At 69.6% G+C, this 228,166-nt stretch carries 206 protein-coding genes and 2 pseudogenes (2 of these 208 cut by a window edge); 113 read left to right on the top strand and 95 right to left on the bottom strand.

Annotated elements, in window-relative coordinates; translation table 11 throughout:
- From OHS16_RS11380 to OHS16_RS11340, 9 genes are all read left to right on the top strand, one after another.
- A protein-coding gene (locus OHS16_RS11380; protein ID WP_328537072.1) for a hypothetical protein crosses the window boundary here: on the top strand, positions 1 to 790 show its 3' portion. The gene continues 266 nt to the left of window position 1, outside the view; 790 of the gene's 1,056 nt are visible here — the last part of the coding sequence; the start codon falls outside the window, past its left edge; the stop codon is at positions 788 to 790.
- Positions 791 to 1,157: 367 nt separating this feature from the next.
- A complete protein-coding gene (locus tag OHS16_RS11375) occupies positions 1,158 to 2,417 on the top strand; it encodes an amidohydrolase (RefSeq protein WP_443042758.1) in 1,260 nt (419 codons plus the stop codon).
- A 140-nt stretch (positions 2,418 to 2,557) separates the two neighbouring features.
- Positions 2,558 to 3,613 carry a BMP family lipoprotein gene (locus OHS16_RS11370; RefSeq protein WP_328537071.1) on the top strand — a complete coding sequence of 352 codons (1,056 nt, stop codon included), beginning with the start codon at positions 2,558 to 2,560 and terminating at the stop codon, positions 3,611 to 3,613.
- 200 nt (positions 3,614 to 3,813) lie between these two features.
- Entirely contained in the window at positions 3,814 to 5,361 is a 1,548-nt protein-coding gene (locus OHS16_RS11365; protein ID WP_443042757.1) for an ABC transporter ATP-binding protein, read from the top strand.
- On the top strand, positions 5,358 to 6,482 hold the full coding sequence (locus OHS16_RS11360; protein ID WP_328537070.1) for an ABC transporter permease: 1,125 nt from the start codon (positions 5,358 to 5,360) through the stop codon (positions 6,480 to 6,482). Before OHS16_RS11365 ends, OHS16_RS11360 begins: the two co-directional genes overlap by 4 nt.
- On the top strand, positions 6,479 to 7,765 hold the full coding sequence (locus tag OHS16_RS11355; protein ID WP_328537069.1) for an ABC transporter permease: 1,287 nt from the start codon (positions 6,479 to 6,481) through the stop codon (positions 7,763 to 7,765). Before OHS16_RS11360 ends, OHS16_RS11355 begins: the two co-directional genes overlap by 4 nt.
- Positions 7,762 to 8,151: a cytidine deaminase gene (locus OHS16_RS11350; RefSeq protein WP_328537068.1), complete on the top strand. Its 390-nt coding sequence runs from the start codon at positions 7,762 to 7,764 to the stop codon at positions 8,149 to 8,151. Before OHS16_RS11355 ends, OHS16_RS11350 begins: the two co-directional genes overlap by 4 nt.
- Before the next feature lie 98 nt (positions 8,152 to 8,249).
- Positions 8,250 to 9,527 carry a thymidine phosphorylase gene (locus OHS16_RS11345; RefSeq protein ID WP_328537067.1) on the top strand — a complete coding sequence of 426 codons (1,278 nt, stop codon included), beginning with the start codon at positions 8,250 to 8,252 and terminating at the stop codon, positions 9,525 to 9,527.
- 66 nt (positions 9,528 to 9,593) lie between these two features.
- Complete coding sequence (locus tag OHS16_RS11340) at positions 9,594 to 9,875, top strand: STAS domain-containing protein (protein ID WP_328537066.1); 282 nt, start codon at positions 9,594 to 9,596, stop codon at positions 9,873 to 9,875.
- A 46-nt stretch (positions 9,876 to 9,921) separates the two neighbouring features.
- Here OHS16_RS11340 and OHS16_RS11335 read toward each other — a convergent pair whose 3' ends face one another.
- From OHS16_RS11335 to OHS16_RS11325, 3 genes are all read right to left on the bottom strand, one after another.
- Entirely contained in the window at positions 9,922 to 10,899 is a 978-nt protein-coding gene (locus tag OHS16_RS11335) for a sigma-70 family RNA polymerase sigma factor (RefSeq protein ID WP_328537065.1), read from the bottom strand.
- A gap of 91 nt (positions 10,900 to 10,990) precedes the next feature.
- Entirely contained in the window at positions 10,991 to 11,689 is a 699-nt protein-coding gene (locus OHS16_RS11330) for a L,D-transpeptidase family protein (protein ID WP_328537064.1), read from the bottom strand.
- 112 nt (positions 11,690 to 11,801) lie between these two features.
- Positions 11,802 to 13,082, bottom strand: coding sequence for an MFS transporter (locus tag OHS16_RS11325; RefSeq protein ID WP_328537063.1), 1,281 nt, complete (start codon positions 13,080 to 13,082; stop codon positions 11,802 to 11,804).
- A 62-nt stretch (positions 13,083 to 13,144) separates the two neighbouring features.
- Here OHS16_RS11325 and OHS16_RS11320 point away from each other — a divergent pair, with 62 nt between their 5' ends.
- Entirely contained in the window at positions 13,145 to 14,098 is a 954-nt protein-coding gene (locus OHS16_RS11320) for a LysR family transcriptional regulator (protein WP_328537062.1), read from the top strand.
- A 33-nt stretch (positions 14,099 to 14,131) separates the two neighbouring features.
- Here the strand turns inward: OHS16_RS11320 and OHS16_RS11315 are convergent, their stop codons facing one another.
- Positions 14,132 to 14,896 carry an alpha/beta hydrolase gene (locus tag OHS16_RS11315; RefSeq protein WP_328537061.1) on the bottom strand — a complete coding sequence of 255 codons (765 nt, stop codon included), beginning with the start codon at positions 14,894 to 14,896 and terminating at the stop codon, positions 14,132 to 14,134.
- Positions 14,897 to 14,999: 103 nt separating this feature from the next.
- On the opposite strand from OHS16_RS11315, the gene OHS16_RS11310 reads away from it, so the two are divergent.
- On the top strand, positions 15,000 to 16,154 hold the full coding sequence (locus OHS16_RS11310) for an adenosine deaminase (protein WP_328537060.1): 1,155 nt from the start codon (positions 15,000 to 15,002) through the stop codon (positions 16,152 to 16,154).
- Between the two features lie 123 nt (positions 16,155 to 16,277).
- Positions 16,278 to 16,613 (top strand): ATP-binding protein, encoded by a 336-nt coding sequence (locus OHS16_RS11305; protein ID WP_328537059.1) that lies wholly within the window; start codon positions 16,278 to 16,280, stop codon positions 16,611 to 16,613.
- Between the two features lie 133 nt (positions 16,614 to 16,746).
- Here the strand turns inward: OHS16_RS11305 and OHS16_RS11300 are convergent, their stop codons facing one another.
- The 5 genes from OHS16_RS11300 to afsQ1 form a co-directional block, all read right to left on the bottom strand.
- Positions 16,747 to 16,947, bottom strand: a complete 201-nt coding sequence (locus OHS16_RS11300; RefSeq protein WP_328537058.1) for a PspC domain-containing protein — start codon at positions 16,945 to 16,947, stop codon at positions 16,747 to 16,749.
- 90 nt (positions 16,948 to 17,037) lie between these two features.
- A complete protein-coding gene (locus OHS16_RS11295; protein ID WP_328537057.1) occupies positions 17,038 to 17,592 on the bottom strand; it encodes a VanZ family protein in 555 nt (184 codons plus the stop codon).
- Positions 17,593 to 17,697: 105 nt separating this feature from the next.
- Positions 17,698 to 18,309, bottom strand: coding sequence for a hypothetical protein (locus OHS16_RS11290; protein ID WP_328537056.1), 612 nt, complete (start codon positions 18,307 to 18,309; stop codon positions 17,698 to 17,700).
- Entirely contained in the window at positions 18,306 to 19,805 is a 1,500-nt protein-coding gene (locus tag OHS16_RS11285) for a HAMP domain-containing sensor histidine kinase (protein ID WP_328537055.1), read from the bottom strand. The genes OHS16_RS11290 and OHS16_RS11285 overlap by 4 nt, the downstream gene beginning before the upstream one ends.
- Positions 19,802 to 20,479, bottom strand: a complete 678-nt coding sequence (gene afsQ1 / locus OHS16_RS11280; protein WP_328540803.1) for a two-component system response regulator AfsQ1 — start codon at positions 20,477 to 20,479, stop codon at positions 19,802 to 19,804. The genes OHS16_RS11285 and afsQ1 overlap by 4 nt, the downstream gene beginning before the upstream one ends.
- Before the next feature lie 235 nt (positions 20,480 to 20,714).
- Between afsQ1 and OHS16_RS11275 the strand changes: the two genes are divergently transcribed.
- Complete coding sequence (locus tag OHS16_RS11275) at positions 20,715 to 21,461, top strand: SigE family RNA polymerase sigma factor (RefSeq protein ID WP_328537054.1); 747 nt, start codon at positions 20,715 to 20,717, stop codon at positions 21,459 to 21,461.
- Positions 21,462 to 21,858: 397 nt separating this feature from the next.
- Here OHS16_RS11275 and OHS16_RS11270 read toward each other — a convergent pair whose 3' ends face one another.
- Positions 21,859 to 22,512, bottom strand: a complete 654-nt coding sequence (locus OHS16_RS11270; protein WP_328537053.1) for a uridine kinase family protein — start codon at positions 22,510 to 22,512, stop codon at positions 21,859 to 21,861.
- A gap of 146 nt (positions 22,513 to 22,658) precedes the next feature.
- Between OHS16_RS11270 and OHS16_RS11265 the strand changes: the two genes are divergently transcribed.
- Positions 22,659 to 23,039 (top strand): hypothetical protein, encoded by a 381-nt coding sequence (locus OHS16_RS11265; protein WP_328537052.1) that lies wholly within the window; start codon positions 22,659 to 22,661, stop codon positions 23,037 to 23,039.
- 61 nt (positions 23,040 to 23,100) lie between these two features.
- Here the strand turns inward: OHS16_RS11265 and OHS16_RS11260 are convergent, their stop codons facing one another.
- From OHS16_RS11260 to deoC, 3 genes are read right to left on the bottom strand one after another with little or no spacing between them, the layout of a single operon-like run.
- A complete protein-coding gene (locus tag OHS16_RS11260; RefSeq protein ID WP_328537051.1) occupies positions 23,101 to 23,988 on the bottom strand; it encodes an aldehyde dehydrogenase family protein in 888 nt (295 codons plus the stop codon).
- On the bottom strand, positions 23,981 to 25,417 hold the full coding sequence (locus OHS16_RS11255; protein WP_328537050.1) for an aldehyde dehydrogenase family protein: 1,437 nt from the start codon (positions 25,415 to 25,417) through the stop codon (positions 23,981 to 23,983). The genes OHS16_RS11260 and OHS16_RS11255 overlap by 8 nt, the downstream gene beginning before the upstream one ends.
- 5 nt (positions 25,418 to 25,422) lie before the next feature.
- Entirely contained in the window at positions 25,423 to 26,388 is a 966-nt protein-coding gene (deoC, locus tag OHS16_RS11250; RefSeq protein ID WP_328540802.1) for a deoxyribose-phosphate aldolase, read from the bottom strand.
- Between the two features lie 260 nt (positions 26,389 to 26,648).
- Here deoC and OHS16_RS11245 point away from each other — a divergent pair, with 260 nt between their 5' ends.
- Entirely contained in the window at positions 26,649 to 29,261 is a 2,613-nt protein-coding gene (locus tag OHS16_RS11245) for a glutaminase domain-containing protein (protein ID WP_328537049.1), read from the top strand.
- A 59-nt stretch (positions 29,262 to 29,320) separates the two neighbouring features.
- Here OHS16_RS11245 and OHS16_RS11240 read toward each other — a convergent pair whose 3' ends face one another.
- From OHS16_RS11240 to OHS16_RS11225, 4 genes are all read right to left on the bottom strand, one after another.
- The gene (locus tag OHS16_RS11240; protein WP_328537048.1) at positions 29,321 to 29,971 is read right to left on the bottom strand and encodes a PH domain-containing protein; all 651 of its coding nucleotides are present in this window, start codon (positions 29,969 to 29,971) and stop codon (positions 29,321 to 29,323) included.
- 71 nt (positions 29,972 to 30,042) lie between these two features.
- The gene (locus OHS16_RS11235) at positions 30,043 to 31,674 is read right to left on the bottom strand and encodes a phospho-sugar mutase (RefSeq protein ID WP_328537047.1); all 1,632 of its coding nucleotides are present in this window, start codon (positions 31,672 to 31,674) and stop codon (positions 30,043 to 30,045) included.
- A gap of 43 nt (positions 31,675 to 31,717) precedes the next feature.
- A complete protein-coding gene (locus tag OHS16_RS11230; protein WP_328537046.1) occupies positions 31,718 to 32,539 on the bottom strand; it encodes a purine-nucleoside phosphorylase in 822 nt (273 codons plus the stop codon).
- A gap of 243 nt (positions 32,540 to 32,782) precedes the next feature.
- A complete protein-coding gene (locus tag OHS16_RS11225) occupies positions 32,783 to 33,220 on the bottom strand; it encodes a gamma-glutamylcyclotransferase (protein ID WP_328537045.1) in 438 nt (145 codons plus the stop codon).
- Positions 33,221 to 33,421: 201 nt separating this feature from the next.
- Here OHS16_RS11225 and OHS16_RS11220 point away from each other — a divergent pair, with 201 nt between their 5' ends.
- Together OHS16_RS11220 and OHS16_RS11215 are read left to right on the top strand one after the other, a co-directional pair.
- Complete coding sequence (locus OHS16_RS11220) at positions 33,422 to 34,861, top strand: NAD(P)H-quinone dehydrogenase (RefSeq protein ID WP_328537044.1); 1,440 nt, start codon at positions 33,422 to 33,424, stop codon at positions 34,859 to 34,861.
- Positions 34,862 to 34,982: 121 nt separating this feature from the next.
- On the top strand, positions 34,983 to 35,960 hold the full coding sequence (locus OHS16_RS11215; RefSeq protein ID WP_328537043.1) for a DeoR/GlpR family DNA-binding transcription regulator: 978 nt from the start codon (positions 34,983 to 34,985) through the stop codon (positions 35,958 to 35,960).
- Positions 35,961 to 36,033: 73 nt separating this feature from the next.
- On the opposite strand, the gene OHS16_RS11210 is transcribed toward OHS16_RS11215, so the two are convergent.
- Complete coding sequence (locus tag OHS16_RS11210) at positions 36,034 to 37,797, bottom strand: acetyl/propionyl/methylcrotonyl-CoA carboxylase subunit alpha (RefSeq protein WP_328540801.1); 1,764 nt, start codon at positions 37,795 to 37,797, stop codon at positions 36,034 to 36,036.
- A gap of 423 nt (positions 37,798 to 38,220) precedes the next feature.
- Between OHS16_RS11210 and OHS16_RS11205 the strand changes: the two genes are divergently transcribed.
- Positions 38,221 to 38,688 (top strand): hypothetical protein, encoded by a 468-nt coding sequence (locus OHS16_RS11205; protein ID WP_328537042.1) that lies wholly within the window; start codon positions 38,221 to 38,223, stop codon positions 38,686 to 38,688.
- 140 nt (positions 38,689 to 38,828) lie between these two features.
- On the opposite strand, the gene OHS16_RS11200 is transcribed toward OHS16_RS11205, so the two are convergent.
- The 3 genes from OHS16_RS11200 to OHS16_RS11190 all read right to left on the bottom strand — a co-directional run bounded on the left by OHS16_RS11200 (position 38,829) and on the right by OHS16_RS11190 (position 40,307).
- Complete coding sequence (locus OHS16_RS11200; protein ID WP_328537041.1) at positions 38,829 to 39,431, bottom strand: Maf family protein; 603 nt, start codon at positions 39,429 to 39,431, stop codon at positions 38,829 to 38,831.
- Between the two features lie 37 nt (positions 39,432 to 39,468).
- The gene (gene mmpB / locus OHS16_RS11195; RefSeq protein ID WP_328537040.1) at positions 39,469 to 39,597 is read right to left on the bottom strand and encodes a morphogenic membrane protein MmpB; all 129 of its coding nucleotides are present in this window, start codon (positions 39,595 to 39,597) and stop codon (positions 39,469 to 39,471) included.
- A gap of 71 nt (positions 39,598 to 39,668) precedes the next feature.
- Positions 39,669 to 40,307, bottom strand: a complete 639-nt coding sequence (locus tag OHS16_RS11190; RefSeq protein WP_443042595.1) for a TetR/AcrR family transcriptional regulator — start codon at positions 40,305 to 40,307, stop codon at positions 39,669 to 39,671.
- An 84-nt stretch (positions 40,308 to 40,391) separates the two neighbouring features.
- Here OHS16_RS11190 and OHS16_RS11185 point away from each other — a divergent pair, with 84 nt between their 5' ends.
- Positions 40,392 to 41,651: an SGNH/GDSL hydrolase family protein gene (locus tag OHS16_RS11185; RefSeq protein ID WP_443042594.1), complete on the top strand. Its 1,260-nt coding sequence runs from the start codon at positions 40,392 to 40,394 to the stop codon at positions 41,649 to 41,651.
- Positions 41,652 to 41,787: 136 nt separating this feature from the next.
- Here the strand turns inward: OHS16_RS11185 and OHS16_RS11180 are convergent, their stop codons facing one another.
- Both OHS16_RS11180 and OHS16_RS11175 read right to left on the bottom strand, forming a co-directional pair.
- Positions 41,788 to 41,994, bottom strand: a complete 207-nt coding sequence (locus tag OHS16_RS11180) for an acyl-CoA carboxylase epsilon subunit (RefSeq protein ID WP_328537039.1) — start codon at positions 41,992 to 41,994, stop codon at positions 41,788 to 41,790.
- A 32-nt stretch (positions 41,995 to 42,026) separates the two neighbouring features.
- Entirely contained in the window at positions 42,027 to 43,610 is a 1,584-nt protein-coding gene (locus OHS16_RS11175; protein WP_328537038.1) for an acyl-CoA carboxylase subunit beta, read from the bottom strand.
- A 138-nt stretch (positions 43,611 to 43,748) separates the two neighbouring features.
- Between OHS16_RS11175 and OHS16_RS11170 the strand changes: the two genes are divergently transcribed.
- From OHS16_RS11170 to hutH, 5 genes are all read left to right on the top strand, one after another.
- Complete coding sequence (locus OHS16_RS11170; RefSeq protein WP_328537037.1) at positions 43,749 to 44,600, top strand: biotin--[acetyl-CoA-carboxylase] ligase; 852 nt, start codon at positions 43,749 to 43,751, stop codon at positions 44,598 to 44,600.
- A gap of 155 nt (positions 44,601 to 44,755) precedes the next feature.
- Positions 44,756 to 45,904, top strand: coding sequence for an adenylate/guanylate cyclase domain-containing protein (locus OHS16_RS11165; RefSeq protein WP_328537036.1), 1,149 nt, complete (start codon positions 44,756 to 44,758; stop codon positions 45,902 to 45,904).
- Positions 45,905 to 46,018: 114 nt separating this feature from the next.
- Entirely contained in the window at positions 46,019 to 46,834 is an 816-nt protein-coding gene (locus OHS16_RS11160) for an enoyl-CoA hydratase/isomerase family protein (RefSeq protein ID WP_328537035.1), read from the top strand.
- Positions 46,835 to 46,917: 83 nt separating this feature from the next.
- Positions 46,918 to 48,048, top strand: a complete 1,131-nt coding sequence (locus OHS16_RS11155; protein ID WP_328537034.1) for a GGDEF domain-containing protein — start codon at positions 46,918 to 46,920, stop codon at positions 48,046 to 48,048.
- A gap of 121 nt (positions 48,049 to 48,169) precedes the next feature.
- Positions 48,170 to 49,708 carry a histidine ammonia-lyase gene (gene hutH / locus OHS16_RS11150; RefSeq protein WP_328540798.1) on the top strand — a complete coding sequence of 513 codons (1,539 nt, stop codon included), beginning with the start codon at positions 48,170 to 48,172 and terminating at the stop codon, positions 49,706 to 49,708.
- 61 nt (positions 49,709 to 49,769) lie between these two features.
- Here hutH and OHS16_RS11145 read toward each other — a convergent pair whose 3' ends face one another.
- The gene (locus tag OHS16_RS11145) at positions 49,770 to 50,030 is read right to left on the bottom strand and encodes a hypothetical protein (protein WP_328537033.1); all 261 of its coding nucleotides are present in this window, start codon (positions 50,028 to 50,030) and stop codon (positions 49,770 to 49,772) included.
- 111 nt (positions 50,031 to 50,141) lie between these two features.
- Between OHS16_RS11145 and OHS16_RS11140 the strand changes: the two genes are divergently transcribed.
- The 5 genes from OHS16_RS11140 (at position 50,142) to OHS16_RS11120 (ending at position 55,271) form a co-directional block, all read left to right on the top strand.
- Complete coding sequence (locus tag OHS16_RS11140) at positions 50,142 to 50,495, top strand: hypothetical protein (RefSeq protein ID WP_328537032.1); 354 nt, start codon at positions 50,142 to 50,144, stop codon at positions 50,493 to 50,495.
- Between the two features lie 203 nt (positions 50,496 to 50,698).
- Entirely contained in the window at positions 50,699 to 51,973 is a 1,275-nt protein-coding gene (locus tag OHS16_RS11135; RefSeq protein ID WP_328537031.1) for a L,D-transpeptidase, read from the top strand.
- A gap of 158 nt (positions 51,974 to 52,131) precedes the next feature.
- Positions 52,132 to 53,604 (top strand): ABC transporter permease, encoded by a 1,473-nt coding sequence (locus tag OHS16_RS11130; protein ID WP_328537030.1) that lies wholly within the window; start codon positions 52,132 to 52,134, stop codon positions 53,602 to 53,604.
- Positions 53,605 to 53,655: 51 nt separating this feature from the next.
- A complete protein-coding gene (locus OHS16_RS11125; protein WP_328537029.1) occupies positions 53,656 to 54,339 on the top strand; it encodes an ABC transporter ATP-binding protein in 684 nt (227 codons plus the stop codon).
- A gap of 155 nt (positions 54,340 to 54,494) precedes the next feature.
- Positions 54,495 to 55,271 carry a globin domain-containing protein gene (locus OHS16_RS11120; RefSeq protein ID WP_328537028.1) on the top strand — a complete coding sequence of 259 codons (777 nt, stop codon included), beginning with the start codon at positions 54,495 to 54,497 and terminating at the stop codon, positions 55,269 to 55,271.
- 21 nt (positions 55,272 to 55,292) lie between these two features.
- Here OHS16_RS11120 and OHS16_RS11115 read toward each other — a convergent pair whose 3' ends face one another.
- Entirely contained in the window at positions 55,293 to 56,153 is an 861-nt protein-coding gene (locus OHS16_RS11115; protein ID WP_328537027.1) for a helix-turn-helix domain-containing protein, read from the bottom strand.
- Positions 56,154 to 56,316: 163 nt separating this feature from the next.
- On the opposite strand from OHS16_RS11115, the gene OHS16_RS11110 reads away from it, so the two are divergent.
- Positions 56,317 to 57,363: an NAD(P)-dependent alcohol dehydrogenase gene (locus OHS16_RS11110; protein WP_328537026.1), complete on the top strand. Its 1,047-nt coding sequence runs from the start codon at positions 56,317 to 56,319 to the stop codon at positions 57,361 to 57,363.
- Between the two features lie 151 nt (positions 57,364 to 57,514).
- Complete coding sequence (locus OHS16_RS11105; RefSeq protein ID WP_328537025.1) at positions 57,515 to 57,865, top strand: DUF1330 domain-containing protein; 351 nt, start codon at positions 57,515 to 57,517, stop codon at positions 57,863 to 57,865.
- Between the two features lie 13 nt (positions 57,866 to 57,878).
- On the opposite strand, the gene OHS16_RS11100 is transcribed toward OHS16_RS11105, so the two are convergent.
- Positions 57,879 to 59,111 (bottom strand): L,D-transpeptidase, encoded by a 1,233-nt coding sequence (locus OHS16_RS11100; protein WP_328537024.1) that lies wholly within the window; start codon positions 59,109 to 59,111, stop codon positions 57,879 to 57,881.
- Positions 59,112 to 59,331: 220 nt separating this feature from the next.
- On the opposite strand from OHS16_RS11100, the gene OHS16_RS11095 reads away from it, so the two are divergent.
- Complete coding sequence (locus OHS16_RS11095; RefSeq protein ID WP_328537023.1) at positions 59,332 to 59,790, top strand: helix-turn-helix domain-containing protein; 459 nt, start codon at positions 59,332 to 59,334, stop codon at positions 59,788 to 59,790.
- 56 nt (positions 59,791 to 59,846) lie between these two features.
- Here the strand turns inward: OHS16_RS11095 and OHS16_RS11090 are convergent, their stop codons facing one another.
- From OHS16_RS11090 to OHS16_RS11060, 7 genes are all read right to left on the bottom strand, one after another.
- A complete protein-coding gene (locus OHS16_RS11090; protein WP_328537022.1) occupies positions 59,847 to 60,449 on the bottom strand; it encodes a ClpP family protease in 603 nt (200 codons plus the stop codon).
- A gap of 1 nt (position 60,450) precedes the next feature.
- Positions 60,451 to 61,104: an ATP-dependent Clp protease proteolytic subunit gene (locus OHS16_RS11085; protein WP_328537021.1), complete on the bottom strand. Its 654-nt coding sequence runs from the start codon at positions 61,102 to 61,104 to the stop codon at positions 60,451 to 60,453.
- A gap of 189 nt (positions 61,105 to 61,293) precedes the next feature.
- Positions 61,294 to 62,964 carry an APC family permease gene (locus tag OHS16_RS11080; RefSeq protein WP_328537020.1) on the bottom strand — a complete coding sequence of 557 codons (1,671 nt, stop codon included), beginning with the start codon at positions 62,962 to 62,964 and terminating at the stop codon, positions 61,294 to 61,296.
- A gap of 408 nt (positions 62,965 to 63,372) precedes the next feature.
- Positions 63,373 to 63,726 carry a VOC family protein gene (locus OHS16_RS11075; RefSeq protein WP_328537019.1) on the bottom strand — a complete coding sequence of 118 codons (354 nt, stop codon included), beginning with the start codon at positions 63,724 to 63,726 and terminating at the stop codon, positions 63,373 to 63,375.
- Positions 63,723 to 64,379, bottom strand: a complete 657-nt coding sequence (locus tag OHS16_RS11070) for a DUF3291 domain-containing protein (RefSeq protein WP_328537018.1) — start codon at positions 64,377 to 64,379, stop codon at positions 63,723 to 63,725. Before OHS16_RS11070 ends, OHS16_RS11075 begins: the two co-directional genes overlap by 4 nt.
- Before the next feature lie 693 nt (positions 64,380 to 65,072).
- Positions 65,073 to 65,252, bottom strand: coding sequence for a hypothetical protein (locus OHS16_RS11065; RefSeq protein ID WP_328537017.1), 180 nt, complete (start codon positions 65,250 to 65,252; stop codon positions 65,073 to 65,075).
- 42 nt (positions 65,253 to 65,294) lie between these two features.
- Complete coding sequence (locus OHS16_RS11060; RefSeq protein WP_328537016.1) at positions 65,295 to 66,398, bottom strand: hypothetical protein; 1,104 nt, start codon at positions 66,396 to 66,398, stop codon at positions 65,295 to 65,297.
- A gap of 51 nt (positions 66,399 to 66,449) precedes the next feature.
- Between OHS16_RS11060 and OHS16_RS11055 the strand changes: the two genes are divergently transcribed.
- A complete protein-coding gene (locus OHS16_RS11055; RefSeq protein WP_328537015.1) occupies positions 66,450 to 67,607 on the top strand; it encodes a cystathionine gamma-synthase in 1,158 nt (385 codons plus the stop codon).
- Between the two features lie 118 nt (positions 67,608 to 67,725).
- Here OHS16_RS11055 and OHS16_RS11050 read toward each other — a convergent pair whose 3' ends face one another.
- From OHS16_RS11050 to OHS16_RS11040, 3 genes are read right to left on the bottom strand one after another with little or no spacing between them, the layout of a single operon-like run.
- The gene (locus tag OHS16_RS11050) at positions 67,726 to 67,977 is read right to left on the bottom strand and encodes a hypothetical protein (protein ID WP_328537014.1); all 252 of its coding nucleotides are present in this window, start codon (positions 67,975 to 67,977) and stop codon (positions 67,726 to 67,728) included.
- A complete protein-coding gene (locus OHS16_RS11045) occupies positions 67,974 to 68,498 on the bottom strand; it encodes a sigma factor-like helix-turn-helix DNA-binding protein (protein ID WP_328537013.1) in 525 nt (174 codons plus the stop codon). The genes OHS16_RS11050 and OHS16_RS11045 overlap by 4 nt, the downstream gene beginning before the upstream one ends.
- A 60-nt stretch (positions 68,499 to 68,558) precedes the next feature.
- The gene (locus tag OHS16_RS11040) at positions 68,559 to 69,062 is read right to left on the bottom strand and encodes a MarR family winged helix-turn-helix transcriptional regulator (protein WP_328537012.1); all 504 of its coding nucleotides are present in this window, start codon (positions 69,060 to 69,062) and stop codon (positions 68,559 to 68,561) included.
- Between the two features lie 156 nt (positions 69,063 to 69,218).
- Here OHS16_RS11040 and ilvA point away from each other — a divergent pair, with 156 nt between their 5' ends.
- From ilvA to OHS16_RS11025, 3 genes are all read left to right on the top strand, one after another.
- The gene (gene ilvA / locus OHS16_RS11035; RefSeq protein WP_328537011.1) at positions 69,219 to 70,448 is read left to right on the top strand and encodes a threonine ammonia-lyase; all 1,230 of its coding nucleotides are present in this window, start codon (positions 69,219 to 69,221) and stop codon (positions 70,446 to 70,448) included.
- A gap of 145 nt (positions 70,449 to 70,593) precedes the next feature.
- A complete protein-coding gene (locus OHS16_RS11030) occupies positions 70,594 to 71,586 on the top strand; it encodes an ATP-binding cassette domain-containing protein (RefSeq protein ID WP_328537010.1) in 993 nt (330 codons plus the stop codon).
- Positions 71,587 to 71,591: 5 nt separating this feature from the next.
- A complete protein-coding gene (locus OHS16_RS11025) occupies positions 71,592 to 72,437 on the top strand; it encodes an ABC transporter permease (RefSeq protein WP_328540797.1) in 846 nt (281 codons plus the stop codon).
- Positions 72,438 to 72,557: 120 nt separating this feature from the next.
- Here the strand turns inward: OHS16_RS11025 and greA are convergent, their stop codons facing one another.
- Both greA and OHS16_RS11015 read right to left on the bottom strand, forming a co-directional pair.
- Positions 72,558 to 73,055 (bottom strand): transcription elongation factor GreA, encoded by a 498-nt coding sequence (gene greA, locus OHS16_RS11020; RefSeq protein ID WP_328537009.1) that lies wholly within the window; start codon positions 73,053 to 73,055, stop codon positions 72,558 to 72,560.
- Between the two features lie 172 nt (positions 73,056 to 73,227).
- Positions 73,228 to 73,632: a DUF4307 domain-containing protein gene (locus tag OHS16_RS11015; RefSeq protein WP_328537008.1), complete on the bottom strand. Its 405-nt coding sequence runs from the start codon at positions 73,630 to 73,632 to the stop codon at positions 73,228 to 73,230.
- A 97-nt stretch (positions 73,633 to 73,729) separates the two neighbouring features.
- Here OHS16_RS11015 and mca point away from each other — a divergent pair, with 97 nt between their 5' ends.
- Together mca and OHS16_RS11005 are read left to right on the top strand one after the other, a co-directional pair.
- On the top strand, positions 73,730 to 74,611 hold the full coding sequence (mca, locus tag OHS16_RS11010) for a mycothiol conjugate amidase Mca (RefSeq protein WP_328537007.1): 882 nt from the start codon (positions 73,730 to 73,732) through the stop codon (positions 74,609 to 74,611).
- A gap of 2 nt (positions 74,612 to 74,613) precedes the next feature.
- Positions 74,614 to 74,844 carry a hypothetical protein gene (locus OHS16_RS11005; protein WP_328537006.1) on the top strand — a complete coding sequence of 77 codons (231 nt, stop codon included), beginning with the start codon at positions 74,614 to 74,616 and terminating at the stop codon, positions 74,842 to 74,844.
- Positions 74,845 to 74,985: 141 nt separating this feature from the next.
- Here OHS16_RS11005 and OHS16_RS11000 read toward each other — a convergent pair whose 3' ends face one another.
- Positions 74,986 to 78,195, bottom strand: coding sequence for a tetratricopeptide repeat protein (locus tag OHS16_RS11000; RefSeq protein ID WP_328537005.1), 3,210 nt, complete (start codon positions 78,193 to 78,195; stop codon positions 74,986 to 74,988).
- A gap of 387 nt (positions 78,196 to 78,582) precedes the next feature.
- The gene (locus tag OHS16_RS10995) at positions 78,583 to 79,149 is read right to left on the bottom strand and encodes a Uma2 family endonuclease (protein ID WP_328537004.1); all 567 of its coding nucleotides are present in this window, start codon (positions 79,147 to 79,149) and stop codon (positions 78,583 to 78,585) included.
- 244 nt (positions 79,150 to 79,393) lie between these two features.
- On the opposite strand from OHS16_RS10995, the gene OHS16_RS10990 reads away from it, so the two are divergent.
- Complete coding sequence (locus tag OHS16_RS10990) at positions 79,394 to 81,403, top strand: thioredoxin domain-containing protein (RefSeq protein ID WP_328537003.1); 2,010 nt, start codon at positions 79,394 to 79,396, stop codon at positions 81,401 to 81,403.
- Positions 81,404 to 81,481: 78 nt separating this feature from the next.
- On the opposite strand, the gene trhA is transcribed toward OHS16_RS10990, so the two are convergent.
- Positions 81,482 to 82,150, bottom strand: coding sequence for a PAQR family membrane homeostasis protein TrhA (trhA, locus tag OHS16_RS10985; RefSeq protein ID WP_328537002.1), 669 nt, complete (start codon positions 82,148 to 82,150; stop codon positions 81,482 to 81,484).
- Positions 82,151 to 82,406: 256 nt separating this feature from the next.
- Here trhA and OHS16_RS10980 point away from each other — a divergent pair, with 256 nt between their 5' ends.
- Positions 82,407 to 84,239 (top strand): phosphoenolpyruvate carboxykinase (GTP), encoded by a 1,833-nt coding sequence (locus tag OHS16_RS10980; protein ID WP_328537001.1) that lies wholly within the window; start codon positions 82,407 to 82,409, stop codon positions 84,237 to 84,239.
- Between the two features lie 249 nt (positions 84,240 to 84,488).
- Here the strand turns inward: OHS16_RS10980 and OHS16_RS10975 are convergent, their stop codons facing one another.
- The 4 genes from OHS16_RS10975 to OHS16_RS10960 form a co-directional block, all read right to left on the bottom strand.
- Entirely contained in the window at positions 84,489 to 84,869 is a 381-nt protein-coding gene (locus tag OHS16_RS10975) for an SCO4983 family protein (RefSeq protein WP_328537000.1), read from the bottom strand.
- Positions 84,870 to 84,956: 87 nt separating this feature from the next.
- Positions 84,957 to 86,168: a pyridoxal phosphate-dependent aminotransferase gene (locus OHS16_RS10970; RefSeq protein WP_328536999.1), complete on the bottom strand. Its 1,212-nt coding sequence runs from the start codon at positions 86,166 to 86,168 to the stop codon at positions 84,957 to 84,959.
- A 99-nt stretch (positions 86,169 to 86,267) separates the two neighbouring features.
- On the bottom strand, positions 86,268 to 87,872 hold the full coding sequence (locus OHS16_RS10965; RefSeq protein ID WP_328536998.1) for an N-acyl-D-amino-acid deacylase family protein: 1,605 nt from the start codon (positions 87,870 to 87,872) through the stop codon (positions 86,268 to 86,270).
- Between the two features lie 17 nt (positions 87,873 to 87,889).
- Positions 87,890 to 89,140: an amino acid deaminase gene (locus tag OHS16_RS10960; protein ID WP_328536997.1), complete on the bottom strand. Its 1,251-nt coding sequence runs from the start codon at positions 89,138 to 89,140 to the stop codon at positions 87,890 to 87,892.
- Between the two features lie 134 nt (positions 89,141 to 89,274).
- Here OHS16_RS10960 and OHS16_RS10955 point away from each other — a divergent pair, with 134 nt between their 5' ends.
- The 4 genes from OHS16_RS10955 to OHS16_RS10940 all read left to right on the top strand — a co-directional run bounded on the left by OHS16_RS10955 (position 89,275) and on the right by OHS16_RS10940 (position 93,140).
- Positions 89,275 to 90,318, top strand: coding sequence for a sugar kinase (locus OHS16_RS10955; RefSeq protein WP_443042592.1), 1,044 nt, complete (start codon positions 89,275 to 89,277; stop codon positions 90,316 to 90,318).
- Positions 90,315 to 91,121, top strand: coding sequence for an IclR family transcriptional regulator (locus tag OHS16_RS10950; RefSeq protein ID WP_328536996.1), 807 nt, complete (start codon positions 90,315 to 90,317; stop codon positions 91,119 to 91,121). Before OHS16_RS10955 ends, OHS16_RS10950 begins: the two co-directional genes overlap by 4 nt.
- Entirely contained in the window at positions 91,118 to 91,528 is a 411-nt protein-coding gene (locus OHS16_RS10945) for a RidA family protein (RefSeq protein WP_328536995.1), read from the top strand. The genes OHS16_RS10950 and OHS16_RS10945 overlap by 4 nt, the downstream gene beginning before the upstream one ends.
- A 142-nt stretch (positions 91,529 to 91,670) precedes the next feature.
- Positions 91,671 to 93,140 (top strand): GntP family permease, encoded by a 1,470-nt coding sequence (locus tag OHS16_RS10940; RefSeq protein WP_328536994.1) that lies wholly within the window; start codon positions 91,671 to 91,673, stop codon positions 93,138 to 93,140.
- Positions 93,141 to 93,227: 87 nt separating this feature from the next.
- Here the strand turns inward: OHS16_RS10940 and OHS16_RS10935 are convergent, their stop codons facing one another.
- Positions 93,228 to 96,071, bottom strand: coding sequence for an FUSC family protein (locus tag OHS16_RS10935; RefSeq protein WP_328536993.1), 2,844 nt, complete (start codon positions 96,069 to 96,071; stop codon positions 93,228 to 93,230).
- Positions 96,068 to 96,526, bottom strand: a complete 459-nt coding sequence (locus tag OHS16_RS10930; protein ID WP_328536992.1) for a MarR family winged helix-turn-helix transcriptional regulator — start codon at positions 96,524 to 96,526, stop codon at positions 96,068 to 96,070. The genes OHS16_RS10935 and OHS16_RS10930 overlap by 4 nt, the downstream gene beginning before the upstream one ends.
- Before the next feature lie 177 nt (positions 96,527 to 96,703).
- On the opposite strand from OHS16_RS10930, the gene OHS16_RS10925 reads away from it, so the two are divergent.
- Together OHS16_RS10925 and OHS16_RS10920 are read left to right on the top strand one after the other, a co-directional pair.
- Entirely contained in the window at positions 96,704 to 97,543 is an 840-nt protein-coding gene (locus tag OHS16_RS10925; protein WP_328536991.1) for a trypsin-like serine peptidase, read from the top strand.
- 255 nt (positions 97,544 to 97,798) lie between these two features.
- Positions 97,799 to 98,122 carry a hypothetical protein gene (locus tag OHS16_RS10920; protein WP_328536990.1) on the top strand — a complete coding sequence of 108 codons (324 nt, stop codon included), beginning with the start codon at positions 97,799 to 97,801 and terminating at the stop codon, positions 98,120 to 98,122.
- 130 nt (positions 98,123 to 98,252) lie between these two features.
- Here the strand turns inward: OHS16_RS10920 and OHS16_RS10915 are convergent, their stop codons facing one another.
- Positions 98,253 to 99,245: a chitinase gene (locus tag OHS16_RS10915; protein ID WP_328536989.1), complete on the bottom strand. Its 993-nt coding sequence runs from the start codon at positions 99,243 to 99,245 to the stop codon at positions 98,253 to 98,255.
- A gap of 250 nt (positions 99,246 to 99,495) precedes the next feature.
- Between OHS16_RS10915 and OHS16_RS10910 the strand changes: the two genes are divergently transcribed.
- The 12 genes and pseudogenes from OHS16_RS10910 (at position 99,496) to OHS16_RS10855 (ending at position 109,647) form a co-directional block, all read left to right on the top strand.
- Positions 99,496 to 100,353 carry a hypothetical protein gene (locus tag OHS16_RS10910; protein ID WP_328536988.1) on the top strand — a complete coding sequence of 286 codons (858 nt, stop codon included), beginning with the start codon at positions 99,496 to 99,498 and terminating at the stop codon, positions 100,351 to 100,353.
- Positions 100,350 to 101,063, top strand: a complete 714-nt coding sequence (gene cpaB / locus OHS16_RS10905; protein WP_328536987.1) for a Flp pilus assembly protein CpaB — start codon at positions 100,350 to 100,352, stop codon at positions 101,061 to 101,063. Before OHS16_RS10910 ends, cpaB begins: the two co-directional genes overlap by 4 nt.
- 7 nt (positions 101,064 to 101,070) lie before the next feature.
- Entirely contained in the window at positions 101,071 to 102,666 is a 1,596-nt protein-coding gene (locus tag OHS16_RS10900; protein ID WP_328536986.1) for an AAA family ATPase, read from the top strand.
- Positions 102,663 to 103,067, top strand: a complete 405-nt coding sequence (locus tag OHS16_RS10895) for a TadE/TadG family type IV pilus assembly protein (RefSeq protein WP_328536985.1) — start codon at positions 102,663 to 102,665, stop codon at positions 103,065 to 103,067. Before OHS16_RS10900 ends, OHS16_RS10895 begins: the two co-directional genes overlap by 4 nt.
- Complete coding sequence (locus tag OHS16_RS10890) at positions 103,064 to 104,401, top strand: CpaF family protein (protein WP_328536984.1); 1,338 nt, start codon at positions 103,064 to 103,066, stop codon at positions 104,399 to 104,401. Before OHS16_RS10895 ends, OHS16_RS10890 begins: the two co-directional genes overlap by 4 nt.
- Positions 104,402 to 104,411: 10 nt before the next feature.
- On the top strand, positions 104,412 to 105,350 hold the full coding sequence (locus OHS16_RS10885; protein WP_328536983.1) for a type II secretion system F family protein: 939 nt from the start codon (positions 104,412 to 104,414) through the stop codon (positions 105,348 to 105,350).
- Positions 105,351 to 105,368: 18 nt separating this feature from the next.
- The gene (locus tag OHS16_RS10880; RefSeq protein WP_328536982.1) at positions 105,369 to 106,259 is read left to right on the top strand and encodes a DUF5936 domain-containing protein; all 891 of its coding nucleotides are present in this window, start codon (positions 105,369 to 105,371) and stop codon (positions 106,257 to 106,259) included.
- Between the two features lie 269 nt (positions 106,260 to 106,528).
- Positions 106,529 to 106,759 (top strand): hypothetical protein, encoded by a 231-nt coding sequence (locus tag OHS16_RS10875; protein ID WP_328536981.1) that lies wholly within the window; start codon positions 106,529 to 106,531, stop codon positions 106,757 to 106,759.
- Complete coding sequence (locus tag OHS16_RS10870) at positions 106,756 to 107,364, top strand: pilus assembly protein TadG-related protein (RefSeq protein WP_328540795.1); 609 nt, start codon at positions 106,756 to 106,758, stop codon at positions 107,362 to 107,364. Before OHS16_RS10875 ends, OHS16_RS10870 begins: the two co-directional genes overlap by 4 nt.
- Before the next feature lie 13 nt (positions 107,365 to 107,377).
- On the top strand, positions 107,378 to 107,968 hold the full coding sequence (locus tag OHS16_RS10865) for a hypothetical protein (protein ID WP_328536980.1): 591 nt from the start codon (positions 107,378 to 107,380) through the stop codon (positions 107,966 to 107,968).
- A 7-nt stretch (positions 107,969 to 107,975) separates the two neighbouring features.
- On the top strand, positions 107,976 to 108,614 hold the full coding sequence (locus tag OHS16_RS10860) for an OmpA family protein (RefSeq protein ID WP_328536979.1): 639 nt from the start codon (positions 107,976 to 107,978) through the stop codon (positions 108,612 to 108,614).
- Positions 108,615 to 108,958: 344 nt separating this feature from the next.
- Positions 108,959 to 109,647, top strand: a pseudogene (locus tag OHS16_RS10855) (hypothetical protein).
- A 143-nt stretch (positions 109,648 to 109,790) separates the two neighbouring features.
- On the opposite strand, the gene OHS16_RS10850 reads toward OHS16_RS10855, so the two are convergent.
- Positions 109,791 to 110,987: a serine hydrolase domain-containing protein gene (locus OHS16_RS10850; protein ID WP_328536978.1), complete on the bottom strand. Its 1,197-nt coding sequence runs from the start codon at positions 110,985 to 110,987 to the stop codon at positions 109,791 to 109,793.
- Positions 110,988 to 111,167: 180 nt separating this feature from the next.
- Between OHS16_RS10850 and OHS16_RS10845 the strand changes: the two are divergent.
- A pseudogene (locus OHS16_RS10845) lies at positions 111,168 to 112,394 on the top strand (cytochrome P450).
- A 46-nt stretch (positions 112,395 to 112,440) separates the two neighbouring features.
- Here OHS16_RS10845 and OHS16_RS10840 read toward each other — a convergent pair.
- On the bottom strand, positions 112,441 to 113,427 hold the full coding sequence (locus OHS16_RS10840; protein WP_328536977.1) for an aldo/keto reductase: 987 nt from the start codon (positions 113,425 to 113,427) through the stop codon (positions 112,441 to 112,443).
- Between the two features lie 325 nt (positions 113,428 to 113,752).
- Between OHS16_RS10840 and OHS16_RS10835 the strand changes: the two genes are divergently transcribed.
- The gene (locus tag OHS16_RS10835; RefSeq protein ID WP_328536976.1) at positions 113,753 to 114,130 is read left to right on the top strand and encodes an anti-sigma factor antagonist; all 378 of its coding nucleotides are present in this window, start codon (positions 113,753 to 113,755) and stop codon (positions 114,128 to 114,130) included.
- 166 nt (positions 114,131 to 114,296) lie between these two features.
- On the top strand, positions 114,297 to 115,067 hold the full coding sequence (locus OHS16_RS10830; protein WP_328536975.1) for a class I SAM-dependent methyltransferase: 771 nt from the start codon (positions 114,297 to 114,299) through the stop codon (positions 115,065 to 115,067).
- A gap of 106 nt (positions 115,068 to 115,173) precedes the next feature.
- Here the strand turns inward: OHS16_RS10830 and OHS16_RS10825 are convergent, their stop codons facing one another.
- A complete protein-coding gene (locus OHS16_RS10825; RefSeq protein ID WP_328536974.1) occupies positions 115,174 to 116,313 on the bottom strand; it encodes a winged helix DNA-binding domain-containing protein in 1,140 nt (379 codons plus the stop codon).
- A 279-nt stretch (positions 116,314 to 116,592) separates the two neighbouring features.
- On the opposite strand from OHS16_RS10825, the gene OHS16_RS10820 reads away from it, so the two are divergent.
- On the top strand, positions 116,593 to 117,312 hold the full coding sequence (locus OHS16_RS10820) for an A24 family peptidase (RefSeq protein WP_328536973.1): 720 nt from the start codon (positions 116,593 to 116,595) through the stop codon (positions 117,310 to 117,312).
- Positions 117,313 to 117,506: 194 nt separating this feature from the next.
- On the opposite strand, the gene mgrA is transcribed toward OHS16_RS10820, so the two are convergent.
- Positions 117,507 to 118,544 carry an L-glyceraldehyde 3-phosphate reductase gene (gene mgrA, locus OHS16_RS10815; protein ID WP_328536972.1) on the bottom strand — a complete coding sequence of 346 codons (1,038 nt, stop codon included), beginning with the start codon at positions 118,542 to 118,544 and terminating at the stop codon, positions 117,507 to 117,509.
- A 108-nt stretch (positions 118,545 to 118,652) separates the two neighbouring features.
- Between mgrA and OHS16_RS10810 the strand changes: the two genes are divergently transcribed.
- The 5 genes from OHS16_RS10810 (at position 118,653) to OHS16_RS10790 (ending at position 124,681) form a co-directional block, all read left to right on the top strand.
- Positions 118,653 to 119,414 carry an isoprenyl transferase gene (locus OHS16_RS10810; RefSeq protein WP_328536971.1) on the top strand — a complete coding sequence of 254 codons (762 nt, stop codon included), beginning with the start codon at positions 118,653 to 118,655 and terminating at the stop codon, positions 119,412 to 119,414.
- A gap of 567 nt (positions 119,415 to 119,981) precedes the next feature.
- Complete coding sequence (locus tag OHS16_RS10805) at positions 119,982 to 121,304, top strand: PhoH family protein (protein WP_328536970.1); 1,323 nt, start codon at positions 119,982 to 119,984, stop codon at positions 121,302 to 121,304.
- Between the two features lie 381 nt (positions 121,305 to 121,685).
- Complete coding sequence (locus tag OHS16_RS10800; RefSeq protein ID WP_328536969.1) at positions 121,686 to 122,384, top strand: transglycosylase SLT domain-containing protein; 699 nt, start codon at positions 121,686 to 121,688, stop codon at positions 122,382 to 122,384.
- Positions 122,385 to 122,501: 117 nt separating this feature from the next.
- A complete protein-coding gene (locus OHS16_RS10795; RefSeq protein WP_328536968.1) occupies positions 122,502 to 123,914 on the top strand; it encodes an AI-2E family transporter in 1,413 nt (470 codons plus the stop codon).
- Positions 123,911 to 124,681, top strand: a complete 771-nt coding sequence (locus OHS16_RS10790; RefSeq protein WP_328536967.1) for a hypothetical protein — start codon at positions 123,911 to 123,913, stop codon at positions 124,679 to 124,681. The genes OHS16_RS10795 and OHS16_RS10790 overlap by 4 nt, the downstream gene beginning before the upstream one ends.
- Before the next feature lie 65 nt (positions 124,682 to 124,746).
- Here the strand turns inward: OHS16_RS10790 and OHS16_RS10785 are convergent, their stop codons facing one another.
- On the bottom strand, positions 124,747 to 125,283 hold the full coding sequence (locus tag OHS16_RS10785) for an alkyl hydroperoxide reductase (protein WP_328536966.1): 537 nt from the start codon (positions 125,281 to 125,283) through the stop codon (positions 124,747 to 124,749).
- A gap of 6 nt (positions 125,284 to 125,289) precedes the next feature.
- Positions 125,290 to 125,844, bottom strand: coding sequence for a peroxiredoxin (locus OHS16_RS10780; RefSeq protein ID WP_328536965.1), 555 nt, complete (start codon positions 125,842 to 125,844; stop codon positions 125,290 to 125,292).
- Positions 125,845 to 125,973: 129 nt separating this feature from the next.
- Between OHS16_RS10780 and OHS16_RS10775 the strand changes: the two genes are divergently transcribed.
- Positions 125,974 to 126,924, top strand: coding sequence for a hydrogen peroxide-inducible genes activator (locus tag OHS16_RS10775; protein ID WP_328536964.1), 951 nt, complete (start codon positions 125,974 to 125,976; stop codon positions 126,922 to 126,924).
- A gap of 42 nt (positions 126,925 to 126,966) precedes the next feature.
- Here OHS16_RS10775 and OHS16_RS10770 read toward each other — a convergent pair whose 3' ends face one another.
- The 5 genes from OHS16_RS10770 to OHS16_RS10750 are packed head-to-tail and all read right to left on the bottom strand — an operon-like array spanning position 126,967 to position 133,013.
- Positions 126,967 to 129,267, bottom strand: coding sequence for an ABC transporter permease (locus OHS16_RS10770; protein ID WP_328536963.1), 2,301 nt, complete (start codon positions 129,265 to 129,267; stop codon positions 126,967 to 126,969).
- Positions 129,264 to 129,950: an ABC transporter ATP-binding protein gene (locus OHS16_RS10765; protein WP_328536962.1), complete on the bottom strand. Its 687-nt coding sequence runs from the start codon at positions 129,948 to 129,950 to the stop codon at positions 129,264 to 129,266. Before OHS16_RS10765 ends, OHS16_RS10770 begins: the two co-directional genes overlap by 4 nt.
- A complete protein-coding gene (locus OHS16_RS10760; RefSeq protein ID WP_328536961.1) occupies positions 129,947 to 130,471 on the bottom strand; it encodes a PadR family transcriptional regulator in 525 nt (174 codons plus the stop codon). Before OHS16_RS10760 ends, OHS16_RS10765 begins: the two co-directional genes overlap by 4 nt.
- A gap of 53 nt (positions 130,472 to 130,524) precedes the next feature.
- Positions 130,525 to 132,849: an ABC transporter permease gene (locus tag OHS16_RS10755; protein WP_328536960.1), complete on the bottom strand. Its 2,325-nt coding sequence runs from the start codon at positions 132,847 to 132,849 to the stop codon at positions 130,525 to 130,527.
- Positions 132,846 to 133,013, bottom strand: a complete 168-nt coding sequence (locus tag OHS16_RS10750; RefSeq protein ID WP_328536959.1) for a hypothetical protein — start codon at positions 133,011 to 133,013, stop codon at positions 132,846 to 132,848. Before OHS16_RS10750 ends, OHS16_RS10755 begins: the two co-directional genes overlap by 4 nt.
- Positions 133,014 to 133,292: 279 nt before the next feature.
- Here OHS16_RS10750 and OHS16_RS10745 point away from each other — a divergent pair, with 279 nt between their 5' ends.
- Positions 133,293 to 135,719 (top strand): transglycosylase domain-containing protein, encoded by a 2,427-nt coding sequence (locus tag OHS16_RS10745; protein ID WP_328536958.1) that lies wholly within the window; start codon positions 133,293 to 133,295, stop codon positions 135,717 to 135,719.
- A 56-nt stretch (positions 135,720 to 135,775) separates the two neighbouring features.
- On the opposite strand, the gene OHS16_RS10740 is transcribed toward OHS16_RS10745, so the two are convergent.
- The 5 genes from OHS16_RS10740 to OHS16_RS10720 form a co-directional block, all read right to left on the bottom strand.
- Positions 135,776 to 137,242, bottom strand: a complete 1,467-nt coding sequence (locus OHS16_RS10740; protein WP_328536957.1) for a catalase — start codon at positions 137,240 to 137,242, stop codon at positions 135,776 to 135,778.
- 177 nt (positions 137,243 to 137,419) lie between these two features.
- Positions 137,420 to 139,243 carry an ATP-binding SpoIIE family protein phosphatase gene (locus tag OHS16_RS10735; RefSeq protein WP_328536956.1) on the bottom strand — a complete coding sequence of 608 codons (1,824 nt, stop codon included), beginning with the start codon at positions 139,241 to 139,243 and terminating at the stop codon, positions 137,420 to 137,422.
- A 187-nt stretch (positions 139,244 to 139,430) separates the two neighbouring features.
- Positions 139,431 to 140,096: a cytidylyl-2-hydroxypropylphosphonate hydrolase gene (gene fomD, locus OHS16_RS10730; protein ID WP_328536955.1), complete on the bottom strand. Its 666-nt coding sequence runs from the start codon at positions 140,094 to 140,096 to the stop codon at positions 139,431 to 139,433.
- Between the two features lie 87 nt (positions 140,097 to 140,183).
- The gene (locus OHS16_RS10725; protein WP_328536954.1) at positions 140,184 to 141,572 is read right to left on the bottom strand and encodes a class II fumarate hydratase; all 1,389 of its coding nucleotides are present in this window, start codon (positions 141,570 to 141,572) and stop codon (positions 140,184 to 140,186) included.
- Positions 141,573 to 141,725: 153 nt separating this feature from the next.
- Positions 141,726 to 143,393, bottom strand: coding sequence for a fumarate hydratase (locus tag OHS16_RS10720; RefSeq protein WP_328536953.1), 1,668 nt, complete (start codon positions 143,391 to 143,393; stop codon positions 141,726 to 141,728).
- A gap of 294 nt (positions 143,394 to 143,687) precedes the next feature.
- Here OHS16_RS10720 and OHS16_RS10715 point away from each other — a divergent pair, with 294 nt between their 5' ends.
- Entirely contained in the window at positions 143,688 to 144,359 is a 672-nt protein-coding gene (locus OHS16_RS10715) for a DUF1707 SHOCT-like domain-containing protein (RefSeq protein ID WP_328536952.1), read from the top strand.
- Between the two features lie 144 nt (positions 144,360 to 144,503).
- Complete coding sequence (locus OHS16_RS10710; protein WP_328536951.1) at positions 144,504 to 144,869, top strand: WhiB family transcriptional regulator; 366 nt, start codon at positions 144,504 to 144,506, stop codon at positions 144,867 to 144,869.
- A 99-nt stretch (positions 144,870 to 144,968) separates the two neighbouring features.
- On the opposite strand, the gene glpX is transcribed toward OHS16_RS10710, so the two are convergent.
- Positions 144,969 to 146,000: a class II fructose-bisphosphatase gene (glpX, locus tag OHS16_RS10705; protein WP_328536950.1), complete on the bottom strand. Its 1,032-nt coding sequence runs from the start codon at positions 145,998 to 146,000 to the stop codon at positions 144,969 to 144,971.
- A gap of 126 nt (positions 146,001 to 146,126) precedes the next feature.
- Here glpX and OHS16_RS10700 point away from each other — a divergent pair, with 126 nt between their 5' ends.
- Positions 146,127 to 146,663, top strand: a complete 537-nt coding sequence (locus OHS16_RS10700; RefSeq protein ID WP_328536949.1) for a DUF4245 domain-containing protein — start codon at positions 146,127 to 146,129, stop codon at positions 146,661 to 146,663.
- 82 nt (positions 146,664 to 146,745) lie between these two features.
- Here the strand turns inward: OHS16_RS10700 and OHS16_RS10695 are convergent, their stop codons facing one another.
- The 4 genes from OHS16_RS10695 to OHS16_RS10680 form a co-directional block, all read right to left on the bottom strand.
- Complete coding sequence (locus OHS16_RS10695; protein WP_328536948.1) at positions 146,746 to 147,336, bottom strand: malonic semialdehyde reductase; 591 nt, start codon at positions 147,334 to 147,336, stop codon at positions 146,746 to 146,748.
- 209 nt (positions 147,337 to 147,545) lie between these two features.
- On the bottom strand, positions 147,546 to 147,770 hold the full coding sequence (locus tag OHS16_RS10690; protein WP_328536947.1) for an exodeoxyribonuclease VII small subunit: 225 nt from the start codon (positions 147,768 to 147,770) through the stop codon (positions 147,546 to 147,548).
- A 29-nt stretch (positions 147,771 to 147,799) separates the two neighbouring features.
- Positions 147,800 to 149,020 carry an exodeoxyribonuclease VII large subunit gene (xseA, locus tag OHS16_RS10685; RefSeq protein WP_328536946.1) on the bottom strand — a complete coding sequence of 407 codons (1,221 nt, stop codon included), beginning with the start codon at positions 149,018 to 149,020 and terminating at the stop codon, positions 147,800 to 147,802.
- A gap of 9 nt (positions 149,021 to 149,029) precedes the next feature.
- Positions 149,030 to 150,412, bottom strand: coding sequence for an APC family permease (locus OHS16_RS10680; protein WP_328536945.1), 1,383 nt, complete (start codon positions 150,410 to 150,412; stop codon positions 149,030 to 149,032).
- 61 nt (positions 150,413 to 150,473) lie between these two features.
- Between OHS16_RS10680 and OHS16_RS10675 the strand changes: the two genes are divergently transcribed.
- Complete coding sequence (locus tag OHS16_RS10675) at positions 150,474 to 151,505, top strand: 4-hydroxy-3-methylbut-2-enyl diphosphate reductase (protein WP_328536944.1); 1,032 nt, start codon at positions 150,474 to 150,476, stop codon at positions 151,503 to 151,505.
- A 171-nt stretch (positions 151,506 to 151,676) separates the two neighbouring features.
- Complete coding sequence (gene ppgK, locus OHS16_RS10670) at positions 151,677 to 152,414, top strand: polyphosphate--glucose phosphotransferase (RefSeq protein ID WP_328536943.1); 738 nt, start codon at positions 151,677 to 151,679, stop codon at positions 152,412 to 152,414.
- 63 nt (positions 152,415 to 152,477) lie between these two features.
- On the opposite strand, the gene OHS16_RS10665 is transcribed toward ppgK, so the two are convergent.
- On the bottom strand, positions 152,478 to 152,993 hold the full coding sequence (locus OHS16_RS10665; protein WP_443042591.1) for a DUF6542 domain-containing protein: 516 nt from the start codon (positions 152,991 to 152,993) through the stop codon (positions 152,478 to 152,480).
- 177 nt (positions 152,994 to 153,170) lie between these two features.
- On the opposite strand from OHS16_RS10665, the gene ychF reads away from it, so the two are divergent.
- From ychF to OHS16_RS10650, 3 genes are all read left to right on the top strand, one after another.
- Entirely contained in the window at positions 153,171 to 154,259 is a 1,089-nt protein-coding gene (ychF, locus tag OHS16_RS10660) for a redox-regulated ATPase YchF (RefSeq protein ID WP_328536942.1), read from the top strand.
- Positions 154,260 to 154,517: 258 nt separating this feature from the next.
- Complete coding sequence (locus OHS16_RS10655) at positions 154,518 to 154,769, top strand: type II toxin-antitoxin system VapB family antitoxin (RefSeq protein ID WP_328536941.1); 252 nt, start codon at positions 154,518 to 154,520, stop codon at positions 154,767 to 154,769.
- Positions 154,766 to 155,182: a PIN domain nuclease gene (locus OHS16_RS10650; protein WP_328536940.1), complete on the top strand. Its 417-nt coding sequence runs from the start codon at positions 154,766 to 154,768 to the stop codon at positions 155,180 to 155,182. The genes OHS16_RS10655 and OHS16_RS10650 overlap by 4 nt, the downstream gene beginning before the upstream one ends.
- Positions 155,183 to 155,553: 371 nt before the next feature.
- Here the strand turns inward: OHS16_RS10650 and OHS16_RS10645 are convergent, their stop codons facing one another.
- Entirely contained in the window at positions 155,554 to 156,780 is a 1,227-nt protein-coding gene (locus OHS16_RS10645) for an MFS transporter (RefSeq protein ID WP_328536939.1), read from the bottom strand.
- Between the two features lie 81 nt (positions 156,781 to 156,861).
- Between OHS16_RS10645 and OHS16_RS10640 the strand changes: the two genes are divergently transcribed.
- Positions 156,862 to 157,839 (top strand): ArsR/SmtB family transcription factor, encoded by a 978-nt coding sequence (locus OHS16_RS10640; protein WP_328540794.1) that lies wholly within the window; start codon positions 156,862 to 156,864, stop codon positions 157,837 to 157,839.
- Between the two features lie 115 nt (positions 157,840 to 157,954).
- Here the strand turns inward: OHS16_RS10640 and OHS16_RS10635 are convergent, their stop codons facing one another.
- The 8 genes from OHS16_RS10635 to aroF form a co-directional block, all read right to left on the bottom strand.
- On the bottom strand, positions 157,955 to 159,007 hold the full coding sequence (locus OHS16_RS10635; RefSeq protein WP_328536938.1) for a zinc-dependent alcohol dehydrogenase: 1,053 nt from the start codon (positions 159,005 to 159,007) through the stop codon (positions 157,955 to 157,957).
- A gap of 73 nt (positions 159,008 to 159,080) precedes the next feature.
- Positions 159,081 to 160,454, bottom strand: a complete 1,374-nt coding sequence (locus OHS16_RS10630; protein WP_328536937.1) for a hypothetical protein — start codon at positions 160,452 to 160,454, stop codon at positions 159,081 to 159,083.
- 76 nt (positions 160,455 to 160,530) lie between these two features.
- The gene (locus OHS16_RS10625; protein WP_328536936.1) at positions 160,531 to 161,808 is read right to left on the bottom strand and encodes an MFS transporter; all 1,278 of its coding nucleotides are present in this window, start codon (positions 161,806 to 161,808) and stop codon (positions 160,531 to 160,533) included.
- A 47-nt stretch (positions 161,809 to 161,855) separates the two neighbouring features.
- Positions 161,856 to 162,935, bottom strand: coding sequence for a histidinol-phosphate transaminase (gene hisC / locus OHS16_RS10620; protein ID WP_328536935.1), 1,080 nt, complete (start codon positions 162,933 to 162,935; stop codon positions 161,856 to 161,858).
- 25 nt (positions 162,936 to 162,960) lie between these two features.
- Positions 162,961 to 164,160: an NAD(P)/FAD-dependent oxidoreductase gene (locus OHS16_RS10615; protein ID WP_328536934.1), complete on the bottom strand. Its 1,200-nt coding sequence runs from the start codon at positions 164,158 to 164,160 to the stop codon at positions 162,961 to 162,963.
- A gap of 109 nt (positions 164,161 to 164,269) precedes the next feature.
- Positions 164,270 to 165,736 carry an isochorismate synthase gene (locus OHS16_RS10610; protein WP_328536933.1) on the bottom strand — a complete coding sequence of 489 codons (1,467 nt, stop codon included), beginning with the start codon at positions 165,734 to 165,736 and terminating at the stop codon, positions 164,270 to 164,272.
- A gap of 2 nt (positions 165,737 to 165,738) precedes the next feature.
- A complete protein-coding gene (locus OHS16_RS10605; RefSeq protein WP_328536932.1) occupies positions 165,739 to 166,833 on the bottom strand; it encodes a phenazine biosynthesis protein in 1,095 nt (364 codons plus the stop codon).
- Positions 166,834 to 166,853: 20 nt separating this feature from the next.
- A complete protein-coding gene (aroF, locus tag OHS16_RS10600) occupies positions 166,854 to 167,909 on the bottom strand; it encodes a 3-deoxy-7-phosphoheptulonate synthase (RefSeq protein WP_328540793.1) in 1,056 nt (351 codons plus the stop codon).
- Positions 167,910 to 168,392: 483 nt separating this feature from the next.
- Between aroF and OHS16_RS10595 the strand changes: the two genes are divergently transcribed.
- From OHS16_RS10595 to OHS16_RS10575, 5 genes are all read left to right on the top strand, one after another.
- The gene (locus OHS16_RS10595; RefSeq protein WP_328536931.1) at positions 168,393 to 169,064 is read left to right on the top strand and encodes a cyclase family protein; all 672 of its coding nucleotides are present in this window, start codon (positions 168,393 to 168,395) and stop codon (positions 169,062 to 169,064) included.
- Between the two features lie 132 nt (positions 169,065 to 169,196).
- Positions 169,197 to 170,534, top strand: a complete 1,338-nt coding sequence (locus OHS16_RS10590) for an aldehyde dehydrogenase family protein (protein WP_328536930.1) — start codon at positions 169,197 to 169,199, stop codon at positions 170,532 to 170,534.
- A gap of 101 nt (positions 170,535 to 170,635) precedes the next feature.
- Positions 170,636 to 171,733, top strand: coding sequence for a hypothetical protein (locus OHS16_RS10585; protein WP_328536929.1), 1,098 nt, complete (start codon positions 170,636 to 170,638; stop codon positions 171,731 to 171,733).
- 53 nt (positions 171,734 to 171,786) lie between these two features.
- On the top strand, positions 171,787 to 173,016 hold the full coding sequence (locus OHS16_RS10580) for an ATP-grasp domain-containing protein (protein ID WP_328536928.1): 1,230 nt from the start codon (positions 171,787 to 171,789) through the stop codon (positions 173,014 to 173,016).
- Positions 173,013 to 174,269 (top strand): ATP-grasp domain-containing protein, encoded by a 1,257-nt coding sequence (locus tag OHS16_RS10575; RefSeq protein ID WP_328536927.1) that lies wholly within the window; start codon positions 173,013 to 173,015, stop codon positions 174,267 to 174,269. The genes OHS16_RS10580 and OHS16_RS10575 overlap by 4 nt, the downstream gene beginning before the upstream one ends.
- A 96-nt stretch (positions 174,270 to 174,365) precedes the next feature.
- On the opposite strand, the gene map is transcribed toward OHS16_RS10575, so the two are convergent.
- Entirely contained in the window at positions 174,366 to 175,133 is a 768-nt protein-coding gene (gene map, locus OHS16_RS10570; RefSeq protein WP_328536926.1) for a type I methionyl aminopeptidase, read from the bottom strand.
- A gap of 62 nt (positions 175,134 to 175,195) precedes the next feature.
- Between map and OHS16_RS10565 the strand changes: the two genes are divergently transcribed.
- On the top strand, positions 175,196 to 175,471 hold the full coding sequence (locus OHS16_RS10565; protein WP_328536925.1) for a helix-turn-helix domain-containing protein: 276 nt from the start codon (positions 175,196 to 175,198) through the stop codon (positions 175,469 to 175,471).
- Between the two features lie 176 nt (positions 175,472 to 175,647).
- Here OHS16_RS10565 and OHS16_RS10560 read toward each other — a convergent pair whose 3' ends face one another.
- Positions 175,648 to 176,016, bottom strand: coding sequence for a YkvA family protein (locus tag OHS16_RS10560; protein ID WP_328536924.1), 369 nt, complete (start codon positions 176,014 to 176,016; stop codon positions 175,648 to 175,650).
- Between the two features lie 120 nt (positions 176,017 to 176,136).
- Here OHS16_RS10560 and OHS16_RS10555 point away from each other — a divergent pair, with 120 nt between their 5' ends.
- Genes OHS16_RS10555 through OHS16_RS10545 form a run of 3 tightly spaced genes read left to right on the top strand, consistent with a single transcriptional unit; the run spans position 176,137 to position 178,541 of the window.
- Positions 176,137 to 176,580: a MarR family winged helix-turn-helix transcriptional regulator gene (locus OHS16_RS10555; RefSeq protein WP_328536923.1), complete on the top strand. Its 444-nt coding sequence runs from the start codon at positions 176,137 to 176,139 to the stop codon at positions 176,578 to 176,580.
- Positions 176,577 to 177,980, top strand: coding sequence for an MFS transporter (locus OHS16_RS10550; protein ID WP_328536922.1), 1,404 nt, complete (start codon positions 176,577 to 176,579; stop codon positions 177,978 to 177,980). Before OHS16_RS10555 ends, OHS16_RS10550 begins: the two co-directional genes overlap by 4 nt.
- 9 nt (positions 177,981 to 177,989) lie before the next feature.
- Positions 177,990 to 178,541 (top strand): isochorismatase family protein, encoded by a 552-nt coding sequence (locus tag OHS16_RS10545; protein WP_328536921.1) that lies wholly within the window; start codon positions 177,990 to 177,992, stop codon positions 178,539 to 178,541.
- Positions 178,542 to 178,688: 147 nt separating this feature from the next.
- Here OHS16_RS10545 and OHS16_RS10540 read toward each other — a convergent pair whose 3' ends face one another.
- Positions 178,689 to 179,786: a threonine synthase gene (locus tag OHS16_RS10540; RefSeq protein ID WP_328536920.1), complete on the bottom strand. Its 1,098-nt coding sequence runs from the start codon at positions 179,784 to 179,786 to the stop codon at positions 178,689 to 178,691.
- Positions 179,787 to 179,921: 135 nt separating this feature from the next.
- Entirely contained in the window at positions 179,922 to 181,268 is a 1,347-nt protein-coding gene (locus OHS16_RS10535) for a glycoside hydrolase family 18 protein (protein WP_328540792.1), read from the bottom strand.
- 224 nt (positions 181,269 to 181,492) lie between these two features.
- On the opposite strand from OHS16_RS10535, the gene OHS16_RS10530 reads away from it, so the two are divergent.
- The 5 genes from OHS16_RS10530 (at position 181,493) to OHS16_RS10510 (ending at position 186,718) form a co-directional block, all read left to right on the top strand.
- The gene (locus OHS16_RS10530; protein WP_328536919.1) at positions 181,493 to 182,245 is read left to right on the top strand and encodes a GntR family transcriptional regulator; all 753 of its coding nucleotides are present in this window, start codon (positions 181,493 to 181,495) and stop codon (positions 182,243 to 182,245) included.
- A 620-nt stretch (positions 182,246 to 182,865) separates the two neighbouring features.
- Positions 182,866 to 183,045: an SPOR domain-containing protein gene (locus OHS16_RS10525; protein WP_328536918.1), complete on the top strand. Its 180-nt coding sequence runs from the start codon at positions 182,866 to 182,868 to the stop codon at positions 183,043 to 183,045.
- A gap of 30 nt (positions 183,046 to 183,075) precedes the next feature.
- The gene (locus OHS16_RS10520; protein WP_328536917.1) at positions 183,076 to 183,513 is read left to right on the top strand and encodes a (deoxy)nucleoside triphosphate pyrophosphohydrolase; all 438 of its coding nucleotides are present in this window, start codon (positions 183,076 to 183,078) and stop codon (positions 183,511 to 183,513) included.
- A 131-nt stretch (positions 183,514 to 183,644) separates the two neighbouring features.
- Positions 183,645 to 184,049 carry an ATP-binding protein gene (locus tag OHS16_RS10515; RefSeq protein ID WP_328536916.1) on the top strand — a complete coding sequence of 135 codons (405 nt, stop codon included), beginning with the start codon at positions 183,645 to 183,647 and terminating at the stop codon, positions 184,047 to 184,049.
- A 155-nt stretch (positions 184,050 to 184,204) separates the two neighbouring features.
- Positions 184,205 to 186,718, top strand: coding sequence for a SpoIIE family protein phosphatase (locus OHS16_RS10510; RefSeq protein ID WP_328536915.1), 2,514 nt, complete (start codon positions 184,205 to 184,207; stop codon positions 186,716 to 186,718).
- A gap of 230 nt (positions 186,719 to 186,948) precedes the next feature.
- On the opposite strand, the gene OHS16_RS10505 is transcribed toward OHS16_RS10510, so the two are convergent.
- Positions 186,949 to 188,718, bottom strand: coding sequence for a TPM domain-containing protein (locus OHS16_RS10505; protein ID WP_328536914.1), 1,770 nt, complete (start codon positions 188,716 to 188,718; stop codon positions 186,949 to 186,951).
- A gap of 95 nt (positions 188,719 to 188,813) precedes the next feature.
- On the opposite strand from OHS16_RS10505, the gene OHS16_RS10500 reads away from it, so the two are divergent.
- Positions 188,814 to 189,863, top strand: coding sequence for a hypothetical protein (locus tag OHS16_RS10500; protein WP_328536913.1), 1,050 nt, complete (start codon positions 188,814 to 188,816; stop codon positions 189,861 to 189,863).
- Between the two features lie 135 nt (positions 189,864 to 189,998).
- Here OHS16_RS10500 and OHS16_RS10495 read toward each other — a convergent pair whose 3' ends face one another.
- Genes OHS16_RS10495 through OHS16_RS10480 form a run of 4 tightly spaced genes read right to left on the bottom strand, consistent with a single transcriptional unit; the run spans position 189,999 to position 193,902 of the window.
- Positions 189,999 to 190,772 carry a succinate dehydrogenase/fumarate reductase iron-sulfur subunit gene (locus OHS16_RS10495; protein WP_328536912.1) on the bottom strand — a complete coding sequence of 258 codons (774 nt, stop codon included), beginning with the start codon at positions 190,770 to 190,772 and terminating at the stop codon, positions 189,999 to 190,001.
- Complete coding sequence (locus OHS16_RS10490; RefSeq protein WP_328536911.1) at positions 190,769 to 192,727, bottom strand: fumarate reductase/succinate dehydrogenase flavoprotein subunit; 1,959 nt, start codon at positions 192,725 to 192,727, stop codon at positions 190,769 to 190,771. The genes OHS16_RS10495 and OHS16_RS10490 overlap by 4 nt, the downstream gene beginning before the upstream one ends.
- Before the next feature lie 25 nt (positions 192,728 to 192,752).
- Entirely contained in the window at positions 192,753 to 193,577 is an 825-nt protein-coding gene (locus OHS16_RS10485) for a hypothetical protein (protein ID WP_328536910.1), read from the bottom strand.
- Between the two features lie 34 nt (positions 193,578 to 193,611).
- The gene (locus OHS16_RS10480) at positions 193,612 to 193,902 is read right to left on the bottom strand and encodes a hypothetical protein (protein ID WP_328536909.1); all 291 of its coding nucleotides are present in this window, start codon (positions 193,900 to 193,902) and stop codon (positions 193,612 to 193,614) included.
- 304 nt (positions 193,903 to 194,206) lie between these two features.
- On the opposite strand from OHS16_RS10480, the gene OHS16_RS10475 reads away from it, so the two are divergent.
- The 7 genes from OHS16_RS10475 to OHS16_RS10445 all read left to right on the top strand — a co-directional run bounded on the left by OHS16_RS10475 (position 194,207) and on the right by OHS16_RS10445 (position 205,080).
- Positions 194,207 to 196,411, top strand: coding sequence for an ABC transporter family substrate-binding protein (locus OHS16_RS10475; protein WP_328536908.1), 2,205 nt, complete (start codon positions 194,207 to 194,209; stop codon positions 196,409 to 196,411).
- A gap of 361 nt (positions 196,412 to 196,772) precedes the next feature.
- Positions 196,773 to 198,644: a translational GTPase TypA gene (gene typA / locus OHS16_RS10470; RefSeq protein ID WP_328536907.1), complete on the top strand. Its 1,872-nt coding sequence runs from the start codon at positions 196,773 to 196,775 to the stop codon at positions 198,642 to 198,644.
- Between the two features lie 561 nt (positions 198,645 to 199,205).
- Positions 199,206 to 200,843 (top strand): peptide ABC transporter substrate-binding protein, encoded by a 1,638-nt coding sequence (locus OHS16_RS10465; protein WP_328536906.1) that lies wholly within the window; start codon positions 199,206 to 199,208, stop codon positions 200,841 to 200,843.
- Between the two features lie 138 nt (positions 200,844 to 200,981).
- On the top strand, positions 200,982 to 201,911 hold the full coding sequence (locus OHS16_RS10460; RefSeq protein ID WP_328536905.1) for an ABC transporter permease: 930 nt from the start codon (positions 200,982 to 200,984) through the stop codon (positions 201,909 to 201,911).
- A complete protein-coding gene (locus tag OHS16_RS10455; RefSeq protein ID WP_443042590.1) occupies positions 201,904 to 202,848 on the top strand; it encodes an ABC transporter permease in 945 nt (314 codons plus the stop codon). The genes OHS16_RS10460 and OHS16_RS10455 overlap by 8 nt, the downstream gene beginning before the upstream one ends.
- 14 nt (positions 202,849 to 202,862) lie before the next feature.
- Positions 202,863 to 203,921 carry an ABC transporter ATP-binding protein gene (locus tag OHS16_RS10450; protein WP_328536904.1) on the top strand — a complete coding sequence of 353 codons (1,059 nt, stop codon included), beginning with the start codon at positions 202,863 to 202,865 and terminating at the stop codon, positions 203,919 to 203,921.
- Positions 203,914 to 205,080 carry an ABC transporter ATP-binding protein gene (locus tag OHS16_RS10445; RefSeq protein ID WP_328536903.1) on the top strand — a complete coding sequence of 389 codons (1,167 nt, stop codon included), beginning with the start codon at positions 203,914 to 203,916 and terminating at the stop codon, positions 205,078 to 205,080. The genes OHS16_RS10450 and OHS16_RS10445 overlap by 8 nt, the downstream gene beginning before the upstream one ends.
- Positions 205,081 to 205,127: 47 nt before the next feature.
- On the opposite strand, the gene OHS16_RS10440 is transcribed toward OHS16_RS10445, so the two are convergent.
- A complete protein-coding gene (locus tag OHS16_RS10440; RefSeq protein ID WP_328536902.1) occupies positions 205,128 to 205,601 on the bottom strand; it encodes a GNAT family N-acetyltransferase in 474 nt (157 codons plus the stop codon).
- Between the two features lie 59 nt (positions 205,602 to 205,660).
- Between OHS16_RS10440 and OHS16_RS10435 the strand changes: the two genes are divergently transcribed.
- Positions 205,661 to 207,301 carry a GNAT family N-acetyltransferase gene (locus OHS16_RS10435; RefSeq protein WP_328536901.1) on the top strand — a complete coding sequence of 547 codons (1,641 nt, stop codon included), beginning with the start codon at positions 205,661 to 205,663 and terminating at the stop codon, positions 207,299 to 207,301.
- Between the two features lie 161 nt (positions 207,302 to 207,462).
- Here the strand turns inward: OHS16_RS10435 and OHS16_RS10430 are convergent, their stop codons facing one another.
- The 5 genes from OHS16_RS10430 to OHS16_RS10410 form a co-directional block, all read right to left on the bottom strand.
- Positions 207,463 to 208,479 (bottom strand): ABC transporter ATP-binding protein, encoded by a 1,017-nt coding sequence (locus tag OHS16_RS10430; protein ID WP_328536900.1) that lies wholly within the window; start codon positions 208,477 to 208,479, stop codon positions 207,463 to 207,465.
- A 23-nt stretch (positions 208,480 to 208,502) separates the two neighbouring features.
- Positions 208,503 to 209,531 carry an ABC transporter ATP-binding protein gene (locus OHS16_RS10425; RefSeq protein ID WP_328536899.1) on the bottom strand — a complete coding sequence of 343 codons (1,029 nt, stop codon included), beginning with the start codon at positions 209,529 to 209,531 and terminating at the stop codon, positions 208,503 to 208,505.
- Positions 209,532 to 209,542: 11 nt separating this feature from the next.
- On the bottom strand, positions 209,543 to 210,523 hold the full coding sequence (locus OHS16_RS10420) for an ABC transporter permease (protein ID WP_328536898.1): 981 nt from the start codon (positions 210,521 to 210,523) through the stop codon (positions 209,543 to 209,545).
- A gap of 85 nt (positions 210,524 to 210,608) precedes the next feature.
- On the bottom strand, positions 210,609 to 212,387 hold the full coding sequence (locus OHS16_RS10415; protein ID WP_328536897.1) for an ABC transporter substrate-binding protein: 1,779 nt from the start codon (positions 212,385 to 212,387) through the stop codon (positions 210,609 to 210,611).
- 73 nt (positions 212,388 to 212,460) lie between these two features.
- Complete coding sequence (locus OHS16_RS10410; RefSeq protein ID WP_328536896.1) at positions 212,461 to 213,492, bottom strand: ABC transporter permease; 1,032 nt, start codon at positions 213,490 to 213,492, stop codon at positions 212,461 to 212,463.
- Between the two features lie 392 nt (positions 213,493 to 213,884).
- Here OHS16_RS10410 and OHS16_RS10405 point away from each other — a divergent pair, with 392 nt between their 5' ends.
- From OHS16_RS10405 to OHS16_RS10380, 6 genes are all read left to right on the top strand, one after another.
- Positions 213,885 to 215,522 (top strand): peptide ABC transporter substrate-binding protein, encoded by a 1,638-nt coding sequence (locus tag OHS16_RS10405; RefSeq protein WP_328536895.1) that lies wholly within the window; start codon positions 213,885 to 213,887, stop codon positions 215,520 to 215,522.
- 76 nt (positions 215,523 to 215,598) lie between these two features.
- The gene (locus OHS16_RS10400) at positions 215,599 to 216,522 is read left to right on the top strand and encodes an ABC transporter permease (protein WP_328536894.1); all 924 of its coding nucleotides are present in this window, start codon (positions 215,599 to 215,601) and stop codon (positions 216,520 to 216,522) included.
- Positions 216,515 to 217,492: an ABC transporter permease gene (locus tag OHS16_RS10395; protein ID WP_328536893.1), complete on the top strand. Its 978-nt coding sequence runs from the start codon at positions 216,515 to 216,517 to the stop codon at positions 217,490 to 217,492. The genes OHS16_RS10400 and OHS16_RS10395 overlap by 8 nt, the downstream gene beginning before the upstream one ends.
- A gap of 12 nt (positions 217,493 to 217,504) precedes the next feature.
- A complete protein-coding gene (locus OHS16_RS10390) occupies positions 217,505 to 218,491 on the top strand; it encodes an ABC transporter ATP-binding protein (RefSeq protein ID WP_328536892.1) in 987 nt (328 codons plus the stop codon).
- Between the two features lie 46 nt (positions 218,492 to 218,537).
- A complete protein-coding gene (locus tag OHS16_RS10385; protein WP_328540790.1) occupies positions 218,538 to 219,620 on the top strand; it encodes an ABC transporter ATP-binding protein in 1,083 nt (360 codons plus the stop codon).
- A gap of 87 nt (positions 219,621 to 219,707) precedes the next feature.
- Entirely contained in the window at positions 219,708 to 220,733 is a 1,026-nt protein-coding gene (locus tag OHS16_RS10380; RefSeq protein WP_328536891.1) for a hypothetical protein, read from the top strand.
- Positions 220,734 to 220,784: 51 nt separating this feature from the next.
- Here OHS16_RS10380 and OHS16_RS10375 read toward each other — a convergent pair whose 3' ends face one another.
- Positions 220,785 to 222,929 carry a S9 family peptidase gene (locus tag OHS16_RS10375; protein WP_328536890.1) on the bottom strand — a complete coding sequence of 715 codons (2,145 nt, stop codon included), beginning with the start codon at positions 222,927 to 222,929 and terminating at the stop codon, positions 220,785 to 220,787.
- A gap of 215 nt (positions 222,930 to 223,144) precedes the next feature.
- On the opposite strand from OHS16_RS10375, the gene OHS16_RS10370 reads away from it, so the two are divergent.
- The 6 genes from OHS16_RS10370 to OHS16_RS10345 all read left to right on the top strand — a co-directional run.
- Positions 223,145 to 223,339 carry a hypothetical protein gene (locus tag OHS16_RS10370; RefSeq protein WP_328536889.1) on the top strand — a complete coding sequence of 65 codons (195 nt, stop codon included), beginning with the start codon at positions 223,145 to 223,147 and terminating at the stop codon, positions 223,337 to 223,339.
- Between the two features lie 38 nt (positions 223,340 to 223,377).
- Positions 223,378 to 224,274: an N-acetyl-1-D-myo-inositol-2-amino-2-deoxy-alpha-D-glucopyranoside deacetylase gene (mshB, locus tag OHS16_RS10365; protein WP_328536888.1), complete on the top strand. Its 897-nt coding sequence runs from the start codon at positions 223,378 to 223,380 to the stop codon at positions 224,272 to 224,274.
- A 66-nt stretch (positions 224,275 to 224,340) separates the two neighbouring features.
- The gene (locus OHS16_RS10360; RefSeq protein ID WP_328536887.1) at positions 224,341 to 224,748 is read left to right on the top strand and encodes a DUF6113 family protein; all 408 of its coding nucleotides are present in this window, start codon (positions 224,341 to 224,343) and stop codon (positions 224,746 to 224,748) included.
- 164 nt (positions 224,749 to 224,912) lie between these two features.
- Entirely contained in the window at positions 224,913 to 226,802 is a 1,890-nt protein-coding gene (locus OHS16_RS10355) for a hypothetical protein (RefSeq protein ID WP_328536886.1), read from the top strand.
- A 206-nt stretch (positions 226,803 to 227,008) separates the two neighbouring features.
- Complete coding sequence (locus OHS16_RS10350) at positions 227,009 to 227,953, top strand: ABC transporter ATP-binding protein (RefSeq protein ID WP_328536885.1); 945 nt, start codon at positions 227,009 to 227,011, stop codon at positions 227,951 to 227,953.
- Positions 227,950 to 228,166: the start of an ABC transporter permease gene (locus OHS16_RS10345; protein WP_328536884.1), read on the top strand. Its footprint extends 524 nt past the window's final position; only the first 217 of its 741 coding nucleotides appear in the window; its start codon is at positions 227,950 to 227,952; its stop codon lies off the right edge, out of view. The genes OHS16_RS10350 and OHS16_RS10345 overlap by 4 nt, the downstream gene beginning before the upstream one ends.

Genomic DNA, 228,166 nt, shown 5'->3' with positions numbered 1-228,166 from the left:
GATCGTCATCGGAGATCCCTTCTCCCGCTACGTACAACTCCTCCTCACCCTCACCGGCGCGCGCGACCTGACGGTGGTCGACGACGGCACGGCCACGATGGAGTTCATCGCCCAACTGGCCGCGAAGGAGCCGCTGGTCCGCTGGCACAGGCGTGGCCGCCGGGGCCCCCGTGACCTGCTGTTCGCCCCGATGTCCTCAGGCGCGCGGCGCCGCCTGACCCCGTCGGGCCGCCGCGCCGTGGAGATCTTCAGTTCCATGCCGGTCGACGGCGGACCCCCCGGTCTCACCGTCACGCGCAACGAGTTCGCCTGGACCCGGGCCCGCTTCGGCCCGCCCCGTATCACCCGGACATCCGACCTGGTGGGCACCTCACTCGTCGAGACGGGCGTGGTGGATCAGGACCGGTACATCACCGCGGTGGGCGCCCTGGCCCGCGCCCACAACGCGACCCGCTACTTCGCACACCGCCGGGAGTCCACCGAGAAACTGCACCGGCTGCATGCGGAGACCGGTGTGGAGATCGTCCGCCCGGACCTTCCGCTGGAACTGATCGCCCGCCGCGGCCCCATCGGCCGCACCGTGGTGAGCTTCCCGTCCACGGTGGTGCACACCCTCCCGCTGGCCCTGGCCGGTACGGACGTCCGGGTCGCGGTCTGCGACATCGACCCCCTCTGGCTCACGGAGACGGCGTCGCCCCGGGCGCAGGGATTCCTCGCGGGGGTGACGGGGACGGCCCGGGACGTGCAGCGGCTGACGCCGATGGGCCCTACGGCCGCGGGAGGTGTGTGAAGCCGGCACGCGGGAGCCGGAGCCCTGCGCAGGATCGCGGCCTCCTGATGTTCACCATGCCCGCACATGACCCGGGTCGCGGCCCTTGCCGCACCGTGTGAGCTGGTCGCGGAGGGAGAGAAGACCCCCATGGCCGCCTCGAATCCACGGGAGCGTCCGGCGGGGGACCGCCGCGGTCGCGACGGACAGTGGTCGGACGGGACCGGCACCTGCTGTACCAGACCGTCTCGGCAAATGGACGATTTTACCCAGCACAAGCACAGGTCATGCCGCCCAGTCCGCGATTCTTTCGCCTGAGCGGCTGAAGTTTTGTTGATCGATGGCCAGTTGAGCCGGGAAGGGGCCTAACCTTGAACAGGTGAGCCAGTTGATCTCCCGTAACTCCGATGTCCATCAGCCCACCGATGGCGGCGCGGCCGTCGACGCAGGCGAGGCAGTGCTGCCCGGCGTGCTCCCGGTCACACTGCGTGACGAGCTGATCGCCATCCGCCGGGACCTGCACCGGCACCCTGAGCTCGGGAATCAGGAGTTCCGCACCACCGCGGCCCTCAAGGCGCGGCTGGAGCAGGCCGGACTCGCACCGCAGGTGCTCAACACCGGCACCGGGCTGATGTGCGACATCGGAGCCCGTGACCTGGACGGGGCCCGGCCCATGCTGGCGCTGCGGGCCGACATCGACGCGCTGCCCATCCCGGACACCAAGGTGGGTTGCGACTACCGGTCCACCGTGCCGGACATGGCGCACGCCTGCGGCCACGACATCCACACGGTCGCGGTGCTCGGAGCCGGGCTCGTGCTGGCGGAGCTGGACCGGGCCGGAATGCTGCCGTACCCGGTGCGGCTGATCTTCCAGCCGGCGGAGGAAGTACTGCCCGGGGGAGCGCCGGACGCCATCGCGTCGGGGGTGCTCGAAGGGGTCGGACGGATCATCGGGGTGCACTGCGATCCCAAGGTCGACGCCGGGAGGATCGGGCTGCGGGCCGGGCCCATCACCTCCGCCTGCGACCGGCTGGAGGTCAGCCTGGACGGCCCCGGCGGCCACACCGCGCGGCCGCATCTGACCACCGACCTGGTCACCGCGGCGGCGAAGGTCGTCAGCGAGGTACCGGCCCTGCTGGCCAGGCGGGTCGACGCGCGCTCGGGACTCGCCGTGACCTGGGGGCGTATCGAGGCCGGGCACGCCTGCAACGTGATCCCGCAGCACGCCGAGCTCTCCGGGACCGTGCGGTGCCTGGATCTCGACGCCTGGCGGTCCGCACCGGATCTGGTCCACGCGGCCATCGACGAGGTGGCCGGAATGCACCGGGCCAAGTCGGTGATCAACTACGTGCGCGGGGTTCCGCCGGTCGTCAATGACGGGGCGGTGAGCGAACTGCTGCGCGAGGCGATGACCGCACGCCGCGGCTTGCATGCGATCGAGGACACCGAGCAGAGTCTCGGCGGCGAGGACTTCTCCTGGTACCTGGAGCAGGTGCCGGGAGCCATGGCCAGGCTCGGGGTGCGTACCCCCGGTGACAGCGCCAGGGGTGACTTGCACCGGGGTGATTTCGATGCCGACGAGGCCTCGATCGAGGTGGCCGTGGAGCTCTTCACAGCCGCCGCGTTGCTTGATGGACACCGTTTGTAACCGGACACGCGAAGCCCCGTTCGCGTCGATCCGATAACAGGTTCCGAACAGGCCTTTACCTGACATCTACGCGCGTTACGATCCTGGCGAAAACCAGCGCCGGAAGAGGCGCTCCAGGTTTGGTTTGAAGGGACCTCCTCTTGCGCCGGGTAACCAAGATCGCCGCGTCGGGCATAGCCACCGCGGCCCTCGCTCTCTCCGTTTCTGCCTGCGGCAGCACGTCGACCCAGAAGGAGTCGGACTCGTCGTCCGGTTCCTCGGGCAAGGGCGTCAAGGTCGGCGTCGCCTACGACGTCGGCGGCCGCGGCGACCACTCCTTCAACGACTCCGCCTCGCGCGGCATCGACAAGGCCAAGTCTGAGTTCGGCGGTGATGTCAAGGAGCTGACTGCCAAGACATCGGACACCGAGGCGGACCGCGAACAGCGGCTCACCGACCTGGCCGACGCGGGCTACAACCCGATTGTCGGCATCGGCTTCTCTTACCAGGCATCGATGCAGAAGGTTGCCGCGAAGTACCCGAAGATCACCTTCGGCCTCGTGGACTCGGTTGTCGACGCGAAGAACGTCGACAACATCGTCTTCACGGAGGAGCAGAGCTCCTACCTCGCGGGTGTTGCCGCCGCGCTGAAGACCAAGACGAAGCACGTCGGCTTCATCGGCGGTGTGGACATTCCGCTGATCAAGAAGTTCGAGGCGGGCTACATCCAGGGTGTCCAGGACACCAACAAGAGCATCAAGATCGACCGGCAGTACCTGAGCCACGGCTCGGACCTCTCCGGCTTCGCAAGCCCCGACAAGGGCAAGGAAGCCGCACAGGGCATGCTCGACAAGGGTGCGGACGTCGTCTACTCGGCGGCCGGCTCCTCCGGTAACGGCGCGATCGAGGCCGTGAACGGCAAGAAGGGCACCTGGGCGATCGGTGTCGACTCGGACCAGTACAACATCCCGTCGCTGTCCAAGTACAAGACCTCGATCCTGACCTCGGTGGTCAAGAACGTCGACATCGGCGTCTACGACCTGGTCAAGTCGGTCCACGGCGGCAAGCCGATGACCGGTACCAACGCCTACTCGCTGGCCAAGGGCGGCGTCTCGCTGTCCACCAGCGGTGGCTACATCGACGACATCAAGGCGCAGCTCGACGCGGCCAAGAAGAAGATCGCCGACGGCACCGTCAAGGTCAAGACCACTCCCTGACCTGTCACGTCACATGGGCCCGGTGAGAGGGTTGTGATCCCCTTGCCGGGCCCATAACAATGTGTCAACTCTACGCGTGTAGCGTTCAGTTGACGCGTTAGCGTCACCGCACCCCCCGCCTCCGCCGGGGCCCGCCGCCCCATCGCTCCTTCTCCCGAGGAGAGTGCGCCATCAACGCGTTCAGCCCGCCCGCCGTCGAACTGCGCGGCATCACCAAACGATTCCCCGGTGTCGTCGCCAACCGCGATATCGACATCACCGTCCGCAAGGGCACCGTGCACGCCCTGTGCGGTGAGAACGGTGCCGGCAAGTCCACCCTGATGAAGATCCTCTACGGCATGCAGAAGCCGGACGAGGGCACCATCGCTGTCGACGGCAAGCAGGCGTCCTTCTCCACCCCGGCCGACGCCATCGCCCTCGGCATCGGCATGGTGCACCAGCACTTCATGCTCGCCGACAACCTCACCGTCCTCGAGAACGTCGTACTCGGCGGCGAGAAGCTGTACGGCATCGGCAACAAGGCCCGTGCCAGGATCAGGGAGCTCTCGGAGGCGTACGGGCTGAACGTCCGCCCGGACGTGCTGGTCGAGGACCTCGGGGTCGCCGACCGCCAGCGGGTGGAGATCCTCAAGGTCCTCTACCGCGGCGCCCGCACCCTGATCCTCGACGAACCGACCGCGGTGCTGGTCCCGCAGGAGGTCGACGCGCTCTTCGACAACCTGCGCGAGCTCAAGTCCGAGGGCCTGACCGTCATCTTCATCTCGCACAAGCTGGGCGAGGTGCTGTCGGTCGCCGACGAGATCACGGTCATCCGCCGCGGCACCACCGTGGGTACCGTCGATCCGGCGTCCACCACGTCCAGGCAGCTGGCCGAGCTGATGGTCGGCAGCGAGCTGCCCTCGCCCGAGACCCGTGAGTCGACGGTCACCGAAACGCCGATGCTCGACATCGACGACCTCAGGCTGACGGCGGCCGACGCCGACGGGTTCGTGCGCGATGTGCTCTCCGGGGTCTCGTTCACCATCCGCAAGGGCGAAGTCCTGGGCATCGCAGGTGTGGAGGGCAACGGCCAGGCGGAGCTCGTCGAAGCGATCATGGGTATGCGCGACCCTGACGGCGGGGTCATCACTCTCGGCACCGACGACATCTCGCACGCACCCACCCGCAAGCGGCGCGAGGCCGGTATCGGCTACATCCCCGAGGACCGGCACCGCCACGGCCTGCTCCTCGAGGCGCCGCTCTGGGAGAACCGCATTCTCGGCCACGTCACCGAACGCCCCAACTCGCGGCGGGGACTGATCGACGCCAAGGCCGCACGCGCCGACACCGATCGGATCGTCGCCCAGTACGACGTCCGTACGCCCGGTATCGATGTCACTGCGGCCTCGCTCTCCGGCGGCAACCAGCAGAAGCTGATCGTCGGCCGGGAGATGAGCCACCGCCCCAAGCTGCTGATCGCCGCGCACCCCACCCGGGGTGTGGACGTCGGCGCCCAGGCGCAGATCTGGGACCAGATCAAGGAGGCCCGCCGTGAGGGCCTCGCGGTCCTGCTGATCTCCGCCGACCTGGACGAGCTGATCGGCCTGTCCGACACCCTGCGGGTGATGTACCGCGGCCGGCTTGTCGCCGACGCGGACCCCGCCACGATCACCCCCGAGGAACTCGGCTCCGCGATGACCGGCGCCGCCACCGGACACCTGGACCACCAGGACGCTGCCGGTGCAGAAGCTGGGGGAGAGGACCGATGAAGAAGTACACCTCACGCATCGACCGGGAACGGCTGATCCTCGGGATCGCCGCACCCCTGCTCGCGCTCGTGGCGGCCCTGGTCGTCACCGCACTGGTCATCCTGGCCACGGGCAAGAACCCGCTCGCCGCGTTCAGCGACATGCTCACCTTCGGCTCCGCCAGCGACAGCCAGATCTACATCCTCAACAAGGCGACGACGTACTACCTCGCCGGTATCGCGGTGGCCATCGGCTTCCGCATGAACCTCTTCAACATCGGCGTCGACGGCCAGTACCGGATGGCCGCCTTCTTCGCCGCGGTGGTCGGCGGCGCCCTCACACTGCCGGGCGCCGTCCAGATCCCACTGATGATCGTCACCGCCATGCTGGTCGGCGCGATGTGGGCGGGGATCGCGGGTGTTCTGAAGGTGACGCGCGGCGTCAGCGAGGTCATCTCGACGATCATGCTCAACTCGATCGCCACCGCGGTCATCGCCTATCTGATGCAGCCGGGCAGGCTCGGTCAGCTCGACGACTCAGGCACTCTGGTCTCCACCAGGCCGCTGCCGGAGTCGTCCTGGTTCTTCTCCATCGACACCGGCCCGGCCGGTGTGCTGTGGGGCTTCATCGTGATCGCGGCGCTGGCCGGTGTCGCGTACTGGTTCGTGCTGGGACGCACCCGCTTCGGCTTCGATCTGCGGGCGGTCGGCCAGTCCGAGTCCGCGGCCTCCGCGAGTGGTGTCAGTGTCAAGAAGATGGTCGCCACCAGCATGATCATCTCCGGCGCGATGGCCGGTCTGATCGGTATGCCGACGCTGCTCAACGACAGCCACATGTACAGCAACGACTTCCCGGTGGGTGTCGGCTTCACCGGCATCGCGATCGCCCTGCTCGGCCGCAACCACCCGATCGGCATCGCGCTCGCCGCGCTGCTCTGGGGCTTCCTGGAGCGCACCACCAACCACCTTGAGTTCAAGGGGTACGACAAGGAGATCCTCGGCGTGATCCAGGGCGTCATCGTCCTGTGCGTCGTGATCGCCTACGAGGTCGTCCGCCGGTACGGACTCAAGCGCCAGCAGCAGAAGGTCGGCGCCGAACTCGCCGCGCAGGCCGCCTCGATCCCGCAGCAGGTGACGGCATGACCGCGACGATGACGAAGACCCCGCCTCCGGCGGCTCCGAAGGCGGCGAAGGCCAGGTCCGGCCGCAAACTCAGCCTTCCCAAGGTCCTGCTGATCGTCGCGGGCGCCCTGATCCTGATCTCGCTGGTCCGGATCGTCACCGGCGCCGACCAGCTCACCTCCGAGGGGCAGATCAGCGCATCGCTCGGGCTCGCCGTCCCGATCGGCCTCGCGGGTCTGGGCGGACTGTGGTCCGAGCGGGCCGGTGTGGTCAACATCGGCCTCGAGGGAATGATGATCCTCGGCACCTTCGGGGCCGGCTGGATCGGCTGGCAGAGCAGCCCCTGGCTCGGGCTGCTCGCCGGAATCACCTTCGGCATGCTCGGCGGTCTGATCCACGGCATCGTCACCATCACCTTCGGCGTCGACCACATCGTGTCCGGTGTCGCGATCAACCTGCTGGCGCTCGGCATCACGCAGTACCTCGCCAAGATCTTCTTCACCAACGGCGAAGCGGCCGTCAAGGGCGGCAACCCCAAGCAGTCGCCGCCGGTCGACTCGCTGCCCACCGTCACCGTTCCCGGCCTCTCGGACGGTCTGAACTCGATCGCGAACCACCACTGGTTCCTGGTCTCCGACCTGGCCGGCATCCTCGGCGGCCTGGTCACCGACGTCTCGGTGCTGACGATCCTGGCCGTGCTGCTCTTCGCCGGCACCTGGTGGGTGCTGTGGAAGACCACGTTCGGCCTGCGGCTGCGCTCCAGCGGTGAGAACCCGATCGCCGCCGAGTCGCTGGGTGTCAACGTCTACCGGTACAAGTACGCGGCCGTCGCCATCTCCGGCGGTATGGCCGGTCTGGGCGGTGCGTTCCTGGCGATGGTCCCCACGCACACCTATCTGGAGAACCAGACCGGCGGCCGTGGCTACATCGGTCTCGCCGCGATGATCTTCGGTAACTGGCGGCCGGGCGGACTCGCCATGGGCGCCGGGCTGTTCGGCTTCTCCGACGCGCTCCAGCTGCGCAACGGCGGCGAGACCGTCCATGCGCTGCTGCTGCTCATCGTGGTGCTGCTGGTGCTGCTCGCCGGGTGGAAGCTGTACCGCAGGGCGCTCGTGCAGGGCACGATCAGCGCGGTGATGGCCGCGGTCATCCTCGTCTGGTACCTGTTGACCGACGATGTCCCGTCCGACTTCGTGGGTGCCACGCCGTATGTGGTGACGCTGCTGGTGCTCTCGCTCTCCGCGCAGCGGCTGCGGATGCCCAAGGCGGACGGTATGCGCTACCGGAAGGGCCAGGGCAAGTGACCGAGATCGACTGGGATGTTCTGCGGGAGGCTGCGCGGGGTGCGATGTCCCGTGCGTACGCGCCGTACTCGAAGTACCCGGTCGGTGTGGCCGCCCTGGTGGACGACGGCCGCACGGTCGTCGGCTGCAATGTCGAGAACGCCTCGTACGGTCTCGGGCTGTGCGCCGAGTGCGGACTGGTCTCCCAGCTCCAGGCCACCGGCGGGGGACGGCTGACGCACTTCACCTGTGTGGACGGTGAGGGCGCCGTGCTGGTGCCGTGCGGTCGCTGCCGTCAGCTGCTGTACGAATTCGGCGGGCCCGAGCTGCTGCTCGAAACCCCGGGCGGGGTCCTCCCGCTGTCCGAGATGCTGCCCCAGGCGTTCGGCCCGCAGCACCTCAACTGAGTGAACGGCCCTTCCGCGACTGCGGGAGGGCCGTACTCACCGCCTGTTTTCTATGCGCGTAGAGTCGCGCGATACGTATGTCTGCCGGAAGGAATGCCATGGACGTCATCTCCGTCATCCGCACCAAGCGGGACCGCGGCGAGCTGAGCCCGGAGCAGATCGACTGGGTGATCGACGCCTACACCCGCGGCGAGGTCGCCGACGAGCAGATGTCGGCGCTGGCCATGGCGATCCTGCTCAATGGAATGAACCGCACCGAGATCGCCCGCTGGACCGCGGCGATGATCGCCTCCGGTGAGCGGATGGACTTCTCGGCGCTCTCCCGGCCGACCGCCGACAAGCACTCCACCGGTGGCGTCGGCGACAAGATCACGCTGCCGCTGGCTCCGCTGGTCGCCGCCTGCGGTGCCGCGGTGCCGCAGCTCTCCGGCCGGGGCCTCGGCCACACCGGTGGCACCCTGGACAAGCTGGAGTCCATCCCCGGCTGGCGGGCGCTGCTCTCCAACACCGAGATGATGGACGTCCTCGATTCGGTCGGCGCGGTCATCTGTGCGGCGGGAGACGGACTGGCCCCTGCCGACAAGAAGCTCTACGCGCTGCGCGACGTCACCGGCACCGTCGAGGCCATTCCGCTGATCGCGTCCTCGATCATGTCCAAGAAGATCGCCGAGGGCACCGGCTCCCTGGTGCTGGACGTGAAGGTCGGCTCCGGCGCCTTCATGAAGAATCTGGCGGATGCCCGCGAGCTCGCCTCGACGATGGTCGGACTCGGCACCGACCACGGCGTCCGCACCGTCGCGCTCCTCACCGACATGGCCACGCCGCTCGGTCTGACCGCGGGCAACGCCCTCGAAGTACGTGAGTCCGTCGAGGTCCTGGCGGGCGGCGGTCCTTCCGACGTCGTCGAGCTCACTCTCGCGCTGGCCCGCGAAATGCTGGACGCGGCAGGACTCAAGGACGCCGATCCGGCCAAGGCACTCGCCGACGGCTCCGCCATGGACCACTGGCGCCGGATGATCGAGGCCCAGGGCGGCGACCCGGACGCCGCCCTGCCGGTCGCCCGCGAGCAGCACATCGTCACCGCCCCTTCGAGCGGAGTGCTGACCCGTCTCGACGCGTATGACATCGGCGTCGCCGCCTGGCGGCTCGGTGCGGGCCGCGCACGCAAGGAGGACCCGGTGCAGGCGGGTGCCGGCATCGAGCTGCATGCGAAGCCGGGTGACACGGTGACCGCGGGCCAGCCGCTGCTGACCCTGCACACGGACACCCCGGAGAAGTTCGCCTACGCGCTCGAGTCGCTTCCCGCGGCGTTCGACATCGCCGCTGCGGGCACCGGCTTCACGGCGAGCCCGATCGTGCTGGACCGCATCGCCTGAGGGACGTACGGCGCTGGAGGACCGGCCGGGCGATGAGTTCCGCACGCCGGGCCGGTCTTTCCCCTTGTGGATGTCATCGAGCCGATCGCCCTTGTGCTCCCCAGCCCGGTCTCCCGGGCCGATGTGCCGCGCCTGTGCGAGGAACTCGGAGCACTGCTGACCAGCACCGGGGCATCCGAGGTCGTCTGCGACGCAGGGGCGCTGGTGTGTCCCGACCTGACCGCGGTCGAAGCCGTCCTGCGGCTCAGGCTGACCGCGCGCAGACACGGCAGCCTCCTGCGGCTGCGCAACGCCGCCCCCGCTCTGCGCGCATTGCTGAATCTGGTGGGCCTGCCGGACCCGCCGTAGCTGCCGGTCCGGCCGCTCACACTCCCGGACACGCCGGTCCGGCCGCTCACTCCTCCAGACGGGCGGGCAGATCGAACAGCGGGAACCACCGCTCGGTGTCCAGGAACGACGTGATCCCGGCGACCGCGCCGTCGGTGATCTCGATGACCATCAGCGCCCAGGGATCGAAGCCCTTGCCCGATTCGCTCGGGTGGTAGTGGGCGAAGGCCGGCGTGCCGTTGGCCACCACCGGCAGCAGCCGGGAGCCCCGGCAGACCGAGCCGACCCCCAGCATCCAGCCGACGATGTTGTCGTGGCCGCGCAGCCACAGGTCGTACGGCGGCATGGAGAGGGTGGCGTCCTCATGCAGCAGAGCGGTCAGTGCCTGCATGTCGTAACCCTCGAAGGCCGCCACATAGCGGGCGAGCAGCTTCTGCTGTTCCTCGTCGAGCGGATCGGCGGTGTCGGTGGCCGCGGGTGCGGAGTCGGCGAGGGTCGAGCGGGCCCGCTGGAGGGCGCTGTTGACCGATGCCACCGAGGTCTCGAGCAGCTCGGCGACCTCGCTCGCCTTCCAGGCCAGCACCTCGCGGAGGATGAGTACGGCCCGCTGTTTGGGCGGCAGATGCTGCAGGGCGGCGACGAAGGCAAGCCGGATCGACTCCCGTTCCACCGCCGCCTCGGCCGGATCGGCGGCCGTGGGGAGCACCCTGCCGTCCGGCACCGGCTCCAGCCAGGTGACCTCGGGGCGGGAGTTGAGCGCCGCCTGGGCGACCGGGGTCGCGGCGGTGAGATCCATCGGCCGGGCCCGCTTGTTCCCCGCGTTCAGCATGTCCAGGCAGACATTGGTCGCGATGCGGTAGAGCCACGAGCGCAGCGAGGAACGCCCCTCGAAGCGGTCGAAGCTCCGCCAGGCCCGGACCATGGTGTCCTGGACGGCGTCCTCCGCTTCGAAGGAGGAACCGAGCATGCGGTAGCAGTAGCCCGTCAGCTCGGTCCGGTGTCCTTCCAGACGGGAGTCGAGGTCTGTAGTCGCGAGGTCGGCCATGGTGCCCCCTGTCCGAGACGAATCACACCAGCGATCCGAAACTACAGGGGGCCACTGACAATCGGCACACGGTTCCCCGTACGGCCCCGGATCAGGTTCCCGGCTTGCGGCCGTAGACGTAGACGTCGTCACCCTTTTTGAGCAGCGACCAGTACGTCGCGGCGTTGGTGCCGGTCATGTTGACGCACCCGTGCGATCCGGGCGGGTTCCACATGCTCAGGCCCACCGAGTGGAAGGCCTCGCCGCCGTCGAAGAACTGGCTGTACGGCATCGACACGTTGTAGAGCGAGGACACATGGTTCTTGTCCCGCCAGTAGATCTTCTTGAGGCCGGTCCGCGTCTCGTGACCGTCCCGCCCGGTGCGTACCGGCACCGGTCCGAACACCAGTTTCCTGCCGTCCTGGATCCAGCTCAGCTGACGGGTCAGGTCGACGCAGGCGATACGGCCCTTGTTCACCGGGCACTTGCCGGCCTTGTCCGGATTCTTTCCTGCGGCCTTCTGCTGGTTCATCAGGTCCATCACGCCCCAGGTGACGGGGCCGGCGTAGCCGATCGCCGGAGTGATGCCGTGGGTGGACTGGAAGCTCCTGATCGCCGCGCAGTCCGCGGCGGACTGCTTTCCGTCCGCCGTCCGGCCGAGAAACCTCTCGGCCTGCTTCTGGTACGGGCCCGTGCTCGTGGTGCAGCCGGCCGCCATGGCGGGGGTCGCCCCGCCCAGCGCCATGGTCAGCGGGACCACCAGAGCGGTGATGCCCGCCGCCGCAGCCCCTCTTCGTCGTATGTGTTCCATGCGACCCGTCCTTCTTCTCCGCATGTGCTGCGCAATTCGTGTGTTCGGAGAGGTAGACGGCCGGGGGCGGCCGGCAGTTGCACGGCCGCGCCACGGTTCTTCCGTCCTCCGGTCAGCGGGCCGCGACGGGCAGCCGCTGTGCCGAGCGGGCGCGGTGCGATCCGTACAGCGTGATCGCCACGACGCCGAGCACGGCGAGCAGCCCCAGCGCGACCGTGCCCGCCCAGCCACCCGCGTGGAAGGCGATCGCGCCGAGCGCGCCGCCCGCGCTGCTGCCCAGGTAGTACGCCGACTGGTAGAGCGCCGACGCCTGGGCGCGTCCGGTCTTCGCTGTGTGGCTCACGGAGGACGAGGCGACCGCGTGCCCGGCGAAGAAGCCCGCCGTGATGAGTACGAGTCCGAGGAGAACCGCCGCCAGCACATCGGCCAGCGAGAGCAGCAGCCCGGCGGCGGTCGTCGACCCCGCGAGATAGAGCGCGCCACGGCGGCCGAGCCGGCCGACCAGCCGCCCGGCAGCGGCGGACGAGACCGTGCCGACCAGGTAGACCAGGAAGACCGAACCCGCGAGGCCCTGGGCCAGACCGAAAGGGGCGTCGACCAGCCGGTAGCCGATCACGGTGTAGACGGCGCCGAAGACCGTCATGAAGAGCGCGCCGATGGCGTACAGCCTGCGCAGCAGTGGGTCGCCCACGTGTGCGGCGACGGTGCGGCCGAGGGCGCGGAGGTTGAGGGAGACCGGGCTGAAGTTACGTGCCGCCGGAAGCATGAGACGGAAGACGACCGCGCAGACGACCGCGACCACGCCGATCGCGCCGAGCGCCGCCCGCCAGCCCCAGGCCTGCGCCACCCAGCCGGCGAGGATGCGGCCGCTCATCCCGCCGATGGAGTTGCCCGCCACGAACAGACCGATCGCCGCGACCAGCGCCTTCGGCTGCACCTCCTCGGCGAGAAAGGCCATCGCGGACGCCGGCAGACCCGCGAGGGCGGCGCCCTGCACGGCGCGCAGCGCGATCAGCCAGCCCAGACCCGGTGCGAACGGCACCAGCAGTCCGATGCCGACGGCAACCGCGAGCGAAGCGGTCATCATCGTCCGCCGCCCGAAGCGTTCCGAGAGCGCGCTGAGCGGCAGCACGAAGAGCGCCAGCCCGCCGGTCGCGGCGGACACCGTCCAGCTGGCCTGGCTCGCCGTGACGCCGAAGTCCGCGGTGATGGCGGGCAGCAGTGCCTGGGTCGAGTAGAGCAGCGCGAACGTGGCCATACCGGCGGCGAAGAGCGCGAAGCTCATCCGGCGGTAGCCGGGGCGTCCCGGGGTGAGCTGCTGGGGCCGGGAATCGGATGACGGCGCGGCGGAGGCACTCACCGTGGTGAGCACCCCGGTACTTGCAGGAGGCATACAGCGAACGTAGGCCGCCGATCCTCATGCGTCCAATGCATGGACTGGTCATAATCGTTCCCATGGCGCATGACTACAGCTCACAGCCGCGGCTGTCACCGAGCAGTTACGAAGACGACATCCGACTCCTGCTCGCACCGCGTCTCGCGTACTTCGAGGCGGTGGCGCGCCATGAGCATGTGACCCGGGCTGCGCAGGAGCTGTCGGTGCCGCAGTCCACCCTGTCGCGGGCCATGGTCAGACTGGAGGCCGACCTGGGTGTGGCGCTGTTCGCGCGCAGGGGCCGTACGGTCTCGCTGACCCCGGCGGGCCGCACCTTCCTCGGCACCGTCGAGCGGGCCCTCGCCGAGGTCGAGCGCGCGGCGGACTCGGTGCGGGCGGACGCCGACCCGACCGCGGGCAGGGTCTCCTTCGGATTTCTGCACACCATGGGATCCGAGACGGTGCCCGCCCTGATCAGGGCCTTCCGGGCAGGTCATCCGCGGGTGCGGTTCCAGCTGGTGCAGAACTACGGCGAGGCGATGATCAGCCGGCTGCGGGCGGGGGAGCTCGACCTCTGTCTGACATCGCCGGTCCCCGACGCACCCGACCTGGTCAGCCGCAGGCTCGACGAGCAACGGCTGCGCCTCGTGGTGCCGGACGACCACCGGCTCGCCGGCCGCAAGCGGGTCCGGCTCGCGGAAGCCGCCGACGAGACGTTCGTGACGCTGGAGCCGGGCTACGGACTGCGGCGCATCACCGACGACCTGTGCGCCGAGGCCGGGTTCACCCCGCGGGTCGCCTTCGAGGGCGAGGAGGCGGAGACACTGCGCGGTCTGGTCGCGGCCGGTCTGGGGGTGGCGCTGCTGCCGCCGCCGGCGGTGGCGAGGCCGGGGGTGGTGGAGCTGGCCGTCACCGCACCGCGAGCGGTACGGGAGATCGGGGTGGCGTGGCTGGACGGCCATCCGGACACGGCCCCCGTCGCGGCCTTCAAGGAGTTCCTGCTGTCGCGGCGGGGGAAGCTGCTGCCGGAGTGACGGGCGGCGGACCCGGGGGCCGGCCCCCCCCGGCTACCGGCCGAGCGTGCGCCCGAAGCCGGCTGCCAGTGGCATGCGCAGGCCCAGCGGCGGCGGGGCCGCGAACGCGTCGGCCACCGGTCTGGCGAAGGCCCTGGAGAAGAGCGTGCCCCGCACGAAGTCCGATGCGAGGGCCACCACTTCGGCCCGGTGCTGGCGCAGCGCATGCCCGTCCGAGTGCACCTCGAAGCGGCAGATGTCGTGGTTGGTCTTCTTGGCACGTTCGGCGAGACGGTAGGAGAGTTCGGGGTCCGAGCGGGAGTCGGTCGTGCCGTGCACGATCAGGACCTGACGGCCGACCAGTTGTCTCACCGGTTCGGGCACGGCAGCCCTGTCGTCCTCGGGGAGCCAGGGGGCCATCGCGAAGACGGAGGTGACGGCCCGGTGGCCGGCCGCGTGCAGGGCCGCACGGCCGCCCATGCCGTGGCCGGCCAGGCAGACGGGCACGTCACCGTAGCGCCGCATCACCTCGTCCACCCCCCAGGCCGCGTCCTCGGCGAGATGCGCGTCGGTGCCGTTCCACCCGTGGAACCGGTAGCGGACGACATGGGCCGCAAGGCCGTCGCCGCGTCCGGCGCGGGCCAGTCTGCGGGCCAGGGGCTGCAGGGAGGCGTACGGGAGGGGGGAGGGGCGGCGGGTGGAGAGCGGGGCGCCGTCGGGCAGCAGCAGCACCACGCCGCTGACCGCCGACTGCGCGCCGTCTGCCCCAACTGCCCGTCCCAGCCGCGCTTCCGGCAGGCCTGGTGCTTGCTGTGCCATAACGGAACAGTCTCAGAAGCGAAGGTGTACACCACCCTTCAGGACGGTCACTGTTACATATCGGCCCACCCGGTTCTACGCGCGTAGGGGCTACAGTGCACGGATGACGAGCCAGACCACGCAATCGCCCACCACGAACCAGATCAGCCGAGCGCCGAAGGTGCTGCTGCACGACCACCTCGACGGCGGTCTGCGCCCCGGCACCATCATCGAACTCGCCCGGGCGGCCGGCTACGAGGCCCTTCCGGAGACCGACGCGGACAAGCTCGGCATCTGGTTCCGGGCGGCGGCCGACTCCGGTTCGCTGGAGCGCTATCTGGAGACCTTCGCGCACACCTGTGCCGTCATGCAGACGCGTGAGGCGCTGGTGCGGGTCGCCGCCGAGTGCGCCGAGGACCTGGCGGAGGACGGTGTGGTGTACGCGGAGATCCGGTACGCCCCCGAGCAGCACCTGGAGGGCGGCCTCAGCCTCGAAGAGGTCGTCGAGGCCGTCAACGAGGGCTTCCGGGAGGGCGAGCGGATCGCCCGCGAGAACGGCCGCCGGATCCGCGTCGGTGCGCTGCTCACCGCCATGCGGCACGCCGCCAGGGCGCTGGAGATCGCCGAACTCGCGAACAGCTACCGCGATCTGGGCGTGGTCGGCTTCGACATCGCGGGCGCCGAGGCGGGCTTCCCGCCCACCAGGCACCTCGACGCCTTCGAGTACCTGAAGCGGGAGAACAACCACTTCACCATCCACGCGGGCGAGGCGTTCGGACTGCCGTCGATCTGGCAGGCGCTGCAGTGGTGCGGAGCCGACCGGCTCGGGCACGGGGTCCGTATCATCGACGACATCGAGGTGGCCGACGACGGCACCGTGAAGCTGGGTCGCCTCGCGTCGTATGTCCGGGACAAGCGCATTCCGCTGGAGCTCTGCCCGACGTCCAACCTGCAGACCGGCGCCGCCGCCTCCTACGCCGACCACCCGATCGGGCTGCTCAGGAAGCTGCACTTCCGGGCCACCGTGAACACCGACAACCGCCTGATGTCCGGCACCACGATGAGCCGTGAATTCGAGTCCCTGGTCGATGTGTTCGACTACACGCTCGACGACATGCAGTGGTTCACCGTCAATGCGATGAAATCAGCGTTCATTCCTTTCGATGAACGGCTGGCCATGATCAACGAGGTCATCAAGCCCGGCTACGCCGAACTGAAGTCCGAGTGGCTGTTCCGCCAGACCGCTGTGACCAGTGGTTCCACGGCTGCGACGAGCTGACCGTACAGACTCACGAGCGGCCGGAGACCGTCCTCTCCGGCCGCTCGTGGTGTTTGCGGGCCGTGCGAATGGATGGCTACCGTGCGTAGCCGCTCAATTCCCCTTCGCAAGGACGTTTTCCTCATGAAGCAGTCTGCTGCCAAGACCCTCGGCGTCGCCCTCGTCGGTGCCGCCTTCGCCGCGGCCGCCGCGGGGTCCGCCTCGGCGGCCACCGTGAAGGCCACGCCGGACCTGGCCGGCACGCTGGACACCGTCGCCGGCCAGCTTCCCTCGGACAGCAGCGCGTCGACGCTGCCGGCCGGTGCCGGCGAATCCCTGGCGGCCGGGCGCACCGCCATGGGCAGCACCGTGTCCCAGGCGCTGCCCACTCCCCACATGGCCAACCCCGCCTCCGGCCTCCTCGGCGGACTGCCGACCGGTGGCGTGACCCGCGCCGCGCTGCCCGGCCTCGGCGGCTGAGCACTCCCACGGCGCACCCGCGGGAGAACCGCGGCAGCACAGCAGCGGGGCCGCACACCCGTCCCCAGGGGTGTGCGGCCCCGCTGCCCTGGCGGGCGGGGCAGCCCGGAACGCCGGGCTGCGGGATGGCGGGCTACCAGGCGGCCGACGCCTTCTCCTCGTCGGGCAGCACGATCCACAGCACCAGGTAGAGCAGGAACTGCGGTCCCGGCAGCAGACACGAGACCACGAAGATGACTCGCATCGTCGTCGCAGAGGTGCCGAAGCGCCGTGCCAGCGCTGCGCACACTCCACCGAGGACGCGGCCTTCACGGGGGCGGGCAAGTGCGGACATGAGGGGCTCCTTCGCGAAGCGTCGTGGGAGCTGCTCCATCGAGCTCCCCGTCCTTCCATCATGCCGCCGGCAGCGAGGCGGAGCGTCGCTCTACGGGGCGACGCCGACCCTGGGAATCGTCGGGGTCGCCCCCTGAGGGGCCCCTTCCGCCTTCCGCCGCGGGCGCACGCTGCGTCCGGTGTGCGCCTGCCTGCCCCGCATCCGGGAGCGCGCGGCCGGTACGACGGCGGCGTGTGCCAGGGCCACACCGACGGTGTTCAGCAGCAGCGAGTCCACATCGACGACCTGCCCGGGCACCCCGGTCTGCAGCAGCTCGATGGCCAGCGAGATCAGCGCGCCGGACGCGACCGTACGGGCCAGCGAGGCCCAGGGCGAGACATCCAGCCGCCCGCCCGCCAGGGGCAGCAGCACCCCGAGCGGCGCCAGCAGCAGCAGTCCCTCGCCGATCCTGCGGGTGGCCGCGAAGGCGCCCAGGGCGAGGTCCGCCCTGATCCCGGCGAACGGGGTGAAGTTCGACGCGGTCACCCACATCACGTCGAGCGGGCGCAGCGTCAGCCAGCCGACGATCAGTAGATGCGCGGCGAGGAGGAGTATCCCCCCGACACGGGACCGGATGACGGAGCGACCGTCGATTCCTTGACGCACGCTCCCCAAGACGCGGTGAGCGGCGGGTTCGGTTCCGCCGAGTTTGTCACTGTGACGTCACCGCTCCCGGGCCCCGCGGTACGGCCGCCGGGAGCGGGCGGTCCGTCATCTCCCGGTCCGTACGTCGCCGGGATCCGGGTCGGAGTCCGGGCTGGTCTTCAGCTGCTGGGTGCAGGAGTAGGCGCGCGGCGGGTCCTGGCCCGGACCGCCGAGCACCACCGCACCATCGGCCCCGGCCGCCGCGCTCTCCGCGTAGGTGCAGACGATCTGGGCCAGCGCGGCGGACGGCAGGTCCGCCGGATCGCGGCTCAGCCGCAGCGCGCCGTCCGGATCGCTGCTCCTCCCGGCGCTCACCGAGAGCGGGGTCCGCACATCGGTGGCGAACCCGGCGTCCTTCTCTGCGGCGGTCGGCTGTTCCCGCAGCTCGTCCAGCAGCTTCTCGGCGACCCGTACACCGTCGGACAGCGTCCTGCCCTCGGCGATCTGCACCGTACGGTCGACCGGTACGAGACGGCTGCCGCAGACCAGATAGACCCGCACCGGGATGCCCTCGAGAGCCTGGGCCGTGACGTTGGGCGCGGGCAGGTCGCAGGCCACCCGGGACGGTGCGGCGCCCGCGTCCACCGGTACCGAGGTGTCCCGGATCCCGCACCCGGCGGCCACCGAGACCACGGCGGTCATCCCTATGAGAGCCGTCGCCGGCCTGCCCGCCCTCATGCGCTGTCGCCTTCCTGTTCGTCCCCCGCGGGGTCCGCGGGGTGGCGCGGCAGCCGCAGGACGAACACCGCGCCGCCGTCCGGCGCGTTGGCCGCCGTGATGTCCCCGCCGTGGATGTGCGCGTTCTCCATCGCGATGGAGAGACCGAGGCCGCTGCCCTCGGAGCGCGGTCGGGACGCACTCGCCTTGTAGAAACGGTCGAAGACATGGGGGAGCACGTCCTCGGGGATGCCGGGGCCGTGGTCCTGGACCTCGATGACCAGCTCGTCGCCCTCGATGCGTACGGCGACCCGGACCGGCGATCCGCCGTGCTTCAGGGCGTTCCCGATCAGATTGGCCAGGATGACATCGAGGCGGCGCGGGTCGAGGCTCACCAGGATGCCGCGGTCCGCGTCGAGCTCCACCGCGTCCAGCCAGGCACGGGCGTCGATGCAGGCGGTGATCTGGTCGGCGATGTCCACATGGTCGAGGACCAGCCTGGCGGTGCCCGCGTCGAAGCGGGTGACCTCCATCAGGTTCTCCACCAGGGTGTTGAGTCTGCGGGTCTCGCTCACCACCAGCTGCACGGCGGGCGCGATCATCGGATCGAGGCTGTCGGCCTCCTCCTCCAGGACTTCCGACACCGCGGTGATCGCGGTCAGCGGCGTCCGCAGCTCGTGCGACATGTCGGCGACGAAGCGGCGGCTGGCCTCCTCCCTGGCGCTCATGTCGCTGACCTTCTGCTCCAGCGCCTCCGCGGTTCTGTTGAACGTCCTCGACAGTTCGGCGAGTTCGTCGGTGCCGGAGACCCTGAGCCGGGTGTCGAGTTTGCCCTCGCCGAGCCGCCTGGCAGCGTCGCCGAGCCGCTGCACGGGTTTGAGGACGGTGGTCGCCGACGCCTGGGCGAGCAGCGCGGAGCCGATCAGCGCCAGCGCGGTGGCGATCGCCAGCGACCAGGCCAGCGAGTTGAGATCCTCCCGCTCCTGGGCGAGCGAGGTCAGCATGTAGCCGGTGGGGCCGCCCCCGATGATCCTGCTGCCGCCGACCAGATAGGGCTTGCCGTGCAGGGTGATGCGCTGCCAGAACAGGTGGTACGCGAAGGGATTGCCCGTGCTCACCTTCTGCTGCTTGCCCACCGCGTCCTGCAGCCGCTTCGGCACATCGGAGAGGGTGAAGCCGTCCAGGTTGGAATAGCCGACGACCGGCTTGCCCTTCGCCCGCTCACCGACCAGCAGCACGCTGTAGCCCGGGTTGCTGCTGCCCGCTATCTGCGAAGCGGTGGTCTGCAGTTCGCTCTGCGACGGCTGCAGGGGCAGTGAGGCGGCCCGGTTCTGCATCTCCTGCCGGAAGTCCTTGAGTGCGGAGTCCTGGGTGCGGGTCAGCACCGCCTCGCGGTTGAGCCAGTAGGCGATACCGGAGGCGGAGACGGCCGCGGTGAGCGCCACCAGGGCGAAGACGACGACAAGCCGCAGCCGCAGGCTGGTCCAGCGCAGTCCGTGGAGGAACGTACGACTCACTGAGGCGTGTCCAGCCGGTAGCCGACCCCGCGGACGGTACGGATCAGGGTCGGCGACGAGGGTACGTCCTCGACCTTCGCACGCAGCCGCTGGACACAGGCGTCGACCAGCCGTGAGTCACCGAGGTAGTCGTGTTCCCAGACAAGCCGCAGCAACTGCTGCCTGGACAGCGCCTGCCCAGGCCTGCGGCTGAGCTCGAGGAGCAGCCGCAGTTCGGTCGGGGTGAGCTGGAGATCCTCGCCGTTCTTGGTCACGGTCATCGCGGACCGGTCGATGACGAGACTGCCGAAGGCCGCAGAGTCGGTGGACTCGCGCTCGCCGCGGCGCAGCACCGCACGGATCCGGGCGTCGAGCACCCGGCCCTGCACAGGTTTGACCACGTAGTCGTCGGCCCCGGACTCCAGTCCGACCACCACATCGATGTCGTCGCTGCGCGCGGTGAGCAGGATGATCGGCAGCTGGTCGGTCCGTCTGATCCGCCGGCACACCTCGAATCCGTCGATCCCGGGCAGCATCACATCCAGCACGATCAGATCGGGCCGCTGCTCGCGCAGCAGCTTCAATCCGTCCTCGCCGGTGGCCGCCGTGGCCACACGGTGCCCCTGGCGTGACAGAGACAGCTCAAGAGCCGTGCGGATGGCGTCGTCGTCCTCGATCAGCAACAGGAAAGGCACGGAGGTCATTCTGGCCCATGGTGCAGGGGAGTTCGACCTCTGGAGCGCTCCCATCGCCTCCGTAATCCGGCCGATGGTCTCCGGGCGCCCGTTTCCGGTACCCCGGCGACCGGGGGGAGCGGACCCTGGCGGCCCTTGTGACGCGCCTGTGACAGTCGGCAGACACCCCCATGAAACTGCGAGGGCAGTCTCTTCATCACAAGCCGGAGCACGACTCCACGACGGGGGGCGCGAGATGAACACACTGCACAGCAACAACTCCAGCGCAGTAGTCACGCGTCTGCACGACGTCGTGGCAGCGCGCAACACCGAGAAGTCCGGTGCCGAAGGAAGCACCTCCCCGATCGGACGGGGGTGCACCCGTGGCGCCGGGCGTCAGCGCACGGCCTACATGACCGTGGTCGACGCACCGAAACCCGCGGTGGCGTACCGGGAGGGCACGGGGGAACGGCAGTCCCTGTCGGAGGCGGAGTTCACCGCCTACGTCCAGGAGCGCCGCGCCTCCCTGTACGCCACCGCGTATCACCTGACCGGTGACCGTTTCGAGGCCGAGGACCTGCTGCAGAGCGCGCTCTTCTCCACTTACCGCGCCTGGGACCGGATCAGTGACAAGGCGGCGGTCGGCGGCTACCTCCGCCGCACCATGACCAACCTGCACATCAGTGCCTGGCGCCGGCGCAAGCTCAACGAGTATCCGACCGAGCAGCTGCCGGAGACGGCGGGCGACACGGACGCGATGCGCGGCACCGAACTGCGCGCCGTGCTCTGGCAGGCGCTGGCCAGGCTGCCCGAACCGCAGCGCACCATGCTGGTGCTGCGGTACTACGAGGGTCGTACGGATCCCGAGATCGCAGAGATCCTCGACATCAGTGTCGGCACGGTGAAGTCCAGCATCTGGCGCTCCCTGCGCCGGCTGCGCGAGGACGACGTCCTCAGCTTCGGCCGTGACGAGGAGGAGTCCTTCGGCGAGTTGGTCGCCTGAGGATCGGGTACGGGGGCTGCTGTTTCGGGGGAGACGGCAGATGTACCGAAGGGGGTACGGGGGCTGCTGTTTCGGGGGAGACGGCAGATGTACCGAAGGGGGTACGGGGGCTGCTGTTTCGGGGGAGACGGCAGATGTACCGCACGGGGGAAGCGGGGCCGGACAGGCCGGGGGGGCCTGTCCGGCCCCGCTTCCGTGCGCGGACACAGCACGCGCGGCAGACCGGGGGCCCGGGCGCAGTCCCGGACCCGCGGCGTCCCGGCCAGGACCCGCGGCGGAGCGTGGAGCGGCGTGCGCAAGTCGCCTGCCCCGAACTCCTCACCGCCGCACCGGGATCGGACGGCGAAGCGTGCGGACAGCCGTGCGTACCGCCCGGACTGACCGCCGAGGCTCCGGACTACTCGCTGAGGGCCCGGCCGGCAAGGGGTTGCCGGGCCGCGGCGCGGGACCCGGCGGCAGCCGCGAGCCGGGAGAGGGCTTCCGGTTTGTCACAGGCGTACGCCCCGAGTCCGGACTGACGGGCCACGATCCCCCGTTCGGCCCGCATCAGCCGCCATCCGCGCCGCAGCAGGAACGGCACCGACTTACGCCCCTCACGCAGATCCCGCAGCAGCCGGCGCCGGAAGGTGGTCGACGGCCGCCCGCGCAGGCACAGGGCGTCCGCCAGCAGGCCGAGATCCGCGCAGCGCCGCACTATGTCCGCGGCGAAGATCCCCTCGGCGATGAACACCGCGGGCCGGCCGATGCCGAGCGTCTCCGCACCGACCCGGGCGCTGGTCGCGATGTCGTACACCGGGACCGTGGTGCGCCCCGTACGGCACAGCTCCCCGATCGCCGTGACCGCGGCGTCCGCGTCCCAGGACTCCGGCGAGTCCCAGTCGATGTCGGCACTGCCGGAGACCTGCGGCAGCGTGGGGTCGTCAGCCTCCTTGTAGAAGTCGTCCAGGCGCAGCACAGGAAGGCCCGAGCGCGCGGCGAGGGACGACTTTCCGGAACCGGAGGGTCCCGTGAGGAGGACAACGCGGGTCTGTATGGGCTGGGATGAACTCACGGGTGACCATTCTCCGTCATCCGGCGGCCGGTGCGTCCACCCGGGAGAGTGCTTCCCGGTGCGTTCCTTGGAAAGCACACCGCGTCTCAACTACGCTGCGTGGGCTTGTGATTACTCAGACGACTGTCCAGTGAGTCAGGAAACCCATGGCAAAGCATGCTTCTCCCGGGCCCCGGCGTAACTCCCTGCTGCGCATCGGCCTCACCGTTTCGGTGGCCGGTGCGGCGCTCGGGATGGGAGCTGCGGCGGCCCAGGCCGCGGCGCCCGCCAAGAACGGCGCCGCCGCTCCCACCGCGGCATCGGGAGACCACGGAGCGCCACCGGTGAAGGTCCTGAACGGTGGAGCGGAAGGCGCGATGGGAGCGGTGAAGAACCTCCAGCTGGACCCGCTCGCCAACACCGGGGTGGATCCGCTCAACAACGGGGTCGGCACCCAGGTCGCCGACTTCAAGCCGGTCTCCACCACTCAGGTCACCGCACCGGTGGCCAGGGGCGCCGCACTGAAGGATCTGCTGCCCGGCCGATGAGCCTCCACCTCGCGCGGCGGCCCCTGCGGGGCCGCCCCGCAGGGCGCGGGCTCCTGCGTACTCAGTACGACGAGCCGGACACACCCAGCGCACCGGTCGGGTGCCAGACCGTCTTCGTCTCCAGGAACGCCGTCAGCCGGTGCGTGCCGGGGCCGGCGAAGAAATCCACCGGCTGTGGACGCAGCACCCGCTTCAGGTTGTCGGCCGCTGCGATCTCCAGCTCGACGGCCAGCCCGGCGTCAGCGCCGGTGAGATCGATCGCGTTGACGTCCTGGTGCGCGGCGAGCGGCGCCGCGATCTCAGCGGTCCTCCCCGACAGCACATTGACGACACCGCCAGGCAGGTCCGACGTGGCGAGCACCTCGCCGAGCGAGAGCGCGGGCAGCGGGGACTTCTCGGAGGCGATCACCACCGCCGTGTTCCCGGTGGCGATCACCGGGGCGACGACGGAGACCAGGCCGAGGAACGACGAGTCCTGCGGTGCGAGGACCGTGACGACGCCGGTGGGTTCGGGGGACGACAGATTGAAGAACGGCCCGGCCACCGGATTGGCCCCGCCAGCGATCTGGCCGATCTTGTCGGTCCAGCCCGCGTACCAGACCCAGCGGTCGATCGCCGCGTCCACCGCTGCCGCCGCCTTCGGCCTGGACAGGCCTTCGGCGTCCGCCACTTCGCGCACGAACTGGTCGCGGCGGCCCTCCAGCATTTCGGCGATGCGGTAGAGCACCTGGCCGCGGTTGTACGCCGTGGCCCCCGACCAGCCGCCGAACGCCTTGCGCGCCGCGACGACCGCGTCCCGCGCGTCCTTGCGGGACGACTGGGGCGCGTTGGCCAGCCAGTTGCCCTTGGAGTCGGTCACCTCGTACACCCGCCCGCTTTCGGAACGGGGGAACTTGCCCCCGACGTACAGCTTGTAGGTCTTGAAGACATTCAGTCGTCCGTCAGACATCGAGGTACGCCTCCAGGCCGTGGCGGCCGCCTTCACGTCCGTATCCCGACTCCTTGTAGCCGCCGAAGGGCGAGGTCGGGTCGAACTTGTTGAATGTATTGGCCCACACCACACCGGCCCGGAGCTTGCTCGCGACCGCGAGGATCCGCGAGCCCTTCTCCGTCCAGATGCCGGCCGAGAGGCCGTACTGGCTGTTGTTCGCCTTGGCGACGGCCTCGTCCGGTGTGCGGAAGGACAGCACCGAGAGCACCGGGCCGAAGATCTCGTCGCGGGCCACGGTGTGTGCCTGGGTGACGCCGGTGAACAGCGTCGGTGCGAACCAGTATCCGGCGGAGGGGAGTTCACACGCGGGCGACCAGCGCTCGGCGCCCTCGGCCTCACCGGTGTCGGCGAGCGCGGTGATCCGGGCCAGCTGCTCGGCGGAGTTGATGGCGCCGATGTCGGTGTTCTTGTCCAGCGGGTCGCCGAGGCGGAGCGTGGAGAGGCGCCGCTTCAGCGAGTCCAGAAGCTCGTCCTGGACCGACTCCTGTACGAGCAGGCGCGAACCCGCGCAGCAGACCTGCCCCTGGTTGAAGAAGATGCCGGTGACGATGCCCTCGACGGCCTGGTCGATGGGGGCGTCGTCGAAGACGATGTTGGCGCCCTTGCCGCCGAGCTCCAGAGTGACCTTCTTGTCCGTACCGGCCACCGAGCGGGCGATGGCCTTGCCCACGGCGGTCGAACCGGTGAAGGCGACCTTGTTGACGTCCGGGTGCTCAACAAGCGCCTGGCCCGCGTCCCCGTAACCGGGAAGGATGTTGACGACGCCCTTCGGCAGACCGGCCTGACGGCAGATGTCGGCGAAGAACAGCGCGCTGAGCGGGGTGGTCTCGGCGGGCTTCAGGACCACGGTGTTACCGGTGGCGAGCGCCGGTGCGATCTTCCACGCGAGCATCAGCAGCGGGAAGTTCCACGGGATGACCTGACCGGCGACACCGAGCGGGCGCGGGTTCGCACCGTACCCCGCGTGGTCCAGCTTGTCGGCCCAGCCCGCGTAGTAGAAGAAGTGCGCGGCGACCAGCGGGAGGTCCGCGTCGCGGGTCTCCCTGATGGGCTTGCCGTTGTCGAGAGTTTCCAGGACGGCCAGCTCGCGCGATCGCTCCTGGACGATCCTGGCGATACGGAAGAGGTACTTGGCGCGCTCCGAGCCGGGCAGCGCCGACCACGAACCGAATGCCCCGCGGGCCGCCTGCACCGCACGGTCCACATCGGCTGCGCCCGCCCGGGCGACCTCCGAGAGCACTTCCTCACTGGAGGGACTGACGGTCTTGAAGACCTTGCCGTCCGCCGCTTCGGTGAACTCGCCGTCGATGAAGAGCCCGTAGGACGGGGCGACGTCGACGACCGCGCGGGACTCCGGCGCGGGGGCGTATTCGAATACGGATGCCATGGTGATCAGTCCACCGTCACATAGTCGGGGCCGGAGTAGCGGCCGGTGCTGAGCTTCTGCCGCTGCATCAGCAGGTCGTTCAGCAGGCTGGAGGCGCCGAAGCGGAACCAGTGGTTGTCCAGCCAGTCCTCGCCGACGGTCTCGTTGACCAGCACCAGGAACTTGATCGCGTCCTTGGTGCTGCGGATGCCGCCCGCGGGCTTCACACCGATCTGGATGCCGGTCTGCGCACGGTAGTCGCGCACCGCCTCCAGCATCAGCAGGGTGTTGGCGGGTGTGGCGTTGACCGCGACCTTGCCGGTCGAGGTCTTGATGAAGTCGGCGCCGGCCATCATGCCGATCCAGGAGGCGCGGCGGATGTTGTCGTACGTCGACAGCTCGCCGGTCTCGAAGATCACCTTCAGCCGGGCGGCGCTGCCCTCAGGACGTACGCACTCCGCCTTGACGGCCTGGATCTCCTCGAAGACCGACAGGTACCGGCCGGAAAGGAACGCGCCGCGGTCGATCACCATGTCGATCTCGTCGGCGCCCGCCGCCACGGCGTCCCGCACATCGGCGAGCTTCACCGGCAGTGCGGCCCGGCCCGCCGGGAAGGCGGTGGCGACCGACGCGACCTTCACATCGGCGCCGTGCAGCGCTTCCCTGGCGACCGCCGCCATGTCCGGATAGACACAGACCGCGGCCGTCATCGGTGCGCTGCGGTCCGTGGGGTCGGGATGGACGGCCTTCGCGGCCAGCGCCCGGACCTTGCCCGGGGTGTCAGCGCCTTCGAGCGTCGTCAGGTCGATCATCGAGATGGCCAGATCGATGGCGTGGGCCTTCGCTGTGGTCTTGATCGAACGGGTGCCGAGGGAGGCGGCGCGCGCTTCGAGGCCAACGGCGTCCACGCCGGGCAGCCCGTGCAGGAAACGGCGCAGCGCGCTGTCGGACGCGGTCGCGTCGGCGAATGCGGGGGGAACAGTGGTGGGCATGGTCACCAGATGAGCATATCTACGCGCGTAGCAACCTGTACAGGGGGAGTCGGTCACCGGATGGACACGGGTGAGCGGCGGGACCGTAAACCGATCCGGGTGTCCGCCGGCCCGGACGGATGGCTGCCGGGCATCTTGACGGCCCGGTTCCGTGGTGCCTGAATAACGACTTACAACGTTGGAAAGTACCCCTGGGGCAGCCGGCCGGGCTCCCGGGAGCCTCGCGTACGCCTCCGTCAGAACCGGAAAGGGAAACCTCCGTGTCACATCCTGAGGACCGTGAACGCCCCGCAGGCCCCGCCTCCACCCCTCCCGGCGCGCTCTCCAGGCGTGCCCTGATGCGCTGGGGCGGCGTCGCCACCGCCGCTGCCGTCACCTCAGCCTGGCCGGCGGGCGCGGCGGCCGCTGCGGCGCAGACGCCGGGCTCCCTCGCCTCCAGCACCTTCAGCCCGCTGCGTCCGCCCGCGACCCCGCTCGCCGTCCGTTCGATGTACCTGACCACCTGGCTGCCGGGCGACAACCTGGCGGGCACCTGGCCGGCGTTCTGGAACGGCAGAACCACCGCGCTGTGCGGGATCGCCAGGATCGACGGTGTCGCGTACGTGTTCGCCGGCAACCCGTCGGTCCCTGGCGGGCCGGCGCTGACCACGATGCAGCAGACATCGTTGTCACTGACCGCCACCAAGTCCGTCTACACGCTGGCCGGCGGCGGCGTGACGCTCACCGTCACCTTCTTCTCCCCGGTCGACCTGGGCAATCTGCAGCGTCAGTCGGTGCCGATGAGCTACGTGACGGTCTCGGCGGCCGCGGGCGACGGCAGGAGCCACACCGTCGCCGTCCATGTCGACGTCTCCGCGGAGTGGGTGCACGGTGACGATGCCACCCAGGTCACCTGGGACCAGCGGAAGACCGCTTCGACGACCGCGCTGACCTGCAGCCCGGCCACCCCCGGTGTCCTCCAGGAGCACAACGACCAGGCGTCCTGGGGCTCCCTGGTGCTCGCCGCTCCCACCGGCGGCGGCCTCAGCTGGCAGATCGGGCAGGACACCACCGTGCGGGCCGCCGCCGCGTCGGGGGCGCTCGGCGACACGTCCGACTCCGCGAAGCCACGGGCGATCAGCGACCGGTGGCCCGTCCTCGGTCTCCTGCAGGACCTGGGCACGGTCACCCCCGGCGCCGCTCCGGCGCTCTTCAAGGTCGGCCTCGGACATGTGCGTACCCCCGCGGTCAGCTACCTCGGCACCAGCCTCAACCCGTGGTGGACGCACTACTGGGGTTCCTGGACCGACATGGTCGACTGGTTCCACGCCGACTACAGCGCCGCCCTCTCGGCCGCGGCCGCCCTGGACACCCGGATCCACAACGACGCGTCGAACGCGGTCGGTGGCGGCGCCGTCGGCGATCACTACGCGGCGGTCTGCGCCCTGGCGCTGCGCCAGAGCGTCGCCGGTACGGAGCTGGTGGACCGGGCCGGATCGCCGTGGGCATTCCTGAAGGAGATCTCATCCGACGGAAACGTCTCGACCGTCGATGTGACCTACCCGGCCTTCCCCGCCTATCTCTATCTGTCGCCGGGCTATCTGCGACTGCTGCTCGAGCCCGTGCTCGACTACGCGGAGCACGGCGGCTGGCCCGGCGCGTTCACCGAGCACGACCTCGGCTCCAGCTACCCCAACGCGACCGGGCACGACGACGGCAACGAGGAGGACATGCCGGTCGAGGAGTCCGCCAACATCCTGATCATGGCGGCCGCCGCCATCCGCAGGCTGCCGTCCGACCAGGCCGCCGCCTTCGCCGACGCGCACTACGAGATCCTGCACAAGTGGGCCGACTACCTGGTCGCCAACGCCCTCGACCCGGGCAACCAGAACCAGACCGACGACTTCACCGGGTGGATCGCGCACAGCGTCAACCTCGCGCTGAAGGGCATCATCGGTATCGGCGCGATGGGCCTGATCGCCACGGCGGCCGGCAACGCATCGGACTCGGCGCACTATCTGTCCGTCGCCCGCGGTTACATCAGCCAGTGGGTGAGCAAGGGACAGGACCCGGCGGGCACGCATCTGAAGCTCGCCTACGACCAGGACGGCACCTGGAGCCTGAAGTACAACGGCTTCCCGGACCGCGTGCTCGGCCTGAATCTGGTGCCCACCGGGATCGCCCGGCAGGAGGCCGACTGGTACCAGGCGCACGCCGGTGCGCACGGGGTGATCCTCGACCCCCGCAACGACTACACCAAAGCCGACTGGGAGATATGGACGGCGGCCTGGCTCGCCGACCACACCGCCACCCGCGACACGCTGGTCAACGGCGTGTACGGGTTCGCCGACACCACGCCGCAGCGGGTGCCGTTCTCCGACTGGTACGTGGTGAACAGCGGGGCCCAGCGGGGGTTCGCCGACCGCCCGGTCATCGGCGGTGTGCTCGCACTGCTGCTGCCGGAGGGGAGTGCGGCGGTGGCATGGTCGAAGATCCGGAACCAGAACTCCGGCAAGGTGCTCGCGGTGAGCAACCAGTCGCTGGCCGACTCCGCCAACGTGACCCAGTACAGCGACAACGGCACCCTCGATCACCTGTGGACCGTGGTGGACGCCGGTGGCGGTGCGGTCAAGATCTACAACCGCAACAGCGGCAAGCTGCTGGCCGTCCACGACCAGAGCATGGCCGACGGCGCGCTGGTGCAGCAGTACAACGACAACGGTTCACAGGACCATCTGTGGAAGCTGGTCGACGCCGGAGGCGGCTGGGTGAAGATCGTCAACGTCCGGAGCGGCAAGGTACTGGCCGTCGACGGGATGTCGCAGAACGACAGCGCGCAGGTCACCCAGTGGGCGGACAACGGGTCCGCCGATCATCTGTGGCAGCTGGTGTGACCGGCCCCGCGCGGTAGTACGGTCCCCCTCCCCGGTCTGCCGGGGAGGGGGCGTTCGGGTCAGCCGGCCGCCAGCAGTACGACCAGGAGCACCACGCCGGCGACGGCGGGCGCGATGATCTCGTACGCCCAGCGGATGACGGGCGCGCCCTGCGCGGCCGGGCGGTCCGCTCCGTGCGCGGCGAGTTCCCGCAGATCGGTCACGGTCTGGTCGGAAGGGGCGAGCGCCGATCCGGTGTCGGATGCGGCGGAGAAGGGGCTGCGGTCGCGGCGGAGGCCGCCGCCCTGCCCGGCCGCGGCCTTCATCTGGCGCGCGTTGGCCCGCTTGCGGCGGCGCAGCGAGACCGGTACCGCCCACAGCTGGTACTTCCCGTCGTCCGTGAAGACCTCACTGGAGTAGCCGGCCCGGATGTCCACGACGCAGGACCACGGCAGCGTGATCGTCCGGAAGGGGTTACGGATCCGCAGCCGGTCGTCGTTGGCGTACACCGCGGGGCGCAGTGTGAAGGCGAACACCAGCGGCACGACGCAGAGCAGACCGGCCAGGGCCAGCCAGGGGGCGTTGCCGTGGCCGTTGATCAGGGCGTCGGCGCCGAGCCACAGGGTGAGCAGGAGCAGCAGAACACCGCCGGCGATGCCGCCCGCTGACCGGAACACGCGGTCCGCGTAGACCGGTTCGGAAGGCTTCGGGGTGGGATGCTCAGGACTCATGGCCCCGATTGTGCCTGACGCCCCGGCCGGGTGACACGTCCCGGGCCCTCGGTTCCTGCGGCCGGCGGCGGTCACAGCCCGGCGGCCCGGGAGAGATCCGCCTTGATGGCCTCGAGCAGCGCCTTCGCTTCGGTGCGGGCCGCGGGGACCGCGCTGATCGTGTCCACCGGGAGCACGACCTCCAGATAGCACTTGATCTTGGGTTCGGTGCCGCTCGGACGGACTATCACCCTGGCCCCCTCCAGCCGGTAGCGCAGCCCGTCGGTGGGTGGCAGCTGCGCCGTGCCCCGGCCGAGGTCCTCGGCGGACGTGACCGGCAGACCACCGAGCACGGTGGGCGGCTGGGCGCGCAGCCGTCGCATCGCGTCCGCGATGAGCGACAGATCGTCGACCCGGGCGGAGAGCTGGTCGGTGGCGTGCAGGCCGTGCTGGACGGCGAGTTCGTCGAGCAGGTCGGGGAGCGTACGGCCATCGGCCTTGAGTGCGGAAGCCAGCTCGGCGATCAGCAGCGCGGCGGTGATGCCGTCCTTGTCGCGCACGCCCTGAGGGTCGACGCAGTAGCCGAGGGCTTCCTCGTAGCCGTACCGCAGTCCTTCGACGCGCGAGATCCACTTGAAGCCGGTCAGTGTCTCCTCGTACCCGAGCCCGGCGGCGCCGGCGATCCGGCCCAGCAGCGACGAGGACACGATCGACTCGGCGAAGGTGCCGGTGACACCCCGGCGGACCAGGTGGGCGGCCAGCAGGGCGCCCACCTCGTCACCGCTGAGCATCCGCCAGTCGCCGTCGTGCGGGACGGCCACCGCACACCGGTCGGCGTCCGGGTCGTTGGCGATGATGATGTCCGGCGCGGCGCGGCGGGCCGTCGCGAAGGCGAGGTCCATCGCGCCCGGCTCCTCCGGGTTCGGGAACGCGACGGTCGGGAAGGCGGGGTCCGGCTCCGCCTGTTCGGCGACCAGCACAGGTGCGGGGAAACCGGCCCGGGCGAAGGCGGCGACCAGGGTGTCCTTGCCGACACCGTGCAAGGCCGTGTAGACGACCCGGGCGGTGCGGGGGGAGCCCGCGGTCAGTACGGCATCCGTACGGGCCAGATAGGCCTCCAGGACGTCGTCCTTCAGGACCTCCCACCCGCTGTCCGGGCGCGGTACGTCGGCCAGGCTCCGCACCGCGTCGATGGCGGCCGCGATCTCGCCGTCCGCCGGGGGCACGATCTGGGAGCCGTCGCCCAGATAGACCTTGTAGCCGTTGTCGCGCGGCGGGTTGTGACTCGCGGTGACCTCGACGCCGGCGACGGCGCCCAGATGACGGATGGCGAAGGCGAGCACCGGGGTGGGCAGCGGGCAGGGGAGCACCGCGGCGCGCAGGCCCGCGCCGGTCATCACGGCCGCGGTGTCACGGGCGAAGTCGGCGGACTTGTAGCGGGCGTCGTAGCCGACGACGACCAGGCCGCCGGCCTGCCCCTCGGCCTTCAGGTAGGCCGCGAGCCCCGCCGCCGCCCGGATGACGACGCTCCTGTTCATCCGCATCGGACCCGCACCGAGCTCGCCGCGGAGGCCGGCGGTGCCGAACTGGAGGGTGCCGCTGAACCGTGCGGTCAGCTCGTCCATGTCCTCGGCTGCGATGAGCCCGGCGAGTTCGTCGCGGGTCTCCGGGTCGGGGTCCTCGGCCTGCCAGGCCATGGCCCGCTGGATGAGGTTCTGCTGCACGGTGGTCTGCCTCTCGGTCCTGTTGTTCGGCGGGGCGGGCGGGTCAGATGCGCTCGAGCACCCGCTTCAGCAGCGCACCCATCCGGGCGGCCGAGTCCCGGCCGGCCTGGAGAACTTCCTCGTGGTTCAGCGGCTCGCCGGTGAGTCCTGCCGCCAGGTTCGTCACCAGGGAGATGCCGAGAACCTCCGCGCCCGCCTCCCGGGCGGCGATCGCCTCGAGGACGGTGGACATGCCGACCAGATCGCCGCCCAGCACCCGGACCATGCCGATCTCGGCGGGGGTCTCGTAGTGCGGGCCGGGGAACTGCACGTACACACCCTCCTCCAGCGTCTCGTCGACCTCCTTGCACAGGGCGCGCAGCCGCGGCGAGTAGAGGTCGGTGAGATCGACGAAGTTGGCGCCGATGATCGGCGAGGTGGCCGTCAGGTTGATGTGGTCGCTGATCAGGACCGGCTGGCCGGGGCGCATCCCGGGGCGGAGACCGCCGCAGCCGTTCGTCAGGACGACCGTCTTGCAGCCGGCGGCGACGGCGGTGCGGACGCCGTGCGAGACCGCCGCGACACCGCGGCCCTCGTAGAAGTGGGTCCGGCCGAGGAAGACCAGCGCACGCTTCCCCCCGATCACGTACGAGCGGACCCTGCCGCCGTGGCCCTCGACCGCGGGCGGCGGGAATCCTGGCAGTTCGGTGACGGCGAAGTCGGCCTCGGGTGTCCCGAGTGCGTCGACGGCCGGCGCCCAGCCGGAGCCCATCACGAGGGCGACGTCATGGGTCTCGGCGCCGGTGAGTTCTCGCAGACGCGTGGCGGCGGCGTCGGCGGCGGCGTGCGGGTCGCCCTGGATGTCCGGATCAACTGAATCGTTCACGCCGATGAGGGTAACCGCTCATTCCCTACGCGCGTAGATGTCTCAGCGACGGAGTCCGGATCGTTGTCTTGTCGTTTTCGACGAACGACCGGGGTCCGGTGCCCCGCCGGCCGCCGGTGCCGCGGTCGGCCATGGTCACCACCGCCCACCGGCGGACACTGTCCGCCACGGCGCCGGGCCGTGGGGGAGAAGCGGCGGCGTCCGGCCGGAGCCGCGGGGCGGACGGGACTTCCCGGGCACGGCCTAGCAGGGCCGCTTGCGCAGTTCCATCACATAGTCGTGCGGCGCCCCGGCGGATTCGGCGGCGTCGGCCAGCTCGCCCAGGTAGCGCGCGGAGGGCAGCCCGCCCTCGTACCCGTTGAGCACGTAGATCCAGGTGGGCTCCTCGCCCTCCAGGGTGTCCACCCTGACCCGCATCCGGCGGTAGATGTCGAGACCGACACCTTCCCAGCGGTCCATCGAGTCCTCGTCCATCGGGGCGATGTCGTAGAGCGCCACGAAGACCTGGGAGCGCGGGGCCTCCACGACGGTGGCGAGGGCACCTTCCCAGCCCATCTGCTCCCCGCCGAAGGTCAGCCGCCAGCCGTTGAGCCAGCCGGTGCCGCGCAGCGGAGAGTGCGGGGCGCGGCGGGACATCAGCCGCGCGTCGAGGTTGCCGGCGTACGCGGCGTAGAGCGACATGGTGTCGAGGGTACGACAGTGGCATTTCCCGGTCCGGTCCTTCCCGCGGCGGAGGTGGGGCAAAACCCGGGGGAGCCCCGGGGGTGAAGCTTCTTGAGGAGTGCGGGACAATGAAGCACGTACTGCATTCCCCGGGGCACCCCCCGGACCCCCGGCCGGGGCGGCAGTGCGGCCGGGGTGACAACGCGAGGCGGATTTTTCGTGACCCGGATCGTGATCATCGGCGGCGGACCCGGCGGCTATGAGGCTGCCCTGGTGGGCGCCCAGCTCGGCGCGGAGGTGACCGTCGTCGACTGCGACGGTCTCGGCGGGGCATCCGTGCTCACCGACTGCGTACCGTCCAAGACCCTGATCGCCACGGCCGAGGTGATGACGACCTTCGACTCTTCGTACGAGGAGTTGGGCATCATCGTCGCCGACGACACCCCGCCGCTCGAGCAGGCGGCCAGGGTGGTCGGTGTGGACCTCGGCAAGGTGAACCGACGGGTGAAGCGTCTCGCGCTCGCCCAGTCCCACGACATCACCGCGTCGGTGACCCGGGCCGGCGCCCGGGTCATGCGCGGCCGCGGCAGGCTCGACGGCCGGCAGGCCATGGACGGCTCCCGCAAGGTGATCGTCACGGCCGCCGACGGCACCGAGGAGACCCTGACCGCCGACGCCGTGCTGCTGGCGACCGGCGGTCACCCGAGGGAGATCCCGGACGCGCTGCCCGACGGCGAGCGGATCCTGAACTGGACGCAGGTGTACGACCTGGACGAGCTCCCCGCAGAGCTCATCGTGGTCGGTTCCGGTGTCACCGGTGCGGAGTTCGCCGGCGCCTATCAGGCGCTGGGATCGCGCGTCACCCTGGTGTCCAGCCGTGACCGGGTGCTTCCGGGCGAGGACCCGGACGCGGCAGCCGTCCTGGAGGACGTCTTCCGCCGCCGCGGCATGAACGTCATGTCCCGTTCCCGTGCCGCGAGTGCCAAGAGGGTGGGCGACCGTGTCGAGGTGACGCTGGCCGACGGCCGGGTCATCTCGGGCACGCACTGCCTGATGGCGGTCGGCGCCATCCCCAACAGCGCGGGCATGGGCCTGGAGGAGGCCGGGGTCCGGCTGAAGGACTCGGGTCATATCTGGACCGACAAGGTCTCCCGGACGAGCGCACCCGGTGTCTATGCCGCGGGGGACGTCACCGGGATCTTCGCCCTTGCCTCGGTCGCCGCGATGCAGGGTCGCATCGCGATGTACCACTTCCTCGGCGACGCGGTGCAGCCGCTGAACCTCAAGACCGTCTCGTCGAACGTGTTCACCGACCCGGAGATCGCGACCGTCGGCTACAGCCAGTCGGACGTCGACTCCGGCAAGATCGTCGCCCGCGCGGTGAAGCTCCCGCTGCTGCGCAACCCGCGCGCCAAGATGCAGGGCATCCGGGACGGGTTCGTCAAGATCTTCTGCCGCCCCGGCACCGGCATCGTGGTCGGCGGTGTGGTCGTCGCCCCCCGGGCGAGCGAGCTGATCCATCCCATCTCGATCGCTGTCGACAACAACCTGACGGTCGAACAGATCGCCAACACGTTCACCGTGTACCCGTCGCTTTCGGGTTCGATCGCGGAGGTGGCGCGGCAGTTGCACACCCGTAAGGCGGCGGGCGAGGCCTGACGGAGCGGGGCGGTGGGTGAGTACGCCCCGTATACCACCCACTGACCCAATCTGTGCACAACTTCTGTTATCCGGCGCAAAATGCTGAGAACTATCGGCCGGTCAGGTTACTGTCAGTTTCGTGTTCGCTGCTGAACGTCGCCAATTGATCCTTGAAATGGTGCGCGCCAATGGGGCCGTGTCGCTCCGTGAGCTCGCCCGTGTCGTCCAGACCTCCGAAGTGACCGTACGGCGGGACGTGCGGGCACTGGAGGCAGAAGGACTCCTCGACCGCCGGCACGGCGGTGCGGTACTGCCGGGCGGTTTTACGCGAGAGTCCGGCTTTCCGCAGAAATCCCATCTCGCGACCGCGGAGAAGACGGCCATCGCCGACCTCGCCGCGGGCCTCGTCGAAGAGGGCGAGGCCATCGTGGTCGGCGCCGGGACGACCACGCAGGAGCTGGCCCGCCGGCTCGCGAGGGTCCCAGGACTGACCGTCGTCACCAACTCCCTTCTGGTGGCCCAGGCGCTGGCCCATGCCAACCGGGTCGAGGTGGTGATGACCGGAGGCACCCTGCGCGGTTCCAACTACGCGCTGGTGGGCAGTGGTGCGGAGCAGTCCCTCCAGGGGCTCCGGGTGTCCCGTGCCTTTCTCTCCGGAAGCGGTCTCACCGCGGAGCGCGGCCTCTCCACGTCCAACATGCTCTCGGCGAGCGTCGACCGGGCACTGGTGCAGGCCGCGGCGGAAGTGGTGGTCCTGGCCGATCACACCAAGCTCGGCACCGACACCATGTTCCAGACCGTGCCGACCGACGTGATCACGCGCCTGGTCACCGACGAGCCACCCGCGCAGGACGACCGCGCCGCAACGGAGTTGCAGGCACTGGCCGACCAGGGCGTGCAGATCGCGGTGGCCGGCTCGTCCGCCGGTCCGGGCGGCTCGGTCGCTCCGGGCGACAGCACGCAGGGTCGCCAGTCCCGCCGTGAGATGCCGCTCCCCGGCCAGCGGCGCACTCACCTGCCCGGCGGCGCACCGCAGTTGCGCAGCACCGCATCGGCTCCGATGGTCGAGCAGCCGGCGGGCGAGCGGGCGCGAGTGGCCGAAATGCGCCGCAGATAGCAGCCGTTGTACGCGGATGGGCCCCGCCGGAACGATCCGGCGGGGCCCATCCGTACGACATCCGCGAGGTGCGTCAGTCCTTGATCTCGCAGATCAGTGCGCCGGATGTGACGGAGGCGCCGACTTCGGCGGTGAGGCCCTTGACGGTGCCGGAGCGGTGCGCGTTGAGCGGCTGCTCCATCTTCATCGCCTCGAGGACCACGACCAGGTCGCCCTCCTTGACCTCTTGGCCCTCCTCGACCGCGATCTTGACGATCGTGCCCTGCATCGGTGACGAGAGGGAGTCGCCCGAAGCGGCGGAGCCGGCCTTCTTCGCGGCCCGGCGCTTGGGCTTCGCACCGGCGGCCAGACCGGTACGGGCCAGCGACATGCCGAGCGACGACGGCAGCGAGACCTCGAGCCGCTTGCCGCCGACCTCGACCACGATGGTCTCGCGGCCCGCCTCGTCCTCGTCGGCGTCCGCCGGAACGGTCGCGAAGGCCGGGATCTCGTTGACGAACTCGGTCTCGATCCAACGGGTGTGCACCCGGAAGGGCGTCCCGTCCTGCGGGGCGAACGCCGGGTCGGCGACAACCGCGCGGTGGAAGGGAATGGCGGTGGCCATGCCCTCCACCTGGAACTCGTTCAGTGCCCGCGCGGCACGCTGGAGCGCCTGCTCGCGGGTGGCGCCGGTGATGACCAACTTGGCGAGCAGCGAGTCCCAGGCCGGGCCGATGACCGATCCGGACTCCACACCCGCGTCCAGGCGGACACCGGGACCGGTCGGCGGCGCGAAGGTGGTGACCGTACCGGGAGCGGGGAGGAAGCCGCGGCCCGGGTCCTCGCCGTTGATACGGAACTCGAAAGAGTGACCGCGCAGCTCCGGGTCGCCGTAACCCAGTTCCTCGCCGTCGGCGATCCGGAACATCTCCCGGACCAGGTCGATGCCGGAGACCTCTTCGGTGACCGGGTGCTCCACCTGCAGACGGGTGTTGACCTCCAGGAAGGAGATCGTCCCGTCCACGCCGACCAGGAACTCCACGGTGCCCGCACCGACGTATCCGGCCTCCTTGAGGATGGCCTTGGACGCGGCGTACAGCTCGGCGTTCTGCGCCTCGCTGAGATAGGGCGCGGGAGCCTCCTCCACCAGCTTCTGATGGCGGCGCTGCAGCGAGCAGTCACGGGTCGAGACGACCACCACGTTGCCGTGGCTGTCCGCCAGGCACTGGGTCTCGACGTGCCGCGGCTTGTCGAGGTAACGCTCCACGAAGCACTCACCCCGCCCGAAGGCGGCGACGGCCTCACGGACCGCGGAGTCGTAGAGCTCCGGGATCTCCTCGAGCGTACGGGCGACCTTCAGGCCGCGACCGCCGCCGCCGAAGGCCGCCTTGATGGCGATCGGCAGACCGTTCTCCTCGGCGAAGGTCACGACCTCGGCCGAACCGCCCACCGGGTCCGGTGTGCCGGCCACCAGGGGCGCGCCGGCGCGCTGCGCGATATGGCGGGCGGCGACCTTGTCACCCAGGTCGCGGATTGCCTGCGGCGGCGGGCCGATCCAGGTCAGCCCGGCGTCCAGGACGGCCTGGGCGAATTCGGCGTTCTCCGAGAGGAAGCCGTAACCCGGGTGGATGGCATCGGCCTCCGCGTCCTTCGCGGCCTGGAGCACCTTGGCCATGTCCAGGTAACTGGCGGCCGGGGTGTCACCGCCCAGAGCGAATGCCTCGTCGGCCGCGCGTACGTGCAGAGCGTCCCGGTCCGGATCGGCGTAGACCGCTACGCTCGCGATTCCGGCATCACGGCAGGCCCGTGCGACGCGGACAGCGATTTCGCCACGGTTGGCGATGAGCACCTTGCGCACGATGGCTCCCTCCTTGCTGTGTTTGCCCCGCTCACACCCGAGCAGGGTGACTCGGCAGGTCATCGTGCCGAAGAGTTCGCTGAAACATGCTGAGTTTAGGGACTGTCGACACCGCGTTTCGACCTGTTCCCATGGGTGAGCTTCCCCACACAGGGTGTTATCCGATCTTCGCTCAAGTGCGAAGTCCCTTGTCGCACCACGGTGAGGAGGGTTCCCGGAACCCACAGTAGCTCCGGTATGTGGCCTAGGTCTCTGTCACTCGAGCCATCCGCGACCGCGGTTTCTTTGTGGAGTCCCTACGACTTGGCGGAGGATTCTTTGCGATGAGCCCAGACCCCTTGTCCCGGTGCATACCCATGAGTAGCCTGCGCGGTGTCGTACGTACTTGCGGTAACGGGCGTTAATCAACCGGGGGGTGGGGTCATGGCGCGCAGACCAGTGGCCTTTGTGGCTGCGATTGTCCTCTTTCTGGAGGCCTTCGGTATCGCCTTCGTGAACCTGGTGCTCGGCAAGGTCGCCGACAATCAGCACATGTCCCTGGCGGGCATGGACTCCGGGGCGATAGCCAACGGCGCGTGGGCAGCCGGTGCCGTATTCGGCCTGTACCTCCTGCTGTGCGCGTACTTCCTGCTGCGCACCGGCATCAAGGACCGCGCTCCGGGCCGCTTCGGCAAGATCCTGCTGATCACCTGTGCTGTGGTGCACGGAGTGCTGGGAGCCCTGACGGTGGGTCTGGTCGGCTGGCCGGCCTTCGTCCTGATGATGATCGTGCTGGCGCTGATCGTATGGACCCTGGTGGCCTACGACAGGGAACGGCCGGTGCCCGCGGTGGCCGATGTGCCGCCCGGCGAGACCGGCCCCGGAGGGAACGGCGCGCCCGCGGCGGCCTGACCCTCCCGCGGCCTGACCCTCCCGCGGTCCGGCAGTCCCGCTGTCGGGTACCCGCGTGGTCCGGTGCCCGCCCCGCCCGGCATGTCCGTGGTCCGGCATGACCGCGGCCCGCCTGGCCCCTGCCGGGGCGGCGCCCCGGCTCAGACCCACAAGTCGATGATCGGAACACCCAGTTCGGCCAGCAGCGTGCGCAGCAGCGGCAGCGAGAGGCCGATGACATTGCCGTGACTGCCCTCGATGGAGTCGATGAACGGCGCCGAGCGGCCGTCCAGGGTGAAGGAGCCCGCCACGTGCAGCGGTTCGCCGCTGGCCACGTAGGCGGCGATCTCGGCGTCCGTCGGTTCGCCGAACCGGACCGTCGTGGAGGCGGTGGCGGAGGACCGGCGGCCGGTGACCGTGTCGATGACGCAGTGGCCGGTCTGCAGGACGCCCGAGCGGCCGCGCATGGACTTCCAGCGAGTGGTGGCCTCGCCGGCGTCCGCGGGCTTGCCCAGGGCCTCTCCGTCGAGCTCCAGCACGGAGTCGCATCCGATGACCAGGGCTCCCGATGCCTCCGGCCGCGCGGCCACGGAGGACGCCTTGGCCTCGGCCAGAACGAGCGCCAGTTCGGCGGGGGTCGGCGCGCTGATGGCGTCCTCGTCCACACCGCTGACGATCACCTCGGGTGCCAGTCCGGCGGCTCGGAGCAGGCCGAGACGGGCCGGGGACGCGGAACCGAGCACGAGTCGGCGCTGAGCAGTCATGGCGTCATCGTAGGGCGCGCCCTGAACGGTGTACGCATCAGTTCAGGCCCAGGACCACCATGGCAAGGACCATCGCGAGCGCGAGCAGAAGCCCCGCCCTGCGCAGCATCGCCTGCACGTCGCGCAGTTCCTTGGGGGGTTTGTCCTCGGGGTCGGACCACAGCATGCATCCGATGGTGCGGCGGGAGCGGCCCGAACGCCTGAGTACGGGTACTCAGGAAGCCGGTTGCCGCGGACTCATCGGGCTTCCGGGTCCGCTGCGTACGCCCCGGCTCGCGCTGCCGCCAGCGCGGCTGTGGCGGCGCGGTCCGCATCGGCCGTCCGGAGCGGTTCATGGCTGATGGCGAACCGGTAGTAGAGCGGAGACGACACGGCCCTGATCACCTCGGCGGCCACGGTGTCCGCGGGGAGCTCACCGCGGGCCACCGCCCGCTCCACGCAGGGTGTCCAGGCCCGGACGCGGGCCGCGTAGAAGCCGTTGAGGGCGATCGCGCACTGCGTGTCGCACGTCGCCGCAGCGATCACCGCCCGGAACACGGGGCCCATGCGGGGATCGGTGAGCGTCTCCAGGACGAGGTTGGCGTTGGCGCGCAGGTCGCCTTCGACGGTGCCGGTGTCCGCGGCCGGGACCGACTGCTCCGCCATGTCGCGCAACAGGTCGGTGACCAGGCCGATCGGGGATCCCCAGCGACGGTAGACGGTGGTCTTGCCGACGCCCGCGGCGGCGGCGACCCGATCCATGGTGAGGTCCTGGAAGCCCTGTCCGACCAGGGCCTCCTGAGTGGCCGCCAGTACGGCGGCACGGACCTTGGCGGTGCGGCCGCCGGGTCGCAGCGTGCCGGGTGGGACCTGCGGATCCGTATTCAAATGGGTCACCTGTTCCGTTAGTGCGCCGGACTCTGTTACGGTCGTCCTATCCTAACGGAACTCAAGACCCGTTACCGACTCTAGGAGTTCGCCGTGAAGCTGTTCCGCAGGCAGTCCTCCGCCGCCGCGCTCACCGTCGCCCTCGGTCTGGTCCTGTCGGCCGCCACTCCGCACGGGGCGGCCACCGCCACCAGGACCGCGCAGGGCGTCGGCTGGACGGCGGCCTGGGCCGCGTCTCCGCAGCTCCCCAGTACCGGCTTCACGCCCAACTGGTCCCAGGAGGGCTTCTCGCACCAGACCGTCCGCCAGGTCGTGCGGGTGACCGAGGGGGGTGACCTCGCCCGCATCCGGCTCTCCAACACCTACGGCACCTCGCCCCTCACCATCACCGGAGCCACCGTCGCCCGGACGGAGAAGGGCGCGGCGGTGCGCAAGGAAACGGTCCGCGGTCTCACCTTCGCCGGGCGGCGCACTGCCGTCGTCCCGGCGCACGGTGAGCTGCGCAGCGACGCTGCCCGGCTGCGTCTGCGGCGGCTGGGATCGGTGACCGTCACGCTCTATCTGGCGGGTACGACCGGGCCCGCGACCTACCATGCCCAGGGCTTCACCGACACCTACCGGGCCGCGGGGGATCACCGCGCCGACGGTCCGGGTGCGGCGTTCACGGACCGCACCCGGTCCTGGTACTACCTCTCAGGTGTCGATGTGGGCGGCGGCGGGAAGGCGGTCCGCGATCGCGGGGTGGTCCTCTTCGGGGATTCCATCACCGACGGATACGGTTCCACCCCCGGCGCCGACCGCCGCTACCCGGATGATCTGGCGGAGCTGACCCGCCGCCCCGTGCTCAACGCGGGCATCGGCGGGAACCTCCTCCTCAACGACTCGGCCTGGTACGGGGAGCGTGCCACCGCTCGCTTCGGCCGCGACGCGCTCGGCCGGCCGGGCGTCTCCACCGTCGCCGTGCTGCAGGGGGTCAATGACATCGGGTTCAGCGAAACCGGTGATCAGCCCACCTACAAGCCGGCGCCTGTGGTGTCGGCCGGTGAAGTCATCGCCGGCTACCGGCAGTTGATTCACCAGGCGCACGCGCGCGGACTGCGGATCATCGGCTCGACCCTGCTCCCGCTCAAGGGCTCCGACCACTGGGGAGCGCATGCGGCGAAGGCGAGTGACGCGATCAACCACTGGATCCGGACGTCGGGGGAGTTCGACGGATACGCCGACTTCGACCGGGCCCTGGCCGACCCGGCCGACGCCGACCGGATCGGCTCCGGCTACGACTCCGGTGACCATCTGCACCCCAACGACGCCGGCTACCGGGTGATGGCCGCCACGCTGGCCGAGCTGATGTGAGTCCGGCGCGCCGGAGCCCGGACCGGGCAGCGGACAGCCCTTCGCCCCGACGTACCGCGACGGGGCGAAGGGCGATTCGGGAGCCGGATCCGGAGCATCCCTGCCCCGGGTCCGGCCCCGCCGTGGTGTCCGGCCGCTATCCGGGCCAGTAGGTCCGCGCCCAGGTCCGCGGCCCCGGCCGGGCTATCCGGTGGCGGGCGATACGCGCCGGGTCGGACCATTCCTCGGGCGGCAGGGGCGCGCCGGACGGCGCGGAAGCCGCCGCCGCGGCGCGCGCCCGGACCACCGCCAGAGCGGCGGCCAGCTCCTCGGGGGTCGGGTTGCCCCGTACGACCTTGATCATCGTCGAGCCCTTTCTGGAGTTACTTCGGTGGCCTAGAGGGGGATGTTGCCGTGCTTCTTCGGAGGGAGGGATTCCCGCTTCGAGCGCAGCTGACGCAACCCGCGCACAATGTGCCGCCGGGTCTCCGACGGCATGATCACCGCGTCGACGTAGCCGCGCTCGGCCGCCACGTACGGATTGAGCAGCGTGTCCTCGTAGTCGGAGATCAGCCCGGCACGGGTGGCCTCCGCGTCGTCGGCGGCGGCGATCGTACGGCGGTGCAGGATGTTGACCGCGCCCTGCGCGCCCATCACCGCGATCTGCGCGGTCGGCCAGGCGACGTTGAGGTCGGCACCCAGGTGCTTGGAGCCCATCACGTCGTAGGCGCCGCCGAACGCCTTGCGGGTGATGACCGTGATCAGCGGCACGGTGGCCTCCGCGTAGGCGAAGATGAGCTTGGCGCCGCGGCGGATGATGCCGCCGTATTCCTGGTCCACACCGGGCAGGAAGCCCGGCACGTCGACGAAGGTGATGACCGGGACGTTGAACGCGTCACAGGTGCGGACGAAGCGTGCCGCCTTCTCCGACGCGTCGATGTCCAGGCAGCCCGCGAACTGCATCGGCTGGTTGGCGACGATCCCGACCGGATGCCCCTCGACCCGGCCGAAGCCGGTGATGATGTTCGGCGCGAACAGAGCCTGGGTCTCCAGGAACTCGCTCTCGTCCAGGACATGTTCGATCGCGGTGTGCATGTCGTACGGCTGGTTCGCCGAGTCCGGGATGAGGCTGTCGAGCTCCCGGTCCTCGTCCGAGGTCTCCAGGTCCGCCTCGTCCGGGAAGGCCGGCGCCTCGGAGAGATTGTTCGAAGGCAGATAGGAGAGCAGCGATTTGACGTACTCGATCGCGTCCTTCTCGTCGCCCGCCATGTGGTGCGCGACACCGGACGTCGTGTTGTGCGTCCGGGCCCCGCCCAGCTCCTCGAAGCCCACGTCCTCGCCGGTGACGGTCTTGATCACGTCGGGCCCTGTGATGAACATGTGCGACGTCTGGTCGACCATCACCGTGAAGTCGGTGATCGCGGGGGAGTACACCGCGCCGCCCGCGCACGGGCCGACGATCAGGCTGATCTGCGGAATGACGCCCGAGGCGTGGACGTTGCGGCGGAAGATCTCGGCGAACAGACCGAGCGCCACCACACCCTCCTGGATGCGGGCGCCGCCACCGTCGTTGATGCCGATGATCGGACAGCCCGTCTTCATGGCGAAGTCCATGACTTTGACGATCTTCTCGCCGTAGACCTCGCCGAGCGAACCGCCGAAGATCGTGAAGTCCTGCGAGTACACGCACACCGGGCGGCCGTCGACCGTGCCGTAGCCGGTGACGACACCATCGCCGTACGGCCGGTTCTTCTCGATGCCGAAGTTCGTCGAGCGGTGCCGGGCGAACTCGTCCAGCTCGACGAAGGAACCCTCGTCGAGCAGCAGTTCCACTCGCTCACGGGCCGTCAGCTTGCCCTTGGCGTGCTGCTTCTCGACCGCGCGTGCGGAGCCGGCGTGTGTCGCCTCTTCAATACGGTGCTGAAGGTCCGCGAGCTTCCCCGCGGTGGTGTGGACGTTGATCGCTTCCGGCTCGGACATCGGGATGCGGCTCCCTGGCTGCTCAGGCGTCGGTCGGGGGATATTGCGGGTCTGGGGTCGGTCTTGCTACTGACACGTAGCGTATCGGCGCTGGTGCGCCTCGGCAGTGCGTCGTTTGCCACACCTAATCTGGGTTGCATGACGCCATCGGATGTACCTGACAATCGCTGGTCGGACCTGGAGCGCCCGCCGCTGAACGCCACGGCGCTGCGCCGCGCGCTGCTGCGACCCGGTTCGCTGTGGACCTCGCTCGATGTCGTTCAGAGCACCGGATCCACCAACTCCGACCTGGCGGCGCGGGCCGCGGACCTCGATGAGGGCGCGGTACTCGTTGCCGAGGAACAGACCGCGGGACGTGGCCGGCTCGACCGGAGGTGGTCGGCGCCCGCGCGCTCCGGCCTCTTCTTCTCCGTGGTCCTGAAGCCGGGGCCGCGGGTGCCGGTCGAGCGCTGGGGGTGGCTGCCGCTGCTCACCGGGGTCGCCGTGGCCACCGGTCTCTCCCGCTCCGCCGGTGTCGACACCGCTCTGAAATGGCCGAACGACCTGCTGGTCACGGTCGGCGGCGACGAGCGCAAGGCGGGCGGCATCCTCGCCGAGCGGGCCGGCGACGACGCCGTGGTGGTCGGCATCGGCCTCAACGTCTCACTCGGCGCCGACGAGCTCCCGGTCCCCACGGCCGGATCGCTGGCCCTCGCCGGCGCGGTCTCCACCGACCGCGACACCCTGCTGCGGGCCGTACTGCGCTCGCTGGCGCAGTGGTACGGGGACTGGCGTGCCGCGGACGGCGATCCGGTCGCCTCCGGCCTCCAGGAGACGTACGCCGCCGGGTGCTCGACGCTGGGACGTACCGTGCGGGCGGAACTGCCCGGCGACACGTCGCTGACCGGGGAAGCGGTCGCTGTGGACGGTGACGGCAGGCTGGTCCTGGCCACCCGGCAGGGTGTTCAGCCGGTCGGCGCAGGCGACATCGTGCATCTGCGACCCGTCTGAGCCCGCCGCCGCAGGCATCCGACGAGGCCGAACCCGCATCGGCACAGTGAGCTACGGCACACCTGCCGTATGGTTGAGGCGATCCGTGGCAGATCGGCACGCCAGGACATCCAGATCGGCAGGGCAGTGCGCAGGGAATGGGCAGGAGGCGGCAGGTGACCGTCGACGACATCTCGTCCGGCTCGGGCGAGGAGCAGCCCCCTTTTTCGCCCTATCCCACCCCGCATCACCAGGTCGACCACACGGCGGAACCGAGTGATGATCCGCTGGCCATCCGGCTCGAGCAGCTGATCCTGGGCGCCGACCGCCGTTACACCCCGTTCCAGGCAGCCCGCACGGCCGGTGTCTCGATGGAGCTGGCCTCCCGCTTCTGGCGGGCCATGGGCTTCGCCGACATCGGTCAGGCCAAGGCGCTCACCGAGGCGGACGTTCTGGCCCTGCGCCGCCTCGCGGGTCTGGTGGAGGCCGGTCTGCTGAGCGAGCCGATGGCCGTGCAGGTCGCCCGGTCCACCGGTCAGACCACCGCCCGGCTCGCCGAATGGCAGATCGACTCCTTCCTGGCCGGTCTCACCGAACCCCCCGAGCCGGGGATGACCCGCACCGAGGTCACCTATCCGCTGGTCGAACTGCTGCTGCCGGAGCTCGAGGAGTTTCTGCGCTACGTGTGGCGGCGCCAGCTCGCCGCTGCGACCGGGCGGGTCGTGCAGGCCGCGGACGACGAGGAGATGGTGGACCGCCGCCTCGCCGTCGGCTTCGCCGATCTGGTCGGATTCACCCGGCTGACCCGCCGCCTGGAGGAGGAGGAGCTCGGAGAGCTGGTCGAGGCGTTCGAGACGACCTGCGCCGATCTGGTCGCCGCGCATGGCGGCCGGCTGATCAAGACCCTCGGCGACGAGGTGCTCTACGCGGCCGACGACGCGGGCACGGCCGCCGAGATCGCCCTGCGGCTGATAGAGACCATGAGCAACGACGTGACCATGCCGGAGCTGCGGGTCGGTATCGCCTTCGGGACCGTCACGACCCGGATGGGCGACGTGTTCGGCACCACCGTCAACCTGGCCAGCAGGCTCACGTCGATCGCGCCCAAGGACACCGTCCTGGTGGACGGGGCGTTGGCCGAGGAGCTGGGGCGTACGGGCGAGGCGCCGGTCTCCGAGTCGGAGGCCGCTGCGGAGGCCGAACGGGCCGAGAAGAGCGGTGACGAGCCGCCCTCGTACCGCTTCGCGCTGCAGCCGATGTGGCAGCGGCCGGTGCGTGGCCTCGGAGTGGTCGAGCCCTGGCTGCTCACCCGGCGGGGCAGCTGAGGCCGCGCTGCCCGGCACCACCGGCTGACGGAGACCGTCATGGCCGACCGGCGCCGTGGCGGGCGGTGTTCGCCCCATGGCGAGCGCTGCCGGCCATGGCACTAGGGTGCGCGGATGACCCAAGAGATCTCAGATACTGAACAGTCCGGCCGGCGGTTCGGGGAGTTCGTCGCGGTACGGCGCCACGGCGCCGTCGCCGAGCTGGTCCTGGACCGGCCCAAGGCGATGAACGCGGTGTCCACCGAAATGGCCCGTTCCATCGCGGCGGCGTGTGACGCGCTGTCGGCCGACGCGGCGGTACGGACCGTGGTGGTCACCTCCACCCACGACCGGGCCTTCTGCGTGGGCGCCGACCTCAAGGAGCGCAACTCCTTCACCGACGCCGAACTGGTGCGGCAGCGGCCGACCGCACGGGCCGCCTACACCGGCGTACTGGAGCTGCCCATGCCCACCATCGCCGCGGTGCACGGGTTCGCGCTCGGTGGCGGTTTCGAGCTGGCGCTCGCCTGCGATCTGATCGTCGCCGACCCGACGGCCGTGGTCGGCCTGCCCGAGGTGTCGGTGGGCGTGATCCCGGGGGGCGGGGGCACTCAGCTGCTGCCGCGCCGGGTGGGGGCGGCCCGCGCCGCCGAGCTGGTGTTCACCGCGCGGCGGGTCGAAGCGGTGGAGGCGCGCGAACTGGGGCTGGTGGACATCCTGGCCGACGACGCCCGGGGCGAGGCGCTGGAGCTGGCGGCCAGGATCGCGGCGAACTCACCGGTCGGGCTGCGTGCGGCGAAGCGGGCGCTGCGGCTTGGCCACGGGCTCGATCTGCGGGCAGGTCTGGAGATCGAGGACGCGGCTTGGCGGTCGGTGGCGTTCTCCGGCGACCGGGCCGAGGGTGTCGCGGCCTTCAACGAGAAGCGGAAGCCGCAGTGGCCGGGGGAGTAGCCACGGGGGTGATCGTGTCCGGCGTGTCACAGTCTGTGACGCATAACTGCTCAAAAGCCTTGAAACGTCTCTAAGCTGGAGTTATGGCTGACGATGTGCGGCTCAGGGCCGTGGTGACGCTCGCGCAGGCGATGGCCTCGGCGCCCTCCGCCCGTGCGTCGTGGCGCGCGGCCACGCGGGGGGCGTGCGACGCGCTCGGCGGCAGCTTCGGCGCGCTGTCGGTCTGGGAGCGGGAACTCGGCCTGCTCAAGGTGCTGGCCAATGTCGGCGAACGGGCCGAGGGGGAGGACGAATTCCCCGAGGGCGAGACCTACCCCGTGAACCACTTCCCCGAGATCGCGGAGTTCCTGCACGAGCGCTGGGCGAACGGTGGTGAGCCCAATGCCTGGGTGGAGACCGCTGAGGGGCCCGCCGTGGGCTCGGCGGGCTACTGCCATCAGCGGGTGGCGGCGCTCCGCAAGCGGGGCAGGGGGAGCTGTGTGGTCGCCCCGATAGTGCTGCACGGCCGTGCCTGGGGAGAGCTCTATGTCGCGAGACCGATCGGGGTGCCCGCCTTCGACCGTGCCGACGCGGACTTCGCGACCGTGCTCGCCGCCGTGGTGGCGGCGGGGCTGGCCCAGTCCGAGCGTCTCGAGGAGGTCAGGAGGCTGGCCTTCACCGACCCGCTGACCGGTCTCGCCAACCGGCGCGCGGTCGACTCGGGTCTTGACAGGGCGGTGGAGCGTTACCGGACCGACGGCACGGTGGTCAGCCTGGTGGTCTGTGACCTCAACGGCCTGAAGCGGGTCAACGACACCCATGGGCATGCGGTGGGCGATCATCTGCTTGAACGTTTCGGCTCGTTGCTCTCGGTGTGCGGCGCGATGCTCCCCGGCACGCTGGCCGCCCGGCTGGGCGGCGACGAGTTCTGTCTCCTCTCCGTCGGCCCCGGCTCCGACGAGGTGATCCGGGTCGCGGAGCAGCTCTGTGAGCGGGCGGGGGAGCTGGATCTGGGCGAGGGGGTGGCCTGCGGGGTGGCCTCCACCGGAGATCCCATCGGGCCCCTGCGCTCGGCCCGCCGTCTCTTCCGGCTGGCGGACGCGGCGCAGTACCGGGCCAAGGCGGCCCGTTCGGCGAAACCGGTGGTGGCCGGGCGGGACGGGGCGGTGATTCCGCTCGCGGACACCCCGTCGCCCGGTGCGGACCGGCGTCGTATACGGGGTAAACGGGACTGACCGCCGGGATACGGGCCGGGGTCGGGCGCAGGCGTCCGGCCCGTATCCCGGCGGTAAGGGGCGAGACCGGTACTCAGTAGTGACAGTTCGAGTTTCAATCCGTACGCTCCTGAATATGGATATGCACACAGTCGTGGTGGGGACCTCCGGCACCACCCCCCAGGACGTCCTGGACGTCGCCCGCCGCAACGCACGCGTCGAGCTCTCCGCGGACGCCCTCACCGCACTCGCGGCCGCCCGCGGAATCGTGGACGCCCTCGCCGCCAAGCCCGAGCCGGTGTACGGCGTCTCCACCGGGTTCGGGGCACTCGCATCCCGGCACATCGGCCCCGAGCTGCGGGCACAGCTGCAGCGCAACATCGTGCGCTCGCACGCCGCGGGCATGGGCCCGCGGGTCGAGCGGGAGGTCGTGCGGGCGCTGATGTTCCTGCGGCTGAAGACGGTCTGCTCGGGGCACACCGGTGTACGGCCCGAGGTCGCGCAGACCATGGCCGACGTGCTCAACGCGGGCATCACCCCGGTGGTGCACGAGTACGGATCGCTCGGCTGCTCCGGTGACCTGGCGCCGCTGTCGCACTGTGCGCTGGCCCTGATGGGCGAGGGTGATGCGGAAGGCCCTGACGGCATCGTCAAGCCGGCCGGCGAACTGCTGGCCGCCGCCGGGATCACCCCGGTCGAGCTGCGCGAGAAGGAGGGCCTGGCCCTGCTCAACGGGACCGACGGCATGCTCGGCATGCTCGTCATGGCGCTCGCCGACCTCCAGCGGCTCTACACATCGGCGGACATCACCGCGGCCCTCACCCTGGAGGCCCTGCTCGGCACCGAGAAGGTCCTCGCTCCCGAGCTGCATGCCATCCGTCCGCACCCCGGCCAGGCCGCCGCGGCGGCCAACATGCTGAAGGTGCTGGCGGGTTCCGGACTCACCGGGCACCACCAGGACGACGCCCCCCGGGTGCAGGACGCGTACTCCGTGCGCTGTGCGCCGCAGGTCGCTGGCGCGGGCCGGGACACCCTGGCGCACGCCAGTACCGTCGCCGAGCGGGAGCTGGCGTCCGCTGTCGACAACCCTGTGGTGCTGCCGGACGGACGCGTCGAGTCCAACGGCAACTTCCACGGCGCACCGGTCGCCTATGTGCTCGACTTCCTCGCCATCGCCGCCGCCGACCTCGGATCCATCACCGAACGCCGTACCGACCGGCTGCTGGACAAGAACCGGTCGCACGGTCTGCCACCGTTCCTGGCCGGCGACGCCGGTGTCGACTCCGGGCTGATGATCGCGCAGTACACCCAGGCCGCCCTGGTCAGTGAGATGAAGCGGCTCGCGGTCCCGGCGTCGGCCGATTCGATTCCGTCCTCCGCGATGCAGGAGGACCATGTCTCGATGGGCTGGTCGGCCGCGCGCAAGCTGCGCACCGCCGTCGACAACCTGACCCGGATCGTCGCCATCGAGCTGTACACCGCAACCCGCGCCATTGAACTGCGCGAGGGCCTGACGCCCGCGCCTGCGAGCACCGCGGTGATCGAGGCGGTACGCAAGGCGGGTGTCGAGGGCCCGGGACCCGACCGCTTCCTCGCGCCCGATCTGGCCGCGGCTGACGCCTTCGTCCGGGACGGCAGCCTGGTCCGGGCCGCGGAGAGTGTGACCGGCACGCTCGGCTGACCGCGCGAAGGACCGTCACCACGAGGGCCGCGGCGGGTGTCTGCCCGTGGCGGCCCTCCGTTCAGCCGGCGGGCGTCCGGCGCTTCGCCGCGATGGCCGCGGACGCCGCCCCGAGTCCCAGGAACACCGTCCCACCGGTGATCCAGTGCGTGCCGTCCAGCGAGTCACCGGCCTGCGACAGCGCGGACCGGTGCTGTTCGGCGCCGGGTGCGGGCGTGTCCGGTCTCGGGCTGTCCGTCGCGTTCGCCGATGGGACGAACCACAGGGCGCAGAGGAACACGCCCGCCGCGGTGGCGGTCAACAGTGGTCGGCGAGCTGACACAGGTTCGATCTCCCTTGCGGCAAACGCGAATTGGCTCCCTGTCCGCAGATGTTAGTAAAAGCAGCGGGTCATAGGAAAGCCGTGGAGGCCAAGAGCCTTACGCTCCGTGTCATGGCGGACAAGGAAACAACCCGATTTGTTCACCTGACGGTTGAATTGGTGGTGGAGGTGCACGACAACACGGCGCTGTCCGGGGCAGCACTCGAACGCATCGCGGAAGATGCCGAGAACGGGCCGGGCGTGCTGGGCGAGGATCGGACGCATGCCGGGACGCCGGCCGGGGAAGACCCGGCGGAGGCCCTGGCGTATCTGGTGGACCCGCTCGACCTGGTCGCCGGTGTGCCGGGGGTCGAGCTCGTGCAGGCGGGCTGGTCGTGCGAACGGATCGACTACGATCCGGATGCACTGGAATGGGACCTGGACGAGGAAGACGGTCCCGTGAACGGCACGGAGACGACCCCGTAACTCCGTTGTGTCACCAGCGGGATACGGAGGGGCGGGGCCTGGGCGCGGCAGCGGGTCCCGGGTCGGGCGGGCCGTCATCGTGAGTGTTGTTTCGCACATCTTCGGCGGATGTGGAACCGAGACTCCGCTGAAGATGTTCTTAGTTGTGCAGGGAGCCGCTGCCAAGGCGCCCTGAACGGGGATTTTCGGGGTATACGGCAACGATGGAGAAGCGTGTGATGACGGACGGTAAGCGGCGCAGGAGCCTGATGGCCGCGTCCGCACTGCTCGGCGGCGTACTTGTGCTGTCGGCCTGCAGCGGTGGTGGGAGCGACGACAAGGGCGGCGGTGCGGACGGTACGAAGAAGTCCTCGCAGAGCTCGGTCGACGAGGCCGCGGCGAAGGACACATCGGCCGCCCGAATAGCGATCACCCCCAAAAACGGTGCCGACAACGCCTCCATCAACAAGGGCACGAAGGTCACGGTCAGTGCGGGCAAGCTGACCCAGGTGTCGATGACCACCGCATCCGGCACCGCGGTCAAGGGCACCATCGCGGCCGACGGCAGCAGCTGGCAGCCGGACGCTCAGCTGGACCGCTCCACCTCGTACAAGATCACCGCGACCGCCGAGGACAGCAAGGGCCGCCAGGCGCACGAGAACTCCTCGTTCACCACGGTCTCGCCCGCGCACAGCTTCATCGGCAACTTCACCCCCGAGGACGGCTCGACCGTCGGCGTGGGCATGCCGGTCTCGATCAACTTCGACAAGGCCATCACCAACAAGAAGGCCGTCGAGGACGCCATCAAGGTGACGTCGAGCAGCGGCCAGGAAGTTGTCGGCCACTGGTTCAGCGCGACCCGGCTGGATCTCCGTCCGGACCAGTACTGGACCGAGGGCTCGACGGTCACCATGAAGCTGGCCCTGGACGGCGTCGAGGGCGCGAGCGGTGTCACCGGTGTCCAGGACAAGACCGTCAGCTTCAAGATCGGCCGTAACCAGGTCTCGGTGGTGGACGCCGCGGCGCACACCATGAAGGTGATGCAGGACGGCAAGGTCGTCAAGACCATCCCGATCTCGGCCGGTGCCCCGGAGCACACCACGTACAACGGCCAGATGGTGATCTCCGAGAAGTACAAGCAGACCCGGATGGACGGCTCGACGGTCGGTTTCACCAACTCGGACGGCAAGGGCGAGTACGACATCAAGGACGTTCCGCACGCCATGCGGCTGTCCAGCTCCGGCACCTTCATCCACGGCAACTACTGGGGTGCCAAGTCGGTCTTCGGCTCCGCGAACACCAGCCACGGATGTGTCGGGCTCTCCGACACCAAGGGTGCCAACGACCCCAACACCTCGGCCGCGTGGTTCTACAACCACTCGCTGATCGGTGACGTGGTCGTCGTCAAGAACTCCAAGGACAAGCAGATCCAGCCGGACAACGGCCTCAACGGCTGGAACCTGAACTGGTCGGCCTGGAAGGCCGGTTCCGCCGCCTGATCCACCGGGCGGACGCCCATTTCGACCCCGTACGGCAGCGGCCGGTCCGCCAGGAGACCTCCTGGCGGACCGGCCGCTGCCGTGTGTCCGGCGTTCTTCTCATCCAGCTCTCACACGGGCCTTATCCCGTCATCACCGTCGGTACCTAGCTTCACCTCATGTTCTTCACCTACCTCCGGCGCGAGCTGCGCCGCCGCAGAAAGGCGGCGCTCGTCGTCGCCTCGGGGCTCGCCCTCGGTATTGCGCTGGTCATCGTCGTCAGCTCGGTCTCCTCCGGGATGGGCCAGGCCCAGGACAAGGTCCTTCAATCGCTGTACGGCCTCGGTACGGACATGACCGTCACCAAGGCCGAAGCCCCGGCGGGCACCACCGGCGGTAACGCCCGGCCGAAATTCCAGTTCGGCGCGAAGGGCAACAGCGACGACAGCAAGCAGAGCAGCGACCGGGTGATGGTCCAGGGCTTCCAGACCCTGGCCTCCACCACGGTCACCAAGGTGGGCACCCAGAACGGCGTATCCGCCGCGGTGGGCGGGCTGAGCCTCAACGTCCTGAAAGTCAACGGGCAGTTCAAGCGCGGCGAGTTCAAGCAGACGCCGGGCAGCGGCAGCACGGGCGGCCGGCGGGGCGGCGGCACCGGGGCGCCGCAGGGCGAGGTCCAGGGCGGCGGAGCCGACTTCGACGTCGACTCCTACACCGTGTACGGCACCGACGTCAGTCATCTCGGCCTCGGCCCGCTGACCTCATCGAAGATCACCTCGGGGCGCAGCTTCACGGCGTCGGAGACCAACGCCAAGGTCGCCGTGGCCGACGCCTCCTACGCCAAGAAGAAGAAGCTCAAGGTGGGCGGCACCGTCACGGTGCACAGCGTCGTCTACAAGATCGTCGGCATCGCCACCCCCGACAGCGGTGAGGCCGCCGCCAACCTCTACCTCCCGCTGAAGCAGGCGCAGACGCTGGCCGACGCCAGGAACAAGGTCACCACGGTCTATGTGAAGGCCGCCGACTCGAAGAAGATCTCCAGCGTCAAGTCGACCATCCAGAAGAACATCTCGGGCACCACGGTCACCACATCCGCCGACCTGGCGGACACCGTGTCGGGTTCGCTCTCCACCGCGTCGAACCTCGCCACCAACGTCGGCAAGTGGCTGTCCATCGCGGTTCTGGTCGCCGCGTTCCTGGTGGCGGGTCTGCTCACCTCATCGGCGGTCAGCCGCCGGGTGCGGGAGTTCGGCACCCTCAAGGCGCTCGGCTGGAAGAGCGGCCGGGTCACCCGCCAGGTCGTCGGCGAGGCCCTGGTCAACGGGCTGCTCGGCGGCGTGCTCGGGATCGCGCTCGGCCTGGCCGGCGCGTACGCCGTGACCGCCGTCAGCCCGACCCTCACGGCCTCCGTCGGCTCCGCGACCGGCAGTGGACGTGGCGGCTTCGGTGGCTTCGGCGGCGGCCCCGGCGGCGGACCTGGCAGGCAGACCGCTGCCAAGGCCCTGGACATCGCCCTCACCGCGCCGGTCTCCGTCACCACCATCGGCACGGCTGTGGCCCTGGCCGTGGCGGGCGGGCTCATCGCGGGTGGCTTCGGCGGCTGGCGCGCCTCCCGGCTGCGCCCCGCGGACGCCCTGCGCCGCGTCGAGTAGTGCTGCCAGCCATCAGCCACCATCCGCACAGCAGGAGTTGAGAACCGCCCCATGTATGAACTCAGCGGCGTCATCAAGCGCTACCAGCAGGGCAAGAAGACCATCGACGCGCTTGCCGGAGTCGATCTGACCATCGAGGACGGCGGGCGACTGGTCATCCAGGGCCCGACCGGCGGCGGCAAGTCCACCCTCCTCCAGATGCTCGGAGGTCTGGACCGGCCGACATCGGGCAGCGTCGTCCTGGACGGCGTGGACCTCGGAAAGCTCAGCGAGTCCAAGCTCACCAAGGTGCGCGCGGAGAACATCGGCTTCGTCTTCCAGTCCTTCAACCTCATCCCGACCCTCACCGCTCAGGAGAACGTCGAGACCGCGCTCGTCCCGCTCGGTATCAAGGCCACCGACCGGCGCAAGCGGGCCGCCGGAGCGCTGGAGTCGGTGGGGCTCGCCGAGCGCGGCGGACATCTTCCGTCGGAGTTGTCCGGCGGTCAGCAGCAGCGCGTCGCCATCGCCCGTGCCCTCGTCAAGAACCCCAAGGTGCTGCTCGCCGACGAACCCACGGGCAACCTCGACGAAGGCATGCGCGACGAGATCATGGAGGTACTCGAAGGGCTGTGGAAGGAGCACGGGCTGACCTTCATCATGGTCACCCATGACACCGCGCTCGCCCGCAGGGCGCCGCGTCTTGCCACCATCCGCAGGGGCAAGGTCACCATCACCGAGAACGCCGCGGCCTGACCCCCGGGCACGGGTGAATCACGGGCAGGCACGGCCCCGCCGCGCCCGCCCGTGATCCGTGCGCTTCGTTCACCCCGGAGTGAATATCCGTGCTTCCGTGCGCGCCCTTGCGTACGTTGGGCTCCTCACTCGCACCGCCCGCCGGGGAGAGCCAGATGACCGTCGAGTACATCCGCTACCGCATCCCGCAGGAGAGCACCGCGGACTTCGAAGCGGCGTACGCCCGGGCGGCCGCCCCGCTCTCCCGCTCGCGGTACTGCACGGACTACGAACTGGCGCGCTGCGACGAGGCGCCGGACGGCGGGGCGCCGGTCGACTACATCCTGCGCATCACCTGGACCTCGGCCCGCGACCACATCGAAGGGTTCCGGCAGAGCGAGGAGTTCAGGGCCTTCTTCACGTCGATCCGCCCCTACGTCGAGCAGCTCGAGGAGATGCGCCACTACACACCCACCGCGGTGATGGGCACCGGCGCGTCCGTCCCCACCCTGTACGCCTGGGCGGGTGGCGCCGAGGCGCTGGGCCGGCTCACCGAGGCGTTCTACGTCCAGGTGCTCAAGGACGAGCTCATCGGCCCGCTCTTCGCCGGGATGACGGCCGACCACCCCGCCCATGTGGCCATCTGGCTGGGTGAGGTGTTCGGCGGGCCCGCCACCTACACCGAACACCACGGCGGATATCCGGCCATGCTCGGCCACCATCTGGGCCGCTCCATCACCGAGCGGCAGCGGCGCCGCTGGGCCTCGCTGCTGATGGACGCGGCGGACGAGGTGGGGCTGCCGGACGACGCAGAGTTCCGGTCGGCGTTCGCGGCGTACATCGAGTGGGGCACCCGGCTGGCCGTCGCCAACTCCGTGCCGGGGGCGGAGCCGCCGCCCCGGGCACCCGTACCGAAGTGGGGATGGGGTGTGGCGCCGCCCTACGCGGGCTGAGCGGCGACCTTCCGCCGGTCTCTAGCGCGAGGCCCGCGGCACCTCGTTCACTCCCCACGCCCCCAGCAGCCGCAGCGTCTCCGCCGAAGGGGACCCGGGCTCGGCATGGAAGGTGATCAGCGACTGGTCGTGATCGGACGGCAGCTGCAGCGTCTCGTACGACAGTGTCAGCGCTCCCACCAGCGGATGATGCAGCCGCTTCACACCGTGCCCCTTGTCCGACACCGTGTGTGCCGCCCACAGCGTCCGGAACTCCTCGCTCTTCACGGACAGCTCGCCCACCAGCGCGGACAGCTGGGGATCGTCCGGATAGCAGCCCGCGAACAGTCGCAGCACACTCACCAGCTCAGTGGCCTTGCACTCCCAGTCGGTATAGAGATCACGGGAGTTGATGTCGAGGAACACCATCCGTGCCATGTTGCGTTCGGCCGGCGGCATCGCGTTGAAGTCGCCGAACAGCGCCCTGGCCAGCCGGTTCGAGCCCAGCACATCCAGTCGCCTGCCCAGCACGTAGGCCGGCACGCCGTCCATGGCGTCGATCAGATACTGCAGCTCCGCCCGCATCCGCTGCGGCCGGGCGGCCGCAGCCCGCTTCTTCTTCGGCTTCGGGCTGGCGAGATGGGTGAGATGCGCGATCTCGGTGTCCGAAAGCCGCAGGGCACGGGCGATGGCCTCCAGCACCTCGCTGGAGACGTTGCGGCCGTTGCCCTGCTCGAGGCGGGTGTAGTACGCGACGGACACCCCGGCGAGCTGCGCCAGCTCCTCACGGCGCAGCCCCGGAACCCTGCGGTGCCTGCCCAGCTCGGGCAGACCCACGTCCTCCGGCTTGAGCCGGGCCCGGCGTGAGCGGAGGAATTCGCTGAGTTCGGAACGCTGGTCCATGACATCCAGTATCCGGGACCGCGGGAACACCCCACGACTGTTCCTGGCTGACCCTGCCAGTGGTACGCACAGCAGACGTACGCACAACAGGGGGCTGGGTGGAAGCAGCGGGTTCGGGCAGGCTGGTAGTCACCACCCCACATCTGAGGAGATCGTTTCCGGAATGACTGCAACAACCGTCGCCGCATACGCCGCCCCCGCCCCCAAGGCCCCGCTGGAGCGCAGCACAGTGCCGCGCCGGCCGGTCGGTGAGCACGACGTCCTGATCGACATCAAGTACGCCGGCATCTGCCACAGCGACATCCACCAGGCCCGTGACGGCTGGAGTGAAGGCATCTTCCCGATGGTGCCGGGCCACGAGATCGCCGGGATCGTCGCCGAGGCCGGGTCCGCGGTGACCAAGTTCGCCGTCGGCGACCGGGTCGGAGTCGGCTGCCTCGTCGACTCCTGCCGCGAGTGCGACAACTGCAAGGCCGGTCTTGAGCAGTACTGCACCGGCGGTGGCGTCCCCACGTACAACGGCCGCGACAAACAGGGTGAGCCCACCTACGGCGGCTACTCCACCCATATCGTCGTGGACGAGAACTACACCCTGCGCATCCCCGAGGGCATCGCCCTCGACGAGGCCGCGCCGCTGCTCTGCGCCGGTATCACCACCTACTCGCCGCTCGCCCACTGGAACGCGGGCCCCGGCAAGAAGGTCGCGATCGTGGGCCTGGGCGGGCTCGGCCACATGGGTGTCAAGATCGCCCATGCGATGGGCGCCGAGGTGACCGTGCTCAGCCAGTCGCTGCGCAAGCAGGAGGACGGGCTGAAGCTGGGCGCCGACCACTACTACGCGACGAGCGACCCGGCGACCTTCGATGAGCTCGCCGGCACCTTCGATCTGATCGTCTCCACCGTTTCGGCGCCGCTGCCGCTCGACTCGTATCTGAGCCTGCTCAGGACGGACGGTGCCTTCGTGAACGTCGGGGCCCCCGAGGAGCCCGTCTCGCTGAACCTCTTCTCGGTGATCGGCGGCCGCAAGACACTCGCCGGTTCGGGGATCGGCGGCATCCGGGAGACCCAGGAGATGCTCGACTTCTGCGCCGAGCACGGTTTCGGCGCCGAGATCGAACTGATCAGCGCGGACCAGATCAATGAGGCCTACCAGCGCGTGCTGGACAGCGATGTCCGCTACCGCTTCGTGATCGACAACGCCACGATCTGATCTCGTCCCCGGGAGGGCCGTCCGCCCGGAGGCATTACCCCGGACGTCATCGACGTCCGTCGTCCGCCCCGGCAGGATCTGGTTTATCGCACCGCACCGCACGGAACACGCGGGGCACCGCGCACCGCCGGATCCTGCCGAGGAGGACCCCATGACTGCCTACGCCGTGGCTGACCTGCGCCCCACCGACCACCCCGCCGATGAGGTCTTCGTCTACATGGAGAAAATCCAGTCGACGCTTGACCCGTTCGGCGGCCACTTCCTGGTGCACGGGACCCAGGTCGAGGTACGTGAGGGCGAGTGGCCCGGCGCACTGGTGATCGTGGGTTTCCCCGGGATCGCCGAGGCACGTGCCTGGTACGACTCTCCCGCCTACCAGGAGCTGCTGCCCCTGCGTACCGATCACATCGCGGGTGATGTGGTGCTGGTGGAGGGGGTGGCGCCCGGATACGACGCCGCGCGGACCGCTGCCCGCTACCGGGCCGAGGCCTGTAACGCCTGACCTCCGGCCCCGGTCAGAGGGCGCTGCCGGCCGTCCACGCGGCCCAGTCCATGTTCCACCCGTTGAGGCCGTTGTCCGGGGACACGGTGCCGCCGCCCTCGGAGTTCTTGACGATCACGACATCGCCGATCAGGGAATTGTCGTAGAACCACGCCCCCGGCGTGGACCTGTCCTTGCCGCCCTGGGCGTCACGCATCCCGATACAGCCGTGGCTGGTGGCCTGGGAGCCGAAGATGCCGGGAGACGCCCAGTAGTTTCCGTGCACGAAGGTGCCCGAGGCGGTCAGCCGCTGAGCATGCGGCACATCGGGGATGTTGTACTCGTCGCCCAGACCGACCGTGGTGCTGTCCATCTTGGTCTGCGGATACTTCTCCGAGATCACCATGATCCCGTTGTACGTGCCGTGGTCCGGGGAGCCGGTGGAGACCGGGATGGTTCGCAGGATGCTGCCGTCGCGCACCACGGTCATCGACTGCCGGGCCGCGTCCACCGTCGAGATCTGGGCACGGCCGACCCTGAACGAGAAGGTCTTGTTCTGGACCCCGAACACACCCGGGGAGACCTCCAGGTCCGCCAGACGCATGGTCACCCGCACGGTGGTGCCCGGCTGCCAGAAGTTCTCGGGCCGGAAGTCCAGGCGCTGATCGCCGAACCAGTGCGCGACGGCCTGCTGGTCGCCACTGGCCTGCACGGTGATGGCCGACTGCACGGCCTTCCTGTCGCGCACCGGCTTGTCGAGCTTGAAGGAGACCTCCATCCCCACACCGACGGTGCTCCGGTCCTCCGGTGTGTAGAAGGCGATCACCGAGTCGCTCGCCGAGACGGTGGTGAAGCGCGCGATCTTGGTCGCGGACTTGCCGTCGGCGTCCTTCGCCCTGGCCGTCAGGGTGTAGGGAGCACCCCGTTTCAGCGCCTCGGTGGCCAGCCAGGAGGTCCGGGATGCGGAGATCTTCCCCGGTATGGATTTTCCGGTGTTCTCGTCGGTCAGGGTGACCGAGGTGAACGTGCCGTTCCGCACGGTGGCCCGGATGTCACCGACGCTGATCCCGACGTGCGCCGCACCGTCGTTCGGGGTGGTGGTGATCCGGGTGCGCGGCGCCTGGCTTGGTGTACCGGACGGCGTGGTGTCGGCCGGCCCGCTGCCGCCACCGGACCCCGCCGTGCAGGCGGCGAGCACGAGTGCCGCGACAGCGAGCAGGGCCATCAGGGTGACCCGGTGTCTGCGGGGACGGCCGGTCGGTATCACGTGTACCGCCTCCACTGCGTGAATCGGCTGGGGTTGTTTGCCCGGTATTGCGAAGAATGGTGCTGGAAGCAGTGTGCAGCAGCGGGCCGGGTCCGACATCTCCGGGCGACCGGAGATGACGCTGTGCGACCGGTGCCCCGGCCGGGTCGCCGGCGGCGGTTTCGCGGGCGGCGGAACGCCGCTCCCTTGTCACCGGGCGGGACGCTTCTACTCTGAAGAGGTGAGCAGCCACGAACCCGACCCGGCCCGTGTCATTCCGCTGTGCCCCGCCACCAGGCCCCCGGGCGCCACGGCTCCGGGCGCCGAGGCCCCCGTGGCCAGGGAACCCCTCTGGAGGCACATCGCCGGTGACGTACTGCGCCGCGAGCGTCTCGCCCAGAAGCGCACCCTCCAGGATGTGGCCGACGCGGCGCGGATCTCGATGCCCTATCTCTCCGAGCTGGAGCGCGGACTCAAGGAGGCGTCGTCCGAGGTCCTCGCGGCCGCGGCCCACGCCCTCGGCCTCGGGCTCGCCGATCTCCTCGCCCTTGGGCACGCCGAACTCGCCCGCCTCGACCGGGACAGGGCGGCCGGAGCCCGTAAGGCCCGCACGCCGGTGACCTCCCTCAGCGAACTGGGCATCCGCCACGGCGGTCCTGGCGCGCCCGCGCGCCGGGGCGAGGTGCGCCTCGCCGCCTGACCGTCACGCCCGTACGTCTCCCGGGGCCCCGGGAGACGTACGGGCGCCGGAACGTGTCACACGGTGGCGAACCGCCGGCTGAGCACCTCGTCGGCCAGCCCGTACGCGACTGCCTCGCGCGCGGTGAAGACCTTGTCGCGGTCCATGTCCGCGCGCAGCGTGGCGACATCGTGGCGGGTGTGCCGGGACAGCACTTCTTCGATCTCGGAGCGGATCCGCAGCATCTCCTTCGCCTGGAGGCTGAGGTCGGAGACCGTCCCCTGATGTCCTGAGCTGGCCGGCTGCCCCAGCAGCACCCGGGAGTGGTCGAGCACGAACCGCCGCCCCGGATCCCCGCCGGCGAGCAGCACGGCAGCCGTCGAAGCCGCCTGTCCGACACACCAGGTCGAGATCGGCGCCTGCACGAACGTCATGGTGTCGTAGATGGCCATCAGCGAAGTCACCGATCCGCCGGGCGAGTTGATGTAGATGGCGATCTCGCTCTCCGGGCTCGCGGATTCGAGGTGCAGCAGCTGTGCGATGACGACGTTGGCGACTCCGTCGTCGATCTCCGTGCCGAGGAAGATGATCCGCTCGGCCAGCAGGCTGCTGTAGATGTCGTAGGCCCGTTCCCCCTGCGTGGTGCGCTGTACGACGGTGGGGATCGTGTACTGGCTCATGTCACAGCCCCATCCGTCGCTGCGGCCCGGCCGGCCTGACGTCGTCCAGGGACTCGACGACGCGATCCACCATCCCGTACTCCTTCGCCTGCTCGGCGGTGAACCACCTGTCCCGGTCGCCGTCCCGGGAGATGGTCTCCTCGGACCGGCCGGTGTGCTCGGCGGTGATCCGCTCAATGGACTTCTTCATGAACTCGAGGTTCTCGGCCTGGATCGCGATGTCGGCCGCGACCCCTCCGATCCCTGCTGACGGCTGGTGCATCATGATCCGGGCGTTCGGCAGCGCATGCCGTTTGCCCGGCGCCCCCACGGTGAGCAGGAACTGCCCCATGCTCGCGGCGAATCCCATGGCGAGGGTCGAGACATCGTTGGGGATCAGCCGCATGGTGTCGTAGATCGCCAGCCCCGCGGTCACCGAACCGCCCGGACTGTTGATGTAGAGACTGATGTCGGTCCGTGAGTCCTCCGCCGACAGCAGCAGAAGCTGTGCGCAGACGCGATTCGCGGAGACCTCGTCGACCTGGGTGCCGAGAAGGATGATCCGCTGGGTGAGCAGCTGCGCTGCGAGGTGGTCGTCGAACGGCGTCGCGGGTGTGTCGCCTTCGGTGGCTCGGGGGATCACGGGGGCGTCGCCTTGCGTGATGAGTGGTGACATCGGTCCTCCGGGTGGTGGTGCGGGCCGCTGTTGCCGCGGTCCCTCCACCTTCGGGCCGCTGCGGGCGCCGTGGCCGGTTTCTTGGCCCGCAGCAGATTCGCCGGTGGCAGAGGGCGGCCGGGCCCGCCCGCCGGACACGACGGTGCGCGGCGCCCGTTCGGGCACCGCGCACCGTCCTGTGGGTACCGGTCACACGGACTGGCCCAGTGCCTCCTCCTCGACCTGTGCCTCGGCCTTGGCCTCCTCGATGTGTTCGAGAACCTGCGCCTCGGGGAGCCTGGACCGCAGGGCCAGCAGGTAGACGACCGCCGCGAGCGCCAGGTTGACCACGAAGCCCCAGCCGAGCCCGATCCAGCCCTGGCCGCCGTCGTAGTCGCCCATCCAGCTGATGGCCGCAAGGCCCACCAGCCATGGCGCCAGCCAGGTCAGGCCCGCTCGCCATTCCAGCTTCGGGGCACGGCCCCTGCCGGTGACCTCGAAGATCGCCAGCAGGACGAACCCGATGAGGATGGTCACGAACAGCTTCCAGTTGGTGTTCCAGCCGGCCCAGTAGACGATGAGGTTCGACGAGTACAGCCCGAGGAACGGGATCACGTCACCACCGGGCACCTGGAACGGTCGCTTCCACTCCGGTATCTGGCGGCGCATCGCGGCCAGCACGAGCGGACCCGAGCCGAACGACAGCACCGTCGCCGATGTGATGAACCCGACCAGCTGCTGCCAGCTCGGGAAGGGCAGGAAGACGATCAGCCCCAGCACGAAGGTGACGATCAGGCTGATCAGTGGAGCGCCTCGCGGGGTCGTCCTGGTCAGCGCCTCCGGCGCGTTCCCGTTGCGCCCCATGGCGTACGAGATGCGGGCCGTGACCGTCGTGTAGATCAGGCCGGTGTCCGCGGGAGAGATCACGGCGTCGATGTACAGGATGTACGCGAGCCAGCCCAGGCCGATGGCACTGGCGATCGCGGCCAGCGGCCCGAAGTCGTTGGTGAACGTCAGATTCAGCCAGCCGCCCGAGGACTTCAGGTCGTGCCCGGGGACCGCGGCGATGAAAGCGATCTCCAGCAGGATGTAGATCACTCCGGTGATCAGCACCGAGCCGATGACCGCGAACGGGACATTGCGCTTGGGGTTGTCGGTCTCACCGGCCAGCTCCACGCCCTGGCGGAAGCCCAGAAAGGAGAAGGTGATTCCGGCGGTCGAGATGGCCGTGAAGATGCCCTTCGCCCCGCCCGGCGCGAACCCGCCGTACTTCGCGGCGGTGAAGTTGTGGCCGTGGAACGCGGTGAAGGCGAATGCCGCGATCACCAGGAGGATGACTCCCAGCTTCCACCAGACCAGCACGTTGTTGACCCGCGCGAACCAGCGGATACCGAAGTAGTTGAGCGCTACGAAGAATGCCATCGCGATGACCGCGACCACATATCCGAGTGCGGTCAGTGTGTGCGTTCCGTTCGACGGGTGGAATGCGGTGAAGTCCGCCCATTTAGTGGCGTATTGCAGAGCGCCTTCCACCTCGATGGGTGCCACGGTCGCCGCGGCGATCCAGCTGATCCACCCCATGGTGTAGCTGGCGAAGGACCCGAAGGAGATATGTGGAAAACGGACGACTCCGCCCGATACCGGAAACATCGTGCCCAACTCGGCGAAGCACAGCCCGATGAGCAGAATCATCACGGCGGCGATCGCCCAGGAGAAAATGGAGGAGGGCCCCGCGAGCCTCGCGGCATTCAGTGCGCCGAAGAGCCAGCCCGAGCCGATGATCGACCCGACACCGGCGAACAGCAGGCTGATGCGGCCCATGTCCCGCCGCAGTTTTGGTGCCTCCGAGGTCCCGCTCGGAGGGCTGGATATACCGGTCATACGACATTCCCTTGTCCTGAGTCCCGGTCTGTGTGTCCCGGCTTCTCCAGGTCTCCGGTCTCCGGTTCGTCTCACGCGGACGCCGCGACCGGGGGCCGGGGGCCGGTGCTCCGGGGGTGACGTGGTGGGGCCGTGCATCCGCTCCGCACGTCACTCGAAGAGATCGGTATTCCTGTGACGGGGCTTCCTACCCGGAAAGCGGCATGGGAGTCCCGTCAATCGGACGCAGAATTCAGACCCAAATCGGCAGGGGTTAATCAGCCATTTAGATCAGGTTGTGACCGGTTTGCTCCGAGGGGTCAGCCGGTTTCCCCCCTGGATCAGCCGGTCTTCCCCGCGGGGCGGGGGTCTTTTCCTCACAGCCCCCGCCCCGAATGCTTCAGCGTCGGCCCCGCTCAGGCGTGAGCCCTACGGACGCCGCCGGCCAAGGACACAGAACTCATTACCTTCGGGGTCTGCGAGAACCACCCACGATTGGTCACCCTGGCCGATGTCAACACGCTGCGCGCCATGAGCCACCAGGCGAGCCACTTCGGCGTCCTGGTCATCAGGCCTGAAGTCGAGGTGGAGTCGGCTCTTGGCCTTCTTGATCTCGTCGATCCGCACGAAATCCAGCCCCGGCATGCGATCGGGCTCCGGGCGGATCTCGAACTCCTCATCGGATGAATGGACCACAACCCAGTCGAGGGCCGTGGCCCACCACTGCCCCAGGGCCACCGGATCCGTCGAGTGAACGATTACCTGTTCCCATTCCAAGGTCATCCGCCGAGCTTAGTGGTCGGCTCCGTAAATCCTTCGGGGGTTGACTGTGGAGCCTGTGTTGTGTGTGGTGCGGGGTCAGAGATGCTGGGGTCGGCGCAGCGAACCTGGTCGCTCTTCGGCCCGATGCCTTTGATCCTGGACGGAGTTCCGTCCGGGGCGAACGAGTCGTGGAAGGTGAAGGCGTGCCGCGCGGAGCCGTGCTCGTGGAGGTGCTCCAGCCTGGAAACCCCGTCCCGCCAGGCGGGTATCACGCCGTCGGAGACCCACCAGACCACGTAATTCGGGTGCCCTGTCCTCTCGAACCAGTCGTAACGCCTGTTCAGCGCCTCACGGTGCAGACCGGTGTAGATGGCGTCGAAGGCGTGGCGCAGGTCGGTCCAGAGTGAGAGGGTCGCGGACAGGGCGGTGGTTTGCGGCGTATGGCCCTTGCCGTACCAGGTCGGTACGGCGAACTCTCCCCATGCACCCCAGTCCGCCTCGAAGAGCCCGCCCCGGTCACCGTCTGCCGCTTCAGCACGCGCGAGGTATCCGGGGTGCTGACTGATCTTCCGGTAGACGGCCTCACCAATGTCGTAGAACTCGCGCGTGAGAGGTGCGGGATCGGCGAGAGGTGACTTCAGGACGCCGAATGTGTACAGCGCAAGATGGGGCATGCGTCTCTCCCTCGTTGGGGGTGCCTGGTGTGGAACCGGTTCGGTGGCTTACGCATGGGGGCGAGGATTCGTAAGGCGTGACCGACTCATCCCGTCGCGGGTGGCTCAGCCTGAAGGAACTCCCGTACGGCCGTGGGCGATCGCCGAAGACCAGGTGAAGGTAGCCGCCTCTGCGGGCCATGTCGAAGTTGCGTTCTCCCTCTCCAAGTGGCCTCTTGTACCGGCCATTGCGGGGGCTGGGGCGCTGAGGGGCGGGGCGGGCTGCGGGGTACCAGTGATCCACTTCGGCCGATCGGGCGCCCGCCATGCCCGTCCGACACCCCCTGTCCGATAGCCCCGAGTGCCGCCGAACGCGTGCGGTTGAAGAAGATGGCCTGCGGCCACAAGACCGAGCACCGGCTGCGGGTGCGTGCACAGGTGGTGCTGCACGCCGCGCGTGGACGCTCCAGCGCATGCATAGCCTGGGAGACGGGGGCTGCATGTGGACACCGTGCGCCGCTGGCGTGGCCGGTTCGCCCAGGCGGGCCTGCCCGGGCTCAAAGACCGTCAACGGCAGGCCGCCGAGGTCACGGCACTGGCCTGCCGGCTGCCTGCCGAGTGTGAAGTACCGCTCTCACGCTGGTCGTGCCCGGAACGTGGCCCGCGAGGCCGCCCCGGCGGGGCATCGCCCCGTTCATGTCCGCCTCGGAGCCGTCAGATCCTGTCCGGGCCCGCCGGGTGGTCCGGCACGTCCGGGTTCCGCGTCCCGCTGTCCGGGCCGTGGGACGTCTCGCCGTCCTGCATCCGGTCCAGGTAGGCGGTGGTCTTCTGCCTGGCCCGGAACCAGAAGTAGATGCCCAGAGCGATCAGGATCAGCGGTATGAGACGGGTCATCGGCGGAACTCCAGTCGGGGGGGGGGTGGGCGGCCAGCCTACTCAGTGCGGCAGGGTGGCCGGGGTGCCGCCGTTCGCCTCGTAGCCGGCGACCGCAAGGGCCCGGTACACCGCGTACCCGGCCGCCGGGTCGGGGTCCAGCGTCCACGGCAGGGCGCCGACATGACCGTCGACGTGGACCAGCTGGTTCATCGCCTCCGACCAGCGCTCGGACCGTACGAGGAAGAAGACCAGCAGATGGCGCACATGCGCCCGCATCGGGTCGTCGGCGCGGGAGGTGTGCACCGCGTGCAGGGCACCCTGGAGCGCCTTGGTGACGACTTCGCTCCGGTAGAAGCTCCGCACCAGATTGACCTCGGGCAGATGCTCGTACACCGCGAAGAGCGGGAGCGCGGCGAGCAGTGAGCCGCGCGGGGCGCGAGCCGCCGCCGCTTGCGCGAACTCGCCGGCGAGGTCCCGGGAGCCGTGCCACTTCTCGCACCAGTAGTGCAGCGCGGACAGATGGGCCCCCATGTGCTCGGGAGCACGGTCGATCACCTTGGCCCAGAGCTGCTCGAACTGAGGCTCCGGGTAGCCGAGGCCCCGGCCCACGGCCAGCTCGACGATGTGCGGAACGGGGTCACCGGGTGCGAGCAGCGACGCCTGCTCGCAGACCGTGTGCGCCTCCTCCAGGATGATCCGGAAGTCGTCCGTCCCCGCCGTGGACGAACGCCAGGCCTGCTGCACCAGGAACTCGGCATGGACCTGCGCCGCGCCCGGGTCCTTCGGCGCTTCGGAGCGCCAGTTGCGCAGCCAGGCGCCGCCGGCTCCGGGACGCTGGGCCAGTTCGAGCGACGCCGCTCCGGCGAAGGCCTGCACCCGTTGCCAGCGCACCTCACCGGCCTTCTCGGTACCGGCGAGCAACTGAGCGGCGGGCCGCCAGTCCTGGGTGCGCTGCACCATTTCGAGCACGTCGAGGAGGTCCTGGTCGGGTCCCGGCAGCCGGACATCCAGCTCCTCCTGACGCAGGAACCCGTAGTCGTCGGGGTCCGCGGCGTCCGGGGAACCGGGCAGCACCTGACGGATGCCGCCGCTCCTGCGCATCAGATAGGGGCCGAGCACTGCCGCGAGCACGCACATCGCGAGCAGGAACCAGAGAATCTCCATGCCTCAAGCGAACCAGACACCACGGGCTTCTGACCACTACGCTCGGTGCCCATGAGCGACCAGCACAGCGTGCACCACGCTTTCGAAACCATCGCCATTCACGCAGGCAACACCGCCGACCCCCTCACGGGCGCGGTCGTCCCCCCGATCTATCAGGTCTCCACCTACAAACAGGACGGCGTGGGCGGACTGCGCGGCGGCTACGAATACAGCCGCAGCGGCAACCCGACGCGTACCGCCCTCGAAGAGAATCTGGCGGCCCTGGAGGGCGGCCGGCGCGGGCTCGCCTTCGCCTCCGGGCTGGCGGCCGAGGACTGCCTGCTCCGGGCCCTTCTCTCGCCCGGCGACCATGTGGTGATTCCGAACGACGCGTACGGCGGCACCTTCCGGCTCTTCGCGAAGGTCGTCTCCCGCTGGGGCGTGGAGTGGTCGGTCGCCGACACCTCCGACCCGGCCGCGGTACGCGCCGCGGTTACCCCGCGCACCAAGGTGATCTGGGTCGAGACCCCCTCCAACCCGCTGCTCGGCATCACGGACATCGCCGCGGTCGCCGACGTGGCCCGCACCGCGGGTGCCAGGCTCGTCGTCGACAACACCTTCGCGAGCCCCTATCTGCAGCAGCCGCTCGCGCTCGGCGCGGATGTCGTCGTGCACTCGATGACCAAGTACATGGGCGGCCACTCGGACGTCGTCGGTGGCGCGCTGATCGCCAACTCGGACGAGATCGGTGAGGAGCTGGCCTACCACCAGAACGCGATGGGCGCCGTCTGCGGGCCGTTCGACGCCTGGCTGGTGCTGAGGGGCATCAAGACGCTGTCGGTGCGCATGGACCGGCACAGCGAGAACGCGACCAGGATCGCCGAGATGCTCACCAGCCATCCCAAGGTGACCAAGGTGCTCTACCCGGGTCTGCCCGACCACCCCGGCCATGAGATCGCCGCCAAGCAGATGCGGTCGTTCGGCGGCATGGTGTCCTTCCAGGTCACCGGCGGTGAGGAAGCGGCGGTCGAGGTCTGCAACAGGACCGAGCTGTTCACCCTCGGTGAGTCGCTGGGCGGTGTCGAGTCGCTGGTGGAGCACCCGGGGCGGATGACGCACGCGTCGGTTGCCGGTTCCGCGCTCGAGGTCCCGGGCGATCTGGTGCGCCTGTCGGTGGGCATCGAGTCGGGCGACGACCTGCTGGCCGATCTGCGGCGGGCGCTCGGCTGACCCTGCCGGACGAGGTATCCCACGGCAGCCGTTCCCGTGCCGTGGCACTGGGCCCGCGGGTGAGAAGGAGGGGCATCCGGCCCGGAGGGTGTGGCAGCGGGGACTTCCCGGACGCGGCCTAGAAACCCTCCACCGGGGGCGTGGTCTGCGACGGTGGCACCGCCCACGGCTGTGCCACCGTCGCCCACACCACGAAAGCCACCAGCGCGGCGGTCAGCAGAAGCCACAGCAGCCGCCGCGCCGCCGTCCGCCGGCGCAGCATCCCCGAACCCCGCTCGCGGGCGCGGATCGCCAGGTCCGCGGGGACCGGGGGATGCGGGGTGTCCAGTATCCGGCGGACCTCTTCCTCCGCGCGGCTGGTCAGGCTCATCGGGCGGCCACCTCCGGGAAGCGTGGCGAGGCCTTCACCGGTGGGCGGCGAAGCGTGGCCATCGCCCGCACGCAGATCCCGTGGACGCGTTCCACGGGCAGCCCGACCAGCGCGGCGGTCTGTTCCTCCGCGACTCCTTCGTAGAGCCGCAGAACCAGGATCAGACGTTCCTGCGGGCCGAGCCGCTCCAGCACCCCTCCGCGGTGGGCCGGCCCCCCGGCCTGCCGTGCCCGCAGCAGGGCCGTCAGCGCCGCCCAGTGGTAGCGCCACGCGCTGCCGGCGAAACGGGATGCCAGCTCCCGCCGGGTGCGGTCGTACGGATCCTCGCCGCGCAACTGGTCCCAGTGCGCGTACGTGTACGACAGGGCGGCCAGCAGCAGGCGCTGCGCTCTCGGATTCTCCCGCGGGGGCTCGGCGGTCAGCAGCGTCGCGGCATGCAGCAGCCGGCCCGCCGCGCCCGCCACGAAGGACTCGAACTCCTGGGCGCGGCGGCGGTCACGTGCCGCCGTCCGCTCGTGCACCGTGCCTCCTTGTCCCTCATTCATTCTGAGAGCAGCTCGGCACCCGGGGTCAACCCCTGGTCAGGAGATGGGTGTACCGGGTTCCTGCTGTCCTGCCGCCCGCGCCGACAGAGCGGAGTTGAAGCGGCTGAGCAGGGTGGTGAAGGACTCCCGGTCGTCCTGCGTCCAGCCGTCCGTCACCTGCGCCATCAGCTCACGGCGTGAGGAGCGCACCTCCTCCAGACGGGCCAGACCACGCGGGGAGAGCTCCAGCACGACGGCCCTGCCGTCCTCGGGATGCGAGGTGCGCTTGACCAGGCCGGTGTCGACCAGCGGGGCGACCTGACGGGTCACCGTCGACGAGTCGATCCCCATACCGGCCGCGAGCGCTTTGACGCCCATCGGGCCTTCCCGGTCGAGGCGGTTGAGCAGCAGATAGGCGGCGCGGTCCATCGAGTTGCGGACCTGCCCGATGCCCCCCAGCCGGGTCTGCTCGGCGCGGCGGGCGAAGAGGGCCACCTGGTGCTGCAGCACATCGAGGAGGCCGGGATCGATATCGGAAGTCATGTCCTGAGACAGGGGCATGGCTGGGGGCTCTCTTCGTGCGATGGGCGGATAGTGGGGGACAGAGTACGCGGCCCGGGGCAGACCCGTACCAGCGCTGCGTAAACCTGTTCTTTTCATGATGGCCCCACCTGGCTCCGGCGGCTCGGTGTGCGCGGAGCTGCGAGACTTGCGTACATGAGCTTCGGTACGTCACACCCCTTGCCGCCGTTGATCCTTGACGACGTCCTCGGAGCGCAGAAGATGCTCTCCGGGGTTTCACGTTCGACCCCGATCGAGGGCAGCAGACACCTCTCCGCGCTGGTCGGCTCGCCGGTCCGCTTCAAGTGCGAGAACCTCCAGCGGACCGGGTCGTTCAAGGTGCGCGGCGCGTACGTACGTATCGCCGGCCTGTCCCCCGAGGAGCGTGCCGCCGGGGTCGTCGCCGCCAGCGCGGGCAATCACGCGCAGGGCGTCGCGCTCGCGTCGTCCCTGCTCGGCGTGCACTCCACGGTCTTCATGCCGCAGGGCGCGCCGCTCCCGAAGGTGGCGGCGACCCGTGAGTACGGCGCGGAGGTGCGCATGCACGGGCAGGTCGTCGATGAGACGCTGGCGGCCGCGCAGGACTACGCGCGGGAGACCGGGGCGGTCTTCATCCACCCCTTCGACCACGCGGACATCATCGCGGGGCAGGGCACGGTGGGACTGGAGATCCTGGAGCAGTGCCCCGAGGTGCGGACGATCGTGGTGGGTATCGGCGGCGGCGGCCTCGCGGCCGGCATCGCGGTCGCGGTGAAGGCCCTGCGGCCCGACGTGAAACTGATCGGGGTGCAGGCGGCGGGCGCTGCCGCCTATCCGCCCTCCCTGTCGGCAGGGCGTCCGGTGGCGATCGAACCGCAGGCCACGATGGCGGACGGCATCAAGGTGGGCCGGCCGGGCGATGTGCCCTTCGGGATCATCAAGGATCTCGTCGACGAGGTCCGTACGGTCACCGAGGACGAGCTGTCCAGCGCGCTGCTGCTCTGCCTGGAGCGGGCCAAGATGGTGGTCGAGCCGGCCGGTGCCAGCCCGGTGGCCGCACTGCTGAGCGATCCGAAGTCCTTCGAGGGGCCGGTGGTCGCGGTGCTCTCCGGCGGCAACGTGGACCCACTGCTGATACAGCGCATCCTCACCCACGGCATGGCTGCCGCCGGCCGTTATCTCTCGCTGCGGCTGCGTCTCACGGACCGTCCGGGTGCGCTCGAGACGCTGCTCGGGGTGCTCACGGTGGTGGACGCGAACGTCCTCGATGTGAGCCATGTGCGCACCGATCCCCGGCTCGGCCTCACCGAGGCGGAGGTGGAACTGCACCTGGAGACCAAGGGGCCCGAGCACTGCCGCGACGTCAGCGCCGCGCTGCGGGACGCGGGGTATCCCGTCATCGGATAGCCGCCGGTGCATTCGCGTCGACACCCTTCGCATACGCGATACATCGCGATAGTGTGCGTACCGTGCTGCCGCTGTGACAGGCGGCCGGTGCGCGGCAAATTTACGATGTGTGCAGAAATCCGCCCACAAGCTCGGGGGAACTCATATGCCTGGCGCCATTTACGCCGAAGGCCTGGTCAAGACCTTCGGCGACGTACGAGCACTGGACGGCGTGGACCTGGACGTCCCCGAAGGCACCGTGCTCGGCCTTCTCGGCCCCAACGGGGCGGGCAAGACCACGGCCGTACGCGTACTGACGACACTGCTCAGGCCCGACAGCGGCAAGGCGGTGGTCGCCGGGATCGACGTACTCAGGCACCCCGTCCAGGTGCGCCGCTCCATCGGCCTCTCCGGACAGTTCGCCGCCGTCGACGAGTACCTCACCGGCCGCGAGAACCTCCAGATGGTCGGCCGTCTCTACCAGATGTCCTCACGCGACGCGAAGAAGCGGGCACTCGAACTCCTCGAACGCTTCCACCTCGGTGACGCGGCGGACCGCACCGCCAAGACCTACTCGGGCGGTATGCGCAGGCGACTGGACCTCGCCGCCGCACTGGTCGTGTCGCCGCCCGTGATGTTCATGGACGAGCCGACCACCGGACTCGATCCGCGCCACCGGCAGGAACTCTGGGAGGTCATCCAGGATCTGGTGGCCGGCGGTACGACGCTGCTGCTCACCACCCAGTACCTGGAGGAGGCCGACCGGCTGGCGCACGACATCTGTGTCATCGACCACGGCAAAGTGATCGCCCGCGGAACATCCGATCAGCTGAAGGACCAGATCGGCGGTGAGCGTGTCGAGGTCGTCGTCCACCAGCGCGATCAGATCACCCCCGCCGGAGAAGTGCTGAACGCACTGGGCAAGGGCGCGGTGACCGTGGTCGACCACATGCGCAAACTCACCGTCCCCGTCACCGGCGGCGCGAAACTGCTCGCCGAGGTGATCAGGGACCTGGACGCGCGCGGAGTCGAGATCGACGACATCGGACTGCGCCGTCCCACCCTCGACGACGTGTTCATCTCGCTGACCGGCCATGCGGCCGAGGCCGAGGCCGGAAACAACGGCGAAACCATCGCTGCGAAGGAGCCCCGCAGGTGAGCATCATGTCGCAGAGCACGACGAGCGCCCCGCCCCGCCGGACGCGCGGCGGGATCGGCCAGTCCTTCCACGACTCGCTGGTCATCGCCCAGCGCAATCTGATCCGCATGGTGCGGATCCCCGAAGTGGTCATCTTCGGACTGATCCAGCCGATCATGTTCGTGGTGCTGTTCAGCTACGTCTTCGGCGGCTCGCTGGTGATCGGCGGTTCCACCAGCGCGAACGACTACCGCAACTTCCTGATGGCGGGCATCTTCGCCCAGACCGTCACCTTCGCCACGGCCGGCGCGGGCGCGGGAATCGCCGACGACATGCACAAGGGGCTCATCGACCGCTTCAGGTCGCTGCCCATGGCGCGTGGTGCGGTCCTCACCGGGCGCACCCTCGCGGACCTCTTCCAGACGGCACTGACCCTGGTGGTCCTCGCCGCGGTGGCCCTGCTGATCGGCTGGCGCACCCACGAGAACATCGGCAAGGTCATCGGAGGTTTCGGGCTGCTGCTCCTGCTGGGGTACGCGTTCTCCTGGATCGGAGCACTGATCGGGCTCACGGTCCGCACTCCCGAGGCGGCCACATCGGGTGGTCTGATCTGGCTCTTCCCGGTCACCTTCGTCTCGAACGCCTTCGTGCCCACCGAGAACATGCCGGGGTGGCTCCAGCCGGTCGCCGAATGGAATCCGTTCAGTGCCACGGTCCAGGCCTGCCGCGAACTCTTCGGCAACCCGGGCGCATCCACGTCGCAGGCCTGGCCCATGCAGCACCCGGTCTGGGCGTCGTTGCTCTGGTCGCTGCTGATCTTCGTGGTCTTCCGCACGCTGGCCGTCCGCAAGTACCGCTCGGCGACCACCTGAGTCCGGCCCGGCGTCCCGGCCCCGGGACCTGAGCGCGGGGCGCGCGAGCCCCGGCACCGTACGCGAAAGCCCCGGCCACACCGGTGGCCGGGGCTTTTCCGCGCAGCGATACCGGGCCCGTCAGCCCTTGAAGGGCTCGGCCTTCAGGATCTTCACCGTGGCGGTCTTGCCGTTCGGGAGCTCGTACTCGGCGTTCTCGCCGACCTTCTTGCCGATGACGCCGGTGCCGAGCGGCGACTGGGGGGAGTACGTCTCGAAGTCCGAGCTGGCGTACTCACGGGAGGCGAGCAGGAACGTCATGGTGTCGTCCTCGTCACCGTCGAAGGCGATCGTCACGACCATGCCGGGAGCCGCTTCACCGGAGGCCGCCGGGGCCTCGCCGACCTTGGCGTGTTCGAGCAGCTGGGTCAGCTGGCGTACGCGCAGCTCCTGCTTGCCCTGCTCCTCCTTGGCGGCGTGGTACCCGCCGTTCTCGCGCAGGTCGCCCTCCTCGCGGGCCGCCGCGATCTTGGTGACGATCTCCGAGCGGGCGGGACCCTGCAGATACTCCAGCTCAGCCTTCAGCTGGTTGTACGCCTCCTGGGTCAGCCAGGTGACGTTCTCGCTGGTCTGGGTCACAGGTGCTCCTCGTAGGTACTGGAAATACAAAGCATCGCCCTACCCGGAAGGATGTTCCTCCAGGGGCGGGCGAAACCACGAGCCTAACAATTCTGGCGGCGAAGCGGGTGGATCTGCACCTTCGAGGACTGTGAGTCGTCCTCGCCGGCCGGGCCCCTCCGGCCGGACCCGGTCAGGAGTCGGACTGGCAGCCGAGAAGTTCGACGCTGGTCGCCCTGGCCGTCGTACGTACGGTGACGACCTGGTCGATCCGGCCCTTGGGCTGGTCGAACCTGGCGTCCTTGCGGGCGACCTCGTTGCCGTCGGTCTCCCGCAGCCGCAGGGTGCAGGTGCCGTGGGTGCCCGCGTCCTTGCGCACCTCGATATGGACGTCCACGGCGTGATCCGACGCGACGTCCCAGCTGATCACCTCGGCGCTGATGGCCGTCGAGCCGATGTAGTCGTAGCCGATCCAGCCGATCACACCGAGCAGTGCGGCGCCCAGCACCGAGCCGATGATCCGCAGCCTGCGGTCGGCGCGCCGGTCCGCGGAGGGGCCGTAGCGCCCCTCGGGGAGCTGTTCGCCAACCGCCGTCATGATCGTTCCTCCTGTGCAGGGGTTCCCGGAATTTTCCGTCCCCTCTTTCGGTCACTATAGAAGCCGCCGATTGCGACGAATCACTGAGGATCCTGTCTTGACTGAGCAGCTGCGACTGATGGCCGTACACGCCCACCCCGACGACGAGTCGAGCAAGGGTGCGGCCACCATGGCCAAGTACGTGTCCGAGGGGGTGGACGTGCTGGTCGTGACCTGCACAGGAGGCGAGCGCGGCTCCATCCTCAACCCCAAGCTCCAGGGCGACGCCTATATCGAGGAGCACATCCACGAGGTCCGCAAGAAGGAGATGGACGAGGCCCGCGAGATCCTCGGGATCAAGCAGGACTGGCTGGGCTTCGTCGACTCGGGTCTCCCCGAGGGCGACCCGCTGCCGCCCCTCCCCGAGGGCTGCTTCGCCCTGGAGGACGTCGATGTGGCCGCCGGCCGGCTGGTGAGGCTGATCCGCGAATTCCGTCCGCAGGTGATCACCACCTACGACGAGAACGGCGGATACCCGCACCCGGACCACATCATGACCCACCAGATCTCCATGGTCGCCTTCGATGCGGCGACCGACACCGGGAAGTACCCGGAGGCGGAGTTCGGCCCGGCCTTCCAGCCCTCGAAGCTCTACTACAACCAGGGCTTCAACAAGCCGCGCACCGTGGCACTGCACGAGGGCCTGCTGGCCCGCGGCCTCGAGTCGCCGTACGCGGAGTGGCTGGAGCGCTGGAAGGAGTTCGAGCGGGTCGAACGCACTCTGACCACGCACATTCCCTGCGCGGACTTCTTCGAGATCCGGGACAAGGCCCTGATCGCGCACGCCACCCAGATCGACCCCGACGGCGGCTGGTTCCGCGTTCCGCTGGAGATCCAGAAGGAGATCTGGCCCACCGAGGAATACGAGCTGGTGAAGTCTCTGGTGGAGACTTCCCTCCCCGAGGACGACCTCTTTGCGGGCATCCGGGACAATGCCTAGTTATGAGCGCTAGCCAGGCATTGACGCACCTCGTCCCTCTGGCCAAAGAGGTCGACGACAACAAGGTGACTCCCGGCCTTCTCGGTTTCCTGATCTTCGCGGCGCTGGCCGTCGGGGTGTGGCTGCTGATGAAGTCGATGAACCGCCACATGGGAAGGGTGACCTTCAAGGAGGCACCGCTGCCGGGCGCGGAGCCGCGGCCGGAGGCCGGAGCGGAGCCGAAGAGGAGCTGAGGTGCGGGGGCCGCAGCCCCCGCACCGCCGGTCCGCCGCCGCCCGACGGGCCCGATCCGGCCGGGGCGCGGTCGGCGCTGCCCGGACGCGCGTCCCCCGGCCGGCCGGGGCGGAGCCCCTCGGGGACCGCCCGTACGGCGGCTACCCCCGGGCCACGGCCACCGGCACCCCCATGACTTCCCGGGCATGCCGGTCCGGCACCATGCCGAGCAGCCACGCCTGCCATCCGTCCTCCAGCGTCACCCCTCGCTCCAGCACCAGCGCATAGGCCTCCGCGCAGTCCGCCAGCTTCGCGTCGCGGCCCTGATGCGCCGCGCGGATCAGCTGGGCGAGCTCCTCGTCCGCCACCGCCGTGCCGACCTCCGAGCCCCCGGGGGACGCGTAGGGCAGCAGCGTGCAGCGCAGGAAGCGGGCCCAGTCCTCGCCCCTGCGGTCGTCGTACGAAGCGAACAGCTCCGCCGCCTCGTCGCAGAGCCGGAGTGCCTGGACCGCACGGTTGTTCCCGGCGTCGATGAGGGCCAGTTCGAGGCAGGTCCAGGCCTCGCCGTGCGCGACGCCGATGCGGTGGAAGTCGGTGCGGGCGTCGACCAGCAACTGCCGGGCGAAACCGCTGTTGCGGAGATTGCCGGTCTGCGCCGCCCGCTGGTCACGGGTGACCCGGCCCGAGTGGTGCCGGGCACAGGCCAGGCCGTAGACATCCCGCATCCGGGAGAACATCGTGCGGGCCCGCTCCAGCTCCCGCACCGCCTGGTCACGGTCACCGCGCTCCTCCAGCGCCTGACCGAGGTAGTACAGCGTCCACGCCTCACCCCGCGCGTCCTCGTTGTCGCGGTGCCGGGCCAGGGCCTGGCGCAGCTGGTCGATGGCGGCCGCCGGGTCCGCGTCGACCAGACGGGTCCTGGCGAGCTGGGTCATCGCCCACGCCTCGCCGCGGCCGTCCCTGGTCTGCCCGTAGGCGTCCAGCGCGGTCCGCAGTTCCACCTCGGCGCGGGACACATCGCCCAGGCGCAGGCACAGCTGGCCCAGCTGGAAGTGCGTCCAGGCCTCCCCGTGCAGGGAATCGCTCTCCTGGTGGAGGGTGAGCGCCGTGGAGAGCAGCGTCAGCGCCTCCGGCAGGTTCGACCTGTCGCGTTCCACCGCCGCCAGCGCATGCAGCGACCAGGCGCGGTCCGCCGCCAGTTCGGACGGCGCCTGGAGCGCGATGGCCTCCCTCAGCTTCGCCGACGCCTCGATGAGATTCCCCTGGTGGTGCAGGGTGATGCCGAGGGAGCAGAGCGCGAGCGCCTCACCCGCGCGGTGCTGCGCCTCATGGTAGAGACCGACGACCGAGGTGAGAGTGGTGCGCGCCTTGTCCAGCTCGCCGAGCTGGCGGGCCGCGATGCCGGTACGCCACTGCACCGACCGCATGAGCAGACCCTGGCCGACGGACTCGGTCAGTTCGCTGATCTCACCGAGACGGTAGAGATCGCCGCGCAGCAGGCAGTAGTCGCACAGCGCGCCGAGCAGATGCAGCACCACATCCTGGTCGACGCCCTCCGCGTGCCGCAGCGCCGACGTGATGAAGCTCGACTCCTCGTCCAGCCAGCGCAGTGCCGCATCCAGCGACGCGAAGCCATGAGGCCCGAACTGCCCGGCCCGGGTGGAGAGTTTGCCGTCCACCAGCCGGATCACCGCGTCGGCGAGCTCGGCGTAGCTCTGGATCAGCCGCTCGTGCGCGGCGGTGCGCTCCGGCTGCTGTTCCTCGTCCGCCAGACGTTCCTGCGCGAAGGCCCGCACCGTGTCGTGGAGGCGGTAACGGCTGCCCCGCACATGGTCGATCAGCCCGGCCCGTGCCAGCCGGGTCAGCAGCCGTTGTGCCTCTTGGCCGTCGACGGCCAGCAGTGCGGCGGCAGCGGCCGCCCCCAGGCTGGCCCGCCCGGCCAGCGCGAGCCTGCGCAGCAGCCGGCGCCCCTGCTCAGGTTGGTCGCTGTAGCGCAGCCAGAGCGCCCGTTCGACCGGCTGCGCCGGATCATATGCCGCGAGATGAGCGGCGAGTTCGCGGGTGGAGCGGGGCCCGAGCGAGGACCCCGCGACCCGCAGCGCCAGGGGCAGCCGGCCGCACAGCTCCGCCACCCGGTCGGTGGATTCGGCGTCGTAGGGACTCTCCGTCTCCTCGGCGACGTCCCTCAGCAGCTCCTCCGCGCCGGCCGCGTCCAGCGCGTCGACCGGCAGCTGGTGGACCCAGGCGGGGAGGTCCGCCGGCAGTTCGAGCGGCTCGCTCGCCGTCACCAGGACCAGGCTGTCCGATCGCTCGGGAACGAGGGTGCGCACCTGGCCGGCGTCGGACGCGTCGTCGAGCACGACGGTGACCGGGAGCCCGGTCAGATGCTTGTGGTACAGCTCGGTCAGCCTCCTCAACTGCTGCTCAGGAGAGGTACGTTCACGGAAGAGCAGCTGTTCGCGCGGAGCGCCGAGCCGGTTCAGCAGGTGCAGCAGGGCGTCCCGGGTCTGCAACGGCGGTTCGTCGTGGGTCGCCCCGCGCAGATCGACCAGGCACGCCCCGCGGAACTGGTCCTTGAGCTGGTGCGCCGCCCGCACGGCGAGAGTGGTGCGCCCCGTGCCCGGGGCCCCGTACAGCACGACGACGGTGGGCCGGGTCTCGGTGGACGCGCGGGCCGCCTGCACCCACTGGACGATCCGGGCCATCTCCCGCCGCCGGCCCGCGAACGGGCCGTCCGGCTGCGGCAGATGACCGAACGAGTGCTCCAGCACGGACCGTCGCCGGGCCGCCGCGCTCTTGTCGGTGCCGCGCAGCTGCGGCGGCACGGGAGCGGTGGCCTTCTTCTTCGGCACGGCGAGCATCCGCTGCTGGTCCAGGTACGGGCGGATGCCCCTCACATCGAGGGCGGTCAGCCATTCCAGACGCAGTTGCTCGGCGCCGCCCGGCTGTCCCGCCGCGCCGGCCCTGCGGTGGGCGGCAGGCCAGTGCGCGGCCGTCACCCTGGCGACCGTCGCGGCGGCCCCCGCCACGGCGACGGCAACCCCGGCGCCGAGCGCGGTGCCCCCGGTGGTGCCCAGAGCCAGATCCGACCCGAAGGCGGCGACCGCGGCAACCCCGGTGACCACGGCCGGGGTTCCCATCGCCGAGCCGCTGAAGTGTGACGACAGCGGATGCGTCTCCGCCTCCGCGGCATCCAGCGCCCGGACGTACGCGGCGTACTCGTCGCCGGCGCCGGCCGCCAGCGAATCCAGCGCGCCGCGCCCGCGTGCCAGCAGCGTCCCCGCGTCGGCACGCCCGCCGGTCCGGCGTACCTCCTCCTCGACGGCGCGCGCCAGCAGCCGCTCGGCCTCGGCCCGATGGCTGTCCCGCATATGCAGTCCCCCTCCGAGAGGTCAGATCCGGAGTCAAGTGTCCTTGGTGGGGCGGCTGAGCGCGAGGATGCCTGAGGCCCGGTGTCGCGTCACGCGGCACGGTAGATCGGCAGGGGAGGGGCGCGCTCCAGGCGACTCGTTCGGTGTACGCCCAGGTCCAGGGGCTGAGCCTCGGCCACTGGGCGGACCGGAATCCGAACAGCGCCTGCCGTGATGTGACGCGATTCCTCCGGCGGCGGCGGGGAGCTCTTCGCTCGTGCTGCTCGCAGCAGGCGATCTCAAGCTGTCCAGCGCATCAGCGATTGGCGAAACGGGAAGCACGCACCGGCAAACAAGCTCTTTCGACAGTTCCTCCGTGCCAGCGAGGAGAAAAATCTTCCAGCACCGTCAGATGGTTCCCAGGTCCACGGTGATGGAGAAGGGTGCGGCAGCCTTGATCGCGCCGGTGAAGATCTCGCCGTCCCTGTAGGCCTTGGTGGCGGGGTCGAGAACGTATGTGTAGACGATCGGGACCCCGGTCGCGGCCTGTTCGATACGCCAGTAGAAGGGGATACCGGCCTTGGCGTACTGGTCCACCTTCACGATCCGGTCGGTGGTCTCCGAGCCGGGCGACACGACCTCGACGACCAGAAGTACGTGTTCGGGGCGGGTGGGCGTGAGATCGATGGTCTCTGCTCGGTAGACGACGACGTCCGGACGGCGGTTGGTGAGGGGAACGTCCTGCAGGCGGACGTCGAAGTCAGTGTCGGCGTTCCAGTCCGAGCCGGCGGCGGCGTCCAGGGCATTGGCCAGGATTCGGGCCAGCCGGTTGTGCCGCTTGGACGCGCTTGGGCTCACGACGACCATTCCGTCCACGATCTCGATGCCGGCACACTGCTCCTCGGACCACGAGTCGTACTGCTCCGCGCTGATCTGCGTATGCATCCACGCGGGCGCCACCATCCCGGCGGTCATGGTGTACCTCCTTCGAGGAGCCTCGGCAGTCCGGCGCTGTTGTGCTCAGCCTACTGTCCTGCGATGCCGGGGCACCTGATTCGGAAGACCGCGGCGGCTCCCCTTCCTCTGTCCCGGCTTCTCCCAAGTGAGTGGTGAGGCTGTTGTCGCGCACGTGATGGCGCACAAGTGCAATTCGGCCAGGCGAGGCAGCGCCTTCGCCGGCTTCACCAACTGGGTTGGGGCCTGTGAGAGGCTGGCTCGTATGAACCGGTTGGCTGGTGTGACCTCGCCTTATCTGCTTCAGCATGCTGACAATCCGGTCGACTGGTGGCCTTGGACGCCGGAGGCTTTTGAGGAAGCCCGGCGGCGTGACGTACCTGTTCTGCTGTCAGTTGGCTACTCAGCGTGCCACTGGTGCCATGTGATGGCTCATGAATCGTTCGAGGACGAGCGCACCGCCGCGTACACCAACGAGCACTTCGTCGCGGTCAAGGTCGACCGCGAGGAGCGCCCCGACGTCGACGCCGTCTACATGGAGGCCGTCCAGGCCGCCACGGGCCAGGGCGGCTGGCCCATGACCGTGTTCCTGAACGCCGATGCCCAGCCGTTCTACTTCGGTACCTACTTCCCGCCCGAGCCCCGGCACGGGATGCCGTCGTTCCTTCAGGTGCTCGAAGGTGTCACGGCTGCCTGGACCGACCGGCGCGGTGAGGTCGACGAGGTCGCGGGAAAGGTCGTGGAGGACCTGTCCGCCCGCTCGCTCGCCCTTGACGCGCCCGGGATTCCGGGCGAGGACGAGCTGGCGCAGGCGCTGCTCGGACTGACCCGGGAGTACGACGCGAAGAGCGCCGGATTCGGCGGGGCGCCGAAGTTCCCGGCGTCGATGACCATCGAGTTCCTGCTGCGGCACTACGCGCGCACCGGCTCGGAAGGCGCCCTCCAGATGGCCGCCGACACCTGTGAGGCGATGGCCCGCGGCGGGATGTACGACCAGCTCGGCGGCGGGTTCGCGCGCTACTCGGTCGACCGGGACTGGATGGTGCCGCACTTCGAGAAGATGCTCTACGACAACGCACTGCTCTGCCGGGTGTACGCCCATCTGTGGCGGGTCACCGGTTCTCCGCTCGCACGCAGGGTGGCTCTGGAGACCGCCGACTTCATCGTGTCCGAACTGCGCACCCCGGAGGGCGGGTTCGCCTCGGCTCTGGACGCGGACAGCGAGGACGCGGAGGGGAACCATGTCGAGGGCGCCTATTACGTCTGGACACCGGAGCAGCTGCGCGGGGTGCTGGGCGGGCAGGACGGCGACCGGGCGGCCGAACTGTACGCGGTGACCGAGGACGGGACCTTCGAGGAAGGCGCATCGGTGCTTCAACTGCCGGGTGCCGAAGCCCCGTCCGAGCTGCGCGAACGGCTGCTCGTGGCCCGCGCGCTGCGTCCCGGGCCCGGCAGGGACGACAAGGTGGTCGCCGCCTGGAACGGGCTCGCCATCGCCGCGCTGGCGGAGACCGGCACCTACTTCGACCGGCCGGACCTGGTCGAGCGGGCCACCGAGGCCGCCGATCTGCTGGTGCGCGTGCACATGGACGACGGCGCGCGCCTCTCGCGTACGTCCAAGGACGGCAAGGTCGGCGCCAACGCGGGGGTTCTCGAGGACTACGCCGATGTCGCCGAGGGCTTCCTCGCGCTGGCCGGGGTCACCGGGGAGGGAGTCTGGCTGGAATTCGCCGGGTTCCTGCTCGACTTGGTGCTCGACGGGTTCGTGGGGGAGAACGGCACCCTGTACGACACCGCGCACGATGCCGAACAGCTGATCCGCAGGCCGCAGGACCCGACGGACAGTGCCACCCCTTCCGGCTGGACCGCGGCCGCGGGGGCGCTGTTGTCCTATGCGGCGCATACCGGATCGGAGGCCCACCGCACGGCTGCCGAGCGGGCTCTGGGTGTGGTGAAGGCGCTGGGCCCGCGGGCACCGCGGTTCATCGGATGGGGTCTTGCCGTCGCGGAGGCGGTCCTCGACGGGCCGCGCGAGGTGGCCGTGGTGGGACCGGCCGGCGACGCGGAGACCGCGGCGCTGCACAGGACCGCGCTGCTCGCCACGGCGCCGGGCGCGGTCGTCGCGGTCGGCGCGAGCGGCAGTGAGGAATTCCCTCTGCTCGCCCACCGGCCGCTGATCGACGGGCACCCGGCCGCTTACGTCTGCAGGAACTTCACCTGTGAGGCACCGACGCCCGACCCGGGCGTGCTCGCGCAGCAGCTGGGCCGGGCCTGAACACCCACGAGCGGGCGGACGGCACACCACCGGCGGGCGGACGGCGCACGCCGTCCGCCCGCCGGTGGTGCCTGACTGTCAGTACGCGATCAGTGAGATCGCGACGTACTGGGTGATGAAGGCGGCCAGCGTGAGCGAGTGGAACACCTCGTGGAAGCCGAACCAACTCGGTGAGGGATCAGGGCGCTTGAGCGCGTAGATCACGCCGCCCGCGCTGTAGAGCAGCCCGCCCACGATGACGCAGACGAGCACGGCCACACCGCCCGCGTGCATGAAGTCGGGCAGAAAGAAGACGGCCGCCCAGCCCATGGCGATGTAACAGGGCGTGTAGAGCCAGCGTGGCGCGCCCACCCAGAACACCCGGAAGGCGATCCCGGCGAGAGCCGCCGCCCAGACCGCCCAGAGCAGCGGGGTCGCGGTGGACGAGGGGAGCAGCAGCAGGGTGAGCGGTGTGTAGGTGCCCGCGATGATCAGGAAGATGTTCGCGTGGTCCAGCCTGCGCAGGACGGCCTCGCCCGCGCGGCCCCAGGTCCCCCGGTGGTACACCGCGCTGACCCCGAAGAGCATGCACGCCGTGAGGATGTAGACGGCGCAGGCCACTCGGGCGCGGGTCGAGTCCGCGAGAGCGACGAGCGCGAGGCCCGCGACGATCACTGCGGGGAACATCCCGGCGTGCAGCCAGCCCCGCAGCCTCGGCTTCACCGGCGTCGGAAGTATCTCGGTCACTTCGCTGGCGGCAGGAGTCATACGGCGATGCTACCTACGCTTCCGTAGGTCCGTCGGCCCCGGGCCGTCTGCGCCTGCCCGGGGCCGACGGTCGCGGCCACGAGTGGCGATGCTCACGTGAGAGGCCCTCTGGACATATGGGCGGAAGGCGCGGATGATCAGATGAGTGCAAGCGGCACCGGATGAGCGCCAGAGGATTTCACACGTGAAGCGTCCGGGTCGTGACCCCCAAGGGGCGAAACAACCCTCATCCCGCCCAACCTGCATAGGAGCAATCGTGGCGCGCGACATCGCGGCTCCCGCTGTCCTCCCGACCCAGCACCAGGAACTGATCTCGTGGGTCAACGAGATCGTCGAGCTGACGCAACCGGACAGCGTGGTCTGGTGTGACGGATCCGAAGCCGAGTACGAGCGGCTGTGCGACGAGCTCGTGGCCAAGGGGACGTTCAGGAAGCTCGACCCGGCCAAGCGCCCGAACTCCTACTACGCCGCGTCCGACCCGTCGGACGTGGCGCGCGTCGAGGACCGTACGTTCATCTGCTCCGTCAAGGAGGAGGACGCGGGCCCGACCAACCGCTGGAAGGCTCCTGCGGAGATGCATGAGATCTTCAGCGGTGCCGGCGGCAGCGGCGGTATCTTCCGCGGATCGATGCGCGGCAGGACCATGTACGTCGTGCCCTTCTGCATGGGCCCGGTCGGCTCGCCGCTCTCCGCGATCGGCGTGGAGATCACCGACTCCGCGTACGTCGCCGTCTCCATGCGCACCATGACCCGCATGGGACAGCAGGTGCTGGACGAACTCGGCACCGACGGCTTCTTCGTGAAGGCGGTCCACACGCTGGGCGCTCCGCTCGCCGACGGCGAGGCGGATGTGCCATGGCCGTGCAACTCCACCAAGTACATCTCGCACTTCCCCGAGGAGCGCGAGATCTGGTCGTACGGTTCCGGCTACGGCGGCAACGCCCTGCTCGGCAAGAAGTGCTACGCCCTGCGCATCGCCTCGGTGATGGCCAGGGACGAGGGCTGGCTCGCCGAGCACATGCTGGTGCTCAAGCTGACGCCGCCGCACGGCGAGCCGAAGTACGTCGCCGCCGCGTTCCCCTCGGCCTGCGGCAAGACCAACCTGGCCATGCTGGAGCCCACCATCCCCGGCTGGACCGTGGAGACCATCGGCGACGACATCGCCTGGATGCGCTTCGGCGAGGACGGCCGGCTGTACGCGATCAACCCGGAGGCCGGGTTCTTCGGGGTGGCGCCGGGCACCGGTGAGCACACCAACGCCAACGCCATGAAGACCATGTGGGGCAACTCCGTCTTCACCAACGTCGCGCTCACCGATGACGGCGATGTCTGGTGGGAGGGCATGACCGAGGAGCCGCCCGCGCACCTCACGGACTGGAAGGGCAACGACTGGACCCCCGAGTCCGGCACGCCCGCCTCGCACCCCAACGCCCGCTTCACCGTGCCGGCCGGACAGTGCCCGACCATCGCGCCCGAGTGGGAGGACCCGAAGGGTGTGCCGATCTCGGCGATCCTCTTCGGCGGCCGCCGTGCGTCGGCCGTGCCGCTGGTCACCGAGTCCTTCGACTGGAACCACGGAGTCTTCCTGGGCGCCAACGTGGCGAGCGAGAAGACGGCCGCGGCCGAGGGCAAGGTCGGCGAGCTGCGCCGCGACCCGTTCGCCATGCTGCCCTTCTGTGGCTACAACATGGGCGACTACATGGGCCACTGGGTCAAGGTCGGTGCCGACAAGGACGCGTCCAAGCTCCCGAAGATCTACTACGTGAACTGGTTCCGCAAGAACGCGGCGGGCACGTTCGTGTGGCCCGGGTTCGGCGAGAACAGCCGGGTGCTGAAGTGGATCGTCGAGCGCCTCGAAGGCACTGGTGAGGGTGTCGAGACCCCCATCGGCATTCTTCCGGCCAAGGGCGCTCTGGACACCAAGGGCCTGGACGTCTCGGAGGCCGACATGGACTTCCTGCTCGACGTCGACAAGGAGGTCTGGCGCGAGGAGGCGGCGCTGGTGCCCGAGCACCTCAACACCTTCGGCGACCACGCTCCGAAGGAGCTGTGGGACGAGTACCGGGCGCTGGTCAAGCGTCTGGGCTGAGGCCCGGTAGAGCCACGCGGCGGGTTCATCCGACGTCCGCCCTGACCTGTGGGGTCCATCCGGCCCGCCGCGTACGGTCCGGCCCCCGACGCCCCCTCACGGCGTCGGGGGCCGGACTTTCCCGTCATGCTGCGGATGCGCGGTCCCGCAGGTGTGCCCCGCACGTCGTCCGCGCGTGTGACGTCCCCGTGTGCCGCAGGTGTGTGGCACCCGGTTCGCGCGCCTTCGCGGCCCGCGAACCGGGGCCGTTCAGAGGGCGCCGGTCAGATGCCGGGCTGCCGTGTGGGCGTCCATGCGCTCGGCCGCGAGAATCGCCGCGGCCGTGTCGGCGCGGGATGCGGCGACCACCAGCGCGCGCCCCGCGAGAGTGTGGGCGCGCTGGTGCAGGACGCCGTGATCGGTGCCGGAGGGGCCCGTGCCGCGGACCGGTTCGGTGCCGCGGAGCCTGGTCACCTGGGCTGCGATCCGGTCGCCGTCGCCGGTGAGGCCGAGCTCGTCCGTGACGGCGAGCAGCGCGGCCAGATGGCCCGCGAGCTGGATGTCCAGCTCCTCCTCGCGTGAGCGGTGCGGGTAGGCCGTGGAATCGTCGGCCGTCGACTGGACCGATTTGGTGCGGATCGGTTCATACATGGGATGGCCTCCCTCTCGTCGACAGGAGACCATCCTAGCTTGGATTCTGTCTAAAGTTGTCTGTGGTCGTGATATCCGAACCGCCCGCTAACGCTGCGTGTACCCGTCGAGGAAACTGCCGATCCGGGTCACCGCGTCCGTCAGCTCCTTGGCCGTCGGCAGTGTCACGATGCGGAAGTGATCGGGCTCCGGCCAGTTGAAGCCGGTGCCGTGCACCACCATGATCTTCTCGGCGCGCAGCAGGTCCAGGACCATCCGGCGGTCGTCCTTGACCTTGTAGACCTTCGGGTCCAGTCGCGGAAAGAGGTAGAGCGCCCCCTTCGGCTTCACACAGGTCACCCCGGGAATCTGCGTGAGCAGCTCGTACGCGGTGTCACGCTGCTCCAGGATGCGCCCGCCGGGCAGTACCAGGTCCTCGATCGACTGCCGGCCGCCGAGCGCGGTGGCCACCGCGTGCTGCGAGGGCATATTGGCGCAGAGCCGCATGTTGGCCAGGATCGTCAGGCCCTCGATGTACGAGGACGCATGCGCCTTGGGGCCGCAGACCGCCATCCAGCCGGAGCGGAAGCCGGCCACCCGGTAGTTCTTGGAGAGCCCGTTGAAGGTCAGCACCATCAGATCGGGGGCGATGGCCGCGGTGGGGGTGTGGGTGGCCCCGTCGTAGAGGATCCGGTCGTAGATCTCGTCCGAGCAGACGATCAGATTGTGCCGGCGGGCGATCTCCGCGATACCCCGCAGCATCTCGTCGTCGTAGACAGCGCCCGTGGGGTTGTTCGGGTTGATGACGACGATGGCCTTGGTGCGGTCGGTGACCTTGCGCTCGATGTCGGCGAGATCCGGCATCCAGTCGGCCTGCTCGTCGCAGCGGTAGTGCACGGCCGTACCGCCCGCCAGCGAGACGGACGCCGTCCACAGCGGGTAGTCCGGCGCCGGGACCAGCACTTCGTCGCCGTCGTCCAGCAGCGCCTGCATGGACATCTGGATCAGCTCGGAGACGCCGTTGCCGAGGTAGATGTCCTCGACGTCCAGGTCGATGCCCTTGGTCTGGTAGTGCTGCATCACCGCGCGCCGCGCGGAGAGCAGCCCCTTCGCGTCGCCGTAGCCGTGGGCGCCGCCGAGATTGCGCAGCATGTCCTCGAGGATCTCCGGCGGGCACTCGAAGCCGAAGGCCGCCGGGTTGCCGGTGTTCAGCTTGAGGATGCGGTGACCCGCTGCTTCCAGCCGCATTGCCTCCTCGAGCACCGGGCCCCGGATCTCGTAACAGACATTGGCGAGCTTCGTTGACTGGATCACCTGCATGTCCGACACCTTACGGGCGCGTCACGGGGTATGCCGTGGTGTTCTCGCCCACACGGGGAGCGAAGGGGCAGGATCCGGCCGCCCGGGGGCGGGACGGCATCAGGCACCGCCCGGTGTACGCCGTACGGAGCGCCCCGCGAGCACGTCGGTGCGCCTGCCGTCCTCGATGACGGGACGGCCGTCGATCAGGACATGCGGGATGCCGGTGGGCAGGGTGCGCGGCACGTCGAAGGTGGAGCCGGCCGCGACCGTCTCCGGATCGAAGAGCACCAGGTCGGCGCGGTATCCCTCGCGGATCAGCCCCCGGTCGGGCAGCCTCAGCCGGGCCGCGGGCCGCGAGGTGAGATGCGCCACGCACTCCTCGAGCGTGAGCACGCCCAGTTCGCGAACGTAGCGGCCCAGATACTGCGGGAACGTGCCGTAGGCGCGCGGATGCGGCTTGGATCCCTGGAGGATCCCGTCGCTTCCGCCGGTGTGCACCCGGTGGCGCATGATCTGTTGGACGTTCTCCTCGTGGCCGACGTGCTGGAGGATCGTCGACCCGAGCCGGTCGTCGATGAGCAACCGCCGGGCGGTGACCCAGGGTTCCTCGCCGCGCTCGGCCGCGCTGCGGGCGACCGTCTTGCCGACGCAGCCCGCCAGGCCGGGATCGGCCACCCCGGAGATCTCGATGGCATCCCATTCGATGGGCACGCCGTGACAGCCGTCGGCGCCCTCGACCTCCATCACCCGGCGGATCTCCGCGGCCGTGGTGTCGTCCCTCAGCCGCGCCAGGATCGCGTCGGGTCCGCCCTCGCTCGCCCAGCTGGGCAGCATCGCGACGAGCGTGGTGCAGCCGGGGGTGTACGGGTAGGTGTCGAGCGAGATGTCGGCGCCGCTGTCCAGCGCCCGGTCCAGCAGGGAGAGCAGCTCGGGCGCCTTCCCCTTGTTGACACCGAAGTTCATGGTGGCGTGCGCGAGATGCAGGGCGCAGCCCGCCGCCCGGGTGAGGCCGACCATTTCCTCGTAGGCCTGGAGGGCGCCCGCGCCGTAACTGCGGTGATGCGGGCAGTAGTAACCGCCGTAGCGGGCCACCACCCGGCACAGCTCGGTCAGTTCGGCGTCGTCGGCGTACATCCCGGGTGTGTAGGTGAGCCCGGAGGACATCCCGACAGCACCCTGCTCCATTCCCTCGGCCACGAGCTGCTTCATCCGCTCGGTCTCGGCGGCGGTGGCGGGACGGTCGTCCCAGCCCACCGCGTACATCCGGACGGTGCCCTGCGGGATCAGATAGGCCGCGTTCACCGCGATGCCGCGGTCCAGCCGGTCCAGATAGCCGCCGACCGTCCGCCAGTCGAAGTCGATGTCGGAGCCGTCGCCGTTCCAGCCGGTGATGGAACGGCGGACCTGGGCGAGTGTCCTGTCGTCCACGGGCGCGTACGACAGGCCGTCCTGGCCGAGCACTTCGAGCGTCACGCCCTGTGCGGCCTTCGCCTCGTGCCCGGGGTCACGCAGCAGTGCCAGGTCGGAGTGGGCATGCATGTCGATGAAACCCGGCGAGAGGGCGAGCCCGTCCGCGTCGAGAACTCTGGCGGCGCCCGGCCGCCTGCCGGTTCCCTCGCGGGCGATGGCGGTGATGCGCCCGTTGTCCACGGCCACATCGGCCCGGTAGGAGGCGCCGCCGGTGCCGTCGATGACCCGCGCGCCGCGGATGACGAGATCCATGACCTTGCTCCGGCCTCTCAGAAGTACGTACGGATGTAGTCGGTGACCGTGCCGTCCGCCGTGACCAGGGGGATCAGCTGCCATTTGTCGAACGACGTGCACGGATGCGAGAGGCCGAGGCCCACCCAGTCGCCGACTTCGAGGTCTGCCTCCTGGCCGGTCGTCAGCCACCCGTGCTGGTCGGAGAGTCCGGTGACCGTGATGCCGGTGGCGGGCCTGATCTCGCCGGTGCGCGCGTCCCGTACGACCTGTGCCTCCGGCAGATCCAGGTCGTACGCCGCGTCGCGCTTGCCGGCGTTGACGAAGGCCTGCTCGCCGGTGGGCCGGGACACGACCTGCGCCCAGAGCCGGAACGCGGGCTGCAGGGCGCCCTCTTCGGGCACCCTGTTGAAGGGGGTGAGGTGCTTGTAGTGCCCGTCGTCGTGCGAGACGTAGGCACCGGAACGCAGCAGTTTCAGCACCGGTACGGAAAGCCCCGGGACCTCGGAGAAGACATCGGCGACCGCGTCGAACCAGGCGCTGCCGCCCGCACTGAGCACGATCTCGTCGAGCCCTTCGAAGCGGCCCGCCCGGTCGAAGTCCACGGCCAGTGCGACGAGGCGGCGCAGCCACTCGCGGACCAGCGGGCCGTCGGCGCCCGGCACCTCGCCCTCGTACCCGGCAACGCCCACCAGACGGAGCGTGCGTGTGGCGGCGACCGCGTCGGCGACCGCGGCGCACTCGGCCGCCGAGCGTGCTCCGGTCCTGGCCCCGTCACCCGCGCCCAGCTCGACCACCACGTCCAGCGGACGCGGGCACCCGCGCAGCGCCTCGTCCATCAGCTCGACGCCACGCACCGAATCGACGTAGCAGAGGAACCGGAAGCCGGGGTCGGCGGCGAGTTCGGCGGCGATCCACCGCAGTGCCGCCGCGTCCACGATCTCGTTGGCGACGAAGATCCGCTGGACGCCGAAGGCGCGGGCGACCCTGACCTGGTGGGGTACGGCCAGAGTGATGCCCCAGGCGCCGTGCGCGGTCTGCTGGGCGAAGAGCTGCGGAGCCATCGATGTCTTGCCGTGCGGGGCGAAGGCGAGGCCGTGCCGTTCGGAGTAGGTCTCCATCAGCGCCAGGTTGTGCTCGACCGACTCCGCGGAGAGGGCGAGCACCGGGGTGGTGAACCCGCCGGTGAAGAGGTTCCGGCGCTCGGCCGCCAGCGCGTCGACGGTGAGTCCCGATGCGCCGGGCGGCAGGCCCTTGAACCGATGGTCGACCACTTCTTCGCCGGTCATGGAGCCTCCCAGTAATCGGCGTTGCATCATGTGCAACGCTCATTGCGCATATCGCTCAGTGCTGTCTAACATCCGAGCCATCGCCGGGTCAACGACTGTCCCCGGCCGCCCAGCACTGAGGAGCGAGAGCGATCGTGACCGCGCAGCACACACCGGTGGACGTCGTCTGTCTGGGCGAGTCCATGGTCACGTTCCTGCCGTCGCAGCCCGGCCGCCTCGCCGATGTACCGTCCTTCGACCGCGGCATCGGCGGAGCCGAGTCCAACGTCGCGTGCGCGCTCGCCGCCGCGGGGCACCGGACCCGGTGGGTCAGCCGCGTCGGGGCGGACGGCTTCGGCGACCACCTGGTGGAGACCGTCGCCTCGTACGGTGTCGACACCTCGGCGGTCCAGCGCGACCCGCACCGCCCCACCGGCGTCTACTTCCGCACCGCCGACGACCGGGACACCGATCACCACGAGGTCGTCTACTACCGGGCGGGCTCCGCGGCGAGCGCGATGTCACCCGCGACGATGCGGCGCGAGGACCTGTGGTCGGGCCGGGTCCTCCATCTGTCCGGCATCACCGCGGCGCTCTCGCCGGGCTGCCTCGATCTGACGCGCCACCTCACGGAACGCTCCGACGGGCGCCCGTACGTGTCGTTCGACGTGAACCACCGGCCCGGTCTGTGGCGGGACGCCGCGGGCGCCGGGGTGCTGCTCGAGCTGGCGCGCGGCGCGGACCTGGTGTTCGTCGGGGAGGACGAGGCGGAAGCGGCCTGGGGTGTCCGGGGGGCCGGAGCGATCCGCGAGGCGCTGCCCGAGCCGTCGGTACTCGTGGTCAAGCGGGGGGCCGCGGGAGTGACGGTCTTCTCCGCCGACGGCCTCGCACCGGACGCCACCGACACCGTCACCACCGTCCCCGCCCTGCTGGTCGACGTCGTCGCCCCCGTCGGCGCCGGAGACGCCTTCGCCGCCGGCTATCTGTCCGCCGCCATCCGCGGCCTTCCGGTCAGGGAACGGGCCAGGCACGGACATCTGATGGCCGCCGCCGCCCTCACCGTCCACGGAGACCTCGCCGCGCCCCCGTCCCGGACCCGGGCCGACCGCCTGGCGGCTCTCGACGACAGCGCCTGGGAGACACTTCGGGTCGGCCCGGGCTGGACCGCGGCCCCGGAGCAGGAGGTATGTACGCCATGAGCCAGACCGTGGACCGCGCACTCTCGATCCTGCCGCTGCTCGCCCAGGGCCCTGCCGACCTCGGCCAGGTCTCCGAGCGGCTCGGTGTCCACAAGTCCACCGCTCTGCGGCTGTTGCGCACGCTCCATGAGCACGGACTCGTCTACCGCCAGCAGGACCAGCGCTACCGCCTCGGCACGAGGCTCTTCGCGCTCGCCCAGGAAGCCGTCGAGAACCTCGACGTACGGGAGATCGCGCACCCGTACCTGTCGAAGCTCAACGAGGAGTGCGGGCACACCGTGCACCTGGCGGTGTACGAGGAGAACGAGGTCCTCTACATCGACAAGGTCGAGAGCCGCTATCCGGTACGGATGTACTCGCGGATCGGCAAGCCCGTCGCGATCACCGTCGCCGCCGTGGCCAAGCTGCTGCTCGCCGACCTTCCCGAGCCGGAGCGGCGGGCCGTCGCCGAACGGCTCGACTACCCCACCTACACGGCCCGTTCGACACCCAACGCCGGTGCCTTCCTGAAGGAACTGGCCACCGTGCGCGAACAGGGCTGGGCCACCGACCTGGGTGGCCACGAGGAGTCCATCAACTGCATCGGTGCCCCCATCAGGGGCGTCGACGGCCGTGTCGTCGCCGCGATGTCGATGTCGGCCCCCAACGTGGTCGTCACGGCCGAGGAACTCCTCACGCTGCTCCCGCTGGTGCGCCGCACGGCCGACGCCATCAGCGGCGAGTACGCGGGCACCGCTCCCCAGTCCAGAACCGTCCCCACGACCGCAGCACAGTCCGTACCCCCGAAGGAAGCCAGAGCATGACCGAGAAGACCGCCCTCACCCCCTCCACCCACACCGCACCGCCGGCGAAGTTCTCGCACGGTGTCCGCAAGGGCAACATCCTCCAGGTCGCCGGCCAGGTCGGCTTCCTGCCGGCCGTCGAGGGCCAGGCGCCCACCCCGGCAGGCCCGACCCTGCGCGAGCAGACCCTCCAGACCTTCGCCAACGTCAAGGCGATCCTGGAGGAGGGCGGCGCCGGCTGGGACGACGTGATGATGATGCGCGTCTACCTCACCGACGTGGACCACTTCGCGGAGATGAACGAGATCTACAACGCCTACTTCGAGGAGCAGGGCCTCAAGGCCCCCGCCTCGGCCCGCACCACCGTGTACGTGGGTCTGCCCGCAGGGCTGCTCATCGAGATCGACGCACTGGCCGTTCTCGGCTGATCGAGAGCGCTCCGATCTCTCCGCACCACATCACCCATATCCACCAGGGCACGGCGCCCGTTCCCCACCCGCGCAGCGGGAGGGCGCCGTGCCGTGCTCCCCCCTTCCCTGAAGTCCCCCAGGCAACAATGGAGTTCCGCCGATGTACTTCGCCGCAGAGACCCCCGCCGCGCCACCTCACACAGGTGGTCTGCTCGCCCTGGTCGGAGGCACCACCGGTCTGCTGACCGTCGCCGTCCTGGGCATCGCCCTCCTGCTCTTCCTGATCATCAAGGTCAGGCTGCAGCCGTTCGTCGCGCTGCTCGGCGTCTCCATAGCCGTCGGCCTCGGAGCCGGACTCTCCGTCACCGAACTCTTCGGCACGGTGCAGAAGTCCACGTCCGTCTCGCTGATCGAGTCCGGCATGGGTGGAATCCTCGGACACATCGCGATCATCATCGGGCTCGGCACCATGCTCGGCGCGATGCTCGAAGTGTCCGGCGGCGCCGAGGTGCTGAGCAGCCGCCTGCTCAACCTCTTCGGCGAGAAGCGCGCCCCGCTCGCCATGGGTCTCACCGGCCTCATCTTCGGTATCCCGGTCTTCTTCGACGTCGGCATCTTCGTGCTGGCGCCGATCGTCTACGCCGCGGCCAAGCGTTCCGGCAAGTCCATCGTCCTGTACGCGATGCCGCTGCTCGCGGGTCTCTCGATGACCCACGCATTCCTTCCCCCGCACCCCGGCCCGGTCGCCGCTGCCGCGCTCTTCCACGTGTCGCTCGGCTGGGTCATCCTCATCGGCGCCGCCTGCGGAATCCCCGCGGTCCTCGCCGCCTGGGTGTACGCCGCCTGGATCGGCAAGCGGCTCTTCGTCGAGGTCCCCCAGGACATGGTCGAGGCCGCCGAGGAGGCCAAGGCCGCGGTCGCCGCCGAGCAGCAGGCATCCGGCGTCAAGCCGCGGGAGGAGCCGGTGTCGCTGGGCACGGTCCTCGCCATCATCGGCACCCCGCTGATCCTGATCCTGCTCGCCACCTTCTCCTCGATCGCGCTGGACCCGTCGACCCTCCGTTCGGTCATCGAGTTCTTCGGTCACCCCTTCGTGGCGCTCACGATCGCCCTGCTGCTGTCGTACTACGTACTCGGCATCCGCCGCGGCTGGACGCGCAAGTCGCTCGAAGCGGTGTCCACGGCCTCGCTCAAGCCGGTCGGCAACATCCTGCTGGTGGTCGGTGCGGGTGGCATCTTCGGTGCGGTCCTCGCGGGCAGCGGCATCGCGGCCGCTCTCGCCAAGACCTTCAACGACGTGGGCCTGCCGGTCATCGTGCTCGCCTATCTGATCTCGCTGGTGCTGCGGGTCGCCCAGGGCAGTGCGACCGTCGCGATCGTGACGACGGCCGGCATCGTGCTCCCGCTGGTCGACGGACAGGGCCTCTCGCAGGCGCACCTCGCCCTGATCATCATGGCGATCTCGGCCGGTTCGATCTTCGCTTCGCAGGTCAACGACGGCGGGTTCTGGATGGTCTCCAAGTACTTCGGCATCTCGGAACGCGACACCCTGAAGTCCTGGACGGTCCTGGAGTCGGTGCTGTCGGTGGCGGGCTTCGTGATGGCGGGGCTGCTGAGCCTGGTGATCTAGCGGCCGGCCGGTGCTACGTACGGGGCGGGGCATCGCGGGCGATGCCCCGCCCCGTCGCGTGACGTCCCCGGTCCGGCGCCCGCGGGCTCAGTCCCGTGACGCGGGCGCCAGCTGGATGTCGTGGTGCATCTCGCCCGCCGGGAGCTTCACCGAGAGGAACTCCGCGCGCGGAGTGTGCGCCGAACCGGCAGCGATGAGTGTGTAGGTGCCGGGTGCCAGTCCGGTGATCCGGTAGCGGCCCGCGACTGCGCGGACTCGTGCCCAGCGCTTGCCCCGGGCACCGACCACCGTGATCCACGCATCGCAGTCGGCGGGGTGCACCGGACACCGCAGGTACCCGCTGACCGTGACGGAGCCCCCGGCATTCCGCGTCCGGCCCTGGCCGGCGCCCTCCCTGTGCGCAGCGGTCACCGCGTCCGGTACCGCGTCGCGGGAAGGGACGGGTGTTCCGGTCACGGCCGGCTGCGCTGTGCCGGCCGCAACCGGTCCGCGCGCTCCCGGTGCCCTGCCCGGATTCCGCCCGTCGCCCTGCCGGGTATGTGTGGCCCAGGCTGCCAGGACCTCCTGGGTACGGCGTTCACGCGGCGTGGCGGGCGGTGTCCGCGGGGCTTCGGCGGGCGCGGAATGCTGCTCGGTGGAGGCTGTGACGGTCTGCAGACCGTCGCCCTCGGCGAATCCGGCCAGCGCCTCGTCCAGCGCCGCCAGTTCCCTGAGCGCCGTGCGCAGCCGCTCGGCGCGGGGACCGGCCGCGGCGCTCAGCTGTGATTCGAGTTCCCGGACGAGTGGGCTCACCCGGACCCAGGTGCCGCCGGGCCCGCCGGTCGAGAAGCGCCGGTCGAGCGCGTGCAGGGACTCCAGGAAGGTCTGAGTGATCCGTTCGATGTGCCCGGTGAGCCGGGGCCCGAGGTCGATGTCGATGTCGGCCGCTGCGGCGAGTGCCCGTGCGTGCGCGGTGGCCGTGGCGAGCAGTGCGAGCCGGTTCTCCGCGCCGGGTCCCCGGATGCCCAGCGGCATCCGGACCAGCGGCCGGGCCACGCTGCGGACCTGGAACAGCGCCGCGTCGACCCCGCGGGCCGCGCCGCGCAGCCGGACGGGTGCTTCCGGGTCCTCCCACCGCTGGTGGATCTGGGACACCAGGTGCTCCAGCGCCGCGACATAGCCGCGGTCGGCCTCCTGGGCGATCTTGCGGGTGGTGAGCGGGAAGATGAGTGCGGCGCAGGCGGTGGCGACGAGTATTCCGATTCCGTTGTCCAGCAGACGCTCGGCCAGCAGGTGGTCCATCCCGCTGTAGGGGGTGGACATGCCGTAGAGCTGGACGAGAGCGGTGACGAGTCCCACGACCCAGTAAGCGTACTGGCGTTGCATGCCCCAGGCGCCGAGCGCCAGTCCCGCCACGATGACCAGCAAGGTCCCGTAGATGTGACCGGGGCCGATCAGATGGAGCAGCCAGATGCCGAGTACCGCGCCCACGACCGTGCCGGCCATCCGGTGGGCGAGCTTGCGCAGCCGTTCGTGCGTGGTGTTGGTACCGAACAGAGTGATCATCACGCCGACCAGGCCCCAGTAGAAGCGCCGGGGGTCGATGGCATCGGTGATCGGGCAGACGATCGCGCAGGCGACCGCCGCGTGCAGCGGTACGCGTATGTACGGGACGACTCGCCGCCATCCCTTCAGCTCCTGGGCCGCCGCGATCCGTCGGGCGACGGCGCCGGTCCCGGCCGGCCGGTTCTGCTCCAGTGCGACAGTGGGCTGGAAGGGAACCTTCGCCCGTGTCCTCGGCGCGTTCCAGCCGAGGTCGAGCCAGTGCGCCAGGGAGTCGGCGAGCGAGTCCAGGAGGTGACCGACGCGACGGGCCAGCACCGCGGCCTCGGCCTCGTCGGGACCGGCGCCCCGGTCGCCGAGGACATCGCCGGCCTGCTGCTGGATGAGCCGGGCCGCCGGGTGCAGTGCGTCGGCCCGGCCGAGCGGTGTGTCCCGGGCCACGACCAGCGCCACGACCATCGCCTCGCGAAGGTGCGGGGGCACGGGCAGCCGGGCGAGCCGCTGCACCGCCTGGCCGATGCCCTGCAGGGCGAGTTCGGCGTCGAAGAGGTACTGGTGGAGCAGTTCGGCGGTGTGGGGGGCGGCGGAGACCTCGGGCTGGGCGAGGCGGCCGTCGATGGTGAGGGTGGTGATGTTGAGACGGCGCAGGCTCCGCCGCATGCGCCTGATGGCGACGTCGTGATCGGCGTCGGGGTCCAGCGCCGCGGTAGCGGCGTCACCGACCCGGCGTGCCTCGACGACGAACGCGCGCTGGGTGCGCAGCAGATCCTCGCGGGGCATCGGACAGCAGAGCACCAGACGGGCGGCGAGGATGGCGGCTGAGCCCACCACGGCCACGACGAACAGTTTCCCGCACAGGTTCAGCGGGATGTTCGCCATGATGCCGACCATGAAGGAGTTGAAGAGCATCATGCCGGTGAGCAGCGCCAGCGATCCGAACCGCGCGAGGAAGAACGTCAGCGCGAGCGCCGCAACCATCAGGGTGAGTTCCAGCGCGCGGTCCTGGTGCAGCCACGCGGCGAGCGGCAGGACGGCGGAGTAGGGGAACGGCATCCACAGGACGGCGCGGGTCAGCCTGAGCGGCGTGTTCTCGGCGATGACGAACGCGCTCATCAGCCCCATCATGCCGCCGACCATCATGCCGAGCATGGCCGGAAGGGCCAGGGCGACGGACATCCCGTAACCGACCCCGAGGCCGGTGGTGACCGAGACCAGCGAACGCCATCCGGCCTGCAGCTGGCCGAGACCGGGGTCGGCCGCGAGCACACTGTCCCACCAGCGTCTCGGACCCCCGACCCGGCGGGGCGCGACGGCGCCTCCCGTACGGGGTGGGCGGCTCCCCTCCTTTCCGGCGGCGGGGTCGAGGGCTTCGGTGGCTGGGGTGGTCAACTGACCTCCGGTTCGACGGCGTGCAGAAGGGTGGATACCGCATCCCGGGCCAGGCCCACAGCCTGCTCGGGGGAGTCGACGTTCGTACGCAGCCCCTCGAGGAGAGCCGAGGCCATCCGCTGCCGTGCCCGTTCCAGCAGCTCCCGGCCCGCGGGGGTGAGCGAAGCCTCCACGGCGCGCCGGTCCCGGGAGCAGCGCTCTCGCTCGGTGAGCCCGCGCTCCTCCAACTCCTGGAGGACGACGGTCACCCGGGGCTGGGCGAGGCCGGTGTGTGCGGCGATCCCGGTGACCCGCCGCGGACCGGGCTCAAGGGCGTCGAGTACGGCGGTGTGGCTGCGCGGCAGCCCGAAATCCCCGGCCCGGAAGAGCGCTTGGGAGAGCCGCCCGATGCCCCGCAGGAGTCCTCGGGCGGCGTCCTCGATTCGCTGCTCGTCGGGGACGGGAGATAGATGCATATTGAAATTATATAGTGTCGCCGGCGGGCGGCACTCCACCGGCCGGGAGGGGTGCGAGCGGGACGGGCGCAACTGTCCGGTGCTTGGCGGCGAGGCGCCCTTCCCTGCGAGTCCCTCTTGCGTTGACAATGCGCATGCCAAACCGAAAGAACTTCGGTCACAAGAGGGGACCCCCACATGAAGAAGCCTCTCGCCGGTGCACTGCTCGCCCTTTTCCTGACGGGCGCGGCAGCTGTACCCGCGGCAGCGACACCTACGGCCGTCTCGCACCGGCCCGCGGCGAAAGCCGTCAATTTCGCCGGGACGGTGGCGCTGAGCAACTGCTCGGGCTCCGTCGTCCGTATGCCCGGCTCCCAGTCCGGCGACCCTGCGCTGGTGCTCTCCAACGGGCACTGCCTGGAAAGCGGCTTCCCGGCCGCGGGTGAGGTCATCACCGACCAGCCGTCCACCCGGAGCTTCACGCTGCTGAACTCGGCCGGAAACCGGGCGGGCACGCTCAGGGCGAGCAAGGTGGCGTACGCGACGATGACCGACACGGACATCTCGCTGTACCAGCTCACCTCCACCTACGCCCAGATACAGAGCAAGTACGGGATCGCGGCGCTGGAGCTCAACGCCGCACATCCCACTCAGGGCAGCGCCATCAGCGTGGTCTCCGGGTACTGGAAGAAGATCTACAGCTGCAACGTGGACGGCTTCGCCTACCGCCTCAAGGAGGGTGACTGGACCTGGAAGGACTCGGTCCGCTACACCTCGGCATGCAACACCATCGGCGGCACATCGGGCTCGCCGGTGATCGACCCCGCCACCGGCAAGGTCGTCGCCGTCAACAACACGGGTAACGAGGACGGCGGGCAGTGCACGGAGAACAACCCGTGCGAGGTGGACGAGAACGGTAAAGTGACGGTCCGTCAGGGCATCAACTACGCGGAGGAGACGTACGGGATCGTTCCGTGCGTCGGGGCCGGCAGCAAGATCGACCTGAGCCGTGCGGGCTGCACGCTGCCCAAGCCGTAACAGCGGCGCGGTACCAGCATGACCGCCGGCGGCGCCCACCCGGGGGAACGGTGGGCGCCGCCGTGCGGCCGGTCATACTGGGGCGCAGTCGAGGCCGGAGGGGCTGGCGCATGGAACAGGGCGGATATCGGGGGCGGTAGGCCGGCGGGTTCGTACCCTCCACCCCAGCAGGGCTTCGGCCCACCGCCCCCGCAGGGCTTCGGTCCGCCCCCGGTGTACGCGCCGGGTGCTGTGCCGGCGCCGGGTGGTGTGCCCGTGCCGGCACAGGCGACCGGTTCCGCAGCTGCCCCGGCGGGCCCGGAGTTTCTGGCGACGGACCCCAGGAACGCCGTCGTGATCGACGCCGAAGGTGTGTCCTTCGAGCAGCACGGCAGGACCGCGGACTTCGCCTGGCGGCAGATCCAGCACGTCCACTACAAGCGCGGCCCGTTCGGGAACGTCCTCATGGTGGCCGTCGTGCTGCCGGACGGCAGGTTCTTCGAGGCGGCGGTGACCGCTCGCAACCAGGCCAAGCTGCAGACGTGGTTCACGGAGCTGGCCCAGGTGCTGGGGTTCTACCTCGCGGGCCGCGGGTCCTGACGCGGGGCGCCGCCCATCGGGCCTCGCACGTCCTGACGCGGGGCCCGGACGGCCGGCCCCGGAGCGGCCAGGTGCCGGCCGCGGGCCGCCGGGGGAGCGGCGGCGTCGCGGCCGGGCGGTGCTCCGGCCGCTACATGCCGTGGACGTGCGATCCGACCGCACCCGACCAGGCGTTGCCCGATGCGGCGTCCCAGTTGGTGGACCAGGTCATCGCGCCGCGCAGGCCCGGGTAGGTCGTGGAGGGTTTGAAGGAACCGCAGCCGGTGCCCTTGGCGAGGCAGTCCAGCGCATCGTTGACGACACCCGGCGCGACGTACCCGCTGCCCGCCGCGCTCGACGACGCCGGCAGGCCGAGGCCGACCTGGGACGGGTCGAGGCCGCCTTCCAGCTGGATACAGGCGAGCGCGGTGAGGAAGTCGACCGAGCCCTGGGCGTAGACCTTGCCGTCGCAGCCGAGCATCGAACCGCTGTTGTAGTACTGCATGTTGACGACCGTCAGGATGTCCTTGACGGCGAGAGCCGTCTTGAAGTATTCGGTCGACGTGGACTGCATGTCGATGGTCTGCGGGGCCATGGTGATGACCAGGCCCGAGCCCGCCTTGGCCGACAGCGACTTCAGCGCCTGCGACATGTAGGTGGAGTTGATGCCGTTCTCGAGGTCGATGTCCACCCCGTCGAAGCCGTACTCCTGCATCAGCGAGTAGACCGAGTCGGCGAAGTTGGCCGCCGACGCCGAGTCGGTGACCGAGACGGTGCCGTTCTGGCCGCCGATGGAGATGACGACCGACTTGCCCGCCGCCTGCTTGGCCTTGATGTCCGCCTTGAACTGGTCGGCGGTGTAGCCGCCCAGTCCGGCCGAGTCCAGGCTGAAGGTGACCGCGCCGGGTGCGGCGCCGGTGTCGGCGAAGGCGACCGCGATGATGTCGTAGTCGGCGGGGACGTCGCTGAGCTTCTGAACGGTCGCGCCGTTGTTGAAGTTCTGCCAGTAGCCGGTCACGGCGTGCGCGGGTGGGGCCGCTGCGGTTTCCGTGGCGTGGGCCGTCGTGCCTGCGAAGGTGAGGGCGGCGGCGAGCGCGGCCACCGCGGTGGCGCACCAGGCGCGGGTGGATCGTCGGGACTTCACGTGGGGCCTCCGGATGTGGGGGGATGGCGGCGACCCCAAGCTGGTCCAGACCAATAACGTTGTCAAGGCATTCGCCGCGACGGGGGCCCGCCTTCACGCTTTCTTCTCGTCCACCGGGCCGCTGTCCGCTCATTTCGGGTCACCGGATGTCCAAGATCCAATGATTCTTGGCCAGTTGTGGTTCTTCATACGTGTCCCGTGGATACAGTGCTGGTGCAGAAGCAACTCGCTGTGAACGGGGGAACACAACGTGCCGACCGCCATAGCTGTCACCAGCGGCGATCTCGTGCTGCCGCCGTCCGACCGGCACACCCCCCTGCCGGCGGTGCTCCAGCCCCCCGCGTCGCAGACCCTCGAAGCGTCCATCACGGAGATACACAGCCTGCTCGAACAGCACGGATACGTGATCGTGCTGTACTCGCCCGCGTTGGCCGGCCCCTTCGTCAGGCGACTGCACACCGTCCGGTCGATGCTCGAAAGTGACCGGATCGCGCTGCTTCCGATGGAACTGCCGCCGCTCGGTATCGCGGTGCTCGCCCGGCAGCTGCGCCAGCTCTCGGTGTGCGACTTCAGCCCCGGCGTACTGGCCTCCGCCGCGCGGCTGCTCTCCCACTACATCTACGCGGGCGCGCTGCTCTCCTCGGTCACCAGGCTGGACCGGGTGCCGGTGTCGCTCACCTCGCACGCCAAGTCCTGGGTGCCGGGCTCGCAGTTCGCGGTGCTCGCATCGCCCAGGGCCGAGCTGACCAAGGTCAGCGGGGCGGAGCCCGGTGTTCCCGAAGGGCCCTCCTTCGGTACCCAACTGCTCATCGCCCGAGGCCAGCTCCAGTCCGACTGGGTGTCCACGGTGCTCGCGCCCGCCTGGCGGGTACAGGGACAGTTGGAGACGGCGCTGCCCGGCGATTCCGCCGGCTGGTGGGCCACCCCCCGGATGGTCGAATTCGCCGCGGCCATCCCGGACATCTCCATCCTCTACCAGCTGGTCTCCTCCGTGCGCCGCGAGCAGTGCCACTGGTGCGGACTCGAACTCATCGGAGACCGCTGCGGGTTCTGTTCGTCCCCGTTCGCCGACCCCCATGCCCAGCTCGAGAGGCTTCCCTCCCAGTGAATTCACGCCAGCGCCGCGGCGTCGTCCTGCTGCTCCTGTCGGTCCTCTGCGCCATCGCGGCGATCGTCGGAGTGCTCTCGGTGATCCGCAATGTGAATTCCAAGGTGGGCCCGGAGATCACGGCGTATCGGGTGCACAGCGACATAGCCCCGTACACCCGGCTCACGGCGGGCGACTTCGAGCGGACACGGATGCCCAGGCGCTGGCTGTCCGACAACGCGGTGACCGACCTGGGGCAGATACGGGGAAAGATCGCCGTCACCACGTTGCGCAGGGGCTCGCTGCTGCAGAGCGACATGATCGTCCGGCAGCCCGAACTGGCTCCCGGCGAGCAGGAGATCGCCATCATGATCGACGCGGCCACCGGGGTGGCCGGAAAGATCACGCCCGGATCCGAGGTCAACATCTACGCGACCTTCAAGGGCGACGACAAGGGCGCCCCCGACACCTCGAAGGTCATCGTCTCCAACGCCCGAGTGGTGGACGTCGGAAAGCTCACCGCCCTGGATCCGGACCAGAGCCAGAACGACCGGACCCGGCAGGCCACGGAGGCCGTTCCGATCACCTTCGCCCTGAAGACCCTCGACGCCCAGCGGGTGGCGTACGCGGAGTCCTTCGCGACCCATGTGCGGCTGGCCCTGGTGGCGGCCGGCGGGGGCGCTCCGGTGCCCCAGCGCGACCGTACGTACACCCTCGACGGCGACAAGTGAGGGACCGATGACGACTCGCATCCTGCCCGCTGTCGGAGACCCGGACGCCGCCCGCGCCGTGGTCACCCTGCTGAGCCAGCTCCCCGACGCCGAGCCGGCGCCGCCGGTCACCGACTCCACCTCGCTGCTCGACCTGCTGGCGCGGCTGGCCGGTGAATCGATCGACGAACTGCCCGAGGTGGTGCTGGTCCACGAGCGGATCGGCCCGGCTCCCGCCCTCGAGCTGATCCGCGAGGTGGCCCTGCGCTTCCCCGCGGTGGGTGTCGTACTCATCACCGCGGACATCAGCGCGGTGCTCTACACCGCGGCGATGGACGCGGGCGCCCGTGGCCTCATCGGGCTTCCGCTCGGGTACGAGGAGCTGGCGGTCAGGGTGCAGAACGCCGCCTCCTGGTCCACCGGGGTGCGGCGCCACCTGAGCGGCGGAGCCGACGCCATCACCGGGCCCGGCGGGACGGTCGTGACCGTCACCGGCGCGAAGGGCGGTGTCGGAACGACCGTCACCGCCGTCCAACTCGCCCTGGCGGCACGCTCGTCGGGTCGCACCGTCGCCCTGGTGGACCTGGACCTCCAGTCCGGCGACGTCGCCTCGTATCTCGACGTACAGTTCCGCCGCTCGATCGCCGACCTGGCGGGCATCGCGGACATCTCACCCCGCGTCCTCCAGGACGCGGTCTACGCCCATCCGACGGGACTCGGTCTGCTGCTGGCCCCAGGGGACGGGGAACGCGGTGAGGAGGTCACCGACCGCCTCACCCGGCAGGCGATCAGCGCACTGCGCAACCGCTACGAGGTGGTGGTCGTCGACTGCGGCACCCAGATGAACAGTGCCAACGCGGCCGCCATCGAAATGGCCGACCAGGCACTGCTGATGGTCACCCCCGACGTGGTGGCGGTGCGGGCCGCCAAGCGCATGGTGCGGATGTGGGACCGCCTCCAGGTCCGCAAGGCCGAGGAGACGGTCACGGTCGTCAACCGGGCGAGCCGGGGCGCCGAGATCCAGCCGCAGCTCGTCGAACGCATCACCGGCACCAAGGCCGCCAGATCGGCCATCCCGGCCGGCTACAAGGAGCTCCAGCCGGCCGTGGACGCCGGCCGGATGCAGGACCTGGATGCCCGCTCGGCGGTCAAGCAGGCCATGTGGGGCCTCGCCGGCGAACTCGGTCTTGTGAAGGCCGCGGCGACCACCACGGGGCACGGGCGGAGCGGGCGGCTGCGCGGGAGGAGGGGATCCGACCGGGGCGCGGTGCTGGTGGAGTTCGCCGGGATGGCTCCGCTGATCGCCTTCGTGCTGGTGGCGATGTGGCAATGCGTGCTGTGGGGCTACACGTTCTCGCTGGCGGGCAACGCGGCGGACGAGGCGGCTCGTACGGCGACCGCCGCTTACGCGGTCGACGGTTCGACGGCCGGATGCGAGGCCGCAGGCCTCAAGAGGCTGCCCAGCAGCTGGCGCGGGGCGGCCCGGGTGAGCTGTGCCCCTTCGGGTGATCTGATGACGGCGACCGTGCATCTCCGTACTCCGGTGCTCTTCCCCGGCGCGGGCAACTTCCCCTGGACGGTGGACGGAACCGCCGGAGCGGCGCTGGAGGGGGATCCGCGATGAACCCGACGCCCGGCACCCCGCGCCGGTCCAGGCATCCGCTGCGCAGTGACCGCGGCACCGCCATCCTCGAGTTCACCGGCATGCTCCCCATCGTCCTGTTCGTCGGCATGGCGGCGATCCAGCTCGGCATCGCCGGATACGCCGCGAACCAGGCAGGAACCGCCGCCCGCGCGGCAGCCCGTACCGAAGCGCAGGGACGACCGGGCGCGGCCGCGGGGCAGTCCGCACTGAGCGGCTGGCTCAGGGACGATGCCACGGTCAGTGCCTCGCCCTGCGGGGACACCACACGCGCCACCGCCAGCATCACCGTTCCCTCGATCATCGGTGTCGGCGTCGGTTCGGTCACCCGCACTGTCGTCATGCCGTGCGACGACACGGACCCTGCGGGAGGCCGGCCATGAGTCTGCGAGCCCGTATCGCGGCCCCCGAGGAGCACGGCGGGGGACGGGAGGACGGCCATCTGGTCGCCACCTACCGCGCCAAGCTCCTCGAAGAGATCGACCTCGCGGAGATGTCCTCGCTCGCGACCGCCGAACGGCGTGTCAGGCTCGAACGCGTCCTGGGCCACATCATCAGCCGCGAGGGCCCGGTGCTCTCCACAGGCGAGCGTTCCCAGCTGATCCGCCGAGTCGTCGACGAGGCTCTGGGCCTCGGCGTACTGGAACCGCTCCTCGAGGACGCTTCCATCACCGAGATCATGGTCAACGGGCCCGACGCGATCTTCGTCGAACGGAACGGCCGCGTCGAACAGCTCCCGATGCGCTTCGCCTCCAACGAACAGCTGATGCAGACCATCGAGCGCATCGTGTCGACCGTCAACCGCCGGGTCGACGAGTCCAATCCGATGGTCGACGCCCGCCTGCCCTCCGGCGAGCGCGTCAACGTCATCATCCCGCCGCTCTCGCTCACCGGCCCCACACTCACCATCCGCCGCTTCCCCCGGGCGTACCGGCTCCAGGAACTGATCGCCCTCGGCACGCTGGACGAGCAGATGCTGATGCTGCTGTCGGCGTTCGTCAGGGCCCGCTTCAACGTGATCGTCTCCGGCGGTACCGGCTCCGGCAAGACGACCCTGCTCAATGCGCTCTCCGGGCTGATCCCCGACCACGAGCGCATCATCACCGTCGAGGACGCCGCCGAACTCCAGCTCCAGCAGGCCCATGTGGTGCGACTGGAGACCCGTCCGGCGAACGTCGAGGGAAAGGGCCAGATCACCATCCGCGACCTGGTCCGCAACTCGCTCAGGATGCGCCCCGACCGGATCATCGTCGGTGAGGTCCGTGGCGGCGAGACCCTGGACATGCTCCAGGCGATGTCGACGGGCCACGACGGCTCGCTCGCCACCGTGCACTCCAACAGCGCCGAGGACGCGCTGATGCGGCTGCAGACCCTGGGGTCCATGTCCGAGGTGGAGATCCCCTTCGAGGCGCTGCGCGACCAGATCAACAGCGCGGTCGACGTGATCGTCCAGCTGACCCGGCACGCGGACGGCTCCCGCAAGGTGAGCGAGGTGGTGATTCTGGTCAGCCACGGGCGGGAACAGTTCCAGATCTCCACCGTCTCCCGCTTCCTCGCCGAGCCGATGAGCGCGGACCGGGTGGTGCACGGGCGGTTCGAGCATCTTCCGCTGCCGCGCCGGGTCGCCGAACGGCTGTATCTCGCCAATGAGCCACTCCCGCCCGCGTTCGGCGTGGTCGAGGGCATCGATCCGTTCCACACCAGAGAGGCGAGGTAGGGCAGCGACCATGAACACTCCCGCTCTGCTGGCGATCGGCGGCACGCTGCTCTGCGGCGTACTCGCGGTCGCCGGAATCCATGCCTACGCCTCCGGGCGGGCGCAGCGCGAGGCGCTGGTCGACCGGCTCTCCGCCACCGGGCACCCGCTGACGGGCCTGCGCGCCCGCCGCTTCAGCGGGGTGGACCGCAGACTCCGCAGAACCGTCCTCGGCAAGCGGATCCAGCAGCGGCTCGCCGCCACCGGCCTGGACCTCACCCCCGGTGAGTTCACCGTGTACGTGGTCGTGGGCGTCGCGGCGCTCTGGCTGATCGCCTCGGCGGCGCTGGCGCCGTTCTTCGGCCCTGTCGCCGGTCTCTTCGCCGTCTGGGCCGGCAACACGTTCCTCAACTGGCAGCGGCAGAAACGCATCGAGGCGTTCATCAGTCAGCTTCCCGAGCTCTCCAGGATCCTGGCCAACGCCACGGCAGCCGGCCTGGCCCTCCGCACCGCGCTGGCCATGGCAGCCGAGGAGCTGGAAGCCCCGGCCGGAGAGGAACTGAGCGCGGTGACAGCACAGTTGGCGCTCGGCAGGTCCATCGACGAAACCCTCGGTGAACTGGCCGATCGGCTGCCCTCCCGCGAACTGGTCGTCCTGGTCACCACCCTGGTCCTGTCCAATCGGGCGGGCGGCACCGTGGTGGGAAGTCTGCGCAACCTCACCGAGACCCTCGAGGAGCGCAAGGAGACCCGCAGAGAGGTCGTCACGATGCTCTCCGAGGTGAACGCGACCGCCTACACCCTCCCGCTGCTGGGTCTCGGCGCCATGCTCATGCTGAATTCGATGGACCACGGCTCGCTCGCCCGGATGACAGGGCACCCGCTGGGTCAGGTCGCGGTGATCGTCGCACTCGGTCTCTACGCCGTCGGATTCATCGGTATGCGCCGTCTCGGCAAGATCGAAGTCTGAGGGGACGGGACCGGGAACATGATGGGACTGCTGCTCGCCCTCGCGCTCGGCGCGGCCGTGGCCGGAATCTTCCAGGGCATCCGGATGTACCGCGCCGATGCCAGGATTCCGAGCGACCTCGCTATCGCCCTCGAAGTCGGCGCGACCCGGGTCGGCGGCGTGGAGTCCGCCATCGACCGGGCCGGCATGCGCTTCGCGCCCGCCGTGCTCAAGGCCATGGGGCGCGGGTCCGTGGAGAAGAAGCGCCGCAGGATCGACATGGCGGGCAACCCCGGCGGGCTGACCATCGACCGTTACGCCGCCCGCCGCGCGGTCTACGGGATATTCGGCGGCCTGGCCGGTCTCGCCCTGCTCACCAACGGCAGCCCGGTCCTCGCCGTCCTCGCCTTCGCCTACGGTGCGTTCGCCGCCGACGCCACCATCTGGCAGGCCATCCGCAAGCGCAAGGACATCATCGAGCGGACGCTGCCCGACTTCCTCGACGTGCTCGCCGTCGTCGTGAGCGCGGGACTCGGGTTCCGGCAGGCCCTGGAGCGGGTGGCGGAGAAATACGAGGGCCCCTGGGCGGACGAACTCCGCATCACCCTGCGCCAGATGGACATGGGTGTCAGCCGCCGCCAGGCCTTCGACGAACTGCGCAGGCGCAATGAGTCCGAGCAGGTCTCGCAGTTCGTCAGCGCACTCCAGCAGGGTGAGGAGCTCGGCGCGCCCATCGCCGACACCCTCATCCAGATCGCCAACGACATGCGGCGCACCGACGCGCAGAACTCCCGCCGCCGCGCCGCCAAGGCCATCCCGCAGGCCACCGTGGTCACCCTGATCACCATGGTGCCGGCCACGCTGATCCTGATCGTGACGAACATGTTTCTGGGCTCGTCCACCGACTTCGGCTCCGTTTTCGGGAATTGAGGGGCGGACCGGGGATGGGGATTTCAAGGTGCGGACCACCGTCAGGGGAGATATCCAGCCAGTTTGCACCGACTGATTCGCAGCCGGAATCCGACATGTCACTCTCTCCCCAGGGGCGTGACTCAGGACCGGTCCGAGGGAGGCGGAGGCGATGCACCGCTTCACGACGAGCATGAATGCTCCCCGCACCGCCGCCGGCCTTTTCAACGGCGTGAAAGATGCCAAGAACGACCCCGACCACTTGGTGAAACTTCCTGAAGGGACGCACCATGACCAAGAACATCACGGCGAAAGCGCACCTCGCGCTCGCCGCGTGGCGCGACACCGTCGCGACACGGATGCGCAGGCACGCCGGAGACAGTGGCGCGAGCATTGTGGAGTACGGCGGGCTGCTGGTGATCATCGCTCTGATCGTGGTGGCGGTGCGGGGGCTGGGGTTGCAGGGGATCATTTCCAGCGCCATTGGCGGCGCCGTAAAGTCGATCACTGGCGGAACCTGAGGCCGGGTGGACTGCGTGACGACTCGGGCCAGACAATCCTGATCTACGTCGTCGTGGTGGCGGGTCTGCTCTTTGCGGCATTCGCCTATTTCGCCTTCGCGCAGGCCGCCATGGCCCGAAACGGCGCTCAATCGGCCGCTGATGCGGCAGCGCTGGCGGCAGCACAGTCCGTTCGCGACGAGATGGCCGATGGATTCACCAGCTCTCTCCAGCAAAAGGGTGACTGGGCCGCCTGGCTTCAGGGCGACGAGACCGTCCCCGGTACCGGCAACGCGGCAGCGGCCCAGTTGGCCGGCGAAAACAACTCGTCACTTGACGGAATCACTCCGACCACGATCAACGGCTACCCCGCATTCCAGGCAAGCATCACGACGCGCTTCACGGTGGGAAAGTCGATCCTTCCCGTGACATCGGGGAGGCACGCGAAGGCCCACGCCGTCGCGATGATCGAACCCCGCTGCTCGGTCACACCGTCGGACGACTCGAAGAAGGCAATCGAGTTCGACTGCGACGGCGGTCAGCATTGGTCGATCGACCCCAAGAAGCTCGACGACATCGAACTGCCAGAGGCGAAAGACCTGTTCGCCGTCCACCTGGCCGAGTGAGGATGAGTAGGAGATGAGCGTGCGGCACACCTTGAAGGTCCGTCGGGCCATGAGCGCTGTGGCGATCACGGCGGGCCTGGCACTCACGGTGGCAGGATGCGGCGGCGACGGTGGCGGCAAGAAGTCGAATGATTCCTCCCCTCCGGCCAAGACGGTACCGAGTGGAAGCAAAACGCAGGATCGCTCGCCCGCGTCGGACGACAAGGTATTGGCCGAGGTCAAAGGTGGAGACAACATCACGCTCACCGTTGCTTCCGCGATCCGGGACGCGGGCGGTTTTCTCACCGTCACCGGTGAGGTCACCAACGGAAGCGGGAAATTCTGGAATCCGGCCCAATGGGCCGGTGACGAGCAGGAGCTGGCCGGAAACTCCGCTTCCATGGCAGGCGCCTCTCTCGTCGACTCGACGGGTAAGAAGAAGTACCTCGTCCTACGCGACACGCAGGGCCGCTGCCTCTGTACACGGTTCACCGGCGGCTTCGACTCGAACGAGGCCAAGGCCTTCTACGCCCAGTTCCCCGCCCCGCCCGCCGCCACCAAGTCCGTCGAATTCCAGGTCGGGGACATGCCCCCCGCCACCATCGACATCTCCGAGGGGCAGTGACCGGCCCATGAAACGACCACGCCGCTCCGCGGCCGTCCTAGCCGTGACCGTCCTGCTCACCGGCGGGTCCGTCACCGTGGCGCGTGCCGAGGGGCCCACCCCCAGCGCGCCCCCGGACAGCACGACCTCGTCCGCGCCGCCCACGATCGACCCGGCTGCACCCGGCCTCAAGCTCGGCGACGGTGCGACGCTCGCCGCCTCGCATGTACTCGACATCAAGTCCGTCGTCGAAGACCTCGGGGGTGAGGAGCGCCGCGAGGACACCAACTCGGATGTGACTTTCGCGCTCCAGGCCGAGGTTCTCTTCGCCAAGGACAGTCCCAAGCTGAACCCCGAGGCCAGAGCCCGTATCAAGGCCATCGCTGACGAAGCCGTCGCCCAGCACGCCACCAAGGTGCGGGTCTTCGGGTTCACCGACAACCTCGGCTCGTACGAACACGGCAAGGTGCTCTCCAAGCGCCGGGCCGACTCGGTGCAGCAGGAACTGGCGAAATCGCTCAGCTCGGACGTCACCTTCGACATCCGGGGTTACAGCGAGGACTACCCGATCGCTACGAACGACACCGAGGAGGGACGCACGAAGAACCGAAGGGTGGAGATCTCCTTCCCCCGCGGCGAGAAGCCCGGGGCAGGCACGGCCTCGTAGCGGGCGGGTGGGATCCCAGGTTCGGCTGCACCACCTCACCGCCCGCTTCATATCGCGGCTGTCGCGGTCTCAGCCTCGGCATGATTGCCGATCGCGTGCGCGTCCGCGCTGAGGCACGCCTCGACTGCTGCTTTCACCGCCTCGAGCAACGGCGTGGCTCGAGGACGGGAGGTCTCGCGCGACGGCCCCCGGTTCCTTTGTTACGAGGTGCGGACAAGAGTCGGTGAACGACTTCTGCCCGGGGTGCCATCTCACGGGGTGTAGCGAACAGCGGATGCGGCCGGTCGCCCTGCCGGAGCAGGCGCAGGTGCCGCATCCTGATATCCCATGGGGGGACTTTCATCATGACCACTCGCCGTGCTCGCCGTACCGCCCGTTCCGCAGGCCTGGTGGCCCTCGCCGCCACTGCGGCGTTCTCGCTGACCGCCTGCCAGAACGGGGGCAACGACGCCGCCGCCGGCCCGGAGAAGAAGATCTCCAGCTCCGCCTCCCGCTCCACCGGTGGCGACGGTGCGCCCAGCGGCGCCAAGGCCGGTGCAGACGAGGTTCGGACCAGCGTGCGGAGCGAGGCGTCCGCAACGCACCGCACCACCGCACGAGCCGCCACGGCCAAGACGGCAACCCCGGTCCGCACCCAGACCCTGGCGGACGGCAGCACGGCCAAGATCTACGAGCTCGGTGCCCAGCACTACCGCGCCAAGATCGTCAGCCGCGGTTCGGTTGTTGCCACGCTGGAGACGAACCAGGCCGACACCGGGCTCGACGCCAATGACATGTTCGTGGTGCTCACGCTGAGCGGCCAGGTCCATTCCTGGATGGGCGGAGGGCACCCGGGCCGGGCACCTTCAAGCTCGCCGGCGGTTGGAAGGCCAAGGTCACGAAGATCGGCGAGCTGCGGTACCGCGCGCAGATCATCGGCCACGAGGGCGGGGTGGATGCCACGTTGGAGGCGAACCAGCACGACGCCGGGCTCGACGCCAACGGCGTGTACATCGTGCTCAGCAACGGCGGTGTGATCAGCTCCCACCTGTAAGTGCCTGCCAGGCTGCGCGGCGGCCTCACACCGGACCCGGCCGTCTCGCAGCCCGCACGCTTCGCCGTCCGACACATGTACGCCGACAAGACGCGAGGGGATGGGCACCCTTCGGCGAGAGAGCTGTTCCGTCGCCGGCAGGATCAGGGCGCTGTCGCGGCTTTCACGATGCGCTGTGTCATCTGCTCCTCGTCGCCGGTCTGACGGGTGGGGGAGAACGAGAACACCAGCCGTCGCTGCAGATCGCGGGTGGCGAGCATGCCGGAGTTGTATCCGTACTGCCAGCCGCTCTTGCCCCACAGCGTCACGCCGTTCATCTCGCCGGTCTGCAGGCCCTGGCCGTATCGGGCCGGGCTGCCATCCAGCATCTTCACGCCGGCGGGCAGTGTGAACATGCGGTCCAGCATGTCCGGTGGCAGCAGCGCACCCGAGTAGAGCGCGGTGACGAAGCGGTCGAGGTCGTGTGCGGTGGAGATCATCTCGCCCTCGCCCCAGGAGAAGCCCTGGTTGTAGCGGGTGATGTCCCGAAGGGTGCCGTCGCTCATCTCCACATAGCCGTGCACACGCGGTCCGTGCACCAGCGGATCGTCGCCGGGCACCGACGTGCCGTGCAGGCCCAGTGGCCGGACGATACGGGACCCGATCTCGCGCCCGTACGGCCGGCCGGTCACCCGCTCGATGACCAGAGCGGCGAGGACGTAGTTGATGCCGCGGTACTCCTGCTTGGTCCCCGGGCGGAACTTCATGGCCCTCTGCCCGCTCACCGCCGCGACGATCTGCCCGGGTGTCCGGTGGTTGTGCCGGTACGCGACGATCTCCTCCGGGGTGACCGGTTCCGGCTCGGCCGAGTCGGGCAGTCCGCTGGTGTGGTCGAGCAGTTGCGCCGGGGTGATCGGAGCGAAACGGTCCGGCAGCAGGCCGGGCAGGCAGCGCTGCACGGTGGCGTCCAGGGACACCCGGCGTTCGGCGGCGAGTTGCAGCAGCACCGTCGCCACGAAGGCCTTGCTGACGCTGCCGATCCGCACCCGGTCATCGGACCGGGGCGACCGTTCTCTTTGGATGTCCGCGGCACCCGAGGCCCCGTACCAACTGCCCGCCGGCCCGCCGATCCTCAGCTGGGCTGCGGTCACCCGGGGGTGCCGGAGATCGTCGATGGCGGCGCGCAGCGCCTTGGGATCGAGGGGCGGGACGACGCGGGATCGGGTACCCGGTGCGGCTTGCGCGGGGTGCGGAAGGGCGGACAGAGCGGCGGCGGCCACCGCGGCGCCGATCACGGTCCGCCGGGAGGGACGCCGGGTGCGGGGCCCGCTCACCGGGCTCGCTGAGGGTGCAGGTTCCATGCGCTACAGGGTGGTCCGGGCCGGGAAGGGCAGGCATCAGGGCCGGACCCCGGGACGCCCCTGAAAGGTCCCTGACGGGGTCAACTGTGGTGCGGCGGACTTACTTTGCGGTTTCGAAGGGAAGGTCGGAACCGCAGAGTGACCGCAGAACGCGGAATGACCGCAGAACAGGGAGCGCTTATGGCCACCGCCCAGGAGATACCCGACATCCTCTCGCCGCAGTTCGCGGCGAACCCTTAACCCGTCTACCGGGCCATGCGGGAGTCGGCTCCGCTGTTCTGGCACGAGGGGATGCGGAGCTACATCATCTCCCGGTACGAAGACGTCGAACGGGCCTTCAAGGACCGTGAGGCGGTCTTCACCACGGACAACTACGACTGGCAGCTCGAACCCGTGCACGGCAGGACGATCCTGCAGCTCAGCGGGCGGGAGCACGCGGTCCGCAGGGCCCTGGTGGCGCCGGCCTTCCGGGGCAGCGATCTGGAACAGAGGTTCCTGCCGGTCATCGAGCGCAATGCGGCGGACCTGATCGACGGCTTCCGTAACGCCGCGGACAACGGGGCCGTGGATCTCGTCGCCGACTTCGCCACCCGCTTTCCGGTCAACGTCATCGCGGACATGCTCGGACTCGACAGGGCCGACCACCAGAAGTTCCACGGCTGGTACACGACCGTGATCGCTTTTCTCGGGAATCTCGCCGGGGATCCCGAGGTCGCAGCGGCGGGGGAGCGCACCCGCCAGGAGTTCGCCGCCTACATGATCCCGGTCATCCAGCGCCGCCGTGCGAACCTGGGTGACGATCTGCTCTCCACCCTCTGTGCGGCGGAGATCGACGGCGTGCGGATGACCGACGAGGACATCAAGGCCTTCTGCAGCCTCCTCCTCGCGGCGGGCGGGGAGACCACCGACAAGGCGATCGCGAGCATCTTCGCCAATCTGCTGGCCCACCCCGAGCAGCTCGCTGCCGTACGCGCGGACCGCAGCCTCATCGATCGGGCCTTCGCCGAAACCCTGCGCTGCACACCGCCGGTCCACATGATCATGCGGCAGACCGCGCGGGAGGTCGTGCTGAGCGGGGGAACGGTTCCGGCCGGCGCCACCGTCACTTGCCTGATCGGCTCGGCGAACCGCGACGGGGACCGCTACACCGACCCGGACACCTTCAACATCTTCCGCGACGACCTGACGGCCACCACCGCGTTCTCGGCCGCCGCCGACCACCTGGCCTTCGCCCTGGGCCGCCATTTCTGCGTGGGCGCGCTGCTGGCGAGGGCCGAGGTGACCACGGCGGTCAATCAACTGTTGGACGCGATACCGGACATGAGGCCGGCCGAGGGGTTCACACCCGTCGAACAGGGCGTCTTCACCCGGGGGCCGCGCGAGGTGCTGGTCCGGTACGGCGCCTGAGCCCACGGCGGATGCCCGCAGGGTGCTGCCCGGCCTGTTGTCCGGCCTACTGCGCGGCGTCCAGTTCGGCGCGCTGTTCCGGCGTGAGCTCCAGGTCGGCGGCCGCCAGGCTCTCGTTCAACTGGGCCACCGATGAGGCGCCCACCAGCGGGATCGCCGGCACGTCCGCACCGATCAGCCAGGCCAGCACGACCTGGTTGACGGTGGCGCCGGTGTCCTTGGCCACCCTGCGCAGCGCCGCCAGCCGTACCGGTGTGCCCGGGTGGTCGAAGTCCTCGCCGAGCGGCTTGTCCTCGCGTGTGTAACCACCGGAAAGCAGCGGCGAATAGGCGACGAGAGCCAGTGCGGGTTCCTCGCGGAGGTAGCTGAGCAGGCTCCCGCCGGTCACCCCGGGGTTGCCGTCGGACGAGCGCAGGGTCGGCCTGTCGCTGTGCCGGCGCAGATAGGTGTGGTGGTACTGCAGCACCTCGTAGCCGGGCAGGCCGGCGGCCGCTGCCAGACTGCGGGCCCGTTCCACCCGCCACGCCCAGTGGTTGCTCGCGCCGAGCACTCCGACCGTGCCCTCCGAGACCAGCGCGGCGAACCCTTCCACCGTCTCCCGCAAGGGCACTGCCGAATCCTCCACATGGGCGTAGAGGAGGTCCAGCTTCTCGACGCCGAGCAGTTCACGGCTCCGCTCGGCCGACTCCCGGATGACCCTCGCGGACAGCCCCTCGATGTTTCTGGTGAAGGTCGAGGTGGGTGCGTCCGGCCGTGCGCCGAGCTTGGTGGCGATGACGATCTCGTCGCCGATGCCCCGGCTGCGGCGCCAGCGGCCGAGCAACGCCTCGCTCTCGCCGCCCCGGGTGCCGTTGACCCAGAACGCGTAGTTGTCGGAGGTGTCGATGAAGGTGCCGCCGGCCTCGGCGTACCGGTCGAGAATCGCGAACGAGGTCGCTTCGTCGGTGGCCGTTCCGAAGAGCATGGCACCGAGGCTCAGGACGCTCACTTCACGCCGGGTACCGGGGTCGGTGCCGATGGTGCGGTAACGCATGGAGAGTTCCCCTCGTGGCGGGCCCGCCGTCAACGACGGGCTCCGAGGGGGAGTCTGCATGCTGGAGTGCTCTCCATGGCAAGCCATCGCGCCCGGGTACCGTTCGGGCGGTGTCGCCGTACGCCCGTGCGGAACCCGTCGCCCGCGAGCGGCGGTTTCCTTATCAAGTCCTGACCGATCCGTGGGGCTCACCGGGCTCCTTCACCCGCTCAGGTGAATCCAGGCAAGCATGCACGTTTCTGCGCCACGGCCGTTTCTAGGGTGTGTGATGTCGCCCTGGCCCCCGCCGACTGACTGCTGTCACGAAACCGACCGGGGGTCTGTCATGGACGTTCAGGAACTGACGGGGCTGCTGCCGGCCCCCGGCCCCAGTGCCCGGAGCTACCTCGTGGGCCGCTTCACCGTGGTGGAACTGCTGGGCGAGATCGACCTCGTGTCGGCCGAGGCCGCTCAGGTCCACACGGACGCGGCCACCTCCTCACCCGGGGCGCGGGTGATCATCGATCTGCGTCCTGCCACCTTCATCGACTGCTCCGCGCTGCGGCTGCTGTGCCGCACCAGGCGACGCGCCCTGGACCGGGGCGGATCCGTCGATCTGGTCTGCACCCGGCCATGGCATCTGTGCATTCTGCGTACGGCAGGTCTGGACGGTTACTTCCCCGGCCGTGCCACGGTCTCCGATGTCGCCTGCCGCGGGTGCTGACGTTGCGACGCGGGCAGCAGCCGCTGCCCCACCGGACGCGTCCGCCGGTGTGATGCGGCGGGCCCGGACCGAGCGGGCCCGGACCCAGTGGCCACGACCCGGCGGATTCGGGCCCGGGGCGAAAACGCCTGGCAGCGGCCGCTGCACGGCTGCCACAATCGCGCCCATGCCTGGAACCATGTCCCGGACGTTCGAAGAGCTGGTGGCCGAAGCGAGCGCTGTGTCCGTCGCAGGCTGGGACTTCTCCTGGCTGGAAGGACGGGCCACCGAGCAGCGCCCTTCCTGGGGCTATGCCCGGTCCATGGGGGAGCGGATGGGCCGCGCGTCGGCGGCGCTGGACATCCAGACCGGCGGGGGTGAGGTACTCGCCTCGGTGCCGAAGCTGCCACCGCTCACCGTGGCCACCGAGGGGTGGCCGCCGAATGTCGCCAAGGCCACCGCGCTGCTCGGTCCGCGCGGGGTCGCGGTGGTGGCCGACGCCGACGAGCCTCCGCTGCCCTTCGCCGACGCCACGTTCGACCTGGTGGTCAGCCGCCACCCGGTGAAGGCGTTCTGGTCGGAGATCGCCCGGGTGCTGGCACCCGGCGGCACGTACTTCTCCCAGGAGGTCGGCCCGGCCAGCGTTTTCGAACTTGTCGAGTACTTCCTCGGTCCGCAGCCCGAAGGTCGCAAGGGACGGGATCCGGAGAACGCGCGTGCCGAGGCGGAGGCCGCAGGCCTGGACGTCGTCGATCTGCGGCTGGAGGAACTGCGCACCGAGTTCCACGACATCGGAGCGGTCGTCTACTTCCTGCGCAAGGTGATCTGGATGGTTCCGGGCTTCACCGTCGGCGCGTATCTGCCCCAACTCCGGTCGCTCCATGACCGGCTCGAGGCCGGAGGGCCTTTCGTGGCGACCACCACGCGCTTTCTGATCGAGGCGCGGCGTCCGGCGTGACCCGCGCGACCCGACTGCCCCCGCGGGCCCAGCGTCCGGTGTGACACGGGGGCCCCGCGGTCCGCGTGCCCGGCGTGACCCGCGCGGCCGCTGCGACCGGCAGCGCTCAGGCGTGCGGGCCGACCGTCACCTTTCCGACAGTCAGTTCCGGCCTGCCCTCCATGATCTCGCCGGTTCGCTCCACCTGAGCCTTCAGCTCCCGCAGCCGGGCAGCGGTCAGCTCCACCAGTGGCTCCACCGTCACGGCGAGCTTCTTTCCCGACCGCTTCGCATGCCAGACCCCGGCCGCGATCCCGTCGATCAGCAGAACCGGAAAGTTCCCGGCCTGCCCGCCCGCCAGCGCCCGCTCGTAGGCGGCCCCGGGATACAGCAGTTCGCGGGGGCGGGACGCGATGAGGTACGCGTCGAAGTAGGGCAGCAGCCTCACCCCGCACGGCGGTTCGTCGGTGAAGGACGTGTCTCCTGCCACCACCCAGCCGAGCCCGGTCTCCTCGATCTCCGCTGACGCGGCCGCCGTGTCGAAGGCGGTGGTGGACCACCTGCCCGGCGCGGCGAGCCAGTTGGCGAAGTCGGCCGGGGTGGCCGGCCCGTACGCGTGGAGATAGCGGCGCAGCAGTTCCGCCCGGGCGCGGGCGCCGTCCAGCGGCACGCAGCCCGGATTGAGGTACGTGACCTGGCGGCCTCGGCCGCCGCCGAAGGCGAGCAGTCCGCGGTGTGCGGCGATGTGCATCACCTGGCGCCAGCGAGGCCACATGGTCTGGAACGCCGGCACCACGAGATCGCCTGCCCAGGGCCCGGTGCGTGCCACGACCTCGTCGGACAGTTCACCGATGACGAGTTCGGTGCCGTCGAGCGCCTCACCGATCGCGGTGAGGACCTGCTCGGTCCGGTCCGCGGTCATCCGCAGGTCTTGCGGGAAGGGGCTCCGACGGGGAACTGCGGAGAGGGCTCCGGTCCACAGGGGCAGGTCGGCGGCCGGCAGGAGGTGCACGGTGCCGCGCGGGCCGTAGGTCTTGACCAGACCGGGGTCCGCTCCCCGGAGAGCCTCCCGGACCCGGGTGCGCGTCGTCCCCTCCATGCGCAGCCCGATGGAGAGTTCGGCTGCCGTGATGACCTGCGCATGGGCGCCGAGCATGGCGGCCGCGGCATCGGCGGGCGTTGAGGCGGTGGCGGGGACGGTGAGGTGCTGCCGGGCGAGCCGCCGGGCGTTGGCCCGGGTCCAGGTGACCGTGCGTCGCGTCGTCATGCGGTCGAGGGTAGGACGCAATGAGGACAGATCCCGGCCTGGTTCGACGGGACGCCCCGGCCGAATCGGGCCGCCCGGCCGAAGGCCGGGAGAGGACGGCACGGCAGCAGGGGCGTCCCGCGAATCCGCGGTAGGCGCACGACGAAAGCTGTGACACCTCGCCGCGTCGCAGGAAGCCGGGATTCCGGTACGCGGGCGCCCCTCCACCGTGCGGTGCACCGCATCCGCCGCCGTGCACCGACCCGCCGACGGCTACGGGCAGCCCTTTAGACTCGGCTGGTGCCCGCCGCCCTTCTGACAGTCCTGGCCGCCTGTTTCGGCGCAGCCCTGGGCGTCCTCGTCCCCCGCCCCGCCTACCGGCTCTCCGTCCCGCCCGGAGACCCATGGCTCGGCAGCGCCCCCACGGGTGTCCCCATCAGAGGCTGGCTCGGCCCGGCCCGGGCGGGCGGCGGATGGTACGGGCCGAGCACGCCGGTCGTCGCCCTGCTCACCGCCGCGGGCTGCGCGGCGCTCGCCGCCGCGGCCGGGCCGGTGCCGGAGCTCGCGGTATGGATGCTGCTCGTGCCCGGGCTGGTCCTGCTGGGGACGGTCGACCGCACGGTGCAGCGGCTCCCCGATGTCCTGACCCTGCCGATCGCCGCGGTGACCGCGCTCCTGCTGGGGGCCGTTGCGCTGGTGCCGGGTGCCATGGGGTCCTGGCCGACCGCACTGCTCGGCGGACTCGCCCTCGGCGGTGGGTATTTCGTGCTCTTCCTCATCAACCCGAACGGCATGGGATTCGGTGACGTCAAGCTGGCGACCGGACTCGGTGTCGCTCTTGGGTGGTACGGCTGGGGGGTGCTGCTGCTGGGTGCCTTCGCCGGATTCCTCTACGGCGGGGTGTACGGCGCCGTCCTGATACTCCGCAGGCGAGCGGGCCGTAAGACCGTGATGCCGTTCGGGCCCTTCATGGTGGCCGGAGCATTCACCGGTCTGCTGCTCGGCGGATTCGGCGCGTAATCACGGCACGGCGATGCACCGGTCAGCACTTACGAAGGGTTATGGTGGAAACCCCCCCTCGGGCCGGTCCGTATCCCCCCCCCACGGACCGGCCCGTTTTCTGTGTCCGCGGGCGGGCGGCGTCGCGTCATTCGCGCCCGGCCGGGCTGCAGTGGACCGTCACCAGCTGCGACCGGCCCGGCTGCAGTGGACCGTCAGCTGCGGCCGGCCCAGATGTTGGTGCCCTCGGTGTCCACCGCGAACGAGTCGATCTCCTTCAGCTCGTCGGTGGTGAGCGGCGCCGCGGACAGCGCCGCCACGTTCTCGTCCAGCTGCTTCACGCTGGATGCGCCGATGAGAGCCGAGGTCATCCGCGGATCGCGGAGCACCCAGTTGAGCGCGAGCTGCGCGAGCGACTGCCCGCGCCGCCCGGCGATCTCATTGAGACCGTTGAGTCGGCGCACCACCTCGTCCGACAGCAGATCGGGGTCCAGGGACTTGCCCTGCGTGGCACGGGAGCCCTGCGGGATGCCCTTCAGGTACTTGCCCGTGAGCAGGCCCTGGGCGAGCGGCACAAAGGAGATGCAGCCCATTCCGGCGCTCTCCAGGGTGTCGAGCAGGCCGTCGTCCTCGGTCCAGCGGTTGATCATGGAGTAGGAGGGCTGATGGATGAGGGCGGGCACGCCCATCTCCTTCAGGATGCGGGCCGCCTCCGCGGTCTGCTCGCTGGTGTAGGAGGAGACACCCACATACAGGGCCTTGCCCTGCTGCACAGCTGATGCGAGCGCTCCCATGGTCTCCTCGAGAGGAGTCTCCGGGTCGAAGCGGTGGGAGTAGAAGATGTCGACGTAGTCGAGACCCATCCGCGACAGCGAAGCGTCCAGTGACGACAGCAGGTACTTGCGTGAGCCCCACTCGCCGTAAGGGCCGGGATGCATCAGATATCCGGCCTTGGTCGAGATGAGCAGCTCATCTCGGTACGGCGTGAAATCCTGCGCGAAGAGCTTGCCGAAATTGAGCTCGGCGGAACCGGCCGGCGGCCCGTAGTTGTTCGCCAGGTCGAAGTGGGTCACGCCGGTGTCGAAGGCGCGGCGCAGGATCTCGCGCTGCGAGTCCAGAGTGCGGTCGTCGCCGAAGTTGTGCCACAGGCCGAGAGAGATGGCGGGCAGTTTCAGCCCACTGCGGCCGCTGCGCCGGTACTCCATGGAGTCGTACCGGTCGCCCGCGGCGTTATAAGGAAGAGAATCAGTCACAGTCCCTTCCTTATCACGGACTTGTGACAGACCGGGTTGGGCTGTCGTGACCAGTGCGCAGTACTGTGGCGGCTCGGGTGATTGCTATTGCACGGAGGGTTGAACTCAGTGAACTTGCGCGACCTGGTCTACGGGCTCTACGCACGTCGGGTGGAAGGCCGCCTCGACCATGACCAGGTCCCCAAGCACATCGGCGTCATCCTGGACGGCAATCGCCGCTGGGCGAAGGCCTCCGGCGGCACGGCCGCCCAGGGGCACCGCGCCGGGGCCGACAAGATCTCCGAGTTCCTCGGATGGTGTGCCGAGACCGATGTCGAGGTCGTCACACTCTGGATGCTCTCCACGGACAACTTCGACCGCCCCGAGGACGAGCTGATCCCGCTGCTCGGGATCATCGAGGACACGGTCCGGAATCTGGCGGCGGACGGCCGGTGGCGGGTCCACCACGTGGGCACCCTCGATCTGCTGCCCGGCCGTACCCAGTCGGTGCTGAAGGAGGCCGAGGAGGCCACGTCGGGCACCGAGGGAATACTGGTGAACGTCGCGGTCGGCTACGGCGGCCGGCAGGAGATCGCCGATGCGGTGCGCTCGCTGCTCCACGAGCACGCGAAGAAGGGGACGTCCTTCGAGGAGCTCGCGGAGATCGTCGATGTGGAACGGATCTCGGAGCACCTCTATACGCGGGGTCAGCCGGATCCGGATCTGGTGATCCGCACGAGTGGGGAGCAGCGCCTTTCGGGCTTCATGCTCTGGCAGAGCGCGCACTCCGAGTACTACTTCTGTGAAGTGTTCTGGCCGGCATTCCGGAAGGTCGATTTTCTGCGCGCCCTCCGTGATTACGCTGCGCGACACCGTCGCTACGGAGCCTGAATAGCGGGGACCCGTTCCCCTGTTTGCCGCATTGCCCCGGCGAATTTCCGGCCACCCGCGGACCGGAATACGGCGCGGGGCGACAGGCGGGGCGACAGCGGCCCGCCGACCCCGCCCGTCCCGTATGGATATACGGCGCATTCCGGTGGTCGTGAGCGCTGCCGGCCGGTGGACAGCAGGTAAAACGATCCGTGGCCGCACCGGGGGCCGGGCCGCCCGGTGCCCCGGTGCGGCCGGGCTCCAGGGCCATCCGTAGGGCACCTGCGGCCCCCGGGCCGGGGCTCCCGGCCGCCGGGACCGTCAGGAACTCGCCATATGGCGTGGCATGGCGGCGCACGTTCGAGGGAATACCCCCATCAGGTCGATGTCCGGTCCACGGATGTCGTATCTCAGTGAGCGGCACGAGTCCACTCACCCGGGAGGCCCTTTGCACCAGGACGACCGTGCGACACGCACGGGTGACGCGGAGGGCCGGGACCCGGCCTCCGTACTGGAGGCAGGCGCCCCGGTCCCAGCAGCCCGCGACGTCGTCGCTCCCCGACCTCATCCGAGGGGGTACGTCCTTCCGTGGTGACCAGCACAAAGCGCCGCATGCCCGACAGGCGCACTTACGTTCTCGACACCAGCGTCCTGCTGGCCGACCCGAACGCCATGGCCCGGTTCGAGGAGCACGAAGTCGTGCTGCCGATCGTCGTGGTCACGGAGTTGGAGGCCAAGAGGCACCATCCGGAGCTCGGATACTTCGCCCGGCAGGCCCTGCGCCTGCTCGACGACTTCCGGGTGAGGTACGGACGCCTCGACGCCCCGCTTCCCATGGGCGAGCTGGGCGGGACCCTGCGTGTCGAGCTCAACCACTCCGATCCCAGCGTGCTTCCCGCTGGCTACAGGTTGGGGGACAACGACTCACGGATTCTCGCTGTCGCGCGCAATCTCCAGGCCGAGGGCTTCGACGTCACCGTCGTGTCCAAGGATCTGCCGCTGCGCATCAAGGCCTCGTCGGTGGGGCTGCTCGCCGAGGAGTACCGCGCCGAGCTGGCGATCACCGACTCCGGCTTCACCGGGATGAGCGAACTGACGCTCTCGCCCGATCAGGTGGATCTTCTGTTCACCGAGGAAACGCTGTACGTGCCCGAGGCGGCGGATCTGCCGGTGCACACCGGACTGGTGCTCCAGTCGGAGCGCGGCAAGGCGCTGGGCCGGATCACGTCGGAGGGCAACGTCCGGCTCGTACGGGGCGACCGGGAGGCCTTCGGGCTGCACGGCCGCAGCGCAGAGCAGCGCATCGCCCTCGATCTGCTGCTCGACCCGGACATCGGCATCATCTCGATGGGAGGCAGGGCGGGCACCGGGAAGTCCGCACTCGCGCTCTGCGCCGGCCTGGAGGCCGTGCTGGAGCGCAGGCAGCATCAGAAGGTGATGGTCTTCAGACCGCTCTACGCGGTCGGCGGTCAGGAGCTGGGCTATCTGCCCGGCTCCGAGTCCGAGAAGATGGGCCCCTGGGCGCAGGCGGTCTTCGACACGCTGTCCTCGGTGACCAGCCGGGATGTGATCGAGGAAGTGGTCGGCCGGGGCATGCTGGAGGTCCTGCCGCTCACTCATATCCGCGGGCGTTCGCTCCATGACGCTTTCGTCATCGTGGACGAGGCCCAGTCCCTGGAGCGGAATGTCCTGCTGACCGTGTTGTCCAGGATCGGGTCGAATTCGCGGGTGGTGCTCACTCATGACGTCGCCCAGCGGGACAACCTGAGGGTGGGCCGGTACGACGGAGTGGTCGCCGTGGTGGAGAAACTGAAGGGGCATCCGCTCTTCGCGCATGTCACCCTCACCCGCTCGGAGCGCTCGCAGATCGCCGCACTGGTGACCGAAATGCTGGAGGATGGAACGATCTGACCCCAACTGGCCAGTTGGAGCCGCCCGGTAAGGCGCAGGAGCCTAGCCGGGCGGCTCTGTGCTGCGCAGGGTTCTCCAGAAAACTGGTGCGCCAAACGGGGTGTGACCTATCCCACTCGGCCGAGGTTTGCGTTGCGGTGTTCCCGTCGGGCAGAGTCTTGCTTTCGTCAGGCCCCGCATGCGGCACACGTACACCCCCAGGGGTGCAGCACCACACAACTCAACACTTGCCGCCGCATGCCGCCCGAGCACCACGCGGCACTTCCGCCAGGGAGTTGCCCACCGGGTCCGTGCCTCCCGTGACCTGAAGTTGGGAGGCCAGCGCCAGGGGCACGATTGCGTCCGCGAGGTCACGAGCGGTCGCTGCTGGAAGGAAACCGTGTGAGCCGGATTTCGGTCCGGGGATTCGCGGTGGCATCTGCCACTGCGGTCACCACCGTAGGAGCCGTTGTAGGTGTCGCGTCGGGCAGCACTGTCCCCGCGGGCGACAACCTCGACGCAGCCTCCGCCGCGGACACGACGACCCTCGCAGACATCCCTGACGGCCAGCAGGCCCAGGTCGCATCGCTGACGCAGCAGGCCGACACCCAGGCGGTGCAGGCCGACGCTGCGGCCAAGAAGTCCGCGGAGGAATCGGCCCGCATCCAGGCCGCCAAGGACGCGAAGACGAAGAAGGACGCTGCCGACGAGGCAGTGGCGAAGGCCAAGAAGGAGCGCGAGGCGAAGGAACAGGCCGCAAGCCGTTCCTCTGTGCGCGACGCCACCAGCTTCTCGGCACAGAGCGCCTACACCGTCTCCCAGGTCCAGGCCATGGCGCGGCAGATGATGCCGTCCGACCAGTTCCAGTGCTTCAGCAATATCGTGAGCCACGAATCCGGCTGGAACTACAAGGCGACCAACGCCGGCTCCGGCGCATACGGTCTCGTCCAGGCTCTGCCCGGCTCCAAGATGTCCTCCGCCGGGGCTGACTGGCAGAGCAACCCGGCCACCCAGATCAAGTGGGGTCTGAACTACATGGACTCCCGCTACCAGAGCCCCTGCGGCGCCTGGTCGTTCTGGCAGGCCAACAGCTGGTACTAGAGCAGTCGCCCGACGCTCAACTCCGCGGAGCCCCTCGCCGTCCTACGGCGAGGGGCTCCGCGCGCGTGTAGCGTCGGGCTCCGAGTGAACCGAGTGGGCGGGGGAAGAGGAACCAGCATGTCGAAACTGCCGGACTGGCTGGAACGAGTGGGCTCGGAACTGACCCACTTGGGGGAGCGTTTGGAAGAGCGCAGAACCCTGGCCGACGATCCCGACCACCCGGACTCCGCGGACGCCGGGGCGGGTGGCAGTCATCCGGCCGTACAGGACCGGGTGCCCGCGCCTCCGGACTACGCGCCCGCAGTGGCGGCCCGCCCCGATCCGGTCGCGGCGGTCCCCTGGGGGATGCGCGTCGCGGCCGAGGCCGGCTGGCGGCTGCTGGTGCTCGCGGGCACGCTCTGGGTACTGATGCGGGTCATCAGCGCCATCCAGCTGGTGGTGCTGGCCTTCGTCGCCGCGCTGCTCGTCACCGCGCTGCTCCAGCCGACGGTCTCCAGGCTCAGGCGCGCCGGTCTGCCGCGCGGCCTGGCCACGGCGCTCACCGCCGTACTGGGCTTCGTCGTGATGGGTCTGGTCGGCTGGTTCGTGGTCTGGCAGGTGATGGAGAACCTGGACACGCTCTCCGAGCGTGTCCAGGACGGTATCCAGGAGCTCAGGCGCTGGCTGCTCAACAGTCCGTTCCATGTGACGGACAAGCAGATCAACGACATAGCCAAGAACCTGAGCGACACCGTCGGCACCAACACGAACGAGATCACGTCGGCCGGTCTGCAGGGCGTCACGGTGATGGTCGAGATCCTCACCGGGATTCTGCTCGCGATGTTCTCGACGCTCTTCCTGCTGTACGACGGCCCACGCATCTGGCAGTGGGTCCTGAAGCTGGTCCCCGCCCAGGCCCGCCCCGGTGTGGCGGGCGCGGGTCCGCGTGCCTGGCGGACACTGACCGCGTATGTGCGCGGCACGGTGATCGTGGCGATGATCGATGCGATCTTCATCGGGCTGGGAATCTTCTTCCTCGATGTCCCGATGGCGGTGCCGCTGGCCGTCTTCATCTTCCTGTTCGCGTTCATCCCGCTGGTGGGCGCCGTGGTCTCCGGGGCCCTCGCGGTCGTGGTCGCACTGGTCACCCAGGGGGTGTTCGCCGCCCTGATGGTGCTGATCGTGGTGCTTGCCGTACAGCAGATCGAGGGGCATGTGCTGCAGCCCTTCATCCTGGGCCGTGCGGTACGGGTCCATCCGCTGGCCGTGGTCCTCTCGGTTGCGGCGGGCGGCATGATCGCGGGCATCGGCGGCGCGGTGGTTGCCGTACCGCTGGTGGCGGTGACCAACACGGTGGTGGGCTATCTGCGCGCCTACAGCAGGGAGAGCGTCATGAAGGCGGCGCCCGCGCCGCACGGCGCGACCGCGGTGGATCTGGCGCCGGTGCAGCCCTCGTCCGCGCAGCCCTCGTCCGCGCAGCCATCGGCCGCGCAGCCATCGGCCGGGCAGCCATCGGCCGCGCCGGAAGCCGTTCCTGAGGGCGGGGCGTGATATCCGAGCCGGAGATGGCCGGGGACTTCGGTCCGCCGGTCGGCGGGGACGTCGTGGGAGGCGTCGACGGGCCGGCTTCGCACGCTCCGCAGGCGCGCAAGCCCTGGGCCTGGGCGCTGGGCGGGGTGGTTGTGGCATCCGCAGTATGGGCGGGCGGCCTGTACGCCTACGGGTCCGCGCACCATCAGGGGCCCGAAGGACGGGGCTACACGATGGGCGCGAACCTCTGCGACGAGACCGCGCTCACGGCGCTCTCCTCCGAACTCGGTTCGCGGGACAGGACGTCGGAGGTTCCGCTCAGGCTGAACCAGCAGCATGTACTGGACCGGGGCGCATGTTTCATCGAGCTGGCTCCGGGCGGCGCGCGGACCCGTAAAGGCTGGTGGCTCAGCTACACGGTCAACGTTGCGGTCTCCCTGCACACTAAGACCGATCCGCGGGCGGAGTTCGAAGCGCAGCCCGCCGGGGACGACGCTTCGCTGCGACGCGCCGCGAAGGTCGAGGAAGTCCCCGGCCTGGGCGACGAGGCGTATCTGATGACCGAAGACGACGGCGGGCAGTCGCAGGAGCTGCGAGTTCTGGACGGGGGCGCGGTGTTCGTGCTGAACCTGGCCTCCGACGTCTCCTACGCCGGGAACAACCCGGACTCGGATGAAGGGCCGGGTGCGGAGCACCCGGCCCAGCCCGAGCTGAAGAGTTACGAACCGGCCATGATCTCGGACCTGAAGGCGCTGATGGAACGGCTCAGGAGCGGACACTCGGCCTGAGGGGCGGCAAAAAGGGCCCCGTCCGCATGGTGACCATGCGGACGGGGCCCTGTGCGGTATTGCGGCTACTGCCCGGCCAGAACGGCCTCGGAGTCGAGGGTCACACCGACCGCCTGCACCACAGCGGCGATCTTGAACGCCTCCTGGATCGTCTCGCGGTCCACGCCGGCCTTGCGGAGCACCTGCTCGTGCGAGTCGAGGCACTGGCCGCAGCCGTTGATCGCGGAGACGGCGAGCGACCACAGCTCGAAGTCGGTCTTCTCCACACCGGGGTTGCCGATGACGTTCATCCGCAGACCCGCGCGCAGCGTCCCGTACTCGGGGTCCGACAGCAGGTGGCGGGTCCGGTAGAAGACGTTGTTCATCGCCATGACGGCCGCGGCGGACTTGGCCGCGGTGTACGCCTCCGGGGAGAGACGCGCCTTCGCCTCGGGCTCCAGCTCACGCAGAACCTTCGGCGAACGCGACGCGATGGCGCAGGCGAGGACGGTGCCCCACAGCTGCTGCTCGGGCAGATCGCTGTTGCCTATCACCGAACCGAGGTTCAGCTTCAGGTCCTTGGCGTAGTCCGGTACGGCGGACTTGAGTTCGTCGAGTGACATATCAGCTCACTCGCCCGAGAGGAGCGCGACCGGGTCCAGGGTCTTCTCGCCCTGGGTCCAGTTGCACGGGCACAGCTCGTCGGTCTGCAGGGCGTCGAGGACCCGCAGGACCTCCTTGGGGTTACGGCCCACGGAACCGGCGGTCACCATCGTGAACTGGATCTCGTTGTTCTGGTCGACGATGAAGACGGCGCGCTGCGCGAAGCCGTCCTCGCCCTCGATGCCCAGGTCGCGCATGAGCTCGTGCTTCGAGTCGGCCAGCATCGGGAAGGGCAGGTCGGTCAGGTCCGGGTGGTCCTTGCGCCAGGCGTGGTGCACGAACTCGGAGTCACCCGAGAAGCCGAGGACCTGTGCGTCGCGGTCGGCGAACTCCTCGTTCAGCTTGCCGAAGGCGGCGATCTCGGTGGGGCACACGAAGGTGAAGTCCTTGGGCCACGCGAAGACGATCTTCCACTTGCCCTCGTAGGTCTTGTGGTTGATCTGCTCGAACTCCTTGCCGCTTTCCAGCGAGACACAAGCAGTCAGGTCGAACTGGGGGAACTTGTCACCGACAGTGAGCACGTACTCTCCTTGCAGCTTAGGAAATCCCTTTTGGGGTGTTCCTGGGGTTGGACGGGTTACAGACTGACACAGGTTCTATTGATCACAGAAATAGCTAGACTCGGTGGACGTGATCGGAGGTACCTATCAGTGACGTCAGTCGGTTCGTCGCAGAGAACGAAGCAGCCCAGCCTGGCCCAGCTGCGCGCATTCGCCGCCGTTGCCGAATACCTGCACTTCAGGGACGCGGCGGCGGCGATCGGCATGAGCCAGCCCGCGCTCTCGGGGGCCGTGTCCGCGCTGGAGGAGAACCTCGGCGTGCAGCTTCTGGAGCGGACCACCCGCAAGGTGCTGCTGTCGCCCGCGGGGGAGCGCCTCGCGGCGCGTGCCAAGGTGGTGCTTGACGCGGTCGGCGAGCTGATGGAGGAGGCGGAGGCGGTGCGGGCCCCCTTCACCGGTGTGCTCAGACTGGGGGTCATCCCGACCGTCGCCCCGTATCTGCTGCCCACCGTGCTGCGGCTGGTCCACCGGGAGTACCCCGAGCTGGATCTGCAGGTGCATGAGGAGCAGACATCCTCACTGCTCGAAGGACTGACCGCCGGGCGACTGGACCTGCTGCTGCTCGCGGTGCCCCTTGGCATGCCGGGCGTCACCGAACTTCCCCTGTTCGACGAGGAGTTCGTGCTGGTCACGCCGCGGGAGCACTGGCTGGCAGGCCGGGAGGACATCTCGCGGGACGCACTGCGGGAACTGGATCTGCTGCTGCTGGACGAAGGTCACTGCCTGCGGGACCAGACCCTGGACATCTGCCGGGAGGCCGGGCGCGCGGGCGGGGCGCCCGTGACGACCACGGCGGCCGGCCTCTCCACCCTGGTCCAGCTGGTGGCGGGCGGCCTCGGAGTGACCCTGCTGCCCCGGACGGCGGTGCGGGTGGAGACCGGCCGGAATGAGCAGCTGGCCACGGCGTACTTCGCCGAGCCGGCGCCGATGCGCAGAATCGCGCTGGCCATGCGGGCGGGGGCCGCCCGGCAGGGGGAGTTCGCCGCGTTCGCGGGTGCCCTGCGCGAGGCGGTGCGGTCGCTGCCGGTGTGGCTGGCCTAGCGGACATGCCCGGCACCACCTGGATGCCGGGCATGCCGGCCCTCACTCGGTACGCAGCCCCTCGGGCCGCATCAGACGCCACAGCGGCGGCAGACTGAGCAGTGTCACCAGCAGCACCACCCCGGCCCCGATCCCGGTCATCGCCGCGACCGCTCCCCAGTTCACCGACACCTCGTGGCCGACCATGCGCAGCAGTACCGACCCCAGACCGAGCCCCGCGACCGTGGCGAGTGCCAGCCCGAGAGCGACCGGCACCGCCGTCTGCCACAGCACGGACCAGCTCATCGTGGAGCGTCGGGTTCCGAACGCGGTCAGCGCCGCCAGCAGCCTTCTGCGGTCCCGCAGTTGTTCGAGGACCGAGACCAGCAGGCTGGCACCGATCAGCAGCAGTACGGCGGCCGCGCCGATGTACAGGCCCCGGCGGACACTCCCGAAGCGGTTGTCGACCCGTACCTCCTGGAGGGCGTCGGCCTGGAACATCGGGTCGGTCTTCGCCACGGTGTTACGGACGTGGTCCACCGCGTCCGGCACGTCGGGGTCGAGGCCGACGTAGATGACCCGCAGCATGGCCGGGGTGCTGCCCGCAGGCAGCGCGCCGGGGGTGATGAGTACACCACCGGCGGCGGATCCGCCGGACGGGTCGGTCCGCACCTGCACCGTGCGGGCGCCGGCCGGCAGGGTCCAGGCGAGCGGACGGGTGCCGCCCCCGAAGGAGGGGCTGATCCAGAGCCGTTTGCCGGGCTCGGCGATGTGTGTGACCCGCTCGTCCCAGCCGCCTGTCGCGATGAAGGCGTCACCGTCCTCGCACGACGGGATCCGCGCGAGCTCGCGCAACGAGGCGCAGTCCCCGACATCGACGTCGGTGACGTCCCCGGCACCCTTGGAGGCACCGATGGAGGCCCTGCTGACGGAGAGCGCCTCGGTGACACCTTCGGTGGAGCGCAGCCCCGCGGTCACCGCATCGCCCGAGTGGGCGGCTTCCACGATCATCTGGGCGCGGGATGTGTCGGCGCCGGTGCTCCTGCTGTAGTCGCCGTCGATGCCGGCGAACATCATCTGCAGGGCGATGGCCCCGGCCACCGCGACCGCGATGCCGTTGACCAGTCTGGCGGCGGTACCGCTGGTCATCTGGAGCCTGCGGACGGCCAGTTGCCATGCGGTGGCCCCACCGCCCAGACGGTTGACCACGGCTTCCACCAGCCAGGGCAGCAGGGCGGTCACCCCGATCAGCAGCAGTACGGTGCCGCTGATGACCTCGGCCTGGTTGAAGGTGCCACCGGTGCGGCCTCTTCCCATCATCGGGTAGAGCAGGACGAGCCCGGCGGCCGGCGGCAGCACCCGCCACCAGACGCGGCGACGGCGCGGGGCCGCGGTGCGGACCACGCCGAGCGGTTCGATGACCACACCGCGCAGGGCGAACAGCGTGACCGCGACGGCCGCGGCCGGTACGGCGACACCTACGAGTGCGGCCAGTCCCCAGCTCGGGTCCACGTCCGAGGGGAACAGATTGACCCCGGCCAGGTCGATGTCGCCCACGAAGCTCCGGGCCACCAGGAAGAATCCGGCGCCGAGGAGCACGCCGAGCAGCGCGCCGGCCAGTGCCTCACCCGCCGCGATGCGCCGGGTCATCCGTGAGTCGGTGCCCACCATCCGCAGAGCGGCGAGCCGCCGGTCGCGGCTGTCGCTGCCGAAGCGGACGGCGGCCGCGATGAAGACGGCCACCGGCGTCAGCAGGACGACGAAGATGATGACCACCAGCAGCGCGAGGACCGGATCCATGCCGTCCCGCGCGGGAATGGCGGCGAAGGCGCTGATCCGTCGGATGTCCTCGCCGTCCCGCATGCGCAGGTGGTCGCTGCCCGCGTAGTAGGCGAGTTCATGCGGTCCGGTCAGCCCGGTGTCGCCGATGGTGCCGCTGATCCGGTACGGCAGCCGCTCACGCAGCAGCTCTCCCGTGTCCGACGAGAGGAGTCCGGCGAGGGCCGGCGACACCAGCATCTCGCCGTCGCCCGGCAGCGCCGCTGTGCCCGGCGGCACCGGGGCATCCGGGCCTTCGGCGTGCAGCAGCCGGCCGCGTACGTCCTTGCCCCGGAAGGTGGTGTCGGACCTGCCCAGCAGCATGGTGTCCCGGGCGGCTCTGCCGACCATGGTCGCGCCGTAGTCGTTGCGGTTGTCCTCGCGGGCGTCCCGCGCGGCGAGGGCGCTGGGTATCGCGGTGGTGCAGAGCAGCAGAGCCACCCCCAGGCCGACGCCGACAGCCGTCAGCAGGGTACGCAGCCAGCCCTCACGGCCACCGCCGACGGCGAACTTCGCCCCCATCGTGAGATCCCGGGTCCAGCTCATCCGATGTGCTCCAGGTCGCGGGACCTGCCGTCGCGTACGACGATCTCGCGGTCGGAGTAGGCGGCGACCCGGGCCTCGTGGGTGACGAGGACGACGGCGGCGTTGGTGGAGCGGGCGGCCTGGGTGAAGAGTTCCATGACGCGTTCGCCGTTGAGGGAGTCGAGGGCGCCGGTCGGTTCGTCGGCGAAGATCACTCGTGGTTCGGTCACCAGGGACCGGGCTACGGCGACTCGTTGGCCCTGTCCGCCGGAGACCTCGCCGGGGCGTTTGTGACCGAGTGCGGAGACTTCCAGGCGGTCCATCCACTCGAGCGCGCGGTGTTCGGCTGCCTTGCGTTTGATGCCGTTCAGTCTGAGCGGCAGGGCGACGTTCTCCGTGCAGGTCAGTTCGGGGACGAGCTGGCCGAACTGGAAGACGAAGCCGAAGTCGCTGCGGCGCAGCGCACTGCGTTCGGCGTCCGGCATCGAGGTCAGTTCGCGCCCGCTGTAGGTGATCGATCCGCTGTCGGGCCGGACGATCCCGGCCAGGCAGTGCAGCAGTGTGGACTTGCCGGAGCCCGAAGGACCCATCACGGCGACTATCTCGCCGGGATGCACGGAGAAGGACGCACCGTCCAGGGCCGGGGTCGGACCGTACGCCTTGTGCAGGTCGACGGCGTGCAGAAGGGAACCCGCGGGGGTCATGCCCGCACCTCCTTCGCGAGCTGACCGAGCCGTGCCGCGGTCAGCTCGAGCCAGCGCAGGTCGGCTTCGAGATGGAACAGGGCGTGGTCGCAGATCAACTGGTCGGCGAGGTCGCCGCGGCGCTTGCGGTCGGTGAGGATGCGCATCAGCCGCAGATGTTCCGAGCGCTGGGTGTCCAGCAGATCGGCGGCGCTGCGTCCGGTGAGCAGGGCGAGGACGACCTTGGTGTAGAGCGTCGACTGGAGGTACGGCTCGGGCTTCTCGGGCTGGGCGAGCCACTGCTCGACGTCGCTGACACCGGCGTCGGTGATCGCGTACCGCTTGCGCTCGGGACCGCCGCCGGCCTCAAGGGCGTCGACCTCGACAAGGCCGTTCTTCAGCAGCCGGGACATGGTCGAGTAGACCTGCCCGTAGTGCAGCGGTCGGTCGTGACCGAACTTCTCGTCGAAGGCGCGCTTGAGGTCGTACCCATGGCGTGGGCCCGACTCCAGGATGCCGAGCAGGGTGTGGCCGATGGACATGGAGGGCCTTTCTGATCCGGATGCGGTGGGGAGCGGTGTTCGGTGGGGACTTTTCATTCGGTACGGAGGCCGTCCGGACGCATCATGCGCCACAGCGGAGGGAGGCTGAGGAGGGTGACCAGCAGGATGACGCCGCCACCCGCGCCGGTCAGCGGGACGAATCCCCACCAGTCGGTGACCGGCTTGCCCACCAGCCGGAGCAGTGCGGCGCCGAGTCCCAGACCGCCGGCGACGGCGAGCGTGAAACCGAGCGCCACCGGGAGCGCGGTCTGCCACAGAACCGACCAGCCGAGGGTGGGGCGGCGGGTGCCGAAGGCGACCAGAACGGACAGCAGCCTCTTGCGTTCACGCAGTTGCTCGATCTGGGAGACCAGGAGGGAGGCGGCGATCAGCAGCATGGTCGCGGTCGCGCCGGCCAGCAGCCCGCTCTCGACGCTCGCATAGCGCGTGTCACGGGTGACCACCCTGATGTCCCACACCCGCATGACCGGGTCGATCGCGGCCGCGGTGTTGCGTACGTACTCCCCGGCATCGGGCACCGACCGGTCGATCTTCACCACGGCCTTGGTCTCCGCCTGCGGCAGTTGCGAGGTGCTGATCGCGGACGGCGTGACGAAAATGCCGTCCCGCTGTTCGCCCATCGGGTCGGGATGCGCCAGGACGATCGGCGAGGACGCGGGGAGGGTCCACAGGACGGGCTCGGCATCGGTGCCGACGTTGAGCCTGCCGCCGGGCCGCACGGTCCGGTCCACCCAGTCGTTGCCCTCCGTGCGCCCCTTGATGTGGGCGACGAAGGTGTCGCCGTCCTCGCAGGAGGGGAGGCGGGCGAGTTCGCGCAGCGTCGGGCAGTCGCCGACGGTGACGACGGTGGTGGGCCAGGGCCCCATGGCGCCGGGCTTGCCACCCGGTTTGTCGGCGTAGGTCTCGACGGTGCCGATGACCGCCCGGACGCCCTTGGTGTGCTGGAACGCATCGAGCATCCGCCTGGCCCGTTCCCCGCTGGGGAAGGACGCGCTGATACTCATCTGGGCGCGTGCGGGGTCCTGCCCCGTCATCCTGTTGAAGTCGTCCTGCACTCCGGCGAAGTACATCTGCAGCGCGACCGCCCCGGCGACCGCGACAGTGATGCCGCTCACCGCGCGGGCCGCCGGCCCGCTGCTCAACTGGAGTCTGCGGGCGGCCAGCTGAAAGGGCACGGGGCCGCCGCGCAGCCGGGCCACGACGGCTTCGACGGCCCAGGGCAGCAGGGCGGTGAGCCCGGCGAGCACCAGCAGTGCTCCGGCCGCGATGGGATAGGGGTCGACGAACGTCGTGTCCCCGGTGACCCGGTGGGCCGTCAGCAGTACGCCGAGCCCCATCACCGGCAGAGCCAGCCGCCACCAGAGGCGGCGGGCCCGGGGGGCGGCCTGTCGTACGACCCCGAGCGGTTCCACGGTGACGGAGCGCATCGCGAAGAGCGTGACCGCGACCGCCGATACCGGGACGGCGACGGCGATCAGTATCGCCAGTGAGGGCTTCGGTGCGAGATCGGAGGGGAAGGTGGAGACGTTCCACATCTCGATGCCGCCGATGAACTGCCGCCCGGTCAGGAAGAACACCCAGCCGAGCAGCAGCCCGAGGACCGAGCCCGCCAGCGCCTCGCCGGCCGCGACCCGGCGGGTCGTCCGGATATCGGCTCCGACCAGCCGCAGCGAGGCCAGCCGACGGTCTCGGCGTTCGCCGCCGAAACGCACGGCTGTGGCGATGAAGATGGCCACGGGGGTGAGCAGGGCGACGCAGATCAGCACGGTGAGAACGGCCAGCGACGGTGGTAGCGGCGGGCTGTGGCGGCCGTCCCCGAAGTGCGAGATCCGGTGGGCCCCGGTGTGCGTGGTGAGGGTGGAGCTGCCCGCGTAGAAGTACAGCTCGCCGGGGTTGCTCAGCCCGGCCTGCCCGATGGTTCCGGCGATGCGGTAGGGAAGGCGCTCACGGAGCAGTCTCCCCCCGTCGGATCCGAGGAGGTCCTTCAGCGCAGGGGAGACGAGCATCCGGCCGGGCGCCGGAATCCGGTCGACACCGGGCGGGGTGACCGGGTGGGCGCCGTCCGGACGCAGCAGACCGCCGTCGACGGTGGCGTCGTGGAAGTCGCTCTCGGCGTGGCCGTACAGCAGCGTGGTGCCACTGCGCGGCGGCGGGGCGGAGCGGTCGGGATCGGCCACGGTGCGTGCCTGGCCCCGTGCCGCCTGCAGACTGATCAGATGCGGGACGGAGGACGCGGTGAGCAGCAGCGTCACTCCCAGGGCCACCCCCACCGCGGTGAGCAGGGTGCGGGTCCAGCCCTCACGGCCACCGCCGAGGGCGAACTTCGCCCCCATCGTGAGATCCCGGGTCCAGCTCATCCGATGTGCTCCAGGTCGCGGGACCTGCCGTCGCGCACGACGATCTCGCGGTCGGAGTAGGTCTCGCCGGAGGATATGGCGAAGTCCGCTCCGGCCAGTTCCGGGGTCGGACCGTAGGTCGTGTGGAGGCCGGTTGCGCTGAGCAACGAAGGCGGGGATGGCATGTCGACGACTATACGCACCCGGTATACCTCCTGTGTATACCAAGTGCGCATAGTAAAAAATGGTCGTGACATTAGTGTCGAATTCGCCCTAATTCGACGAGATGTGTAGGAAAGATCGGCCGGATACGGCAACCTTGCAAGGCTCCTGGGCGTCGTCTCCTGAGAGACGGGTGCTGATTGTCACCAAGACAAAGCACCGGTGTGGCGTCCTGTGTCCAAAGGTGCGGTGTTAGCTTTCGTCAGCTGACCTGGGTGAGTAGAAGGCGGAGTCACAGAGCGATGGGCCGAGCGGATGAGCGACGGGCCCGGCAGCGCGGGGCGCGCCGGGCCAAGACCAGTAAGGGCGGCGGCATACGCCGGCTCTTCACCTGGAAGAAGATGCTGGGCACGTTCTTCGGGCTCTGCCTGCTGGCGATGGGCGCGTTCTTCGCGCTTTACCTGTACGTCGACGTGCCGACGGCGAACGCCGACGCCGACCTGCAGAGCAACGTCTACAAGCTCAGCAACGGCAAGGTGCTGGCCCGCACCGGCAAGGTCAACCGCGAGAAGGTCCCGATCGCCGACGTGCCGCTGGACGTCCAGCACACCTTCGTGGCCGCGGAGAACAAGACCTTCTACAAGGACCACGGCGTCGACTTCAAGGGCACGGCCCGCGGGCTCTACAGCACCCTCAGGGGCCGTAAGCAGGGTGGCTCGACCATCACCCAGCAGTACGTCAAGAACTACTACCTCACGTCCGACCAGACGGTGACCCGTAAGCTCAACGAGCTGGTGATCTCCCTCAAGCTCGACCAGAAGCAGTCCAAGGACCAGATCCTCGAGGGTTACATCAACACCGCTTACTTCGGGCGTCAGGCTTTCGGCATCCAGGCCGCCTCGCAGGCGTACTACGGGATCGACGCCAAGAAGCTGAACGTCTCTCAGGGCGCCTATCTCGCGTCGCTGCTCCAGGCACCGAGCCAGTACGACTGGTCATCGGCGACCCCGGAGGGCCAGCGGCTGGTGAAGAACCGCTGGGCGTACACCCTCAACAACATGGCCGAGATGAACTGGATCAGCCAGTCGGATCGCGCCGCGCAGAAGTTCCCGTATCCGCAGAAGCCCAAGCCGGAAGCCGGCCTGCAGGGTCAGACGGGCTATCTGGTCAAGGCCGCCAAGCAGGAGCTGATGGCGCAGGGCATCGACGAAGCGGATATCGACGCCGGTGGCTGGACGGTCACGCTCAACATCGACCCGAAGAAGCAGGCCGCGCTCGAGAAGACGCTCAAGCAGCAGCTGACCGACAAGCTGACACCCAAGACGCGTCCGGTCGACGCCGACCTCCAGGCGGGCGCCGTCTCGGTGGACCCGCACACCGGCAGGATCCTCGCGATGTACGGCGGCAAGGACTACTACAAGCACGAGTACAGCAACGCCAAGCGCACCGACTACCAGCCGGCGTCGACCTTCAAGCCGCTGATTCTCGCGGCCGCCATAGAGTCCGGGGCCAAGACTCAGGACGGCAAGCTGATCACCGCTGACACCTATTACGACGGCACCAGCAAACGCCCGGTGGTCGACGCCAACGGCAACAAGGTGGGGTTCGCACCGCCGAACGAGGACAACGTCAGCTATGGCTCCGTCAAGGTGCAGAAGGCCATGAACGACTCCGTGAACTCGGTGTTCGCGCAGATGGGTGAGGACGTCGGCCTCGACAAGATCAGGAAGCTGGGTCTCGACCTCGGGATGAGCTCCATGAAGTCGGCGCAGGCGGTGCCCGCCATGACGCTCGGTTCCTACGGAGCGAGTCCGATGGAGATGGCCGGCATCTACGCGACCTTCGACAACCACGGCAAGAAGGTCACGCCGACGATCGTGAAGTCGGCGACCAATGCGAGGCACGCGCCGGTCGCACCGCAGAAGGCGATCGGCGACCAGGTGGTGAGCCGGCAGACGGCTGACGCGGTGACCTCGGTGCTGACCGGCGTGGTCCAGAACGGTACGGGTACCGCCGTACGGAACAAGGAGCAGAAGGTCGCGGGCAAGACCGGTACGTCGGACAACAACAAGTCCGCCTGGTTCACCGGCTACACCCCGAACCTGGTGACCTCGGTCGGCCTGTTCGGTGAGGCGTCCAAGAAGCACACGGTGGACGGCAAGACGATCCTCAAGGGGGCGCAGGTCACCATGAGCGGGGCGGCCGGCAGCCCCACCGGCCGTATCAACGGCGCCGGCTTCCCGGCGCAGATCTGGGCGGCGTACACCTTCGGCCTGGACATGACGCCCAGCAAGTTCGACCTGGACACCGACCAGGGTGCCGCGGTCGCCCCGACGGAGATCCCGTCTGCCACCTCGTCCCCGAGCCCGACGATCAGCCCGTCGAATTCGCCTTCCAAGTCGCCGTCGGATTCGCCGGACCCCGACCCGAGCGACACCGGTAAGGGCACCGCGAACGGCGGTGGGGCCAACGCGGGGACGGGTACCGCGAACGGCGGTGGGGCCAATGCCGGGACGGGTACCGCGAACGGCGGTGGCACCAATGCCGGGACGGGCACCGCGAACGGCGGTGGCACCAATGCCGGGACGGGTACCGCCAACGGCGGTGGGGCCAATGCCGGGACGGGTACCGCGAACGGCGGTGGCACCGACGCCGGTACCGGAACCGCCAACGGCGGTGGTGGCACCGACACCGGTGTCGGCGGGAACGACGACCAGAACCTGCAGTGACACGGACGGGGGGCCCGCGGCGAATGCCGCGGGCCCCCGTCGTGCACACCGTGCGGTCAGCCGTTCGGCTTGGCCTTGGCCGCGATCCGGTCGCCGGTGTCCTTGTCGATGTTGCGCCAGTACTGGATCGCCCGGTCCAGCACCGGGGCGGACACGCCCTGGAGGAGGTGGCCGGAGACATTGTCGACGAGCCGCGCCCGCGCGGCGTCGTCCAGCACCTTGCGCACCATGGTGCCCGCCTGGCCCCAGTCGTCGTCCTCACGGTGCAGTTTGTACGCCTCGCGCACCATCTCGCCGGACGTCTCCCACCCGGCGGGGTCTCCGAAGCGTTCCGTGTCGGCCGCCGGACCGCCGTAGGAGTTCGGCGCGTACGGCATGGCGGCGTTCGACGCGACGTAACGCATCGGACCGTCCTTGGAGTACGAGTTCACCGGGGAGTGCGGCCGGTTGGGCGGCAGCTGAGCGTAGTTCGGCCCGATCCGGTAGCGGTGCGTGTCCGGGTACGAGAAGAGCCGGCCCAGCAGCATCTTGTCCGGGGAGGGGCCGATGCCGGGCACCATGTTCGACGGCTCGAAAGCGGCCTGTTCGATGTGGATGAAGAAGTTGTCCGGATTCTTGTTCAGGGTCATCCGGCCGACGTCGATCAGTGGGTAGTCCGCGTGCGGCCACACCTTCGTCAGGTCGAACGGGTTGAAGCGGTAGCCGGGCGCATCCTCGAACGGCATGACCTGGACCTTGAGGGACCATGTCGGCGCGTTCCCGTTCTCGATCGACTCGTACAGATCCCTGCGGTGATGGTCCGCGTCCGAACCCGCCATCGCGTCCGCGTCGGACTGCGTGAGGTAGTCGATTCCCTGGTCGGTCTTGAAGTGGTATTTGACCCAGAAACGTTCACCGCCCGCGTTCACCCACATATAGGTGTGCGAGCTGTAGCCGTTCATGTGGCGGAAGGATTTGGGGATGCCCCGGTCACCCATCAGCCAGGTCACCTGATGCGCCGACTCCGGCGAGAGGGTCCAGAAGTCCCACTGCATGTCGTTGCTGCGCAGTCCGGTGGCCGGATGGCGCTTCTGTGAGCGGATGAAGTCCTGGAACTTGATCGTGTCGCGTACGAAGAAGACCGGCGTGTTGTTGCCGACCATGTCGTAGTTGCCCTGCTCCGTGTAGAACTTCAGCGCGAAACCGCGGGGGTCACGCCAGGTGTCGGGTGAGCCCAGCTCGCCGGCGACCGTCGAGAAGCGGGCCAGCATCTCGGTGCGCTTGCCCGGCTGGAAGAGATCGGCCTTGGTGAACTGGCTCACGTCGTTCGTCACTTCGAAGGTGCCGTACGCACCCGCGCCCTTGGCGTGCACCACACGCTCGGGGACCCGCTCCCGGTTGAACTGGGCCATCTTCTCGATGTTGTAGTGATCCTGGAGCAGGATCGGACCGTCGGGGCCGACGGTGAGCGAGTGTTCGTCGCTCTCTACCGGGATGCCGGTGTTGGTCGTGGTGTACGGGGCCTTCTTGGATGCCTCACTCACGAGCGTCCTCCCATCGTTTGAGGGGGTTGAGGTCGCTTCGTCCGCGTGCCCCAGTGAACCCTTCCCACACAGGGTCGGCAACAGCTGGACGTCGTTCGGGCCCGGCCCGGCTCCAGGGTCCCGGACACGGCGGTGGGCCCGCACGGGAACTGCGGGCCCACCGGGGCGGCAGAGCGCTCAGCGCTGTGGCGCCGCGATCTCGAACCAGACCACCTTGCCGGTGGAGAGCCGGGTCGCGCCCCACCGTCTGGCCAGCCGGTTCACCAGGAACAGACCGCGACCGCCCTCGTCGGTGTCCCTGGCTCTGCGCTGCCGCGGCAGCTGCGGGGAGTCGTCGCCCACCTCGCACCGCAGGACGTCCGTACGGAGCAACCGCAGCGTCACCGGGCGCTCGGCGTAGCGCACCGCATTGGTCACCACCTCACTGACCAGCAGCTCCACCGAGTCGGACAGGTCGTCCAGGCCCCAGCGCTCCAGTGCTCTGCGCACCAGCCGCCGGGCTCGTCCCGGGGCCTGCTCCTCCGGATCCAGGAACCAGTACGCCACATCACTCGGCGCGATCCCGTCGAAACGGGCGGCGAGCAGCGCGATGTCGTCGTCCCTGTCACCGGGGCCGAGCATGTCGAGCACGTCGTCGCAGAGCGCCTCCAGCGGCGGCGAGTGGTCGGGCCCGGTCAGCCCCGCGGTCGTGGCGAGCCGCTCCCGCAGCTGCTCGATGCCGGTCCAGACATCACGCAGCCGGGACTCCACGAGACCGTCCGTGTAGAGCAGCAGGGTCGCACCGGCCGGGGCGTCCAGCTCGACCGCCTCGAAGTCCACGCCGCCCACGCCGATCGGAGCACCCGGCGGTACCCGGAGCACCTCCGCACGGCCGCCCAGATGCAGCAGCACCGGTGGCGGATGGCCGGCATTGGCGATGGTGATCCGGTGGGCCACCGGGTCGTACACGGCGTACAGGCAGGTCGCCATCCGGTCCGAGCCGAGGCGCTGGGCCTGCTCGTCGAGATGGTGCAGCACCTCCGCGGGGGGCAGGTCCAGCTGGGCCAGGGTCTGGGCCGTCGTCCGGAGCTGGCCCATGATCGCGGCCGATGTCATGGAGTGCCCCATCACATCGCCCACCACCAGCGCCACCCGGCTGCCGGGCAGCGGGATGGCGTCGTACCAGTCGCCGCCCACCCGGGCCGTCTCGGCGGCGGGCAGATAACGGGACGCGAGCTTGACGCCGGTCGGCTGGGGAAGCGAGTCGGGCAGCATGGTGCGCTGTAGTTCGTCGGCGATATAGGCCTCACGCCCGTACAGCATGGCCTTGTCGATGCCGAGAGCCGTGTGGGTCGCCAACTGCGCCGCTACCAGCAGGTCGTTGGCTTCGAAGGCGGGCCTGTCGGGGCGGCGGACGAACACCGCGGCTCCGATCACCCGGCGTCTGCCCCGGAGCGGGGCAAGGATCGTACGGTGCCCGTTGGGCACGGTCCTGTCCGGTCCCAGCAGCTCGGGCAGCGCGGCGCGAGCGGCAGCGGAGTCCCCGAAGACCGGGCGTACACCCCGCAGCACCTCGGCGAGGGCGCCCCCGGACCGTACTTCGCACAGCTCGGCGGCGAGTGGCTCCAGCGGTTCGTCGGTCTCTTCCTCGTCGACTAAACGCAGCCGGTCGGTACGGCGCAGCCGCAGCACGAACGGCACGGCCGGCCGCTCGTCGCCCACCGGCAGCGGGTCTCGGAGGAAGACGAGTATCGCGTCGGAGAACGTCGGGACGGTCGCCCTGCACAGCCCCAGCACGATCTCGTCGAGGTCCATGCCGCGGGCGATACGGCGGGTGGCCGCACCCACGAACCGGAGTCTGTCGCCCTCGCTGCGTGCGGGAGAGGCGGGTGGTGTCGGTGGAGGCGCCGGGATGGCACCTGCGGCCGCCACATCCGCGTCCTGCTGCCGGGGGCGGGTGTGATCGTGCGGCCTTGCAGCGGTGGGCTGCCGGCCTTCGTGGGAGGTGGTGTGCTCCGTCACGCGAGGGATTCCGTCCGTCCGGGGCAGGTGTGCGATGCAACCGTTTCAAGGGGTCGTATACCCGCTGTCATGGCTGCACCCCCCTGTAGTGACATTCGGTCAGGTCATCTGCTGAATTGGATGGTTGTAGGGCGCAGTCTTGCGGAGGACGATCCTACGTTTGAACCCCCGGGGCGCATCAAGGGTCTCACGACGGCATGCGCGCGGGCGTGCGGTCCCAGTCGGCCGGAAGTGCGGGCACGGTCCATGCCGGGTCCGGCCGCCAGTCCTCCCAGCCGTCGGAGAACGGCGACCCCCAGGCCTCGATGAGCTCGACCGCGGCCCTGCCGGCCCGCCGCACCCGCCGCGCCTGCGCGGCGCCCATCAGGCCCACCCGCTGGGCCTGCGCGAACTCGTCCTCGTCGAGCCACTCCCAACTGCGGTCGGGGAAAACCGAGATGTCGAGGAAATGGTCCTCCGAGTCGATTCCGCCCGACCACCGCAGATACGGCTCCTCCAGATTCACGTACCAGCTCTTGAAGCGCCAGCCCCGCTCCCACCACAACCACACCGACCACGGCTCCCCCGGGCGCGCAAGCTTCAGCACCCCGGTGCCCCACCACTCCTCGCGCACGATGGTGCGCGGCTTGGTGTACCGGGTGGCGAGCGGTTCCTGGTGCACGGGTGTCCCGTCGGCGAGGGCCGGCTTCACGCACTCGGTGCCGGGGGCGACCCAGACGGCGAGCAGATCGGCGGTGTCCTGCACGACGGTCACCGGGCGGCAGATGTGCAGGGTGTCGGACGCGTTGCCGCGATAGCGCCAGAGAATATGGTCTCCGGGCGTCCAGTGATGTGTTCCTCCTGCACCTGTCATGCGGAGATCTTAGGAGCACCGGCCGGGTTCCGCAGCGATCCGCGTCACCGGCCGGCCGCCGGAACCTCCACCGGGGGCGCCCGCCCGCTACGGCCGGGTCATCCCCAGCACGTCGAGCGCCGCGTCGAGTTGGGCCTCCGTGAGGTCACCCCGGGCCACATAACCTCCCTCGACCACGGCCTCCCGGATCGTCTTCCGCTCGGCGATGGCGCGCTTCGCCACCTTCGCGGCCTCCTCGTACCCGATGTACTTGTTCAGCGGCGTGACGACCGAGGGCGAGGACTCCGCGTACTCCCGGGCCCGCTCGACGTGGGCGATGATGCCGTCGACCGTGCGGTCGGCCAGCAGCCGGGAGACGTTCGCGAGCAGGCGCACCGACTCCAGCACGTTCTTGGCGATCACCGGCAGCATCACATTGAGCTCGAAGTTGCCCGCGGCGCCGGCCGCGGCCACCGTCGCGTCGTTGCCGGTGACCTGAGCGGCCACCATCAGTACCGCCTCCGGGATCACCGGATTGACCTTGCCCGGCATGATCGAGGAACCCGGCTGCAGATCCGGCAGGGAGATCTCGGCAAGACCGGTCCTGGGGCCGGACGCCATCCACCGGAGATCGTTGGAAATCTTGGTGAGACCGGCGCCGATGGTCCTGAGCTGGCCGGAGGTCTCGACGATGCCGTCCCTCGCGCTCTGCGCCTCGAAGTGGTTACGGGCCTCGGTCAGCGGCAGCCCGGTCGCCCGGGCCACCTCCTCGATGACCGCGGCCGAGAAGCCCGGCGGGGTGTTGATCCCGGTGCCCACCGCCGTACCGCCGAGCGGGAGTTCGGCGAGGCGGGGGAGGGAGGCCCGGAGCCTTTCGACGCCGTAGCGGATCTGTGCGGCGTAGCCTCCGAACTCCTGGCCCAGGGTCACCGGTGTCGCGTCCATCAGGTGCGTACGACCGGACTTGACCACCCCGGCGAACTCCTCGGCCTTGCGCTCGAGTGAGGCCGCGAGATGGTCCAGGGCCGGAATGAGATCGGCGGTCACCGCCGCCGTCGCCGCGATGTGGATCGACGAAGGGAAGACGTCGTTCGACGACTGCGAGGCGTTGACATGGTCGTTGGGGTGCACGTCGCGGCCGAGCCGCTCGGTGGCGAGAGTGGCGACGACCTCGTTCATGTTCATGTTGGAGGACGTGCCTGACCCGGTCTGGAACACGTCGACGGGGAACTCCGCGTCCCAGCGGCCGTCCGCGACCTCGCCGGCCGCCTCCTGGACCGCCTGCGCGATGTCCTTGTCGATGACCCCGAGCTCGGCGTTGACCTTGGCGGCCGCGGCCTTGATCCGGGCCAGTGCCTCGATGTGTGCCCGCTCCAGCCGCTGGCCGGAGACGGGGAAGTTCTCCACCGCGCGCTGCGTCTGGGCACGCCACTTGGCGTCCGCCGGGACGCGCACCTCGCCCATGGAGTCGTGCTCGGTCCGGTACCGCTCAGTCATCGTCGTACCTCCTCATCGGACAGCAACGTCCTGAAGGAGGGTGTTCCCGGTCCCGGGCGGAAGATCACACATCCGGCGTGCGGCGGTGCGGGTCCTCCGCCCGGGAGCGCGGCACCGGCTGGGTGTCGCGGGTCCGGACTGCTCAGACAGGGCCTATGCCTGGCCGGGCGCGCGTACCGGGATGTTCAGGATGGTCGGCGACTCGGCCGGGGCCTGGAAGAAGTCGTTGCCCTTGTCGTCGACGACGATGAACGCGGGGAAGTCCTCCACCTCGATCTTCCAGACGGCCTCCATGCCGAGCTCCTCGTACTCCAGCACCTCGACCTTCTTGATGCAGTCCTGGGCGAGACGGGCGGCGGGGCCGCCGATCGAGCCGAGGTAGAAGCCGCCGTGCGCACCGCAGGCATCGGTGACCTGCTGCGAGCGGTTGCCCTTGGCCAGCATCACCTTGGAGCCGCCCGAGGCCTGGAACTGCGCCACGTAGGAGTCCATCCGCCCTGCGGTGGTCGGGCCGAACGAACCCGAGGCGTAACCCTCCGGGGTCTTGGCCGGGCCCGCGTAGTAGACCGGGTGGTCCTTCAGGTACTGCGGCATCTCCTCGCCTGCGTCCAGCCGCTCCTTGATCTTGGCGTGGGCGATGTCGCGGGCCACGACCAGGGGGCCGGTGAGCGAGAGACGGGTCTTGACCGGGTACTTGGTCAGCTCGGCGAGAACGTCGTCCATCGGGCGGTTGAGGTCGATCTCGACGACGTCGCCCCCGGCGTCCAGATGCGCGTCGGTGGTGTCGGGGAGGAAGCGCGCCGGGTCGGTCTCCAGCTGTTCGAGGAAGACACCCTCCGCGGTGATCTTCGCGACGGCCTGGCGGTCGGCCGAGCAGGAGACGGCGATGGCGACGGGCAGCGACGCGCCGTGCCGCGGCAGCCGGACCACCCGCACGTCGTGGCAGAAGTACTTGCCGCCGAACTGCGCGCCGATGCCGATCTTCTGTGTCAGTTCGAAGACCTTCTGCTCGAGATCCGTGTCGCGGAAGCCGTGCCCGGTCGGGGAACCTTCGGTCGGAAGCTCGTCGAGGTAGTGCGCGGAGGCGTACTTCGCGGTCTTCAGCGCGAACTCGGCCGAGGTGCCGCCCACCGTGATGGCCAGGTGATAAGGCGGGCACGCGGCCGTGCCGAGCGAACGGATCTTCTCCTCGAGGAACTTCATCATGGACGCCTCGTTGAGGACGGCCTTGGTCTCCTGGTAGAGGAACGACTTGTTGGCCGAGCCGCCGCCCTTGGCCATGAAGAGGAACTTGTACGCGCCGCCGTCGGTGGCGTACAGCTCGATCTGCGCGGGCAGGTTCGAGCCGGTGTTCTTCTCCTCCCACATGGTGAGCGGAGCCATCTGCGAGTAGCGCAGATTGAGCTTGGTGTACGCGTCGAAGATGCCGTGCGACAGGGCCTCCTCGTCGCCGCCCGACGTGAGCACGTTCTGGCCGCGCTTGCCCATGACGATCGCCGTGCCGGTGTCCTGGCACATGGGGAGCACACCGGCGGCCGCGATGTTGGCGTTCTTCAGCAGGTCCAGCGCGACGAACTTGTCGTTCGACGACGCCTCGGGGTCGTCGACGATCTTCCGCAGCTGGGTGAGGTGGGCCGGACGCAGGTAGTGCGAGATGTCGTGCATGGCCTCGGCGGCGAGCGTGCGCAGCGCCTCGGGCTCGACCTTGAGGAACGTACGCCCGTCGGCCTCGAAGGTGGAGACGCCCTCGGCTGTCACCAGCCGGTACGGCGTGGTGTCCGCTCCCACAGGGAGCAGATCGGAGTACGCAAACTCTGGCATGACGGCCATTCCTCACTCGGCAGACGCGGGCTGGCCTCCATTGGCACAGCGTCCACCAGCGTAGAACCCCCGGGAGACGCGGCGGTTGTGAGGTAGGGCTCAGTTCGCGGCCGGGCCCGCCGGGCGGCGTGCCCGGCGGAATTCCGCTGCGACCCCCGTGATGGCCCTCCGGCGATTCCTGTGACCGTGTGCCGGACGCGTTCCGGCAGGACGCCAGGGGGCCGGCCGGGCGCGCGGCCAAGTTCTTCGGCATCCTGCTAGTCGCGATCTATCGCGTTTGGGTACGCTGGGCCGGTGGACCTCGAAAAGCACCCCCAGCAACCGCCGCCGCCCGTCGGTATCCGCGCTTCCGACGCCGACCGCGACCGGATCGCGGACATCCTCAGGGATGCCCTGGCCGAGGGCCGCCTGGACTCCGACGAGCATGCGGAGCGGATCGAGTCGGTCTACCGGGCCAAGACCCTCGCCGAGCTGGAGCCGCTGGTCCAGGACCTGCCGGCGGCCGGTGCCCGCCGGGAGCCCGCGGCGGGCGTGTACGCACCGGCCGCGGACGACCCGGACACCCCGGTGACGGCTGAGAACCTGGTGGCGATCTTCTCCAGTTCCACGCGCAAGGGCCGGTGGCGGATCGGCCGGAGGACCAACGCGTTCTCGCTCTTCGGCAGCGTGGAGATCGATCTCACCGAGGCGCTGTTCGAGCAGCGGCTCACGGTCATCAACGCCACCGCGATCTTCGGCAGCGTCGACATCCGTGTCCCCGAGAACATCACGCTCCGCGGCAGCGGCACCGGAATCTTCGGTACGTTCGGGGTGGTCACGCTGGAGTCGGAGAATCCGCAGGCGCCGGTCGTCGTGGTCAACGGAAGCGCGGTGTTCGGCAGCATCGAGGCCAGGCCGAAGCGCGGGAAGCTGATCGCCGACCTCCACGACCGCATCCAGGACAAGCTGCGCAAACACCTGTCCTGAAGGCCGTCCGGCGACGGTTCGCCGCGGTCTTTACGGCGGCACCGGAATTGTGCGTGCTTCGGAACTCAGTGCATAGGCGCGCGCACAGCGGGTAGGGAGCCCTGCATCGTCTCTCGCTCGCGAAGCCGTCGTCAGGAGTAGACCGTGCTGCATCCGCCGCATCAGTCCTTGCAGGTAGCTGCCGTTCCGGCGCAGCGCGGTCCTCGGGAGGACGAGGCAGGGCCTTGGCATTCTGAGGCGGTGTGCCGCCGGGACGAGGCGGGACTCTTCTTCGCCCCCTCGAAGGAGCCGACCGCCGCTCGGCTCGCCCGTGAGGAGGCCGCGAAGCGGGTCTGCGCCCGCTGTCCGGTGATGGTCGAATGCCGGGAGCACGCACTGCTGCAGCCCGAGCCCTACGGCGTGTGGGGCGGGCTGACCGCGGCCGAGCGCCGAGTGGTGCTCGCCCGGCGCAGGCGGCGCGAGGCCGAGCTCAGGAGCGCGGTCCCGGATCCGATGGCCCAGGCGGGCTGAACACGCGGAGAAGGGGTGCTCCCGGCCGCACGCGGGGGGCACCCCTTCTCCTGCGTACGGACGCCATCGGCCGTACGGGTCTGCCTGCGGTGACCGGCGCTACTTGGCGCGGTCGAAGTCCACCGCGCTGTAGGCGCGCAGCTTCGAAAGGCGGTGCGTCGAGTCGATCTGACGGATCGTGCCGGACTTGGAACGCATGACGAGGGACTGCGTCGTCGCGGTCTCGGCCCGGTAGCGCACACCGCGCAGCAGCTCGCCGTCGGTGATGCCGGTGGCGACGAAGAACACGTTGTCGCCGCTGACCAGATCGGTCGTGGAGAGCACCCGGTCCAGGTCGTGGCCCGCGTCGATCGCGCGCTGCCGCTCAGCGTCGTCCTTCGGCCAGAGCTTGCCCTGGATGGTGCCGCCGAGGCACTTGATCGCGCAGGCGCTGATGATGCCCTCGGGCGTACCGCCGATGCCCATCAGCAGATCGACGCCGGTGCCTTCCCGGACGGCCATGATGGAGCCGGCCACATCGCCGTCGGAGATGAACTTGATCCGTGCGCCGGTCTCCCGGATCTCCTTGACGATGCCCTCGTGACGGGGGCGGTCGAGGATGACGACCGTCACGTCCTCGGGCGAGGAGTGCTTCGCCTTGGCGACCCGCCGGATGTTGACGGAGACCGGGGCGTTGATGTCGACGAAGTCGGCGGCCTCCGGTCCGGTGACCAGTTTGTCCATGTAGAAGACCGCGGACGGGTCGAACATGGAGCCTCGGTCGGCCGCCGCCAGTACGGCGATGGCGTTGGGCATGCCCTTGGCGTTGAGCGTGGTGCCGTCGATCGGGTCGACGGCGATGTCGACCTCGGCGCCGGTGCCGTCACCGATGTGCTCCCCGTTGAAGAGCATCGGGGCTTCGTCCTTCTCGCCCTCGCCGATGACGACGATGCCGTTCATCGAGACGGTGGAGACGAGCGTGCGCATCGCGTTGACCGCGGCGCCGTCCGCGCCGATCTTGTCACCGCGTCCCACCCAGCGGCCTGCGGCCATAGCGGCGGCCTCGGTCACCCGGACGAGTTCCAGGGCGAGGTTGCGGTCGGGGGCCTCGGGAGAGACCTCGAGCGGCGAGGGGAGGTGATGCTCGGTCATCGGCACGCACCTTTCTGATACGACGACGGCCGTATGTAGAGGGTTCTTCCGATCCTATCGTCAGGTCGACAGAATGAGCAGTGGGCCCCACGGATGAGCATGAGGGGCACCTGAGAACATGGGGGAGTGGCAGCTACTCGAGGCAAGCAGACGGTGCGGGGACTGGTGCAGTCGATGGTCGTCATCGGCGCCGTCGTCGCATGCATCTATGTGTTCGTGCCGCACGGCGGCAGTTCGGAACCGATGAAGGCGGTCGACTACCGCGTCGAGCTGCTCACCGCGCGGCGTGCGGCACCGTATCCGGTCCAGGCGCCGGTCGGGCTCCCGGGCAAGTGGAAGCCGACGTCGGTCTCGTACGACGGACAGGCCGGCAACGCCTGGCACCTCGGGTTCCTGGACCCGGAGGGGGAGTACGTCGCGGTGGAGCAGTCCAGCGGGCAGTCGGATCGGTTCGTCGCCGACGTCACCGAGGACGCGGCCAGGACGTCCCGGACGCAGCAGGTGGACGGGGAGACCTGGCAGCGCTGGAAGGGCCCGAAGTACGACGCCCTGGTGCGCAGGGACAAGGGCTCCACGACGGTGGTGACGGGTACCGCCCCGTACGGGCAGCTGGCCACGATGGCGTCGGCGCTGCAGGCCGGGCCGCAGCCGGCGGCGCCGTAGTCCTGAACGGGGGCACGACAAAAGGCCGCCGCTCCCGGGGGAGCGGCGGCCTTCCGGTTGGTGCGGGCTGTGCCTGCGGTGCTCAGACCGTGGTGACGACCTCGTCGAAGCCGAGGCGCGGGCTGCGCGGGAACCAGGCGTCGTCGCCCGGCTTGCCGATGTTGACGATCATCAGCGGGGTGTGGTCGTCGTCCAGGAACTCCTTCTGGACGGCGCCGAAGTCGAAGCCGGTCATCGGACCTGCGGCCAGTCCGGCGGCGCGGACGCCGACGATGAAGTAGCCGGCCTGCAGCGCGGCGTTCAGCGCGGCGGCCTGCTCGCGGGCCGGGCGCTCGGAGAAGAAGACGTCCTTGGCCTGCGGGAAGTGCGGGAGCAGCTGCGGAAGTTCCTCGTGGAACTCATTGTCCGCGGAGAGGATCGCGACCAGCGGCGCGGTGGCGGTCTTCGGCCGGTTGCCCTCGGCCATCAGCGGCACCAGGCGCTCACGGGCCTCGGGGGAGCGGACCAGGGTGACCCGGAGCGGCGACTGGTTGAAGGCGGTCGGCCCGAACTTGACCAGGTCGTAGATCGCCTGCACCTGCTCTTCGGTGACCGGCTCCTCCGTGAAGGTGTTGGCGGTGCGAGCCTCGCGGAAGAGGAGGTCCTGGGCGGCGGGGTCGAGAACGAGCGACATCTTTCGTACCTTCCGGGCATGCAGTGGATCAAGCGACGGCCCGACTCTACGACCGTGATGTATTAAGTTTCAACTAAATCGTGCCCGTGGTGACGGGCCTCACAACGCACCCCCGCAGAACGGGCCGCCTCGCGGCCGGCCGGCAGCGCGTGTCCAGTGGGGAACGCCCCCGCTCACCGGGACCGGGATGTCCGGCGGCGGGCGTCCCCTCACTCCTCCTCGGCGTCCGTCCCCGCGAGGGCCGCGTCCAGCCGTGCCCGCGCACCCTCGAGCCACCCCCGGCACACCTTCGCCAGCTCCTCGCCGCGCTCCCACAGCGCCAGGGACTCCTCCAGCGTCGTCCCGCCCGCCTCCAGCCGCCGTACGACGTCGATCAGTTCGTCCCGCGCCTGCTCGTACCCCGGAGCTGTCTCCTCCGGCTTTGCCTTGGCCATCTCATCCACCCTGATTCCGCCTCATCCGGCTAGTCCTGTTCCCCCGGTACGACCGTCAGGTGCAGCTCCCCGCCGGAAACCCGGGCCCGCAGCGGCTCACCGTCCGACACCTCGCCGGGGGACCGCACCACCGCCCCGTCCGCTCGCTGGAGCACCGCGTACCCGCGCTCAAGCGTGGCCGCCGGGGACAACGCGATCACCCGCGCCCGGGTGTGCGAGAGCTCCGAGTCCGCGCGGTCCAGCAGATGGCGCAGAGTGCGCCGGCTCCGCTCGACCAGCGCGTCGACGGCTTCCCGGCGTTCCTCCACCATCAGCTGCGGCCGCTCCATCGAAGGCCTGGCCAGCGCGGCGGCCAGCCCGCGCTGCTCCCGGTCGAGCAGCCCCTGGAGCGTCCGCAGCGAACGGTCACGCAGCAGCCTCACCCGGTCCAGCTCCTCGCCGACGTCCGGGACGACCTTCTTCGCCGCGTCCGTCGGTGTGGATGCCCGGACGTCCGCGACCAGATCGAGCAGAGGTGAATCCGGCTCGTGCCCGATGGCCGACACCACGGGTGTACCGCACGCTGCCACCGCCCGGATCAGCTGCTCGTCGGAGAACGGCAGCAGATCCTCCACGCTGCCGCCGCCGCGGGCCACGATGATCACGTCCACGTCCGGCAGCCGGTCGAGCTCCTGCACCGCGTCGACCACCTGCGCCACCGCACGCACCCCCTGAACCGCCACGTTCCGCACCTCGAAGCGCACCGCGGGCCAGCGCCGACGGGCGTTCTCCAGCACGTCACGCTCGGCCGCCGACGCCCGGCCGGTCACCAGACCGATCAGCTGGGGCAGAAACGGCACCGGCCTCTTGCGGTCCGGCGCGAACAGTCCCTCCCCGGCCAGCGACTTCTTCAACTGCTCAAGACGGACGAGCAGTTCACCGATGCCCACGGGCCGTATCTCCACAGCGCGCAGCGACAGCTGCCCGCGCGGCGCATACCACTCCGGCTTGGCACGGACGACGACCCGCGCCCCCTCCGACACCACGTCGGCGACCGCGTCGAAGACCTGCCGGAAGCAGGTCACCGACAGCGAGATGTCGTACGAGGGGTCGCGGAGCGTCAGAAAGACCACCCCGGCACCCGGCCGGCGCGAGAGCTGTGTGATCTGACCCTCGACCCACACCGCACCGAGCCGGTCGATCCACCCCCCGATGAGCCGTGACACCTCGCCGACCGGCAGCGGCGCATCCGCACTCGTATTCAGAGCCATGCAGGCAGGCTACGGGGTGCCACCGACATCGCGGCCGTCACGACGGGCCCCCTGCACGCCGACCACCACCAGCCCGGCGGCCAGCCAGATCAGACCGGCCCACTGCGCCACGGCGGTGGCCTTCACGATCACCGCGACAGTCACCGCCGCGCCCAGCACCGGCATGAGCACATGCCGCCACCAGACCGGTGCTCCTTCGCCCTTCCGTACCGCGAACCAGCCCACCACCGATGCGTGCAGCAGAAGGAAGGCGGTGAGTGCCCCGATGTCGACCACCGACACCAGCCGGTCGAGGCCGTCGTCCCGCCGGGCCGCCCACACCGCGGCCAGCAGCGTCACCACCGCGGCCAGCAGCAGCGCCGGCCGCGGCACCCCGGAGGAGCCGTCCACCTTGGAGAGCAGCCGTGGCAGCCGCCGGTCCCTTCCCATCGCGAAGAGCAGCCGGCCGGCTGCCGCCTGTCCGGCCAGCGCGGCGAAGGCCGCACCGAGCGCCTTGCTCGACGCCACCAGGTCGTGCAGCCAGCTGCCCGCCGCCGAGTCGACCGTGTCGTAGAAGGCCGAGCCCTGAGCGACCGGATCGGCGGCCAGCTGCGCCGACGACATCGGTTCGAGCACTGCCGCCAGATACGACTGCACGATGAACAGCGCACCCGCGAGCACCAGACAGAACAGCACCGCACGCGCCACCCGCGCGGACCCCCCGGTGACCTCCTCCGCGAACGACGCGATCGCGTCGAAGCCCAGGTAGGAGAGGACAGCCACGGACACCGCCCCCAGCACCGCGCCCGCGGAGAACCCCGCATCGCCGGTGAACGGCGAGAGCCAGCCGCGCTGCGCCCCGTCCCGGACCAGAACCACCACCGCCGCCACCACGAACACCCCGAGTGCCACGATCTCAAGGGCCAGCACCGCGAAACCCACCCGGGCGGCAGCCTTCACCCCCCAGAGATTCAGCAGGGTGGTCACCACCACGGCGATGGCCGTCCACACCCACCGCGACACCGAAGGAACCAGCGCGTTCATCGCGATTCCCGAGAAGAGATAGGCGACCGCCGGGATCAGCAGATAGTCGAGCATCGCCATCCAGCCGGCGATGAAACCGGGCCCGGGGCCGAGGCCCTTGGTCGCGTAGGAGAACACCGAACCGGCGCGGGGCACCACCCGCACCATCTGCGCGTAGCTGAATGCGGTGAACGCCATCGCGACGGTGGCGGCGACATAGACCAGGGCGACAGCCCCGTGCGACTTGGCGTCGAGGGTGCCGAAGATCCCGACCGGGGCCATCGGAGCGATGAAGAGCAGCCCGTAGACCACGAGGTCCCGGAAACCGAGATTCCGCCGAAGCGCCGGCGCCGCTGCCGAGCTGCCCGCCCCACCACTGTCCGTAGTCATGGCGTCAGTCTCCCGCAAGGCGGCCCCCCGGCCCTTCGGACACGGCCTTACGATGGACGGCATGACTGCAACGTCCAGCCCCTCACCCGCCGACACCCCGAGCGGGGACGCTGCGCGCCGCGACGGCGCCCGCCGTGTCCTGCTCGCCGCTCCCCGTGGGTACTGCGCAGGCGTGGACCGTGCCGTGATCGCTGTCGAGAAGGCCCTGGAGCAGTACGGTGCGCCCGTCTACGTGCGCAAGGAGATCGTCCACAACAAGTACGTCGTGCAGACCCTGGAGAAGAAGGGCGCGATCTTCGTCGACGAGACACAGGAGGTGCCCGAAGGCTCCATCGTGGTGTTCTCGGCACACGGTGTCGCGCCCGTCGTCCACGACGAGGCCGCCCAGCGCGGACTGGCGACCATCGACGCCACCTGCCCGCTGGTCACCAAGGTCCACAAGGAAGCCGTCCGCTACGCGAAGGACGACTACGACATCCTGCTGATCGGCCACGAGGGCCATGAGGAGGTCGTCGGTACGAGTGGTGAGGCGCCGGAGCACATCACGCTCGTCGACGGACCCGACGACGTCGCCAACGTCACTGTCCGGGACGAGTCGAAGGTCGTCTGGCTCTCCCAGACCACCCTCTCGGTCGACGAGACGATGGAGACGGTCGACGCACTGAAGACCAAATTCCCCGGGCTGATCTCGCCGCCGAGCGACGACATCTGCTACGCGACCCAGAACCGCCAGACTGCCGTCAAGCAGATGGGTGCCGACGCCGATCTGGTCATCGTCGTCGGATCCAAGAACTCGTCGAACTCGGTGCGGCTGGTCGAGGTCGCCCTCGGTGCCGGCGCCCGGACCTCCCACCTCGTCGACTTCGCCGACGAACTCGACGAGGCATGGCTCGAGGGCGTCACCACCGTGGGTGTCACATCGGGCGCCTCCGTCCCGGAGATCCTGGTCGACGGAGTCCTGGAGTGGCTGGCCGCACGCGGCTTCGGCGACGTGGAGATCGTGAAGGCGGCCGAGGAATCGATCACCTTCTCGCTGCCGAAGGAGCTCCGCCGGGACCTGCGCGCCGAGGCGGCGGACCTGTCGGGCAGCTGACGGACACGTCCGGCGGGCCGCCGGACGGTCCACGGCTCCCGCTCCGGCGGGTGGCGGCACGGGGCTCGGGACAGGAGCGACTCCGTGCCGGCGTGCGGGAGTGACACCGTGCTGCGGGCAAGAGAGGCGTCCGGCACGTAACGGTCCGCTGCACGTCGTAACGTTGGGTCCATGCAGATCTTCGGTGTGGATATCGGCGGATCCGGGATCAAGGGTGCTCCCGTTGACCTGGACCGCGGAGACCTGGCGCAGGAGCGCCACAAAGTCCTGACCCCGCATCCGGCCACACCCGACGGGGTGGCCGACGGTGTGGTCGAGGTCGTCCGGAACTTCGACTGGTCGGGCCCGGTGGGCATCACCTTCCCCGGTGTCGTCACGGACGGTACGGTCCGTACCGCGGCCAATGTCGACAAGAGCTGGGTGGGCGTCGACGCGGCGACCCTGATCGGAGACCGGCTGAGCCTTCCCGTCACCGTGCTCAACGACGGTGACGCGGCGGGTATCGCGGAGATGACCTTCGGGGCGGGCCGTGACCGCAAGGGCACCGTCATCCTGCTGACGTTCGGCACCGGAATCGGCTCCGCGGTCTTCCACGCCGGCAACCTCGTGCCCAACACCGAGCTGGGCCACCTCGAACTGCACGGCCACGACGCGGAGAAGCGCGCGTCGACCAAGGCCAAGGAGGACGAGGACCTGAGCTGGCACCACTGGGCCCACCGGGTGCAGAAATACCTGGCCCATGTGGAGATGCTGTTCTCGCCCGAGCTCTTCATCATCGGTGGCGGCGTGAGCCGCAAGGCCGAGAAGTTCCTTCCCCTCATCGAGAAGATCGACGCCGAGATCGTCCCGGCCCAGCTGCAGAACAACGCGGGCATCGTGGGCGCTGCCATGGCGGCCTCAAGCCGCTGAGCACCGCGGCGGGGGCGCGGCCCGGCCGCCGCACCGCTGATCCCCCGGGGCCTGCCCGGCGGATCAGCGGTAGCGCCGCCGGATCTGGCGTACCTTCCGGACGGTCGCGATCACCCCGGCGACCAGGGTCCCGCCGTACAGCCAGCCCGCATTCAGCGCGAGTGTGGTGATCAGGGCCATCAGGCGCCCGCCGAATCCACCGCTGTCCGTGATCGGCAGGGCACCGAAGGCGAAGGCGATCGGCGCACTGATCGGCGCCGTCACCAGATCCGCCGGACGCACCCAGAGCGCGGTCAGCGCACCGACCGGCAGGAACAGCAGTCCGTACATCAGTGGTCCGCCATCGAACAGCAGACTGTCCAGGCAACCGATCATGAACATCACGGCTGCGGAGAAGATCCCGCCGCCCAGACCCGTCAGCCGCGGGTTCGGCATCCGGCGCAGCGCGAGCACCACCGGCGCCTCGCGCCTGCCCCGGGACGCGGATGCCCGGTACACGGTCGCCGGGACTGTCGCCGTGATTCTGTGCTCGGGGGGCCCTTCGGGCCGAGAGGCGCGGATCCTCGGTTGCTGCTCCACTCGACCACGTTAGGTCGCAAGGTGGGAGGAATCAGGCGTTGGACACGCGCTTTGGCCGAGCTTGCCGATGCGTTCGATCCGCCGGGACGCCGAGACCCCCGCGACACGCCCGTAAACTGGTGGATCGGCCCACCTCCGGGCCGGGTACATCAGCTCTCGCTACGGGAAGTCGCCAACGTGTCGCTCACGATCGGAATCGTCGGTCTGCCGAATGTCGGTAAGTCGACCCTGTTCAACGCCCTGACCAAGAACGACGTGCTGGCGGCCAACTACCCGTTCGCCACCATCGAGCCGAACGTCGGCGTCGTCGGTGTCCCCGACACACGCCTGGCGAAGCTCGCCGAGGTCTTCGCCTCGCAGAAGATCATCCCGGCCACGGTCGATTTCGTCGACATCGCGGGCATCGTGCGCGGCGCATCGGAGGGTGAGGGCCTGGGCAACAAGTTCCTCGCGAACATCCGGGAATCCGACGCGATCTGCCAGGTCATCCGCGCCTTCAAGGACGAGAACGTCGTCCATGTCGACGGCAAGGTCTCGCCCAAGGACGACATCGAGACCATCAACACCGAGCTCATCCTGGCCGACCTCCAGTCCGTGGAGAAGGCGGTCCCGCGCCTGGCGAAGGAGTCCCGTCTCCAGAAGGAGAAGGTCGCCGTCCTCGCCGCCGTCGAGGAGGCCCAGAAGATCCTCGAGGCCGGCACGACCCTCTTCGCCGCCGGGATCACCGCCGGCACCGAGAAGGGCCGCCTCCTGCACGAGCTGCACCTCCTCACCACCAAGCCCTTCCTGTACGTCTTCAACGTCGACGAGGACGAACTGGTCGACGAGGCATTCAAGGACGAGCAGCGCGCGCTGGTCGCCCCCGCCGAGGCGATCTTCCTCAACGCGAAGATCGAGTCCGAGCTGATCGAGCTCGACGACGACGAGGCACTGGAACTCCTCCAGTCCATGGGCCAGGAGGAGCCGGGTCTCGCCACTCTCGGCCGGGTCGGCTTCACCACGCTGGGCCTGCAGACGTATCTCACGGCAGGCCCCAAGGAGTCCCGCGCCTGGACGATCAAGAAGGGCGCGACGGCCCCCGAGGCCGCCGGTGTGATCCACACCGACTTCCAGAAGGGCTTCATCAAGGCCGAGGTGATCTCGTTCGCCGACCTCATCGAGATGGGCTCGGTCGCCGAGGCGCGCGCGAAGGGCAAGGCCCGTATGGAGGGCAAGGAGTACGTCATGCAGGACGGCGACGTGGTGGAGTTCCGCTTCAACGTGTAGCGGCTGACGTATCGCCACGCCGCTGATCTAGCAAACATGCAGGTCAGATAGGGTCCGACTCTTCGGGGTCGGACCCTATGTTTTTCCCGTGCTGGGATGGCTGACCCCTCGTCACCTGAACGCTTCAGATGGTGATCGGTCTCTGGCCGTGCTCCCGCCCTGATCGAGGTGTCGTCGAGGCGCTCCAGCATCCTGATGTCATTTCTGTGCCTAGAATGATATCGTCGTTGGGATGTCGGGCTCCGGAGGGACTAACTGATGGCCAGGACTGTGATCGATCTGGACGAGGAGATCGTCGAGCAGGCGATGCGGGTGTACGGGGCGAAGACGAAGGCCGCCGCAGTGCGGGCGGCCATGGAGGAGGGGGTGAGGCTGCGGCTGCGCCGGGAGCTGTTCGATGCCATTGACGATGGTGAGTTTGATGACGCGTTCGCGGAGATCCGCTCGCAGACGGGGCCGCGGAATCCGGACGGCTCGCTGAAGCGCGATGGCGGGGCCTCGGCGGCGTGAAGGGGCACTATCTCGTCGATAAGTCCGCGCTGGCCCGCCGGGGCAAACCGGCAGTGCGGATGCGGCTGGATGCGCTGGACCGCGACGGGCTCCTCGCGGTGTGCGCCCCGACTGAGTATGAGGTTCTGTACTCGGCGCGCGGAAAGCCCGAGGCGCTGCGACTGCGTACCCTGCTTCGTGGATTCGACTACCTGCCCTGCGATGACGAGGAGTTCGAGCGGGCACTCGAGATCCAGGCCCTGGCCCTGAACGCTGGCTTTCACCGGGCGCTGTCGCTGGCCGACGTCCTCATCGCGGCAACCGCCGAGCGGCATCGGGCCACGGTCCTGCATTACGACGGCGACTTCGACATGATCGCCTCGGTGAGTGGGCTGCAAGCCGAGTGGGTCGTGGAGCCCGGCACCGCCGACTGAGCTGGGACCGCCGCACGCCGTGCCGGCGAGTGCTTCGATGGCTGTGGGTCGAGCCTGTGCATCGTTGGCTTTCCGCAGGTCGGACGGGTTGTGGTGGAGTTCCGCTTCAACGTCCGATACGTCCGGCGAACGACCGTCCGACCTGCGCCGGAGCGGGTTGGGTGGCCTTTGCGGTCCGCGCGGATTTAGCAGCCCGCCGAATGAGTCCGGCGCGGCGGGGGAGCGGCTGGGTTCCCCGTGGATCGCGCTGCCCGGCGGTCAGTCTGCCGTCCTTGCGCTGGTGCGACCCGGCCTCGGTGCCGAGCGGCGCGATGAGCCGGTGAGCCAGGGGTGGCGGTACGGGCGGCGCCGGGATGGGGTGGTGCGCGTACCTACTCGGCCGACAGCACGGCCTCCTCCTCCGGCTCCTCCTCCTTCTTCTCCGCCTCGGCCGCACGCCGCTCGATGGCCGGGCCCAGCGCGAGAACCCCCAGCGGGGCGACGAGACCGGCCACCGCGCAGAACCCCCACAGGACGGCGGCTCCCGCGTGGGCGTAGACGGCGGTCCCCACGGTCAGGGCGACGAAGCGCGATGAGCCCCACAGCCACTGGAAGGCACCCTGGTAGCGGCCTCGGGCGTGTTCGGGCGCGATGCTCTGGATCGTCGCCGAGTGGATGCCGCCGATGGCCGCCTCGCCGAGCGACCACACCGCGACGGTGGCGCCGTAGGTCCACACGTCGTCGGCGAGGCCGGTGAGCGCGACGCCGAGTGCGATGAGTCCGGCCGCGAAGACGTAGACGACGAGCGGCCGGACCTTGGCGAGGACCGTGGTGGCGATGGGCTGAAGGATGACGACCAGGACCGCATTGAGCGTGGCCATCAGACCGAGGACCTTGGGCGAGAGGCCATCGTCGCGGATCGCGAGCGGCAGGCCCGCCTCGGTCAGGGAGTAGATGGCGAGGGTGATGCCGAAGAGGGGGAGCAGCGCGCGCATCAGCGGGTCGCGCAGGACCACTCCGTAGCCGCCGCCCTGGCCTGTCGCGGGGGGCGCGGATCGCTTGCCGGCGGGGAGCAGGCGCGCGGCGATGAGGGCGAAGGCGAGGGAGCTGCTTCCGTCGATCACGAAGAGCAGCCAGTAGCCGTGCGCGGCGAGGAAGCCGCCGAGGATGCCGGCCCCGGCGCTGCCGATGTTGACCGCCCAGTAGACGAGCGAGAAGGCGTTGCGACGGCGTTCCGCGCCGACGGACTCGGCGAGGAGCGCGTTGGCGGAGGGGCTGACCATGGTGCCGCAGACGCTGAGGACGGCGGCCGCGAGCGCGAGCGTCACCAGGTTGGGCGCCGCGAAGAGCAGACCGTGCGAGACGGCCGTGCCCACCAGCCCGGTGACCATGGTCGAGCGACGGCCCCAGTGGTCCGCGAGCAGTCCGCTGAGCAGCGGGCCCACGAGTGTACCGATTCCCAAACAGCCGAGCACATAGGTGACTTGAGATGTGCTGACGCCTCGTGACCCTAGGTAGTAGACCAAAAAGGGCACTACCATGAAGCCCAGGCGGTTCACGATCGTCCCGCTGAAGATGACCCAGGCGGTGCGTGGCAGGCCCTTGTACGAAGAGAACATGTCCGCATGATGTGCGGCTCTCGGGGGCCCGGCAAATGATTCAGCGATGACTGAATGGTGGGGGGATTCGCCCTGGCGGAAATGGAGTTCTCGGCGAGCGACCTGGCGCGCATGCGGTTCTCGATCTCGCCCATGTGGGAGGTCGTGACGAGCTATCGGCTGCTGCGCTCCGCCCGCCCGGCCGCCGTTCATCTCCCGTGGGTCGAGCAGGTGCGCCCCCGCCTCGCGGCGGCCGAACTGGATCGTGGCTGGCTTGCCGCGCTCATCCCGCCGAGCGGCTACCTCGCGGACTTCCTCAACCCCGTCCCGGCCGGCCACGCCCCCTCGCTGCGCGAGGAGCTGGACGCGGTGCGGGGCTCGGCGGCCGCCGAGGTGCGCCGGGACCTGGACCACCTGGGGCGGCACCTGGGCAGGCCCGCATCGCGTATACGGTCTCTGCACGCCGACCCGGGGGGCCAACTGGTCGAACTCACGGCGGAGATCGAGAGGTACTGGGAGATCGCGCTCGCGCCGTACTGGCAGCGGATGCGCACCGTCCTCGACGCCGACATCTTCCACCGCGCGCGCCAGGTCGCCGAGTACGGCGCGGGTGCCCTCTTCAACGGGCTGCACGCCAAGGTGAGCTGGGACGACAACACGCTGCGGCTCGTCCGCCGGCCGGAGACGCTCCACCGCGCGACGAAGGGGGCGGGGCTCCTTCTCATCCCCTCGGTCTTCGCCGGGCCGGGCGTGCTGACGGTGGTACGGGATCCGGAGCCGCTGCAACTGGCCTATCCTTCGCGCGGCGTGGGCGTCCTGTGGGAGCGGCCCGCTCCTTCCCGGTCCGAGGCGGTCTCCGCCGTGCTCGGCCGCTCGCGCACCCTGCTGCTCACCGAGCTCCAAGCGCCCGCCTCGACCACCGAACTGGCCCGGCGCACCGGCATCTCGCCGGCAGGGGTCTCCCAGTTCCTCACCGCGATGCGCGACGCCGGACTCGTCAGCGCGCACCGCGCCGGCCGCTCCGTGCTGTACGCGCGCACGTCGGTCGCCGACGAACTGCTCGGAACCCGGCCGGGCTGAGCGGCGGGCACGCGGTGGGGCCCCGGGCCGCGCGCGTGGCCCGGCACCGCCTTGCGCGGCAAGCGGTACGGGGCAGGGCACCGTGTGCGTCCCTGCCCCGTACCGCTGTTCCCGGCTAGGGGCGTACGACGATCTTGCCGGTGGCGTCCCCCCGCTCGACGCGTTCGAGGCCGTCCGGGACGAGCCTGTCCAGGGTGATGACCTCGTCGAGCGCCGTCGTGGCGATCTCCGGGTGCGCGGTGAGCAGGGCCAGGGCCTCGGGGAGGTCCCGGTCGCAGACGTGGACCTTCGAGGTGTCGAGCGTGATCTCCTCCAGGACCAGCCGGGTCAGGTCGAGTGGCGAGGGGTCGCGGTGGAGGCCGACCAGGCGGACGTGCCCGCCCCGGCAGACCGAGTTCATCGCGGTCGCAAGTCCGGCGGTCACCCCCGAGGCCTCGATCACCACGTCCGCGCCGTGACCGGCCGTTGCCGCCCGGATCGCGGTGGCGGCGTCCTCGCGCGAGGCGTCGATCAGCAGCCCCGCGCCGGCGCGGCGCCCCGTCTCCAGCCGGGCGGCCGAGACGTCGACACCGATCGTCTCCACTCCCCGGGCCGCGCAGGCGGCGACCGCGAGCGACCCGATGCCGCCCAGGCCGATCACCACGACGGTCCTGTCCGGTTCGGGAGCGATACCGCGTACCGCCCGCAGCGCCACGGCGAGCGGCTGCGCCATGATGGCGACGTCAGGGGTGAGCCCGCCCGCAGAACGGCTGATGCCGGCCGGGACGTTGACCCGCTCGGCGAGACCGCCGTCCACATGCAGCCCGAGCGTGTAGTACCGCGCGCAGACGTTTGTCCGCCCCCGAGCACACCAGCGGCAGTTCCCGCACGAGACCCCGGAGCCCGGGACGACCAGGTCGCCCGGTGTGAAGGCGTCGACACCGGGGCCGGTCGCGATGACCTCGCCGACCATCTCGTGGCCGATGACCAGCGGGCCCTGGTGACCGCTCGCGAAGTGCGGCCCGGCGAACGGGATGAGGTGCGGTCCGGAGGCGAACTCCTCGACGTCCGTACCGCAGATGCCCGCGCGTACCACGGCGAGCTGGATCTCCCCGGGCCCGGGGGCCGGGGGGTCGGGCCACTCCTGGACCCGTACGTCGCGCCTGCCGTGGAATACAGCGGCTCTCATGACAGTGGTCTCCTTGGGACGGCGCCGGAAGCGCCTCGGTACGAGGGGTGGTGAGGCCGGCCGGGCGGCGGGCTCAGCTGGAGGGAGCCGCCGCCTCGTGCAGCAGGGCACCGACGTGGGCGCCGTTGGCGACGTTCACCACGACATCGCCGGCGGCGGAGGGGATGGCTCGCACACTGCCGCCGATGAAACCGTTGACACCCGTGATGATCCCCCACACGGGACGGAACCGGTCCACCCCGCCGCCCGGGACGGGGACGGTCTCCTGGGCGGGCCGCACCCGCCGTTGCAGAACGTGCGGGCTGTCGAGCGCGGCGAGGACGTGTGCCCGCCATGCCTCAGGGGTGAGGCCGTCGGCCCAGCCGAGCACGACGCCCTTCCCGCCGGAGAGCGACGTGGGCTTGAGCACCAGCTCCTCGGCGTGAGACAGGGCGTACTCGACGAGGTCGACCCGTTCGCCGTCCTCCAGCGTCACCTCCCCGCGGCGCGCCCGCCGCGTCCACGGCAGGATGCGGTCGAGGCTCGCGAGGACCTCGTCCGGGAACAGGTGCCGGTTGCCCTCCTCCGAGAGCAGCGCGAGGGCCGCCTTGCTCGCGTAGGCGGAGGTGTCGAGCGGTGTGAAGATCTTTACTTCGCCCCGGCGCGCGGCGTCGAAGACGGGGGCGGTCAGCCGGGGGGCGTCCGGGCTCACGACGTCACGGATGAGGAAGGTGCGCACGATGATGTCGACCGGCCTGTCCGCGAGCCACACGCGCCCCTCACGCACCTCGAGTTGACCGAGATGACAAGGGGTGGCGTCAAGGCCCAGGTCGCCCCAGCGCTCGCACAGCTGCGTCATGTACGGCAGCTCGTCGGAGAAGGCCGAAGGCCATTCGGTGAGCGCGACGACAGGGTGGTCCTCCGCCGAGAAGCCGCTCTCGGTGAGGATGTTGTGGACCTGCTCGCGGAGCGAGTCGACGAAGGTCAGCCCGTGGCGCTCGGCGAAGCGGGCGAGGACGGGGACCTCCAGGAGTTCGCGGCAGACGTCGACGTTGTCGACACCGCCTATCGCGCTGCCGATGTTGAGTTCGAGGAGCTTGAAGCCGGCTCCTTCGCAGACCAGGTCGGCCCGGCTCTGCCGGGTCATCCGCTCTCCCCGGTTCTGCAGGACCGCGTCGACCTGCGGCTCGGTCAGCCCGACCGCGCGCGCGAAGGCGGCGAAGTCCCCGCCGAAGAGCTTCTCGGGCAGGCTGTCCAGCGCCGTGAGGAGGTTGTCGAGATCGGCGGCGAGCCGGGCAAGTTCCTCGCCACCGAGGAAGACCGGGCGCGCGAGCCACTTGCCCATGCCGTTCGGCTTGTCGCTGTTGAGGATCTTGTTCTGCGGCAGGCCGCCCAGCAGCTCCTCACTCGACAGCCCCGCGGCCTCCAGCTCCGTCAGATACTCCTCGGTCAAGGTGATGCGGTCCATGTCTTGTCTCCTGATCGTGGTGCGGTGGGCGGGCGCGCCCGCCGCCATGACTCTGTGTGGGGTACGAGGCGCGGCATCACTTGGCGACGGTCGTGGCCGCACTCCCGGGCGCGGGCGCGGGCGCGGGGACGAAGGCGACGGCCTCGGCCGGAAGGTGCCGTTCGACACGCGTCAGCAGGAGCGACCCGAGCGCCGCCGTGACCGCCACGAGCAGCCACGGCAGGCGGCCGTCGACGGTGAGCAGCGAGGTGAACACCGTCGGGCCCAGGGCGTACGCCAGTGACCAGGACAACTGGTAGGTGGCGAGGTAGCGGCCGCGCAGCCGCTGGGGCGCGGCGAACTGCGACAGCGCTCCGGAGGAGGGGCTGTACACCATCTCGCCCACCGTCATGACGAGGACCGCGCCAAGCAGGCCGGCGAGCAGGAGCGGTACGCCGTGCGGCCGGACGGTGCCGAGCGCCGCCTGGGCGAGGAAGGAGAGGGAGAAGAGCGCGGCGCCGGCGGCGGCGGCCCGGGGGCGGGTGGCGAAGCAGCGCCGGGCGAGGGCGGCGACAGGAACGCCGAGGGTCGCGCACAGCACGGTGTTGAGGAGGAAGGCGCTGCCGACGAGACCTTCGGGCAGGTCCAGCGAGCCCGTCGCGTACAGCGGGAGGAGCGAGGTGAGCGCCGAGAAGCCGAGGGCGACGAGAAGGTTGGCGCACACGAGGCCGAGGAAGGGCCGGTCCCTGGCGACGACGCGGTAGCCACCGCCGGGTGCGCGCGGGATCACCGGGGAGCGGGGCGGGGCGGCCGGGGTGCGCGAGGCGAGGAAGCCCGCGGCGATGAAGCTCGCCCCGTTGAGCCACGCCGTGATCGTGTAGCCGAAATCGCCCGCGGTGGCGATGACGACCGAGGCGATCAGGGTGCCTGCGCCGAGACCGGCGTTGCTCAGACTGCGGCTGAGAGCCTGCAGGTGGTCCCGGGCGGTGCCATCGGCGAGTTCGGCGATCCGCGCGTCCTGGGCGGGGCGGAAGGCGCGTGTCCCCACCGAGGTGAGCAGTGCGACGACGGCGAAGACCGGCAGCGCGTGGGCGAGCGGGAAACACGCGAAGCTCAGCCCCCGCACGACGTACAGAGAGATCTGCATCGTGCGGGCGCCGAAGCGGTCCACGGCGATGCCCACCACGGGGACGGCGGCGATGCCGACGAGCCCGGTGACGGTGAGCACCAGCCCGATCAGCGGTAGTGGCAGGCCTGTGACATGACGGAAGAACACCAGGCTGAAGGGAACGTACATCCCGGAGCCGACCGCGTCCACGGCGATTCCGGAGACCAGGGCGCGTTCGCCCGGGAACCTGGGGCGGAGAAAGGACATGCGTCTCCCAATGTCGAGCCGGGGGCCGGCTCCTGGCAGGTGCGGGGTCAGGCGGGCGGGAAGGTGGTGGCCGCCGCCAGGAAGGCGTCGTTGTCGGCGGGCAGGCCCAGGGTGACGCGGACACCGGTGCCCGCCACGGCCCGTACGCAGACACCCGCGCTCGCGCAGTGCGCGCCGAAGGCGGTGGCGCGCCCGCCGAGCGGCAGCCAGAGGAAATTGGCCTCGCTCCTGGGCAGACGCCATCCCCGCGCTTCGAGCGCGGCGGCGACGCGCGCGCGTTCCGCCGTGACGACGTCCGTCCTCCTCGCCACCTCGTCCCCCGAGCGCAGCGCCGCGATCGCCGCCGCCTGGGCCACACTGCCCGCGCTGTACGGCAGGTAGGCCTTGCGCAGGGTGCCGATCACCTCGGGGTGGCCGGCCGCGTAGCCGATGCGCAGCCCGGCGAGTCCGTAAGCCTTCGAGAAGGTGCGCAGGACGACCAGGTGGGGGCGGCCGGTGAGGAGGGAGAGCCCGTTGGGCACATCCGCGGCGCGCACGTACTCGTGGTAGGCCTCGTCCAGGACGACGAGGCAGCCGGCGGGCACGCGTCCCAGGAACTTCTCGAGCTCCGCGCGGCCGACGGCCGTGCCGGTCGGGTTGTTCGGGTTGCAGACGAAGACCAGCCGGGTGCGGTCGGTGATGTGCTCCGCCATCGCTGCGAGATCGTGGACGCCCTCGCGCAGTGGCACCTCGACGGGGGTCGCCCCGGCGAGCCGGGTGAGGATCGGGTACGCCTCGAACGAGGGCCAGGCGTAGAGGACTTCATCGCCCGGTTCGGCGACGGAGGTGATCAGCTGCTGGGCGACGCCGACCGAACCGCAGCCGAGTGCGATGCCCTCCGGTTCGAGCCCGAACCGCTGCGCCAGCTCCGCGGTGAGGGCCTGGCCGCCGTTGTCGGGGTAGCGGTTGATGCTCTCGATCTGCTGCTCGATCGCCCGTGCCACCTTCGGCAGCGGGCCGAATGGCGTCTCGTTGGCGGCAAGGGCGTAGGAACGGCCCTCGGGCGAGAGCGCCGGCTTCTCGGGCCGGTAGCTCACGAGTTGACTCAGTGCCGCGCGGAACCGTGGCAGATCTTCCGTTGTGGTCATGAAAGGGTTGTCCTCTCCGCGTTGTTCAGGCCGCGTGCAGGGCGTCGCGCAGCGGGGTGCCGGGATCGGTGGCGGCCGGGAGGTCGACCACGCAACCGTTGATGAGGGCGCGGCGTGCCTGTACCAGGTCGCGGGGGCGGTCCACGGTGAGGACCGCGCGGAGGCGTTCGTCCGCCAGCCACAGGACGGCCCACTGCGGGTCCTCCGGTGAGCCCCGCATCACCACCTGGTCGGTGCCCTGGTGGTCGCCCGCGTACTGCACCGTCCGGCCGAACTGCTCCGACCAGAAGTACGGAACGGGGTCATGGCACACGTCCTCACCCAGCAACGCGGCGGCGGCCGGTTCGCTCGCCTTCAGCGCGGTGTCCCAGTGCTCGACCACCATGTGCCGCCCGTACCGCCGTGACCACCAGGCGGCGCAGTCGCCGAGCGCCACCACCTCGGGCCTCGTGGTCCGCAGGGACTCGTCGACGACCACGCCGCGCGCGATTTCCAGGCCGGAGTCCCTGAGCCAGCCGACGGCGGGGCGGGCGCCGACGCCCACCACCACGACGTCCGCCGCGAGGAACTGCCCGTCCGTCAGGCGCAGTCCGCCGGGGTCCACCGAGGTGACGGAGGTTCCGCAGCGCAGGGTGACCCCGGCCGCCGCGTACCAGGGGGCCGTCAACGCGCCGATCCGGTCGCCGACCGCGGCGGCGAGCGGAGCCCGGCCGGCCTCCAGGACCGTGACCTGGCACCCCTTCGTGGCCGCGATCGTGGCGACCTCGGCGCCGATCCACCCGGCGCCGACGAGTGCGAGGTGCGTGCCCGTCCGCAGCAGCGGGCGCAGCGCGCGCACGTCATCCACGGTGCGGACCACGTACTGCCTTCCCTCGCCGGGCAGCCGGACGGGCTCCGCGCCGGTCGCGAGAACGAGCCCGTCGAAGGCGAGTGCGCCCGCCGTCGTCTTCAGAACGCCGCCCGGCAGGCGGTCGTGCAGGTCGAGGGCCTCGGCACGTTCGCCGAGGCGCAGGCCGAGGCCCAAGCCCTCCCAGTCGGTGGGGAAGGAAGTGTCCTCCTCCTCGCCGGCCAGCACCGACTTGGTGAGCGGCGGGCGGTCGTACGGCGGGTGGGGCTCCGCGCCGACGAGGGTGAGCGCGCTCCGGTAGCCGCGGGCGCGAAGCGCCCCGGCGACGTGCGAGCCGGCAAGTCCGCCGCCGACGACGACGATGTTCTCCAGAGTCAAGGTGCCAGTTCTCCGTGGCCGATGGGGAGGGAAAGGGGGGAGGGGGAGGGGGAGGGGGGGAACAGGCCCCGGCGCCGTCCCGCGCGAGGGCGGCGCCGGGGCCCGGCCCTCAGTCGAGTCCGAGGGCGGCGCGCATGGGGCGGAGCTTGGCGCAGGTCTCGGCGTACTCGACCTCGGGATCGGAATCCGCCACGAGGCCGCAACCGGCGTACAGCGAGGCCGAGTCGCCCCGCACGAGCGCGGAGCGTATCGCCACGGCGAACTGCCCGTTCCCTTCTCCGTCGGTCCAGCCGATGCCGCCCGCGTACCAGCCGCGGTCGAAGCCCTCGTTGCGGGCGAGCCACTCCAGCGCCTCGGCGCGGGGGTGACCGCCGAGCGCAGGCGTCGGGTGGAGGCGGGCAGCGAGATCGAGGACTCCCTCCGCAGAGCCCTCGGGCAGCCGTCCCCGTACCGGCGTCGACAGGTGCTGAACGTTGGCGAGTTTGAGCACCTGGGGCTCTGCCTCGGCTGTGACCTGGGTGCAGGACTCGGCGAGTGCCTCGCTCAGCATCCGGACCACGACCTCGTGCTCGTGCCGGAGCTTCGCGCTGCCGGAGAGCTCGGCCTCCAGCGCCCGGTCCTCAGCGGGGGTGTCCCCGCGCGGGGTGGTGCCGGCGAGGCCGAGCGCCTGCACCTCTCGCTCCTCGACCCGGACGAGGTACTCGGGTGTCGCGCCGAGAAAGGTGGTGTCGCCGTGGCCGAGGGCGAAGACCGTCGTACCTGCGTAGGCCTCCCGCATCCGGCGGACCGCTGCGGGGACGTCGAACTCCCGGTCGGCGGTGACGTCCAGGCGCCGGGCGAGCACCACCTTCTCGAAATCGCCCGCCCGCATCCGGCCCGTGGCGCGGCGCACGAGGTCCTTCCAGTCCCCGGCGGCGGGTGTCTCGACGCTCGCGCGGGGACGGGGGGCGGGGTGTGGCCCGCGCGTGTCCCGGGCGGCCATGCACCGCTCGGCCCGCAGTGTCAGTGCCTTGGTGAGCAGTTCGGGGTCGTCGCTCCCGTCCACGAGAGCGTTGAGCCGCAGTTCCGCCGTGAGAGTGCCGGACACCGCCCCCGCCTCGTCCGGCACCGTGCAGCGCAGTTGCACCAGCGGCACCCACAGCAGGGCCTCGGGTAACACACCCGGTGGGAGGTGTGTACTGCCGCCGAAGGCAAAGCCGCCGACGGCGAGCGGCCCCGCCCCGGACCCGTCCCGGCCCGCGGTGATCGTCTCGCGCACCAGTTCCGTCCAGGCGGAGCGGATCGCGGGGAGGCGGCCCGCCCCCGCGCCGCGCAGGTCATGGGCGCTGCCGAAGGCGAGGACGGTCGTGCCGTCCCACGCCGACTGCCAGTACAGGGAGCGCCCCGTGCGCGCCCGGGCTCCCGCCCAGGTCGCGTAGGGGTCGGCGAGCGCGCACGGACGGGCCCAGCTGACGAGGGCGTGGCGACCGGTGGCGCGCGCCCGCTCGACGCCCGCGTTGCAGGCGTCCACGAGCGCGGTGTGGTCGTCGGGGGTGAGGGTGAACTCGCCGGGGGCCGGCGCGATGTCCACGGTCATCGCTAGTACACCCCCTCGATGATGGACTGGCCGCTCTCCCCCGAGTGCACCTGGATGTCGGCGAGCCCGTCCTGCGGGTAGCGCGTGGTCGGCGCGACGCGGACGAGCGAGTCCCGCTCCAGCGTCCAGGGCACCAGCAGGTCCCGGGAGAGGAGGCTGATGCGCGCCTGTCCGCGCTCGCCGTGCGCCACCTCGCGGGTCGGCTGCTCGGGCTCGACGACCTTGACCCTGCTGTACGGGTGGTACGGGATGAAGACGCACGGGTGCGTGTCGTCCGTCTCCCGGGGGCGCTGCGGGGCGATGCCCATCATGGTGTTGCCGTACAGCCCGACGAGGGTGGCGTTGGGGAACAGCTCCTCCTCGAAGGCACGCAGTGTCTCCGGGCTCACACTGGTGCCCGCCCAGACGATGCCCCGCACCTTGCGCTGCACGAGGTCGAGGAGGGCGTCGTCGGCGCAGAGCGCCTCCAGCACCGGTGGGGTGGCGAAGAGGACGGAGACGGGCTGCGTGGCGAGTACGTCACCGGCCTGCGCGAGGATGTGCTTGACGTAGCGCCCGGCTTCTTCGCCCCTGCCCTGTTTGACGCAGCTCTTCACCCAGCGGGGATCGAAGTCGATGTAGTGGCAGAACGTCGCGCGCAGCTGGGCGAGCAGGCCGACCGAACGGCCCACGATGTGGGGCCCGGTGGGTCCTATGTGCAGCCAGTGCCCCTCACCGCGCCCGGGTATTCCGTGCGCGGCGAGGACCTCGCTGACCCAGTGAACGCCGTTGCGCCGAGAGCGGGCCTCGACGATGCGCTTGGGCGAGCCGGTCGTGCCGCCGCTGTCGAAGACCTGGAACTCCCAGGGGTCGGCGGTGGTTCCGGCCGGTATGAGGTCGTCGACCGCAAGGGTGCGCCATTCCTCGCTGACGTCGGGGAAGAGGTCGAGGTCCTCCCAGGTGCGGATGTCCGTCAGGGGGTCGAAGCCGAGGTCGGCGGCGCGCTTGAGCCAGTAGGGAGAGCCGGTTTCGGCGGAGAAGTGCCACCGCATCGCTGCGGGCACGAACTCGTCCGGCCCGAGGTCCGTGGTGAACGGGTCAGTGGTGTGGCGCGACATGCTGCGTCTCCAGGGGGCGGTCAGGCCGAGGCGAGGGAACCGGCGGGGCGGACGGTCGGTGCGAGCCTGCGGCCCACGGCTTGCAGAAGGGGGCCCAGCTTGTCCATGAGGGCGGCGAACTGCGCGCCGTCGAGAGCCTGGGCGCCGTCGCACAGCGCGGCACCGGCGTCGGTGTGTACATCGATGATGAGCCCGTCGGCCCCGGCGGCGGCCGCGGCCAGCGACATCGGGCCGACCAGGTGCGGTTTTCCGGTGCTGTGACTCGGGTCGACGATCACCGGGAGATGGGTGAGGCGTTTGGCCTCGGCCACCGCGCTGAGATCCAGCGTGAAACGGGTGCTGCGGTCATAGCTGCGAATGCCGCGTTCACACAGGACGACGTCGTCGTTGCCCATGTGGAGGAGGTACTCGGCCGCCAGCAGCCACTCCTCGATGGTGGCGGACATCCCTCGTTTGAGAAGGACGGGCTTGCCCGACGCACCTGCTTCGCGCAGCAACTCGAAGTTCTGCATGTTGCGCGCGCCGATCTGGAGCATGTCGCTCTCTTCGGCGACGCACTCGACGTCCTTGGGGGTGACGACTTCGGTGACGACGGGAAGCCCCGTGCGCCGGCGCTGTTCCGCGAGCAGTGTGAGCCCCGCGAGTCCGAGCCCCTGGAAGCTGTACGGGGAGGTGCGGGGCTTGAAGGCGCCGCCCCGCAGCATGATCGCGCCCCCGGCGTGCACCAGGTTCACGATCCCGGTCATTTGTTCGGCACTCTCCACCGCGCAGGGGCCGGCGATGACGACGAACTCGTCCCCGCCGAATACTGCTTGGACATTCTCGCCGACACGAACGCGGGAGTTCTCCTCGCGGAAGGCGCGGCTCGTGAGCCGCTGCGGTCCTGGCACCCGCAGAACGCGGGCGACGGCCGGGAGGCTTTCCAGCATTGCGGCCAGTTCCGGCGTGCCGGAACTCTCGGAAACGAGCACTGCTGTATTCCCGAGTTTTGTTAAGGTGGTGTCAACTCCGCTTTTTGAAAGAGTCTCGGCGACGATTCCGGCAATTTCTCGGGGTGCGGTCGAATCCAGTATCACGATCACGGAATTGGCCTTCCATGGGCTTACTGTGCGTTTCTCTTTTCGAGCCGACTTTTGAGCCGACGGTGACAGTAGCCGAGCCTCTCGCCGGGCCGCAAGCAGGAATGCGGCGAGGGGCGAACGGGTCGAAACAGTCAAAACGACCCTTCCGCTCCTCACGTGCGTAAACGTGATTGATGCGCGTAAACGCTAGCAAGGGTGCGATGAGGTTGAATCCAGACAATCCGATCGACGCAAGGGGATGATCCGGGCGTAAGTGTGTGCTGCATGTAAATGATCGGTAAAGGAAGTGAGAATAAAGCAGGGATTACTTAAATGCAATACTTCCTGTTTGGTCGGTGCTTTCCTGGAATTAAAGACTCCATATTTGGTTGAATCTTTAGTTAATTATTTTCGTGGATTCCTCTCCGGGGCGTGCTACTTTCTCCCGGGTCCCGCCGCCCTGGCGGGGTTGTTTCCGTCCAGGTGATGGAGTGCAGCGTGAAGCTGATTGACATTAGTCAGGGCTGGTCCGAGGGCATGCCCGCCTACGACGCCCCGTGGTATCCGGAATTTCATATTCGGCGCGCCATGACGCCGGCCTCCGATCCGTCCGGGACCGGCAGGACCTTCTCCAACCTGGAGATATTTCCCCACAACGGGACACATGTTGAGGCCGGCTACCACTTCTTCGAGGACCGCGAGAAGATCGACGAGGTGCCGCTCAGCACGTTCGTCGGCCGCGCTGTCGTCGCGGACCTCTCCCACAAGCGCGACCTCGACCCGGTGACGGGTGAGGACCTGGAGAAGGCCGTGCGCGACGTGTGGCAGGAAGGGGACCGGCTGTTGATCCGGACCGACCACCCCGACCGGTACCTCGGACGCGAGGACTACTGGGACAGGCCCCCGTACCTCACCGTCTCGGCGGCCGACTGGATGGCCGACAACGGCACCACGCTCGTCGGGATGGACTGCATCACCGAGCGGCCGGACGACCGCAGCGGCCAGGTGCACCGCCGGCTGCTCTCCGCCGGCATCCCGATCCTGGAGAACATCCAGAACCTCGGGCACATCACCAACCCCGTCGTCCAGCTCATGGCGCTCCCCATCAAGGTCGCCGACGTGGAGGCCGCGCCCGCCCGCGCCGTGGTCTTCGACGGCTGGCCATTCTGACCCTGCCGCAGCCGCGACCCACACCGGTTCCGGGCGCAGTCCGGGGCCGGTGTGGCTGAGCGGACCACCGAACCGGCCCGGACCGCAGGAAGTTGATCTGGCGTGCTGTTACCCGTACCCGTACCCGTACCCGTGTCCGTACCCGCTCTCCGCGCCGGGGAGGAACGCACCTCCCGCGACACCCGCGTCCTGCGCGGCGTCACCGGCGAGCCCCTGGCGACCGTGCACGAGGTCCCGCCCCTCGTGGCGCGAATGACGGTCAAGAACATGCGGCAGGCGCCCGAGCTGGGCCTCGCCGAACGCCTCCCCGTCCTCGCCGAGGCGGGCAGGCTCTTCGCCAAGGCCGCCCTGGGCGGCCAGACCCCGGAGGAGTACTGCCACCTCCAGGCACTCGCCTCCGGCGTGCCCGTCACCGTGGCACGCGGTGTCCTGGAGCGCGTAGCCCGCGAGAGCGAGTCGCTCGGCGAGGTGGTCCGGCGCCAGGTACCGGCCGGCGCCGGGGACACCGCCCGCTGGGTACGCCGCGGCCGGGTCCTGTCCGTCATCGCGCCCAGCAACCACCCCGGCACGCACGGCGCCTGGCTCCAGGCGCTCGCCATGGGCTACCGCGTCGCCCTCCGGCCCGGTGGCCGGGATCCCTTCACCCCGCTGCGCCTCGTCCACGCCCTGCTCACCGCCGGACTGCACCCCGGCTGGATCAGCCTGCTTCCCGGCGGGCACAGCGCTGCGGACGCGCTCACCGAGGCGGGCGACCTGGCCCTCGTCTACGGCGGCGAGGACACCGTGGCCCGGCTGCGCGGCAACGACAGGGTCCTTGTGCGCGGACCGGGACGCAGCAAGATCCTCGTCGACACGGAGGTGGACGATGCACTCCTCGACCACCTCGTCGCCGAGATCGCGGGTGACGGCGGGGTGCGCTGCACCAACACGACCACCGTCCTGACCACGGGCGACCACCGGAGCTTGGCCGGCCGGCTCGCCAAACGCCTCGCCGCACTCCCTGTCCACCCCGTCACAGATCCCCGCGCGGTACTCCCGGTCCGGCCCCGGTCCGAGGCCGAGGCACTCCGCGCGGCCGCCACCCGCGCCGCCGGGACAGCCCCCGACCTGGTCGCCGCCCACTGCCCCGAAGGACCGCTGGCTCCCGTCGGGGGGCCGGCCGTTGCCCTGCGGCCCGCCGTGTTCCTCCTCGACCGCTGCGACCACCCGGCGCTGGCGACGGAACTCCCCTTCCCCTGCGCCTGGGTGGCCCCCTGGCGGGAGGCCGACGGCATGGCACCCCTGGACGACTCGCTCGCCCTCGGCCTGCTCACCGAGGACGCCTCCCTCGTCGAGAAGGCTCTCGCCATGCCCGGGGTGCGCACCGTCGTTCACGGTCCCGTCGCCCGGTGGTGGCAGGACCCGTACCTGCCGCACGACGGCTACCTGGGCCAGTTCCTCAACGAGGCACGCGGCTATGCCCGCGTGTGAGGCGCCCGCCACGGTACGGAAAGCTCCCGCCACCGGGCCGTCCACTGCCCCCTCCCACGCCATACCTGTTCGCCCACGTCACGACGGCCGAGGTACCTGACATGTCTGCTGCTTGCCCCGATCTCCCCCTCGTTGTCCTCCCCGCGAACAACCTGGTCCGCGCGACGTCCCGGCCGGCCGAGCCCGTCGGGGCGGCGCTCCGCACAGCGGTGACCGCCCTGGAGAGCTTTCACACCGATCTGCTGAACCCGCGGGGCGCGCGTGTGGAACCGCTACAACGCGCCCTGGATTCCGCCGTGGAGGCCATGGCCCGGCTCGCGACGCTCGCCCAGGTCGCGCCGATGGACGCCGCCGCACTCACCCCGATCGTGCCGAATCACGCGTACTTCGGGGTCCGCACGGCCGATCTCGACGACGCCCGCCTCGTCTCCGAGGTCACCGTCGTCATCGCCCGTGCTCTCGCCGACCTGCGGATCGCGCGTCTCTCGGTGAACCAGCAGGCTGCCGAGGTTCTCGCGATGATCCAGGTGCTGCGAGGCCTCGACCCGCAGGACGCGGAGCGCGACCCCGCGTCGCCCGCGACGCCCGCCGGCCCGGTTCCCGTCCTGCCGGGACAGGACGAACTGACGCGCTGGGTCATCACGCACCACTTCTACTTCGTGCTCAACCTCGCGGCGGCCGAGTCCGTCACCCGGGCGCTCGCCCGGCACCGTGAGGGCGAGGCGGAGGCGGCGCGGGACGCCCTGCGCGAGGCGGCCACGTACGTCCGCGCCTTCACCGCCGCGATGATGCACTCCGGTGACATGTCGGCGCCCTGCTACGACGCCGAGGTCCGGCCCACCATGAGCCCGCCCGCCGTTCCCGCGGCGCTCACCGGCCGTACCCAGCCGGAGCACAAGGCGTTCCGCAAGGCCATGCGCACCCTGGCGGGGACGTGGACCGACTCCTTCGACAAGCTCGCAGCCAATGTCCCCGAGGTGGCGCTGGCCCGGGATGCGCTGCTGGAGGCAGATCTCCAGGACATCGAGCAGCACGTCACCATCACCGCCGCACTCGTCGGCGACGACGGCTCGATCATCCAGGCCGACGAGGCGGCGGGCAGCGCCATCGCCATGCTGCGCACGATGCGCCACGCGCGCGCCGAGCAGTACCGGCCGCTCATGCGCTTCGGGGACACCGTCACGCTGATCGCGCAATGACCGGGGCCGTCACGGCTGATTTTCCCCACGAACAGATCGGAGAGGTACGAGAGATGGCTCCGCGTATTGCCCTGCTGGGCGGCCGGCCGAGCGTGTTGAAGTCTGCGGCGAAACTGGGCTGCGAGGTCGTCACGCTCGCCAAGCCCGGCATGTACGACCCGGAGGCCGCACGGCGCTGGTGCGTCGAGGTGGTGGATGTCGACCTGGGTGACCAGCAGGCGGTCATGGCAGCCGGGCGTGCGTTGCAGGCCCGGCTGCCCGTGGCGCGCTTCTTCTCACCCGCCGAGCTGGGACTCGTCGCCGCGGCCCGGCTCAACGAAGAGTTCGCGCTGGGGGGCAACTCCCTGCGCACCGTCACGCTGCTCAAGGACAAGTCGGCGATGCGGAGCCACCTCGCGGGTATCGGACTGTCCCCGGTCCGCTTCCGTGTCGTGCACGGCGCGGGCGAACTGGCCGGCTTTCTCACCGAACTCGGCGGGCCCGGCATCATCAAGCCCCTCGACTTCGGCGGCAGCGCGGACGTCCACAAGGTCGACGGACCGGACCGGGCCGCCGAGGTCTGGTCGCGGGTCGAGGCCGCGGGACGCGAGCGGATGCTGGCGGAGGAGTTCCTCACCGGCCACGAGGTGAGCGTGGAGGGCTTCTCGGCGGACGGTGCGCACACCGTCGTGGCCGTCACGGACAAGCTCCTCGGCGCCGGCTTCGTGGAAGCGGGACACTCGGTCCCGGCACGCGTGGCCGAGCACACCCGCGAGGAGATCGTCGAGCTGACCGCACGGCTGCTCGACGCGGTCGGCCTCGTTGAAGGCCCCTCGCACACCGAAATCATGATCACTGCCGAGGGACTGCGGATCATCGAGTCCCACAACCGGGCGGGCGGCGACAACATCCCCGAACTGGTACGGCTCGCCTACGGGGTGGACCTCGTCCGCGCCACGGTCGCCGTCCCGCTCGGCCTCGAACCCTGGAAGGACGAGGTCCCCGTCCCCCTGGGCGGCGCGGCGATCCGCTTCCTCGCCGCCGAGCCCGGCGTGGTGACGGCGGTCGATCTGCCGGCCGAAGGGCTGGAAGGCGTCACCCTGGGTGTCACGGCCAAGCCCGGAATGGTCGTACCGTCGGTGACCTGGTCCGCCGACCGTGTGTGCGGCGATGTGATCGCCGTGGGCCGGGACGCCGATGAGGCCGTGGCCCGCGCCGAGGCCGCGGCTGCCCGGGTCCGGATCCGGACCGGCCCGGCGCCCGAGACCGCGCCCCGCGCCACCGCACCGGTGAGGACATCATGAACGCAGCCGGCGCCCCGGTGGTCGTCATCGTCGACGCATACGCCAGTTCTCGCTGCCTCGCGCCGCTCTTCCGGGCCCGCGGTTACGACTGCGTGCACGTGCAGAGCACGCCCGACCTCCCCCAGAACTACGCACGCGGCTACCGTCCCGGGGACTTCAGCGCGCACCTCGTCCACCACGGCGACCTGCCCGGGACGCTGCGGGCCCTGAGCGCGTACCGGCCCGTCGCCCTCATGCCCGGCGTGGAACGCGCGGTGCTGCTCGCCGACGCACTGAGCGAGCAGCTGGACCTGCCGTCGAACGGCACCGCACTGAGCGCGGCACGCCGCGACAAGTACCGCATGATCGAGACCGTCAGGGCGGCCGGTGTACCGGCGGTCGAGCAGATCCTCACCGCCGGCCTGGACGAACTCCTGCGCTGGTACGAGAAAATCGGCGGCGGCCAGGTCGTGCTGAAACCGGTCAGCAGCGCCGGCAGTGACGGTGTCTTCTTCTGCTCCGGGGCCGAGGAGATCGGGGCGGCCTTCCGCTCCCTGCACGGCACCACGAGCGTGCTCGGCCAGGAGAACGAGGTCGTGCTCGCGCAGGAGTACCTCGTCGGCCACGAGTACATCGTCAACACCGTCAGCCGCGACGGCACACACCGTGTATCCGACATCTGGAAGATGCATACGCTCAGCGCCAACGGCGTCGCCGAACTGGCCGCCGGCGCCGAACTGCTGCCCCGGCGCGGTCCCGAACAGGAGAGCCTGGTCGAGCACACCTTCCAGGTACTCGACGCCCTCGGCATCGCACACGGAGCCGCCCACACCGAACTCAAGCTGACCCCGGACGGTGCGCGACTGGTGGAGACGGGCGCGCGGGTCTGCGGGGCCGACGTCCACGTGCCCGTCTCGGCAGCGCTCGGCATGAGCCAGCTCGACCTCACCGTTGATGCCTGCACCGACCCCGCGGCTTTTCTGGCCGGAGCCGACGAGGACTACCGTGTCGGCCGCCACGCCCGCATCGTCAACATGGTGGCCCCCCGGGGCGGGACCCTGCGCTCCTACCCCCGGCTGGCCGAGCTGCGCGCCCTCGACAGCTTCCACGACGTGCTCCTCCGCGCGCACCCGGGCGACACGGTGCACCCGTCCACCGACGACTGGACCTTCCCGCTTCGCGTCTACCTCCTGCACGAGGTCGCGGCCACCGTGGCCCGTGACGCGCTGACCACGCGGTATCTGGACGGTGACGGCTTCTACGAACTGGCCTGACCTCCGCGCGTCAGGAGTCTGAGATCGCAGGTCTTCTCGCCGGGCTTCCCGGCAGTGGCCTGCGTCGTCCGCTGCCGCGCGAGAGCGGGTGAAGGGTCAGAGCAGGGTGAGGATGCGGGGGCCGTCCTGAGTGATGGCGATGGTGTGTTCGATGTGGGCGGCGCGGCTGCCGTCGATCGTGCGCAGGGTCCATCCATCGGGGTCGGTGCGGTAGTCGTCGCGTCCTCCGGCCATGAGCATGGGTTCGATGGCGAGGGTGAGGCCGTGGCGCAGGGGGAAGCCGCGGCCGGGTCGTCCGTGGTTGGGGACGTGGGGGTCCTCGTGCATCCGGCGGCCGATGCCGTGGCCGCCGAAGTCGGCAGGCATGCCGCAGTCGGCAGTGCGCGCGACGGTGTTGATGGCGTGGGAGATGTCTCCGATGCGGTGGCCGACGGTGGCTGCGGCGATGCCGGCGTCCAGGGCCTGCTGGGTGGCGGCGATGAGTTCCAGATCGGCGGGACGGGGAGTGCCGACGGTGAAGCTGATCGCGGCGTCGCCTGTCCAGCCGTCGAGTTCGGCTCCGCAGTCGATGCTGACCAGATCGCCGTCGCGCAGGCGGTAGTCGCCGGGGATGCCGTGCACGAGGGCGTCGTTGACGGATGCGCAGATCACCGCCGGGAAGGGAGAGGGGGCGAAGGACGGCTGGTAGCCCAGGAACGGAGAGCGCGCCCCGGCCTTGGTCAGGACGGTGCGGGCCGCTTCGTCGAGTTCGCGCAGGCGGACCCCCACAGCTGCCGATCGGCGGGCGGCTGCGAGGGCCTCGGCCACGACGCGTCCGGCTTCGCGCATCGTCTCCAGTGCCGTGTCGGTCTTGATCTCCACCATGTGCTGTGACTCCCTGCGATGCGACGCTGTCCAATACTTATACCGGTATTAGTATCACGGGCATGGTGAGAGTTCCCTTGACCCCGCAAGAGCGGCAACGCGGAGAACGGTTCGGGATCCTGCTCCGGCAGGCCCGTGGCGACCGCAGCATGGTCGACGTGGCAGCAGCGGCCGGTGTATCCGCTGAGACACTCCGCAAGATCGAGACCGGCCGGGCCCCGACCCCGGCCTTCTTCACCGTGGCGGCCCTGGCCCACGCGCTGGATCTGTCACTGGATGATCTGGCCACAGCCTGCGCAGAGGATGCCGACGGCGCCGACCGCGCCATGTCGGCGTGAACGCACGTGCCACGCGGGCCGGCCGGAGCGGATCGGCGGGCAGTTCCGCGTAGCGCGGAGCCAGGGCACCGGGATCGGAGAAGGGGCTCTGGGTCGTGTAGAAGGCGGCGCCTCCGGGGTGAGTCCGACGGACGGCAGGGCGGGCGACCCCCACTGGCGATCGGCCACGCGTTCGATTACGGAGCCGGCGGCCCCACCGTGCCAAATTTCCCCGGCGGCTGTCCAGGGAGTCCGGGGTGTTCATCGAGCCCGGCGTGCCCGGGGTGCCGTGCGGACACGCGCCTCGCCGCCCCCTCGAGGGAATGCAGCGCGAACAGCAGCACGCCGATGTCGTCCAGCAGGACCGGGTCGGGGAGCAGGTCCACCGGGCTGATGGTGTAGATCAGCGCACCCCAGAAGGCGAACTTGTTCGAGAGCGGGATGCCGGCCTCCCGCAGATACCGCCGGGCGCGGAAGAGGCGGACCGCCAGGACGACCGTCAGCACCAGGGTCGCGAGGAAGGCGAGTGCGGCGAGAACGAGGAGCGCTTCGGTGGATGTGCTCATGGGTCTACGGATGCCCGGTCTGCGGGAGGCCACGCTGGGTGCTCGCTCCGATACGCCTCTGGCTCATGGATGGGCAGCGAAACTTGCAAGGTTACCTGTCGACCTCGTACCGTTGGTGTCATGGTCACCCAGTCATCGGATCCCACCCCCGAGCAGATCGCCGCCGAGCTGTCCGTTGTCCTCGGCAGGGTGGCCCGGCGGATGCGGATGGCGTCGCCCGGTCTTGAGCTGACGTATTCACAGCGGTCGGCGCTCTCCCTGCTGGACCGGGAAGGCCCGTCGACCACTGCCGCGCTGGCGCGCGCCGAGATGGTGCGTCCGCAGTCGATGCGGCTGACCGTCGCCGCGCTGGAGAGCCAGGGTCTGGTGGCGCGCCATCCCGATCCGCTCGACGGCCGCCAGTCCGTCATGTCGGTCACCGACCTGGGCCGCAGCACGCTCGCCGGCGTACGTGCCGACAAGGAGGGCTGGCTCACCCGTGCCATCGACGAGGAGCTCGACGAAGCCGAACGGCGCACGCTCGCCGACGCCGTCGCGCTGTTCGAACGGCTGGTTCAGCGGTGAGGACAGCGCTCGGGGCGGAGCGGCGGTCCCTCACCACTCAGGGCGCCGCAACCGGGTTCGGGGCACGGCTGACCGCGCCGCTGCTGCTCGGTTCTCTGCTCAATCCGCTCAACACCACGATGATCTCCACCGCGTTGGTGGCGATCGGACATGACTTCGGGATCGGAGCGGCCAGGACCGTCTGGCTGGTTTCCGTCCTCTATCTCGCCAGTGCTGTCGCCCAGCCGGTTCTCGGCCGCCTCGCGGACTCCATAGGACCGCGCAGGGTCTTCATCGCCGGGCTGGTGATCGTCGCTGCTTCCGGTCTTGTAGGTGTCCTCGCGCCCTCCTTCGGCTGGCTGATCGCCTCCAGGCTGTTGCTCGGAGTCGGCACGTCCGCGGCCTATCCCGCCGCCATGGCCGTACTGCGCGCGGAGTCGCACAGGCTCGGCACCCCCACGCCCCGTACCGTGCTGGGCCGGCTGTCCTTCGCCGCGCTCGGCAGCGCGGCCGTCGGCCCCACTCTCGGCGGACTGCTGGTCGCCACCTGGGGATGGCGGGGCATCTTCGCCGTCAATGTGCCGCTCGCGCTGATCGCGTTCGGCTGCGCGATGCGGTGGATCCCGAAGGATGACAGCGGTTCCGGTGCCGAACGGGAGCCGGCGGGTCTCGACCCGCTGGGGATCGTGCTGTTCAGCGGCGCACTCACCGCGCTGGTCTTCTTCCTGCTGGGGCTCGCCCATCCGATGTGGTGGCTGCTGGTTCCCGTGGCCGCGCTCTGCGCCGTCCTCACCTGGTGGCAACTGCGCTGCCCGCGGCCCTTCATAGATCTGCGGATGCTCGGCAGGAACCACGCACTCGCCCGCACCTATCTGCGGCACGGCCTCAGCTATCTGGTCATCTACTGCGTGATGTACGGCTTCACCCAGTGGCTCGAGGAGGGGCGAGGCTTCTCCTCGCTCCACACCGGGCTCCTCATGCTGCCCATGTCGGTCACCGCGCTGGTCTGTTCGCTGCTCGGGGCACGCACGAAGGGCATTCGCGCGCCGCTCTCCGTCGCCGCCGTCCTGCTGACCGCGGGCAGCGCATTGCTGCTGTACGCATCCGGTGCCACCCCGCTCGCCGTACTGCTCCTCGCCGGGGCCTGCTTCGGCATCCCTCAGGGGCTGATCGGCACCAGCAACCAGGCCGCCGTCTACCAGCACGCCCCGGCCGACGCGGTCGGTTCAGCGGCGGGGCTGCAGCGCACCGCCCAGTACCTGGGGGCCATCACGGCCTCCAGCCTGATCGGCCTCGCCTACGGGCAGCGGGCCGATGACGGCGGGCTGCATCTGATGGCCGCCGTCTCCGTAGTCCTCGGTCTGGTGCTTATCGCACTGACCGTCTCCGACCGGGCACTCCGCGCCCGCAACCGAAAGTGAGCAACCTCCATGACCGCCACCACCCTTGACCCGAAGACCGCACTGATCCTCGTCGACCTCCAGAAGGGCATCGTCGGACTGCCCACCGTGCATCCGGCCGCCGATGTCATCGAGCGCGCCGCGGAGCTGGCCGAGGCCTTCCGTGCGCACGACCTGCCGGTCGTTCTGGTACGCGTCACGGGCGGCGCCCCCGGCCGTAACGAGGCTCCCGCCCGGCAGGGAACGCCTCCGGCCGACTGGGCGGAGCTGGTTCCCGAGCTGAACCGGCAGGACAGCGACATCGTCGTCACCAAGCAGACCTGGGGCGCCTTCTACGGGACCGACCTCGACATGCAGCTGCGCCGCCGGGGTATCACCCAGGTGGTCGTGGGCGGCATCGCCACGGCGATCGGTGTCGAGGCCACGGCCAGGTCGGCGCAGGAGCGCGGCTACCACGTCACCGTTGCCACCGACGCGGTCACCGACCTCGACACGGAGACCCATCGCAACGCCGTCGAGCGGATCTTCCCGCGGCTGGGGGAGACGGACACCACTGCCGCGATCATCAAGCTGCTGGGCTGATGCAGACCCAGCGGACGTGACGTGACGGGGGCGGGCCGTTGCGCGGGCCCGTCCCCCGCCCCTTCTCCCGAACAGGGAGTTCGCCCCGCCGGCGCCGGCGGGGCCCCGTGCGGAACCGGCGAGTGGCGGAACCGGCGAGTGAAAGTCTCAGGCGAGGCCCGTTTTCAGCCCGGCACCGCACAGCGGTACCACGGCACTCCGTCCCTCCAGCGGCTGCGCCGAGACGGCTGCCCAGCACGCCACGCCGGTCGACTCGACGAACAGACCGCGGGCTGCCAGATCCAGCTGCGCGGACCGGATCCGGTCCTCAGGCACGGTGAGAAAGGTACCGCCGGAGTCCCGTACCGCCGCCAGGATCTGACGGGCGCGCGGCGGGCGCGGAATGGCGATGCCCTCGGCAAGGGTGGGCGCCATCGCGGTCTCCCCCAGCAGGTCGTCCGCCCCGGCGCGGAACGCGTCGGCCAGCGGCGAGACGGCTTCGGCCTGGACCGCGTACAGCGCAGGCCGCTCGCTGATCAGGCCGCCCGCGTGGAGCTCGGCGATCGCCAGTGAGGCGCCGAGCAGCAGAGTGCCGTTGCCCACCGGGACGACGATCACCTCCGGGAGCCGGCCGCCGAGGTCCTCCCAGAGTTCGTAGACATAGGTTTTGGTGCCGTGGAGAAAGTACGGATTGAAGACATGTGAGGCGTAGAACGTGCCGGGTGCGTCCGCTGCCGCGCGGGCGGCCGCGGCGGTGGCCTCGCGGTCGCCGGGTACCGCTACCAGCTCCGCTCCGTGTGCCCTGATCTGCTCGACCTTCTTGGCCGACGTCGAGGCGGGGACGAACACCGTGCAGGGCAGCCCGGCGCGTGCGCAGTACGCCGCGACCGCGGTTCCCGCGTTTCCGCTGCTGTCGGCGACGACCCGGCGGGGGCCGAGCCTTCGTGCCAGCTCCGCGAGCATCACCGCGCCGCGGTCCTTGAAGGAGAGCGTCGGCATCAGGAAGTCGAGCTTGGCGGAGACGTTGTCGCTGAGGGGGACGAGCGGTGTGCGGCCCTCGCCGAGGGTGACGGCTGCCGGGCCCCGCAGCGGGAGCGCCTCCGCGTAGCGCCAGAGTGAGTTGACCCGTCCGGGCAGCGAGGTGAGCTGGACCGCGCCGGCATCGAAGTCCAGGTCCCACGGGCCCCGGCAGCGGGGGCAGCACCAGGGCGCCTGATCGACGGGAGCGGTGATGGAGTCCACGGGACAGCGGTACAGGGTCGTCACCCGAGGAGCGTACCGGCGGGCCCGCAGCCGCCGGCGGGGACTCGGGCGCAGGGGCGCGAGCAGGTCCCCGAAGTGGCTGACCGCACGCACGGACCCGGCCGGCCGCTCCGCGGAGAGGGCCGGCCGCGCACACCGTCAGCGCCGGTTCAGCCCGCGGTCGACCGCGGTCATCAGCTCGCCGTTCGCGGTGTCGCCGTCCAGCGACCAGAACATCGCGCCGCCCAGGCCGCGATGGCGGATGTACCCGGTCTTGGCCGTCAGCACCTGCGGATCGTCGTAGGTCCACAGGGTGGTGCCGTCGAAGAGCCAGGCGCTGCCGTTCCGGTTGTCCCGGTAGAGCTTGTACGTGCCGGAGTCGGCCAGTTTCTTCAGCGCCTTGTAGTCCTCGGATCCGTTCGCCCAGGTCGCCGGTGCGGGACCGCCGGTCACCGGCTGCCCCATGCCGTCGCCGCCGCCGGTCACTCCGGTCCAGCCCTGCCCGTAGAAGGGCATCCCCATCACGAGTTTGCGGGCGGGCGCACCACGCTTCAGCCAGGCGTCCACCGTGGAGTCGGCGCTGAAGTCGTCCCGTGCGTACAGAGCGGACTGCTGGGCGGTGGTGGTCTCGCCCGAGACGTGGAAGTCGTAGCCCTGGAGGTTCACGAAGTCGAAGTCCCGCATCAGCTTGGGCACTTCGAAGCCCGCGTCGATCTTGGCGGGGGCCGTTGGGACGAAGGCGCTGAGGTCGTAGTGCTTGCGCCGCGTCTTCCCGTACGCGTCCAGCCGGGTCCGGAACTCGTGCACCAGAGCGGTGAGGTCCTTCTTGTCCTCGGGGCGGTAAGCGGTGCCGGTGTCGCCGGGGGAGCCGGGCCACTCCCAGTCGATGTCGATGCCGTCGAAGAGACCCGCTGCCGCGCCTGCTCCGCCGCGTCCGCTGTCCAGCGGCAGGTTGCCCTTGATGAAGAGGTCGAGGCAGGAGGAGACCAGGGCCTTGCGCGAGGCCGGCGTGCGGGCCGCGTCGGAGAAGTTGTCGGACCAGCCCCAACCGCCCAGCGAGATCATCACCTTGAGGCCCGGGTGCTCCGCCTTGAGCTCGCGCAGCTGGTTGAAGTTGCCCGCGAGGGGCTGCTCCGCGGTGTCGGCGGTGCCGTTCACCGAGCCCGCCGCGTCCAGCGGGCGTACGTAGTCCGCCCAGGCGTCGGCTTCGCCGGGGACGTTGCCGGTGAAGCATCTGCCGTCGGTGCCGATGTTGCCGAAGGCGTAGTTGATGTGGGTGAGTTTCCCGGCCTGGCCGCTCGTCTCCAGGTCCTTGACCTGGTAGTTGCGTCCGTAGACGCCCCACTGGGTGAAGTAGCCGACGCGCTTGTAGGCGGCGGAGCCCGGGCCGGCGTGACCGCCGTGGCTGTCGTGACCGCCGTGGGCCTGGGCTGCGGGGGCGAGAACGGCGAGAAGAGAGAAGGAGCAGGCGGCAACTGCCGTCCTGACGATGGTTCTTCGACGCATTCGAGGCATGCAGCAGAACGTATTGGTCTGGACCAGAGATGGTCAAGGAAAGCGCCGGAGTTGGCGGCGGGGTGGACCGCCGGGGTGTCGGCTCCGGCTGCCCGGGCTCTGTCGCCGCTCGACGGAACCTTCATCACTTCGAGTGAAACTCTGGCCTTTGCTTGCGAATGACAACCGACGGTTGCCACGCTGTTGCAGTCTGTCAACCTATAGGGGAGTGGCCAGTGACTTTCGGTGAGCAGCCGGCCTATCTGCGCGTCGCGAGCGATCTTCGGCAGAAGATCACCGACGGTTCGCTGCCACCGCACACCAGGCTGCCGTCCCAGGCCCGCATCCGGGAGGAGTACGGGGTCTCCGACACCGTCGCCCTCGAAGCGCGCAAGGTGCTGATGGCCGAAGGTCTGGTCGAGGGCCGCTCGGGATCGGGGACCTATGTCCGCGAGCGGCTGGTCCCGCGCCGGATCGCCCGGTCCGGCTACCGCCTCGCCGAGGGGGCGACGCCCTTCCGTCAGGAGCAGGCCGACGAGAGCGTGCGGGGCACCTGGGAGTCCAGCAGTGAGCAGGACGCCGCGGACACGGATGTCGCCCTGCGGCTCTCGGTGCCCCAGGGGGCGCGGGTGATGCGGACCAGGTACATCTACCGCGACGCCGGCGAGGCCATGATGCTCTCGACCTCCTGGGAGCCGCTGGAGATCACCGGGCGCACCCCGGTGATGCTGCCTGAGGAGGGGCCGGTCGGTGGCTGCGGGGTGGTGGAGCGGATGGCCGCGATCGACATCGTGGTCGACAACGTGGTGGAGGAGGTCGGCGCGCGTCCGGGACTCGCGGAGGAGCTGCTCGCTCTCGGTGGGGTGCCCGGTCATGTGGTGGTGGTCATCTCCCGTACGTACTACGCGTCGGGGCGGGCCGTGGAGACCGCCGACATCGTGGTTCCTGCCGACCGCTACCGGATCGCGTACCACCTGCCGGTGAGGTGAACGCCGGGGCCCGCCCGGCGAACGCCGTGCCCGCACCGCCTCGTGCGTGCCCGGCCGGAGCGGCACGCGTAACACCGCGCGTGTGATCTGACGGTCCGTCATGTACCGGTAGGCGCTCGCGTCCGGGTGGTCACCGCCGGCGGACGCCGCGGGCGTCCGGGCCGCGTCCTGTTCGCCCTCCGCCGGAGGGTTCTCGCTCGTCCTGTGCCCGCCCGTCGATCGTCCGGTCGATGAAGAGCGGGCACAGTCCGGCTCTCCCCGGCCCGGTGAAGGCGACCGGCGTTCAGGGACACTCAGGGCCACCCGCCTCTCCCCGGTCTGCGGTACCGCCTGCGGGCTTCCCGGCCCCGCCCGGTGGGCCGGTCGGCTCGCTCTGCCACTCTCCCGGCGCCGCGTGCCGGGTGCGTGTCGCGGGCCTTCAGCGGCTGGTCCGGCCCTGATGCGGGCGCCGGCTGTCCCGGTCCGGCCGGAGTGAAGATTGCAGAGTGGCCGAATCCGTATCTCTTTGTGTAAACACGTATCCGCTCCGTAAAGGTCAGGCGTACGCTCGGGCATATGCGGACTGCGGTTTCCTGGGGATTCTTGACGACCTGCCCGCCGGCTCACTGTGGGGGCACGCGATGACGGACAGCCCTGCCATGCTGTCGTGGCAGGTGATACGGCAGGACGACAACGGCAATCGGTACCGCGTGGGCAAGTACGCGACCAGGGACGAGGCGCAGAGGATCGCCGACACCCTCGATGCCCGCGGGCACAAGCAGCTCTACTCGGTCGAGCGCATCGGTCAGAGCGTCCAGTAGCCGCGGCGGGCCGCTCGGTACGCTCCCTCCATGACTGATCGGGTAGTGGTGGGCGGAGCCCTGTACGACCGGGGGAGACTGCTCGCCGCGCGCCGCAGCGCCCCGCCGGAGCTGGCCGGGCGCTGGGAACTCCCCGGCGGGAAAGTGGAGCCCGGCGAGAGCGCCGAACAGGCGCTGGTGCGCGAACTGCGCGAGGAACTGGGTGTCGAGACCGAGGTCCTTGAGCGCATCCCCGGGGAGTGGCCGCTCAAGCCCGGATACGTGCTTCAGGTGTGGACCGCCCGGCTGGTCTCCGGCGAGGTGAGTCCCCTGGAGGACCACGACGCGCTGCGCTGGTTGTCTCCTCCGGAGATCAGTCAGGTGGACTGGCTGGACCAGGACCGCCCCGCCGTGGCCCTGGCCGCGCGGCGACTGGCCTCCGGGGAGGCGGATCGCGGGGGGCCGAAGCCGCGGGGGAGCGGCTGTTGACGTGCCGAAGAGGCGCGTCATGTGCAAGGAATGCACTATACAAACAAGTAGATGCGATATGTCGCCACCAGGGCGGGTATGGGCCGAGTGGTCGCGCGCAGCAGAGCGCAGGTTCCCGGCCGTCATGGGAAGTGATCGGCGTGCTCGATGTCGACGGCGAATGCACCGAATGGACATTCCCCGCCGAACCGGACGCCGTGCGTGTCGCGCGCCGGTCGGTGATGGAGACCCTGCGCGCCTGGCACCTCGAAGCGGAGTTCGGGGATACCGCCGTGCTTCTGGTGAGCGAGCTGGTGACCAACTCCCTGCGCCACGCATCAGGTCCCATCCGGGTGGGCATCGGACGGCCGGATCCCGCCACCCTGCGGGTGGAGGTCTCCGACCCGCACCCGGATCCGCCCCTGGAGCGCGTGGCGGGCCCCGACGACGAGGGCGGCCGCGGACTCCAGCTGGTGGCCGGCACCACCCACCGATGGGGCACCCAGCGGGGTACTTCGGGCAAGACGGTGTGGTTCGAGCTGGCTCAGCCTGGTTAGGAGTGTGATGGGACGTCGATCGCAGTGCTCTTGTCCGAAAGCGACTGAGACCGTGCTGTGATCGTGAACGCCGTGCCGGTCGGGTCCGTAGTGCTGAATACTGCGGGAGCCGCCTGGGCCGGTCCGGTGCGTGGTGAGCTGGAGGGGACGGTCGCGTGAGCGATATATCCGGTGCGACGGGCGATGTCGTATGGCAGAGCAGTCCGCCCGGCTCGATCTATGACTACATCAGGGTGGCCTCGTTCTCCATCGGGGCCGACGGCCTGGTGGAGCAGTGGAGCCGGCGGGCCGAGGAATTGTTCGGGGTGCCCGCGCAGGAAGCCATCGGCATCGACCCGGTCAAGGCCTTCATGCCTGCTGAGCTGCGGGGCAGGGGCCGTGGCAGAGTCGCGGAGATCCTGGACGGCAAGGAGTGGACGGGCGTCGTGCCCTTCCGGATACCTGACCGGGGCGGTGCCCAGGGGCTCGCCGAGCTCTATGTGATGCCCAGTGAGACGGCGGGCGGGCAGCGTGCCGCGCTCTGTATCGTCGTGGACGTCAAGGCGCTGCGCCACATAGAAACGGACCTGGCGTCGTCACAGGCCATATTCGGCCAATCTCCCTTCGGCTTCCTGCTGTTCGGTACGGACCTCACGGTGCAGCGGGTCAACCGGCGCTTCGCCGCTCTCTTCGGCGACGACCGGGATCAGCACCGCGGCCGTACCGTCCACGACTATCTGGCCCGCCCCGAGGCCGACCGGATGACCGCAGCGCTCAAGCGGGTCCTGGAGACCGGTGAGCCGGTCACCGAACTTCAGCTGGTCGGCGCGCCGCCCGGGACCGAGGACCGCAGGCATTGGTCGGTCAACCTCTACCGGGTCAACAGTGGATCGGGGCGTCCGCTCGGCGTCGCGGGTCTGGGCACCGATGTCACCCGCAGGCACGTGGCGGCGCGCGAGGCGGCCAATGCCCGGCGCAACCTCGCCCTGCTGAACGAGGCGGGCGCCCGCATCGGGAACTCCCTCGACCTGGAGACCACCGCCCGCGAACTGCTCGACGTCGCGGTGCCCGGCTTCTGCGACCTGGCGTCGGTGGACCTGTACCAGGGGCTGCTGGCCGGCGACGAATCCCCGAAGGGCAGCCTCGACGGCAGCGGCGAGCTGCGCAGGGTCGCCTTCGCGAGCGCCGTGTCCGACATCCCGCTGACCGGCACCGAAGGCGCACCGACGCTGGGCGCCGTGCACCGCTACGCCTTCCACTCGCCGTGCGCCTTCGCGCTGCGCACCGGCAAGGTGCAGTCGGTTCCGGGTGCCGACGGCAGTCCGGTCCGCTCGACGCTCGCCGTGCCGATGGTCGCCCACGACACAGTGGTCGGGCTCGCGCAGTTCTCGCGGACGAAGGGAAGCGAGCCCTTCGGGGAGCGCGACAGGGCACTGGCCGTGGAGCTCGCCGCACGCGCCGCGGTCTGTATCGACAACGCCAGGCTCTACCGGCGTGAGCACGAGCGTGCCCTCATCCTGCAGCGCTCGTTGCTGCCCCCTGGCGATCCCGAGGCGGCCGGGCTCGACATCGCCTGCCGCTATCTGCCGGGCAACACCGCGACCGAGGTCGGCGGCGACTGGTTCGACGTCATCGAGCTGCCGGGCCACCGCACCGCCCTGGTCGTCGGCGACGTCATGGGCCACGGGCTGCGCGCCGCGGTCGCCATGGGTGAACTGCGCACCGCGGTGCGGACCTTGGCACTGCTCGACCTGGAGCCCGCCGAAGTCCTCGAAGCGCTCGACGAGATCGCCCGCGGACTCGGTACACCCAGCGGTGCCCAGCAGGCGTCCCGGGCCGCGCACAAGACCCGCGAGGCCGACCTCTCCGAGGTCTATCTGGCGACAGCGGTCTACGCCGTCTACGACCCGGTCACCCGGCGCTGCACCTTCGCCAACGCCGGGCATCTGCCGCCGGTCCTGGTCGAACCGGGTGAGGAGGCGCTGATGCTCGATGTGCCGCCCGGCATGCCGCTCGGCGTCGGCGGCGAGCCGTTCGAGGAGGTCGAGGTGGAGATCCCGGAAGGCGCGCTGCTGGCCCTCTACACCGACGGGCTGGTCGAGTCCCGTGAGCAGCCGCTGGAGGAGGGGCTGAACGCGTTCCGCGGTGCGCTCACCCACTCCGAGCGCCCGCTCGAAGACGTCTGCGACCATGTCCTCGCCACGCTGGACACCGGTCACGGTGAGGACGACATCGCCCTTCTGATGGCCCGTATCCAGGGCCTGCCGGCCGAATCGGTGGGTGACTGGCAACTGCCGCGCGAGCCCCGCTCGGTGGGCCGCGCCCGTGAACTGGCGCGCGCCCAGCTGGTTTCCTGGGGTCTTGACGATCTGGTCGACACCACCGAACTTCTGGTCAGCGAGCTGGTCACCAATGCCCTGCGGTACGGCGAGGGCGAGATCAGACTCCGCCTGCTCCTCGACCGCACGCTGGTCTGCGAGGTGTGGGACGCGGGTCTGGTCCAGCCGCGCAGGCGCCGGGCACGCGACACCGACGAGGGCGGCCGCGGTCTGCAACTCGTCGGAATGCTCAGCGCGGCGTGGGGCTCCCGCAGGACCCCGCGCGGCAAGACGGTCTGGTTCGAACTGGCGCTCCCGGACGGGGAACCGGCGCCTGAGCTCACGGAGGAGCAGCTGCTGAGCATGTATTAGCTGAAGGCCGGGTTCCGGGACGCCCCCGAGCCCCGTGGCCGCCCATCGTGGTCCCGGCTCCCGCCGTGGCCGCCGCCCGGGGTGCGGGGGGCCTCGGCGGGGAGCGGACCCGGGCCGGGCGCCCGTCCGCCGTGCCTCGTGCCGTCCGAGGCGTGGTCCGGACCGTGCCTCGGACGGGCGGGCCACCCTTCCCGTCCGGCTGTCCGCCTTCCGGATGTGCCGGACACGTGTCAGAACCGGCTGTCCCCGCCCAGCCGCCCCCGGGTGCCGCTACCGCCGAACGTGCCTGGCCCGCTGCCGCCCCCGTAACCGGCGCCTGAGCCCGCTCTGCCGCCCGGCAGCCCGCCGAGGATGATCCCGCCGAGCAGCGCGCCGTCCATACCGGTCTCGTGGCCGCCCACCGGGCTGCCGTCCGGCTTCCCGAAACCAGCTGTGTGCCGGTCCGTGTTCTGATGCCCGCCCCGAGTCGCGTGCCGGTTCAGATAGGCGCGCACGTCGTCATCGGCGAGCCGCTGGGCGTCTCCGGCCAGGGTGTCTGCCTGCTGGGCCTCGCGGAGCGCGCCGCGGGTGTCGTCCCGGGCGGCGAGCGACCGGGACTCCTCGAGACGCCGCTGGGCTTCCGCGAGCCGGGTACGGGCCCGGCTGCCCACCCCGCCGCGGTGGGTGGTGAGGTAGTCGGCGGCAGCGCCGGCCGTGGAACGCGCGGCCAGCGTGGCCGGGCCGAGCAGTTCTGCTGCGCGCCGGCTGCCCGCCTCCTTCCGGTCTGCCCCCGCCAGGGCCTCGTCCAGGGCGGCCTCGGCCCGGATGGTCCTGCGCAGGGCGTCGACCGGGTCGTACCGCCCGTCCTGCCGCTCCCGCAGCACGTCCGCGACGACCGATTCGGTGCGGGCCGTCAGCTCGGCCAGGCCGGAGGCCGGGACCTCGGCGGATCCGCTGCCGAGCAGCCGGCGCGCCTCGGCCAGATCGGTACCGGCCTCGGTGAGAGCGCCGTCCAGCCTGCTGTCCGCGTCCGTGATCTCGCGGCCGATCCGGCCGACCGCGCCGATCAGCGTCGCCGCCTGTCCCACGGCGCCTTCGGCCGCTCGCACGAAGACCGCGGCCCTGCCGTTCTCGGCTGCGATCACGGCCTGCTCGGCCAGGTCGAGGCTGCCGGCCGCGAAGACGAGCCGGTCCTCGGCCCGCTCGATGTTCCCGGCGATGGCGGCGGTGGCGGAGTCCGCCCAGCGCTCGCGCAGTGCGGCCAGCGCCGACCGTGCGGCGCCGGTACGCCCTTCGGCCTGCCGGTAGGCGGCCAGGGCTGCCGTCAGTGCCTGAGGGGCGGTCCGCTGCAGGGCACGCAGCCGGTCGAAGGCCTCCGACTCGCCGTCCAGACGCCGGCCGGCCCCGGTGCACAGCTCGACGATCTCCTCGAGCAGCCGGCGCCGGGCCGCGTCGTTCTCCGGCAGGCGTTCGTCGAGCCGCTGACGGATCCGGAAGGCGGCGGTGAGCTCGTACCTCGCACGGGTCAGCGCCTCGGTGAAGGGCCTCACCGCGTCCTTCCCGAACCGGTCGGCGGCGATGCCGAGTTCCTCCTCGCTGGTGAGGACCGCGTCATCGGTCTCCACCAGCAGCCGCCTGGTCTCGACGTCCAGCAGCGGCAGCGGGCTCGGCGGGACTTCGCCACCGGGCCAGCCCTGCTGCTGTCCGCTGCTGCCCGGCGTGGTCCTGGTCTCCGCTCGCCGTCTCCTGCGGGTGTACGCGTAGATCGCCAGGCCGCCGACGACGACCACCACGGCGAGCGGCACCAGAAGAGCACTGATTCCCATGTCGGCGTCGCCACCCGGACCGGCCCCGGCCCGCGCGACGGGGGCAAGGACCCGCTCGCCCGGGGACGGCGCGCCGGGTCCGTCCGCCGCCGCGGCAGGCGCCGGTGCGACCAGCAGCCACATCACGGCCAGCACAACGGCCGGCGCGGCGAACACGCCGGAGCGCAGCCGGGCGGATATCTCGGGCGGCGTCACATTTGGGAGCGTATGACCGTCGCCCCGCCCCCGCTACCGCAGCGGCGTGACACCTACTCTGTGGGTCCGTACGGCACAGTTCGCGGGGGGTAACGGTGCAGGCAGGGAAGTTCGGCGCGGTTCTGGGACGGATACGTCTACGCAGATGGCTGAAGCGCGCGGCGCTCGCACTCGCCGTAGTGATCGTGGTCCCGGTCGTGACCGCCGGGGTCGCGCTGCGCGTCAATGACGCGGGCGACTACCGGGACGGCACCCGCACCCGGGGGCGCGACGCGATCTGGCTCGGCCACGCGTGGGTCGACGGCCGCAAGAACACCGCCGACGTGGACGACCTGGCGAAGCGGCTCGCCGGGACGGGGCTGCGCGACCTGTATGTCCACGCAGGGCCGCTCGAACACGACGGCACGCTGCCCGCCGCCCGCTACGCGCGGGCGAAATGGCTGATCGACTCCGTGCACCACAGACTTCCCGGCATACGGGTCCAGGCCTGGCTCGGCGACAAACTGTCCACCGAGAGCCCCGACGGTCTCGACCTCGGGAGGCCGGCGTCGCGCGCCGCCGTGGTGGTCTCCGCACGCCAGGTCATCGACGCGGGCTTCGAGGGGGTGCACTTCGATCTGGAGCCGCTGCACTCCGGTGACCGCGGCTATCTCTCCCTGCTCGGCCATCTGCGCGCGCTGACCGACGACCGGGGTGTGCTGCTCTCCGTGGCCGCCCATCAGATCGACCCGCTGCCCGCCACCCATGCGGTCGCGGGCAGCCTGACCGGGCATCCGAAGTGGTGGTCGCAGAAGTTCTTCGGGGAGGTCGCCAGCAGGGTCGACCAGATCGCCTTGATGTCGTACGACACCTCGATGCCACTGCAGAGTCTCTACGGCGGCTATGTCGCGGAGCAGACCGCGCTGGCTCTCGAAGTCACGCCCAGAACGACGGACCTGCTGATGGGGCTGCCCTTCTATCACGAGACCAAGCCCGGTCACATCGCGTCAGCCGAGACGGTCGCGGCCGCGGTGCGCGGTGTCCGTCTGGCACTGGGCCGTGAAGACCGCGACCGGGAACGGTTCGGGGTCGCGCTGTACGTCGACTTCGCGGCCGATGAAGCGGACTGGACGGCGTACCGCAAGGGCTGGAACCGGGCCCCGTGACGCACCCCGCCCGGCGGCGCCCGGCAGCCCTCCTCCCGGAGTCCGGGCCCATCGCGGACCCGTCGGCATCGCGGATCCGTCCCGGCCATCGCGGATCCGTCCCGGCCCGGGGCGGATCCGCGATCGGCCCGCGGGTCACGGGGACGGGCGCCGACCGATCCTGTTGCCCAGCCAGACCAGCGGGTCGTACTTCCGGTCGACCGTCCGTTCCTTCAGGGGGATCAGCGCATTGTCGGTGATCTTGATGCCCTCCGGACAGACCTCCGTGCAGCACTTGGTGATGTTGCAGTAGCCGAGCCCGTGGTCCTCCTGGGCTGTCCGCTTGCGGTCGAGACCGGCTTCGGCGGCCGCGTCCAGCGGATGCATGTCCAGTTCGGCAACCCGCATCAGAAAGCGCGGCCCCGCGAAGGCCGTCTTGTTCTCCTCGTGATCGCGCACCACATGGCAGGTGTCCTGGCACAGGAAGCACTCAATGCACTTGCGGAACTCCTGGGATCGTTCCACGTCCATCTGCTGCATCCGGTAGTCACCGGGCTTCACGCCTTCGGGCGGCACGAAAGCGGGGATCTCCCGGGCCTTGGTGTAGTTGAACGACACATCGGTCACCAGATCCCGCACGACGGGGAAGGCCCGCAGCGGGGTCACCGTGATGGTGTCCGCACGGTCGAAGACCGACATCCGGGTCATGCACATCAGCCGCGGACGGCCGTTGACCTCGGCGCTGCAGGAACCGCATTTGCCCGCCTTGCAGTTCCAGCGCACCGCCAGATCGGATGCCTGGGTGGCCTGGATGCGGTGGATGATGTCCAGGACCACCTCGCCGTCGTTCACCTCGACGGCGAAGTCCTCCAGATCCCCGCCGTCCGTGTCCCCGCGCCAGACCCTGAACTTGGCTTCGTACGAACTCACTCGTAGAGCTCCTCTTCGGCGAGGTACTTGACCAGCTCCTCCTTCTCGAAGAGGGCAAGCAGGTCCTGACGGATCGGGACAGTCGTCTTGCGCACCAGGGCGATCTGCCCGCGCGACGGATCGGCGGACGCCGGTTCCGCCGGGTGCTCGGACAGCTGGCACAGCAGATTGACGCCGCGCCAGCCGCGCTCCATGGCCGGGCAGTCCTCCCGGGTGTGGCCGCCGCGGCTCTCGGTCCGCTCCAGCGCGGCCCTGGCGATGCACTCGCTGACCAGCAGCATGTTCCGCAGATCCAGCGCCAGATGCCAGCCGGGATTGAACTGCCGGTGTCCCTCGACCCCGGCCCGTTCGGCCCGTACCCGCAGAGCGGCCAGTTTCTCCAGTGCCTGTTCCATCTCGCCCTGGCGGCGGATGATGCCGACCAGATCGTTCATGGTCTGCTGGAGTTCCTGGTGCAGGGTGTACGGGTTCTCGGGGGGCGCCCCGCCGGTGTCCACGGTGCCGGCGGCGCCGAAGGGCCGCAGGGCCTCGGCCGCCGCCGCTTCGATCTGGGCCTCGTCGACGGCGGGCCGCTCGCCGGGGCCCGACGCGTGCTGCGCGGCGTGCAGTCCGGCCCGGCGGCCGAAGACCAGCAGGTCGGAGAGGGAGTTCCCGCCGAGTCTGTTGGAGCCGTGCATGCCGCCCGCGACCTCACCCGCCGCAAAGAGGCCGGGCACGGCGAGTGCTGCCGCGGTGTCGGAATCCACCGCGATACCGCCCATGACGTAGTGGCAGGTGGGGCCGACCTCCATGGCCTCGGCCGTGATGTCGACGTCGGCCAGCTCCCTGAACTGGTGGTACATCGAAGGCAGCCGACGTTTGATCACCTCGGCGGACATCCGGGTCGACACATCGAGGTAGACCCCGCCGTGCGGGGTGCCGCGGCCCGCCTTGACCTCGGAGTTGATGGCGCGGGCCACCTCGTCCCGGGGCAGCAGCTCCGGCGGGCGCCGGTTGTGGCCCGGGTCGTCGTACCAGCGGTCGCCCTCCTCCTCGGTCTCGGCGTACTGCTCCTTGAAGACGTCCGGGACGTAGTCGAACATGAAGCGCTTGCCCTCGCTGTTGCGCAGCACGCCGCCGTCCCCGCGCACCGACTCGGTGACCAGCAGTCCCTTCACCGATGGCGGCCAGATCATCCCGGTCGGGTGGAACTGTACGAACTCCATGTTCAGCAGGGGTGCACCGGCCAGCAGCGCCAGCGCATGGCCGTCGCCCGTGTACTCCCAGGAGTTCGACGTCACCTTGAAGGACTTGCCGATGCCTCCGGTGGCGAGCACCACGCTGGGGGCCTCGAGGACGAAGAACCGCCCGGACTCGCGCTCGTAGCAGAAGGTGCCGGCGACCTGCTCACCCGCCGGGGAGCCACTGCTGGACGGAGTCTTCAGGACCCGGGTGACCGTGCACTCCTGGAAGACCTTCAACCGGGCTTCGGGATCGCCGAGTTCGCGCTCGTCCTCCTGCTGGAGCGAGACGATCTTCTGCTGGAGGGTGCGGATCAGTTCCAGGCCGGTGCGGTCGCCCACATGGGCCAGGCGCGGGTACTCGTGGCCGCCGAAGTTGCGCTGGGAGATCTTGCCCTCGGCCGTACGGTCGAAGAGCGCACCCCAGGTTTCCAGCTCCCAGACGCGGTCGGGTGCCTCCTGGGCGTGCAGCTCGGCCATCCGCCACTGGTTGAGGAACTTTCCGCCGCGCAGGGTGTCGCGGAAGTGCACCTGCCAGTTGTCGCCGGAGTTCGCGTTGCCCATGGAGGCGGCGATACCGCCCTCGGCCATCACCGTGTGGGCCTTGCCGAAGAGCGACTTGCAGATCACCGCGGTGCGGGCGCCCTGTTCCCGGGCCTCGATGGCGGCCCGCAGTCCGGCGCCGCCCGCGCCCACCACGACGACGTCCCACTGCTGCCGGTCGAGCTGTGTCATCCAGAGCCCCTGCTCATGAGAACCATTAGAAGAACCGCGGGTCGTCGAAAGCTCCGGACGCCACCAGATAGACGTAGAAGTCGGCGACCGCCACGCTGATCAACGAGGCCCAGGCCAGCTGCATGTGACGGCCGTTCAGCTTGCTCGCCCAGCCCCAGAGCCGGTAGCGCACCGGATGCTTCGAGAAGTGCTTGAGCCGGCCGCCGATGATGTGCCGGCAGGAGTGGCAGGAGACGGTGTACGCCCAGATCAGCACGATGTTGACCAGGAACACGACGGAGCCGAGTCCCATATGGCCCCACCGGTAGTGCTCGTCGCGGAACGAGAGCACGGTGTCGTAGGTGAGGATCCCGGCGACGACCAGCGCGGCGTAGAAGAAGTACCGGTGGATGTTCTGCAGGATCAGCGGGAAGCGGGTCTCGCCGCTGTACGCCTTGTGCGGCTCGGCGACCGCGCAGGCGGGCGGCGAGGCCCAGAACCCCCGGTAGTAGGCCTTCCGGTAGTAGTAGCAGGTCAGCCGGAAGCCCAGCGGGAAGATCAGGATCAGCAGCGCGGGGGAGAGCCCCCACCAGCTTCCGAAGAGGTCCCAGTTGGGGCCGTGCCGCATCGGCGCGCAGCGTTCCGCCAGGCAGGGGGAGTAGAACGGCGACACATAGGGCGCCGCGTAGTAGTCGGTGTCGGCGAAGGCCCGCCAGGTCGAGTAGACGATGAAGGCGAGCAGCCCGGCTGCGGTGGCCGCCGGTGCGAGCCACCAGCGGTCGGTGCGCAGATGCCGGGCGGCGATGGCTGCGCGCGAGGCGTGGTGCACGCCCCCGTCCAGCCGGGGCTGTGGTTCGGTGCCAGTTGCCAACGGGGACTCCAGTCGAAGTCAGGATCGCTCGGCGTCAGGGGGCATGCCGGTCGCGGGCGCCGATTCCCTCGTCGTCCATGTCCTCGGCGGCTGCCCAGAGAGTGGCGTCGTAGGGGGTGTCGGAGATGGTGACCAGGTCGGGACGGGTGTGTGCGGCGGGTACGGCTTCACGCAGCAGCGCCAGGCTTTCCCGGAGGTGTCCGGCGTCGGCGCGTACCCGTCGTATGTCGAGCCCGCTGCCGAGCTGCTGCTCCAGCAGGCCCAGTGAACGGACCAGGTCGTCAAGAGATCGTTGGACAGCCGTCAAATCGTCTTGCAGGGCCATGACTTGCCTCACTTCCGCCGGTGCGGACGGCAAACGATCGCGCGTCGGAGAGTGTTGCGCGTCACATCCCCGCTTGTGAAGGGTGGTGCACCGGATTCCGGGCGCGAGCTGCCCGGTGCGCCCCCCATTGCGCCGCATGGGTGGGGTTGGGAGGGCGTGCCGACGTGTCTCCCACGGACGGCGCGGCGGCTCCCTTTCAGTGAAGGGGTCATAGGTGTGATCAGCATCCAATGCCACCAAACCTTAAGATTCTCGCCCATTCCTCTTCCGGAGTGGGTGGGGTCGGGCCCCGGAGGTACCACCCATGTCCCACGTCGGCGTTCCACACGGGAGAGCAAAGCGGCGCAGCGTCGCGCTCCTCGCCACCGGTGTACTCGCGCTGCCCGTGCTGGCCGGGTGCGGTGGCAGTGATGACCACGGGGGCGGCGCCAGGGCCGCCGCTCCGCAGATCGCGACGGCCGCGCGGCAGAAGGTAGGGGACGGCGGCACCCTGCACTGGGCCGTCGACACGATGCCTGTGACGCTGAACACCTTCCAGGCCGACGCCGACGCGTCCACCTCGCGGATCGCGGGCGCCGTGCTGCCCGCCCTCTACACGCTGGACTCCTCGGGCCGGCCGCAGCGCAACGCCGACTATCTCGAGTCGGCGGATGTGATCAAGAGTGAGCCGAAGCAGGTCGTGCGCTACCGGATCAATCAGAAGGCGGTCTGGAGCAACGGCCGCGAGATCGGTGCACCGGACTTCGTGGCCCAGTGGCGCGCGCTGAGCGGGAACGACTCCGGGTACTGGACCGCCCGCAACGCCGGCTACGACCGGATCCAGAAGATCGAGAAGGGCAAGAACGACCTGGAGGTCGAGGTCACCTTCGACAAGCCCTACGCGGACTGGCGCTCCCTCTTCACCCCGCTGTACCCGAAGGAGATCACCGGTTCGCCCGCGTCCTTCAACGAGGGCGCCCGCAAGAAGCTCGCCGCCACGGCAGGCCCCTTCGCCATCAGGAAGGTGGACCGGGCAGGCGACAAGGTGACCCTGGTACGCAACCCGCACTGGTGGGGGGATCGCGCCAAGCTCGATTCCATCGTGCTGGATGTCGTGCCCGCGGATAAGCGCACCGCCGCGCTCGCCGAGGGGTCGCTGGATCTGGCCGCCGTCGACGAGACGATGATGCAGCGGATCGCACTGGCCGCCAGGGACGGGAACAGCGGGCAGCCGCTGACGCACGGCCCCGGCAGCGAGGTCGAGCCTGCCGACGCGCTCATCGACTGGGCGGTGGCGCACGGCGCCGACGGGCCCGAGGCGGAGGCGGCCGCGAGTGCGGCCCGTAAGCAGACGCAGCAGGCGCGCAGGGAGTACGCCGAGCAGCAGCAGGGGCTGCGCCGCTACGTGGTGCGCAGGACACTGGAGCCCGCCTTCACCCAGCTCGCCATGAACGGCAGCTCCGGCCCGCTCGCCGACCAGCGGGTACGCCGTGCGGTCGCCAGGGCGCTGGACCGCCAGCAGCTCGCGGATGTCGTACTGAAGCCGCTCGGCCTGCCGGCGAAGCCCCCCGGCAGCCATCTCGCACTGGCCGGCCAGCAGGACTACAAGGACAACAGCGGCGCCATCGGCGGTCATGACACGGCGAAGGCGCAGGCGATGCTCGCCGACGCCGGCTGGACCGTCAAGGGTGCCCGCGAGATCACCGAGAAGAGCAAGGCGGGAAGCAAGGCGGACCCGTCGAAGAAGGCAGCGAAGGAGAAAGCGGCCAAGGAGAAGGCCGCCAAGGAGAAGGCAGGACAGCCGGACAGGGCGAAGACCGGGGAGTCGTCGCACCCCTCGCGTTCCCCGAAGCCGTCGAAGTCCGCGGCGGACGACTCGAAGGCGATCGGCGCGTCCGGGGACGAGAAGCACGGGGTGGCGGGCGCCTACGCGCCCAAGGGCACCCCGGCTCCGCCGGCGGCCGCGGCAGCGGCCCCGGCCGTCATCGGGAAGAAGGGCAAGCCGCTCAGCCTGCGCTTCGTGCTGCCCACCGGTCCCGGCTCCGCCGCGCTGAACAGCGTCGGAAACAGGATCACCCAGATGCTGGACGCCGTCGGGATCCGTACGGAGATCACCAGGGTCGACGGCGCGAGCTACTTCAAGGACCACATCGCCTCCGGCGACTACGACCTGGCTCTTTACTCCTGGCCCGCCACCGCGTACCCGGCGACCGACGCCCGGCCGATCTACGCCAAGCCCGACGTGGCTTCGGACGGCTCGCTGATGGTCGACCAGAACTACACCCGGGTGGGCACCGACCGGATCGACCAGCTCTTCGACCGGGCGGCCGGCGAGCTGGACGCCGGCTCATCGCGCGACCTGGTCGAACAGGCCGATGCGCGGATCTGGGCCGCCGCGGGATCGATCCCGCTCTATCAGCGCCCCGAACTGGTGGCCGCGAAGCGGGCAGTGGCCAATGCCGGCGCCTTCGGGTTCGCGACACCCCGCTATCAGGACATCGGCTTCCTGAAATCCGCCAAGAAGTCCTGAGAAGTCGCGAAGCAGCAGGTCACGGCCGTACCCGTCGGCTGTGAACAACCTCAGAAGCAGCTCAATTCCCTTGCCCGCCGGTCCTGCCGGCGGGCAAGGTCGTGCCTACCCTTTGACCCGGGCCGCAGCATTTCACTCCCCCTTGGAACACCCCGCGGAACACTTCGCCGACCCCTCCGGGAAACCGCGGCGACACCCGCTCTCCATGACCGGCTCGTACCGTCGTGGGGCCGGTATCCCTTGCCCGGGAAGCCCCGGACGCGGAGGGCCCGTACCATGGGACTAGCCGTGGCGCGTCCGCCCGGCGGGCGTACCAGGACAGACGCCGCATCCCACGAGCTGAGAGAAGCGCAAGCCACCCATGCCCACGCGCCACGACATCCGTAACGTAGCCATCGTCGCCCACGTCGACCACGGCAAGACCACCCTGGTCGACGCCATGCTCAAGCAGGCCGGCGCGTTCGCCGCGCACGCCGCCGAGCACCTCGACGATCGCATGATGGACTCGAACGACCTGGAGCGTGAGAAGGGCATCACGATCCTGGCCAAGAACACGGCCGTGAAGTACCACCCCAAGGATGGCGGCGACGTCATCACGATCAACATCATCGACACCCCGGGCCACGCCGACTTCGGCGGCGAGGTCGAGCGCGGTCTGTCGATGGTGGACGCGGTCGTTCTCCTCGTCGACGCCTCCGAGGGTCCGCTGCCCCAGACCCGCTTCGTGCTGCGCAAGGCGCTGGACGCCAAGCTGCCGGTCATCCTCTGTGTGAACAAGACGGACCGTCCGGACTCCCGGATCGACGAGATCGTCAACGAGACGTACGACCTCTTCCTCGACCTGGACGCCGACGAGGACCAGATCGAGTTCCCGATCGTCTACGCGTGCGCGCGTGACGGAGTGGCGTCGCTGACCAAGCCGGAGGACGGCACCGTCCCCCCGGACAGCGAAAACCTGGAGCCGTTCTTCTCCACGATCCTCTCCAGCGTCCCGGCCCCCGAGTACGACACGGACGCCCCGCTGCAGGCGCACGTCACCAACCTCGACGCGGACAACTTCCTCGGCCGTATCGCACTCTGCCGCGTCGAGCAGGGCGAGCTGCGCAAGGGCCAGACCGTCGCGTGGATCAAGCGTGACGGCACGATGTCCAACGTCCGCATCACCGAGCTGCTGATGACCGAGGCGCTCACCCGCAAGCCGGCCGAGAAGGCCGGTCCTGGCGACATCTGCGCTATCGCCGGTATCCCGGACATCATGATCGGCGAGACCCTGGCCGACCCCGAGAACCCGATCGCGCTGCCGCTGATCACGGTCGACGAACCGGCCATCTCGATGACTATCGGTGCGAACACCTCGCCGCTGGTCGGCAAGGGCGGCAAGGGCCACAAGGTCACTGCCCGGCAGATCAAGGACCGGCTGGACCGCGAGCTGGTCGGTAACGTCTCGCTCCGCGTCCTGGACACCGAGCGCCCCGACGCCTGGGAGGTCCAGGGCCGTGGTGAGCTGGCGCTCGCCATCCTGGTCGAGCAGATGCGCCGCGAGGGCTTCGAGCTGACCGTCGGCAAGCCTGAGGTCGTCACCAAGCAGATCGACGGCAAGACGCACGAGCCGATCGAGCGCATGACGATCGACTCGCCCGAGGAGCACCTCGGCGCCATCACCCAGCTGATGGCGACCCGCAAGGGCCGTATGGAGACCATGACGAACCACGGTTCGGGCTGGGTCCGCATGGAGTGGATCGTGCCGTCCCGCGGACTGATCGGGTTCCGTACGGAGTTCCTCACGCAGACCCGCGGCACCGGCATCGCGCACTCGATCTTCGAGGGCCACGAGCCGTGGTTCGGTGACCTGCGCACCCGCCACAACGGTTCGCTCGTCGCGGACCGCGCGGGCGTCGTGACGCCGTTCGCGATGGTCAACCTCCAGGAGCGCGGTGTCATCTTCACGGAGGCCACCACGGAGGTCTACGAGGGCATGATCATCGGCGAGAACTCGCGCGCCGACGACATGGACGTCAACATCACCAAGGAGAAGAAGCTCACCAACATGCGTGCCGCTTCCGCGGACACCACCGAGAACGTGGTGCCGGCCAGGAAGCTGTCGCTCGAGCAGTCGCTGGAGTTCTGCCGCGACGACGAGTGCATCGAGGTGACCCCGGAGACCGTGCGTATCCGCAAGGTCGTCCTGGACCAGAAGGAGCGCGGCCGCAGCGCTTCGCGCGCCAAGCGCTGACCTTCCGTCCGGTGCTGTGATGGCCCGGCCGTTCCGCCGCTGCGGAACGGCCGGGCCATCGGCATGCGCAGTGCCCGCGTCACCAGCGGGCCGTGGAGCGACGGAGGTTGTCCCAGGCCGGGGGCAGGGCTTCCGGCCTGGGCACTGCGGAGGCCGGCGAGGCTCGGGGGATGCTCCGGGACCTGTGCGCGTGTTCCGTGGTGACCGGAAGCTGACTTGGCAAGGCGTTTTCTGCACACGGGCGTCCGGATATCGATCATCCATATCCGGAAGTTGTGTTAACGGTCCGTTTCGAGGGTGTCTGTCTGGGCTCATTTTGTCCGGATTTCGGGCAGATGGCTTCAAGCGATGTTGTAGAACCGAGACTCTTTAAGTGTGGTTTACGGCCTAGACGTACTCAATAGTTGGCCTCATCGAGCTCGGGTCAATGGGTCACGCACTCTGGGGGAGTGCCGACTCACGAGCGCACTTGGGGTACATGAACCGCGCGCTGTCAGGGGTGTCAGCGCGCGTAGAACGTGCCCTCATCAGTGATTCAGTGGACTCATGAGGAGGAAACCCATGCGTGGTGCCAAGAGCGCCAAGTGGGTCGCGGGGGCGGCCGTCGTCGCCCTGGCGGCGACAGCCTGTGGCGGTAACGACAAGTCGGGCAGCGGAGACAACGCAGGCGCGGCAGTCAACGCCAAGGGTGTGTTCAGCTACCAGAGCAGCGAGCCGCAGCACCCGCTTCAGCCGGCGAACGTCATGGAGACGGGCGGCGGCCGCATCACCGACGCGCTCTTCGACGGTCTGGCGGACTACGACGCCAAGAGCGGCGAACTGCACAACCTCGTCGCCGACTCGATCAAGCAGGACGACGCCAGCCACTACACGATCACGGTGAAGAAGGGCTGGACGTTCCACAACGGCGAGGCGGTCACCGCCAAGTCCTTCGTGGACGCCTGGAACTGGGGCGCCAACGCCAAGAACGCGCAGCAGAACGCCTCGTGGTTCGCGGACATCGAGGGTTACGACCAGGTCCACCCCGAGAAGGGTGACCCGAAGGCCAAGACCATGTCGGGCCTGTCCACCCCCGACGACTACACGATCAAGGTCACGCTGGCCAACCCGGCGCCGTACTGGACCTACAAGCTGGGTTACAGCGCCTTCGAGCCGCTGCCCAAGGTCTTCTACACGAACCCGAAGAAGTACGGCCAGGAGCCCATCGGCAACGGCCCGTACCAGTTCGTGAAGTGGAACCACAACAAGGACCTGCTGACCAAGACGTACGCGAAGTACGCGGGCCCGGACAAGCCGAAGAACGGTGGTGTGGACTTCAAGTTCTACACGACCGCCGAGGCCGCCTACCAGGACACCGTCTCCAGCAACCTCGACGTGCTTGACCAGGTCGCCCCCAGCGACATGACCAAGTACCACCAGGACCTCGGCAAGCGCGCCGTGGACGCTCCGCAGAACGCCATCCAGACCATCGCCGTCGCCGAGTACGCGCCGACGATCAAGGGTCTGAAGGACCGCGGGAAGTTCATGCAGGGCATCTCGATGGCGATCGACCGGGCCACGATCACCAAGACGGTGCTCGCCGGCTCGCGTATCCCGGCCACCGGCTTCGTGCCGCCGGCCGTCAAGGGCTACATCGCCGACGCCTGCGGCGACGCGTGCAAGTACAACCCGGCCAAGGCCAAGCAGCTCATCAAGGAGTCCGGCGGCTCCAACGCCACGGTCTCGGTGCTCTACAACGCCGACGGTGGCCACAAGGAATGGGTGACGGCCGTCTGCGCCAACATCACCCAGAACACCGGCGTCAAGTGCCAGGCCGACTCGAAGGCCGACTTCAAGACGGCCCTCGACGTCCGGACCAACAAGAAGGTCCAGAGCTTCTACCGGTCCGGCTGGGTGCAGGACTACCCGCTGAACGCCAACTTCCTGAAGGACCTGTACGGCTCCACCGCCGCGGGTAACGAGGGTGGCTACTCCAACAAGGAGTTCGACAAGCTCGCCGGCAACGCCGACAAGGCCGCGACGCTGGACGAGTCCGTCAAGCTCTACCAGGAGGCGGAGAAGTCGCTGGTCAAGGACATGCCGGCCATCCCGCTCTGGTACTACAAGACGAACGCCGGCTACTCGGCCAACGTCAAGAACGTCACCTACGACACCTTCGGTGTCCCGGTCTTCAGCGACGTTCAGGTCGTCAAGAAGTAATCAGGCCGCCAGCGGTCGATCAACCCCCGGCGCCGCCGCAAGGCATGGGCGCCAACCGTGTGCACGCCGGCCGGCCCGTCCGTCCTCCCACAAGGAGGCGGACGGGTCGGCCGCCGCACGGCTGACAATGGAGGCTTCATGGGGCGCTACGTCGCGAGGCGACTGCTCCAGATGATCCCGGTGTTCCTCGGGACCACTCTGCTCATCTTCTTGATGGTGTACTCACTGCCGGGCGACCCCGTCCGGGCGCTGTGGGGCGACCGGCCTGCGGATCCGCAGGCAATGGCGCGGCTCAGGCACGAGTACTGGTTCGACCGACCCGTACTCGCGCAGTACTGGCACTACATCAGTGGCGTCTTCCACCTGGACTTCGGCTCCAGTTTCGTCACCGGACGCAACGTGCTCGATGTGATGAAGGAAACCTTCCCCGTCACGATCAGGCTCGCTCTGGTGGCCTTCGTCATCGAGATCGTCGTGGGTCTCGGGCTCGGCCTCTTCTCCGGTCTCAACCGGGGCAAGCTCCCGGACAAGCTGGTGCTCCTGATCACGCTGCTGCTGATCTCGGTGCCGGTGTTCGTGCTCGGCTTCATCTTCCAGACGGTCTTCGGCAACCAGCTCGGCTGGGTCACCCCGACCGTCCAGGACTCCAACAACATCACGCAGTTGATCCTGCCCGGAGTCGTCCTGGGCTCGCTCTCCTTCTCGTACGTCGCCAGGCTCAGCCGGACGTCGCTCGCGGAGAACCTGCGCGCGGACTACATCCGTACCGCCGTGGCCAAGGGACTTCCCCGCCGCCGCGTCATCGGCATCCACCTGCTGCGCAACTCCCTGATCCCCGTGGTCACCTTCCTCGGTACGGACCTGGGCGCCCTGATGGGCGGTGCCATCGTCACCGAGGGCATCTTCAACGTCCACGGGATCGGCAATGAGCTGTACCGGTCGATCAACCAGTCGGACAACACGACGGTGGTCGGCATCGTGACGATTCTGGTGATCATTTTCCTGCTCTCCAGCCTCATCGTCGACCTGCTGTACGCCGCTCTGGACCCGAGGATCCGTTATGCCTGAGGCCCTGACCACCAAGTCCGAGGCCGGCACAGAGGTTCCGGCTTCCATGCCGGCGACCGCCGCCGCTCCGGAGAAGGCCCGCAGCCTGTGGTCCGACGCCTGGCGGGACCTGCGGCGCAACCCGTTCTTCATCGTCTCGGCCGTACTGATCGTCTTCCTCGTCGTGGTCGCGATCGCGCCGGGTCTCTTCACCTCGATCGACCCCAACCGCGCGGACCTCGCCAAGCACTACCTGGGCAAGCCGAACTACTCGCATGTCTTCCAGGGGGACTGGTTCGGCTACGACGTCCAGGGTCGGAGCATCTACTCCCGGGTTCTCTACGGTGCCCGGTCCTCGATCATCGTCGGCGTCTGTTCCACCGCTGCGGTCGCGATAGTCGGCGGCGTGGTCGGCATGATCGCCGGATACTACGGCGGCTGGCTCGACTCGCTGCTCTCCCGTGTCACCGACATCTTCTTCGGTATTCCGCTGCTGCTCGGTGCGATCGTCGTGCTCAACGCCTTCGCTCACCGCACCGTGTGGTCCGTGGTGCTTGCGCTCGGCTTCCTGGGCTGGACCCAGATCGCCCGTGTCATGCGCGGTTCGGTGATGACGGTCAAGCAGGCCGACTACGTCCAGGCGGCCAAGGCGCTCGGCGCGGGCACCCGCCGGATCATGCTCCGGCACATCCTGCCGAACGCCATTGCCCCGGTGATCGTGGTCTCCACCATCGCGCTCGGCGGTTACATCGCAACCGAGGCCACGCTGTCCTACCTCGGAATCGGGCTTCCGCCCAACAGCATCTCCTGGGGCAACGACATTTCCTCGGCGCAGAGCGCGGTCCGTAACGCCCCGCACGTGCTGTTCTTCCCCAGCGCGATGCTGAGCCTCACGGTCCTCGCGTTCATCATGCTCGGCGACGCGGTACGCGACGCCCTCGACCCCAAGCTGCGCTGAGGAGGGCGTACGACGTGACCACTATCGAAGAAACCGCGAGCGTCCCGACGCCCCGGTCGGGCGAATCCAGCAGCTCCCCGCTGCTCGAAGTGCGCGACCTGCACGTCGAGTTCCACACCCGTGACGGTGTCGCCAAGGCCGTCAACGGAGTCAACTACAGCGTCTCGGCCGGCGAGACCCTCGCCGTCCTCGGCGAGTCCGGCTCCGGCAAGTCCGTGACCGCTCAGGCGATCATGGGCATCCTCGACATGCCGCCCGGCGTGATCCCGCAGGGCGAGATCCTCTTCCGCGGCCAGGACATGCTGAAGATGTCCAACGAGGAACGCCGGAAGATCCGCGGCCAGAAGATCGCCATGATCTTCCAGGACGCCCTCTCCTCGCTCAACCCCGTGCTCTCCGTGGGGTACCAGCTCGGTGAGATGTTCCGGGTGCACCAGGGGCTCTCCCGCAAGCAGGCCAAGATCAAGGCCGTCGAGCTGATGGACCGGGTCAAGATCCCCGCCGCCAAGGCGCGTGTCAACGACTACGCCCACCAGTTCTCCGGCGGTATGCGCCAGCGCATCATGATCGCCATGGCGCTGGCCCTGGAGCCGGACCTGATCATCGCCGACGAGCCGACCACGGCCCTCGACGTGACCGTCCAGGCCCAGGTGATGGATCTCCTCGCGGAACTCCAGCGGGAGTTCCACATGGGGCTGATCCTGATCACGCACGACCTCGGTGTCGTCGCCGACGTCGCGGACAAGATCGCCGTGATGTACGCCGGACGCATCGTCGAGACGGCCCCGGTGCACGAGCTCTACAAGCGCCCGGCCCATCCGTACACGCGCGGGCTGCTGGACTCGATCCCGCGTCTGGACCAGAAGGGCCAGGAGCTCTACGCGATCAAGGGCCTGCCGCCCAACCTGCTGCACATCCCGTCCGGTTGTGCCTTCAACCCCCGCTGCCCCAAGGCGCAGGACATCTGCCGCACGGACATCCCGGCCCTGCTGCCGGTCACCGAGCAGGACGGCGGCGCGCTGCCGGGCCGCGGCAGCGCGTGCCACTTCTGGGAGGAGACGATCCATGGCTGAGCTCAGCAAGAACGGCGAGGCCGTCTCCGACGCGGTGCCATCGGCGATGACCCCGAACCTCGCGGAGGTCGAGGCGGCGGACGTCGCGACGGTGGCCGAGGTGGAAGCGATGCTGGACGCCCCCGTCGAGCGGGGTGAGCCCATCCTCCAGGTCCGCAACCTGGTGAAGCACTACCCGATATCCCAGGGCATCCTCTTCAAGCGCCGGATCGGCGCGGTGAAGGCCGTCGACGGGATCTCCTTCGACCTGTACCAGGGCGAGACCCTCGGCATCGTCGGCGAGTCCGGCTGTGGCAAGTCCACGGTCGCCAAGCTGCTGATGACGCTGGAGACCGCGACGGCGGGCGAGGTCTTCTTCAAGGGCCAGGACATCACCAAGCTGTCCGGGCGCGCGCTGAAGGCCGTGCGGCGGAACATCCAGATGGTGTTCCAGGACCCGTACACGTCGCTCAACCCCCGGATGACGGTGGGCGACATCATCGGTGAACCCTTCGACATCCACCCCGAGGTGGCCCCGAAGGGCGATCGGCGCCGGAAGGTCCAGGAGCTTCTGGACGTGGTCGGGCTCAACCCCGAGTACATCAACCGCTATCCGCACCAGTTCTCCGGCGGCCAGCGCCAGCGCATCGGCATCGCCCGCGGCCTCGCGCTCAACCCGGAGATCATCATCTGCGACGAGCCGGTGTCCGCGCTCGACGTGTCGGTGCAGGCGCAGGTCATCAACCTGATGGCGAAGCTGCAGGACGAGTTCAACCTCTCCTACCTCTTCATCGCACACGACCTGTCGATCGTCCGGCACATCTCCGACCGGGTCGGCGTGATGTACCTCGGCAAGATGGCAGAGATCGGCACCGACGAGCAGATCTACGACCACCCGACGCACCCCTACACCCAGGCGCTGCTGTCGGCGGTCCCGGTCCCGGACCCGGAGGCCCGTGAGGGCCGCGAGCGGATCATCCTCGTCGGGGATGTCCCCTCGCCGGCCAACCCGCCGTCCGGCTGCCGCTTCCGCACTCGCTGCTGGAAGGCCGAGGCGCGCTGCGCCGAGGAGGTTCCGCTGCTCGCGATCCCGGAGCGTTTCGCGGGCGAGGACACCCCGGCCGCGCACGAGTCGGCGTGTCACTTCGCCGAGGAGAAGGACGTCGTCCACGCGGTGTAGTGCCGCGCGCATGCAGTCCGCACCACTGCCAGGCCCCCGTCGACCGGTTATCCCACCGGCCCGGCGGGGGCCTCGTAGTGGTGCACCGTGACAACCTGGTCCGGCCCCCACCGCTCCTCCACCGTGGTGGTGCGCACCCACCCGAGCCGCTCGTAGAGCGCGGTGGCTGCGGTGTCGGTCGCCACCACGTCCAGGACCGGCCGCAGCCCCTGGCCCCGTGCCGCTTCCATGAGCCGTTCCATCAGCCGCTGCCCGAGCCGGTGACCGCGCGCGGCGGGTGCGACGTACAGCCGGCTCACCTCGCAGCGCAGCGGATCAGCCCCCCGTGTCAGCGCGCCGTGTCCCGCCACCTTTCCGTCCAGTTCGGCCACCCAGGCGCCGATCAGCAGATCCGGGGTGAGCCAGCCGGCCGGGTCGGCGGGCCAGTTGACGGGATAGCCGTCCCCGGTGTGCACATCGGCGAGGATCTGCACACAGATTCCGAGGTCGGAGTCGCTGCGGAGGCGCACGTGGGAGGACATCGCAGCATCACAACACAATCCTCTTGCGGGCGTCAGGTCAGGCCGGGTTCAGTGGTCGGATGAACCCTGAGTACCCGCACCCGGGCGTGCGGCCCGCGACCCCCGATGACGCCGCGGCGATCTGCGCCCTGATGAACGAGGTGCAGACGGCCGAGGTCGGCACCCCGATGACGGATCTCCGGTCCGTCGAGTCCGATCTGACGCATCCCGAGGCCGATCCGCGGCACAACACCTGGCTGGCGTTCGACGGCGGAAGACTCGTGGCGTACGCACGGCTGTGGGACAGCTCCGGCGGCGAGACCATCGACACCGACCACTACGCCCTGCCGGACCATCGTGGGGCGGGTGCGGGGCTGGTGCCGCTCATGGAGGCCAGGGCGGTGGTGAAGGCCGCCGCCAACGGGGCGTCGAAGGCGGTGATCCGCCTCCACCTCAACCCCGGGGCAGGGCTCGGTGCGGACGTGCTGACCGGGCGCGGCTGGTCCACCGTCAGGCGATACCACTTCATGCGGCGCGAGTTGAGCCCCGGGGCCGATCCGGTGCCGCAGCCGCCGGCCGGCGTCACCCTGCACGGCATCCGCACCGAGGAGGACCGGCGGCGCGCCCACGCCCTCAAGGCGGACACGTTCGCCGAGAACTACGGCCATGCGCCGCGCAGCTACGAGCAGTGGCTGGCCGACATCGGCGGGGAGACGTTCGACTGGTCGTTGATGTGGATCGCCTCCGTCGACGGGATCGGCGACGCCGCCGTGCTGATCACCCGCGAACGAGAGGAGGGCGGCTGGGTGGAGAGCCTCGGTGTGCGCAAGGAAGCCCGAGGCCGGGGGCTCGGCGGCTATCTCCTTCGGCACGCCTTCGGCACGTACGCGGCCCGGGGCCGTGGCGCCATCGGCCTCGACGTCGACACCGAGAACGCCACGGGCGCGCTGCGCCTGTACGAAGCCCACGGGATGGGGCTGCACTTCGCCGTGGACAGCTGGCGGATCACCCTCCCCACCGCGAGTGCCGGGGTGCGTGAAGCGGCCCGCAACAACGCCGAATGGTGCGATCTGCTGTGCCGTACGCACGGAGTGCGTGGCGAGTTCACTCCCATGGCCTGGACGAGCGCCGAGCGGACGCCTCCCTTCTACCCGGATGCCGTGACCCTGTCCCCGGGTACCTCGGCGGCGGATGTGCTGACCGGGATCGACACCGCGGGGCCCGGGGCATCGGTCAAGGACAGCTTCGCCGACCTCGATCTCTCGGCGGACGGCTTCAATGTGCTCTTCGACGCCCGGTGGATCCACCGTCCGGCCACGCTGCCCACGCCCCCGGCGACCGGGGGTGTGCGCTGGTCGGTGGTCCGCACCCCGGAGGAACTCGCGCGATGGGAGGACGCCTGGGACGGCGGAGCGAAGGGGCTGTTCCTTCCCGGACTCCTCGCGGACGAGGGGACGGTCGTCCTGGCGGGCCGGGCGGGAGAGGAGCTCGTCGCGGGGGCCGTCGCCACACGCAGTGCGGCGGCGGTCGGTGTCTCCAACCTCTTCGCGCTGGACGAGGGCGCCGTTGACGCGGCCTGGTCGGGCTGCGTCACCGCGGTCGCCCGGCTCTTCCCCGGCACCCCGATCGTCGGCTACGAGTCCGGAGACGATCTGACGGCGGCGCTGCGCCACGGGTTCGAGGACCTCGGCCCACTGCGGGTCTGGCTCAAGGCCGTCTGAGCGGGCGCGCGGTCCCGGGAACAGGGCACCGGGAACCCGCAGGACCGCGCCCCGCTGTGGGGGCGGGGGCGCGGTCCCTGCTTCCCGGCGGAGTCAGTGCGAACGGGCTCGGGTCAATGGGCCGGGCGTACTGGCTCCTCGGCTGCGGACGATCCGGCGGATCAGGCAGCGGCCGCGGGCTCTTCGGGGAAGTGGCACGCCGTGAGGTGGCCCTCCTTGCTGTCCTCCAGCCGGAGCAGCGGAGGCTCTTCGGTCGCGCACTTCTCCGCGGCCTTCCAGCAGCGCGTACGGAAACGGCAGCCGGACGGCGGGTTGAGCGGCGACGGGACGTCCCCGGTGAGCCGGATGCGGTTGTCCTGCCGCTCCTCCTCGTCGGGGACCGTGGCCTCGGGGACGGCCGACAGCAGCGCTCGCGTGTAGGGGTGCCGCGGGACGCCGTACAGGCTGTCCCGGTCCGCGATCTCCACGATCTTGCCGAGGTACATCACCGCGACCCGCTGCGAGAAGTGCCGTACGACGGCGAGGTCGTGAGCGATGAAGAGGAACGAGATACCCAGGTCCCGCTGGAGCTGCTGGAGAAGGTTCACCACCTGAGCCTGGATGGAGACGTCCAGCGCGGAGACCGGCTCGTCGGCCACGATCAGCTTGGGATCGAGCGCCAGGGCCCGTGCCACACCGATCCGCTGGCGCTGGCCGCCGGAGAACTCGTGCGGGAAGCGGTTGAAGTGCTCGGGGTTCAGCCCGACGGTCTCCAGCAGCTCCCGGACCCGCTTCTCCCGGCCGCCCGCCGGGTTGATGTTGTTGACCTCCATCGGACCGCCGACGATCTTGCCGACCGTCTGCCGTGGATTCAGCGACGAGTACGGGTCCTGGAAGATCATCTGGATCTCCGAGCGGACCGGCGCCAGTTCCTTGCGGGAGGCGTGCGTGATGTCCTGGCCGGCGTAGGCGATCCGTCCCGCGGTGGGCTCCAGGAGCCGGGTGATCAGCCGTCCCGTGGTGGACTTTCCGCAGCCGGACTCGCCGACGAGGCCGAGCGCTTCGCCCTGGTGGACGGTGAAGTCGAGGCCGTCCACGGCCTGGACATCGGCGACCTTCCGTTTGAACGGGAAGCCGCCCATCACCGGGAAGTACTTGGTGAGACCGCCGACTTCGAGCAGGGGGGTGGGTGTGGTCATATCTCTTGTCCCTTGGCTCTCTGTCAGCTCAGCCGGGGCTGGATCTGATGGGTGAAGATGTCCTGTTGCTGGTCGCCGCTCAGATGGCACGCCGCCCCGCGTCCTGCCGCGAGTTCCAGGGGCGGTTGCCGGGTGACGCACGCGTCACCCGAGACGTCGTCCTTGAAGGTGCAGCGGGGATGGAAGCGGCAGCCGGTCGGCAGGTTGAGCAGGCTCGGCGGGGTGCCGGGGATCGGGCTCAGCGCGATGTCCAGCGGCGAGTTGAGGCTCGGCATCGAACCCAGAAGGCCCCAGGTGTAGGGGTGCTGAGGCGCCGTCAGCACCTCCTTGGTGGTGCCCTGCTCGACGCAGCGGCCGCCGTACATGACCAGGACGTCGTCGGCGGTGTTCGCGATCACCCCCAGGTCGTGGGTGATGAAGATGATCGAGGTGCCGGTCTGCTGCTGGAGATCCTTGAGCACATCGAGGATCTGCGCCTGGACGGTGACGTCGAGCGCGGTGGTCGGCTCGTCGGCGATGACCAGCTCGGGGTCGCAGACCAGCGCCATGGCGATCATGGCGCGCTGGCGCATGCCGCCGCTGAACTGGTGCGGGTAGTCGTCCACCCGCAGGTCCGGCTGGGGGATGCCCACCCGCCTGAGCATCTCGATGGCGCGGGCCCGCGCCTCACGCTTGGAGACGCCGGTGTGCTTGCGGTAGGTCTCCGCGATCTGGATGCCGATGCTGTGGTACGGCGAAAGGGAGGCGAGCGCGTCCTGGAAGATCATGGACATCTTGTTGCCGCGCAGCTTCTCCAGCTGACGCTCGCTCGCTTCGAGGAGGTCCTCACCGTCCAGCACGACCTCGCCGGAGATCTGGGTGTTCCGCGCGTCGTGCAGCCCGAGGATCGCCAGGTTGGTCACGGACTTGCCGGAGCCCGACTCACCGACGATGCCGAGCGTCTTGCCGTGCTTGACGTCGAAGGAGAGGCCGTCCACGGCCTTGACCGTGCCGTCCTCGGTCGAGAAGTGCACACGCAGGTCGCGCACGGAGAGAAAGGGGGCGGTACTCATGGGATCTCTTCCTAGGCGAGGCGTACGCGCGGATCGATGAGGGCGTAGACGGCGTCCACGACGATGTTGAAGACGACGATCGCGGCGGCGGCGACGAGGACGACGCCGAGCAGCAGGGGCAGGTCGTTGTCGTTCACCGCCTTGACCGAGAGCGCGCCGATGCCGTGCAGGTTGAACGTCTTCTCGGTGATGATCGCGCCGCCCAGGAGATACCCGAGGTCGAGCCCGAAGATCGTGACGATCGGTCCCATCGCACCCCGCCACGCGAACCGGAAGAAGACCGTGCGGCGTGACAGGCCCTTGGCGCGCGCCGTGCGGACGTAGTCCTCGCTCAGCGTCTCGACGAGCTGGGAGCGGGCCATCCGGGTGTAGTTGGCCGTGAAGATGAGCGCGAGGACGAACCAGGGGAGCAGCAGTCCCTGGAACCAGCCGACGGGGTCCTGGGTGATCGGTACGTCCTGGGGCCGGCTGAGGATGTGCCACTGGTCCGACAGGTAGTACATGGCGATGACGCCCACGATGTAGATCTGCAGCGACGATCCCACCAGTGAGGCCGAGGACGCGATCTTGTCCAGTGGCTTCCCCTGCTTCACCGCGGCGAGCATGCCGGCTCCCACACCGAACACCACGAACACGAAGGCGCTGCCGATGGACAGCGAAAGGGTGGTCGGGAACCGGTCGAGGATGGTGCCGAGGACCGGCTCGCGGTTGTGGAACGAATAGCCGAGACAGGGCGCGGGGCAGTGTCCGAACGACTGGTAGTCACGGCCGACGAACACGGCCTCCAGCCAGTGCCAGTACTGGACCGGCAGCGGGTCGGCTATCCCCAGGTTGTGCCGGACCAGTTCCAGCGTCTGCGGTGTGCAGACCTTGCCGCAGGCGACTCGCGCGGGGTCGCGTGGCGCGACGTAGAAGAGGACGAAAGTGATGGCGCTGATGATCAGCAGAATCACTACGGCGCCGAATATTCGGCGGACGAGAAAGCGGAACATGGCGATGGGCTTCCCTGGCAGACGCCGACGAGGGGGAGGTGGCGGCGGGACGCCCCGGAGGGCGTCCCGCCGCGGAGGCTGGGCGTCAGGCCTTGACGTGCAGCTTGTAGAAGACGGCCGACGAGAACAGCGGGTCGAAGAGGGCGCCGCCGACCTTCGAGCCGTACAGGTAGAAGCGGCGCTGATACGTCTCGGGGATGATCGGCGCCTCCTCCGTCATGATCCGCTTGTCCAGCGCCGCCCAGGCGCTGCCCGCGGCCTTCGGGTCGGCGATGACGACGTTCTTCTTGATCGCCTCGTCCACCCAGTCGACCTTGAGCTGGGAGATGTTGTTCTGGCCGTTGCCGATGGCGCCGCCGTCGAGCAGCGGCTGGATCAGCGTGTAGCCGGTCGGCCAGTCGGGGGCCCAGCCGAACCACATCACGTCGAACTTGTTGTCGACCTGCTGGACCTGGTCGTAGTACGACGTCGAGTCGAGCGGCTTGATGACCGGGTTGAAGCCGGACTTCTTCAGCGCGTTCTCGATGACGACCTTGGTCTTGTCGTAGTTGTCGCTCTGCGGGAAGGCGTAGACGACCTTCTGGCCGAGCTTGCCGGCCTCCTTCAGCAGCTTCTTCGCCGCCTCCGGGTCGCCCTGCGGCTTCTTCAGCTTGTTGTAGACGTCGAACTTCTCCCGGCCCAGGATGTCGGGGCTCAGGATGGTGGTCGCGTAGTCGCCGGCCGACGGACCACCGTAGATCTTCCGGATCTGCTCCAGCGGCCAGGCGTGGATCAGTGCCTGACGAACCTTCAGGTCAGTGATCCGCTTGGTGTTGATCGCGTAGTAGTAGAGACCGGTCAGCAGACCGTTGAAGGTGCGCTTCTTGAGCTCGGGGTCGGTCAGTACCTTCTGGATGCGCTCGGCGGGCACGCCGCTGTAGGCCATGAAGGCGTACCGGTCGTCGCCGGAATCGGCTATCAGCCGGTCCGTGGCGTCGAGTGACTGGGGACCGAACTCGAAGGCGAAACCGTCCGGGTAGGCGTTGCGGATCGAGTCGGTCTCGGGGTCCCAGTGCGGGTTGCGCACCATCGTCATCGACTTGTCGACGGAGTGCTGCTTCAGACGGTAGGGACCGGCCGACATCGGGTCCTTGTCGTACTTCTCCTTGCTGTCGTGCTTGACCGACACGGGAGCGTACGAGTGCATCGCGAGCGTGAAGTTGAGGTCCGGGCGGGCCAGCTTCAGCTTGAAGGTGATGGTCTTCTTCGCCGTGTCGGTGACGACCGCGTCCAGGTGCTTTCCGCTGAACGGGCCCTTGTACGCGGACCGGAAGTCGGACTTGCCGGTCAGCGCCGTCTGGGCATAGCCGGCGCCCTCGGTGGTGAAGCTGGCGAAGCCGCGCTCGATACCGTGACGGACGTCCTCGACGGTGAGTTCGCTGCCGTCCTCCCACTTGACGCCGTCCTTCAGCGTGAAGGTCCAGCTCTTGCCGCCGTCCCCCATGGTGCCGGCGTCGGTGGCGAGGTCACCCACCAGCTTCATCGAACCGTCCGGCGCGATCTTGTAGCCGGTCAGGCAGCGGATGTACAGGTTGCCGACGGCGGAGTTCCAGGAGAAGTAGATCCGCTCGGGGTCGAGGTGGGAGAAGTCGTCCGGGGCGATCCCGCGGATCGTGCCGCCCTTCTTCGCGCCCTTGATCTCGGGGGCGGGGCCCTTGGAATCATCCGCGGTGCCGACGGCGACGGTGGAACCCGTGTAGGTGTTGGAGCCCGCGTGCCCACCGTTCTTGGAGCCGCCGCCTCCGCTGCTGCAGGCGGAGAGGGCCATGGTGCCGCCCACCGCGACCGATGTGGCGATGACGAAGTTTCTGCGGGAAAGGGACATGACTTCCTGACCTGTCGTTGGAGAGAGGACGGTCCGGCGGGCCCCGTAGCCCGGTCCGGAGGGGTGGAGGAGCTCAGCGCCTGGTCTTCGGGTCCAGTGCGTCGCGCACCGAGTCACCGAGGAGGTTGAAGGCGATGACGAAGATCACCATCGTCAGGCCGGGGAACAGCATGAAGGTGATGTCGTTCTGATAGACGGTCGAGCCGCGCTGGATCATCACGCCCCAGTCCGGGGTGGGTGAGCTCAGTCCGACACCGAGGAAGGCCAGACCGGCCTCGGTCGTGACGTACATGGGCAGGGCGAGCGTCGCCTGGATGAGGATGGGCGTCCACAGGTTGGGCAGCAGTTCCTTGAAGATGATCCGGGCCGGCGAGGCACCGGTCACCTTGGCGGCCTCCACGAACTCCCGCTCCCGCAGGGCGAGTACCTCGCCACGCAGCAGTCGCGCGATGGGCGCCCACCCGAACGCGGTCATCACCGTGATCAGGCTGACGACGGTGAGCCAGACCGGCGTGTTGTCCTCGGGCGAGACCAGGCTCGAGATCATCACCGGCCAGAGCGCGATGAAGAAGAGGATGGACGGGAAGGCCAGCAGGATGTCGATGATCCTGCCGATGAAGTAGTCGGTCCTGCCGCCCAGATAGCCGGCGGTGAGACCGATGACGATGCCAAGGGCCGCCACCAGAAGGGTGGTTGCCGTGGCGATCAGCAGGGAGTTGCGGATCGCGTAGAGCAGGAAGGTGAAGACGTCCCGCCCGAGCCCCGGCTCGACACCGAACCAGTAGTCGCTGCTGATACCGCCGTTGGGCTTCACGGGGGAGCCGAAGTCGTTGAGCAGGCCGTCGAGATCCTGGCCGTACGTCGTGTAGGGATTCTTTCCGTACACCTTCGCGATCAGGGGCGCGCAGATGGCGACCACGAAGAACGCGATGACGATGTAGGCGGACAAGACGCCCGTGCGGTCCCGCTTGAAGCGCCGCCAGGCCAGCTGGCCCGGGCTGCGGGCCGCGGCGCCCTTGTCCGAACTGTCGGGCTGCCGGGTCACCTCAGGCACATCGGCGGGGTCCTCCACCGAGACGCTGTGGGCCGGGGATGGCGTGGTCATCGAACTCCTGTCCCCGAACGGAGAGCGGCGTCCTCCGGGCAGGAGGAGCGAGGCGGTGTCCGGACACCGCCTAAGGGGGTTGGGTCGGACCCAATCAATCGAGTTGACAGCGGTCAATGCACAGTGCAAGTCCGCACCGGTTCTTTAGGTTCTTGACCTGAACTTGACAATCGTAAAACGAATTACGGGTCGACAGCCGCACGGCTGCGGCGGCAAATCGGCGCTACACGGACACTCGTGTCCGCTTAAAGGTGTGTCCTTTTCGTTATGCGACGCATCCGGGGGGTTCTGGTGGCGGATGGACCCGTACGGCCGCAATAGGGGTGCATTGGCTACGGTCTGGAGTGATATTGGGCTCTACATATGATTTGGGACCTAAGAGGAGGCACTCCATGCGCGGAGCCACACACGCCAAGTGGGCCGCATGCGCGGTCGCTGTCGCTCTTGCCGCCACGGCCTGTGGCGGTGGCGGAGACAGCGGCGGTGGCAGCGGTGGCAACGGCGGCGGAGTGCTCAGCTCCTCGTGGGGAGACCCGCAGAACCCGCTCGAGCCGGCGAACACCAATGAGGTCCAGGGCGGCAAGGTCCTGGACATGGTGTTCCGCGGACTCAAGCGGTACGACCCGAAGACGGGCAAGGCCTTCAACATGCTGGCCGCGAAGATCGACACCAAGGACTCCATCAACTTCACGGTCACGCTCAAGCCCGGCTGGACCTTCAGCAACGGTGAGAAGGTCACCGCGAAGTCCTTCGTGGACGCCTGGAACTACGGCGCGGACCTGAAGAACAACCAGAAGAACGCCTACTTCTTCGGGTACATCGACGGCTACGACAAGGTCCACCCGGACACCGGCAGCGCCACGGCGTCAAAGCTCTCCGGACTGAAGGTCGTCAACGACACGACCTTCACCATCAAGCTCAACCAGAAGTTCTCCACCTTCCCGGACACGCTGGGCTACGCCGCCTTCGCCCCGCTGCCGCAGTCCTTCTTCAGCAACCACTCCGCCTGGCTGTCGAAGCCGGTCGGCAACGGCCCGTACACCGTGCAGTCGTACACGAAGGGCTCGAAGATGAGCCTGCGGAAGTGGTCCAAGTACCCCGGCTCCGACAAGGCGCAGAACGGCGGGGTCGACCTCAAGGTCTACACCGACAACAACACGGCCTACACCGACCTGACGGCGGGCAACCTCGACCTGGTCGACGATGTGCCGGCCGCGCAGCTGAAGAACGTCAAGGCCGACCTGAACGGCCGGTACCTCAACACTCCGGCCGGCATCATCCAGACGCTCTCGTTCCCCTTCTACCGCCCGGAGTGGAACACGGCGAAGGCCAAGAAGGTCCGGATCGGGCTCTCGATGGCCATCAACCGCGCCCAGATCACCGACACCATCTTCCAGAAGACCCGCACCCCGGCCACCGACTGGACGTCCCCGGTCCTCGGCGTCGACGGCGGCTTCAAGGCGGGCCTGTGCGGTGACTCCTGCAAGTACGACCCCGCGCAGGCCAAGAAGCTGGTCCAGGAGGGCGGAGGCCTCCCCAACGGCCAGATCTCGATCGCGTACAACGCGGACACCGGCTCGCACAAGGAATGGGTCGACGCCGTCTGCAACAGCATCAACAACGCGCTCGGCAACGACAAGGCGTGCGTGGGCAAGCCGGTCGGAACCTTCGCCGACTTCCGCAATCAGATCACCCAGAAGAAGATGACCAGCCTCTTCCGGGCCGGCTGGCAGATGGACTACCCGCTCATCCAGAACTTCCTGCAGCCGCTCTACTACACGAACGCCTCGTCCAACGACGGCCACTGGACCAACAAGCAGTTCGACAGCCTGGTCAACAAGGCCAACGCGGAGACCGACACCGCCACCGCCGTCAAGACGTTCCAGGACGCGGAGATGGTGCTCCGGGACGAGATGGGCGCCATTCCCCTCTGGTACCAGAACGGCAGTGCCGGTTACTCGGACCGGATCTCGAACGTCGCACTGAACCCGTTCAGCGTCCCGGTCTACAACGAGATCAAGGTCAACTGACGCCAGAAGGAGTACGGCCCGGCGCCCGAGCGGTGCCGGGCCGCGCACCTTCCATCGACGACCCCCGGAGCCCTTCATGGGACGTTATGTGATCAGGCGTCTGCTGCAGATGATCCCGGTCTTCATCGGTGCCACCATGCTGATCTTCCTGATGGTGAACGTGATGGGTGACCCCGTCGCCGGGCTCTGCGGAGACCGCAGCTGCGATCCCGCCACCGCCGCCCAGCTGCGCAAGGAGCTCGGCCTCGACAAGCCGGTCTGGCAGCAATACCTCACATACATGGGCAATGTGTTCACCGGTGACTTCGGAACCGCGTTCAACGGTCAGAAGGTCACCGAGCTGATGCGCTCCGCCTTCCCCGTGACCATCCGGCTCACGCTGGTGGCGATCGTCTTCGAGATCATCATCGGTGTCACGCTGGGGGTGCTGACCGGGCTCAAGCGCGGCCGCCCGGTCGACTCCGGTGTGCTGCTGCTCACCCTGCTGGTCATCTCGGTCCCGACCTTCGTCACAGGGCTGCTGGCCCAGCTGCTCTTCGGGGTGAAGTGGAAGATCATCGAGCCCGCGGTCTCGCCGGAGGCCCCGCTGAACGAACTGATCCTGCCCGGCCTGGTGCTGGCCTCCGTGTCACTGGCCTACGTGACCCGGCTGACCAGGACCTCGATCGCGGAGAACAAACGCGCCGACTATGTACGGACCGCCGTGGCCAAGGGCCTGCCGAGGCACCGCATCATCGTCCGCCATCTGCTGCGCAACTCTCTGATCGCGGTGGTGACGTTCATCGGTACGGACATCGGCGCGCTGATGGGCGGCGCCATCGTCACCGAGCGCATCTTCAACATCCACGGCGTCGGTTACCAGCTCTACCAGGGCATCGTCCGCCAGAACAGCCAGACCGTCGTCGGCTTCGTCACCATCCTGGTCATCGTCTTCCTGGTGGCGAACCTGGTCGTCGACCTCCTCTATGCCGTTCTCGACCCGAGGATCCGGTATGCCTGAGCCCCAGAATCCCGAGCGAGCCATCGCCCCGACCGGGGCGGGGGGGCCCATGGACCTCGCGACCAGCGAGGGCGCCACCCTGGAGGGCCCGCCGGACGCCCCGGGCGGCCCCGGTCCCGACGAGAAGGCACGCAGTCTCTGGTCCGACGCCTGGCGAGACCTGCGCCGCAACCCGATCTTCATCATCTCGGCACTGATCATCCTGTTCCTGGTGGTGATCTCGATCTGGCCCTCGCTGATCGCCACCCAGAACCCGCTCTCCTGCAACCTCGCGAAGGCCCAGGAGGGAGCCCAGCCGGGACACCCGTTCGGCTTCACCGGACAGGGCTGCGACGTGTACACCCGCACGGTCTACGGGGCAAGGCAGTCGGTGACCGTCGGTGTCTGCGCCACCGTCGGGGTGGCACTCCTCGGCAGCTTCCTGGGCGGGCTCGCCGGCTTCTACGGCGGGGCGGGTGACGCGATCCTGTCCCGGATCACCGACATCTTCTTCGGCATCCCGGTGGTACTCGGCGGCCTGGTGCTGCTGTCGGTGGTCACCAGCAGCACGATCTGGCCGGTGGTCGGATTCATGGTGCTGCTGGGCTGGCCGCAGCTCGCCCGTATCGCGCGCGGATCGGTCATCACCGCCAAACAGAACGACTACGTGCAGGCCGCGCGGGCGCTCGGTGCCTCCAACTCCCGGATGCTGCTGCGCCATATCGCGCCGAACGCGGTCGCCCCGGTGATCGTGGTGGCGACCATCGCGCTCGGTACCTTCATCTCGCTGGAGGCGACGCTCTCCTACCTCGGCGTCGGTCTGAAGCCGCCCACCGTCTCCTGGGGCATCGACATCTCCGCCGCATCCCCGTACATCCGCAACGCCCCCCACATGCTGCTCTGGCCCGCCGGGGCGCTGGCCGTCACGGTGCTCGCCTTCATCATGCTGGGCGACGCGGTGCGCGACGCCCTCGACCCCAAGCTGCGCTGAGGAGTCCGGACCATGCTGCTCGAAGTGCGCGATCTGCACGTGGAGTTCCACACCCGAGACGGGGTCGCGAAGGCCGTGAACGGGGTCGACTACACGGTGGACTCCGGCGAGACGCTCGCCGTACTCGGTGAGTCGGGCTCGGGCAAGTCGGTGACGGCCCAGGCCATCATGGGAATTCTCGACGTTCCTCCCGGACGCATCGCGGGCGGCGAGATCATCTTCCAGGGACAGGACCTGCTGAAGCTCAAGGAGGAGGAGCGGCGCAAGGTCCGTGGCGCCAGGATGGCGATGATCTTCCAGGACGCGCTCTCCTCGCTCAACCCGGTGCTCAGCGTCGGGGAACAGCTCGGTGAGATGTTCACCGTGCACATGGGCATGTCCCGCAAGGACGCCAGGGCCAGGGCGGTCGAGCTGATGGACACGGTGCGCATCCCGGCGGCCAAGGAACGGGTCGGGCAGTTCCCGCACCAGTTCTCCGGCGGTATGCGCCAGCGCATCATGATCGCCATGGCGCTGGCCCTGGAGCCAGACCTGATCATCGCCGACGAGCCGACCACGGCCCTCGACGTGACCGTCCAGGCCCAGGTGATGGATCTCCTCGCCGAGCTCCAGCGGGAGTTCAACATGGGGCTGATCCTGATCACCCACGACCTCGGGGTGGTGGCAGATGTCGCGGACAAGATCGCGGTGATGTACGCGGGACGCATCGTCGAGACCTCCCCCGTCCACGAGATCTACCGGGCGCCCGCGCATCCGTACACCAAGGGCCTGCTCGAATCGATCCCGCGTCTGGACCAGAAGGGCCAGGAGCTCTACGCCATCAAGGGGCTGCCGCCCAATCTCCTGCACATTCCACCTGGCTGCGCCTTCAACCCCCGCTGCCCGATGGCCCAGAACGTCTGCCGCACCGATGTGCCGCCACTGTACGAGGTGTCCGGGGACCGGCGGAGTGCGTGCCATTTCTGGAAGGAGACGCTCGATGCCCGCACATCACGCTGATCGCCCCGGGAGCAAGGGCGCGCGCGAGGAGGCCGCGCGTGACCTGATGGCGAAGTCGCACGCGGAGACCGCGTTCGCCGGCAACGGCGAGCACATCCTCGAGGTCCGTGATCTGGTCAAGCACTATCCCCTCACCCAGGGGATTCTCTTCAAGAAGAAGGTCGGGGCGGTCAAGGCGGTCGACGGCGTCTCGTTCTCGCTCCGGCAGGGGGAGACCCTCGGCATCGTGGGGGAGTCCGGCTGCGGGAAGTCGACCGTCGCGCGGATGCTGGTGCACCTGGAGGCGCCGACGGCCGGCACCATCCGGTACAAGGGCGAGGACGTCACCAAACTCTCCGGGCGGGCGCTGAAGGCCGTGCGGCGGAACATCCAGATGGTGTTCCAGGACCCGTACACCTCGCTCAACCCCCGGATGACGGTGGGCGACATCATCGGGGAGCCGTACGAGATCCACCCGGAGGTGGCGCCGAAGGGGGACCGGCGCCGCAAGGTGCAGGATCTGCTCGATGTCGTCGGGCTCAACCCGGAGTACATCAACCGCTATCCGCACCAGTTCTCCGGCGGCCAGCGCCAGCGCATCGGCATCGCCCGCGGTCTGGCACTCAACCCCGAGATCATCGTGGCCGACGAGCCGGTGTCCGCGCTCGACGTGTCGGTGCAGGCGCAGGTCATCAATCTCCTCGACCGGCTGCAGAAGGAGTTCAACCTCGCCTATGTCTTCATCGCCCACGACCTGTCGATCGTGCGGCACATCTCGGACCGGGTCGGCGTGATGTATCTGGGACGGATCGTGGAGGTCGGCTCGGACGCGGAGATCTACGACCATCCCACCCATCCGTACACCCAGGCGCTGCTCTCCGCGGTGCCGGTGCCCGACCCGGAGGCGCGGGAGCGGCGCGAGCGGATCATCCTTTCCGGTGATGTGCCGTCACCGGCCAACCCGCCGTCGGGCTGCCGCTTCCGCACCCGCTGCTGGAAGGCGCAGGAGCGGTGCGCACTGGAGGTGCCCGCCCTGGCGGTGCCCGAGGCGTTCCGGCTGGTGGAGGGCCCGGTGCATCATGACTCGGCGTGCCACTTCGCCGAGGAGAAGCAGGTCGTTCCGCCGGAGTCGCCTCAAGCGCAGCCCTGAGGACCGGCGGTCCGCGGGCGGCCGGACGTCGCACACGTCTCGCTGTTCCTCTTGTTCAACCCCTGTGCCGCAGTGGATTATCACGGCGTGATACTCACTCGCGGTGCGCGGATCGCCGGTGCGGTCATCTGCGTCCTGCTGGCGCTGACCGCCGTCTCCTGGATCGTCAGGGACCTCACCACAGCCGATGGGCCGGTCCAGCTGTGGCGGTTCTGGGAGGCCGGCCCCTCCGGTGAGACACAGGCCTTTCTGACCACCACGCTCTACGACCTGATGCTTGTGGTGGTGTACGTCTTCACCGCGGTGGCCGCGCTGCGCTCCTCCGTCGCGGGCTCTGCACTCGTGTCGGCCGCAGTGATCACCGCGATGCTGCGGCTGCCGGGGCTCTGGGTGCAGAACGCGGACTGGATGAGCCACTGGTCGTCCGACGAACTGCGTTTCCGTGCGGTGCTGTCCACACTGGTCGCCATCGCCGGGGCGCTCGCGCTGGTCATCATCGCTTCGGCGGGGCGCCGTCCCGCCGAGAGCCCGCACGAGGCGCTGCCGGCCGGGCCGGTGCGCGGCGCCGGTGTCGCGGCGGGTGTGCTGCTGGCCCTCGCCGGAGCGGCTGGGGCGGGCTGGGAGATCTACTGGGTGCGCACCACACTCGGCGTCAGCGCGGCGGCGTACGCCCACCGGTTCACGGGCGAGGCGGGGATCTTCATGCCACTGCTCGGGATCCCGGCAGGCTGGCTGAGCGTGCTGATGGCGCTGCTCTGCCTGGTGGCGGCGGTCGGGGCCTTCGCCCGCGCTCCGTTCGCGCGGCCGCTGGGTCTTGTGGCGGCCGCAGGACTGACCGCGTCGGGAGCGCTCAGCCTCTCCCTCGTGCTGCGCCTCGATCTGCTCACGCACTTCGCCGACCGGGGGCTGCGGGAGCAGCTCTCCATCGCCGGCGGGCTGTTCGACCTGCTGGCGGGAGTGGTGGTGCTGCTGGTGCTGGCCGGCCGCGGCGACAGCGCGGGAGCCGGAGGGGCCCTGCCGTTCCGGCCGCGGCCGGGGAGCTACGGCCACGCCGGGCCGGGCGGCGGGGGCTACGGTCCGCCGCCGCCCTCGTCGCCACCGCCCGGCTGGTGACGGCCGCCGGTCGGCGGGCGTCACCAGGGTCCACGGCCTCCCGGGGCCGTGTTACGGCTTCCCGGACGGTGCCGGCCGGCCCAGGGACCGCTTGAGGAAGTCCACCTGGAGCAGCAGCAGGTTCTCGGCGACCTGTTCCTGGGGTGTCATATGAGTGACCCCCGACAGCGGCAGCACCTCGTGCGGACGGCCCGCAGCGAGCAGGGCCGAGGAGAGCCGCAGGGTGTGGGCGGCGACCACGTTGTCGTCCGCCAGACCATGGATGATCATCAGAGGCCTGGCCGGGTTCTCCGGCGCGGAGAGTCCGTCGTCGGTGACCAGCGAACTCGCCGCGTACACCTCCGGCCGCTCGTCGGGGTCGCCGAGATAGCGCTCGGTGTAATGGGTGTCGTACAGCCGCCAGTCGGTGACCGGGGCGCCCGCGACGGCCGCGTGGAAGACATCCGGGCGGCGCAGTACCGCGAGCGCCGCGAGATAGCCGCCGTACGACCAGCCACGGATCGCGACCCGGTCGAGGTCGAGCGGGAAACCCTGCTCGGCGAGGCCGTGCAGGGCGTCGATCTGGTCGTCGAGGGTCAGCGGGAAGTCGTCCTTGATCGCTTTCTCCCACGCCGGGGAGCGGCCCGGGGTGCCCCGGCCGTCCGCCACGATCACGGCGAAACCCTGGTCGGCGAACCACTGGGACGTGAGATACGCGTTGTGCGCGGCGACCACCCGCTGTCCGTGCGGCCCTCCATAGGGGTCGAGCAGCACTGGGAGCCTGCCGTCGGAATCCTGGTGGCCGGTGGGGAGCAGGACGGCGCACGGAATTCTGCGTGCGCCCCCCAGTGTGAGGTTCACGCGGGGGATGAGTCCCGGCTTCTCCGCATATGAGGCGATCGTGGCCACCTCCTTGCCGGACCGCAGGACCCGTACGGTCGCACCCGGCAGCCCGGGACGGGAGGAAACCAGGACGGTCACGCCACCGGAGCGCACCGCAGCGTGCACCCCGGCCCCTTCCGAGACGCGTGCGACACCGAGTTCGTTGACCCGGTAGACATGGATCTCGCCGGTCTCCGGATCGGGGGCCGATTCACCGGCGGACGCGGAGACGAGGATGTCGTCGACCGAGATGTCCAGTACCGCCCGCACGTGCAACTCCGGCCCGGTCAGCAGCCGGTCACCGACCGCCAGTACCCGTGCGCCCCCCTCGTCGGTGATCCGCACCAGACCACCGGCCGGCGCCCAGGCCGGTACGCCGGGGTGCAGATCGAGCCACGTCGCATCCTCGTCGACGTGGACCTTGCGGGTCGAGCCGGACTCCGTGTCGACCCCCAGATACAGCTGGCTCCGCTGGTCACGCGCCTGCACCAGCAGCAGCGGTACCCCGCCTGCGGACCAGTGCACGTCAGCGAGATACGGATACCGGGCACGGTCCCAGACCACCTCGGTGCAGGCTCCGTCCAGGGCGTACAGAAACAGCCGCACCTCGGCGTTGGGGGTCCCGGCCGCCGGATAGCCGACCTGGGCCGGCTCCCGGTCCGGATGCGCCGGATCGGCGATCCACCAGCGCTTCACCGCGGCGTCATCCGCCCGCGCGACGAGCAGCCACTGTGAGTCCGGCGACCACCAGTAACCGCGCGAGCGCTGCATCTCCTCGGCGGCGATGAACTCGGCGAGGCCGTAGGTGACAGACGGATCCCCGGGCTCGGCGAGGGCCCGGTCGGCCGCTCCGTCCGCCTCCACCACCCGTAGCGCGCCCCCGCTCACATAGGCGATGCGCCGGCCGTCGGGCGAGGGGCGGGGGTCGAGCACCGGCCCGCGCACCGGAATCTCCCGGGTGGTCCCGGCCTGCAGTTCGGCAGTGAAAAGCCGTCCGGACAGCGCGAAGGCCGCCAGCTCGGCTGCCGCGTCCACCGCGTACCCGACGATGCCGGCCGAGCCTTCCCTGCTGCGCTCCCTGCGGGCCCGCTCCTGGGGTGAGAGATCCTCGGCCGTTCCGCCGAGCAGTGTGTCCGGATCCGCGGCGAGGCGCTCCCGCGCGCCCTGCGCGAGATCGAGCACCCAGAGCCGGTTCGCCCGGTCGGTGCCGGAGGAAGAGCGGAGAAAGATCACCCGGTTCCCGTCGGGCGACACCGTGAAGGCGCGCGGCGCTCCCAGCGAGAAGCGCTGGGTCCTGGCGAACTGGCGCGGGAAGGACAGCTGTTTCGACGTCATGGACAGAACCTACGGGCTGTCCGCGGACGCGGATATCAGACCGCGGGCAATTGCCGTTCGATGTTGTCGGGAGCGTGTGGCATGCGCCCCTCGTGCTGCCGTGCACCGATCATGCACGGCCCCGGATAGTTATGATCCGTAGCGCTAGGTGGGTATGACGCTACTGGCAGTTGTGGTCATGCCCCTGGAACGTACGCATGTGGAGGTGAACCGTCATGGCACTCTCGATCTCGGCGGTGGTGCTGCTGACGATCATCGTCGTGCTGATGGTGAGGAAGTCCGGGCTCAAAGCCGGACATGCCGTGGTCTGTGCGCTCCTGGGCTTCTATCTGGCCAGCTCGTCCGTGGCGCCCACGATCCACGACCTGACCACCAACGTGGCGGGGATGATCGGCGGTATCAAGTTCTGAATGTCCGTCCGTCCGGGAGCGGCTCGTAGGCTGTTCCCATGACGGATCTCCCTGCCCGGCGCCTGCTCTTCGTGCATGCGCATCCCGACGACGAGTCGATCAACAACGGTGCCACCATGGCCGCCTGCGTGGCGGCAGGTGTCCACGTCACCCTCGTCACCTGCACGCTGGGCGAGGAGGGTGAGGTCATCCCGCCCGCGCTCGCCCATCTGGCGTCCGACAGGGAGGACCGCCTGGGGGAGCACCGCATCGGCGAACTGGCCGCCGCGATGCGGGAGCTCGGCGTCGAGGACCATCGCTTTCTCGGTGGCCCCGGCAGGTTCCGGGACTCCGGAATGATGGGCGTCGAGCAGAACCACCGCGAGGGCGCCTTCTGGAACACCCCGGTGGACGAGGCGGCGGATCATCTCGTCGAGGTGATCAGGTCGCTGCGGCCGCAGGTGCTGGTGACCTACGACCCGAACGGTGGCTACGGCCACCCCGATCACATCCAGGCTCACCGCGTCGCCATGCGCGCCGCGGAGCTCGCGGGCGACCGTGCCCACCGGCAGGACCTCGGCGAGCCCCACACGATCGGGAAGATCTACTGGAACCGGGTGCCCCGTTCGGTGGTCGAGGAGGGCTTCGCGCGGCTGCGGGCCGCGGGTGCCGGCTTCCCGGGGATCGCGGACGTCGGCGACGTGCCCGGTGTGGTGGACGATGCGCTGATCACCGCGGAGATCGACGGCGCCGGTTTCGCCGCGGCCAAGTCGGCGGCGATGCGCGCGCACGCCAGCCAGATCGCGGTGGACGGCCCCTTCTTCGCGCTCTCCAACGACCTGGGGCAGCCGCTCTTCGTGCGGGAGTACTACGAATTGGTGCGGGGCGCCTCGGGTGCGCCTCAGGGCGGGCGCGAGACTGATCTCTTCGCCGGAGTCCCGGAAGCGGACGCCTGAGGGTGCGGTGTCCCGGTGACTGAGGCACGCGAAAGCGGACGGATGCAGATCGATGAGAGCGGACATATGAGTACGAACCAGGGTGGAAGTGGCGTTGCGGGACCCGTGAACGCGGTCCGGATCGCGGCCTACTTCGGGCTGCTCGTCCTCGGCGCGCTGACCGGCGTCGCCGGCGCGCTGGTGCAGGCCGGCTGGCTCCCCGGTGGTCTGGTGCTCGCCCTGCTCGGCGCGGCAGCGGTCTTCTACGGCGGCAGAACCGTCACGGGTACCGGAATCGGAGTGGCTGCGCCCGCCCTCGGCTGGCTGGTCGCGGTGATCCTGCTGACCGCCACCCGCCCCGAGGGTGACTTCGTCTTCGGCGCAGGGGTGGGCTCCTATGTCTTCCTGCTCGGCGGCATGGTGGCCGCTGTGATCTGTGCCACCGTGCGGACGCCACCTGGGCCGGGTGCCGAATCCGCCCGACCTGGTAAGTGATGTGCCGCTTCGCCCGATGAACCGGAGGCACTCGCCGCAAGGTCGGAAGCTTTCATTCCCATGGGCATGGGGTGCCATCGCGCCGCGGCCAGTATGGTGGTGCGCGCCGCCGAACCTCCCGCACAAGTAAGAACGGGCGGCGGAGCCAACCGGGAGAACCTGCCTTGAGTCGTGAAACTGACAGTTCGTCCACCGGCCCCCAGGGGCGTGGCGGGGCCGCGTACCCCTCGGGTACGCCGCCGTACGGAACCCGCCAGTCTCCGGAGGAGGCCGCGTCCCCGGCTCCGGCCCCCGAGCCGCAGCCGGATGAGCCCAGAACCGAGACCACGCTGACCACGCGTATCCGGATCAACATCCCTGGCTCGCGGCCGATCCCGCCGGTCGTGATGCGTACGCCCATGGGCCAGAGCAACATCGCCGACGGACCCGATCCGGAGCGCACCGGTTCGACACACCTCCCTCCGGAGCCCGAGCCGGAGCCGGTGGCCGAGGAAGCGGCGGCCGAGCGGCAGACCAGTGACTGGTTCGCGCCGCGCAGGCCCGCGGCCCCCTCCGGACCTGCCGCATCTCCGGAGGTACCCGCTCCCGTGGCGCCCACCGGCGGGAAGCGCCCCGACCTGCCGTACTTCTCGGAGTCCCCGCTGCGTGGTCCGGGTGACGGCGGCGCCGGTCCCTCGGGTCCGACCACCGGCCCGGTCACCGGCACCGCTTCGCTGAAGCCGCCGCTGGAGACCCGTCCGACCGGTTCTCAGGGTGCCGTTCCGCCGCCGATGTCCGACGACACCGCCGTACTGACACCGCAGCTGCCGGCCACGGAATTCCCGCCGGGACAACGGGGGCCCGTGCCGCAGGGATCCGGCGGTCAGGACGAGGACGGTCCGTTCGGCCCGTCGGGCGGCAATGTCTCGGGGCACACTCTGAACAGCGGCATCCCGGTGGTTCCGCCGGACCGCCGTACGCCGTTCCCGCCAGGACCCGCCGGCGGACCCGATCCGAAGTCCCGGCCGTCCGACGGTGCTTCGCCGTACACCCCGGCGCCTTCGCCGAACCCCGCCGTGGCCGCTCCGTCGCCCGGACCCGCTCCGGTCCGGCCTGCCGCGCCCGCCAGGAAGCGCCGCGCCAAGCTGGGGCCGGCCGTCGGCGGTCTGGTGGTGCTGGCCGGGATCGCTTACGGAGCCGGCCTGTTGATGAACCACTCCGACGTGCCCAAGGGCACCACCGTCCTCGGTGTGGACATCGGCGGCGGGACCAGGGACGAGGCGGTCAACAAGCTCGACACCGCTCTCGGCAAGTGGGTCAACGCGCCCATCCCGCTGAGCGTCGACGGCCGGAAGACCCAGCTGAAGCCGGCCGCTGCCGGTCTCTCCCTGGACACCCAGGCGACCGTGCGCCAAGCGGCGGGCAGCGACTACAACCCGGTCTCGGTGATCGGTTCGCTCTTTGGGGGCGAGCGCGTCGTCGACCCGATCCTGCCGACCGACGAGGAGAAGCTGAGCGTCGCCCTGACCGATCTGTCGGGCGTCTCCGGTTCCGCTTCGGAGGGCACGGTCAAGTTCGAGCCGGGCAAGGCGGTCGCCGTGCCGGGCAAGGCGGGCAAGGCACTGGACGTCAACAGGTCGATGGTCGCCGTGCGGGACGCGTACCGCAGCCAGGTGCAGACCGGTTCGGGGCGCACCGTCGTCCTGCCGGTCGTGTCCCGGCAGCCGACCATAAGCCAGGCGGAGATCGACCGGGCGATGAAGGAGTTCGCGAAGCCCGCGATGTCCGGTCTGATCACGATCAAGGCAGGCGCCAAGCAGATCCAGTTCGGCCCTGAGCGCTCACTGCCGAAGATCCTCTCCATGCAGGCCGTCAACGGCAGGCTGGTCGAGCACTACGACAAGCCGGCGATCACCCAGCTGCTCGACGGGGTCTTCGACGGCATCATGATCACCAAGGGCGACGGCAAGAAGCACCAGGTCACGGCGGACGATGTGGCGCACGCCATGCAGACCGCCCTGCTCGGCAAGACCTCGGTGGAACGCACGGCCACGATCGAGCTCGACCCGAGCTGACCGTACCGAGCCCGCGGCTCAGCTCACCGGTCCGGGCCCACCGGTCCGAGCCGGCCGAACCGTCCGACAGGACCCCTGACCGAAGTGCCGGTCAGGGGTCCTGTCATGCCCGGACCCGTGTCACGCATCCGCCATGACATCTGTCATCGCCGATCCACGACAAGCTGCTCTGCCACCGGGGGGCCGTGGTGCGGCAACCTGGTTCCATGACGACGACAGGCGCTCCCACCGCGGTGGTGAGCTTCGAGAATGTGAACAAGAGCTACGGCCAGGTCCACGCCGTGGCCGGGCTCTCGCTCGAACTGCACCCCGGTGAGACCGTTGCACTCCTGGGACCGAACGGAGCGGGCAAGTCCTCGACCCTCGATCTCCTGCTCGGCCTCCGCAACGCCGACTCGGGCACCGTGCGGATCTTCGGCACCACCCCCGAACAGGCCATCAGGGACGGCCGGGTCGGCGCGATGCTGCAGAGCGGCGGGCTGATGGAGGAGGTCAAGGTACGCGAACTGGTGAAGCTGGCCTGTGATCTGCACCGCCATCCCCGCCCCGTCGAAGAGGTGCTCGAGCGCGCCGGGATCGGCCAGATCGGCGACCGCCTGGTCAACAAGCTCTCCGGCGGCCAGGAACAGCGAGTCCGTTTTGCCCTGGCCACGGCCGGCGACAACGATCTGATCGTCCTCGACGAGCCGACCACCGGGATGGACGTCTCCGCGCGCCAGGCCTTCTGGGCCACCATGCGGGAACAGGCCGACCAGGGCCGTACGGTGCTCTTCGCCACCCACTACCTGGAGGAGGCCGACGCGATCGCCGACCGCGTCCTCGTCCTGCACAAGGGCCGGCTGCTGGCCGACGGCACCGCCTCGGAGATCAAGGCGAAGGCCGGCGCCCGCCGGATCGCCTTCGACCTCGAAGGCGTCATAGACGAGGCCGAACTGCGCGGACTCCCCTTCCTTACCGCCTTCACCGTCTCCGGCAACGGCTCAGCCGCGGGGTCGGGCCGCACGGTCCGTATCCAGTCGACGGACGCCGACGCAACCGTGCACGCGCTCTACGGACTCGGAGTCTTCCCCCGCAACCTCGAAGTCGCGGGTCTCGGCCTGGAGCAGGCATTCGTCGCCATCACGGAGGCCGAGGAGGCCAAAGCAGTATGAGGACCCTGATCAAGCTCGAGATCGCCAGAACGCTGCGCAACAAGAAGTTCATGTTCTTCTCGGTCATCTACCCGTCGGCGCTCTACCTGCTGATCGCAGGCGGACAGTCGTCGACCGCCAAGGTTGCCGGCACCGATCTGACCCTGCAGAACTTCTACGTGGTCGCCATGGCCTCCTTCGGCGCGCTCACCGCCGTACTGATGGGCAACAGCG

The sequence above is a fragment of the Streptomyces sp. NBC_00344 genome (assembly GCF_036088315.1).
GTDB lineage: Bacteria > Actinomycetota > Actinomycetes > Streptomycetales > Streptomycetaceae > Streptomyces.
This window is presented reverse-complemented; position numbering and strand designations above follow the sequence as displayed.

Excerpts from the sequence above, each read along its gene's own strand:
- OHS16_RS11360 (WP_328537070.1), top strand. The coding sequence starts at position 5,358 with ATGAAGAAGTACACCTCACGCATCGACCGGGAACGGCTGATCCTCGGG.
- OHS16_RS11355 (WP_328537069.1), top strand. The coding sequence starts at position 6,479 with ATGACCGCGACGATGACGAAGACCCCGCCTCCGGCGGCTCCGAAGGCG.
- OHS16_RS11345 (WP_328537067.1), top strand. The coding sequence starts at position 8,250 with ATGGACGTCATCTCCGTCATCCGCACCAAGCGGGACCGCGGCGAGCTG.
- OHS16_RS11335 (WP_328537065.1), bottom strand. The coding sequence starts at position 10,899 with ATGGCCGACCTCGCGACTACAGACCTCGACTCCCGTCTGGAAGGACAC.
- OHS16_RS11330 (WP_328537064.1), bottom strand. The coding sequence starts at position 11,689 with ATGGAACACATACGACGAAGAGGGGCTGCGGCGGCGGGCATCACCGCT.
- OHS16_RS11325 (WP_328537063.1), bottom strand. The coding sequence starts at position 13,082 with ATGCCTCCTGCAAGTACCGGGGTGCTCACCACGGTGAGTGCCTCCGCC.
- OHS16_RS11320 (WP_328537062.1), top strand. The coding sequence starts at position 13,145 with ATGGCGCATGACTACAGCTCACAGCCGCGGCTGTCACCGAGCAGTTAC.
- OHS16_RS11315 (WP_328537061.1), bottom strand. The coding sequence starts at position 14,896 with ATGGCACAGCAAGCACCAGGCCTGCCGGAAGCGCGGCTGGGACGGGCA.
- OHS16_RS11310 (WP_328537060.1), top strand. The coding sequence starts at position 15,000 with ATGACGAGCCAGACCACGCAATCGCCCACCACGAACCAGATCAGCCGA.
- OHS16_RS11305 (WP_328537059.1), top strand. The coding sequence starts at position 16,278 with ATGAAGCAGTCTGCTGCCAAGACCCTCGGCGTCGCCCTCGTCGGTGCC.
- OHS16_RS11300 (WP_328537058.1), bottom strand. The coding sequence starts at position 16,947 with ATGTCCGCACTTGCCCGCCCCCGTGAAGGCCGCGTCCTCGGTGGAGTG.
- OHS16_RS11290 (WP_328537056.1), bottom strand. The coding sequence starts at position 18,309 with ATGAGGGCGGGCAGGCCGGCGACGGCTCTCATAGGGATGACCGCCGTG.
- OHS16_RS11275 (WP_328537054.1), top strand. The coding sequence starts at position 20,715 with ATGAACACACTGCACAGCAACAACTCCAGCGCAGTAGTCACGCGTCTG.
- OHS16_RS11265 (WP_328537052.1), top strand. The coding sequence starts at position 22,659 with ATGGCAAAGCATGCTTCTCCCGGGCCCCGGCGTAACTCCCTGCTGCGC.
- OHS16_RS11260 (WP_328537051.1), bottom strand. The coding sequence starts at position 23,988 with ATGTCTGACGGACGACTGAATGTCTTCAAGACCTACAAGCTGTACGTC.
- OHS16_RS11255 (WP_328537050.1), bottom strand. The coding sequence starts at position 25,417 with ATGGCATCCGTATTCGAATACGCCCCCGCGCCGGAGTCCCGCGCGGTC.
- deoC (WP_328540802.1), bottom strand. The coding sequence starts at position 26,388 with ATGCCCACCACTGTTCCCCCCGCATTCGCCGACGCGACCGCGTCCGAC.
- OHS16_RS11240 (WP_328537048.1), bottom strand. The coding sequence starts at position 29,971 with ATGAGTCCTGAGCATCCCACCCCGAAGCCTTCCGAACCGGTCTACGCG.
- OHS16_RS11225 (WP_328537045.1), bottom strand. The coding sequence starts at position 33,220 with ATGTCGCTCTACGCCGCGTACGCCGGCAACCTCGACGCGCGGCTGATG.
- OHS16_RS11205 (WP_328537042.1), top strand. The coding sequence starts at position 38,221 with ATGGCGCGCAGACCAGTGGCCTTTGTGGCTGCGATTGTCCTCTTTCTG.
- OHS16_RS11200 (WP_328537041.1), bottom strand. The coding sequence starts at position 39,431 with ATGACTGCTCAGCGCCGACTCGTGCTCGGTTCCGCGTCCCCGGCCCGT.
- mmpB (WP_328537040.1), bottom strand. The coding sequence starts at position 39,597 with ATGCTGTGGTCCGACCCCGAGGACAAACCCCCCAAGGAACTGCGCGAC.
- OHS16_RS11180 (WP_328537039.1), bottom strand. The coding sequence starts at position 41,994 with ATGATCAAGGTCGTACGGGGCAACCCGACCCCCGAGGAGCTGGCCGCC.
- OHS16_RS11175 (WP_328537038.1), bottom strand. The coding sequence starts at position 43,610 with ATGTCCGAGCCGGAAGCGATCAACGTCCACACCACCGCGGGGAAGCTC.
- OHS16_RS11170 (WP_328537037.1), top strand. The coding sequence starts at position 43,749 with ATGACGCCATCGGATGTACCTGACAATCGCTGGTCGGACCTGGAGCGC.
- OHS16_RS11160 (WP_328537035.1), top strand. The coding sequence starts at position 46,019 with ATGACCCAAGAGATCTCAGATACTGAACAGTCCGGCCGGCGGTTCGGG.
- OHS16_RS11155 (WP_328537034.1), top strand. The coding sequence starts at position 46,918 with ATGGCTGACGATGTGCGGCTCAGGGCCGTGGTGACGCTCGCGCAGGCG.
- hutH (WP_328540798.1), top strand. The coding sequence starts at position 48,170 with ATGCACACAGTCGTGGTGGGGACCTCCGGCACCACCCCCCAGGACGTC.
- OHS16_RS11140 (WP_328537032.1), top strand. The coding sequence starts at position 50,142 with ATGGCGGACAAGGAAACAACCCGATTTGTTCACCTGACGGTTGAATTG.
- OHS16_RS11135 (WP_328537031.1), top strand. The coding sequence starts at position 50,699 with ATGGAGAAGCGTGTGATGACGGACGGTAAGCGGCGCAGGAGCCTGATG.
- OHS16_RS11130 (WP_328537030.1), top strand. The coding sequence starts at position 52,132 with ATGTTCTTCACCTACCTCCGGCGCGAGCTGCGCCGCCGCAGAAAGGCG.
- OHS16_RS11125 (WP_328537029.1), top strand. The coding sequence starts at position 53,656 with ATGTATGAACTCAGCGGCGTCATCAAGCGCTACCAGCAGGGCAAGAAG.
- OHS16_RS11120 (WP_328537028.1), top strand. The coding sequence starts at position 54,495 with ATGACCGTCGAGTACATCCGCTACCGCATCCCGCAGGAGAGCACCGCG.
- OHS16_RS11115 (WP_328537027.1), bottom strand. The coding sequence starts at position 56,153 with ATGGACCAGCGTTCCGAACTCAGCGAATTCCTCCGCTCACGCCGGGCC.
- OHS16_RS11110 (WP_328537026.1), top strand. The coding sequence starts at position 56,317 with ATGACTGCAACAACCGTCGCCGCATACGCCGCCCCCGCCCCCAAGGCC.
- OHS16_RS11105 (WP_328537025.1), top strand. The coding sequence starts at position 57,515 with ATGACTGCCTACGCCGTGGCTGACCTGCGCCCCACCGACCACCCCGCC.
- OHS16_RS11090 (WP_328537022.1), bottom strand. The coding sequence starts at position 60,449 with ATGAGCCAGTACACGATCCCCACCGTCGTACAGCGCACCACGCAGGGG.
- OHS16_RS11085 (WP_328537021.1), bottom strand. The coding sequence starts at position 61,104 with ATGTCACCACTCATCACGCAAGGCGACGCCCCCGTGATCCCCCGAGCC.
- OHS16_RS11080 (WP_328537020.1), bottom strand. The coding sequence starts at position 62,964 with ATGACCGGTATATCCAGCCCTCCGAGCGGGACCTCGGAGGCACCAAAA.
- OHS16_RS11075 (WP_328537019.1), bottom strand. The coding sequence starts at position 63,726 with ATGACCTTGGAATGGGAACAGGTAATCGTTCACTCGACGGATCCGGTG.
- OHS16_RS11070 (WP_328537018.1), bottom strand. The coding sequence starts at position 64,379 with ATGCCCCATCTTGCGCTGTACACATTCGGCGTCCTGAAGTCACCTCTC.
- OHS16_RS11065 (WP_328537017.1), bottom strand. The coding sequence starts at position 65,252 with ATGACCCGTCTCATACCGCTGATCCTGATCGCTCTGGGCATCTACTTC.
- OHS16_RS11060 (WP_328537016.1), bottom strand. The coding sequence starts at position 66,398 with ATGGAGATTCTCTGGTTCCTGCTCGCGATGTGCGTGCTCGCGGCAGTG.
- OHS16_RS11055 (WP_328537015.1), top strand. The coding sequence starts at position 66,450 with ATGAGCGACCAGCACAGCGTGCACCACGCTTTCGAAACCATCGCCATT.
- OHS16_RS11050 (WP_328537014.1), bottom strand. The coding sequence starts at position 67,977 with ATGAGCCTGACCAGCCGCGCGGAGGAAGAGGTCCGCCGGATACTGGAC.
- OHS16_RS11040 (WP_328537012.1), bottom strand. The coding sequence starts at position 69,062 with ATGCCCCTGTCTCAGGACATGACTTCCGATATCGATCCCGGCCTCCTC.
- ilvA (WP_328537011.1), top strand. The coding sequence starts at position 69,219 with ATGAGCTTCGGTACGTCACACCCCTTGCCGCCGTTGATCCTTGACGAC.
- OHS16_RS11030 (WP_328537010.1), top strand. The coding sequence starts at position 70,594 with ATGCCTGGCGCCATTTACGCCGAAGGCCTGGTCAAGACCTTCGGCGAC.
- OHS16_RS11025 (WP_328540797.1), top strand. The coding sequence starts at position 71,592 with ATGTCGCAGAGCACGACGAGCGCCCCGCCCCGCCGGACGCGCGGCGGG.
- OHS16_RS11015 (WP_328537008.1), bottom strand. The coding sequence starts at position 73,632 with ATGACGGCGGTTGGCGAACAGCTCCCCGAGGGGCGCTACGGCCCCTCC.
- OHS16_RS11005 (WP_328537006.1), top strand. The coding sequence starts at position 74,614 with ATGAGCGCTAGCCAGGCATTGACGCACCTCGTCCCTCTGGCCAAAGAG.
- OHS16_RS11000 (WP_328537005.1), bottom strand. The coding sequence starts at position 78,195 with ATGCGGGACAGCCATCGGGCCGAGGCCGAGCGGCTGCTGGCGCGCGCC.
- OHS16_RS10995 (WP_328537004.1), bottom strand. The coding sequence starts at position 79,149 with ATGACCGCCGGGATGGTGGCGCCCGCGTGGATGCATACGCAGATCAGC.
- OHS16_RS10990 (WP_328537003.1), top strand. The coding sequence starts at position 79,394 with ATGAACCGGTTGGCTGGTGTGACCTCGCCTTATCTGCTTCAGCATGCT.
- trhA (WP_328537002.1), bottom strand. The coding sequence starts at position 82,150 with ATGACTCCTGCCGCCAGCGAAGTGACCGAGATACTTCCGACGCCGGTG.
- OHS16_RS10975 (WP_328537000.1), bottom strand. The coding sequence starts at position 84,869 with ATGTATGAACCGATCCGCACCAAATCGGTCCAGTCGACGGCCGACGAT.
- OHS16_RS10970 (WP_328536999.1), bottom strand. The coding sequence starts at position 86,168 with ATGCAGGTGATCCAGTCAACGAAGCTCGCCAATGTCTGTTACGAGATC.
- OHS16_RS10965 (WP_328536998.1), bottom strand. The coding sequence starts at position 87,872 with ATGGATCTCGTCATCCGCGGCGCGCGGGTCATCGACGGCACCGGCGGC.
- OHS16_RS10960 (WP_328536997.1), bottom strand. The coding sequence starts at position 89,140 with ATGACCGGCGAAGAAGTGGTCGACCATCGGTTCAAGGGCCTGCCGCCC.
- OHS16_RS10950 (WP_328536996.1), top strand. The coding sequence starts at position 90,315 with ATGAGCCAGACCGTGGACCGCGCACTCTCGATCCTGCCGCTGCTCGCC.
- OHS16_RS10945 (WP_328536995.1), top strand. The coding sequence starts at position 91,118 with ATGACCGAGAAGACCGCCCTCACCCCCTCCACCCACACCGCACCGCCG.
- OHS16_RS10940 (WP_328536994.1), top strand. The coding sequence starts at position 91,671 with ATGTACTTCGCCGCAGAGACCCCCGCCGCGCCACCTCACACAGGTGGT.
- OHS16_RS10930 (WP_328536992.1), bottom strand. The coding sequence starts at position 96,526 with ATGCATCTATCTCCCGTCCCCGACGAGCAGCGAATCGAGGACGCCGCC.
- OHS16_RS10925 (WP_328536991.1), top strand. The coding sequence starts at position 96,704 with ATGAAGAAGCCTCTCGCCGGTGCACTGCTCGCCCTTTTCCTGACGGGC.
- OHS16_RS10900 (WP_328536986.1), top strand. The coding sequence starts at position 101,071 with ATGACGACTCGCATCCTGCCCGCTGTCGGAGACCCGGACGCCGCCCGC.
- OHS16_RS10895 (WP_328536985.1), top strand. The coding sequence starts at position 102,663 with ATGAACCCGACGCCCGGCACCCCGCGCCGGTCCAGGCATCCGCTGCGC.
- OHS16_RS10890 (WP_328536984.1), top strand. The coding sequence starts at position 103,064 with ATGAGTCTGCGAGCCCGTATCGCGGCCCCCGAGGAGCACGGCGGGGGA.
- OHS16_RS10885 (WP_328536983.1), top strand. The coding sequence starts at position 104,412 with ATGAACACTCCCGCTCTGCTGGCGATCGGCGGCACGCTGCTCTGCGGC.
- OHS16_RS10880 (WP_328536982.1), top strand. The coding sequence starts at position 105,369 with ATGATGGGACTGCTGCTCGCCCTCGCGCTCGGCGCGGCCGTGGCCGGA.
- OHS16_RS10875 (WP_328536981.1), top strand. The coding sequence starts at position 106,529 with ATGACCAAGAACATCACGGCGAAAGCGCACCTCGCGCTCGCCGCGTGG.
- OHS16_RS10865 (WP_328536980.1), top strand. The coding sequence starts at position 107,378 with ATGAGCGTGCGGCACACCTTGAAGGTCCGTCGGGCCATGAGCGCTGTG.
- OHS16_RS10860 (WP_328536979.1), top strand. The coding sequence starts at position 107,976 with ATGAAACGACCACGCCGCTCCGCGGCCGTCCTAGCCGTGACCGTCCTG.
- OHS16_RS10850 (WP_328536978.1), bottom strand. The coding sequence starts at position 110,987 with ATGGAACCTGCACCCTCAGCGAGCCCGGTGAGCGGGCCCCGCACCCGG.
- OHS16_RS10840 (WP_328536977.1), bottom strand. The coding sequence starts at position 113,427 with ATGCGTTACCGCACCATCGGCACCGACCCCGGTACCCGGCGTGAAGTG.
- OHS16_RS10835 (WP_328536976.1), top strand. The coding sequence starts at position 113,753 with ATGGACGTTCAGGAACTGACGGGGCTGCTGCCGGCCCCCGGCCCCAGT.
- OHS16_RS10830 (WP_328536975.1), top strand. The coding sequence starts at position 114,297 with ATGCCTGGAACCATGTCCCGGACGTTCGAAGAGCTGGTGGCCGAAGCG.
- OHS16_RS10825 (WP_328536974.1), bottom strand. The coding sequence starts at position 116,313 with ATGACGACGCGACGCACGGTCACCTGGACCCGGGCCAACGCCCGGCGG.
- OHS16_RS10795 (WP_328536968.1), top strand. The coding sequence starts at position 122,502 with ATGTCGAAACTGCCGGACTGGCTGGAACGAGTGGGCTCGGAACTGACC.
- OHS16_RS10785 (WP_328536966.1), bottom strand. The coding sequence starts at position 125,283 with ATGTCACTCGACGAACTCAAGTCCGCCGTACCGGACTACGCCAAGGAC.
- OHS16_RS10770 (WP_328536963.1), bottom strand. The coding sequence starts at position 129,267 with ATGAGCTGGACCCGGGATCTCACGATGGGGGCGAAGTTCGCCGTCGGC.
- OHS16_RS10765 (WP_328536962.1), bottom strand. The coding sequence starts at position 129,950 with ATGACCCCCGCGGGTTCCCTTCTGCACGCCGTCGACCTGCACAAGGCG.
- OHS16_RS10760 (WP_328536961.1), bottom strand. The coding sequence starts at position 130,471 with ATGTCCATCGGCCACACCCTGCTCGGCATCCTGGAGTCGGGCCCACGC.
- OHS16_RS10755 (WP_328536960.1), bottom strand. The coding sequence starts at position 132,849 with ATGAGCTGGACCCGGGATCTCACGATGGGGGCGAAGTTCGCCCTCGGC.
- OHS16_RS10750 (WP_328536959.1), bottom strand. The coding sequence starts at position 133,013 with ATGCCATCCCCGCCTTCGTTGCTCAGCGCAACCGGCCTCCACACGACC.
- OHS16_RS10745 (WP_328536958.1), top strand. The coding sequence starts at position 133,293 with ATGGGCCGAGCGGATGAGCGACGGGCCCGGCAGCGCGGGGCGCGCCGG.
- fomD (WP_328536955.1), bottom strand. The coding sequence starts at position 140,096 with ATGACAGGTGCAGGAGGAACACATCACTGGACGCCCGGAGACCATATT.
- OHS16_RS10725 (WP_328536954.1), bottom strand. The coding sequence starts at position 141,572 with ATGACTGAGCGGTACCGGACCGAGCACGACTCCATGGGCGAGGTGCGC.
- OHS16_RS10720 (WP_328536953.1), bottom strand. The coding sequence starts at position 143,393 with ATGCCAGAGTTTGCGTACTCCGATCTGCTCCCTGTGGGAGCGGACACC.
- glpX (WP_328536950.1), bottom strand. The coding sequence starts at position 146,000 with ATGACCGAGCATCACCTCCCCTCGCCGCTCGAGGTCTCTCCCGAGGCC.
- OHS16_RS10695 (WP_328536948.1), bottom strand. The coding sequence starts at position 147,336 with ATGTCGCTCGTTCTCGACCCCGCCGCCCAGGACCTCCTCTTCCGCGAG.
- OHS16_RS10690 (WP_328536947.1), bottom strand. The coding sequence starts at position 147,770 with ATGGCCAAGGCAAAGCCGGAGGAGACAGCTCCGGGGTACGAGCAGGCG.
- xseA (WP_328536946.1), bottom strand. The coding sequence starts at position 149,020 with ATGGCTCTGAATACGAGTGCGGATGCGCCGCTGCCGGTCGGCGAGGTG.
- OHS16_RS10680 (WP_328536945.1), bottom strand. The coding sequence starts at position 150,412 with ATGACTACGGACAGTGGTGGGGCGGGCAGCTCGGCAGCGGCGCCGGCG.
- OHS16_RS10675 (WP_328536944.1), top strand. The coding sequence starts at position 150,474 with ATGACTGCAACGTCCAGCCCCTCACCCGCCGACACCCCGAGCGGGGAC.
- ppgK (WP_328536943.1), top strand. The coding sequence starts at position 151,677 with ATGCAGATCTTCGGTGTGGATATCGGCGGATCCGGGATCAAGGGTGCT.
- OHS16_RS10655 (WP_328536941.1), top strand. The coding sequence starts at position 154,518 with ATGGCCAGGACTGTGATCGATCTGGACGAGGAGATCGTCGAGCAGGCG.
- OHS16_RS10645 (WP_328536939.1), bottom strand. The coding sequence starts at position 156,780 with ATGTTCTCTTCGTACAAGGGCCTGCCACGCACCGCCTGGGTCATCTTC.
- OHS16_RS10640 (WP_328540794.1), top strand. The coding sequence starts at position 156,862 with ATGGAGTTCTCGGCGAGCGACCTGGCGCGCATGCGGTTCTCGATCTCG.
- OHS16_RS10635 (WP_328536938.1), bottom strand. The coding sequence starts at position 159,007 with ATGAGAGCCGCTGTATTCCACGGCAGGCGCGACGTACGGGTCCAGGAG.
- OHS16_RS10630 (WP_328536937.1), bottom strand. The coding sequence starts at position 160,454 with ATGGACCGCATCACCTTGACCGAGGAGTATCTGACGGAGCTGGAGGCC.
- OHS16_RS10625 (WP_328536936.1), bottom strand. The coding sequence starts at position 161,808 with ATGTCCTTTCTCCGCCCCAGGTTCCCGGGCGAACGCGCCCTGGTCTCC.
- hisC (WP_328536935.1), bottom strand. The coding sequence starts at position 162,935 with ATGACCACAACGGAAGATCTGCCACGGTTCCGCGCGGCACTGAGTCAA.
- OHS16_RS10610 (WP_328536933.1), bottom strand. The coding sequence starts at position 165,736 with ATGACCGTGGACATCGCGCCGGCCCCCGGCGAGTTCACCCTCACCCCC.
- OHS16_RS10605 (WP_328536932.1), bottom strand. The coding sequence starts at position 166,833 with ATGTCGCGCCACACCACTGACCCGTTCACCACGGACCTCGGGCCGGAC.
- OHS16_RS10585 (WP_328536929.1), top strand. The coding sequence starts at position 170,636 with ATGTCTGCTGCTTGCCCCGATCTCCCCCTCGTTGTCCTCCCCGCGAAC.
- OHS16_RS10580 (WP_328536928.1), top strand. The coding sequence starts at position 171,787 with ATGGCTCCGCGTATTGCCCTGCTGGGCGGCCGGCCGAGCGTGTTGAAG.
- OHS16_RS10575 (WP_328536927.1), top strand. The coding sequence starts at position 173,013 with ATGAACGCAGCCGGCGCCCCGGTGGTCGTCATCGTCGACGCATACGCC.
- map (WP_328536926.1), bottom strand. The coding sequence starts at position 175,133 with ATGGTGGAGATCAAGACCGACACGGCACTGGAGACGATGCGCGAAGCC.
- OHS16_RS10565 (WP_328536925.1), top strand. The coding sequence starts at position 175,196 with ATGGTGAGAGTTCCCTTGACCCCGCAAGAGCGGCAACGCGGAGAACGG.
- OHS16_RS10560 (WP_328536924.1), bottom strand. The coding sequence starts at position 176,016 with ATGAGCACATCCACCGAAGCGCTCCTCGTTCTCGCCGCACTCGCCTTC.
- OHS16_RS10555 (WP_328536923.1), top strand. The coding sequence starts at position 176,137 with ATGGTCACCCAGTCATCGGATCCCACCCCCGAGCAGATCGCCGCCGAG.
- OHS16_RS10545 (WP_328536921.1), top strand. The coding sequence starts at position 177,990 with ATGACCGCCACCACCCTTGACCCGAAGACCGCACTGATCCTCGTCGAC.
- OHS16_RS10535 (WP_328540792.1), bottom strand. The coding sequence starts at position 181,268 with ATGCGTCGAAGAACCATCGTCAGGACGGCAGTTGCCGCCTGCTCCTTC.
- OHS16_RS10525 (WP_328536918.1), top strand. The coding sequence starts at position 182,866 with ATGACGGACAGCCCTGCCATGCTGTCGTGGCAGGTGATACGGCAGGAC.
- OHS16_RS10520 (WP_328536917.1), top strand. The coding sequence starts at position 183,076 with ATGACTGATCGGGTAGTGGTGGGCGGAGCCCTGTACGACCGGGGGAGA.
- OHS16_RS10490 (WP_328536911.1), bottom strand. The coding sequence starts at position 192,727 with ATGACACAGCTCGACCGGCAGCAGTGGGACGTCGTCGTGGTGGGCGCG.
- OHS16_RS10480 (WP_328536909.1), bottom strand. The coding sequence starts at position 193,902 with ATGGCCCTGCAAGACGATTTGACGGCTGTCCAACGATCTCTTGACGAC.
- OHS16_RS10475 (WP_328536908.1), top strand. The coding sequence starts at position 194,207 with ATGTCCCACGTCGGCGTTCCACACGGGAGAGCAAAGCGGCGCAGCGTC.
- typA (WP_328536907.1), top strand. The coding sequence starts at position 196,773 with ATGCCCACGCGCCACGACATCCGTAACGTAGCCATCGTCGCCCACGTC.
- OHS16_RS10465 (WP_328536906.1), top strand. The coding sequence starts at position 199,206 with ATGCGTGGTGCCAAGAGCGCCAAGTGGGTCGCGGGGGCGGCCGTCGTC.
- OHS16_RS10460 (WP_328536905.1), top strand. The coding sequence starts at position 200,982 with ATGGGGCGCTACGTCGCGAGGCGACTGCTCCAGATGATCCCGGTGTTC.
- OHS16_RS10455 (WP_443042590.1), top strand. The coding sequence starts at position 201,904 with ATGCCTGAGGCCCTGACCACCAAGTCCGAGGCCGGCACAGAGGTTCCG.
- OHS16_RS10445 (WP_328536903.1), top strand. The coding sequence starts at position 203,914 with ATGGCTGAGCTCAGCAAGAACGGCGAGGCCGTCTCCGACGCGGTGCCA.
- OHS16_RS10440 (WP_328536902.1), bottom strand. The coding sequence starts at position 205,601 with ATGTCCTCCCACGTGCGCCTCCGCAGCGACTCCGACCTCGGAATCTGT.
- OHS16_RS10435 (WP_328536901.1), top strand. The coding sequence starts at position 205,661 with ATGAACCCTGAGTACCCGCACCCGGGCGTGCGGCCCGCGACCCCCGAT.
- OHS16_RS10430 (WP_328536900.1), bottom strand. The coding sequence starts at position 208,479 with ATGACCACACCCACCCCCCTGCTCGAAGTCGGCGGTCTCACCAAGTAC.
- OHS16_RS10425 (WP_328536899.1), bottom strand. The coding sequence starts at position 209,531 with ATGAGTACCGCCCCCTTTCTCTCCGTGCGCGACCTGCGTGTGCACTTC.
- OHS16_RS10420 (WP_328536898.1), bottom strand. The coding sequence starts at position 210,523 with ATGTTCCGCTTTCTCGTCCGCCGAATATTCGGCGCCGTAGTGATTCTG.
- OHS16_RS10415 (WP_328536897.1), bottom strand. The coding sequence starts at position 212,387 with ATGTCCCTTTCCCGCAGAAACTTCGTCATCGCCACATCGGTCGCGGTG.
- OHS16_RS10410 (WP_328536896.1), bottom strand. The coding sequence starts at position 213,492 with ATGACCACGCCATCCCCGGCCCACAGCGTCTCGGTGGAGGACCCCGCC.
- OHS16_RS10405 (WP_328536895.1), top strand. The coding sequence starts at position 213,885 with ATGCGCGGAGCCACACACGCCAAGTGGGCCGCATGCGCGGTCGCTGTC.
- OHS16_RS10400 (WP_328536894.1), top strand. The coding sequence starts at position 215,599 with ATGGGACGTTATGTGATCAGGCGTCTGCTGCAGATGATCCCGGTCTTC.
- OHS16_RS10395 (WP_328536893.1), top strand. The coding sequence starts at position 216,515 with ATGCCTGAGCCCCAGAATCCCGAGCGAGCCATCGCCCCGACCGGGGCG.
- OHS16_RS10390 (WP_328536892.1), top strand. The coding sequence starts at position 217,505 with ATGCTGCTCGAAGTGCGCGATCTGCACGTGGAGTTCCACACCCGAGAC.
- OHS16_RS10385 (WP_328540790.1), top strand. The coding sequence starts at position 218,538 with ATGGCGAAGTCGCACGCGGAGACCGCGTTCGCCGGCAACGGCGAGCAC.
- OHS16_RS10375 (WP_328536890.1), bottom strand. The coding sequence starts at position 222,929 with ATGACGTCGAAACAGCTGTCCTTCCCGCGCCAGTTCGCCAGGACCCAG.
- OHS16_RS10370 (WP_328536889.1), top strand. The coding sequence starts at position 223,145 with ATGGCACTCTCGATCTCGGCGGTGGTGCTGCTGACGATCATCGTCGTG.
- mshB (WP_328536888.1), top strand. The coding sequence starts at position 223,378 with ATGACGGATCTCCCTGCCCGGCGCCTGCTCTTCGTGCATGCGCATCCC.
- OHS16_RS10360 (WP_328536887.1), top strand. The coding sequence starts at position 224,341 with ATGAGTACGAACCAGGGTGGAAGTGGCGTTGCGGGACCCGTGAACGCG.
- OHS16_RS10350 (WP_328536885.1), top strand. The coding sequence starts at position 227,009 with ATGACGACGACAGGCGCTCCCACCGCGGTGGTGAGCTTCGAGAATGTG.